A 184,017-nucleotide genomic window follows, 5' to 3' on the forward strand; every position below is an offset into this window, starting at 1 on the left:
CGCAGGCTGAGTGAAGCGGCTGGCCCGCATAGCATCCCAAAAACAGCGACTATGTGCGGTAAGATCTTGAGATAGATCAATGCATGATGAGACCCGTGGCCGCAGTCTTTCCAGCTGTTGGCGGGGAGTCTGGTCGTTTCGCATCATCAGTCGCTTTGCCGCGAGGCGAGAGGAAGTGTGTTATGGGTTGGTTCAACAAACTGACGGAACGCGTCGATCTCATGGGCGAGATGTTCGCTCAAACCGATGCCCTGCGAAATTTTGACAGCTTTGGCCCGACCATGGAGGGGCAGCTCAGGAACGCGATGTATGCCTGTGCCGGATGCCAGGATACAGAAAAGTGCAAGGAATGGTTGGCCGAGGGCCGGCGTCACGCGCATCCGCCGCGCTTTTGCCCCAACGCCGGGCGCATTAGGGAATTCCGAAGCCTATCCTGACGGCTGTTCCGCCGACGCGCGCTTGAAGCGCAGAGCCGAGTGGGGCGGAAACGCTGAGAGCGATGCATCGTTCCGGTGGGTCCATTCTCAATCTTAGAGTTAGCTCAGGTTCACAATCACGAGTGATCGCCCTCGGCGATTCCATCTAAATGTGAATCCGCTCTAGTGAATCAGGCGCTTTTGCTCACCCTCATCCTGCGGCACGGCTTGAGATGCGTGAACGCGATGCTGCGGGAAAACCAGTTCGACGGCCGTGCCTTCGCCCGGGACACTGTGCAGGCGCAGTTCGCCACCGTGACGCTCAATCAGGGATTTGGTTAAGGGTAAACCAAGGCCGGTTCCCGGTGGAACCTGTTCCAGCCCGTTCTTTACCTGCCCGAATGGTTCCATCACCGTCTTCACATCGTTGGGGGCGATGCCCACCCCGGTGTCGGCGACGGCCAGTCTCAGATCACCGTTGCTCTCGAGTCTGGCGCTGATCTTGATATGCCCCTGCGCCGGGGTAAACTTGATGGCATTGGACACCAGATTGAGAAGCATCTGCTTGAGTGCGCGGCGGTCTGCATCGAGGTGCGGGAAGTCCGCAGGTACGGCATTGAGCAGTTGCAGGCGTCCGGTGGTGAGTTTGGGTTCCATCAGCTTGTGGACTTCGTCGACGAAGTCGCTGATGTCGATCTCCTCGATATCCAGCTCGAATTTGCCGGCCTCGACTTTGGAGAGATCCAGCAGGTCGTTGATCAGGCTCAGCAGGTGCTCGGCACTGTCATGGATATTCTCTGAATACTCTTTGTAAGTCGGGGTGAGTTTTCCGAAAATCTCGAGTTGCATTGCCTCGGAGAAGCCCAGAATGGCATTCATCGGTGTCCGTAGCTCGTGGCTCATATTGGCGAGAAATTCGCTCTTTGCCCGGTTGGCGTTTTCGGCCTCTTCCTTCGCTTCCAGAAGCGCCTGTTCAACCTTTTTCGTTTCTCCGATATCGACGATGACCCCGTCCCAGACGATATCGCCGTTGTCGCGTTTTCGCGGGATGCCGAAGGAGCGCGCCCACCGGGCCTTGCCGGATTGTCCGATGATTCTGAATTCATGCGCGTGCGGGTCAAGGTTGCTTGCGGATTCATCAATGGCCCAAATCAGGGAAGAGATATCCTGAGGGTGCACGACCTGGGTCAGATCCCCGATCACCGGACGATGCCCTTCGAGCGCCAGTCCGAATTCATTTCGGGCACCCGCGCGCAGGAACGGATAGCTGATGGTTCCATCCGCACTCTTGACCCGGCGGTAGAGTAGACCCGGGATGTTCGCCGCAATACTGCCCAGGCGCTCCATGCTCTCCTGACGCGTTCGTTCCGCCAGCGCCTCATGGTCATCCTGGATTTCCTGCGCCATGGCATTGAAGCCCCGCGCTAGGGTTTTGAACTCAATCGGCGCAAGCGCCGAGAGTCCCGGGACACGCCGGTCGCGATTCCCGGCTGCAAAGTCCTGAGCCGCCTCGACCACAGCTTCGACCGGATGAGTCAGCATGCCCGAGAGTGTCCAGCCCAGGATGGCCGCTGCGGCGAGCCCGACCGCGACAATCGCCAAGACCGCGTTCTGAATCCTGTCGGACTGGCCTGTCAGTTCACTGATCGGCTGGGGGACCATGATGCCCCAACCAACGTTCTCTGCGACGGAAAAACCGGAAATCATCTCTGCATTCAGAGCCGGCGATACAAATCGCGTGATTCCGGTCTCGCCATTCATCATGCGTTTAACCGGCTCCAGCGCCGAGAGGTCACGCATCTCCCGCTGCCAGTTCTCCATCGGATGAGCGATGACCCGCCCCTGGGCATCGACAATCGCTGCATGGCCCTGTTCGCCAAAGGCAATCGATTTCTGTACCTTCACGATATAGTCGGTGGCGAGTTCGCCTATAGCCAGGCTCTGGTTCGGGAGCGGTTTTAACAGATAAATTGTCGGTTCACCGGCTTCGTTCGGCAAGACGCCACTGAAGCGAAGGTTTGAGTTGGCTACTTCGCTGCGTGTCTTTTCGATCAGTTGTTTCAGACTTCCCGAAATCTCATTGTGCGAAAGGATCTGATCGTAGGTGATTTGATGCCGGTCGGAGACAATATAGAAGGATCTGAACTCCAGACTCTTGGCAAAGGTCTCAAGAGCGGCTGAACTCCGCCCGCCTTCCGCGGACTCGATGAAATAGTCGAACGCCGCTTCCACGTCGAAAAGATAATGCTCAAGGCTCGAGGTGATGTTCTGTGCCAGAAGCAGGTGCTTTTCGGTGGCAGATTGAATTTCATTGGGGAGTGCGTTCTTCTCAACCCAGGACCCGAGCAACAGCACCGGAACCGTCGCCACAAGTGTGAATGCGAAGGCCAGAAGATATCTTAGTCTAAGCGTGCCCCACATTGCGCGACCAATAACGAAAAAAAGTTTATCGCGGGCATAAAAGAACTGTGCCCTGAAAAAGAACAAACTCAGTTTTCCGTATATGGCATTGTATGGGAAGCAAAATCTGGCGACGGTGCAGCTGAATTCCAGAAATCGGATTGTAAAATGCGTGTGTACAACCGGATTTCAGGTCGCACTGCATGATTTTTGCTGGACCAAGTATGAATTACTTAGCACCGCCGCAGATTGAGCAAGAAGTTTACTTTGTCGCGATGTCGGTGAAGTTGTTTAGCGCCCCCGAGATTTTCTCGAGAACCTTGGTTTTTTCGCTCAGGCCATGCCGCGTACTCAGATAGGCCGGGTCGTTGTAAACCAGAAGCACCTTGCCATCCGAGTCTTCATAGGCCAACGCCTTGAGCGGAAGGTCGATTCCCGCCGTCTGGTTGGTCTGCATGAGTGGTGTGCCAAGTTTCGGGTTGCCGAAGATCAGAAGTTCGGTCGGACGCAGATCCAGATCCACTTTCGCGGCCCCGGCTGTATGGTCGACACGGGCAAAGATTGTGATGCCCTTCGATTTGAGCGTCTCTTCGAGCAGGCTGATCGTTTCGCTCACAGAACGGGTGCTCTCCTTGACGACCAGTCCGTTTTCGGCGGCGGCTGAGAGCGGAGCAGAGGTGATAAGCCCAAGCGAAAAGGCTATCGTGAGAAAAAGCCGGTGCATTTTTATGTATCCTGTAATCTAACAATAACTGCGGTGATCATAGCTATAGGTTCGACCATCAGCGGTGACATGTTTGTGAAGCGCCAACGAATTGGGCTTTGCAGGGGCATTGAGGTTCGGACTTGGTCAGTTTAGGATATTGTTTGTGAACGTTCCAGTTTCTCTTGCGGGTACAGAATCTGCCCGTCTTCCCGAGCCTTTGAGAATCAGAGCCTTTGATGGCCTGCAGGGCAAACTCTTACTGCGTCCCTGGTACGACTGGTGCGGGGTTCGCGCTATCGTAAACTGGTATTTCCCGCTTTCGCGCGCCTGGGCGGCAGCCCTGGAGGCAGATGGCGATCTCCAGAGTTTTAATGATCAACTTGGCACCGGTTTTCAGGACTCGGGCCGGATACGCTCGGCACTGGCACGCACGGCGCAGGCGGACAAGACCTATCACGAGCGTCAAACACTCTGGGAAGAGCGGTTTTTTAGCGAGGCTGCCGTCGCCGAGGGTGAGTTGGTCAGGCTTGAAATAGAGCGGCAGTCAGCGTCAAAACACCGGATGATGCGCCGGAAGGAATTTCTGCCCTGGCGCCGGAAATTTCCAAAGCTGCACTGGGCAGTGCCTCTGAAAGACGATGTAGAGCAGCATCATGGCGAGCGGCTGGCCCATCCGGCTTCGGCTTTCGAAGTGCCCGCGTTCCCCGGGTTCGAAGTGTCCAAGGGTCTGAGCGGCGCCTGGGATGCGATGTCACCCTACCGCCAATACTGGCTTCGCTTTCCCTCACTGGCGTCGGGGGAAGAGAGCGCTGTCATGGCGAGCCCGGGCGAGAAAGGCAAAGCCTGGGCCAAGGTCTATGAGCCTGAGCAGGGTGGCGAGGGCGCACCCTGTCTGATTTTTCTCCACGGAATCGGCATGGAGACGGACTTGTGGGGTGAACTTGCCGACCCGGTCAATGCGCTGACCAGGCAAGGATTTCGTGTCATTCGTCCTGAAGCACCCTGGCATGCGCATCGCCGGCTGCGCGGACGCTTTGGCGGTGAACCGGCGATCGCGCAGGGGCCTCTTGGTTTCATCGAACTCTTTCATGCCTGGGTCACGGAAGTTGCGCAGTTGATCGAATGGGCGCGCAACAACGGCTCCAGTCAGGTCGCGGTCGGCGGCTTGAGCCTGGGAGCTTTGACGGCTCAACTTGTCGCGACTCAAGCGCGCAACTGGCGCCCTGAGCAACGTCCAGATCATCTGCTTCTGATTACAACCAGTGAAGATCTGCTGGATATTGCACTGCACGGCAGCATGGCAAGCCTCTTGGAGATGCCGAAACACTTCGCCGCCGCGGGGTGGGCTGAGGCCGACCTCGCCCGCTGGACGCCTTTATTGGAGCCACACGGTGATCCCGTCATGGAGGCTGCGCGCATCGTCGTTCTGCTCGGGCGGGCGGATGATCTAACGCCGGTCAGGGGCGGCGAGAGCCTCCTGCGGCGTTGGAAAGTCCCGGAAAACAATATCTTCAGGCCAAACCAGGGGCATTTCTCGGCTTCTCTCGGGCTCTATCGTGATAATGCGGTTTTGCAGCGGGTTGTGGCCAATATGACAGGCTGAAAGCCTCGAGCCCTGATCTCCTGTGTGATTTTTGAATGGGCTATGCCCTTGCTTGTTGGACGCTTTCTCCTATATTCGCGCCTATGAACTCACTCGGTTTCGATAAAGCGCCCGCGGATACCCGCGTGGTGGTCGCCATGTCAGGCGGCGTGGACAGCTCGGTTACAGCCGGTTTGCTGCACGCCGAAGGCTATGACGTGGTTGGTGTCACTCTTCAGCTTTACGACCACGGCGCCGCCATCGAACGCAAAGGCGCCTGCTGCGCGGGGCAGGATATCTACGATGCACGCAGGGTCGCGGAACGCCTTGATTTTCCGCACTATGTGCTGGACTACGAGTCCAAGTTCCGTCAGAGCGTGATGGACGACTTCGCCGACAGCTATCTGCGCGGCGACACACCGATCCCCTGCGTTCGCTGTAATCAGACCGTCAAGTTCCGGGATCTGCTGACCACTGCCCGTGATCTCGGGGCGGAAGCCCTGGCAACCGGGCACTACGTCCAGAGAGTCATGGGCGCTCATGGTGCGGAACTGCACCGGGCGGTCGATCCGAGCCGTGACCAGAGTTACTTCCTCTTTGCGACCACGGACGAACAGCTTGATTTTCTGCGCTTTCCGCTTGGCGGTATGCCGAAAACCGAGACCCGTGTTCTGGCCGAGAGGATGGGGCTGGAAGTCGCAGACAAGCCCGACAGTCAGGATATCTGCTTCGTGCCGAACGGTTCCTACGCCAGCGTGGTCGAAAAGCTGCGGCCCGGCGCCATTGAACCCGGCGAGATCGTGCACGTGGACGGGCGTGTGCTGGGCCGACACGAGGGCATCATCAAGTACACCATCGGACAACGCCGCGGCATCGGAATCGGCGGCACGGCGGAGCCTCTGTTTGTTGTGCGTCTGGAGCCCGAGGCGCACCGGGTCGTGGTCGGCCCAAAGGAGGCGCTCGCCCGAGACGTCGTGCGGATCGGCCAGGTAAATTGGCTGGGCGACCAGCCTCTGACGGCCGAGGGGATCGAGGTTCAGGTTAAGCTGCGGTCCGTTTCCGAGGCCGCGCCTGCACGCATTCAGCGCGCGGCCGACGGTGGCGCAGAGGTGCTTCTCCTTGAACCTCAGTTTGGGATCTCGCCTGGACAGGCGGCTGTTTTCTACGACGGCCCGCGCGTTCTCGGTGGCGGCTGGATCGCCGAAACAGGCCTTAAACTCGCCGCTTGAACGGCGTTAAAGACCCAGCCAAAAGCGTATGCCGTAGCCGATCGCGGCGAGCGTGCCGACTCCCGCGATCCATAAACCAATAAACCACGCCAGTTTCGTAAATGTGCTGTTTTCAGAAGACTGCGGCATCAGTGATAGCCTTCCGAAGGGTCCACCTTGCCCCGGAACACCCAATAGGCGTAGGTGGTATAGGCCAGGATCAGCGGGATCAGAACCGCCGCGCCCACGAGCAGGAAGAGCAGGCTCTCGTCTGGTGCCGCGGCTTCCCGGATGGTCACGGTGGGCGGCACGATGTAGGGGAAGAAGCTGATCCCCAGTCCAAGATAGGACAGGATAAAGAGCGCTTGTGCCGCTAGGAAAGGCTGGCTGTCATTGTTCTTCTTTAGCCCCCGGAACAAAACGAAAGCGGCGGCAGCCACCAAAAGAGGTACCGGCACGACATAAAGGATCTGTGGAAAAACGAACCAGCGCGCCATGAAAATCGGATCGAGGAAGGGCGTCCAGAGACTGACGATGCCGATCAGCACCAGGGTGCCCGCGGCGGTCAGCCAGGCAAAGCGATGGGCGCGTTCGCGGACGGGGCCGTTGGTTTTCATGACCAGCCAGGTTGCACCCAGCAGGGTGTATCCCACTACGACGGCAACGCCTGTCAGCAACGAGAAGGGGCTCAACCAGTGCCACCAACCGCCTGCATAGGCACGATCAGCAACTGGAATACCCTGGATCAGCGCCCCCAAAGCGATGCCTTGGCAGAACGCGGCCGTGATGGAGCCGACCGTAAAGGCCAGATCCCAGAGCCCCTGCGACGGGCCGCTGCGCCAGCGGTATTCGAAGGCTACCCCGCGGAAGATCAGACCGAGAAGCATCAGTGTTATGGGCGCGTAAAGCGCAGGCAGTACGACCGCGTAGGCCAGGGGAAAGACTGCGAAGAGACCGCCGCCGCCCATGACCAGCCAGGTTTCATTGCCATCCCAGACCGGCGCTACGGTATTCATGGCGTAGTCCCGTTCCTCGCCCTTGCGGAAGAAGGGGAAGAGGATACCGACCCCGAGATCGAAACCGTCGAGCAGGACATAGGTCAGAACCGCGAATGCGATGATCGAAGCCCAGATCAGGGGAAGATCGAATTCCATGCTGTCTGTCCTCCTATTCCGCCGGTTGGTTTTGGGCTGGTCCGGGCGTTATGCCTGCCGCACGGATTGGTTTATTCTCCGATGGCCCGCTCTCGCCCGGGTGCGGCGCGTGGCTCATGAGTTTGAGCACGTAATAGACACCGGCGCCGAAGACGGTGAAGTAGACCACGACAAAGGCCAGGAGTGACAGCGCGACCGCCGGGGCGTCAACGGGGGAGACTGAATCGGCGGTGCGCAGCAAGCCGTAAACCGTGTAGGGCTGCCGGCCGACCTCGGTTGTGACCCAGCCGGCGAGGATTGCGATGAAGCCGCTTGGTGCCATCACAATAGCCGCGCGCAGCAGGAGATCGTTTTCAAAGAGTTTCCTGCGATAGCGTTGGTAAAGGCTCCAGGCGCCCAACAGCATCATCAGAACGCCCAGTCCGACCATGATGCGGAAGGACCAGAAAACGATCGGGACATTCGGCCGGTCTTCCGGGGCCCATTCCTTTAAGCCCCTGATTTCGCCGTCCCAATCGTGAGTCAGAATAAAGCTGCCCAGCTTGGGGATCTGGATTGCAAAGCGCACTTCTTCCGCTTCCTGATCGGGAATACCGAATAGGATCAAAGGCGCGCCTTTCCGGGTTTCGAAGTGCCCTTCCATGGCGGCGACTTTGGCGGGCTGATATTCCAGTGTATTCAGGCCGTGCAGATCGCCCGCGAAAATCTGAATGGGAGCAACGATGGCGGCCATCCACATCGCCATGGAAAACATCACCCGTGCGGCTTCGTTGCCACGGTCACGCAGCAGATGCCAGGCCGCAACGCCGCCAACCACAAAGGCTGTGGTGAGATAAGCCGCCAGCAGCATATGGACCAGACGGTAAGGGAAGGAGGGATTGAAAACAGCCGCCCACCAGTCGACGGGGATAAATTGGCCAACCTCGTTAATGCCGTAGCCCGCGGGAGTCTGCATCCAGGAGTTCACCGAGAGGATCCAGAAGGCGGAAAAGAAGGTGCCGACGGCAACCATCACCGTGGCGAAGAAGTGCAGGCGCGGGCCGACTTTATTCATGCCAAAGAGCATGACGCCCAGGAACCCGGCTTCCAGGAAGAAGGCCGAGAGCACCTCGTAGGCCATCAGGGGCCCGAGGATCGGCCCGGTCTTGTCGGAGAAGACGCTCCAGTTCGTCCCGAACTGATAGCTCATGACAATCCCCGAGACGACGCCCATGCCGAAAACCACGGCGAAAATTTTCATCCAATAGCGAAAGGACTGAAGATAAACGTCGCGTTTCGTGTAGAGCCAAAGGCCTTCGAGCACGGCCAGGTAACTTGCCAATCCGATGGAAAAAGCCGGAAAAACAATGTGAAATGAGATTGTAAAAGCGAACTGTATCCGTGCCAGAAGCACGGCATCAAAATAATCGGGCATATCGAGTGCATCGCCTAAGGCGATGTTCCTAAAACGTTATTCCCATGGATCTACAATTGTTCTAAAAATGCTGCGGCGCAAGACAAGCTGTTGTTGCGAATTGTCGCAGGCGGATTCGGCTGCCGCAAACGGGTATCTTACAGGCCTGAATTGCGGACGTCCGCCGGGCGTCCGACGCGCCACCAGGCCAGGAAAAAGAGGAGCAGAAATACGCCGAGCAGGGCCATGTTCCAAGCGGTCCAACCACTTTTGACGGCCTGCTCAATGGATGCGCCGAAGAGGTAACCCGCACCGACCATCAGTGCCATCCAGAGGTCAGCGGATGCTGCATTCAGGCCGGTAAAGCGGTGCCAGGTCATGTCCGTCAAGCCGACCGGCAGCGCGCCGGCCTGTGCCGCATAACCCGCGAAAAGCGGCAGAGTCCCGCTTTTCAGGGCGCAATAGGCAAAGAGCAGGAGATAGCTCAATGTGCCGCATTCACTTACTAGCTCCAGAACCTTCTCCAAATTCCATTCGCCTTAAAATTTTGATTCCAAAGGTAAAACTGGAGCATCGGCCGGTCCGGCTCAGGATCAGCGCAGGGTAACGGACGCCGCTCACCAGATCATTGAGATTGCGGGGCGCTCGTGGTCTGCCACGGGGTCTATGACCCGACCCTGAGGGCTGCTGCGATTTCGTTATGACAGAGTTTTGCCGCCGAATCAGGAGATTTGAAAACGTTATGACATACAAATGTCACAGTGAATGACGCCAGCGTGCGTGGTTCCGTTTTCGGATTTTTTAAGCTTTGCGGTCAAGGTCGTGTCAGGCCGGCCGGCCCGATTGGCATGCGGTCAGTCAGCTGGAAATCGCTCTGCCGGTCATTTCCGCGCGACAGGTTTTCGTATATCCGGAGCGTGCGGCATAGAGTTCGTAGCGGTCGGATTCGAGGGCCGGAACTTCCGCCTCCGGACCGTCCCGGTCGCCAGAAGCTTCAGGATCTGCAAGTTGGTTCCGGCTTACCGGAACTTCCGGCGCGAAGCGAAACCCAAACCGGCCAGGCCAAACGTCAGGAGGGCGAGAGAAGCCGGTTCGTTCACCGCGGTAGGGCGGCCATCACGCAGCACGGTCAGCGCGAGGCTGTTACCTCCTGCGGTCACAATCTCCGAGGCCAGGCCGGCTCCAAGTCCGTCGACGATCATAGTGACCTGCGGCGAGATAAAGAGATCTGCAGTGATCAGAAATCCAAAGCTGTCACCGAACTAAGGTACGAAGCCATCGATAAAGTCGAACAGAATGGTGCCGCCGATAAAGTTTGCCGCTCCGGAGACATTGAGGAGATCGAATTCACCCGGTCCAAGGCCCGCGATTTCGATGACGAGCTCGCCGTCGGACAGGGTGAAGTCACCGTCGATCATAAGTTCACCCGGCGAGAGTCCCGGTGCGACAAGCCCACCCTCGACGCTTACGTTGGCATTGATTGTCCCGTTCCCGCTGAGGATGCCACCGGCCCCCACGAGGACTCTCGATGCCGAGAGCGTTGCCTGGTTGCTGACGATGACGCTCCCGGACCCGGAGCCGCCGCCAAGGCTCGAGGGTGCGCCGATCAAGACAGAGTCGAGAACGGAAACCTGTGAGTCGGCTCCCGTGATCAGCAGAGACCCGGTCCCGCCGGCGGGACGGCCGAAATCGGCGAACGCAGCGCCTATCCCGATGTCGCCGTCGAGTTCTCCGGGTTTGCCGACAGTTATGGACGCGCCATTAGCGACCGTCAAAGCTCCTGAAGCGCCGACCTCCCGTCCGATCGATACAAAGGAGTCGCCGCCGCTGATCGTGACGTCGGCGCCGTTGGTCACTGTCGCAAGGCCCTGACCCGACCGGCCGATCGTAAATCCAGCCTCCGGACCGGTTATGGCGATCTTGGTTTCAATGCCGCTGGCCAAAAGACTGCCGGTGGTTTCCAGATCGTCACGCCCCACGAACAGGCCTGCAAAATTATTTGCGGATTCGACCGCGATCCGCGAATCCACAACAGAGAGATTGCCGGAGCTGTTGCCATTGCGGCCAACCGTAATGTTCGCACCGTCTCCGCCCGCGCCGCCGCGGTCTTTCACCAGGATCGAACCACCGTTGACGACGCTGGCATTGCCGAGCCCTCCTTCGTCCCGGCCCATAAACATAAAGGCGCCGATACCGCTGATTCTTGCCGAGCCATTGTCGACGACGAAGGTGCCTATCCCTCCGTTGCGGCCCATCGTCAGTACATTTGACCCGCCAATCTGATCGGCTCCGTCCGGCACGTCAGGCTCGGTAACGTTCAAGCTGCCGCCGTTGCGGATGGTGAGCGTTCCGTTGCCGCTGTCGCGCCCGATGTCGACACTGGCGCCGTCGGCTATGGTATTGGCATTATCTCTGAGATTGATCGAGCTGCCGACACCCTCGACCAGCCCGGTTCCGATGCCCCCGGCGCGTCTGCCAAACGCCAAAAAGGCACCGTCCAATGAGCCGGCTCCCGAGTTCAGATTGAAACTGCTGCCGTCGGTCACCGTTAGCGATCCGGGAGCGGTGAGTCCGACCCGGGTTTCGCGCAGGTCGCCGCCAGGGTTCAGAGTCTGATCGAAGTCGCCGTCTAATATAACGGCTGCGCCGGCAGGGAGGGCGATGACGCTTTGGAGCATCGCAGCCAGCGCCATGACTATAGGTTTCTGAAATGTCTTTGCAGAGTATGGTGTGCTGAAAAACATAGCCCTCCCCGGTTCAACAGATCTGAATATTCGGCCGAAAAAAAGGTAGAGCGACCTCAATGGCTCGACAGCCCCCGCCAAGCGTATTCCTCGCACCGATCGATTGAGGCCGCTCAAGAGTTTGGTCATGCCGACCTATTTAAGATCGGCAATCCAATGGGATTCCAAGCCTCTTTTCTTGTGTCTCTTCTTAAATTTGATCGTGCGTTTCAGATCAGGTGAGACGTACCAGGTGCGGGTGTTCCACTCGTCTTTACAGACAACTTCGTAGGCCGGAATCTTCTGGGTTTCGACCGTAACGTGAACGGCGGCGTTGACCACGCACTCACGCGTGTCGGTCCAGTTGTATTTTTGATCCGAGCCTTTCACGTCGTAAGAAACAGTCTTACCGACGACCAGAGGCCAGATCTCTCCCGACTTGGTGACCGTCTGGGAGCCAGTGGAACCATTGCGGCAGTTTTTCCAACTTACCGCGGGCGAGAACCACCCCTCACCGGTCCATTGACATCCGTCTACCGCTCCGCCGGAAACTTTCCAGGTTTCGAGAGCTCCTTCTTTCGATATCCGCTGTTCCATTTGCGGTTTTCCCTGGTTCGTCCCGTGACTTTCCGAAGGCTCGGAAACTTTCGCCATCGGCGCCAGCTCGACCGGGGTCTCGTAGTCGATAGACTCGTCGGTCGCGCAGCCCGAAAGAATCAGAAGAAAACTGCCCAGAGATATCAATAAGCCTTTGTGATTATTCATAATTTTCCCCTCCTTACAAATTGTGTTCTATCTATAGATTCCCCAAAATCGGTTCTTCTCGTTTGAATGTTCGAGAGTATGATTTCTATTCGACATCGCCGGTCGGAGGACAACGCATAGTGTTTGCCCATGTCAGAATGGGTCGTAGGATGAGGGGTGGGAGGGGAGAGGCCAACTCCCATATGGGAGGTTGGCTGCAAGAATCCCGATCTCTCTATCTATAGGTCAGCATCAACCGCAGTAATGCGCTTTGACTATGGGTATCGGTTTTGCGGAAGATGGATTTCAGCCGTTGGCGAGCTGTGCCCTGGGTGATGGACAAAATGTCTGCCGCTTCAATCAGAGATTTGCCGTGGATCAGATGGCGGCAGAGCGCGGTCTCTGAAGGTTGAAGGCCGAAAAAAGCCGCGAGTCCTGTAAGACCGCGCGTACAGGATTTGTCGGGATCCAGAACATAGACGACGGCTGCAGCAAACTTTGAAAAGCAGTAACGGCTGCGGGGCAGAGGATGGACGGTCGCACTGTAAGGACGGCTTGAGTTTAACCTGGATATGTAGACCTGGCTCGAACGGGCTTCGTCGCCATTGAAAGCTCGGCCGACCCGTGTTGCGTTCCGGATCGCCTGCCGTAGCTTCTGTTGTTCATCATTGCGCCGGACCACAAGTTGTCCCCCAATGAGCGAGAGGCTTTCGCTCGTGGCCAGAAGGCGGTCTGCAACTGCATTGGTCTCAATAATGTTCCCGTACTCGTCAAGAAGTAAAACGGCATCAGTGAAACTGTCGAGGAGACCTTCGATGGTCCGATTTCGATTTTCCAGGGCAATGAAATTTCCGCGAAGCTGCAGACCGTTTTGTATATGAGGCACCAGGCGTTTGTAGGTTTCGCAGGCAATCTGGGAAAAGGGTTCGGACGAAACGCTGCCGTATATGCTCAAGTAAAAATCGGGATCACCCGAAGTTTTTCGACCTTTGTTGAAACCCGCTGTCATCAGATTCTTAATGTCCAGCGGGCGAAGGTAGTCGTTAAACCACTCGGTCTTCCTGAACGTAGTTTCATCGACCGTGTCCTGACCGGTCAACACCAATCCAGAGCGAAGCAAACCCTTCTTCCGGCCCTCAATTTCCCAAACATCCTGATCGCAGTAATAGTCTGTGTAGGGTAACAACTCGTCGTGAGAAATTGTTCTGGTCGCCCATAGACTCTCCGGTTCGTTCAGCTTGGTACCGGGCGTGAAGAAGAGAGACCGGCTTCCGTTCACGCATTGTCGCACCCCGTCAGCAACCGCGCTCCAGAGTGTATCGTCGAGCGATGCCTCCAGAACCAACTCGACAATGTCCTGATGCCTGGTCCTATACATTTGAATCTCCAAGTCAATGGAGCGGTGGTACCCAGCGCGTTGTCTCGCGGAATGAAGGGTTTAAAAATGCACGGTAAAATTATATCTATTTTATATTTTTCAGTTATAGATTGAAACAAAAAAACATGGGTTGTGTTATCACACTATATTTACTGTACCTGTTGGTTTCGCGGTTTCGTGAATTCCCACCCTTCGAATTCCCACTCCAAGACTGGCTGGCCTCTAAGGTCCGCCGCAAGGCAGGCCGTTCGATTCCATCAACTCTCGTAACGCGTATTGCCGCGCCGGTTCGGGTCGATGTGCAGCTCGACGAAGATGGGATGATGCGCCCGTTGGGAACAGGCTTTACGGGGACACAAATGACAATTTATCCCGATCGGGTGCATTAGATTCGGGTCGCGCAGATTGAAGGATGAGGCGTAGCCGATGCGGTCGGCATATTGAAATTCGCAACCCAGGGCGACCGCCAGGCGATGGTTCTGGGTTTCCCGGCTGTAGACCGGCCGGTCGATGGTGCGGCTGATCGTGAAGTACTTTTCGCCGCCGGGCAGTTCGACGAATTGCGGCAGGACGACGCCCGGTGTGCGGAAGGCCGTGTGGATGTTCCAGACCGGGCAGGCGCCGCCATATTCAGCCAGATTGAACGAGGTTGCATTGAAGCGCTTGGTCACGTTTCCGGCCTTGTCGATGCGCAGGAAAAACAGCGGAACGCCGGTCGCACCGGGACGCTGAAGCGTGGTCAGGCGGTGACAGACCTGCTCGAAGGAGACGCCGAAGGCCGCGGCAATCCGGTCGACGTCGTAGCGCGTGTTTTCGGCTTTTTCCAGAAAGGGGCCGTAGGGCATGAGGTAAGCCGCGGCGAAGTAATTGGCCAGTTCGACACGGCAGCGGGCGATCCCCGTCTCGCTGCGAATGCCGCTTCCCACTGTCAGATCCTCCAGCAGATGGTCCATTTCGAGCAGGCCGATGACGTGGATCAGCTGAAAAACGCGGTTCTGATGATCGAGAGCTTCGGAGAGGACGAGCAGCGCATTCTCCTCGTCGTGGATCCTGAGCGTCTGGTTCAGGGTCTCGACGGATTTCGTCTGGATCGAGATGCCGTGTTTGCGTTTCAGGCGGGTTTTGAGGGTGACGTACACGTCATGCGGTTCACAGGGTTCCTCACGGCGCAAACGCTCCGCTGCCTCTTCAAGCGTGTGGAAGTAGTTCGAGTGGTTGCGGAAGAAGTCATGAAGCGTGGCCTCCGGGGACATTGCCACGAGGTCCGAGCGGTTTTGCGCTTCGCCCTGGCGCATGACCTTCTCCACGGTCGTGCGGTGGGTTTTGAAGAGCTGAACAAACGCACTGACCAGGCGCGGGGAATGCTCTACCGCTGCCCGCAGCTCCTGGAGATCGGCTGGCTCACTTCCAAAAATCGGATCCTGCATGACGTTCCGCAGATCGGCGAGCAGATTGGGGGAGTCGTCTCTGACCCATTCCTTCCAATCCAGATCATAGGCGTCTGAGAGCGCCATCAGCATCTTGACCGAGAGGCTGCGCTGATTGTTTTCCAGCATATTGATGTAGGCGGGGGTTACACCCAGCGTCTTCGCGACGTCGGTCTGGGTTTCATTCCGTGTGTGACGCAACTTTCGGAGCTGACGGCCGACAAAGGTTTTCTTCATTTCCTGTCCGTTTTCCGGCGCGCGAGAATTGTAACATAATACTTTTAACAAATTAACAAAATATACGTATGTTAATTTATGAGGTAACACATTAACACGAATTTTCGTGACCGCAATTTCTGATGAGGCTACGACTCCCCCCAAGCCTGTTTCGCCGGGATTTTTGAGCTAGAACCCGGAGTTTTCAAGATAAAACAACCACCATACGGGGTGATCATGACCTGCAAAATTCTGATCTTGGGCGCGTCTTACGGATCGCTTCTGGGCACAAAGCTGCTTATGGCGGGCCACGACGTCACGTTGGTGTGCCGCGCGGCAACGGCAGGCCTCATCAATAGCGAAGGCACGGAAGTCCGGATCAAGCTGAAGGATGAGGATACGCATCGCAGTTTCTTCTCGAAGGATCTCAAAGGCCGGCTTGACGCCAAGACGCCAGATGCAGTCGATCCCGCGGGGTACGATTTTGTCGGGCTTGCCATGCAGGAGCCGCAGTATGCGGACCCATCCCTGCGTCAACTTCTTGACCGGGTCGCCGAAGCCCGCGTGCCCTGCATCTCGATCATGAACATGCCGCCGCTGCCCTACCTCAAGCGGATTCCCGGCCTGGCTTGCGAGGGTCTCGAAGCCGCTTTCACGGATGCGAAGGTCTGGCAACGCTTTGATCCCGGCTGCGTCACGTTGTGTTCGCCCGATCCTCAGGCCTTCCGCCCGCCGGAAGAAAAGCCGAACGTGCTGCACGTCGGCTTGCCGACGAACTTCAAGGTCGCCCAGTTCGGAGACGCGGAAACCGACCGGAAGCTGCGTGCGCTGGCCCAGGATATTGCCGATGTCCGTGTCGAAGGTAAGGACGTGCCTGTGAAGTTGCGCGTCCATGAGTCGCTCTTCGTGCCTTTCGCAAAGTGGAGCATGCTGGCAACCGGCAACTACCGTTGCGTGATGAACGATGCCGTGCGCCCGATCCGCGAAGCCGTCCACGAAGACCTGGAGCTCTCGCGCGAGATTTACGGTTTTGTAGACGCGCTTGTGGTCCGTCTTGGGGCTGACCCCGCGGACCTGGTGCCTTTCGAAAAATACGCCAAGGCCGCCGAAGGTCTCGTGAAACCTTCTTCGGCAGCGCGTGCTATCGCTGCCGGCGCCGCGACGATCGAACGGGTGGACCGTCTGGTCCAATTGATCGGCAAGGCGCTCGGCGTCAGCCATCCCGAGATCGACAAGACGGTTGCCATCGTTGATGCGCGCCTGGAAGCCAATACAGAGAAAGCCGCCTGAGCCTTCCTTCCCGCTGACAGTCTGAGACTTATTTTACAGGGACCGGTGTGTCGGGCACCGGTGTCTTGCTAGAGTGGATCACTATGTTGTGTTGCGACCGCAGGGGGGCGGGCAGCAAAACATGGTCCGCTCTAGCACAGTTCCCAACCTTGCAGCGCGCGCGGGGCGTCTCTGTGCGCCTCTGTATTTAACATGTTGGACGAGGCTTGAGCCGGCTCTCCAGTGGACAGTTTTTTTTCGGCCGAGCCCTGCAAGAAAACGTGAAATACTCTCAGGTGAAACAGCTAACACGCGATCTGCTGTTCGGTTTCTTGACGTGCAGGACAATCGCGACCCGAGGCTGGAATGCGGGTGCCGGTCGGGAAACCGATCACAAGAGGGATAGATCCGGGTTTTTAGCCTCATAAACCTTGCGCCAGCCATAAATTAACCTTTAAACCCTATCTTACTTTATTGGCAGCCCGGGGACGCCTGGTTCCAGTCGGACGCAGTCTTTGAGCAGACTTCTGCTCTCATCATTTTTTGAAGAGGTTTGGCCAAGGGGGCGTGCTGGCAGCGGTATGTTGTTTTTCAAAATTTCAGCTCTGACGACCCCGATCCTGCCCGCCTCTCAAGCTGGTGCGACCTCCCTCAATAACCGGGGCGCCAGCGTCTGATGCCCAGGATCAAAAAAGAGCCGTTTTTCCAGCCCTTCGAAGCCAAGAATCTTCTGCCCTTCCGCTTGTGGGTCGGGCTTATCAACAGGGAAACGCTGCGCGGTGACGCAGCGGCGGCCTTCACCAATGCCGCCGTGGTTCTGCCGCAGGCTATCGCCTTTGCCGCGATTGCCGGTCTGCCGCCGCAGTACGGTCTCTACGCGGCCATGGTCACCCCGGTCATTGCCGCCATCTTCGGCAGTTCCTGGCATTTGATTTCAGGACCGACCACGGCGATCTCGGTGGTCGTCTTCGCGACCCTGAGCGGTATTCACGAACCGGGCAGCGCAGAATACATTCAGGCGGCCCTGACCATCACCTTGCTGGCGGGGCTTTTCCAGCTGCTTATGGGGCTGGTCCGTCTGGGACAGCTGGTCAGTCTGGTTTCCCACTCGGTCATGGTGGGCTTTACGGCCGGTGCGGCGATCCTGATTGCGCTGAGCCAGGTTTCCGGGTTCCTGGGGCAGAAACTGCCCCGGCCCGAAGAGATCGATGCCTTTTTGGCGGCGATCTGGCATGCCTTGCCGAATGTGGATCCCTATGTCTTCTCGATCGCGATGGGCACCTTGCTTGTCACCGCGCTGAGCAAGAAATTCTGGCCGAGATGGCCGAACTACCTGATCGGCCTGGTGTTCGGTAGCGGGCTTGCTTATGTGCTGAATGCCGAGGAGCATGGGGTTCAATTCGTCCAGAGCGTGCCCACCGGAATTCCCCAGTTTGCCGCACCGAGTTTTTCCCTCGACGACCTGCGAACCTTGTCCTCCGGCGCCTTTGCGCTTGCGTTGATCGGCCTGCTGGAAGCGGTCTCAATCGCGCGGGCAATCGCACTCAAATCGAAGCAGCCGTTGGACAGTAACCAGGAGATCATCGGTCAGGGTCTCTCGAACATCGGCGGGTCGTTTTTCTCCGCCTATCTGGGGTCCGGCTCCTTTACGCGTTCGGCCTTAAACTATGAGTCTGGCGCCCGAACCCCCGTGGCGGCCCTGCTCTCGGCGTTGTTTCTCTTTATTATCCTGATTGCGATCTCGCCCTTTATCGAGCGGATCCCCATTCCCGCCATGGCGGGGCTGATCATGCTGGTCGCCTGGAAGCTGATCGATTTCCAGGAGATCAGGCATATCCTGACTTCGAGTGCGTCGGACACCGTGGTCCTGATCGCAACCTTCTTCGCGGTGGTCGCTATCGACCTGGAGTTCGCGATCTACGTCGGCGTGATCCTGTCGCTCTCGATCTTCCTGCGGCGCTCCATGCGGCCCGGCCTGCCCATCAACGTACCCAATGCCAAGGTCTCCGGGCGGCCCTTCATGAGCCCGATCCTCTGGAACCTGCCGGAGTGCCCCCAGGCCGTCTTTGCCCGGCTCCAGGGCTCGCTCTATTTCGGCGCGGTGGAGTTCGTTGAGAAGGAATTCCGGCGGATAGAGCAAGAGCGCCCGGGACAAAAGCACTTCGGCCTGATGCTTGACGGCGCGGTTGGTGTCGATCTGGCCGGTGCGGATCTGTTGATCCAGGAGGCGAAACGGCGCGAGGCCCGTGGCGGGCATCTTTACATCGGTGTGCGTTATCCCCCGATCCGGCGCCAGCTCGCGCGCTTCCATGTACCCCGGGAAATCGGCCGCAAGCACATTTTCCGCCGCAAGACCGAGATGGTGCCCAAGCTGGTGGCCAACCTGGACCCGGATATCTGTGCCACCTGCACGACCCGCGTCTTCCGTGAATGTCCGCCGGTGCCCGACTTTATCGGGGAAGAGGATGGGAAGGGTGAGGCCGGGCAAGGTGAGGGCGGGCAGAAAGACGTTGCCGCCGGTGACAAGGGGGCGCCCATTGAGACGCCCGTGCCTGCTAACGCCCGGGAAGCAGCACCAAAGCCATAGAATCGATGCGTTTTTCCCCCGTCACCTTGGCGACGGGCGGGGTTTCCGCGCGCGCTTTATCCCGATCGCTGGCCCTAAACCCTGAGGAGAAAAAGTAAGCGATTGATACTATCCAAGAACAGCTACCCAAGGTAGTGTATCCGCAGAGGTGGAATTCTGCTGATACAACACTGGGGATGGTATCGAACATGAGACTTAAAATACTTTTTACGGTTATCGCAATCGGGTTGAGCACTGTGAGTTGGAGCCGAAGCGCCAGTGCAACAGTAATGACTTATGATATGTCCTGGACCGGCGATGGCGGCTACTCCATGACGGGCATGTTCTCGTTTGATGATTCGACGCTGGCTGCGTCGCCGCTCGTTCAATTTCCAGACCTTCTCTCATTCGAAGCGACAGCGTTCAAACCTGACGGTACAGCGCTCGAGACCTATGCTTTTTCAACAAGCGATTACTCGATTTTCAGCACCAAGAATTTTATCATTAACTTCAACTTCGAAGCTGATACAGGGCTTCTCCGGCAAGACGGTTCGGGCGGACTCCTCTCTCCCTTCAATTTGTTTTTTGGCGCATTCACGGCGGGTGAAATTCAGCCAACCGGGTGGTTTTTATACGAAGGGGCCAGCTGCAACTTTTTTTTCAAAACTGTGCTCGATGCGACTTCACCTGAATGCAGCACACGCTGGGATGCCTCTGACGAGAGCCTCGTTCAGGTTCGCTTGCGAGGTGGGCTGCAAAATGAGGTTCAAGTGCCTGAGCCTGGAACCTTGGCGGTCTTTGGCCTTGGCCTTACCGGTCTTGGCTTTGCTGCGCGCAGAAAGCGCCGCTGACGCAGTTTCGTGCAGTTGCAGTGAAACAGAAACGGCGGCCTGGAAAAGCCGCCGTTCTCATTAAGACTCATACAGGCCACTCGAAGTCGCGCCCGAAACCGGTCGCCTGTAGCCAGTCTCCGGGCGTTTGTGAGGCCGGACTCAAACCGGCACTGTGCTGGCCTGGGCCTCGACCTGAGCCTCCAGATGTGCGACCAGCTCCTTGGGCAGGTTGAGCCTGCTGGCCAGAGCCTCCAGGTAGGCCTGCTCCATGGGGTGGTCCGGGTCGATCGCGAGGCGCGAGACCAGGTAGAGCTCGGCGGCCTGTTCCGGACCCTTGGCGAGACCGGCAATGTCCTGCAGGCTCGGCGGGCTGCTCAGGGCATCGAAGACGAAGGCTTTGTCCTCGGCATCGAGCGGCAGTTTGCCGACCTGATCGAAAATGTGGCGTTGTTCGTCCGGGCCAATGTGGCCGTCCGCGTTCGCCGCGCCGATCATGGCGAGCACCATGGCGAGCTCGAAAGGGCGGCCGTCCTGCGCCGGTGCCGCGGCGGGCAGAAATTTCGAGTCCATAGGAAGCTCTTGCGGAGGGGGCAGATGGGCCTGCGGCGCTGAGCGTGGAATTTGCGTGTTGGCCTGCTGGCCCATGGAGTGGCCGGCGGCTTGTCCTGCGCCCTGGCCCGCCGTTTGGCCCGATTGCCAGTTCTGGTAGGCCCGAAACGCAAGTGCGCCCAGGGCCGCGGCACCACCATAGGCTGCCACACCACCGGCAACCTTGCCGACTGATTTACGGGCTTTCTTGTTGCCGAGCAAAAGACCCATCAAACCACCCGCGGCCAACCCGCCGGCAATGCCGCCCACGCCGCTGCCGGCCAGCTTGTCTTTTGCATTCGAGAGTGCGCCGCCCATGCCCTGGGCGAGATGACCGCCTTGACCGGCGTCATTACCCTGGCCTGCGCCCTGGCCCGCGCCGGTTCCAAGAAACTGTTCAAGAAGGCTCTGCGGATTCATATGTTCCCTCGTTCAATTCTTAACTGCCGATTCTTGACGGCTAAAATTCATCTGCGCAGTCTTGTTCCCGCTCTCACGGGGGCCGCGGGCGGTAAACACACTCTGCGTCAGGGAGTCAGATGGGGAGGAAAACGCAAACCACAATCAATCGCGGGTGCTTTCTATCAAGCTGATTGGGGCTTCCTATCTTGGGTGACGCTCCGCGCGGCGCTCGCGGCGCAGCATGCGCTTCACGCGCCTTCGCGCTTTCGAAACCAGGCTTGGATCCGGGGCCGCAACCTGAGAAAGCCGTTGTAAGCATGGTTCAGCACCCAGGCGGCCGGGGCCGTCTGGCCTATCCGGCCGAGCAGCCGAAATCCGGGGAGGGCCTGCCAGAGCTGCGCGAAGGCCGCGCCGCCGGAGTGCAGCTGTCCTTCAGGGGCGAGCACATGAAAGCGTGCCAGCGCCTGATCCTTCGAGAGGCCGGGTATGATTTCGCTGTCTTCGACGGCACTGACGTCCAGCCAAGTCACCGCCTCTGCGCCCGCGCGCTCGCGGTAAAAGCCGATCTCACGGGCACAGAGCGGGCAGGCGCCATCGTAGAACACCGTGACCTTGCCGTTGTCTGCGTCGGATATAGATGCGTTCGAGATCTTGAGAGCCTCCAGGTTGGGGACTGTTTTCCCGCGGTCTCGGCGGGTTTCCATCATAACTCGCGAGTCTATACGCGGACTGAGCGTCTTTGGATCGCCCGCCGTTGTCCGACGAGGGCGCGCAGTGATCCATTTGCGACCAATGAGCGTAGATAATATATGATTAAAATACTTTTTCCTTTAGCGCTTGTGGCGCTTTTCATCATCCTGTCAACGCGAGGCAACGGAAAAGCGCGCTTCAAACGCCTTGCACCGGCCCGCCGGAAAGCGCGCGCTTCCGGCTGAAAGCCGGGATAGAGCGCAAGACCGCGGCGCCGCGAAGAAGCCTGTGGCGTGATGCAACCTGGATTGAGAGTTCGGTCATGAAGATGAAAAGCTTACTTATCGCCGCCATCGCCTTCCTGCCCTCAATGGCGGCCGCGGAAACGCTTTCGCCGGTAAATGCCCACGGTTTTGACTTCATCTCCATCGAGGGTGAAGCGCTGCCCCTGGAACAGTTCCGCGGGAAAGCGGTCCTGGTGGTCAACACGGCGTCGCGCTGCGGCTTTACCCATCAATACGATGCGCTCCAAGCCCTCTGGTCCGATTACCGCGATCAGGGCCTCGTGGTTCTTGGGGTTCCCTCCAACGACTTCGGCAGTCAGGAGCGCGGCACGGAAGCCGAGATCAAAGAATTCTGCGAGGTGAACTTCGCCATTGATTTTCCCATGACGTCAAAGGTGAAAGTCAAGGGCGCCGATGCGCATCCCTTTTACCGCTGGGCGGCAAAAGAGCTCGGTGCGAAGGCAAAGCCGCGCTGGAACTTTCACAAGTATCTGATCGCCCCCGACGGCGCGCTTGTCGGCTGGTTCCCTTCATCGACCGCGCCGAATGCGAAGCAGGTCGTCACGCAGGTCGAGGCACATCTGCCGGGACAGATGGAAAGCGGAAGCTGACCGCTTCACTCCGCCCGGGAGTGAAGCCATCAGACTTCGCCCATGACGCCTTATAAAATCAGGTAATGTGCGCGCCCTTTGTCTCAACGAAGACCGAGTAGAGCGATTGGCTTGCGGTCATGAAGAGCTGGTTGCGCTTGGTGCCGCCGAAACAGACGTTCGAGCAGATTTCCGGTAAGCGGATCTGGCCGATGCGGTCGCCGTTGGGTGCGAAGATGTGGACGCCGTCATAGCCGTCGCCGACCCAGCCCGCGGACGACCAGATGTTGCCGTCTTCGTCACAGCGGATGCCGTCGGCGAAGCCGGTCTTGCCTTCCCAGGTCATCGAGGCAAACTGGCGCGGGTTTTTCAGGGTCGCGCCGTCAATATCGAAGGCCCAGATCTGGCTTTCCGCATCCGGATAGTGGGAGACGCCGGTATCCGCGACGTAGAGGATCTTGTAATCCTGGCTGAAACAAAGACCGTTGGGTTTGAAGGGCGCGTCGGTGACTTTGGTGAGTCCGCCGTTCTGACCGTCGATCCTGTACACCGCTTCCTTCTGCAGGGGCTGGACCGAGCCGGTGTTCAGGCGCTCGCCTTCGTAGTTCATCAGGCCGCCGTAACCGGGATCGGTAAACCAGATGGAGCCATCGTCCGGGTGGACCACCGCGTCGTTGGGGGCGTTAAAGCCCTTGCCCTCGAAACCATCGGCCAGGACGGTCAGGGTCCCGTCGTATTCATAGCGGACAACGCGTCGGTTGCCGTGTTCGCAGGAGATCTGGCGGCCGCTGAAGTCAAAGGTGTTGCCGTTGGAATTGCCCGAGGGCGCGCGGAAGCGGCGTGAGACGTGGCCGTCTTCCTCGATATACCGCAACTGTTCGTTGTTGGGAATGTCGCTCCAGATCAGGTAGCGCCCGACGCCATTCCAGGCCGGGCCTTCCGCCCAGAGCGTGCCGGTGTAGTGACGGCGGATCGGTGTGTTGCCCAGTTTGGCGGTAAAGCGCGGATCCAGCCCGATGATATCCGGATCCGGGTAGCGCACAGGTTCTGCGCCCTCGCCGAAATTGCGGGCAAAGGCCTCAGGAGCCATGGCGGAGACGCCCGCCACGCCTGCGGCCGCAGCCAGAAACGTCCGCCGGTCAAAGGCGGTCTGTTTTGAGGCCGGGGTTTTCGGCTCGGCGGTTTCCTTGAACTCTTCCGTCGTCATTTTCTTCCTCCCGAGTGTTCTGTTGTTTTGATTCTGGAATGCAAACCGACTTGGTTTTGCGAACATGCGACAGCCGTGTTGCGCAATGCTTCTCCTGCGGTGATTTAAAGTCAGGGCGCGCGATACCGCACCCGTCATGAGACACATGAGTTTAGCTCATGAATCCGTGAAAAGCGATTGGACTCTAGGCGGAGGAGATGCTCGCCCGGAAGGCCTCGCGGATGGCGTCGGCCATAGCAAGAACGGCCTCGCGGGATTCGTTGCGGCGCAAGTACATCACCACATTGGAGGAATCGATGTCGCCGAAACCCTCGGCTTCGGTGAGTTCGCGGCAGCCTTCCGGGATGTTGCTGCGTGAGAGGGGCGCGATCGCGAGGCCGGACGAGACCGCAAGTTTGAGGCCGCCGTTGGTGTCACTGCGGTAGGTGATGCGATAGCTGTGTCCATGGTTCTCAAGAGACTGAAGGCCTGCTGCTTCCAGGGACCGCAGGGCGAATTCCATGCACCAGCCGGAATTCTCGTAGAGGGCGACCGGGATCGGTGACTGCTCATGGACCCGGTGCTGATCCGAGGTAACCCAAACGGTCGGATCGACCATCAGAACCTCGCCGCGCGGAGTCCCCTGCCACTCGAAGACCACTGTGAGATCCTGTTCGCCGCGCTCGAGCATCTCCTTATTCACGGAAGAGCAGCCGTAGCGGACCATAATTTCGACGTTGCTGTGCAGCTTGCCGAAATTCCCCAGCGCGCGTGACAGGACCAGGGCGCCATATTCCTCAGGGATCCCGATCCGCACCTGCCCATCCAGTGCCGGCGCGGTGAGGGAGGCGGCCGTCTCGTCGAGCAGATCGACGATCCGCCGCGCGTTTACCAGCAGGTCGTTGCCCCGGCGGGTCAGGGTGACGCCGCGCGGGCCGCGCTCGAACAGCGGATCGCCAACCAGTTCCTCCAGGCGCTTCATCTGCATGCTGACCGCGGATTGGGTGCGGCCGAGACTGTCTGCGGCCCGCGTGAAGTTCCGTGATTCAGCGACGGCGACAAAACTGCGCAAAAGGTCGCTCTCAAGTTGAAGGCTCATGAGAAAGGCATTCCATTTGTTTATGTCAGTCATCATGGATATTCGTTTCACAAATGTCAAAGGCGATCCTATTTTGAGTTGAAGGGGCCGGACGTCAGGCCCGACACAAGGGACCGATGAGGAGCGGAGGGTGTCATGACGATGGTCAGCGATTGGTTCGGCCCTGCCGAGCGGGACGAATACGAGACGGAGCAGACTGAGCGGGATCATTCCGCGCGGACGCCTGTATCGGACGAAGCGAACTCCGGAAGACAAGCCAAAGCACCCACGGTCCTGCGGCCCCTCGACCCGGCACTCAAAAAGCTGCTGGAGCGGGGAGATGACCGCCTGCTGCGCGATGTCGGGCTCTCTTCGGACAGTGCCTTCGCGGAAGTCGCGAAATTCTGGGCGGATTGGTCGCGGCGGCGTGGTCCCTGGGGACTCTGAGCTTTCGCCACAGGGCTAACTCGTTGCAAGGCCATCAAGGAATATGAGTTCCCAACCTAGGGACACAATGAAAAATTGACGATACGCCGGCCAAGGGCTAGTCTTCTCCAATGGCAAGACTAGCAAGAGTCGTCGCACCGGGGATGCCGCATCTGGTAACCCAGCGGGGCAATCGTGGACAGGACGTCTTCTTTGGCAAGCAGGATTACGCGGATTACTGCGAGCTGTTGGCGGAAGGCTGCAATGCGGCAAAGACAAAGGTCTGGGCTTATTGCCTGCTGCCCACTCATGTGCACCTGATCCTGGTGCCGTCGAACCCGGACGGTTTGCGGGCCGCGCTCGGGGAAGCGCACCGGCGCTATACCTGGCATGTGAACCAGCGCGAAGGATGGCGGGGATACCTCTGGCAGGGGCGCTTCGCGTCCTTCCCGATGGATGAAGACCATTTGCTCGCTTGCGCACGCTACGTCGAGACGGCTCCGGTCCGAGAGGGACTGGTCCGCCGGGCGCGCGACTGGAAATGGTCCAGCCTGCGGGCGCATCTTGCAGGCCAAGATGATGACGTGGTGAAGGTCGATCCCCTGATCACACGGGTTTCCGAACCCGGCGAGAACGCGTGGCGGGACTTTATGCGCCAGGGACTCTATCAGGATGAACTCGATGTGATCGAGGCGGCTGAACGTACCGGCCGCCCGCTGGGCTCCGACCGCTTCACCAAGCGTCTTGAAAAACGCTTGAAGCGGCCGCTTATGCGTCAAAAACCCGGTCCCAAGCCGAAGCAGCCGGGCGACTGATTTTCTCTGCGGCTTTTTGTCTGGAAAGTCATTGAAATGGCCGACCTGGAGAGGCTCTCGGGCATGATCCGCTGGCCCTGTCGGCGTTGGCTGTTACGCCATTCCATGCAAGACGCTGAAACCTTCCTCCCTTAAGAACCGGTGCTTTCCAGAGAACGCATTCCTCGTAAAGGAGCGCGAAGGCAGGTATTCCCTCTGCGGCAGGAGCCGGTTACGGGTCTTTCTAGAGCGCGTCATGTTTTAACGGAAACACTCTGTGTTTTCGCTAAAACATGTGAACCCGCTCTACATCTTATAATAAGAGCAGATTCACCGGTACGACGGATCGCCGAAGGCGATTCCATCTGAACCGGATCTGCTCTAGAGGTACCGATTCGCGAAAAGGAGTGCCGATCAGGCTCGTTGCGGACTCCCGGCGCCGTTCGGTAAATTTTCGTTAAGTATGTTGAAAATAAACGGATATTTAGCCTTCTCGCCATAGTATCCATCTCAGGTTCACTCAATTCCATCCTGGATTGAGCTCGTCGAGAGGTTTCTGGAGGGTGAGTGGTCTCGTGCGACGGCATGGCGACGCCCAGCGAAACCGCCGGCAAGGACTGGCGCAGCAACAAACCGCTGGCAGGGCACTTTGATGCAGGCGTTACGCACCGCCGTTTAGGGAGTTGATTAGGCATGAAAAGCATGAGTTTTCCGGATCCCGCGGTTGGGGTCAGCCTAAAGTCCCAGCACTACGACGAGATTCTAAAACGGGACCTGCCGATCGGCTGGTTTGAACTGCACCCCGAAAACTACATGAACGCGGGTGGAGAGAACCATCGGGCGCTATCCCAGATTGCCGAGCGCTATCCTCTCTCGTTTCACTCCGTCGGACTATCGCTGGGCCGCGCGGAAGGCCCGGATCTGGCGTATCTGGAGCGACTTGCGCAACTGGTGAAGCGCTATGAGCCCTTTCAGGTCTCCGACCATGTTGCCTGGACCAGCAGTGGGGGCATTTTTTTCAACGACCTGCTGCCGCTGCCTTACACCTCGGCCAGCCTGAACAGCTTTTGCAACTCGGTCGATCTGGTGCAGAACCGGTTGGGGCGGCGCATTTTGATCGAAAACCCCACCCAATACTCTCCGCTGGGAGAGAGCGACCGGGATGAGACGGAATTCCTGAACGAGCTGGCACGGCGCAGCGGCTGTGGTCTGCTGCTCGATCTCAACAACATTTACATCTGCGCCAACAACCTGGACTTCGATGCAAAGAGCTATCTCGAGGCGATCGATCTGTCGCGGGTCGATGAAGTTCATCTCGCCGGCCATACGGAAAGCGAATGGAATGGCAGCCGGGTCCTGATTGACGATCATGGCAGTGAAGTCTGTTCAGAGGTTTGGGCTTTGTATGCCGACCTGCTGTCTTGCAGCGGTCCGGTGCCGACCCTGATCGAATGGGATACCGATGTCCCCGCGCTGGACCGCTTGCTGGACGAGGCGGCAAAGGCGCAGGCTTGTATCGATGCAATTGAACCAAAGGCGGCCAAGCATGCTATCGCTGTCTGAACTTCAGGTGCAGTGGCGCGAGGCCCTGCTCGCGCCGCCGGGGCTGGAACCCGTCATGGAGGCCATGTCGGAGCATCCCGCGCTGGCTATTCATCGCAATAACTTTTTCAATGCGACCCGCAGAGCACTGATGGATGTCTATCCGACGGTCGAGGCCCTTGTCGGCGCGGAGTTCTTTGCTGTCATGGCACGGGATTTTATCCTTGCCGAACCACCCGGTTCACCCGTGATCATGGATTACGGTGACGCCTTTCCCGGTTTCATCGCCCGTTATCCGGCAGTGCGGGATCTGCCGTATCTCGCCGATATGGCGGCATTCGAATGGGACATGCATCAGGTCCGTCATGCGGCGGAGGTGCCGGCAATGACACAGGATGACTTCACCGGACTGTCGGAGGAGGCCCTGATCCGATTAGAGCTCTCCCTGGTTCCCGCCGCGCGGGTTTTTGTATCCGACTATGCGGTCGCGCAACTCTGGCATGCCCACTGGATCGAACCCTTAAAACTCTCCAGCCTTGGTTCGATCAACGACGCAACCTGCGTGCTCATGGTGCGCCGCGACTTCGAGGTTTCGGTCATCAGTCTTACCTGGGGGCAGGCGGTTTTGCTGGAGAGCGTCGAGGGCGGGGCCGGTCTGGGGGTTGCGACGGCGATGGCGCTGGAAGAAGACGAAGCCCACGATATCAGTCGCTCCAACGCCAAACTCGCGCTGGCACAGTGTCTCATGCGTCGCGCGTGAGCCTGGGGCAAGGCCGAGAAACCAATTTTCCAGGTGTTTCTGGATCTGTCTTCGAAACCATCCCGTTGATTGAAGGTGACACGCGCTTATTGACATGAGGGTCGGCAAAACCCGCTCCGTCCGAGAGTTGTGCTTATGCCACAGGTGCAAAGACCTTTTGCGGCTCGGCTACACCGCGCAAGCTGTGTTCGCCCATCGGCTTGAATGCCTGTTCCGGCAGCCGTTCCGCGAAGTCCGACGAGACGAGGATATGCTTGTCGAGATTGCCTGCGAGGTCGGCAAGGCGGCTCGCAAGATTCACGCTGCCACCCACGACCGTGTAGTCCAAACGCGCGCCGGAACCGATATTACCGTAAGCAACCGCACCGAAATGGAGCGCGATCTTGATATCGAAACGCGCTGAGGGGTCGGCTTGGGCCCTGTCCTTTTCGACGCGCTCCAGAATTTCCCGTGCCGCGGCGAGGGCCTTGGTGCAGGCGCTCTTGCCGTCTTCCTCGGCACGGAATATCGCCAGCACGCCGTCGCCCATGTATTTCAGAACATCGCCCTCGGTTTCCTCGATGGGCGGGACGACGCAGTCGAAGTAGCGGTTGAGCAAGGCGACGGTATCCTCACCGCTCATCTGACCCGACAGGGCGGTAAAGCCGCGCATATCGGCAAAGACGATGGCGGAGCGGATATGCACCACGTCGCCGCGCCGAACCTGACCCGAGAGAATACGTGCTTGCGGCTCGTCACCGACGTACATACGCAGCGTCTCGCGCAGCAGAATCCAGACCCGGTTCAGGTCGAGAAGAAGCGCCATGGCGTCCTCGATGGCGTGCAGCAGAGCCATGTCCGCATCCGAGAAGCCGGCCGGGCTGCGCGTCGCAAAGGTCAAACCACCCTCGGTGCCATCCCGAAAAAAGACCGGCATGCAGATGTAATCGGTAAAGCCGGCACTGCGCAGTTCGGACACGATGCCGAACGCGCTATCGTCGATTTCATCAAGACGGAAACTGACCCAGGCCCGGGTCTGATGCGCCTTGTAGAAGGGACTGTCCTGATAAATCTCTTCACTGTCCCAGGGGAATTCCTGGGTTGTCACGCCGTCTTCCCGGTTCCAGTTCCGGCCCAGGCCGCTGCGCACGGCATAGAGCGTCGGGATCGCACTCGACATTCGGTCCAGTGGCAGGCCGCTGTCGATCAGGCGTTGTACAAAACCCTCGACAACCAGGTCCGGATCGTCAATGAAACGGGCATCGCCAACCAGCCAGGCATGCAGATTTCGCGCGCGTTCCGCCACTTGCGCGGCGACTTGCGGCGGGAGACTCTTTATCGGTTCGATCCGGGTGCTCATTCAACTCACTGCCGATTAGCGTGTCCCTTCCGATGTGTTGCGCGCAGTGCGCGAAATCAATGATTTTCAAGGCCGTTTCTGAAAAATCTGCATCGGTTGCCCGCTCGTTGATCTAAACGCTGCCTCCGGCGGAGCGGAAGAATTTGTGCTATGGATTTCGGATCAATGCGGCAGAGTAGGGGGGCGCAATGAGCGAGGGGTCGGTGATCGAGGGGCGGGTGAGCGTATGATGGGCCGTCAGGCGCTGGCGCAGTCTGTGAACCGGCGGGTCTTCTATGGCTGGATCATGGTGTTCGTCGCCGGTTTCAGTATCTTCGCCAGCGGACCTGGACAGTCCCATACCTTCAGCGCCTTCAACGCGCTGATCGCCGCCGATCTCGGCATCACCAACACTGAACTGGCTTTTGCCTATTCCCTGGCCACAGTGGGCGCGGCCTCTTTGCTGCCGCTGTTCGGGCGGCAGGTCGAGCGCTTTGGGTCGCGGCGCAGTCTGATGGGGGTCTCGCTTGCGCTCGGGCTTGCCTGTCTCTTCTTTGGCGCGGCCGCCAACTTCCTTTGGCTGGTGGCCGGCTTCGGACTGCTGCGGTTTTTCGGCCAGGGATCGATGATGCTGGGGGCAGCGAACCTGGTGGCCCAATGGTTTTCGCTCAAGCGCGGCTTTGCCATGGGTCTGATGGCCTTGGGATTTGCAGCCTCCATGGCGATCCATCCCACCCTGGCAAGAGTCCTGATCGAAGCCTTCGGCTGGCGGGAGGCCTGGATCGGCTTGGGTGTCATGACCTGGGTAATGATGCTGCCGCTGCTGTTTCTGCTGGTGGAGGACAAACCTGAGGATCTAGGGCTTCGCCCGGATAATACGCAGGAACCGGAAGCGGCGGGAGGCCACGTGCCGGCCCTTGGCGGCGCCACTCTGGCCGAAGCGTTGCATCACCCGAGCTTTTACATCGTTGCGACGGGCCTTTTCATGATTTCCGGCCTGGTCACGACCCTGCATTTTCATCAATACAATATTCTGGCCTCCCAAGGACTAGAAGCCAAATGGGCGACCCTGGGGTTTTGGTTCACCGCGATCTCCATGGTCCTGGCCATGCCGCTGGTCGGACGCGGATTCGACCGCTTCCGCACACGCTATATGTTTGCGGCGGCACTCTGTGTTCAGGCAACGACGCTGACCGCTGTGACCTTTGTCACGTCAGTCCCGACGCTGCTGGCCTATTCCCTTGCGTTCGGGTTGAACAACGCGTTCTCGATGACCTTGTTCGGATATATCTTCCCTCGCTACTTCGGACGTTTGAACCTGGGACGCATTCAGGGAACCGGGCAAATGGTGGCGGTGGTCGGCGCGTCCGTCGGGCCGGTTCCCGTGTCTTACGCCCTCGATTTCTGGGGTGATCCGGTCATGACCCTGCGCTTGCTGTCGCTCCTGCCACTGGCGGCCGCCCTGATCGCTGTTGTATTCTTGCGCACGGCGCCTCAGGTGAAAGGGTACGAGCATCTAGAGTAGGCACCGATAGGTCCCGGCGCCAACTCAAGCGCCACATGTTTAAGCCCCGGCGCCAGCTTAAGTGCCACATGGACGTCAAGATATCTTCACACTTCGCGGATAGACTCTCCAAGATGTACATCGAAACCTTCTCACGCGAAGAAGAACGTCTGAACGCCGCGACCCATGGTCTCGGCGCGCTGCTCAGCGTGACCGGCATGATCTTTCTGATGATGCAGGCCGAGAGTGTCGGGCGTGACGGCAGCTTCGCCGCCGCAGCGGTTTACGGAGCGGCGCTGATTTTTCTCTTTCTCTTCTCGACCCTGCACCACGCCGTCCTGCGCCCCCGATTGAAACAATTTCTGCTCGCGCTGGATCATTGCGGGATCTACCTGCTGATTGCGGGCACCTATACACCCTTTTGTCTGTTGATGCCCGACGGCGAAGGGTGGGAGCTTCTGGCGCTGATCTGGTCTCTGGCATTTGCCGGCATCACCGTTCAGATGGCCGCCTTCGTGATCGGTCACAGCGAGCGCTACGAGAGGTTCGCCTATGTCTTCTACCTCGCGATGGGATGGTTGCCCGTATTTTACATCAGCGAAGTGATCTTCGGGCTCCTGGCTCCGACGGGGCTTGCACTGCTTGTCGCGGGCGGCCTGGCCTACTCCATCGGCGTGATCTTCTATCTTTGGAAGTCACTGCGTTTTGGTCACGCGATCTGGCATCTTTTCGTGGTTGCCGCCGCCGGTTTCCACTTCTTCTCGATCTACCACTACGTCGTGCCGAAAGTCATCTGACGGCGTGCTCTGATCCGATCCTCTCCGCCAGACCCGTTCCGCCAGACCCGTTCCGCCGAATCCGGCCCGTCAGATCCGGCCCCATCCCGGGTTAGGCACTGGCGTCAGGCACTGGCGTCTTTGCGCGGCGTCTGATGCAAATCTTCGTCCTCATCCATCGAGGGACAGGGCGTATCGCGCGCACTTTCGGTCCAGTAGGCAATCTTTTCGATCAGTTCCACCCGGTTGATCGGCTTGGTCATATAATCGTTCATGCCGACCTGCATGACCCGTTCGCGGTCCCCCCTCAGAGCGCGGGCGGTGACGCCGATGATCGGCAGGCATGCGGCATTTTTCCCGAGCTGGCGGATTCTGCGCGTCGCCTCCATGCCGTCCATTTCCGGCATCTGAACATCCATGAGGACCACGTCGAAGGGCAGATCCCGGACGGCCTGAATGGCCTCTGCGCCATTGGCGACGACCGTCACGCTGTAACCCTCGCCATACAGCATTTCGCGCACGACCTTCTGATTGACGTGATTGTCTTCGGCCAGAAGGATGCGGGCCCTGGCGTTTTGCACTTCTTGCGGTCCGCAACCAGCGTCGCTTTCCGGTTTCTCTCTCGATTTCGGCTGCGCCTGGTCCAGCTGTTGGCCTGGGAGTCCCAGGTTGAGTTGCTGGCTCTCGGCTGCCTCGGCGCCTGCAGGTTCTTCGGCGTCTGCGGGTTGGGTCTTCCCTGGACTGACCGGGGCGGCCTCGTGACTGAAGACGTCGCGGACGCAGCGCAGCAGCGCGCCTGGACGCAGCGGCTTCGGAAGAGCGGCATGGAAGCCCTGCGCGCGGGCGAGGGCGTTGGAGTTATACTGCCCGGAGGAGGAAGAGAAGATCAGGCGCATGGTCTCCAGCTCAGGAACAGCGCGGATCATACTGCAAAGATCCAAGCCGTCGGTCACGGGCATGAAGTGATCGATAATTGCAATATCAAAGGCTTTGCCGTGGGCTTGCGCATCACGCAACTTCGCAAGGGCGGTCTCCGCATTGATGGCCAGGGTCACATCGGCACCCAGGGCGAGCAATTGCTTTTCAAAGACCGCCCGGTTGACGTGATTGTCGTCGACCACCAGGAACTTTTGGCCCTGTATCAGGTCTTTGACATCTTCGGCCCAGCTGGACGACCTCTCCTGGCGCTTGATGCCGACCGTGAACCAAAAAAGGCTGCCGCCGCCTTCGCGCGGCTCGAAGCCGATCTCGCCATCCAGGAGCCCGACAAGGCGTTTACAGATAGCGAGCCCCAGACCGGTGCCTTCGTGCGCGCGCTTGTCCGTACCATCGGCCTGAGAGAATTCCTGGAAGAGTTTTTCCTGCATATCGGCCGGCACACCGATGCCGGTATCGGCGACCTCGAAACGTAACACGACACTGTCGTCCTGAACCGGGTCGAACGAGCCGTTCTTTGAGGGCGCGGTTTCCAGGCGCACAGCGGTCTCGATGGAGACGCCGCCGTCATCAGTGAACTTCACCGCGTTGCTGATGAGGTTGAGCAGAACCTGGCGAATACGGCCTTCGTCTCCGATAAAGGCGCTGGGAACGTCCGCCGCGACAAAAGTCGGGATCTCCAGGCCCTTGCCGTGGGCCTGGGGCGAGAGCAGTTCGACGGCGCTGTCGAGCATGGGGAGCAGTTCGAACTCGGTATCCTCCAGTTCGAGTTTCCCCGCTTCGATCTTCGAGAAGTCCAGAATGTCATTGAGGATCGTCAGCAGCGATTCGCCCGAGTAGAGGATGGTGTTGGCCTGGTGGCGCTGATTGTCGTCGAGCTTTGTATCCAGGAGCAGGCTTGCCATCCCGAGCACGCCATTGAGCGGTGTGCGGATCTCATGGCTCATGTTCGCAACGAAAGCTGACTTGGCACGCTCCGCACTGAGGGCCTTGTTGCGTTCTTCCGCCAGAAGACTGTTTTGATGCCGCTGTTTGCGGAGCAGGATGCCCAGTGCCGCAAAGGGTAGAAGGAAGGCGGCAAGGGTCAAACCCACGAGCTGGAGGCCGAGTTCCCAAAACTCCGCAGTCAGAGTGGCCGCCTGCGTGGACTGATCGACGTAGACCTCTGCAATGGCAACGGTGTTCCCGTCCCGGACAATTGGAATATAGCTCTCGACGTAAACATCGGGCCGGTCGGGCTTTTCCAGACCGCTGGCGACCTCGGTGTAGGGGCGGCCGCTGGCGAGCACTGACGCGGCCTTCTTGTTGTGGGTGCCCAGATCACCCGCGCTGGGCGCCGTGGTGCCCAGGTGATCCGATATCAGGCTCAGTTGTCCTTCCCTGTCGAAAATCTTAAAGCGGAAGACGTCACCGAAGCGGCTCACGCCCAGGAGGAAGCTTCTTTCGTCCCCGGTAAGTTCCGCGCCTGCGGCGATCGCGTCGATCCGCGTAAGCTCGGAACTGATGTAAGCTCCCCACGCCAGGGATGTTCTCTCCGCCTGGGCCGCGATAATCTGGTTTGCCGTGATGTTGGCGGTAAAGATGCCACCGGCCACCAGCAGCGCCAGCACCGCACCGAAGAGGCCGGAGAAGATCACCTTGTTTTGTACGCCCTGGTTGTCCTGTGTCATCAAATTCCGTCCGCCGAGGTCTCTAACGTTCCCAGAGCCGGTTCAAGCGCGTCGCGGCTGTCGTCGCCGGAAACGCCCCGGGGTTTGGGTAAACGCATGTGTTCGGTTATGAGTAAGTGCCCAGAAGATTACTTGAAGGCTAACAATCGGCTGAATTCCGGGCTTCTCGGCAAATTTCCCGACAAAAAAGCTTTTGGCGCAAACTCTGAATTGAAGAAGCCTGCAACTTCCAATCGGCACGGCCGTCAGAGCGCTGGTGCCCGGGTCCTTTGAGCAACAGATGCGTGATCTGCCTGAAAGCCTTTGACAAAGTCTCTGCGAAGCTTGAAGACCATGACTTGATGCAAAAGATCGTGCGATCTCACGGCGCGGCAGTGCAGAACGGAGTGCCTCGTTGAAGTTGTTTGTTTCCGATCTGGACTTCACGCTCTTGGGGGCGGACGGAACGCTGTCTTCCCGTGCCACCCGGCGCCTGAACGACCTGATTGCCGACGGCCTGATTTTCACAGTTGCGACCGCCCGGTCCGCACCCTCGATCAGGCATTTGCTCAGCGGCGTTGCGCTCGAGTTGCCCGTGATCGAGTTAAACGGTGCCATCCTTCGCGACCTGCAAAGCGGCCATATTCTTGAGCACTATGGTCTGGGCATGGCGGCCGCCCGAAGCATCAACGACTGTTTCGCGGAGCAGGGATTTGCGCCTTATGTTTCCGGTCTGATCGGCGATCAAAACCCGCTCTTTGTCCCGCCGCTGCAGAACACGGGAATGCAGTGGTTTTACGATGAGAAAGTCCATTATGGCGACCCCCGGCTTAAGGACGCGCCAGAGGATCCCATCGCCGCCAATCCGGATATGGAAGATGTCTTTTGCTTCGTTTATCTCGGCACGAAAACCGAGATTGACCAGATTGCCTCGACCGTTGCCGACCGCATCCCGGACGTTCTGATTGTGACCTATGCCAATCACTATGCCGGCGGCTGGGAGATCGTAATTGCGGCTCCCAGGGCGAACAAAGGCCATGCCGTGCAGCGGCTCCTCAGCCATCTTCGCGAGGAGCGGGCCGTCAACATACGTGAAACCACGGCCTTTGGTGACAGCTCCAATGATCTGGAGATGCTGATGGCTGCCGACAACGCCGTCGCGGTCGCCAATGCCACGGCCGCGGTCAAGGCAGAAGCAAGCGCGGTCATCGGGCATCATAAAGATGACGCGGTTCTGGATTATCTTGAAAAGATCCACTGCGGCCGGTGATGGTTTCCCGAACGCTTTCGGGCCGCCCCAGGAGGTGAAAAGGAGCTTGCATGAACGGCTCTGCTCGCCAAATATTGCGGTGCACAATTGATTTGGCGCGGGGCCGTGTGGCACGACCCCCAGGCAAGAGGAAACGAATATGCTGACCGGAAAGAATGCCGTCGTCACCGGATCAACCAGCGGGATCGGACTTGGGATTGCCGAAGCCTTTGCGGCTGCGGGCGCGAACGTCATGCTCAACGGCCTGGGCGACGCCGCCGAGATCGAAAAGATTCGCGCCGGACTGGAGGAAAAGTACGCGGTCAAGGTTGCTTACTCGCCCGCCAATATGCTCAAGCCCGACGAGATCGAGGCCATGGTCAAGGGCTGTGAAAGCACCTTCGGTTCAGCTGACATTCTGGTCAATAACGCCGGCATTCAGCATGTCGCGCCGATCGATGAGTTCCCGATCGAGAAGTGGGACGCGATTATTGCGATCAACCTCACCTCGGCCTTTCATTCCATCCGGGCTGCTCTGCCGGGCATGAAGGAAAAGGGCTGGGGCCGGGTGATCAACATCGCTTCCGCGCATGCCCTGGTGGCTTCGCCCTACAAGTCGGCATACGTGGCGGCCAAGCATGGCATTGCCGGCCTGACCAAGACCGTGGCCCTCGAGGTGGCGCAGCAGAACATCACCGTCAATGCGATCGCGCCGGGTTACGTTCTGACGCCCCTGGTCGAGGCCCAGATTCCCGATACCGCCAAGGCGCGGGGCATCAGCGAGGAAGAGGTCAAGCGCGACGTCATGCTGGCCGGCCAGCCGACTAAAAAATTCGTCGAGGTCGAGAACCTGGGTGCACTCGCCGTTTTCCTCTGCCAGGAGAGCGCTGCCTCGATCACCGGTGCCACTCTGCCGGTCGATGGCGGCTGGACGGCGCAGTAAGCCTGTGCAAATCAGAGTCTTTGAGGCTCAGTGGTCGGGCGTGAACTCGTTCTCGAAGAGTTCCGCTTCCATGTAGCCTGTCGTGCCGTTTGCCAGCACGAGATAATACCCGCCATCAACCGGGCTGTTGTGATCGAACCATTGTTCGGAAACATAGATCGGGAGCAGCGACGTCTCGTCCGGAACGAGACATCCAGTCGCGCTGACCACCCGCGCGATCTTTACGGCGCGCACACTGAAAGGCCCTTTGTAACTGGGGTAACGCTTCATCTCGGGTCCTTTCATTTTTGTTTGAGCCGGAGTGGATTGAGCCTTCTAAAAAGTGAAAATTGAAGGGCAATTGCTGAAATTGTCCAGAATGAGCACAATTTTGTCCGGAACAGAGCAAGATCGGGCGAATGCAAACCTGACGAGGCAGAATTGAGCTATGCCTATGCGGCAGTGAAATTGCAGAATTACAGGCTATAGCTGTTCGCCGTTTTTACGAGCGCCGGCGCGAGCCTGCTGTTCGACAGAAGCCGGACGCTGCGATCGGGCGGCTTCTTGCTGCCGATGTCCGTTACAGCAGTTTTTTCAGACAGGATTCTGTCAAGTTGCGAAACCAAATCACGGCGGGATCCTGTTCGGCGCGCAAATGCCAGAGAATGGAGACGCTGAAGCGTGGGCTGGAGAAAGGCAATGCCGAGGTGGCGAGCCCATAGAGTTTGGCGTAATGACTCGCTGATTTGCTTGGCATGTTCACCAGAGACGAGCGTGATTTCAGGATAAAGGGGATCGTCGAGAATCTCGGCACGCTGGCCAGGACCTGCCGTGTTCGACCGAACGTGGCGAGCGCGTCGTCGATCGGTCCACGCCAGTCTCCTCTGGTTGATAACAGGATCTGAGGCACCTCTATGTATTGTTCAAGCGTAACAGGCGATGTGATTGCTGTTTGCGCCGGATCGTAGAGTGCTGTGAACGTATCTTCATAGATCACGCGGTAGCGATGGCGTTTCTCAAGCTGGGGTGGCGTCGCTGTCAGTGCAACATCGACCTCGCCATCGTCGAGCAGATCAGGGACGTTACGGAAATCCGCTGAGCGTACCACCAGCTTCACACCGGGCGCGCAGTCGGCCATTGCCTCAAGAATCGCGGGAACCAGCACGACCTCAAGGTCGTCGGGGGAAGCGAAGCGGATTGTTCTGGATGATGTAGCAGGATCGAAGCCGCTATGACTTCTGATGACATCGCTGATTTCTCCAAGCGCGGGTCCGATACGGGCGAAAAGTCGCTCTGCGCGCGATGTTGGCTCCATCGCCTTTCCTGCGCGCACAAACAAAGGGTCGTCGAAGAGCTCGCGAAGTCTGGCGAGCGTCATGCTGACGGCAGGAGGACCCACCAGCAGCCGCTTTGCCGCCTTGGTTACCGAGCGCTCATGCATTAACGCCGTGAAGACCAGCAATGCGTTGAGGTCATATTTTTTAAGTTCAATTTCAGTGAATTTTTCATTCATAATATTCACTGTGGAAGAATTTATTGTCGGGCGCAAGTTAGATCCATCGCAACAACTCGATGGAGATTCTGATGAAACGCATAGCTGTTATTGGATCGGGGAATATGGGCCGCGCTCTTGGTGTCCGGCTTGCCCAGCTTGGGCATTCCGTGATGTTTGGTGCACGGCGGTCGCAACAGGCCGAGGCCGCGGCCACTCGGGCGGGGGCAAATGCCCGCGCCGGAACGAATGACGAGGCGTCGGCTCATGGCGATATTCTGATCTGGACGATACGCGAAGAAGATCCGTCGAAGGTTCTTGAAAATCCCGACCTGTTAAAAGGCAAGATCGTGATCGACTTGAATAATCGCGATTATAGCCAGGAAGTGCGCAACGGCGCCTGGTTTGATCATGCTATTGCCGAAGGCCTGCAGGTCAATGCGCCGAACGCTCTTGTGGTGAAAGCCTGGAACACCATCGCCATGGAAAGCTTCGATACCGATCCGGCCAGCCTCGAAGCTTCCAATGCCCAGACCTTCATCGCAGGCGACAGCGCAAGCGCCAAATCGCAGGTCGCGGAACTTTCGAAAGATCTTGGTTTTAAGGCGGTTGACCTCGGGTCCGGACCTGCTGCTTTTCGGGCCGCGGAAGCGCTGGGCGATGTGATCCGGCTTCTCATGATCGACGGTGGCATGGGCGGGCGGGCACACCTGACTCTTTCCCAGCTGCCTGAAGCAAAACTCGGTACGATTGGACGCCGTGCTGGCTCGGAATACAAGTGATGCCGCAACCGGGTGTAACGACAAACTCCAGAGGATTACAGCATCCATGAATGCTCTTTTCGTTTGCAGCCGCAATCAGTGGCGGAGTCCGACAGGCGAAGAGGTTTGGCGTAAAACGCCTGGCGTCGAAGTCCGCTCGACCGGTACGAGCCGCAACGCGCGGCGCCGAATGACCCTCGTCGACATTCGCTGGGCCGACCTGATACTGGTGATGGAAGAGAAACACAAATCCAGGATCAGAGCCGAGTTTCGTGACGAGGTGAGGTTCAAGGCTCTTCACGTTCTCGACATCCCAGACGACTACGCTTTCATGGATCCTGAACTGGTCGAAATCATTCGCGAGAAGACCGCCCCGATGATCCTTGGTGATGCGTGCATGGGGTAGCGCATCACTCTGCCTGACTTTTTGATGCTGCGAGCAAGCCCATGTAAAAGGCCATCACCGAGGCGCCGTTCAGGGCGGTGATCTCACCCACGTCGTAGGCCGGGGCGACCTCGACCACGTCCATGCCGATAAAGTTGATCCCGCCCAGGCGGGTCAGGATCGAGCGGGCCTGCCAGGCTAAAAGACCGCCGGTTTCCGGCGTGCCGGTGCCGGGCGCGCAGGAGGGATCGAGGCAATCGATGTCGAAGGTCAGGTAGGTTTTGTCCTGGTTCCCGACGACCTGGTGAATGCGGGCGGCGACATCGGCGGGATTGCCCATATGCACCTCTTCGGCTGTGATGATGGTCACGCCCTGATCCAGGGTCCACTGCCAGACTTCTGGCTCGACGCGGCAACGAATGCCGATCTGGATCATGCGTTTGGGGTCGACGAGGCCTTCGTTGATGGCGATGCGAAAGTTGGTCCCGTGGGTAACGGGTACCCCGTAGTTCTCGTCCCAGGTATCCACATGCGCGTCGAAGTGAACCAGGCCGAGCGGCGCACCATGTTTTTTTGCCGCGGCGCGCAGCAGGGGCAGGGTGACGAGATGGTCACCGCCCACGGAGATCAGGTGGTCATGCTCGAGGGCCTGCCGTTCGATCAGCGCCAGGGACTCCTCCAGCTTGCCCATCATGAGCGAGAAGTTGCCGACATCGGCGAAGTCGAGACTGTAAAGATCGGGCCAGAGATCCGGATAGGTCCCGCCGGCCATGCGGCTCGCGCGTCTGACCGCCGCGGGCCCGTCCCGCGCCCCGGCGCGATTTGTGGTCGCGATGTCCATCGGTACGCCCGCTATGGATATTGCGGCGTCCCCGGTCTTGTCGGTTCCGAAGAAGGTTTCTCTGGCTGAAAAGGTGGGCAAAGGACGGTCGGGCGATTGGCTCATAGGGCACCTTGTTGCGAGACTTCTCTGTTCTTTCAGACCTTGAGCGACAAGGCAATCTGTCGTGTCGAGGCAACTCCCTGACATCTATCGACAAAGGCGGCAAAACCGGAATCAGAGGCCTCGGCATTGATGATCTGGACACTATCAGTATCAAGCCGCAGCGACAGGGCTGCAAGAATGCTGGTCCCAATGGTCTGCCTTCGATGTTCCGGGTGGACGGCCAACTGCGCGAGCGTGGCGGTCGGGCGGATGACAATTCCGTAACCTGCTAATTTCTCCGCAACGTAAACGCCCTGGATCTCGATGTGGTCTCTGATCCGGCCAAGCGCATCAAGACTGTTCTGCCAGGTAGGCTGCCAGTCCCATGCTATAGGGCCAGCACGTTGTATCGTCTCAAACGGGATTGGTCGGGCCGTCACCTGGATGTGGGCCGAAGAGCCGGGTTCCGGCAGAGGCAGCTTGAAGCAAACCACCTCTCTCCAGGCAGTGAATCCGAGTTTTTCATATGCCTTTCGCGCGGCAGTGTTTTGATCGATGACTTCCAGCTCAAGAGTTTCGATGCCTTGAGTGGCGAGGTTTCCTGACACTGATTCGAAAATCCGCGTTGCTATCCCCTGACCCCGATGCTCGGGGAGGCTACCGGTTGCGATCACGTAAGCGGCCTCTCGCTCTGTCTCGCCGTTTGAGCCGATTAGCCAGAATCCAACGACCCTGCCCTGCGATTTCGCCAGCCAGGAGAGATCCTCGTCGTAGCCGCGCTGGCGCAACATGAGACGAAACCGATCCGGCGTGAGGGCCATGGGTACCAGATAATCGCTGAAAGCTGCGTTCATAGCCGCGTGAAGTGCGCCGAATTCAATGCCGGTGCAAGGGACGATTTCCAACATATCAGAGAATCTGAAGCAGAAATCACGAGGCGTAAAGACGCAGAAGCGCATGACGCCATTGAGACGATATGGGCAGACGGCCATTGCCGCTTTGCCAGACTCGGGCGGATGTGGCTCAATGCGCGCTCTCTGTTCACATCAAAGCTCCTTAACATTAATGCCAGGTCAGGCCGGGTTCGGCGGGGTTCTTCGCACCCTGCAACACAGGAATTTCCGTATCTACATCTCGGGCGCCTCGATCTCGCTGATCGGCACCTGGATGCAGCGCGTTGCCGTGGGCTGGCTGACCTGGGAGTTGACGGAATCCGGCTTCTGGCTGGGGCTTGTCGCCTGTGCAGACCTCCTGCCGGCAGTATTCGTCGGTCCCTTCGGCGGTGTGGTGGCGGACCGCTATAACCGGATCAAGATCATGTTGACCGCGCAGTCTGTTTCGCTCTGCCAGGCGATCGCGCTCTTTGCGCTGACCGCAACGGGGAATGCGACGGTCGAGTTGCTGGCGCTACTGGTGCTGATCAATGGGATTGCAATGGGCTTCAATCAGCCTTCGCGTCTGGCACTGATGCCCAGTCTGGTGCCGCGCGAGGATCTCTCGACCGGGATCGCGATCAACTCCATCATCTTCAACCTGGCGCGCTTTATCGGGCCTGCGGTTGCGGGCCTTCTGATCGTGACCGTGGGCGTCCAGGGGGCTTTTGGCGCCAATGCGCTCACCTTTTCGGCCTTTCTGATCGCGTTGCTGCGCATCAGGGTGCCGCGCCGCCCGGACCGGGGCAAAGGCAAGGTGCCGCCCTCGATCTGGGTGCAGCTCGGCGAGGGTTTCAGCTATGCCGCGCGTCACCCGGGCATCGGGCCGATGTTGCTGCTGCTCGCCACGGCATCGCTCTCTGTGCGGCCTTTCGTCGAGTTGATGCCGGGTTTCGCCGACAGGGTTTTCGGCGGCGGGGCGGATACGCTTGCTCTCCTGACCTCTACGGTCGGCATAGGTGCGGTGATGAGCGGTTTGTGGGTTGCCCGGCGCGGCGGTGGTGGTCTGACCCGGTTGGTGCTGCTCAATACCCTGCTCTTGTCGTTTTCTATGCTCGCCTTTGTTGCGAGTGACTGGATCTGGCTGGGACTGGCGAGTGCAGCAATCGCCGGGATGGCGATGGTGGCGACGGGGGTCAGCATGCAGACTCTGCTGCAGATGGCGGTCGACGGCGATCTGCGCGGGCGTGTGCTCAGTCTCTACGGCATCATCTTCATCGGCGGACCGGCCGCAGGCGCGCTGATCATGGGCGCGCTTTCCGAATACATCGGACTTCGGCTGCCGCTCGCCTTCGGGGCGATCCTGGTGATGCTGATGTGGATACGGACCTGGCGGAGGCGCGTGGCGATCACCGCAGCGCTGGAGCCGTCGCATAGCGAGGTGAGGCCCGGACCCGACCAGACCGAGAGTAAAGCCTGATCGTTTTTCACTGAAAAAGTGAAAAACGTGAATCAGCCTCTAAGTCTTGTAATCGGAGGGCGATTCACGCTCTTGACGAAAGGCGTCAAAAGCGACCGCACGCACCCCGTTACCAGACCCCGAAATAGATTCCGCGGGACTTGGCGCCCCCGGTGCGCCGTTCCAGCTCCGCGTCACTGACGGTCGTGCGCAGCTTTCGTTTGCGCATCCAGTCGAACAGCAGGCCGTCCATTTCGGCGCGCACCCCGGCATGGGCGTTGGAACCGCCCAGATCCTTGAGCTCCTTCGGATCATTCTGCAGGTCGTAAAGCACGGGCGGCTGATTCTCGAAGCGCATGTACTTCCAATGGCTGGTGCGGACCATGAAGGCGCGGGCGCCGTCCGGCTCCAGACCCAGATCTTTGCGGGCATCGCGCAAGGCGAAACAGCTGTCGGCAAAGACGGCGCTGCGCCAGTCGTCCGGCTTCCTGTCCTGCAACAGAGGCGCTATGGAGCGGCCCTCCAGGCGGTGCGGTTGCGCTTCGCCGCCGGACCAGTCCAGGAAGCTGGGGGCCAGATCAATGGCTTCTACGAAATCATCGATCGTGCGGCCCCGCGTCTCGTTGGCCTGGGGGCGGGGATCGTAAACGATCATAGGCACCTGCATGATCTCGTCGTGAAAGAGGTCCTTTTCGCCAAGCCAGTGATCACCCAGGTAGTCGCCGTGGTCGCTGGTGTAAAGGATGATGGTGTTCTCCGCCTGTCCGATCTCCTCCAGGAATCGGCGCATCCGTCCCAGGTGATGATCGAGCTGACTGATCAGGCCCATGTAGGTCGGGATGACTGTCTTACGCACCTCCTCCTTGGAGAAGTTGAGGCTTTCCTCATGCTGCATGAAGGCGGCGAGCACCGGATTGCAGTCGGCCTTTTCATCATGGGTCCGGTTGGCCTCAAGGATGTCCTCCGGTCCGTACATGCTGTGATACGGCGCCGGCGCCATGTAGGGCCAGTGGGGTTTGATGTAGGAAAGATGCAGACACCAGGGCCGGTCCGGTGTTTCCCGGATGAAGTCCATGGCCCGGTCGGTCATGTAGGCGGTTTCCGAGTGCTCTTCCTTCACCCGTGCGGGCCGGCGGGCGTTGCGCAGGAACCATCCCGAGAGCAATTCGCCGTTCTCGCCCTCGGCGGCGTTGGCGTATTCGTGCCAGGGGTTATCGCCTTCGTAGCCCTGTTCCTTGAGGTAGCGGTTATATGCCAGGTTCGGATCGACCAGCTGATCCGGATGCAGACCGTCGTCCCGCTCGACCGGTTCGAAACCGCACTGGCGCATGAGCACGCCGTCCGCGCTTTCGGGATCGAGACCGAGCCGTTCGCAGGTCTCCATATCGGGCCGCATGTGGGTCTTGCCGACCAGTGCGACCCGATAGCCCTCCGGGCGCAGGTAGTCGCCGATGGTTTTTTCATCGATGCGCAGGGGGTAGTTGTTGTAGTAAGCGCCATGCGAAAAGGCGTAGCGCCCGGTATAGCTGCACATGCGCGACCCGCCGCAGACAGGGGCCTGCACGTAGGCTTGCGAAAAGCGCACGCCCTGCGCCGCCAGGCGATCCAGGTTCGGTGTTTTGAGGGTCGGGTGTCCAGCACAGGCGAGGTAATCCGCCCGATGCTGGTCCGCCATAATATAGAGGATGTTGGGCTTTTTCGTCATGTCGCTCCTTACCGCGGCTTGCAGAGGGAAGATCGTGGCAGGCGGCTGTAGTTTGCTATCCCTTCAAACACTATTTGAAGAGTTTGTCCAACCAATCGATGACCGCCTGAATACGCGGTAGTTGCCGGACCTCCGGATGGACCAACAGCCAGACTTCGCGGGAGAGAACCGCCGGACCCTCGGTCATGCGCACCAGAGACCGGTCACTGGCAGCAAGTATTTCGGGCAGAAGCGACAGGCCGAGGCCTGCCTGTACTGCGGCGAGCGCGCTCTCGGCATCGTTGACGCGCAGCTGTCCGTTGCCGCCCCGTTCCGCCTGCCGGGACATCCAACGGGCCTGGGGAAGATGGGCGTGAGTTTCTTCGTAAGTGATCAGGGCGTCGGACCGGCGTCCTCCCGCCGCCACGCCATAGAGCGCATAGGACACATCGGCCAGGTGTCGACAAAGGCCGGCGTCCTTTTGCGGCCGGGCGAAGCGCAAGGCGAGATCGGTCTCCCGCCGGTTCAGACTCAGGTTCCCGGTTTCGGCGATGGTCTCGAGCTGGAGTCTCGGGTGTTTTGCCAGGAGAGGTTCCAGATTGGGGATCAAAAGACGGTTCATCAGGATCGGGACGGCGGTGAGGCGGACGCTGCCCTCGCAGCTTTGCAGAGCGCCGGAGAGACGTTCCTGGAGCTTCCCGGCAGAGGACTCCATGCTCTCGGCTGCGGCAATCGCGCGTTCACCGGCCTGGGTCGGAATCAGGCAGCCGTCGATCCGGCTGAAAAGTGCGGTGCCGAGATCGGCCTCAAGCGCCTTCAAACGCCGCGAGACGGTGGTCTGATCGACCGAAAGGCGTCGCGCGGCAGCGGAGAGCGTTCCGGCCCGTGCAACCGCGAGCATGAGTTGAAGAGCATTCCAGTCCATCATATCGAATCTCTGCAAATTTGCAGAAAAAACTAACAATGCCGCCGCGAAGAGTCACGGAAATGCAGGGTAATGCCCGCGCAACTCCTGGCCGGTTGTCCAGCGCTCCAGATCAGATTTCTTGAGCGCAAAGTCTACGGAGACTGGCGATCCTTGATCTCCGGAGCCTTCAGGATCTCCTCGATCATTTTCTTGACTGGTTGGGAGATGTTTACGGTAAAGGCGCGCTCGTCCTGATCCGGCCGTTCCAGGGTTGCCAGTTGGCTGTCGAGCAGCGTGGCGGGCATGAAGTGGCTTGTGCGCCGCCCGACCCGGCGCTGGAGAACGGCCTTTGAGCCATCCAGCAGGATGAAGAAGAGATCCAGGCCGGACGCCCGCTTAAGCCGCTCCCGGTAGGTTCGGCGCAGGGCGGAACAGGCGAGAACCGCGATGCCGCGATCCTGTGCTTCCCTTGCGAGCCTTGCGCCGACATCGTCGAGCCAGGGCTCTCTGTCTGAATCGGTGAGGGGCGTTCCGCTGCTCATCTTCTCAATGTTTGACGCAGGATGAAATTTGTCTGCGTCCAGAAACTTGACGCGCAGGCTGCGCGCCAGCGACCGGGCGATGGTGGTTTTACCGCATCCCGACACGCCCATGATGACGATGCCGAGCGGTAAGCCGTTATCAGAGGGTTGCTGTGACACCGCCGTCAACATAGAGCACATGGCCATTCACGAAGCTGGAAGCGGGAGAAGCGAGGAAGACGGCAGCGCCGATCAGTTCTTCGACGTTGCCCCAGCGGCCGGAAGGGGTCCGGCCGACCAGCCAGGCCGTAAAGGCCTCGTCCTTGACCAGCGCTTCTGTCAGTTCGGTCTTGAAGTATCCCGGACCCAGGCCATTGACCTGGATGTTGTGCTTGCCCCAGTCGATCGCCATGCCCTTGGTCAGCATTTTCACCGCGCCCTTGGAGGCGGTGTAAGGGGCGATGGAGGGACGTCCGAGCTCGCTTTGAACCGAGCAGATGTTGATGATCTTACCGCTTTCTCTCGGAATCATGCGGCGTGCCACGGCCTGACCGACAAAAAATACGCTGTCCAGGTTGGTGCGCATCAGCTCATCCCAGGTCTGGGCGGGGAAGTCCTCAAGCGGCATACGCCGCTGGATGCCCGCGTTGTTCACCAGAATGTCGATCGGGCCAACCGAGGTCTCGATGGCTTCGATCCCTGCGGTGACGGCCTTCTGGTCGGTGACGTCGAAGGCGTTGGTGTGGACCGTTGCACCTTCGGCACGCAGACGCTCGGCTGCGGCCTCAAGCTTTTCACTGTTGCGGGCGTTGAGAATGATGGTCGCGCCGGCGCCTGCCAGTCCCTTGGCCAGGGTGTACCCGATGCCCTGGCTTGAGCCGGTAATCAGCGCGATGCGGTCGGAGAGGTCGAACAGGGCTGCGCTCATGCGGGCTCCAAGTGACAAGATGTTGAACAAGCCGATGACTCGGAACTCAAAGGCGGTGACTGCGTTGTTTTCGCTCTTGTTTCTTATTCTTCTAGCACGGGTCTTCCGAACTGTCCGTTCACTTTACGTCATTGTGTGATGCTTTTCCCGGACCCGTTTGCATGCAGCAGCAACGTTGAAAATCAGTGATAATGTTATCGATAACAATAATGCGCTGTCAAGTTGGCGGAGATCAAAAGTCAGTGACAGTGAAGATAGGCGGAGGAGGGCGAGCGGCCTTGTCAAAGCGAGGTTTTACCCTACAATGTTATCGATAACGTTCTGGAGCAGATCCGGTTTGATGGAATCGCCATTGGCAGTTCGGCGGGTCGGTGAATCTTCTCCCATTATTTGAGTTTGATCCGATCGAGTGTGCGGGAGCTTTTCATGTCGAAGCCTGATGTTCTGGTGATGGGGGCCTTGCCTCAATGGGATATGGCGGCTCTGGAGGAACGCTTCACTCTGCACCGCTATTGGGAAGCCGCGGATCCCGACGCCCTGATATCGGCGCAGGCCGGTAACATCCGGGCCATTGCGACCCGGGGAGACCTGGGCGCCGATGCGGCGCTCATGAAGCGCCTGCCGGAGCTGGAGATGATTTCCTGTTTCGGCGTGGGGGTTGACGGGATCGACCTGGACCATGCGCGTGCCAACTCCATCCGGGTAGCGAATACACCGGATGTGCTGACCGATGATGTGGCCGACATGGGTGTCGCGCTGATCCTGGCCGCCGCCCGCCGCATTCCACAGGGCGATGCTCATGTGCGGTCGGGAAAATGGCTGGACGAGGGTGCGATGGGGCTGACCAGCCGGGTGACCGGCAAGCGCCTCGGTATTCTGGGCATGGGCCGGATCGGTGCAGCCCTGGCCAGGCGCATGCGTGGCTTCGACATGTCGGTTGCCTATCACAACCGCACGCCGCGCGAGGGCATTGATGCCACATACATGGAAACGCCGCAGGCCCTTGCGGCGGCTTCGGATTTCCTGGTGATCTCGAGCGCGGGCGGCGAGGGGACCAGAAACATCGTTGACGCCTCCGTCCTGGAGGCCTTGGGTCCCCAGGGGGTTCTTGTTAACATCTCCCGTGGTTCCACGGTGGATGAGGCGGCGCTGATCGACGCCCTGGCCCAAAAGCGCATCGGCGGCGCCGGGCTGGACGTTTTTGCATCCGAGCCGGATATGGACCGGCGGCTCCTCGAATTCGAGAACGTTGTGGTCCAGCCGCATCACGCCAGCGGGACCGTGGAGACCCGCAAAGCCATGGGCAAACTGGTTCTCGATAACCTGGTCGCGCACTTCGAGGGCGCGGAGCTTTTGACGCCGGTCGTCTGATCCACAATAGCGCGCTCGCGGTTTGCGGCGCGAAGCTGAAAGGAATTTTCTGTCATGCGTGCGGTTACGATACATGCGCCGAACGACCTGCGGGTTGACGATGTTGCCACCGGTGAGATCGGCGCCACGGACGTGAAGGTCCGCATCGGTGTCGGCGGTATCTGCGGATCGGATCTGCACTATTACCAGCACGGCGGCTTCGGCGCGGTGCGCATTCGCGAGCCGATGATCCTGGGTCACGAGATCTCCGGCACCGTGGACGCGATTGGCGCCGATGTTTCCGCTGTTGCGGTCGGCGATAAGATCGCGGTCAATCCCAGTGTGCCTTGCGGTGAATGCGGCTATTGCCTGGACGGGAAGCCCAATCACTGTCTCGACATGCGCTTCTACGGCAGCGCCATGCGCTTTCCCCATGTTCAGGGCGCTTTCCGGGAGATGCTGGTCGCCAAGGAATCGCAGTGTTTTCCAGTGCCGGCGAACGTCGATCTGACCACGGCTGCCTTTGCGGAACCGCTCTCGGTGTGCCTGCATGCGGTGAAACGCGCCGGGTCGGTCATCGGAAAGAAGGTCCTGGTGACCGGGACCGGGCCCATTGGGGCGCTGGCCGTGGCGGCCGTGCGCCGGGCAGGGGCCAAGGATATCGTTGCGACCGACGTGATGGACGAACCGCTGGCCGCCGCGAAGAAAGTCGGTGCCGACGAGGTTATCAACGTGGCCAAGAATCCGGAGCGTCTGGAGTCCTACGCGGCAAACAAAGGCACCTTCGACATCCAGATCGAGGCCAGCGGCAACGACCGGGCAATCGTGGCCGGGCTTGGCGCTCTAAAACCCCGCGGTATCCTGGTGCAGCTCGGTGTTGGCGGCGATGTCAGCCTGCCGCTGGGGCTCATCGTCTCCAAGGAAATCGACATTCGCGGCACCTTCCGCTTTCACGAGGAGTTCGCCTGGGCGGTCGACTTTCTGTCACGCGGCCTGATTGATGCCTCGCCCTTGCTGACCGATGTGATTTCCATCGATAACGCGCAACAGGCCTTTGATCTCGCTGGTGACCGCTCGAAGGCGATGAAGGTGCAGCTATCGTTTGACTAGAGCGCGTCATGTTTTAACGGAAACACTCTGTGTTTTCGCTAAAACATGTGAACCCGCTCTAGCGGATCTTACACCTCAGCGGCAGTGGCCCACGCCGGTCTGACACAGGTTCTACGTCAGATATCCAGATCTGCGCCGATTGCTTCGAGTGCGGCCTCAGCGACCGCGCGGTCCTGATCGCCACTGCCTGAACCCACGCCGATGCCGCCAAGGGGTTCGCCCTCGTAACGGATCGGCAGGCCACCGGGCAGGGGCGTCATGCCGCCTTCCGTCGCGGCTCCAAGCGCCAGTCCAATCGTCATGTCGAGGTTGCCGGTCGCTGCGTTCGTGGAGGCCGCCGTTCGGGCTTTTGCGGTTGCGCTGCGCAGGCTGAGGAACTTGGCTCCGTCCATGCGCAGAGAAGCCATCACCTCGCCGCTGCGGTCCACGATTGCGATGCACTGGGGAACCTGCAGCTGAGCTGCGTGATCAGCCGCCGCGGCGAGCATGGCGAGTGCGCCACGATGCGTCAGCATCCGGGAGGACACCACATAGGGTTCGTTTTCGCTCATGGCTGCTGAACTCCGCGGGTGTTAAGAGTGATCGAATAAAGCGACGAGGAGGCGACAATGAAAAGCCGGTTTTTCTCCGGGCCGCCGAAGGTGCAGTTGGCAATCTTTTCCGGCACCAGGATCTTGCCGATGCGATCGCCGGCCGCGGTATAGACCTGTATGGAGTCCTCCGAACTGGTATAGAGATTGCCATGGGTGTCGAGGCGGAAGCCGTCCGCCAGTCCCGGATCGACCACCGCGAAGACCCGGCCGTTTGCGAGTGACTTGCCGTTGATCACATCGAAAACCCGGATGTGGTGCGCGCCCTCCGGATCGTGCGACGCCCCGGTGTCCGAGATGTAAAGCAGGCTCTCGTCCGGTGAGAAGGCGAGACCGTTGGGCTTGTCGAAGTCGTCGGCGACCACGCTCAAGTCTTCCTTCGCCGGATCGAAGCGATAGACGTAATTCGCGCCGATTTCGCTCTCGGCCTGATAGCCTTCCTCGTTGCTCATGATGCCGTAGGGCGGATCGGTGAACCAGATCGTGCCGTCCGACTTCACCACCACGTCGTTGGGCGAGTTGAGCTTCTTGCCTTGATAGTTGTCGACGACGCAGACAACGCTGCCGTCGGGTTCGGTCCGGCTGATCCGCCGACCGCCGTGTTCGCAGCTGACCAGGCGTCCTTCCCGGTCGCGGGTGTGACCGTTGGTAAAGTTCGAGGGTTCGCGGTACACGCTCATACCCTCGACCTGAGACCACCTGAGCATGCGATTGTTGGGGATGTCGCTCCAGAGAATATAATCGCCCTCGGAGAAGTAAACCGGGCCTTCGCTCCAGACCGCGCCGGTGCAATGGCGTTCAAGGCGCGAGTCCGGCAACAGCAGATCCTTCATCCTTGGGTCGAGGATCTCAATGTTCTCCCAGGACATGTCTTCTCCTTTTCTGGTTTCAGAGAACGCCGGTTTACGTGCTTTCCCTGGCGACGACTTTGAAGTCGATCTTTTGTGTGGCGGCTTGGATCTCAGCGCCCGAGCGGATTTTGTCGAGGGTCGAAAGCAGCAGCTCGCCTGCCTGTTTACCGATATCGTAACTGTTCACCGTGACCGTTGTGATGGAGGGCCAGCAGCATCGCGAAACCTCGAAATCTCCAAAGCCCGCAACCGCGATCCGGCCAGGCACCGCCCAGCCCCGCCGATGGCACTCCATAATCGCGCCGAAAGCCGAGAGATCGGACACGCAGATCACTGCGTCGACTTCGGGCCACTGCCCGATCATCTGCACGATGGCCTGTCCGCCCTGTTCCATGGAGATCGGGGGCGTGCCGAAGGTGATGACATGGCCTTCGCCCAGGCCCAGCTCGACCATGGCGGCCTCGTAACCTGCGCGCCGGTCGGCCCCGCGGGTATCGCGCTTGCTGGACCCGCCGATAAAACCGATGTTGCGATAGCCGCGCGCGGTGAGGTCGCGCACCATCGCGCCGGTTGCTTCCGCATTCGAGAAGCCGACAACCTGATCGATCGGGTTGTCAGGCAGATCCCAGGTTTCAATGATCGGGATCGCGGCGGATTCGAGCAGATGCCGGGCGCGCGGCGTGTGAAAGCCCCCGGTGAGGATCATGCCCTCGGGGCGCCGGCGTAACATGGCCGCAACCAGTTCTTCCTCGCGGGCCGCGGAGTAATCGGTGTAGCCGAGCAGCAATTGAAGCCCGCGTTTCGACAGTGCATCGGTCAGGCCGCAGGCGGTGTCGGAAAAGTTCGAATTGTTGATGGTGGGGACCAGGGCGGTCACGAAGCCCGAGCGCTTGGAGGAGAGGCCGCCCGCGCTCAAATCCGGCACATAGCCAATCTCCTCAATGACCTCGAGTATCCGTTCGCGGGTTTTCGCGGAAACTGAGGCACCGTCTTTAAGCGCGCGCGAAACGGTCATAGCTGAGAAGCCCGAGAGGCGGGCGACGTCGGCCATGGTGGGACGCGAAATGATCGAGCGTTGTAATCTGGAGCTGCTGTCTTGCTCCACCACGTCGTCGGCCATTGCTCGTTCCGTTTCGTCGTCGGTTTCACCAGTTGCGGCCAGGTGCCGATTCCTTGGGCGAGAGGTGACCTGCCAGGTCCAGAAAGGACAAACCCGGTCTAACTTCCGGGTGCGGGGATGAACGTTGTGCAGTCCATGATCCGGCAGTCAAGTATCGGCTTCCGCATTATGTTACCGGTAACAAATGTCGCAGCCGCGATCAAGCAGATGCATCGTGGCGTTTTATTGCTTTCCTCAATCCGGCGTCACCAGAGCGGTGTCTTGCCTTTGGATGACCACTCAGAAGCCCAGATCAAGTTTAGGTGGAACCTCCGAAGGCGATTTATCGTAATTGTGAGTCCGGTCTAGGATTTCTTGCCGCTGTCGTGTGCCGACTTTCGAATGCGCCTGACCATCAGCCAGATCGAGAGAATAATGAAGGGCGCCGCCACGGTTGTAATCACCGCTGGATCGATTGGCATGAAGGCTTTGGGGATGCCTTTCAGCAGCCAGGAGAGAATGCCGATACAGTAGTAACTTACCGCCGCAACCGAGAGCCCCTCCACTGTCTGCTGTAGCCGCAACTGCAGTTGCGACCGGCGATCCATGGAGGCAAGCAGATCCTGATTCTGTCGTTCCAGTTCGACGTCGACTCTTGTTCTCAGGAGCGAGGACGCACGGGCGATCCGCTCGGAGGTCGAATTCTGGCGATCCAAAATCGCCTGGAAACTCCGGATCGCCGGACCAAGCCGGCGTTCGATAAAGCTCGAGATCCGCTGATAACCCTCGATTCTCTCCTCGCGCAATTCCCCGAGACGCGATGTGACGATAGAGTAATAGGCCTTGGCCGCACTGAAGCGGAAGTTGGTCTCGGCGCCGACTGTTTCGGCGCGGGCGGCCAGAGCGGTCAGCTCGGAGAGGAGGCGGGCCTGGTCTTCCGGACCGTCGCTCCCCTCGCTGCCGATCTCCTGGATCAACCTGCGCAATTCGCCGTCAATGTGGCCGATATCCTGGCCTGCTGATTTTGCCAACGGCCAGGTGATAAGCGCCAGAGTGCGGTAGGTTTCAATGTCGATCAGACGCTGAATCACGCGTCCCAGCCGATTGACATTGCCGGACGTGTCCTGCACCAGAAATCGCGAATAACCGTCTGCGTGAAAACGAAAGTCGGTCATGATTTTCGTTTTCCCGCCATTGGCTGTCACCGCGACAATGCGGGTGTCCGTCAGCAGGTCTGTCTCGCCCGTCGCGGACCAGCGCGGATTTTGCGGTGTATCCACGTAGAAGCGGAGTGCGACAACCGGTTTGCCGCTTTGCTTAATGGCGGGCGTTTGAATCGGGTTGCCGGGTGACTCCGCGTCCTGCCGCGCCGGTGCGGCCGCATGGCTGCCGGTGATGAGGTCAATGTTGATGACCCTGCCGAACACACTGTCCTCGCCGCCGGGTGGATTTCTGCGGACGGCGGTGTAAGAGCAGAACTCCGTGTGACGTTCCCATTTGAAGATGACGCTGTCGTTCTCGAGAACCAGCTGCTGTTCGGCCTCGTCGCCCAGTGTTTTGCCAAGTTGTTGCGCGACTCGGCGGACATTTTCCCAATCCTTTTGCGCATCAAGCTCCCCGGACAGGAAGACCAGGTGTTCGCAGATGCAGGGCGATGCCGCCGGCAGGGCCGGCCGGGCGTTGGTCTCGGCCATGACTTCGTGGCGCAAAGGATGGATCGCGGTCCCCCCGCCGGGCAGCGTGGTTTGGTTTTCCAGGGTTTGCCCGGTCGAAGACGATGGACTCTCGTCGGCCCCATATTCTTGTTTACGCATACGCCATACCCAGATTTCCCCCAGAGTCAGCTGAAAGAGGCTAACCCGCTCTGTTCGATCGCCACAAACAGGACGAGATGTTCTTCAAGCTCTAAGTCCTCGGCATTTTGCAGTTTTCGTCCGGTGAATAACATCTAAATCAGCGGGACGTTTCGTCACGCGGATATGAGCACGGCCGTGGGGTCAAGATCCGGCTTGAGGCTAATTCACTTCCGTGACGGGTCCGCCCTTCAGGCCGCCTCGGAATCCCTTGAGGCGAATAATACTCCTCCGGTCAGCGACTCCTCTTCGAGAGACGCCGGGGTAGCAATACCTCAAGGGCAAAACAACCCCGGGGGTGTTCATGAAATTTTCCGGCGACTTGGGGGCCTAACCAACCAGGTAAAACAACCGCCATGAGGCACGATTCGCGGTTGTTTTCCAAGTGCCGTTCCAGACCTTTGTGCAAATCTCAATGCGACGGATTCGAAAAAAAAGTGTGTTCCGGCGCGGGGTGAACTGTCGGGCGCGCACTGAAAAACCAATGACGCATTGCGCGAGTATCGCTTTGTAATTCCAGCATAAATAGAGGTATTCTGGCTGTTTCTTAAGCATAGAACTCTTTGATTTGAAGACGTTTTCTTTTGTCCACCTGGTTGATTTTTTTTCAAACGAGATATTTAAAATTTGAATAAGAACGTGTTACGCTTGTTTCAATCAGAGATTCGCCAACGATAAATAGATAGCGGATCCGTTTGAGGGAATTGAGGATGGACAAGATGGATCATCAGGATCTCCGCAACTATGCGGGATCGGGTGAAAACGGCAAATGGCCGGCGCTGCGCTCGACGGCATTTATCCTGCTTATAAGTGTAGTGATCTGGTTGGCCTTCGTAATGGCCATCGCCAATCTGAGCTGACGAGATCAGGATTGCGTCAAGCCGGCGGGACTATTCGCCGGTTGTTTATTCAGCTTTCCGCTGCGGGCGTGTTTTGCATGATGAGCGGGGAGAAAGCTGCGCGACGTGAGTGCGCTGAAACCGACGCTCTGTCGCGGTATAACCCCCCCCCCAGCCTGGTTTAGCTGCGTTCCATGCTCGCGAGCATCTGGCGGAGGACTTCGCAGGTAAATTCCTTGTCCTGCAGCGTTCCAAATCCCCGAACGTCGTAGCCGCCGCTTCCGTCGTCTTTCAACCCGATTGCGATCAGATGCTCGGCACCGAATTCCTGCATCTCACGCACCAGATCGTCGAATTTCGCCGTGGCGGCGGAAGGCTTACTGTTCATTCCAGAGGTCCCTGTACCAATTAACGCCCGATAGCTAACATGGCCTTCCCGATAATCCAATGGCGCAAATGTCCGCTTTGCGCCTTTGGCGGAACGATGGGCGCCGCGACCTGTGAATTCGACCGAGCGGGATAGAGGCGCTTATGCATATCTGGCCGGGCCAGTGGGCATTTGCGGCAATTCCGTCAAAACCCGGTTGCCTGTCGGGCGGTGTGGCATTCCGTGAGGTCACAAAACTCTCTGAAGACCCTTGACAGAGGGGCATCCGACGCCCTATACGCCTGCCTCTGACGACATCATCCGATGTTTGTGGCGGAGTAGCTCAGCTGGTTAGAGCAGCGGAATCATAATCCGCGTGTCGGGGGTTCAAGTCCCTCCTCCGCTACCATTATTTTCCTCTTAAAATCAATTGATTAGGCCATAGGTTCTCGGTCGGGTCGACCGATTTCCGCTTTGGCGCGGTTTCCGCGAAAAACTCCTGAAATCCGCGGTTTCCTGACGTGCCGCGAACAGAAAGCAGTACGGCGTTGGTGAGGGAGTGCCGAACCTGATGCCATCGAGCGATTGCGGGGCGACTTCCCGTCGGCTCCTACGACACGGCTTTCGCCCCGGTGCGGCTCACGTGCCCGGGTTTAGGTGTCGAAGCCTTTGAAATCACGCGACCCCTGCTCGACCAGGCTCTCCGAAAAATGACAGGCCGCGAAGCGCCGTTCCTGAACTTCGCGCAGTTCCGGCGCTTCCCTGCGGCAACGCTCTTGCACAAACGCGCAGCGCGGGGAGAAATGGCAGCCGGGCGGCGGGGAGAGAGGAGACGGAATTTCGCCCTCAATGGGTTCGAAGTGGACAATAGCCTCGTCGTCGAGCGTCAACTTGGGGACCGAGGCCAATAAAGCTTTGGTGTAGGGATGGGCAGGCGTTTCAAAGAGCTGCGCGGTCTCGCCCTGCTCGACGACGCGTCCGAGATACATGACCGCCATGCGGTCGCTGACGTGCCGCACCACGGAAAGGTCGTGACTGATGAAAAGGCAGGTCAGATTCAGTTCGCGGCGCAGATGTAAAAAGAGATTGAGAATTTGGGCCTGGATCGAGACGTCGAGGGAGGCGACAGGCTCATCGCAGATCAGGAGATCGGGCTTCATCGCCAGGGCGCGGGCGATGGCGATACGCTGGCGCTGGCCGCCGGAGAACTGATGTGGGTAGCGGCCGGCGAAGGCGGGGTCCAGTCCAACGCGCGCAAACCATTCCGAGACATAGTCTCCGGCCTTCGCGCGTGAAACCAGGCCGTGGGCGACCGGCCCTTCGGCGACGGTTTCACCAACCTTCATCCTTGGGTCGAGCGAGGCGAAGGGATCCTGAAAGACCGTCTGTATTCGGGTTGTCGCCTTGTGTCCGTTCAGCAGGACCGGCTTGCCCTCCAGCGCGACTGTGCCGGAACTGGGCGGCAGAATACCGGCGGCGACCCGGCCCAGCGTAGACTTACCGCAACCGGACTCCCCAACCAGGCCCAGTGTCTCCCCCTTGGCCAGTTCGAGTGTTACCGCATTGACCGCCTGAAGCGAACGGGTTTCGACATTTGCGCCAAGCTTCGCGGCGATCCGGTCACCCAAGGTGATTTCAGGTGCGAAAGCGCGCGAGACTTGGTCTATCCGAAAGAACGCTGTCATTGCTGGGCTCCGCGCACGTCTGTCCCGCGCCGGCCCAGAGGGTGATGACAACGCCACATACGCTCATCATCCCAGGTGATCTCCGGCATCTTTTCGCAGCTCGCTTCAGCGGAATCGCAGCGTGGCGCAAAAGGGCAACCCGGCGGCAACGAGAGAAACGACGGTGTCGTTCCGGGGATCTGCAGGAGGTCCTCGCCCGGCTTGGCGATGGCCGGAAGAGAAGTAATCAGGCCGCGGGTATAGGGATGACGCGGGTCGCGCAACACCGTTCCCGTAGCACCTTCTTCGACCACTTTACCCGCATACATGACCAGCAAACGTTTTGCCAGGCTTGAGACGGTGGCCAGGTCGTGGCTGATCCAGATCATCGCCGTGCCGGTTTCTGCCGCGAGACTGCGCATTTCATGCAGGATCTGAGCCTGGATGGAGACGTCAAGCGCGGTGGTGGGTTCGTCGGCGACGATCACGGCCGGATCGTGCAGCAGGGCAATGGCTATGGCGACACGCTGACGCATACCGCCCGAAAACTCATGGGGATAGGCTTTGATCCGTGCCGCGGGATCAGGGATGCCAACGCGCTGCAGCACTTCGATACAGCGTGTCTCGGCGGCTTTCGTGGTCATGTTCTGGTGGGCTTCGAGCGCCATCATCATCTGTTTGCGGATGGTCAGAAGCGGGTTCAGGGTCGCGATCGGATCCTGAAAGATCATCGCAATCTCTTTTCCCCTCCGGGCGCGCAGTTCGCTCTCCGGAAGGCCCACCAAGTCAGTGCCGTTCAGCTGTATAGATCCTCCAGTGATACGGCCTGGCGGATCGACCAGACCCAGCAGGGAAAACCCGGTTACGCTCTTGCCGGAGCCCGACTCACCGACCAGTCCCAGAATCTCGCCCCGCTTCAAGGTGAAGCTGACGCCATCGACGGCACGGATCACACCTGCCCGGGTGTTGAATTCCGTGCGCAGATCCCGCACCTCCAGGACAACGGTCATTTGCGGAGCCTCGGATTGAACTGATCACGGATCTGATCGCCGACCATGTTGATGGCGACGATCAGAATAATCAGGGCAATGCCGGGATAGACGGATATCCAATAGCGGCCGCTCATCATGTAGGGGAAGCCGTTGGAGATCAGCATTCCGAGGCTTGGTTCGGTGACCGGCAGACCCAAGCCGAGAAAACTCAGGGTGGCTTCCAGGGAAATCGCGTTGGCAATCTGGACCGTCGCCACCACGATCAGCGGCGGCAGGCAGTTCGGCAGCAAATGACGGAAAGCGACCTGCCGGCCCGAGAGGGGCGTCGCCAGAGCCGCTTCGATGTAGTCCTTGCGTCTTTCGCCTTTGGCTGCCCCGTACGCGGTTCGTGCGAAATAGGCGTACTGCGCCGCCACGAGTGCGGTGATGAGTTGTCCCTTGCCTTGGCCCAGGAGAGCGACCAGGACCAGCGCCAGGAGGATGGCGGGAAATGACAGCTGAAGATCGACGATCCGCATCAGGACCGTTTCAAGACGTCCGCCCACATAGGCCGCGGCAATCCCGACGGTCGTGCCGAGTGCCAGGGCGACAACGCCCGCCGCCAGCCCGATCAGGATAGAAATGCGCAGACCGTATAGGATGGCCGAGAGCAAATCGCGTCCCTGTGGGTCGGTCCCGAGCAGGTGGCTATAGCCACCCGAGCCGACAAACCCGGGCGGCCGGCGTGCATCGAGCAGCGACAGGTTTTCCAGGTCGTAAGGATCTTGCGGCACGACGTAAGGTGCGAAGAAAGCGAGAAGCGCCATGACGACAACGACGACAAGTGCCACAACCGCGAAGCGGTTTTCCTGAAATTCCACCCAGAAGCGGCGGAGAGGAGACTGCTGCCCGGTCACTATGCGCCTCTCGCACGGATGCGTGGGTCGATCAGAGCAAAGACCAGGTCCACAGTGAGATTGATCAGAACGAAAAGCAGCGCCGTCAGTATCAGATAGGCCACCATTACCGGCCGATCGAGCACCGTGATGCTGTCGATGATGAGTTTACCGACCCCCGGCCAGGAAAAAATCGTTTCGGTCACGACGGCAAAGGCCAGCGTCGACCCCAGCTCCAGGCCGAAGACCGTAATGATCGGGATCGAAATCAGCTTGAGAAGATGTTGCGTCAGGATCTGACGCTCTGGAATTCCGGCGGCGCGGGCGAATTTGATCGTGTCGGTCAGCATGATCTCCCGCGTTCCCGCCCGGGCAAGACGGATCATCATCGCCAGCTTGAAAAAAGCGAGATTCAGGGCCGGCAGGAAGATGTGGGAGAGGCCGTCAGGGGTGAGGAAACTCCAGTCCACTCCCAGGAAGCTCACCACCTCGCCCCGGCCGCCGGCCGGCAGCCATCCCAGGTTGACGGCAAAAATCAGAATGAGAATCAGACCCACCCAGAAACTGGGCACTGAAAACCCCAGCACCGAAACCGCCATAATCCCGCGCGCGATCAAGCTCTCCGGCCGATAGCCCGCGTAGACGCCCAGACCGACCCCGAGCAGGGTCGCCGTGACGACCGAGATCAGCACCAGTTCCAGGGTCGCGGGGAGACGTCCTGCAATCAGCTCCAACACAGGCACGTTGTAAATGAAGGAGCGTCCGAAGTCGCCCTGCAGGAGGTTTGTGACGAAAATGAAGTACTGTTCCCAAAGCGGCAGGTCGAGGCCGAAGCGCTTGATGGTGGCTTCACGGATTTCCTGGGTCGCCTCGGGCGGGATAATGATTTCGATCGGATTGCCGATGGCATAGACGCCAACGAAGACGACCGCCGACATGACGGCCATGACGACCGCCGCCTGAAGTAGGCGTTGAATCACAAAACCCAGCATTCAATCTGTTACCCGCCCAATACCTACTTGGCACATTACCCGCTCAGAGGAGGGGCGAGCCGGAGAAGAGACCTCCAGCCCGCCCGTCTCAGTTCTTCGCGCCGTCTCTGTTCTTCGCGCCGTCTCTGTTCTTAGCGCCGTCTCAGTTCTTGGCCTTAATGAAGAATGCCAGAGTATCTTCATCGAAGCGGGGTGCAAAGATCACGCTGTTGGCCTTTGCAGCCCAGACAGTCTGCAGCTGCACGACCGGGATGTACACGCGATCGGCCATGGTCGCGATCATGGCTTGCTCGTAGAGCTTGCGGCGGGCGTCAGGATCGAGGGTCGTCGCGCCTTCCTGCATCAGGCGGTCAACCTCGTCATTCTTGTACGCGACGCGGTTGAAGGCACCCATTTTGACTTCCGGGTCATTGGAATGCGCCAAGGATCCAAGGGTGTAGGAGGCCTCACCCGTGAGCGTTCCCCAGCCGTTCATGAAGACTGAATACTCCAGGCGGGATTGCGCGGGAAAGTAAACGGTTTTCGAAATGGCATTGACGTTGGTCTTGATGCCGATCTGGCTGAACATCTGGCCCAGCCCCTGACAGATCGCGCCGTCGCCCGGGAGCCGGTCAGAGGTGCAGTAGAGATCGAACTCAAATCCATCAGGATAGCCCGCCTCTGCGAGCAGTGCGCGGGCCTGAGCAGAATCATGTTTGCGCGCCGGAATCTCTTCGCTGGAGCCGAAGAAGCCCGGTGGCATCATCTGATTGGCCGGTTTGCCGAGGCCTTCGAGGACGATACTCACCATGGCGTCGCGGTCGATGGCCAGATCGATCGCCTCGCGCACCAGCGGGTCGCGGAGCGGGTTCTTGTCGAGCTTGGAACCGTCCTTGGCGCGAACCAGCGGCGTGTCCTCGCGCTGATCGAGCTGCAGGTTCATGATGTAAACACTGTCACCAATGACCGCCTCGACGCTGGAATCCCGCTGCAGGGCCAGATAATCGATCGAGGACACGTAATTGATGACGTCGACCTGGCCGGATTTCAGGGCCGCCAGACGTGAACTGTCGTTCGGCATTTCCTTGCGGATGACCCTGGCCCAGGGACCTTTTCCGCGCCAGTAGTCGTCAAAGCGTTCGAGAACCAGATCGCCTTTCGGCTCCCAGCTGACCAGCTTGTAGGGCCCGGTGCCGACTGCCGCGGGACCGCCGTTGAAGCCTTCCGCGGCCGTTTCCGGCGTGGAATAATCCTTGGCCGCGTCTGAACTTACGACAAAGAGGCGCACGAAGTCGTAGGGCAGGGTGGCCGCCGGACCGTTGGTTTTGATGTGAAGCGTGTAGGGATCGACAATTTCGACTCCTGCGACACGGCGGACGTAGATCGTCGTTGTGGTCGGCCCGCTGACGACCGGGATGCGCTCGATCGAAAACTTGACGTCCTCTGCATCGAAGTCGGAGCCGTCGTGGAACTTGACCCCTTCGCGGAGTTTGAACTCCCAGGTCGTCTCGTCGAGGGCTTTCCAGGATGTCGCCAGGCCAGGTTCAATCTGTAGATCGTCGCCCGACCAGACGAGCGTGTCATAGATGTGCTTCGCCGCTTCGGCATGACTGCCCAGCGCCGAGAAGTGCGGATCCAGAGACTCCGGGCCGCCGCGCACACCCATGGTGAGTGTCTGGGCCTGTGCCGAGGCAAGAAAGGACCCGGCTGCAAAGGTTAAACCCAGTGCCAATGCCGCGGATGCAAATAGTCGTTTCGTTTTCATGGTTCCCCCTGTTACGGAATGTGGAAACATTATTTTTAATTCCATATGGAACTTGTAATCCTGACGATGTTCAGGAATAGTCCGTCTGTCAAGTTCTATATGGAACTAATGAAACTCTAAAAAAAGCAATCGGGCGCAATGTCAATTCAGTCTCCACCGCCTTCACCGTCGCGGCCAGTGTGTGTGTCGGGCATGGATCTCATGACCGAAGCCAAGCTCTGGCGGAACCCTTGTCCCTTTTCCTTTCGGCTGAACTATCTGGCTCTCCGCTACAACAGTGCCTGCTATGACTGGGTTCAGAAAACCGAAGGCCTGAGCCGGATCGAATACATGGTCGTCTATTCCCTGGCGCTCTGCGAGGGCGGTCAGGCCCGTGACATTGCCCGCTCCTCCGGCTTCCCGAAAAACAGCCTGTCGCGCGCGATCGCGAAACTCGAAGAGTCCGGACTGATCACCCGGCGCCGCGGCACCGGCGACGGAAGGGGGCAGGCTTTGTTTTTGAGTGAAGAAGGCCGAGCGCTTTTCCGGCGAACCCTGCCGGCCTTCGAGCGGCGCGAGCAAGAGATGCTGACCGGTCTCAGCGACGATGAACAGCGGACTCTGTCTCATCTGCTTGCCAAGGTCGTGCTGAACTGCGCGCCGCTTTCGGATGAGTTTCCCAAAGACTTCAACCCCTCCGCGACGGAATAAGTAGCTATGATGATTTCGGACATGAACTGGATGGATGTCGAACGTCAGGTCGCGCGGGACACGCGCTGTGTCCTGCCGATCGGTTCGGTCGAACAGCACGCGCAGCTCTCCCTCTGCGTCGATGTCATCAATTCGGAGCGCGTGGCGCGTGAAGCAGCAGAACCGCTTGGTGTTCCCGTCTATCCGGTGATTCCCTACGGCATGACCCCGTATTTTACCGCCTATCCCGGCACGGTGACCTTGCGGATCGAGACCCTGATGGCCCTGATGCGCGACATTATTGCTTCCCTGCGCCGGACCGGCTTCAACCGTATTCTGATCGTCAATGGTCACGGTGGAAACTCCGCAGTCGGTGCGCTCGGTCAGGAACTGATGGCCGATTATGGTGATATTTCGATCCGGCTGCACAACTGGTGGAATGCGCCTTTGACAGCGGCCAAGACGAGAGAGATCCATCCTATCGGCACCCATGCCAACTGGATGGAGAACTTTCCCTGGACGCGCCTGGCGCATGCTCCGGCACCCGAGGGTGAAAAGCCGGCACCCGATATGGCCGCAATCCGTGCCGCGACACCTCAAAAGGCGCGGGAGATCCTGGGAGACGGCAACTTCGGCGGTCCCTGGCAGGTTGACGACGAGGCGGCGCTGGAGCTCTGGAAGACCGGCGTCGAAGAAACCCGCGCCGCAATCGAGGGGCCCTGGCCGGAGCTGGAGCGGAGCTGATGTCCCGCGATCCGGTCCTGATATGGGGCGCCGGCGCCATCGGCGGGATCCTCGGGGCCTACTGGGCGCGGGCCGGTGTTCCGGTGATGATGGCCGACATCGACGCCGACCATGCCGTTGCCTGTTCGACGGAAGGGGTGTTGATTGAAGGTCCGGTCGAGGGATTCCGCCAGATCGTAAACTGCGTTACGCCGGATGCTGTGGAGGGCCGCTATCGCTGTGTCGTGCTCGCGGTCAAGGCACAGGCAACGGAAGACGCCATGCGCATGCTGCTTCCTCATCTGGCGGAGGACGGTTTTGTCCTCTCCGCCCAAAACGGACTAAATGAGCGTTTGATTGCCGAGATGGCGGGGCGCGAGCGGGTCATGGGCGCCTTCGTGAACTACGGCAGTGACTGGCAGGCACCGGGCCGGATTCTCTTCGGCAACCGTGGTGCCGTTGTCGTCGGTGAAATCGATGGTGCGGTGAGGCCGCGTACCCGGGAGATGCACCGGCTGCTGCAGATTTTCGAGCCTGACGCGGTTCTGACGGAGGAGATCTGGAGTTATCTCTGGGGCAAACTGGGGTACGGCGCCATGCTGTTCGCGACGGCACTGACCCCTGATAGTATGTCAGCCAACTTTGCCGACCCGGCGCGCGTGCCCGCGTTGATCGCGCTGGGACGCGAGGTGATGGCCGTCGCCCGGGCCGAAGGCGTGAAGCCGCGCGGGTTCAACGGCTTCGATCCGAGTGCTTTTGCGCCTGGTGCGCCGGACCAGGCCGCCTGGCAGTCGATTGCGGCACTGGCCGATTTCACCTCCAAAACCGCCAAGACTCACTCGGGAATCTGGCGCGATCTGGCCGTTCGCCGTCGCCGGACGGAAGTCGATCCGCAGATCGGGGTGATCACTGAAATCGCCGCATCGCATGCAATCGAGGTACCGCTTCTGTCCCGGCTGGTTGCCCTGATCCACGATATCGAGGAGGGCCGCCGGCCCCAGTCAGCAGAAACCTTCGCCGAGCTCACGTCGGTTCTTTCCGCCGAGCAGGCCTCATGAGCGTTGCGCTGGTTTCGGGAATCTGCGGCGGCATCGGCGCGGCTATCGCCAGGCGGCTCGCAGAGGATGGTTTTCTGGTGGTTGTCACCGACCGGCCCGGCGAAGCCTTTGAGCGCGCCGCAACCGGACTCGGCTTCCCGGCTTTTGCCGCCGATCTGGGTGATAAAGCCGAGGTTATGCGGCTTGCGGAAAAGGTCGCGGCCGAGCAGGGAGCGCCGGAGGTTCTGGTCAATGCGGCGGGGGGCGTTTGCGGTCAGATCCGCCAGCCGGTCGACGAGGTGCCCGAGGAAGACTGGCGCAACGTCTTTGCCGCCAACATCGACAGCGCCTTCTTCCTGGCCCAGGCTCTGGTGCCGGAAATGCGCGCTTCAGGGAAAGGCAGGATCATCACCATCAGTTCGGGGGCGGGCTTGCGGCCCAGCCTGACGGGTATACAGGCTTACACCGCAGCCAAACATGCCCTGGTCGGCCTGACGCGTCAGCTGGCGCTTGAGCTTGGTCCACAGGGCATTACCGTCAATTCCGTCGCTCCGGGTTTCGTATTGTCCAACGAAGCCACCCGCCGGCAATGGGAGAGCTACGGTGATGAAGGCCAGAAAGCCCTGATCGAGCGCATTCATCTGCGCCGTCTGGGCAGGCCTGAAGACATCGCGAATGCGGTTTCCTTCCTGGCCGGGGACGAAGCTGCGTGGATCACGGGGCAGGTGCTTTGCGTGGATGGCGGACAGTCCTGAGCAACTGAAATCCGGAAAATGCTTAAACCCTTTGATACAAAAACGGCCCCACCCGTCCCGATAGAGTGAGGCTCCGACGCTGCGGTTTCGAACAAGACACAGACTTCGAAAGTCCAGGCCCATCCGCAGCTCGTTGGGGGGACCCTCTCTTCTTGAGCATCATATGAACCGGTGAGGCATTCTCGAATAAAACTCCGTCGCCGTGCTCAACCCCGTTGCCCTGCTCGACCCCGTTGCCCTGCTCGACCCCCTTGCCCTGCTCGACAAGGGGTGGTAATTGCGCCTAAAGCTTGTCGGCGGGCTTTCGGGCGTTTCAATCGCGTTTCGTCTGATAGTCTTGATGCCAGTCAAGCCCGCGAACTGATAAAGAAGGCAAAGAGCGAATGGAACAGGGCCGCTATCTCTACATTCTTGTTCTTGCGGTTTTCGTGATAGCAGGTCGTAAGTTCCTTGATGCCTGGCGCGATGAGGCGCCGGGCGGGACCACGCGACGCGTCCTTTTTGGCGGCCTTTGCCTTGCCTGCTTTCTCATCGTAGCGTTTTTCGAAATTCAGCTTTAGGGCAGATCGCGGCTGAATAGAATCGCGTCAGTTCTGCCTATATCCAGGCGATTCCGCGCGCGCGGCTTGAAATAAAAGCGGCCTGTTTCAGACCTTTTTTCCGCAATCGCTCTGGGCCGCGTCGCTGACATCCCGTCCGCAGAGGTCGCAACGGTCCACGCCATCGATGGCGCTGAGACCACCACAGCTTCCGGCAATTCGGCGGCCCGACAGAATGACACCGACCGCCATCCCGGCGACCACCAGCAGCAACACAACGAAAGCAGCGGCAATAGTCTCTAAAAGCATTGTCTGCAACCCTTTCCCGGCGTCTCGTCTAGCCGCCGAAGTCGTCGAGCATAATGTCCTCACGCTCGACCCCAAGGTCAAGCAGCATGTTGATCACCGAGATATTCATGATGGGCGGTCCGCAGAGGTAGTACTCGCAGTCTTCCGGAGCCGGGTGATCTTTCAGATAGTTTTCAAACAGCACGTTGTGGATGAAACCGGTATCGCCGTCCCAGTCGTCGTTTGGTTGAGGATCCGAGAGCGCCACGTGCCACTCGAAGTTTTCGTGTTCCGCCTGCAGTTTGTCGAAATCCTCGACAAAGAACATCTCGCGGCGGCTGCGCGCGCCGTACCAGAAGGTGATTTTCCGCTCGGTGTCGATCCGCATCAACTGGTCGAAGATATGCGAGCGCATCGGCGCCATGCCGGCGCCGCCGCCGATGAAGACCATTTCCTTTTTCGTGTCGCGCGCAAAGAAGTCACCGAACGGACCGGAGATGGTCACCTCGTCGCCCGGCTTCAGATTGAAGACGTAGGACGACATGAGACCGGGCGGAACGGATTTAGGGTCGGCGTGAGGCGGCGGTGTGGCGATGCGCACGTTGAGCATGATCACGCCCTTCTCCTCCGGGTAGTTGGCCATGGAGTAGGCGCGCATCACCTCCTCCTGGTTGTCGACCTTGAGGTCCCAGAGGTGAAACTTGTCCCAATCCTCGCGATACTCCTCTTCGACATCGAATTGCTTAAAGTCGAGCTTGTAGGGCGGGCATTCGATCTGAATGTAGCCACCAGCGCGGAAGTCCACGTTCTCGCCTTCGGGAAGCTCCAGCACGAGACATTTGATAAAGGTTGCCACATTGTCGTTGGAGCGCACGCGGCAGCGCCACTTCTTGACGCCGAAGACCTCGTCCGGAATCCGGATTTTCATCGGCTGTTTCACCGAGACCTGGCAGGACAGCCGGTCTCCCTCGCGTGCTTCGCGCTTGGTGATATGGGACAGCTCGGTGGGCAGGATCGATCCGCCGCCTTCGTCGATCTTGACCCGGCACTGCGCGCAGGTGCCGCCGCCGCCGCAGGCTGAGGCCACGAAGAGGTTCTCGGCCGCCAGGGCACCCAGGAGCTTGCCGCCGGCCGGCACGTGGATCGTGCGTTCGTCGTTGATCAGGATCTCGACCTCGCCGCTGGCCACCAGCTTCGAGCGGGCGAAGAGGATAACCGCGACCAGCGCCAGGATAACGGCTGTGAAGAGGGTGACACCGAAAATGAAGTTTTCCATGGCTGGGTCCGTCAGAGCTGAACGCCGGAGAAGGACATGAAGGCCAGAGACATCAGGCCTGCTGTCATGAAAGAGATTCCCAGGCCCTGCAGGCCCGGAGGCACGTCGCTGTACTTGAGCTTCTCGCGCAGGCCGGCCAGCGCGACGATGGCCAGCGCCCAGCCGACTCCCGAGCCGAAGCCGTAGACCACGCTCTCACCGAAATCGTAGTTCCGCTCCACCATAAAGAGGGAGCCGCCCAGGATCGCGCAGTTCACTGTAATCAGCGGCAGAAAGATGCCAAGTGCGTTGTAGAGCGCCGGAAAGAAACGATCGAGTGTCATCTCGAGGATCTGCACCATGGCGGCGATCACACCGATGTAGCTGATCAGGCCGACAAAGCTCAGATCGGTCCCGGTCACACCAAGCCAGCTCAAGGCGTCCTGCTGCAGAAAGTACGTGAAAATCAGGTTGTTGGCGGGAACCGTAATCGATTGGACGACGACCACGGCGATTCCCAGGCCGAAAGCGGTTTCGATCTTCTTTGAAACCGCCAGGAAGGTGCACATCCCGAGAAAGAACGAGAGGGCCAGGTTTTCGACAAAGATGACTTTGACGAAGAGGCTGAGATAGGCTTCCATCAGGCGTGTTCCTTGACCTGCACGTCCATGATCTGGAAGGAGATCTTCTCCCGCTGCTGGCTTTTAACCGTGCGCAGAACCCAGATAAAACAGCCGATGATGAAGAACGCGCTCGGCGGCAGCAGGAGCAGCCCGTTGGGCTCGTACCAGCCGCCGTTCTTGACCAGAGGCAGGATTTCCAGGCCGAGCAATGTGCCGGCGCCGAAAAGCTCGCGGATCACGGCGACGCCAATCAGGATCACGCTGTAGCCAAGCCCGTTCCCGATCCCGTCCAGGAAGCTCGCCATCGGCGGGTTCTGCATGGCATAGGCCTCGGCGCGGCCCATGACGATGCAGTTGGTGATGATCAGGCCGACGAAAACGGAGAGGGTTTTGGAGATCTCATAGGCATAGGCCTTGAGGATCTGGTCCACCACGATCACCAGCGAGGCGATGATCACCATCTGCACGATAATGCGGATGCTCCCTGGGACCTGGTGACGGATCAGGCTGATCGAAAGGTTCGAAAAGGCGCAGACGCTGGTGAGCGCGATGCACATGATCAGCGAGACTTCGAGCGAGGAGGTCACCGCCAGCGCTGAGCAGATACCGAGGGTTTGCAGGATGATCGGATTGTTTTCGATCAACGGGTCTGTCACCAGTTTCCGGGTTTCAGCCATTGTCGCCCAACTCCTCTTGCAGATTGTTCAAAAAGGGGCCGAAGCCGTTTTCATCTGCCCAAAACCGTACGAGGTTGCTGACCCCACGGGAGGTCAGGGTCGCACCTGCCAGGCCGTCCACCTGATGAATGCCGTCCGGCCCGCTGGCCGCGGCGCCCTTGACCACCTCGATGCGCAGGGTCCCGTCGTCGTCGAACAGCTGCTTGCCCGGCCATTGACCTCGCCAGGAAGGATTATCGACCTCGCCGCCCAGTCCGGGCGTTTCCGCATGCTCGTAAAATTGCAGCCCGATGACTTCGCGGCCATCGGGTTTGACCGCGAGATAGCCATAGAGTGTCGACCAGAGCCCATAGCCGTGGACCGGCAGGATGACCGTGTTGACGCTGCCTTCGCCATCTTTGACCAGATAGACCTTTGCGTAATGGGCCTTCCGGCGTATCGACGCGATATCCTGATCGGAGGAAAGCGCGACGCTCATCGCGGGGTCACGCGCCGCATCCCGCTGAACGTAATCCTCGTAATCAACGGCGTCGGTGAAAGAGCCTGTGCGGAGGTCGACGATGCGCGGCTCAACCTGTTTGAAGAGCTCATCGATATCGGCGTCCGGGCGCATCAGCCCCGAGACCTCGAGGATGTTCCGGCGAACCTCTTCGCGTTTGTTGGCTTCCTGCAGATCGCGCAGGCCCACGGCTGTCGCCGAGACGACAACGGAACAGACTAAACAAAGCACCACCGCCACGCCCACGATTTTCCATGGGTTATCGTTCGGTACGGCGAGGATTCTCTGTATCCAGGATGGCTGCTCAGCCATGTCGCCTCCGCCTGCGTTGGATGTTGGCCTTAACCACTACATAGTCAATCAGCGGCGCAAATACATTGCCGAAAAGAATGGCCAGCATCATGCCTTCCGGGAAGGCCGGGTTGACCACACGGATCAGCACGCACATCACGCCAATCAAGGCACCGTACCACCAGCGACCGGCATTTGTCATGGCTGCGGAGACCGGTTCGGTGACCATGTAGACGAGGCCGAAAGCGTAGCCGCCAACAACGAGATGCCAGTACCAGGGCATAGCAAAGGCCGGGTTGGTATCACTGCCGATCAGGTTGAACAGCGTGCTCATCGCCACCGTACCAAGCACGCAGCCGGCGATCAGCCGGACGTTCGCTATTCGGGTGTAGACGAGAAAGATGCCGCCGATCAAACATGCGAGAGCCGAGGTTTCTCCCAGTGAACCCTGCATAAAGCCGAAGAAAGCGTCCCACCAGTCGAGCCCGATGCTCCCCAGCGCGCCGTGACCTTGCGAGGCGACGACACTCAGCGAAGTTGCGCCGCTGAAGCCGTCAACCGGGACCCATACGGCGTCGCCGGACATTTGCGCAGGGTAGGCGAAGTACAGAAAAGCACGGCCCGTAAGTGCCGGGTTGAGAATGTTCTTGCCGGTGCCGCCGAAGATTTCCTTGCCGATTATGACGCCGAAAATGATGCCCAGGGCGACCTGCCAGAGCGGCGTGGACGCGGGCAGGATCAACACGTAGAGCATCGAGGAGACGAAGAAGCCTTCGTTGACTTCGTGACCTCGAATGACCGCGAAGGCCACTTCACAAAGACCGCCGGCGGCCAGCGTCACTACGTAGATCGGGAAAAAGTAGAGGAAGCCGTGGACGAAGCAGGCAAAGAGGTTGTCTGGTGAATAGCCGATCCCAAGAATATCCAGTATCCAGCCGCGCCAGCCGCCGGCCGTCTCCAAGCCCAGTTGAGCGAGGGCGCTATTGGCCTGGTATCCCGTATTCCACATACCCCAGAGAATACAGGGGATGGTGGCGAGGACCACGTAGGTCATGGTCCGCTTGAGGTCGAGGCTGACGCGTGCGTGAGGGGCGGCCTGAGTGACCGTTCTCGGGGAATAAAGAAGCGTATCGACCATCTCGTAGACGGCATAATACTTTTCGTACCTGCCGCCCTTGAGAAACTGCGGCTCGATCGAATCAAGCCATTGCCGCAGACCCATAACTAACCTTCCGCTTCAATCTTCTTAAGGTTTGCGCGCAACGCCATACCATACTCATATTTGCTCAGACAAACATAAGAGCAGAGTGCGAGGTCTTCCTCGTCGAGTTCAAGGCAGCCGAGCGCTTGCGCGTCCTCCGTATCCAAAATGAGCAGAGCACGCAGCAGCTGGGTCGGAAGAATGTCGAGCGGTATCACGTCTTCATAAAGTCCGATCGGGACCATCGCCCTCGGACTACCGTTCAAGCTGGTATTGAACGGAAAGCGAATTCCGCGGCCAAAGAGGCTCGAAAAATGGACGTTTGCCGTCGAGAACTTCCGCATACTGGGAATCAGCCAGCCGAAGAGTTCCCGTTTGCGGCCTTCTTCCATCAGCGTGATTTGATGGTGAAAGCGGCCCAGATAGGCGAACGGCCCGTCCGCTGTACGGCCCGTCAGGACGTTTCCGGCAATCACCCTGACTTCAGTGTCCGCTGTCTCGCCTTCAACCAGCGTCGCGGTCGAGGCGCCGACCCGGCTGCGGATGAGCCGAGGTCGTTTGGCCGCCGGGCCGGCGAGCGATATCACACGTTCGGTCGGCAAATGACCTGTGCGGAAAAGGGCACCGATCGCCATGACATCCTGATAGTTGGCATGCCATACGGTTTTTTCGGCGTGCACGGGCTCGAGCAGGTGGATATGGGTGCCCACGAGACCTGCCGGGTGCGGACCTTCAAAAGTCGCCCGTACGACATTCTCGCCCCCAACCGGCGGGATCTCCGCGTCTGGACGATGACAGAGATAAGTTGTTCCGTCGGTGAGTTTGGCCAGCAGGCGCACGCCGTTGCGGAAATCCCCCGGCGCCTCGCCAATGACCGTTGCGGCGTCCGGCGCGAGCGGGCTCGAATCCATCGCAGTGATGAAGATGGCCGCCGGAGCCGATTCGGGATCTGGAACTCTGGAGTAGGGCCGTGTTCGCAGGGTCGTCCAAAGACCGGAGGTCAAAAGATTGTCCTTGATCCGGTCCCGGTCGAGATTCGGGATCTCCTCCGCTTTGTAACTGGCGAAAGAGATCGGCTCGTCCTGCTCGTCGATATCGATGACCACCGATTCCAGGACGCGCCGGGCGCCACGGTTGATCGCCCGGACCCGTCCGCCGGCAGGCGCTGTATAGACAACGCCTTCAAACCGCCTGTCTGCGAACAACACCTGACCGCGGTGAACCGTATCGCCCTCTGCGACCATCATCTTGGGCTTGAGTTCATGGTAATCCGTGCCAACCACGGCGCAGCTGGTGATGGCCGGCCCGTCTTCTATTTTTTGCTCCGGCGATCCGTCGATCGGCAGATCGAGGCCCTTCTTGAGCTGAAAGGCAAGGATTTCCCCACCGGATTCGCCCGGGCTGATCCCCCGGGTCGGTTGTGCTGTTTGTGGCTCAAGCATTTGGCCTCGTTACTCTCACTCGCGTCGCAGCCCCGCTCAATGCGGCGATATTCCATCCTTATAATACGAGTGGCTGGGAGGCGCAAAGCCGTTCCGCAGTTCCATGCTCATCCAACGATGGCCTGCTTCATTTTCAGGTTCTCGTACTCTATTTCCAGCATGCGGTGCCGGACCGCGTCGCCGATGGAGACCAGTCCGCACAACCTGCCCGCATCGACAACAGGCAGATGCCTGAAACGGCCATCGGTCATGCGTTTCATGACGTCTTCCAAGTTATCGGCGGGTGTGCAGGTCTTGGGATCGGCTGTCATGATCTCCTGAACCTGACTGTCGAAGACTTCCAGACCCGTTGTATCAAGGGTGCGGACCACGTCGCGTTCGGAAATGATCCCGACGGGCTTGTTGTCGCCGTCCACGACGACAAGCGCCCCGACCCGCCGGCGATTGAGCTCCGCAACGACCTCTTTGACTGTCATTTCAGGCGGCACTGTGAAAATCTCGCCGCCCTTATCGGCAAGGATAGCGGCCACGGTCAGGCTCGGCAGTCCCGCCCCCACGCTCGCTTCGGCGGTCTGCGAATGAGTTCGCTCGTGCTTTTCGTCTTCGGCCATCGGGCTTTTGTAAGAAATCGGCGCCATTGATCTCATCCTCTTCCGGCAGCTAGGCGCTGCCTGTTGGGCCAGCCGTCGATCTTGCGGCCAGCCGGGACACTGAATGAGAGAATACAGCCTAAAACCGCTTGATGGGTAGACCCATTAAGGCTTTTACGGTCATTTTTCAAAGCCTGGCATCCTTCCTACCCGCCTTCGCGTTGGAGGATCACATCACTATTTCGCCAAAAACCATCAAACCAGAGGCCACGACAAACTAGACAAGGCCGAGACGGATTGAGATAAACAACCGTGACTGTTCGATTGAGGATTCGGGACAATGGCTCATAGTCTCTCCAGACGAAAATTTATCGGCCATGCGCAAGGCATGGTTCTCGCTACGCCATTCTTAAGCCTGATGGGCTGCAGCGACGCGTCCCAGGATTTGGTCACGCTCGATGGCAAGACGATGGGAACCACCTACAGCGTTAAACTCGCCGGCACCCCGCGGGGCATCGACGAGAGGGCACTCGCGCAAGACATCGAGGAGACTCTGGAGAGCGTCAATCTGCAGATGTCCACCTACCGGCCGGATTCAGAGCTTTCACGCTTCAACGCGGCCGACGAGGGCGCTTGGGTGTCGACCTCTGCGGATACGCGCTTCGTCATTGACGCGGCCCTGCGGGTCAGCCGGCTGACCGCTGGAGCCTTTGACCCCACCGTCGGCCCGATTGTCGAGCTTTGGGGCTTTGGCGCAGGCCACGACGATCCGCAGTTACCGTCACCGGAAGATGCCGCAGCCGCCCGGGAGGTCGTCGGTTTCTCCAAGGTCGAGACGCGATCGGGCGATTCAGCCGTTGCCAAGCAAACCCGGGGAGTGAATCTGGACCTTTCCGGCATTGCGAAGGGCTTTGGTGTCGACAAGGTTGCCGAATACCTTGAGCGGGAGGGAGTGGAGAACTATCTCGTCGAGGTTGGCGGCGAGCTGCGCAGCAAAGGTGTCGGCCCCGGCGGAAAGCCCTGGCGCGTTGGAATCGAGCGGCCGAGCGGGGTTCCAGGTGATCTGCAGCAGGTTATCGAGCTTAAAGGAGAAGCTCTTGCGACCTCCGGCAATTACCGGATCTTCTTCGAGCAGGATGGCCGGCGCTATTCGCACATCATTGATCCGCGCACCGGCCGTCCGGTGGAGCACAGTCTTGCTTCCGCGACGGTTGTCGCACCGACGACTATGGAAGCCGATGCGCTCTCGACCTCGCTCCTGGTGCTTGGGCCCGATGCAGGCATGAAGCTGGCGGTTGAGCAGGATATTGCAGCCTTCTTCATCACCGGCAACGGCGAGAGCCTCTCCGAGACATCCTCACCAGCGTTTGCCCGCCGCTTCAAGTCTTGAGGCCGAGGCTGAGGGCTGTGCCTTTCGCCCCGGAGCGGACGATGGGCCGCTGAGCCATTTGCTCGATGTCGAGCCCTGCGCTCCATGTAACCTGCGCCCGATAGATACGGGCGATGGAGGGGTCTTTTTGAATCAGGTTTGATACACCGGTGTATGGCATGGGCTTATCCGGTGCGATCTAGAGCAGATCCGGTTTAGATGGAATCGCCTTGGGCGATCCGTCGTACCGGTGAATCTGCTCTACCTATAAGATGTAGAGCGGGTTCACATGTTTTAGCGAAAACACAGAGTGTTTCCGTTAAAACATCACGCGCTCTAGTCGCGAAGAGGCACATCCATCGCGTCGACGGCGTATGCCGCCAAACTGCGGCCAGCCTCATGCATGGTGAGGTAGGTTTGGTCCGCGCCTGCCTCCCTTATCCGTTTGACATGATCGGCGTAGAGGGCATGACTGATAATCGGCCCGGAGAAGCCCCGGGCGCGCAGTGTCCGCACTGAGATCAATTTCGCTTCAATATCGTCCATTGCCAGGATTGCAGCTTCAATGCGATGCAGCTGGACGCCGCTCCAGAAACTGCTGTCTTCGGCATCCGCGAAGATTACGTTTCGTCCCGCGTCGGCATGCGCCTTGGCTTTGTAGGGGTCAGCGTCGAGTCCCACGGGCAGTTTGCCGGCCTTGCTCAGAGATTCATAAGCCGCTGAGCCTGTCCGCCCCATGCCGAAGACGATCACATTGCTGTCGCCAAGGTCTTTTGGCTGTTCGTCGGGCCGGCGTGTCTTGAGCTCAAAACGCTGGAGCTGATTCTCAAAGCGTTCGAACAGCGGATGGGCGATCCGGTTCAAGGGAGCGGCGATGAGGAAAGACAAAGAAACGGCTATCGCCAAAGGCACGATAAATGGTTCTGCCGCCGGAATGCCGGCGGCGACGATCAGGCCGAATTCGCTGTAGGCCGTCAGGGACAGGGCGGCCAGAAAAGACGTTCTCGCACGCAGACGGAAAGCAAGCATGAGAAAGAAGAAGAGGACACCTTTCAGCGGCAGCAGGACCCCGAGAACCAGGGCGAAGACGATAGCATTCCAATCCGGCAATCCGGACATCCCGATCGAGAGGAAAAACCCGACCAGGAATACTTCTTTCAGGGACCAAAGGGACTCTGAAAGCTCCTTGGCGCGCGTGTGAGTCGATAAAAGCAGGCCCATGACCAGAGCGCCAATCTCACCCTTGAGACCGATCAACTCGAAGCCGACACCGCCGATGACGAGGCTCAGCAAGAGTCCGGTGAGAACCAGCACCTCGTCGTGACCGACGGAATCCAGGATTTTAAAGAGCACCGGCCGCAACAGCGGCATGGCGAAGATGAGCAGTGCCCAGGGCCCTGGAAGCTTGCCTGCGAAAATTGCCAGAACGACCAGGGCAATGATATCCTGGACAATCAGGATTCCGATCGCGGTGCGTCCGTGGAAGTTGCCAAGTTCTCGCTTGGCCTCAAGCATCTTCGCCGAGAGGACCGTGGAGGAAAAACCAAGGGCAATGGCGACGAGCAGCGCAACCGTCCAGTCATCGACGAAAAACAGCCGGGTGATGGGCGTGAAGAGGACGATGGACAGCCCGAAGTGAATAAGAGCACCACCGACGACCGGTGGTTCTGCGATTTGCCCCAGCTTCAGCTTCAGGCCAATCGTGAACAGAAGCATCAGTACGCCCAGATTGGCGAGGTAGTCCAGGATCGGCCCGGTCGTCGCAGGCATCCCAAACTCTGGGCCGACAGCATTGACAAAAAAGCCGGCAGCCAGAAAACCGACAAGCGGCGGCAAACCCACTTGCCGCGCCGCGAGCCCAAAGATGAAGGCTGAACCGATCGCAAAGACTTCGAATACCATGCCGATCTCTATCCGCTCGCGGGCTTTCCGGCCAAAAGCCCGGCTTCACATGAGTGCGGTGGCAACACCGCGGGAAATACCGCAGGAGTTTACCTGAGCTTCAGCGCATTGACAGCTGAACTTACGTCAAACGTGAGATGGTCCCCCGGTTTTGTTACGCCGCCGTCGTACAACGTCAGCACGTCACGGCAATCCAAATGGCCGTGGCAGTTCAATCGGCCGACAGGGACAGTGTTTGGCTCACATCGTTAGAGCAGACTCACCGAGACGCGGGGTCGTTGTGAGCGAGCCCATTTCACTTGGAGCTGCTCCAAGACACAAGTCACGCTTACATAACACGTGGCGCAAGACGTCAGGCAGGTCTTAGTCCGAGGCGGTGTTTGCTGTCACCCTCGAGATCTCGTTAGACGACAGCGATGGCCGCTATCACACGGCGCCCTTCAAGGTCTGTCCTGCCTTAAAGCGGACCGACTTCGAAGCCTTGATCTTGATGGCGTCACCTGTTCTCGGATTGATGCCTTTACGCGCCGCCCGTTTCGCGACGGAGAAGCTGCCGAACCCAACCAGTTGAACCTTCTGGTTCTTTTTCAGTGACGTCGTGATCGTTCCGATGAGATCTCCCAGGGTCTCTCTGGCCGCCGCGGCTGAACAACCGGTGCCGCCTTGAATAACTTCGATCAGATGCTGACGGTCGCTGGTGCCCTCAGGTGTTGCCTTGTAACGGCGTGCCGCTGGTTTCTTTGCGGCTTGGGCAGTCTTGGGAGCAGCTTTTTTCGGGGCAGCTTTTTTTGCTGTGGCTTTCTTCACAGGTTTCTTGGCCATTGGAAATTTCTCCTCAGAATTCTGTAGCTTACGAACAGAAGTACGCTGCGAATCCGGAAAAGGTCAAATCCCGCGCAGTTTTGTCACGGCAGCACCTTTGGGAAGAAGCACCAGGACACATCGTGACGAAGCCGTCATTCATCTCTGCCCATGGGCGCATGGGGATCGCTGCGCGGTGACTACGGTTCAGTTTGTGCGGCAGAATTACGCAGTGTCCGGGAGCGCCGGATTCATCCTGCATCGGTCAAGAATCAGACTTGGAACTCATAGGCTGGTTCCTCTTTGCCTCCCTTCAAATTGCGTCACATAACCAAAATCTTTCCGAAAACTCTCTGTCACATGGCTGCTCTAGAGATGGTCTTGCAAAGGAATCATTAACCCTGTTTGCGGCGCAGCAAGCGGCGTTTGCAGTGGGGGCGTGCAATGCGTGCCCCGCGACGATTAATCTCTAAGGGGACTCACTATGCCACCGGTCATCAATGAATTTGTTTTCAATCATACTGGAAGCGACACCAACGAGTTTGTCGAAGTTTTGGGCGATCCACTCGCCGACCTTTCAAGTTTCTGGATCCTGCAAATCGAGGGTGATTCGAACGCCACAACCGGTTCGATCGTGAGTGCGACACAGCTCGGGACGACCAACGATGAAGGCTACGCCACGACGGGTTTCGTCAACGGCCTCTTCCAAAATGGATCTTCGACGCTCCTTCTGGTCGAGAATTTCACCGGCGCCGTCGGCGATGATATCGATGCCTCGGGCGACGGTGTCATCGACAACGCACCCTGGAGCAATCTCGTCGATTCGGTCGCGGTCAACGATGGCGGCGCGGGGGACTTGAGTTATTCAGACACTGTCCTGACGGCGGGCTTTGACGGCGGACAGTTCACGCCGGGCGGGGCATCACGCATTCCCGACGGCACTGACACGGACACGACTGCAGACTGGGTGCGCAACGACTTCGATCTCGCCGGGATCGACGGCTTTCCCGGATCGCTCGTGGAGGGCGAGGCAGTCAATACGCCGGGCGCCGAAAACACCACCGAGCTCGATCAAGGCGGCGGTGATGCCGCTTTTATGTCCATCTTCGAGATTCAGGGTGCGGGTCACCGCTCGTCGGTCGAGGGCGAATTCGTCAAGACATCCGGTGTGGTCACCGCCATCGACAGTGGTGGATTCTACATTCAGGACCTGATCGGCGACGGCGACATCGCGACCTCTGATGCGATCTTCGTTGCCGGAAACCCTGCCGAAGTTTCGATCGGTGACGGCGTTCTGGTCACCGGTTCCGTTATCGAATTTCAAGGCAACAACCGGCCCAATGATCTGACCGTCACACAGATCGTTGCGGCTGAGGTCTCCGTCGAAGTCGATAACCTTGATCTGCCCGATGCGGTGGTGCTGGGCGAAGGTGGCCGCCTGCCGCCAACGGAAGTTGTCGAGGACGACGCCTTCGGTTCCTTTGATCCGGAAACCGACGGCATCGATTTTTATGAGAGCCTGGAAGGCATGCGGGTCACCATCCCGGACGCACAGGCAACTTCGGCGACCAACCGCTTCGGTGAAGCCTGGGCCGTGGCCAACCAGGGCGACAATGCGACCGGTATCAATGACCGGGGCGGCATTCAGCTGACCGAAGGGGACAACAATCCCGAGAAGATGCAGATCCAGCTCGACAGCGGCATTCTGCCCGACTTCTCGCCTGCTGTGAACGTGGGCGACGACCTGGGCGACGTCACCGGTGTGGTCGATTACAGCTTCGGCAACTTCGAACTGAAGCCGACCGAAGAGTTTACGGTCACGCCCGGCGGTCTGGAGCGCGAAGAGACCGGGCTGGTGGCGACCGACGACCAGCTGACCATCGCCAGCTACAACGTCCTGAACCTCGATCCCGACGCGACCGACGGCAGCGACGATGTGGGTAATGGACAGTTCGACCGCCTGGCTCAGCAGATCGTCAACAACCTGAAGAGTCCCGACGTCATCGCGCTGCAGGAAATCCAGGACAACAACGGCACCAACACCGGTGGGGATTTCTCTGCCGACGTAACGCTCCAGCTGCTGGTCGACGCCATCGTGGCAGCGGGCGGGCCGCAGTACGAGTTCGTCGATGTCGATCCGGAGTTCGAAAACCAGCAGGGCGGTCAGCCGGGCGGCAACATCCGCAACGCCTATCTCTACAATCCCGAGCGGACGTCGCTGGTCGAAGATTCGCTGACGGCCCTGACCCCGGCAGTCCTCACCGAAGCCGGTGTTTCCGATCCGGACGCCTTCAACGGATCGCGCATTCCGCTGCTTGCCCAGTGGGAGTTCAACGGTCACACGGTCACGACCATCAACAACCATCTTTCGTCGAAGTTCGGCTCGACGCCTGTTTACGGCGACACGCAGCCCTTCATCGATGCAGGCCTGGAAGAGCGCAAGGCGCAGTCCCTGGCGATTAACGAGTTCGTATCAGGTGAGCTCGCTGAAGATGCCGACGCCAAGATCGTTGTGCTGGGCGACCACAACGACTTCGAATTCGCCGAGCCGCAGGCGATCATGGAATCCGGCAACGACGACACACAGGAACTCTTTGACCAGATCAACACGATCGATCCGCTAGACGGACGCTATACCTTCAACTTCGAGGGTAACTCCCAGGTCCTCGACCATCTCCTGGTGACCGAGAGCCTGACCGACAAGACCGAATTCGACATCGTGCATGTAAACAGCGATTTCGGCGATACAGGCAGCAGCAACCCTGACGTTGTCAACGGCGCGGCCAGCGACCACGAGCCGATCATCGCCCGCCTGACCCTTGAGCCGGTTGTCGACATTCCACCCGCCCCACAGCCGACCAACGAAATCGTCCTGGAAAAAATCGGCGGTTTCGAGGGCGACGGCGCCGAAATCCTGGCCCATGATCCGGCCTCTCAACGCCTCTTCGTCACCAACGGCAGCGATGACTCGGTCGACGTGCTGGATATCTCCGACCCGAGCGAACCTGAGAAGATCGCAACCCTGGATCTTCCGGATGGCGTTGCCGTCGATGATATTACCTCGGTGGCCGCAAGCCAGGGTGTAATCGCCGTGGCCGCACCTTCCGACACGCCGGAAAACGATGGTCAGGTCTTCTTCTTCACCAATGCAGGCTTCTTCCTGGGCAGTGTCGAGGTCGGCAACCTTCCGGACGCCATTACCTTCACCCCGGACGGCAGCAAGCTCTTGGTGGCCAACGAAGGCGAGCCGCTCGACGATTCCGATCCGGACGGTTCAGTCAGCATCATCGATCTTTCCGGCGGTTTTGTCGGGCTGGACGAGAAGGTCCAGGAACTCGACTTCACGATCTTCAACGGCCGCGAGGAAGAGTTTAAAGCCAAAGGGATCCGCATCCCCGACGGCGCCACCGTCGCGCAGGCTCTGGAGCCGGAAAACATCGCGGTCTCCCCAAATGGCAAGATCGCAATGGTCACCCTGCAGGAAGCCAATGCGCTGGCCCTGCTGGATCTGGAAGCGGGTGTGGTCAAGGATATCATTCCGCTCGGTTACAAGGACCACTCGAAGGGCCAGCCGGTGCTGACCAACATCGATCTGACCGACTCCTTGCCGACCCTTGGTGTTACCGAAGCCGGGCAGGAGATCAAGTTGGGTGGTCTCTCCGGTCTCGACTACGCCGGGACGACCGACGACGGGAAGCTGGTCTTCTACACCGTGCCCGACCGGGGCCCGAACCCGGACAGCCAGGACGTCGATGGCGACGGCGGCAACGAGCGCCCCTTCGCACTGCCTGACTATCAGGCCCGCGTCCACAAGATCGAGGTCGATCCGGAGACCGGTGAAGCTGAATTCACCGACACGATCATGCTGCGTCGTTTCGACAAGTTCGGACAGGAGCAGCCGATCAGCGGCCTGCCGAACGCCGAAGGCCTGGATGAAGAGCCGGTGGACGCCAACGGCGATCCACTGCCCTACGACCCCTTCGGCGCCGATCTGGAAGGCGTGGTTGCGGACTCCGAAGGTAATTTCTGGATGGTCGACGAGTACCGTCCCGCGATCTACAAGTTCAACTCCGAGGGCATCCTGCTGAACCGCTTCATTCCGGAGGGCACGGCGGAAGCCTTCGGCGGCGTGCCGGCCGATACCTTTGGCCTGGAGACTCTGCCCGAAGAATATCTAAGCCGGCGCCCCAACCGCGGCTTCGAGGCCATGGCCCTGGATGAAGAGGGCGGTGTTCTCTACGCCTTTATCCAGACCCCGCTGGCCAACCCTGACCGGGCGACCAGCGATGCCTCCAGCATCATCCGTATTCTGGGGATCGATGTGGCCACCGGTGAGCCGGTTGCCGAACACGTCTATGTTCTCGAAGACCCGGCTTTTGACACCGGATCCGAGAACGTCGACAAGATCGGCGATGCGGTTTACGCCGAAGACGGCAAGATCTTCGTGATCGAGCGGGACTCCTCGACTGAAGAGAACGCCAAGAAGCCGATCTTCGAGATCGACCTGAGCAACGCCACCAATCTGCTGGCCGACGATGCGCCGGAACTTCCCGAGGGCCGGACACTCGAGAGTCTCTCGGTTGATGAACTGATCGATCTGGGCATCGATCCGGTGGACAAAATGAAGGTCCTGAACCTGCCTTCGATCGGCTACAACGCTGGGGATAAGCCCGAAGGCCTGACCCTGCTGCCCGATGGCCGTCTTGCGGTCATCAACGACAACGACTTCTCGCTGACCGGTGATCTGAACACCGAGACGGGCGAAGTCGGTATCACACCGGAGACACTGCCGGTCATACTCGGCCTGATCGACTTCAGCGACAGCAACCGTCTGGATGCCAGTGATCGGGACGGCGGGATCAACCTGCAGAACTATCCGATCTTCGGCATGTACCAGCCTGACGGCATTGCAGCCTACGAAACCGACGGCAAAACCTACTTCGTGACTGCCAATGAAGGTGATGCCCGGGACGAGGATGTACGCCTGAAAGACCTGGTGCTCGATCCCGAGGCCTTCCCGAACGCAGCCGAACTGCAGCAGGACGAGGTTCTGGGACGTCTGGAAGTGTCCGCCATCGATGGGGATACAGACGGCGATGGCGACATCGATCAGATCTTCGTCTTCGGCGGCCGATCCTTCTCGATCTGGGATGACCGGGGCAATCTGGTCTTTGACTCCGGCGACGATTTCGAACGGATCATCGCGGAACAGCGGCCTGATCTCTTTAACTCCCAGGGTGAAGCCGACAGCTTCGATAGTCGCTCCGACAACAAAGGGCCAGAGCCCGAAGGAATCGCCATCGGCGAGATCGAGGGTGAGACCTTTGCCTTCATCGGCCTGGAGCGGGCCGGCGGTGTCATGGTCTACAAGGTCTCGGATCCGAAGAACCCCGAGTTCGTGCAGTACATCAACACGGCCAACGAAGACGGCACGGCAACAGATATCTCGCCAGAGGGCCTGGTCTTCATCTCCGCCGAGGACAGCCCGAACGGCAAGCCGATGCTGGCAGTAGCGCACGAAGAGAGCGGTACGACTGCCCTTTATGAAATCGACGTGCCTCCGAAAGAGCCTGCCTTCACCCTGCAGATCCTGCATGCGTCGGATCTCGAGGGCGGTGTCGACGCCATCGAGTCGGCGCCGAATTTCGCGGCGATTGCCGACTTGCTCGAGGATACGCACGAGAACAGCATCACGCTTTCCGCCGGTGATAACTATCTGCCGGGTCCGTTCCTGAACGCGGCGAGTGATCGCTCCTTCCGGGATGACGGTATCTTCAACGATGTCTACAACGAGCTCTTCGGGCTGACCGGCAACGATGTCTATGCCGGACTGCGCGAGGGCGGCGGACGGGTGGATGTTTCGATCATGAATGTGATCGGATTTGACGCTTCCGCAATCGGTAACCATGAATTCGATCTGGGGTCCGACGCCTTCGAGAACATCATCGAAGAGGACTTCCGGGGTGACGGTCTTGGGGACGACCGTTGGGTCGGTGCCCAGTTCCCGTATCTTTCCGCAAACCTCGACTTTTCCGGAGATGCTGATCTGGGCAATCTCTTCACCGATCAGATCCTGGTCAGCGACGCCTTCAAGTCGGGTCCGGAACAGTCTGCGGCCGGTAACGGCAGTATTCCGAAGATTGCTCCCGCCACCATCATCGAGGAAGGCGGCGAGAAGATCGGTGTGATCGGGGCAACGACCCAGGTCCTGGAATCGCTTTCCTCGCCGAGCGGCACGGAAGTGATCGGTCCGAAGGAAAACAACATGCCGGCCCTGGCGGAGGTCCTTCAGCCAATCATCGATCAGATGGTCGCGGACGGGATCAACAAGATTATCCTGGTCAGCCACCTTCAGCAGATTTCCCTGGAGCAGGAACTGGCAACGCTTCTGCGGGGGATCGACGTCATCATCGCCGGTGGCTCGGACACTCTGCTGGCGGATGAAGAGGATATCGAACGCGGTCTCCAGGACGGTGACACGGCTGCGGGAGACTATCCCTTCACGACAACCAACGCAGACGGCGATCCGGTTGTCGTGGTCTCAACGGCAGGCGAGTACTCCTACGTCGGACGCCTGGTTGTCGACTTCGACGAGGACGGCGTGCTGATCCTCGACGAAGATGGTGACGCGACGGATGAGGATGTCTCCGGGGTCTTTGCCACCACCGACGAGCAGGTCGAGGCCCTCTACGGTGACCAGGATGCCTTTGCCGAGGGCAGCAAGGGTGATCTGGTCAAGGACCTGGTCGATGTGGTCTCGGGCGTCGTTGAAGAGCAGGACGGCAACATCTTCGGTAAGAGCGACGTCTTCCTGGACGGCCGTCGGACGGAGGTCAGAACCGAAGAGACGAACTTCGGCAATCTGACCGCCGATGCCAACCTTGCCGCCGCCAAGGCCTTCGACGACACGGTCGAGGTCTCGATCAAGAACGGCGGCGGTATCCGGGCACCGATCGGTGAGGTCGACTCGGAAGGCAACTTCCTGCCACCGCAGGCCAACCCGGACGCAGGCAAGGAAGCGGGTGAGATCTCCCAGCTCGATATCGCCAACTCTCTGCGCTTCAACAACGGTCTGACGGCTCTGACCCTGACGTCCGAACAGTTGCTCCAGGTGCTTGAACATGCCGTGGCAGCGACGGCAGAGGGGGCGACTCCGGGTCAGTTCGGTCAGTTCGGCGGTATCGCTTTCAGCTTCGATCCCAGCCAGCCCGCAGGCGGACGTATCGTCTCGGCGGCCCTGACAGACGAGGATGGAAATCCGACGGAAGCGCTGGTCGAAAACGGCGAGGTCGTGGATGCGGGCCGAAACGTCCGGGTCGTGACCCTGAGCTTCCTTGTCGATGGCGGCGACAACTATCCCTTCCAGGATTTCGTCAATGCCGATCCGACCTTCGCGAACCGGGTCGATCTGGCCGATGCCGGTCTCGAAGAGGGCGATGCCAACTTCGCGGCGGCTGGAACCGAGCAGGATGCTCTTGCCGAGTATCTTCTGGACAATTTCTCCGAAACTGCGTTCGGCGATGAAGAAACGGCACCGGAAGAAGATACCCGGGTCCAGAATCTGGCCGTTCGCGACGACACGGTGCTTGAAGGCATCGAAGACGGAACGGACCCGGACGGCGAGACCGGAGAAGACGGCGAGCCCGGCAGTGTCATCGAGAGCGAAATCGACTCTGACTCCAATATGGAAACCGATGGCACGAACTTGCCGGATGCCCTCTTTGGCTTGTGGGGCGACGACAATCTACGCGGCCACGGCGGTGACGATATCATCACAGGCAGCAACGGAGACGACCGTCTGAAAGGCGGTGACGGCGATGACCGGCTTTATGGCCAGAATGACGACGACCGGCTCTACGGCGGCGATGGTGACGATGAACTCGACGGTGGCAACGGTAACGACATCCTCAAGGGCGGTGACGGTGAGGACGAACTCCTCGGCGGTGACGGCAACGATATTCTCCAGGGCGGTGAAGGCGCCGACGTTCTTGAAGGCGGGCGCGGAAACGACCTGCTGCTGGGCGGTGCCGACGAAGATCTCTTCGTCTTCAACGCCGGTGATGGCCGGGATGTGATCCGGGACTTCGAACCGGGTATCGACAGCATCACGCTCGACGGCTTTGACGCTGCGTTGGTCGAAACGGCCGTCGAAAACGCAGTCGAGGCCGGTGACGCGCTGATCATTACGCTTGACGAAGCCTCTGGCGACGTTCTCGTTCTGGAGGACATCAAGAAGGATGACCTCTCGGAAGGCGACATTGTCATCTGAGCGTAACCAAACTGCAGTATGACTCGGAAGGAGGCGGAAGTGTCCGCCTCCTTCCGCCTTTTCAACTTCAGCAAAAAAGCAGGCAATGTTGGGTTCATCCGATCGCACGGCATTAAAGGCGGCGCTTTCCGAATCGCGGTCGATTTTTGCCGCTGCGGGTTTTTTCAGTCTTTTTATCAATCTCCTGATGCTCGTCGGTCCGCTCTATATGCTGCAGATCTATGATCGGGTCCTGACCTCGGGCAGCGTCCCGACGCTGGTGTATCTGTCGGTTGCGGCGGTCGGCCTGATCCTGGTGAGTGCGATCCTTGAATTTCTGCGCAGCCGGATTCTGGTACGTCTGAACGGCGGGCTTGAACAGCGCCTGACCGAGTCGCTTTTCAGCGGGATCTTCAAGACTCCCCTCGAAGAACAAAACAACTCGACACAGCCGCTCAGGGACATGGAGACTGTCCGCAGTTTTCTGACCGGCCCCGGCCTTATCACCTTTTTCGACGCGCCCTGGGCGCCGATCTTTCTGGTTTTGATCTTTGCTCTGCATCCCATTCTGGGGCTCATTTCTCTCACCGGTGCTGTCCTGCTGTTCGGCTTGGCGATTGCCAGCGAGGTTTTTACCCGCAACCTGCTGGTCAAGGCGTCCCAGAACAGTGGCGCGGCGATGTCTTTCGCCGATAATGCGATCCGTAACCGCGAAGTGATCGAAGCCCTCGGCATGCTCCAGGGGCTGCAGCGGCGATGGTATCAGCGCTATGCAAGTGGCCAGGCCTCCCAGGCACGGGCGAGTGACCGCTCCGGCTTACTCACCGCCTGCGCCAAGTTCATCCGGCCGCTGCTCCAGGTCGCGATGCTGGGGGCTGGCGCGGTTCTGGTGCTCAATCTCGAAATCACGGCCGGTGGCATGATCGCCAGTTCCATCATTATGGGCCGGGCGCTGGCACCGGTTCAGGGCGCGATCAACTCCTGGCGGAACTTCGTTCTCGCGCGCGCGGCACACCGCCGGCTGGCCGAATTTTTTGCCGCCACCGAGACCGCTGAAACCCAGTCCTCACTGCCGAAACCTCTCGGCGCGGTGTCGGTCGAACGCGTTGTTGCACCGGCGCCCGGCGGCACGGTTCCCGTAATCAAAGGCCTGTCCTTTTCCGTCGCTCCCGGAGAATGCGTTGGCATTATCGGGCCAAGCGCCGCGGGTAAATCGACGCTCTCGCGGCTTTTGGTCGGGGTCTGGAAACCAACCAGCGGGCAGGTGCGCCTGGACGGCGCGGATATCGCCAAGTGGAACCACCTTGAACTCGGCCCGCACCTGGGATACCTGCCGCAGGATGTGGAGCTTTTCGAGGGATCCGTGGCGGAAAACATCTCCCGTTTCGACGATGGCGAGCCTCAGGCCGTGATCGAGGCGGCTAAAAAAGCCGGTGTTCACGAACTGATCCTGCAGCTGGAAAAGGGTTACGACACCAATATCGGCCCCGGTGGCCGGGTACTTTCCGGCGGACAACGGCAACGCATTGGTCTAGCGCGTGCGCTCTATGGTGAACCCAGCCTGGTGGTTCTGGACGAGCCCAATTCAAATCTGGATGCGGAGGGCGAAGAGGCCTTGCGGCGGGCCTTGATCGGTTTGAAGGAGCGGGGGGCAACCTCCATCGTCATTGCCCACCGGCCCTCAGTGCTCTCCGTGGTCGAAAAGCTGTTGGTGCTCAAGGATGGTATGATCGAGCACTTCGGGCCAAAGGAAGAGGTGCTGCCCAAGGTCACGCGCTCGGTGGCCAACAATAGTCCGAAGCCCGGCCAGGCCGTCGCTGTAGGAGCACAGGGGTAACTCATGGCGCAGGGTTCAAACAACGCGGATATGACCGCCCCAACCAATCCCTGGCCGTCGATTATCGTCGGTTTCATTGTCGTTTTCGGCGCGCTGGGCGGCTTTGGCGCCTGGTCCGCCCTTGCCAACCTCTCGAGCGCCGTGGTGGCGCAGGGGACAGTCAAGGTCTATTCGAACCGCAAGAAGGTTCAGACGCTCGAAGGCGGCGTCGTCACGGAACTCGCGGTCAAGAACGGCGACCGGGTCGAAGTCGGCGACATTCTTGTGACGCTGGACCGCACCCGCGCCGCGGCTTCGCATTCGATCATGCAGAGCAATTACGACACTTCCCTGGCCGTGGTTGCCAGATTGCGCGCGGAACGCGACGGTCTCGAGAACATCGACTATCCAGAAGGCCTGGCCGAGCGCCTGGAGGGGACGAGCGTCAGCGAGATCATTTCGGCGCAGGAAAAGCTCTTTTCGGTTCGCCGGGCGGCTTTGAACGGACAGACCGCAATCGTCCGGGAACGGATCGGGCAGCTCGAGGAAGAGATCCAGGGTCTCAATGCGCAGGTCAGTTCCAAGGACCGTCAGCTCAAGCTGATCGAGGAAGAGCTTTCGGGGCTGCGCGAGCTCTACAAAAAAGGCTTCACGACCCGGACCCGCATTCTGTCGCTGGAGCGTGAAGCGGCCAGCCTGGGCGGCGAGCGGGGCGAACATCTGGCCGCAATTGCCCAGTCCAGGCGCCTGATCGGCGAAGCGCAACTTGAGATCGTTCAGGTTCAGAAAACCTTTAACGAAGAGGTCGTCACGGAACTCCAGCAAAAAGAGAGTGAGCTTTTCGATCTGGAGGAGCGCCTGAACGCGACCAACTATTCGCTGGAGCAGACTCAGATTACCGCGACGGCAAAAGGACTGGTTGTCGGTCTGGCGGTTCATACAGTCGGCGGCGTGCTGCAGCCTGGCGAGACTCTGCTGGAAATCGTGCCGGAGAATGATCTCCTGATCGTGGAGGCAAAGGTCCTGCCGATCGATGTCGACAACATCCAGATCGGTCTGGGAGCAGACGTTCAGTTTACGGCCTTCTCGCAAAGAACCACGCCCAAGCTCCACGGCGACGTGATCTATGTTTCGGCAGACAGCCTGACCGATCCGGATACGAAGGCGCCATACTTTGCCGCCCGCATTGCGATCCCGGAGGAGGAGGTTGCGCGCCTTGATGACAAAACCCTGCAGCCGGGCATGCCCGCGGACGTTTTGATTATCACGGGTGACCGCACACCGATGAACTATCTGATCAAGCCGATCAAAGAGAGTATGGATAAGGCCTGGCGGGAAGATTGACTGGATCATTCGCGTGGCTGGAACGAGGCCAGGTTGAGGACTCCTATTCCTTGATGGTCCTGACCGGCCCTGACCGGCTCTGCACCATCTCCCTCGATTGATTTGCCTCAGAATTTGTCTCGGTAGGATCAAGCGCACGCCCCGGACATCCGCTGCTGACTGCAGGCCCGGACCGCAGTTTCGCCGAATCGCGCATATTTTTTTGCGTTGCACAATTTTTTCGCATGCGCACAATAATTCGATGTCCAACGCGCAGCTCTCAGTTCTTGTCATCGATGAAAATCGGATACGGGCTTCCATCATCGAAGCGGGTTTGCGCGATGCCGGCCACGATCAGGTGACGCTGGTAAGTGATGTGCAGGCGGTCGCGCTGCGGATTAGAGATCTTGAGCCCGATGTGATCGTGATCGACCTTGAAAATCCGAACCGGGACATGCTGGAGAACATGTTTCAGCTCTCGCGCGTGGTCAAAAGGCCGATCGCAATGTTCGTCGACCGCTCCGATCAGGCCTCCATCGAGGCTGCGGTCGAGGCGGGTGTCTCGGCCTATGTTGTCGATGGCCTGCGGCAGGAGCGGGTCAAACCGATCCTCGATATGGCGATCAGCCGCTTTAATGCCTTTTCACGGATGGAAAGCGAATTGGATGCGGCGCGCAGCGAGCTTGCGGAACGCAAGGTGATCGAGCGGGCAAAGGGAATTCTTATGCGAACGAAGTCCATTGATGAACAGGAAGCCTACGCCTTGCTGCGTAAGACCGCCATGAACCAGAATCGGCGCCTATCCGAAATTGCGCAAAGCCTGGTGACCGCCTCCAGCCTGCTCGATCCGGAGGATTAGTCTGTGCCCGCACCCCATTTGCACGAGATCCGCGCTGGTTTCCTGCCCCTCCTGGACTCCGCCATTCTGGTCGCGGCACGGGAAAAGGCTTTTGCCGAGGACGAGGCAATCAACCTGACGCTGATCCGCGAAAACTCCTGGGCGAACATCCGGGACCGCATGGCGGTCGGGCACTTTCAAATCGCGCATATGCTGGGCCCCATGCCGATTGCCGCGCGCTTGGGTCTGACACCCCTGCAGCTTGATGTCATCGCACCCATGGCTCTCGGTCTGGGCGGCAACGCGGTGACGATTTCCGTGGATCTCGCCGAGGCAATGGCTGGTCATGGGGGCCTTTCGGGCCTTCATGCCGCGGTAAGCGTGGAGCGTTTGGCGCAGGTTGTCAGGGACCGCAAATCGGGACATCGACCGCCGTTGAGTTTTGCCGTGGTGCACCCCTTTTCGGCACACAACTACGATCTGCGTTACTGGCTCGCAGCGGGCGGCATCGATCCGGAGCAGGATGTGCAGATTGTCATCGTTCCGCCTCCGCTCATGGCTGACGCGCTTAAATCCGGTCAAATCGACGGGTTTTGTGTCGGTGAGCCCTGGAACAGTCTTGCGGTATCGTTGGGTGCCGGTGTCATTGCGACGACCAAGTCGGCGATCTGGCGTTCGAGTCCCGAAAAGGTCCTCGCCGTCTCTTCAAGCCTCGAAGTTGAGGAGCCGGATCTATTGGCGGCTATCCTGCGCGCCCTCTATCGTTCCGCCGAATGGTGCGGTCATGCGGATCATCACGAAGAACTCGCGGCTCTCCTGGCGCGCCCTGAATATGTTGGTCTGGATCAAAAGCTCCTCCTGCCGGCCTTACAGGGCAGGCTGCGACACCGGGGCGGTGATGTTGCGAAGGTTCAGGACTTTTTTGTTCCCTTCGACAAAGCCGCCACCTTTCCCTGGCAGAGCCACGCGCTTTGGTTTTACAGCCAGATGGTGCGTTGGGGGCATGCGACCTGGAACCTCGAGGACGCTCAAGGTGCGGCACAAGTCTATCGCCCGGACCTCTATCGTGCCGCGGTTTCCCCCCTGGGCGCGGCGGTTCCCGCGGCCAATTCAAAAGTCGAGGGCGCGCTGCAGACACCCACCCATGTCGGGTCGTCCGAGGGCAGCCTGATCCTGGGGCCCGACGGCTTCTTCGATGACAGGATTTTCGATCCGGAGCAGGTCGAAGCCTATGTGAAGGAGCAACAGGTGTGACGCAACGTCTGCCGTGTTTATTTTTGCCGCAGTGCACAAAAAATGATCAGAGCGACTTCCTCTTGTGCAGATGCGAAGGTGATATTTCTCCGGTCATGGTACACGCGCTTTGCTTCAAGCATCTGAATTCAAACGAAAGATCTTAAAAGTTTCAAGTTGGCACGGATCCTGCTGAGGTAACTCCAGTTCCCCACGAAGGAACATAGATTTCGCGTCCAACGACGGGCGCATCAGGCAAAGCCGCCGAACTGGTCTCGTATTCCCACTCCTCCCGGGATGCGCCGACTGGTTTGGCGGTTTTTTTTGTTTCTAACGGGATTGCTCGGCCGACCGTGAAAGTGGGCCAGACAGGAGATGAGATGCTTCCAAAGACCAGAAAACTAAGAGCGCTTTTAACGGCGGGCTTGACCGCCTTTACCGCTGCGGCGACAGCCTTGCCCGCCATGGCCGAAATGCTCGACGTCGAAAAGGATGAACTCAAACTCGGCTTTATCAAGCTGACCGATATGGCGCCCCTGGCGATTGCGTATGAAAAAGGCTTCTTCGAGGACGAAGGTCTGTTTGTCACCCTGGAACCGCAGGCCAACTGGAAGGTTCTTCTGGACCGGGTGATCACCGGCGAACTCGATGGTGCGCATATGCTGGCTGGTCAGCCGCTGGCCGCGACGATCGGCTTTGGGACCAAGGCGCATATCGTGACGCCTTTCTCCATGGACTTGAACGGCAACGGCATCACCGTCTCCAACGAAGTCTGGGCGATGATGAAGGAACACATTCCCCATGAAGACGGCAAGCCGGTGCATCCTATCAAGGCGGATGCCCTGAAACCGGTTGTCGAGCAGTTCAAATCGGAGGGTAAGTCCTTCAACATGGGCATGGTCTTTCCGGTCTCCACTCATAACTACGAGCTGCGGTACTGGCTGGCTGCCGGGGACATTCATCCCGGGTTCTATTCGACAACGGATGTGTCCGGACAGATCATGGCCGAAGCCCTTTTGTCCGTGACGCCGCCGCCGCAGATGCCTTCCACTCTGGAAGCCGGAACGATCCACGGTTACTGCGTGGGCGAGCCCTGGAATCAGCAGGCGGTGTTCAAAGGGATCGGGGTTCCGGTCATCACCGATTACCAGATCTGGAAAAACAATCCCGAGAAGGTTTTCGGCCTCACCAAAACCTTTACCGAAACGAATCCCAACACCACGCTTGCCTTGACCAAGGCTCTGATCCGCGCGGCGCAGTGGCTCGACGAAAACGACAATGCCAACCGCGCAGAAGCGGTCGAGATTCTGGCGCGGTCGGAGTATGTGGGCGCCGATGCGGAAGTCATCGCCAACTCCATGACCGGAACCTTCGAGTACGAAAAGGGCGACAAGCGCGCGGTACCGGACTTCAACGTGTTCTTCCGTTACTACGCGACCTATCCCTACTACTCCGATGCCATCTGGTATCTCACGCAGATGCGCCGCTGGGGTCAGATCGCAGAACACAAGGACGATGCCTGGTATGACGAGACGGCGAAGTCCGTTTATCTGCCGGACATCTACCTGAAGGCCGCGCGCATGCTGGTCGACGAGGGTTACGTGAGCGAAACCGACTTCCCGTGGGAGAGCGATGGCTACCGCGCACCGACCCCTGCCGCCGACATCATCGACGGCATTCCCTACGACGGAACCAAGCCTAACGCCTATATCGACTCTCTTTCGATCGGCTTGAAGTCCAAGCAGGTGGTGGCCGGGAACAAGCTTGTCGGCGGCTGACGAAAGCCCGCGAGCGAGTCAACAGCAGGCCGGTTTCACGCCGGCCTGCTGAACCAGAAAACAGAATGACGTAAGGACGACCTTCATGGCCAATGCGACCGATGCCATCGACGCCCGGCAAAGCTCTGCGACCCGCGAGCGGTTCTTTTCCGCCATCAATCGGGCCAGTGTCTGGCTGGATGCGCTGGGTTTTTCCTGGCTGACGCCGATCCTGAAGATGATCGCCGGCGACAATCCGCGCGAACAGGTCGGTGAACTGACCCGTGTTCTGGTCATTCCACTCCTGGGTATCGCGCTCTTTCTGCTGGCCTGGAGTAGTCTAGCGCCGCAGGTGCAGACCTCTCTGGGCGCCATTCCGGGGCCTGCGCAGGTCTGGGAGCAAGCCGAGAACCTCTGGGAGGATCATCTGCGCGAGCGTGAAAAGGCGGCAGCCTTTTACGAGCGCCAGGATGTCCGCAATGCAAAGCTGGTAGCTGCGGGGAAGGCAGAGAAGGTCAAGCATCGAAACTACACCGGCAAGCCGACATACCTGGATCAGATTCTGACGTCCCTGTTCACAGTCGGACTGGGGTTCTTGATTGCCACGATCATTGCCGTTCCCATCGGGATCGCTTCGGGGTTATCGAAGACTTTCAACGGCGCCATCAATCCCCTGATCCAGATTTTCAAACCGGTCTCACCGCTGGCCTGGTTGCCGATCGTGACCATGGTGGTCTCCGCGCTCTACGTGAACCCCACCGGGCTGTTGCCAAAATCCATGCTGATTTCGGCGGTGACGGTCACGCTCTGCTCGCTCTGGCCGACACTGGTCAATACGGCATTGGGTGTTTTGTCGGTCGACAAAGACCTGATGAATGTCGGGCGTGTTCTTCAACTGCCCACGCGCAAGACCATCACGAAAGTGGTGATGCCCTCGGCGCTGCCGTTGATCTTTACCGGGCTGCGTCTTTCGCTCGGCGTGGGCTGGATGGTGTTGATCGCGGCGGAGATGCTGGCCCAAAACCCGGGCCTGGGGAAATTCATCTGGGATGAGTTCCAGAACGGCTCTTCCCAGTCGCTCGCCCGGATCATGGTCGCGGTGATCACCATCGGCCTGATCGGTTTCATGCTCGACCGGGTGATGTACGCACTGCAGCGCGCCTTTACTTTCTCGGCCAACCGGTGAGGAGGGCGCTATGAGCATTCTCGAAATCTCGAGCTTGTCCAAACACTACGGTGAAGGGACCGAGCGCACAGAGGTTCTCTCCGATGTGAACCTGAAAGTGAACGAGGGCGAGTTTATTGCGATTGTCGGCTTCTCCGGTTCCGGCAAGACGACGCTCATCTCGGCGCTTGCGGGCCTGATCGAACCTGACCAGGGCGGCGTCATCTTCAAGGGCAAGGAGATTGATGGCCCCGGGCCGGAGCGGGGCGTGGTTTTTCAATCCTATTCCCTGATGCCCTGGCTGTCGGTTCAGGCCAACGTCGCGCTGGCGGTCGATAGCGTCTTTACCTCCAGACCGAAGGCCGAACGGCGGGAGATTGCGGACAGGTATATCGAGATGGTCGGCCTGGCGCCGGCCCGCGACCGTAAGCCCGCCGAACTCTCAGGCGGAATGCGCCAACGCGTGGCGGTCGCCCGCGCGCTTGCCATGCAGCCGGAAGTGTTGCTGATGGACGAGCCGCTATCAGCGCTTGACGCCCTGACCCGGGCGAAGCTTCAGGACGAGTTCGCGGCCATTTCTCAGAAAGAAAAGAAGACCATCATCCTGGTCACCAATGACGTGGACGAGGCTATTCTGCTGGCCGACCGGATCATACCTCTGAAGCCGGGGCCCAAGGCGACCCTGGGCAAGGAATTCAAGGTCGACTTGCCGAAGCAGCGCGACCGGGCCGCGATGAACAGCGATCCTGCCTTCATCGAGCTCCGTGCCGCCGTCACCGAATACCTGATGGAAGTCGGCTTGGAACGCAGCGCCGATGTGGAGCGCGACATCGTGCTGCCCAACATCGTTCCCATCACACAGGCTCAAGAGCAGCCGAGTGCAGACCTGCCCGTGGCGTATCAGCGGGAATCGGACTCCCCACGGCAGGAGCGCTACCTGGAATTCAGTCAACTCAAAAAAGTATATCCCACTCCCAAGGGGCCGCTGACGGTGGTTGACGGCTTCGATCTGAAAGTCGAGAAGGGCGAGTTCATCACCCTGATCGGGCACTCCGGCTGCGGCAAGTCGACGGTCTTATCCATGGTTGCCGGCCTGAACGAGATCACCCGGGGCGGCATCATTCTGGACGGGACGCATGTGACCAAGGCCGGACCCGACCGCGCGGTTGTCTTTCAGGCACCATCGCTGATGCCCTGGTTAAGCGCCTACGACAATGTCGCGCTTGGGGTCGACCGGGTCTATCCGCGCGCCAGCCGTGCCGAACGCAAGGATGTCGCCGAATACTACCTGAGCCGTGTCGGTCTCGCGGACTCCATGCATAAGATGGCCGCGGATCTCTCCAATGGCATGAAGCAGCGGGTCGGCATCGCACGGGCGTTCGCCTTATCGCCTAAACTCCTGCTGCTCGACGAGCCCTTCGGCATGCTGGACAGCCTGACTCGCTGGGAGCTTCAGGACGTTCTAATGGATGTCTGGAAGCGCAGCAAGGTCACGGCCATTTGCGTCACCCACGACGTCGATGAAGCGATCCTGCTGGCCGACCGCGTGGTGATGATGTCGAACGGCCCGAACGCCAGGATCGGCAATATTATGAAAGTCGATTTACCCCGGCCCCGGTCGCGCAAGGAACTGCTGGCACACCCGGACTACTACGCGTACCGGGAAGAACTCCTTGGCTTCCTCGATGCCTACGAGGGCGGGGCGCACCCGGACGAGGAGCAACTGAAATCCATTCAAGAAAAGCGAGCCAAACGGCTTGCGCGGCAGCATTCATCTGCCGTGACAAGCGCGGCTTGAGGGAGGCGATGATGAGACAGAAACTGGTCATTATCGGCAACGGGATGGCTCCGGGCCGGATGCTGGAACATCTCTTTGAGCGGGCGCCCGAAACCTACGATGTCACGATCTTTAATGCCGAGCCACGCGTAAACTACAATCGCTTGATGCTGTCGCCGGTGCTTTCGGGCGAGAAAAGCTATCAGGATATCGTTACGCATGATGACGACTGGTACGTCGCCCACGGTGTGACGCTGCACAAGTCGGCGAGAGTCGAGACGATCGATCGCAACCGCAAAAGGGTTACGTCGGCAACCGGTATTTCCGCGGACTATGACAAACTGGTCATAGCCACCGGATCCAATCCCTTCATCATTCCCATTCCCGGGCACGACCTGGAGGGTGTGCTGGTTTACCGGGATCTGGACGACGTTGAGCGCATGCTCGCGGCGGCGGATGCGGGCGGACGGGCCGTGGTGATCGGCGGCGGCCTCCTGGGTCTCGAGGCTGCGGCCGGACTTAAGGCACAGAGCATGGAGGTGACGGTCCTGCACCTCATGTCGACACTGATGGAGCGTCAGCTTGATCCGGCCGCCGGATACCTGCTCGAGAAAGCCTTCGAAGAACGTGGGATCGAGGTGGTCACTCAGGCCAACAGCAGTGAAATTCTCGGGCGTGATGGGCAGGTTTCCGGCGTGCGCCTGGAGGACGGAACAGAGATTGACGCCGCCATCGTCGTTATGGCGATCGGCATCCGGCCCTCGGCGAAACTGGCCGAAAACTCGGGGCTTAATGTTGGCCGGGGCGTTGTGGTTGGCGATGACATGCGGACTTCCGATCCCGATATCTTTGCGCTTGGAGAGTGCGTCGAGCATCGCGGTCAGTGTTACGGCCTCGTTGCGCCGCTTTACGAAATGGCGGGTGTGCTCGCGGATCAGCTGGTTGGCGGCGAGTCTCTCTACACCGGATCCGTCACGGCGACCAAATTAAAGGTCACCGGCATCGATCTTTATTCCGCGGGCGATTTTGCCGAAGGCGAGGACCGGGAAGAGATCGTACTGCGCGACGCGGCCGCAGGGATCTATAAACGCCTGGTGCTCAGGGACAACCGGATTATCGGCGCTGTGCTCTACGGGGAGACCGGTGACGGTCCCTGGTTCTTCGATCTGCTCAAAAAACAACTCGATATCGCGGAGATGCGGGAGACGCTGGTTTTTGGTCAGGCCTATCAGGGAGGGCCCCCACTGGACCCTATGGCGGCCGTTGCAGCCTTGCCGGATGATGCAGAGATCTGCGGCTGTAACGGCGTATGTAAATCCAAGATCGTCGAGAGCATTACCGACCTGGGTCTGAGTGGGCTGGACGAGGTCCGTACCCACACCAAGGCTTCAGCGTCCTGCGGAACCTGTTCCGGTCTGGTGGAGCAGCTCTTGGGCCTAACCTTGGGTGACAGCTATTCACCCGCCGCGGTTCGGCCGCTCTGCGCCTGTACGGATCTGGGGCACGACGAAGTGCGCCGCCTGATCAAGGCCAAGGCGCTCAAGTCGATTCCCGCCGTCATGCAGGAACTGGAGTGGAAGAGTTCCTGCGGCTGCGCCAAGTGCCGGCCCGCGCTCAACTACTACCTGGTATCGGACTGGCCGGACGAATATGCCGACGATTATCAGTCCCGCTTCATCAATGAGCGCGTCCACGCGAATATCCAGAAGGACGGAACCTATTCCATCGTGCCGCGCATGTGGGGCGGCATGACTTCGTCGAGGGAACTGCGGGCCATTGCCGATGTGGTCGATAAGTTTGCGATTCCCGCAGTCAAGGTCACAGGCGGCCAGCGTATCGACATGCTGGGCATCGAGAAGGAAGATCTGCCGGCCGTCTGGGCCGACCTGGGCAAGGCAGGTTTTGTCTCCGGGCACGCCTATGCAAAGGGTGTGCGCACAGTGAAAACCTGTGTCGGGACTGACTGGTGCCGCTTCGGCACGCAGGATTCGACCGGGCTTGGCATTCGCATCGAAAAATTCGTCTGGGGTTCCTGGACGCCGGCCAAACTTAAAATGGCCGTCTCCGGCTGCCCGCGCAATTGTTCCGAGGCCACCTGCAAGGATGTCGGCGTGATCTGTGTCGAGAGCGGGTTCGAGATTCACTTCGCCGGTGCCGCCGGCCTGGATATCAAGGGCACCGAGGTTCTGGGCCTGGTCAAAACAGAAGATGAGGTGCTCGAACATATCGTCGCGCTGGTGCAGATGTACCGCGAGCAGGGTCACTATCTCGAGCGGATTTACAAATGGGCGGCGCGGATCGGCGTGGAGGAAATCCGCCGGCAGATCCTGGAGGATACCGACCGGCGCGAAGCCTACTTCGACCGCTTCGTATTCTCTCAGAAGTTTGCGCAGGTCGACCCCTGGTCGGAACGCGTCTCGGGCCTGGACAAGCATGAGTTTAAGCCCATGGCCACCTTGTCTCTGGAGGCAGCGGAATGAGTGCGGTGTTTGATGGCTGGGTTAAAGTCGGCAAGCTCGGCGATGTGCCACGCCGTGGCGCGCGCTGTATCAAGAGCGGCGATGTGACGATCGCGATTTTCCGGACGGCCGATGACCGTGTCTTTGCCCTGGAAGACCGCTGTCCGCACAAGAATGGTCCGCTCAGTCAGGGGATCGTCCATGACGGCTGTGTGACCTGTCCTTTGCACAACTGGGTGATCTCTCTCGAAAATGGTGAAGCCCAGGGGGCAGACAGCGGACGCTCCGCAAGCTTCAAAGTGAAACTCAAGGGGGATGACATTCTTCTGGATTTGAAGGACGTGCATCGGGCAGGACGACGCTGATGAAGCTGGCGCCTTCCGACTGCAGGACCGTCAAAACGACCTGTCCCTACTGCGGTGTGGGCTGCGGCATTCTTGCCCGCAGAAATGAAGAGGGTACGGTCACTATCTCAGGTGACCCCACGCATCCGGCCAATTTCGGGCGGCTTTGTTCCAAGGGCGTTGCCCTGGGTGAAACCCTTGATCTTGAAGGCCGGCTGCTCACGCCGGAGGTGAATGGCGCATCCGCGACGTGGGATGAGGCTTTGTCTCTGGTTGCTGAGCGTTTTAGTGCGGCGGTTGCCGAGCACGGACCAGAGTCCGTCGCCTTTTACGTCTCGGGCCAGTTGCTGACCGAAGACTACTATGTCGCCAACAAGCTGATGAAAGGCTTCATCGGCTCGGCGAACATAGACACCAATTCCCGGCTCTGCATGGCGTCCAGTGTTGCGGGGCACCGGCGAGCCTTCGGATCGGACACGGTGCCGGGCTGTTATGAGGATCTGGAGCTCGCTGATCTGATCGTGCTGGTCGGATCGAACCTCGCCTGGTGCCATCCGGTTCTTTACCAGCGGATCGTCGCGGCCAAGGCGGCTCGGCCTGAGATGAAAATTGTGGTGGTGGATCCGCGCCGTACGGTGACCGCCGATACAGCCGACTTGCATCTCGCGATCGACCCGGACGGCGACGTAGCGCTGTTCTGCGGCCTTCTCAGTCATTTGAAAAATGCCGGCGTACTTGATGAGGCCTACATAGCCAATCATACGGAAGGCCTGGATGCGGCCCTTGCCGCGGCGGATATCGGACCGGAGCAGGTCGCATCGCAGACCGGTCTGACGCTGGACGAGATTGAGCGCTTCTACAGTCTTTTTGCGGCCACGGAAAAAACGGTCACCCTCTATAGCCAGGGCGTCAACCAGTCGGTTTGCGGGACCGACAAGGTCAACGCCATCATCAATTGCCACCTTGCGACCGGCCGGATCGGCCGTCCCGGCATGGGCCCTTTTTCGATTACCGGACAGCCCAACGCCATGGGCGGGCGCGAAGCGGGCGGCCTGGCGAATATGCTGGCGTGTCATATGGACCTTGAACGCGACGATCACCGGTCACTGGTGCGCGACTTCTGGCAATCGCCCGTCATCGCGGATCGGGCAGGCCTCAAGGCCGTCGAACTGTTCCAGGCGGTTGCCGACGGTCGCATCAAAGCCCTCTGGATCATGGCGACCAATCCGGTCGACAGTCTTCCTGATGCGGACGGAGTGCAGGCTGCCATCGCCTCCTGTCCTTTCGTGGTCGTCTCCGATCTGCTTGCCGAAACCGACACTGCCCGCCATGCCCATGTGAAGTTACCCTCCACGGGCTGGGGTGAAAAAGACGGTACCGTGACCAACTCCGAGCGACGTATTTCGCGGCAGCGAGCCTTCCTGCCTGCTCCGGGAGAGGCCAAGCCGGATTGGTGGCAAATGGGACAGGTCGCGCAGCTTATGGGGCATCATGAGGCGTTCGATTATCCCGATCCTGCATCGATTTTTCGCGAGGTTGCCGCGCTCTCGGCGCAGGACAACGCAGGGGCCCGCGACTTCGACATCGGTGACTGCGCCGACATGACGTTGCACGATTATGAGAGGCTCGAGCCCTTTCAGTGGCCGCGTCCAAAGGACACTGCGCCCGGAGATGCGCGCTTCTTTGCCAAAGGCGGGTTCTTCACGGCGAACCGCAAGGCACGTTTCGTGCCGGTCGCGCCCGCTGGACGTGAGATCTCCGAAGCTTCTCCGCAATTCAGACTCAACTCCGGTCGGGTCCGCGATCACTGGCACACCATGACCCGGACGGGAAAGAGCGCACGGCTCTCCGCGCATACCGCTGAGCCCTTCGCCGAAATTCATCCCGATGACGCATCACGCCTGGGGATCACAGAAGCCTCCATCGTCGAAGTGATAAGTGGTGACCACAAAGCCCGCCTCCGGGCTCTGATTACGCGGCGTCAAAAAGCAGGACGGCTTTTTGTGCCGATGCACTGGAACGGCCTCTTCGCGTCCGCCGCACGTATCAATGCCTTGATCCCGCCGGTCATGGACCCGCATTCGGGGCAGCCGGCCCTGAAGAGCGGGCGTGTCGCGATACGACCTTTCAAAGTGGGTCTCTTTGGCTTTGCGGTTTCCAGCAATAAGCCCGACCCCAACGGCTGCGATTACTGGGCGCTGGCACGCTGCAAGGGCGGTTGGCGGCTCGAATTCGCGTTGACGCGCACCACCGACGACATCGATGGTTTCGCAGCAAGACTGTTCAGAGAAGCTGCGGCCCAACAGCTGGAGACCCTGGCCTACAGCGACCGGGAAAAACACGACGAGCGGCGCGCAAGTTTTGATGGAAGTCGTTTGCTCAACGCCCTCTATCTCTCGGCGGAACCCGTAGCCGTGTCCCGTCTTTGGGCGGCCGAGCAATTGGACAAGGGTTACGATCTGCGTCAGTCACGTTACCGCATCATCGCCGGCAGGCCATTGGGAGACGGTCGCGACCCGGGCGCTATCGTCTGTTCCTGTTTTGGCGTCGGCGCAAAGGATATCGGGGCTGCCGTGCGCAGCGGCAGTTCCTCCGTAGATGCGATTGGCCGGGCTCTGAAGGCCGGAACGAACTGCGGCTCCTGCCGCTCGGAAATACAGGAGATTGTCGATGCAGAGTCTGTCGTTGCTGCCGAATAACCGGGAGGCGGGGGCCAATCGTCCAGCGACGCAGCGCATCGCGCCACTCGCGACAGTGCCGCTATTCTTCAAGCTGGAAGGCAAGAAGGTTCTGGTGGCTGGCGGGTCTGAAGCGGCTGCCTGGAAAGTCGAACTTCTGACAGCCGCGGGTGCGCGGGTTCATCTCTATGCCGAAAGGCTCGATTCCGGCTTTCGTCCGCTTTTGAGAGACAGCACGCAACCAGGGCACATCGTTTGGCACCGGCAGGCATGGAAAGATGAGAGCTTCTGCGGGGCCGCTGTCGCGATTGGCGATATCGCGGGTGATGAAGAGGCGGACGCATTCTGGCGGGCGGCGAAGGCCTCGGGCGTACCGGTCAACATCATTGATAAACCGAAGTACTGTGCCTTTCAGTTCGGATCGATCGTTAACCGCTCGCCGGTGGTGATCGGCATCTCAAGCGATGGATCCTCGCCTATTCTGGCGCAAGCGATCCGAAGACGCATTGAAACCCTGATCCCCCCGTCGCTGGCGAACTGGGCCAGGATTGCCAAAGCTCTGCGCGGGGAGGTTTCCGGCCGGCTGACATCGAAACGGCCAAGGCGTTGGTTTTGGGAGCAATTCTCCAGCCTTGCCTTTGGAGTGCCACCGGGTCCAAACACCGAGGAAACTCTGCTGGCAGAGATCCAGCGTAAATCCCGGGCGCAGGGACCGGAATTCGGGCAGGTGACCCTGGTTGGCGCCGGACCGGGTGATGCTGAATTTCTGACGCTGAAGGCGGTTCGGGCCTTACAGTCCGCGGATGTCATCCTCCACGACAATCTGGTTTCCGACGAAGTGCTTGAACTCGCCCGACGAGAAGCAAAGCGCATGTTGGTCGGTAAGCGTGGTGGCCGGGAAAGCTGCCGTCAGGAGGGCATCAACGAGATGATGGCGAAGCTGGCAAAGGCGGGTAAAAACGTCGTGCGGCTGAAGTCCGGCGACCCGATGGTGTTCGGCCGAGCGGGAGAGGAAATCGAATGGCTGCAAGACCAGGGCATTTGCGTCTCGACGGTTCCCGGTATCACTGCGGCCGCGGCGATGGCATCTGCGCTCGGAATTTCTCTGACCCATCGTGATCATGCCCGATCGCTGCGTTTCGTAACCGGCCACTCGCGCAAAGGCATGCTTCCTGATGACATCGACTGGCGCGCAGTAGCTGATCCCAAGACCACCACCGTTTTTTACATGGGACGGGGGACAGCCGCTCAGATCTCCGAAACGCTGATTGACAACGACATGGACCCGGCAACGCCCGTGGTTGCCTGCGCTGGATTGTCGCGAGCGACGCAAAAGACCTGGTTCGGCAACCTCGAGAAGCTTGGCGCAGGCGTTCAGGCGCTTCTCACGGATGAACCTGTCCTCATCGGCGTTGGATCTGTCTTCGGTGTACAAGAGAGGGATTGCCGCATTCCTGGGTCAAATGCGAAGACCAGGATCAGCGCCGGCCTTTAGCGGTCATCCAGCTGGTGTTCATTTGAGAGCAAACGGGTCTTAAAGGTTCTGGTCCGGTTTACAGCTTCTCTGTAACCACCCGTAACGGCGGTTGCTCACTTCGACCGGAGTTCGGCCTGGTCGATTGGTTCGCCATCAAAGTATCTTCTTGCAGTTTTGGTGATACTGCCGCGCTCGCCCATGCGCCCCCGGATCCCTTGTGCCGTGAGAGAAGTCTCAGCGCTTAGCCGGGCATTGAGCCAAATGAAGTGGGGCTTCGAGCTACAGAGTTCTCATTCCCGGCATTTAGGCCTCGAGCTTTGACAATGCCACCTGGTTGCCTGTTCCGGGCTCTACGCCTGAACGGATTTGATGGAGTGGATTGCGCCAAAAGCTCGTGATGGCCTCTAAAAACGTGAATTTGTGCGCCGCAACTCGGTTGCGGTTACGGCAGAGTCACCTGAATTCCGGCGGACGAAAGCTTTAAGGAGCCCCGGTTTACTGTCGGCGGCTGTTTCAACTCTTGGAAGAATTTTACAAAAAATATATATAGGCCTGTTATTTTTTGACAAATAAGATGTTGAAGATAAACAAATATTTGATTTTTTGACCAATGTTTGTTTTTCTATTGGTTAACGAAGCTTAAGACTTCGAGACCCTATGGAGGAAGCAATATGACGCAGGCACCAACGATCGATTCCGCGCATAGCGATACTGTTCCCGTTCCCGCCTCTGCTGCGACGCAAACCCATGCCGATGCCGCGACATACAAGGCGATGTACGCTGCGTCGGTGTCCGACCCTGAAGGTTTCTGGCGCGAGCAAGGGCGCCGGCTGGACTGGATCAAGCCCTACAGCAAGGTCAAGAACACTAACTTCCAGATCCCCGATGTGTCGATCAAATGGTATGAAGACGGCACGCTGAACGTCGCGGCCAACTGCATCGACCGGCATCTGGCAACGCGTGGCGACCAGACAGCAATCATCTGGGAGCCGGACGACCCCGCCACGCCTGCGCAACAGATTACATACCGCGCGCTTCATGATCAGGTTTGCCGGATGGCGAACGTCTTTAAGGCCCAAGGCGTTGGCAAAGGGGACCGTGTGGTGATCTATCTGCCGATGATTCCTCAGGCAGCCTACGCGATGCTGGCTTGTGCTCGAATCGGCGCCATCCACTCCATTGTCTTTGCCGGCTTTTCACCGGACGCGCTTGCCAACCGGATCAACGACAGCGAGGCCAAGCTCGTCATCACGGCGGACGAAGCGCCGCGCGGCGGCCGGGTCACGCCGCTCAAGTCCAATGCCGACGCCGCGCTGCTGCATTGCTCGGACAAGGTTAAGTGTCTGGTGGTCAAGCATACCGGCGGCCAGACCACCTGGGTCGAAGGCCGAGATGTGGATGTGTTGGCAGAGATGGCCGCCGTGAGTGGCGATTGCGTGCCGGAAGAAATGGCCGCCGAAGATCCGCTCTTCATTCTTTACACATCAGGTTCGACCGGCAAACCGAAGGGCGTGGTGCATTCGACGGGCGGTTATCTTGTCTACGCCGCCATGACTCACCAGTACACCTTCGACTATCATGACGGCGATGTTTTCTGGTGCACAGCTGACGTCGGCTGGGTGACCGGGCACTCCTACATCGTCTACGGACCGCTCGCCAATGGCGCGATCACCGTAATGTTCGAGGGCGTGCCGACCTATCCCGATGCCAGCCGCTTCTGGCAGATTTGCGAGAAGCATAAGGTCAACCAGTTCTACACCGCACCAACCGCGATCCGTGCGTTGATGGGACAGGGCGAGAGCTTCGTGGAAAGCTGTGATCTCTCTTCGCTGCGGGTTCTTGGGACGGTCGGCGAGCCGATCAACCCGGAGGCCTGGAACTGGTACAATACGGTTGTCGGCAAGGGCCGTTGTCCCATCGTCGACACCTGGTGGCAGACCGAGACCGGCGGACACATGATCACGCCGTTACCCGGAGCGACTCCGACAAAACCCGGCTCTGCGACAACCCCCTTCTTCGGGGTGCAGCCGGTGGTGCTGGAGCCGCAGTCCGGGGCCGAGGTGACAGAAACCAAGGCGGAAGGCGTGCTTGCGATCAAGGACAGCTGGCCGGGGCAGATGCGCACGGTCTGGGGCGATCACGAGCGCTTCATGTCGACCTACTTCTCGAACTACGCGGGTTACTATTTCGCCGGTGACGGCTGCCGCCGGGATGAGGATGGGTATTACTGGATCACCGGACGCGTGGACGATGTCATCAACGTGTCGGGCCACCGGATGGGTACCGCCGAAGTCGAGAGTGCTCTGGTTGCTCATCCCAAGGTCGCTGAAGCCGCCGTTGTCGGCTATCCCCACGATATTAAGGGACAGGGTATCTATTGCTTTGTCACACTGATGGCTTCGGAGGCGCCCTCGGAAGAACTGCGCAAGGAGCTCCGCACCTGGGTCCGCACGGAGATCGGCCCCATTGCGAGCCCGGATCTGATTCAATGGGCACCGGGCCTGCCAAAAACACGTTCCGGCAAAATTATGCGCAGGATCCTTCGCAAGATCGCCGAAAACGATTTCGGTGCGCTCGGAGACATTTCGACACTCGCTGAGCCACAGGTTGTCGATAACCTGATCGAGACTCGAATGAACCGGGACTAGAGGCTGCAGCCCTTGTGCGGCCGCAGGTGATGGGCGGCTTCAAAACAGCTGTGCTTCTAAAACGCTTTGCAACCACAAGGAATCGGATCATGCTTGTTTTAAGGCGAATCTGCCGTGACGGCGCTCGCGCCGGTACGAACCCGTAAGTGAAAACCATTAACTAAAAGGGAGTGAAACAATGTCGGATAAGCCCTCGAACAATGTCTATTGGGCGACAAACATCCGGATCGTGACTGTCTGTCTCATCATCTGGGCACTGGTATCCTTCGGTTTTGGAATCGTCCTGCGTCCGCTGCTCTCCGGCATTTCGATCGGTGGCACGGATTTAGGTTTTTGGTTTGCGCAGCAAGGCTCGATCCTTGTTTTTCTGGCGCTGATTTTTTTCTACGCCTTCCGCATGAACCGCCTTGACCGTGAACACGGCGTCGACGAAGAGTAGGGGGACTCGACAATGGAACAATACACACTCAACTTGCTGATCGTGGGAGCGAGCTTTGCGCTCTACATCGGCATTGCGGTCTGGGCCCGGGCGGGTTCGACCTCTGAATTCTATGCGGCCAGCCGCGGTGTCCATCCGGTCACAAACGGGATGGCGACAGCCGCGGACTGGATGTCCGCTGCGTCCTTTATCTCCATGGCCGGGCTGATTGCCTTTACCGGCTACGACAACTCCTCTTTCCTCATGGGCTGGACCGGCGGCTACGTGCTGCTGGCGTTGCTGCTTGCGCCTTATCTGCGCAAGTTCGGCAAGTTCACCGTGCCTGAATTCATCGGGGATCGCTTCTACAGCCCCACCGCGCGTCTGGTGGCCGTGGCCTGCCTGATTATCGCTTCGATCACTTATGTGATCGGTCAGATGACCGGTGTTGGTGTCGCCTTCTCGCGGTTCCTCGAAATTGATGTGACATGGGGTTTGCTGATTGGCGCAGCCATCGTGTTCTTCTATGCGGTCCTGGGCGGTATGAAGGGGATCACCTATACGCAGGTCGCGCAGTACTGCGTGCTGATCCTGGCTTATACGGTGCCGGCGATCTTTATCTCGCTGCAGCTGACCGGTATGGCATTGCCGCCGCTGGGACTCTTCTCCGAGCACGTGGCGTCTGGCGTTCCTTTGCTTGAAAAGCTGGATCAGGTCATCGCCGATCTTGGGTTCAACAGCTACACCGGACATCATACCAATACCTTCAACATGGTGCTCTTCACTCTGTCGCTGATGATCGGTACGGCGGGCCTGCCGCACGTGATCATCCGCTTCTTCACCGTGCCGAAGGTGGCCGACGCCCGCTGGTCTGCCGGTTGGGCACTGGTCTTTATTGCGCTGCTGTATCTGACCGCACCTGCGGTTGGCGCCATGGCACGCCTGAACCTGGTGGATACCATCTATCCGAACGGACCGACCCAGGACTCGCTGGCCTACGACGAGCGTCCCGACTGGATGAAGAACTGGGAAGCGACCGGCTTGCTGAAGTTCGAGGACAAGAACGGTGACGGACGGATCCAGTTCTACAACGACAAGTCCGAGAGCTTTGCAGCAACCGCGGCGGCAAACGGCTGGCAGGGCTCGGAATTGAATGTGAACCGTGACATTCTGGTGCTGGCCAATCCGGAGATCGCACAGCTTCCGGGCTGGGTCATTGCTCTTGTTGCGGCCGGTGGTCTTGCCGCCGCGCTTTCAACGGCGGCCGGTTTGCTGCTCGCGATTTCCTCGGCGGTCAGTCATGATCTGATCAAGGGTGCAATCAATCCGAATATTTCGGAGAAGGGTGAGCTCTTGGCGGCCCGGGTTGCGATGGCGGTTGCAATCGTGGTCGCAACCTATCTCGGGCTCAATCCGCCCGGATTTGCGGCGCAAACCGTTGCCCTGGCCTTTGGTCTGGCAGCCGCTTCGATCTTCCCGGCCTTGATGATGGGAATCTTCTCGAAGCGGGTGAACAACAAAGGTGCGGTCGCGGGTATGCTGGCAGGCCTGATCTTCACCCTGGTTTACATCTTCTCCTACAAGGGGTGGCTGTTCATTCCGGGTACCAACTTCCTGGCAGATACGCCAGAGAACTGGATCTTCGGTATTTCGCCTCTCTCGATCGGCGCGATCGGTGCAATGCTCAACTTCGCTGTTGCCATCGGTATCTCGCGGATGACCGAAGAGCCGCCGCAGGAGATCCAGGACCTGGTCGAAAGCATCCGGATTCCCCGTGGTGCGGGAGCGGCCACGACGCACTAACCCTGCGTATGCAGCCGACGGACGTCACCTGGACGTAACCGGCGTCCGTTGTAAGATGATGCAGCCCCTCGTCCCATAGACGATCCAAAAGGGGCTGCATCCCCTCTCTCAAGAGGTCTTTCACACAACGAGTTGAGCATGAACACTCAGGTCACAGTCACTGCGGAATTCCTCAGCTTGCTGCATCCTTATGACAGTTTGGCGAGTGAAGCGCGCAGCGAGCTGGCTGCTCGTCTGGTGCCGACCGAAGTCACAAAAGGCCAACAAATCTACAGTGCCGGTGACGCGCTCGATGGCATCTATCTGATCGCGTCGGGTGAAGTCGAGGTGCGCGAGCCCAACGGATCGCTGGTTTCGATTCTGGGACCCCGTAATTCTTTCGGCGAACGCGGACTGATGCGCGACGGCCTTGCGGCAACGTCGGCGCAGGCGGTGTCGGACTCGCTGCTTTATGTTTTACCTTCCGACGTTTTTCAAAAGCTTCTCCATGAAAGCGCTGACTTTGCGCGCTTTTTCAATCGGTCGCGCGGGTCCAATGTCTCCGTCGACACGCTCTACACCTTACCGGTTTCCGAGCTCATGACGTCCGATCCGATGACCTGTGGAACGGAAACGGAGTTGATTGCCGCTGCCCGGGCCATGCGTGACCGGAGCATCTCGTGTCTGGTTGTGATGGAAGGGCGCCGGCCGGTGGGGATTCTTACGACCCAGGACCTGACCGAAAAGGGACTTGCCGAGGGCTTGCCCGGCAGCACGCCGGTGGGCGAGATCATGACATCGGATCCGGTCGCGCTCAGCCACGATGCGCTCTGCGCCGATGTGTTGCATGAAATGCTGGAACGGAACATCGGGCATGTGCCGATCACCAGGGATAACGAGCTGGTTGGGATCGTGACTCAAACCGATCTGACGCGGCACCGCGTGGTTTCGTCCGGGAGTCTGATTCGCGAGATTGCCTCTGCGGGCAATCAATCCGCGCTGGCGAGGACCGTTGCACAGATTCCGGACCTTCTTGTCCAACTCGTCGCGGCGGGAACCCGGCACGACATCACGACCCGCCTGATCACCGATATTGGCGATGCGGCCACCCGGCGTTTGCTCAGCCTTGCCGAAGAGAAGCTCGGGGCACCGCCGGTTCCCTACCTATGGCTGGCATGCGGCAGTCAGGGACGGCGCGAGCAAACCGGTGTCTCCGATCAGGACAATTGCCTGATCCTGGACGATGCAGCGCGTCCGGAGGATATGGAGTACTTCCACGCGCTCGCCAAGTTCGTCTCCGACGGTCTCGACGCCTGCGGCTATTACTATTGCCCCGGTGAGATGATGGCGACCAATCCGCGCTGGTGCCAGCCTCTGTCGGTTTGGCGCGATTACTTCGCGGGCTGGATCCGGAAGCCCGATCCGATGGCTCAGATGCTGGCGTCTGTGATGTTCGATCTGCGTCCGATCGGCGGCGAGACAAGCCTTCATGGGGAATTGATCGCCGAGACTTTGGACCGGGCGTCGGGCAACAGTATCTTCGTTGCACACATGATTGCGAATTCCGTCAAGCACGTGCCGCCCCTGAGCCTGTTCCGGAGTTTCGCCACCATCAGGTCCGGCGAACACAAAAACAGTGTGGATCTCAAGCTGAACGGAGTGGTTCCGGTTGTCGACCTGGCGCGCATTTACGCTATTCAAGGTAAGCTGCAGGTCGTTAACACACGCGGGCGCCTGCTGGCGGCGGCGGAGACCGATGTGCTCAGTCCGTCGGGCGCGCGCGATCTCCTCGACGCTTATGACCTGATTGCCATGACGCGTTTGCGGCATCAACTCGGCTGTATTCAAGCCGGCGGAAGGCCCGACAATTTTATGATTCCCAGCACGCTCTCGGACCTGGAACGCAGTCATCTGCGCGACGCTTTTGTCGTGGTCAAGACGATGCAATCCGCTTTGGCCCAGGGCAAGGCTATGATCTTATGAAAGACGACTTGTCATGTTAATGGAATTGATCGCGACCTTTGCACTCGGTTTTTGTGCTGCCGGCGTCGTGATGCTTCTGCGCCGCTTCACCTCCGGGCGCCTGCCGCGTTGGAGCACGCCGCTAGCCGCGGGGCTTGCCATGATCAGCTTCACACTTTGGAGCGAGTACACGTGGTTTTCCCGGACCGAAGCGGGGTTGCCGGAGAGCTTCGAGGTCGTCACCCAACACGAACATACTTCGATTTTCCGGCCCTGGACCAAGTTGACACCCTTCGTCGACCGCTTTTCGGCGATCGATAAAAATGCCCTGCGGCGCAACGAGCAGGTACCGGGTCAGGTCATGGCGGAGGTTCTGATGGTCGCGCGCCATACCGGAAATGCCAGATTGCCTGTGCTGATTGATTGTCCGGGGACGCGTCGCGCCGATTTGAGTGACGGCATGGAATTTGATGAGGCCGGGGCGCTGGTAGATGCTGACTGGTTTCAGCTGACGTCGGACGATCCACTCCTGAAGACGGTCTGTGCGGCAAAATAGCATGTGTTGCGTCCAGTCGACGCAATGTGCGCTGTTGGAGGACGAGGGTCCGGTCCTTTTGGTATAGAACACTCGAGCTTCGAGGGAGGAGGCTTCAGATGCCAAAATCCATTCTTCTGGTAGAGGATGAGGATAGTATTGCACTCGCCCTCGAATTCATGATGGAAGAAGAAGGTTACAGTGTCCGGCGTGTGAGCAGCGGAACCGATGCCCTGGCGGCCATTGAAAGCGAAGTACCGAATCTCGTGCTGTTGGATGTGACGCTGCCGGGCTGTTCAGGGTTCGAAGTTTGCCAGGCCATCCGTCTGGATGATCGCCTGAAGGCGGTTCGAATCCTGATGATGACGGCAAAGGGAAGCAGCATGATTCGCCGCAAGGGCCTGGCGCTCGGCGCTGACGACTTTGTCTGGAAGCCTTTCGTGATTCAGGATCTCAAAACGAAAGTCCGCGACCTCCTGGAAGAGGCTGTGAGCTAAGATGACCAGCGGGCTCGGCACAAAACTCAGTCTCCGCCTGCGCATCTTTTTGTTTTTCTGTCTTATGGCGCTTGGAGGCATTGCGATCTTCCTTGCGGCGGCATTCTTCGGCTTTTGGCGCTTAAAGGATCCGGAGGCAATGGGCGCCTTTATCTCGGCCGGAGCGATCGCCAGCTTTGCGTTGACCGGAATGGTCGCCTGGATTTGGTTGCTGTTCGACGAGAACGTTGCCAAACCGCTCTCGAATCTGGCGGGCGAAATTAGAGCGCGTGTTCATGCCGAAGTGCAGAGTGAAATCGATCATGAAGCCGCGCAGTATCTCGGTGATATTGCGCCGGCCGCCTCTGAGATTGCCCGGGATCTCAACAAGACCAAGACCGCGCTGGAGGAAGCGGTGAAGCGCGAGACCGACCGGATCGCGCAGGAAAAAGCGAGGCTGGCGGCGATCTTACGAGATTTTCCGGCCGGCGTGCTGCTCTGTAATGGCGATCACAAGATTATGCTCTACAACATGAAGTCGGTCACCCTCTTGGAGCGGCCTGCCGCGCTCGGCCTTGACCGCCCGCTCTTCGAACTCTTGCAGCCGGAGCCGCTGCTGGAGGCCATTGATCGGCTGGACCGGGCCGGGAGCTCTGACCAGGCGGCGGAAGTTCTCTGCACTTCGAAAAGCGGGGACCGCGTGTTCACAGGGCAGCTCCGGTTACTTGAGAGCGCCATCAGGCCCGGCTCAAAAACCGGTGGTTACGTGCTCATCCTGCATGATGTCACGGAGGATCTGAAGACCCGGGCCGAGCATGATGATCTGTTGCGTGATGTCGTGGAGTCGATCCGCCGCCCTGCTGCAAATTTGCAGACTTCGCTGGCCGTGCTCCAATCGCCGGGCAGTTTCTCGGCGTTGCAGCGGCAACAGATTCACGCTGCGCTCGACGAGGAGGCACAGGCTTTGGTGTCCGTCATCGACAGGTTCGTTGCGCGCTTTGATGCGATCGAGACCTCCTGGTGGCCGATGTCCGACATTGCGGCGGGCGACATCGTTGCCGGATTGAAGGCACAGCTTTCCGCGCGCGGCCTGGATATCAGAACCGATTATGCCCCACTCATCCTCCACTGCGGAGGATTTATGCTCATCCTGCTATTGGTACGCCTCGTCGAACGGCTCAATCAGGAGCAGATCGGCACAGACCTGGCGCTCTCCATAAAAGCGGACGACGATGGGGCGATGCTCGATCTTAGCTGGAAAGGAGAGGTGCTGTCGGTCGAAACGCTCGACACTTGGCTCGAGGAACCGCTTGGCGCTTCCTACGACCGCTACACGCTGCAGGATGCGGTAGAGGTCCACCGCACTGATGTTTGGCCGGAGCGGGTGTCTGGGGAGGGGGCCGCAGGGGGGCGTGCGCTGCTGAGGCTGCCTCTTCGTGCCACATCACCGGATCAAAACGTGACCGAGCTGGCGGTTCGGCCGGAGTTCTATGATTTCGACCTGCTTGGCCGCGCCGGGGCGCATACGGAGGATGATCGTCCACTTCGCGAGCTCACCTATGTCGTTTTTGATACCGAGACCACTGGCCTCGAACCGGACGCCGGTGACGAGATCGTCCAGATCGCCGGCGTGCGCGTTGTCAACGGCCGGATCATGTCCGGCGAGGTATACGACACCCTCGTCAATCCCGAACGGTCGATCCCTGCGTCATCGATCCGTATTCATGGCATCACTGAAGCAATGGTCGTTGATGCTCCGACGATCGACTACATCTGCGGAGACTTTCACCGTTTCTGTTCGGATGCTGTGTTGGTCGCGCACAATACGCCCTTCGATATGGCGTTTTTGCGCCGTCATGGAGCGCGGCTTGGCATCGACTTTGATCAGCCGATCCTCGACACCGTGCTCCTGTCCGCCATCGTGTTCGGGTATGACGTCGATCACACCCTGGATGCGATTGCGGAGCGCCTTGATATCGATATCCCTGAGGAAGGCCGCCATACCGCACTGGGCGATGCCGAGGCAACGGCACAGGTGCTGAATAAACTTGTGCCCATGCTCGAAGCGCGCGGAATCGAGACGCTCGAGCAGGTGATCAGCGAGTTCGATAAATACCGGGGACTGATCAACATCACCCGCTAGATCCAGCTGACCCTGGCAACGCCCGATACCTATGCTCATGCAGTAAATCCTGAGCCTAATCAGCCTAGGTCACGGACGGATAGACTTGGCGGTCCTGACGATAAGCTTTGGTTTTCCGGCAAGGAGTTGGGAGTGGAGCGATGCTGAAGCAGCTAGATCCCATGCTTCCATGATGGCCGACACGACCCCGCTCCGGTAGCAGGAAGATTCTGGAAAACATTCCAGAGCAGCGGCTCGTGGGGCCGAAGATGAAACCTGAACGGATAAAGGGCATTCTCTAAAACCCACCAAAGAGATAGAAGTGCCTTATGAAATCTATCGCTAAAAGATGATTGTTTGTGTTCACAAATATATCTTTTAGTGTGTTTCTTTAAAGAGTCTATCAACTCATTCAATATATAGAAGACTCATAAATTCTCAATTCTGATTAATGAATTTTAACCTATTTAACCAACTAAAAACTATATTTTTATAAGTTTAATCTGTAAATTTACAAAGTATTCATTCCTATTTTTTAGAAATGCCTATGACTTGTGCAGATGGTTCGATGAACGGTCCGGCGGGTTATGAATTGACGCTACTCCAAGTAGGAAAGGTATTAATCAATGAATAAGCTTTTTAAGTTTGCCGCGGCAAGTGCCGTTGGTGTTGCCGTTGCGGCCTCTGCGTCCTCGGCTTTTGCAACCGACGAAACGGGTAACGCTTCCGCTCAGATCCAGCAGGCGATTTCCATCGTGGAGAATACGCCAATGGATTTCGGTAACGTTGCTGTCGATGGTTCCGGCGGTACGGTTACGATCTCTACAGCAGGCGCTGTCACCGGCCCGGCTGGCTATTCTTTCTCGGGTTCGCCCGCTGCCGGTAACTTCACAGCGTCCGGTGATGCGAGCACGGCTGTCACGATCAGCTTCACCGCCGGCACGCTGACCGGTCCGGGAACGGCCATGACCATCAATAACTTCACCAACGACGCCGGCGGAACGCCGACGACGGATGGTGCGGGTGATCTGGCATTCAACGTCGGTGCCGATCTGGTGGTGAACGCTGCCCAGGCTTCTGGCGCTTACGCCGGAACCTACACGGTCACTGTCAACTACTAAGGCGCAATTTCGCTTTAGCTGACTGACGACGAGGCTGACCCCAAGGTTGACCTTGATCCAAAGGCAATGGGTCAGCCTCGGCGACAGGCGCATGCATATTCGTGCGTTGGGGGTCGGTTCTGTTCATGCCAGAACCGACCCCGTTTTTTAGTGGGCGCGTCATTCCGGGAGTCACTTCTCGGCCCCGGAAGCGCTTTTGAGATGATCGGACGACCAGGGCTGGTCGTCTTTGACTGCGGTCTACGATACGGGGGAAATGATGCAGGTACTTGGTCTCTTTGTGCGCACTGTTGTCGAAGGTCTTCGGCACTGCACCAGATGGTTGCCGATTGTCGGCTTGGTATTGGTTTTGCCCGGGGCGGCAATGGCTGCCGGGGGGCTTGTGATTTCTCCTCAGCTTGTCGAGCTCGACAGCCGCCAGCGCAGCAAGGTGCTCACGCTCGCCAACCGGGGCGAGGAGACGCAGACTTACCGGATTTCAGTCATCAACTACCGCATGGACCCGGATGGCAGTCTTTATCCGGCCGATACGCCCTCTGCCGGTGAAGGCTTCGCGACCGGCCTTTTTCGGTATGCGCCAAGGCAGATTACCCTGGAGCCTGGCCGGCCCCAGACGGTTCGGATTCTCTATCGCCGCCCGGCAAACCTGGGCGAGGGCGAGTACCGCTCGCATCTTTTGTTCCAGCAGGTGCCTAAGGCGCGGCCCGCGACGGCGTCGCGGAATAACGCTGCCGGCCTTTCAATTGCGATCGAGCCGATCTTCGGCATCACCGTGCCGGTGATCGTGCGCCATGGCAAGCTTGAGGCGACCGGAGAACTGACCGATCTGAACACGACGTCTGTAAATGGCGGTACCGGCATATCGCTACGGATTGCGCGTAGCGGCAGCAAGTCCTTGCGCGGCGATCTCGTGGCGTCAGTCGATGGTGAGAACCTGGGGCGTTTGAACAACGTCGCCGTCTACCTCTCCACGCCTTACCGGGAGATTGTGCTGCCACTGAGTCCCGAAGTCGCAAAGGCGGCTGCAGGACGCGAGGTTGTCGTCGAATACCGGCCGCGCGGCGACAATGCAGGCCCCCCGATCGCATCGGGCTCGGTGGTGCTCCAGTAGCGCGGAAGCGGGACCGGCAGTGAGAGCCCGGCCGTCATGCGTGCGGCAAATATCGTTGGCTCGTGCTTCGCGGTGGCACTCTGCCTGCTACAGGGCAACATCGGTCACGCGGTGACCAGCCCGCCCTCCGGTGACAGGCCAGATTTGGATTCACCGACATCCGGGTTATTGAGATGGGTTGAACGGCCTGACGATGAAGTCTACGTTTTCGGACTTCAACTGGACCGCTTCAATCTCACTGAAGGTCTCATCGTCTTCTATGACGGGGACAGGGCCTTCGTGCCGCTGGGCGGATTTGCGGAAGCGCTTGAATTTCCGATTGCCGTCGATCCCGAGAATGGCACGGCACTGGGTTGGTTCCTGAACGATGACCGGGCTTTCGAACTTGATATGCGTGCCGGCAAGGTCAGGGTCCGTGATCGTGTCGTGCCGCTTGATCCGAGCGCCATTGAACGGCACCCCGATGATCTTTATGTCGCGATGACCGAGCTCGAGGCCTGGTTTCCGGTCTTGCTGGATCTTCGGTTCCGGCGCTTGCAGATTTCCGTGAAGGCGTTGGAGCCTCTTCCCCTTCAGGAGCGGACCGCACGCATTGAGCGGCGGTCGCGCCTGCGCCGGGTCGCTGCTGAACAAGAGATGGAGCGTGTCGACGCCGATGCCGGGTGGTTCGAGTGGCCTTTCTTGGATACTTCCTTTGAAGCTTCCGGCCGCAGCCGGGCGGAGGAGCATCTTGGCCAGGCACGCATGACGACCACGGTCGCGGGCGTTGTTGGCGGCCTGGACGGGGAGGCTACGGCGATCATGGACAGCGAACAGGATGCGCCGGACTTTCGGGTCCGTCTCAGCCGCCAGTCTCTCGATGGAGGATTGCTAGGTCCTCTTGATGCACGTGAGTTTGCTCTGGGCGACGTGACCACCCCTGACCTGCCGCTGATTGCGGAGAATGCGGTCGGTCGCGGAATCGAGATTTCCACCTTCGACCTCGATCGGCTTGAACAGACCAACCGGGTGACCCTGCGCGGAGAGTTACCGGTTGGCTGGGAGGTGGAAGTCTATCGGAACGGTGAACTGATCGACTTCCAGAGCGAACAGGACACCGGGGATGGTCGCTATGAGTTTTCCGGCCTGCCCACCTTGGCCGGACTAAATGAATTCCGCCTGGTTTTCTTCGGACCCCAGGGTCAGACCCGCGAACAGGTCGAACGCTATTTCGTGACACCCGAACTCTCGGAGCCGAGACGCAGCTCCTTTCGGTTTGCCTACAATCAACTGAACCGGAACCTGATTTCGACCGATCCGAAGGAACGCAGGGCGCAAGACGACGGAGAGCATCGCCTGATCCTCCAGGGCGAGCATGGTTTGAGCGAAACGCTTTCGGTCTCCGGCGGTCTAGCCTCGCTTTCGGTCGAGGGCGATCGCTTGAACTACGCGACCGCGGGCCTGCAGTCGTCATTTCACGGTGTACTCGGCCAGCTCGATATTGCGGTTGAGGACTCCGGCGGACTTGCCGTTGGCGGCCGCGCGCAGACACAACTGGGGTCCTGGTCCGTCTTTGCGGAACAAAGCTGGTTTCAGGATTTCCATTCCGAGCAGACGGACGACGGCCGGGTTCAGGGGCATCTGCGCAGCCGCAGTGTCGCGCGGATCAATGGCCACGTTCCGGACTTTGGCCTGGGGCATCAGCCTCTCTCGGCCACGCTCACACACGAAGAGTCGGAAGAGGGTAAATGGCAGACCAATCTCTTCGGTCGGCTCTCCAGTGTCGTGCGGCCCTTCAACTTTTCATTGTCGTCGAACGCCCGTGTCCGCGAAGGTGAGGAGGTTGAGAGTGATCTCCGCTTGCTGGTCGGTACGCTTTTGGGTGACTTCCGCCTGCGCGGTGAGGTCGGTTACGACATCGCGCCCGATGCGCAGTTCGATCAAGTTTCGCTGAGCGCCGATTGGCGGATCAACCAGGACTTCGGCGCGCGGATCGGGTTGCGCCACATCGCGGGGGATAGCGAACTGACGACGGCGACGGCGGGCATCAATCGGCAGTTTGATACCTTCGCTTTGGGACTTAACCTCGAAGCCGATAGCCGCCGCGATTACAACGCGCGGCTTGGGCTCTCCTTCGCGCTGGGACATAATCCGGCGGCGGACCGGCTGGAGATGCGCGCGAAACCCTTTGCCAGGCGGGGCGCGATTTCGACCAGGGTCTTTCTCGACCGGGATAACGACGGCACCTTCACCGAAGGAGACGAAGTCATCGAAAACGCTGGCTTTACCGGCCCGCGCGTGCGGCGCAAGGTCAAGACCGAGGCGGATGGGACTGCCTTCATGGTAGGAATGGAGCCTTACCGCGAGATCGAAATCGGACTTAGTGAAGCGACGCTGGAGGATCCTTACTGGGCTTCTGCCAACGGACCCCGTCTGGTCACGACACGACCGGGTATGACCACGCACCTCGAATTTCCGGTTGTTGAAACCGGGGAGGTCGACGGGGTGATAATCTTGCGTGAAACGCTGCGTGAGGGCGATGAGAGGGTCGGCGCAGAGCCAATTATCAGTGGTGCGCCGGCAGAAACCGGCGAACCCGGTGCCGGACTGCGGGTCCTTTTGGTCGATGAAGAGGGGCAGGTGGTTGCCGAAACAATCAGTGCTTATGACGGCTTCTTTATTTTCAGCCGCGTTCCTTATGGTCTCTATCATGTGATGCTCGACAGCGAGCAGATGCAGGCGCTGGGATATGGGAACGGGCCTTCGCGTGCGTTCGAAATCCGGCACGACGAGCCTTATGCTTCGGGTTTGGATCTGGTCGCAAAAGCCATGCTCTGAGACTCTCGTCGAAAGCCGTCGTCAGTCTTCGACCTTCAGGCTGACCTCACCCAGACCGGCTATGCGGTATAGGACCTCGTCACCGGATTTCGGAAACTGGGTTTTGAGGGCGCTTCCGGTGATAACGATGTCGCCTTCACGCAGGCGCCGGCCACGTGAATGCAGATGATTGGCGATCCAGGCCAGACCCTCAAGGGGGTGTCCCATGGCATCGCCTGCCAAACCTCGATCAATAACTTCACCGTTCCACAGCAGCTCGCCGGCCGCTGCGGCCAAATCCAGGCTTTGCCATGCTGTTGCTCTTGTGCCGAGCACGACACCGCCGCACCAGCAGCGGTCGGTCAGGATCGAGGCGGCATCCAGATCGCCGTAATCTGCGTTGCCGTCGTCAATCAGCTCGAAGGCCGGCATGGCGCTTGCCACAAATTCAGCAATGCTCTCACGGTCGTGAATCGTTTCAGCCGCCGGTCCCCGAGGCTCTACGTCGTGGTTTATCTCGAATGCGACTTCGAATTCCAGCCCGAGCCGCGCGTATGCTGATAGCTGGATTGTTGCAGGGGCTGAGCGGATCGTTTCAGCGAGAATAGTCCCGTAAGCCGGCTGATCCACGCCGCAAAGTTCCTGGATGGCCCTCGATGTCAGCGCAATTTTATGCCCGCCCATCGGTCCTGCATTGGCCTCGGTCTGAAACAGCCGGTCAACCTCGTCCTGGATCCGGTATGCGGAAACGAGCGATGGCGGGGTGTCCGCGCCACGTAAGGGGTGAAACCGCTGCCTCGACCGACGCGCGGTGAAGATCTTCCGGGCAATCCTTTTTTCTTCAGCCGCGTCCACGCGCTTCTCCTCAGATTGTCAGCCGACCGCATTACAATCCAGTTACTTGCATGGGTAAACCAGAGACTTACGGCGGTGCCGAGGACACCGCAATCTGTGACCCGCAAGTGAGGCGGCACAGAGAGGCAGTTTTCTTCGTCCGCAGCCTGTTGCGGGTTTTCGTCGACCGGGAGGGGAGGACGGGAAGTGTTTCATATCATTTTGGTAATGACAGGATTCTTCGAAGGCATGGTTTAATAAATTGAAATAAATAGATAAAAAATACGCATACCGCATCGTGAAAAACATTCTCACGCAGGGTGAAATCTCCGTAAGCCTGCCCTAAGTTTCGGGTGCGCCTGCACTGCGCTCCACATTTCAGGAAACTGGGGATAGTTATGTCAGACTATAAGGTCATCAATGGTCTATCGATTGACCGCGCATTGGTTCAGTTCATCGAGCAGGAAACCCTGCCCGGCCTTGGTCTTGACGCCGGCTCGTTTTGGTCGGGTTTCGCCGCAATCATGCGCGATCTTGGGCCGACAAACCGCTTGCTGCTCGACAAACGCGAGCGCATTCAACGAGAGATGGATAGCTGGCACCGCGCGCATGCCGGACAGCCGATCGACCGGCAAGCCTACAGGAGCTTTTTGTCGGATATCGGATATCTGGTCCCTGAGGGCGATGCTTTTTCCGTCGGGACGGAGAATGTAGACGACGAGATTGCCCGCATTGCCGGACCGCAGCTGGTGGTTCCTGTGATGAACGCGCGCTATTCCCTGAATGCGGCGAATGCGCGCTGGGGCAGCCTTTACGACGCACTCTACGGAACGGACGTCATTCCCGCGACCGGCGAAGCGGTACAGGGCTATGATCCTGTGCGCGGTCAGGCGGTCATAGACTACGCCCGCGGATTTCTCGACGAGTCCGTCGCCCTGGCCGATGGGCGTTCACACAAGGAGGTAGTGCGCTACAGGGTCTCCGATCAGAAGATGGCCGCCGAACTGAAGGATGGGACTGTCGTTGGTCTTCAGGATCCGTCTAAGTTTGCCGGTTACCTGGGTGAGCCGGGCGCGCCGACGTCGATCCTGTTGGTCAACAACAGTCTGCATCTGGAAATCTGTATCGATCCCACGACGACCGTGGGCAAATCAGATCCTGCCGGCGTTTCCGACGTGAAGGTCGAGGCCGCGCTGACCGCGATCATGGACTGCGAAGACTCCATTGCTGCCGTGGACGGTGAAGACAAGGTGGTGGCTTACCGAAACTGGCTGGGTCTGATGCAGGGGAACCTGACGGCAGATCTGAGCAAGGGTGGGAAATCCTTCACGCGTGCGCTCAATCCGGACCGCGAATTCATCTCCCCGACGGGAAACAAGCTGACGTTGCCGGGCCGCAGTCTGATGCTGATCCGCAACGTCGGGCATCTGATGACCACGCCTGCGGTGCTTGATGCCGAAGGTCAGGAGCTGCCCGAAGGTATTCTGGACGGGATCGTGACTTCATTAATTGCGATGTACGATTTGCGCGCCAAAGACGGGTTGCGTAACTCGCGCCAAGGCTCGGTTTACATCGTAAAGCCGAAGATGCACGGACCGGAAGAGGCGGCCTTTGCCGATCTGCTGTTCGAGCGCGTCGAAGACCTGCTCGGGCTGGAGCGCTCGACCCTGAAGATCGGCATTATGGACGAGGAACGCCGAACCACCGTCAATCTGAAAGAGTGTATCCGCAAGGTGAAGGACCGTATTGTCTTTATCAATACGGGCTTTTTGGACCGGACCGGAGACGAGATCCATGCCTCGATGGAAGCCGGACCGATGGCGCGCAAGGCCGATATGAAAGCGGCGACCTGGCTGGGCGCTTATGAAAACTGGAATGTGGACATCGGGCTCGCCTGCGGTCTTCAAGGCCATGCCCAGATCGGAAAAGGCATGTGGGTGATGCCCGACAAGATGGCGGACATGATGGAGCAGAAGACAGTCCATCCCATGGCCGGCGCGAACACCGCCTGGGTGCCGTCACCTACGGCCGCGACCCTGCACGCACTGCATTACCACAAGGTCGACGTGCATGCACGGCAGGAGGAATTGAAACAGCGGCCGAGAACTTCGCTGGACGATATCCTGACCATCCCTCTCGCCGAGAACCCGAACTGGAGTGCAGAAGAGATTCAGGAGGAACTGGACAACAACATTCAGTCGATCCTGGGCTATGTCGTGCGCTGGGTCGATCAGGGTGTGGGCTGCTCCAAGGTGCCGGACATCAATGATATCGGTTTGATGGAAGACCGGGCGACCTTACGGATTTCGAGCCAATTGCTCGCCAACTGGCTGCGTCACGGCATCTGCACGGAACAGCAGATCCAGGAGACCCTGGAGCGTATGGCAGTTGTGGTCGACGGCCAGAATGCCGGCGACAGCCATTACACTCCGATGGCGCCCGCGTGCAACGGGTACGCCTTCCAGGCCGCGCGGGACCTGATCCTGCTCGGCTGCGAAGCGCCGTCCGGCTATACGGAGCCGACCTTGCACGCCTTGCGCCTGAAGGTAAAGGCGGCGGCCTGATCGGTAAATTCTCTAGCGGTTCTCTGTATTCGACAGAGAACCGCTAGAGTGTTCAGCATATCGGAATGGAAGTTGCCGAAGACTACTGCTTCAGGCGTGGGAACGGCCAGGCATCTTGGTCTAACCTGAGAAGACCGCTCTCGCGGATACGGTGACCTGAAGTCTTTTGTCACCTCCAAACCCGCGACCTCGCAGAGATGAGGCGAGCCCAGTGATGGTCTTCTGGCCCGCATTCCAGCAAAATCAAGGCAAATAAACGCTGTTTCGGGAATTAGGTTGAGGCTCATATTCCTTGATGGCTTTGATCGTGTTTTGCCTGGTTTTAGGCAGGAGAGGTCTCGAAAGCGGGCCTGAAGGCCCGGTGAGAGGGCTCCACGCCCCTAAAACCCGACAAAACACGACCCGCCCGCGCGATAAGACTATGAGTTCTGGGAACCACGTTCTGGACAGCGTCGTGTCATCGGTCCAATTCTGGCTAAGCACGATGCTTCAGCATCGCTCCACTATTAACTCCTTGCCAGAAAACATAATTTTATCGTCAAGACCGTCAAGGAATATGAGTTCCCAACCTAGTCCAGATTGCGGTTTTCGATGTATTTCGGCCATTTGTATTGTCGAACTCGGGTGGTGAAGCCGCAACGACCTGAAAACTGCTGGAAAGAGCGGTCAAGAAAGTTAGACTAGATCACAGAAACGCCCAAATTTTAGTCAAATTATGATCTTTGCCCGTGACGGGGCAGTTGAGTTTCGTGGATTGGATAGAGATGCAGGAACAACCGCCAAATGGGTCGGAGGGCGTGCGTCGGGCGCGTGGCCGCCCCCGGTCTTTCGACCGGGATAAGGTGCTGTGCAGGGCCACCAAGGTCTTTTGGACGAGGGGCTATGACGCGGCATCGATTGAAGAGCTCACGGAAGCGCTCGGCATCAGACGTTCGAGCCTTTACCATGAATTTGGCGGCAAGGAGGCGCTTTTTCTTGCCTCGGTGGATTATTATCTCTCGGTCAAGGTTGCGCCCTGCCTGGAACGGCTGGAAAAGGGCCGGGCACTGTCTGCGGATCTTTCCGATTTTTTCGATGGTCTTTTGGCGCTGACATGCCGGCCTGAAGGGCCGAAAGGCTGCCTCGTAACCGTGGTGCTCGCCGACGCTGCAGAGAGCTCGCCACGTTTCAGGGAAAAACTGATTGAGTGCCTCGCAGGCCTTGACGAGACATTCGTGCGTCGCTTCGAACAGGCTCGGCTTTCAGGCGACTTGCCACGAGACGAAGACGTCACTGCTCTTGCGCAGCTGTTCGTGAGCTTTAGCCAGGGATTGATGGTCAGAGCCCGCAGCGGTGTTTCTCTGCAACCTCTCAAGGATATCTCCGACGCGGCGCTGCAACGTATTTTACCGGCCTCCCGGAGGTTCGCCACCTAAGCGTCCTTCTCAAGATCATTCGTATACAGGATTTTCCCACTAAGCCGCACAGGTGCCGTCTTATCTGCCGCTAGAGCTGGCGAGCACACCCCGGCTTGCTTGTAGTGTTCAAGGCGTTACCGCTTTCTCCGCCGGTGTCACAATCCTGTGAGAAATCACAAATCCGCGGTTCGCCGTCATCTCTTCTGTATCATTTCCACGATGTGGAATGCGGCTTATTGTGCCGCGTGACAAAGTCTGCCTAAACTCGCTCAGGTTCCTAGGTTTCGAAGGCGAATGCTGTTCACGGCGGCCAAGGCGTACAAGACAAAACTTCTCCGCCGTGTTTTGATTTGAACAAAGAATCAACCAGGGAGGAAACTATGTCCAAAGCTAAAGATCCGAAAACGGTGAATCGTCGCCGCTTTCTCAAAGGTGGTGCCGGTGCCGCCGGTGCGGCGACAGCCGCTCTTGCAATGCCTCAGGTATCGCGCGCTGAAACAATCACGTTAAAAATGCAGGGCTCCTGGGGGCCGTCGTCGATCTTCTCCGACATGGCGAAGCAATATGCCGAGCGTGTCGGTAAAATGTCCGGCGGCCGTCTGAAAATCGACTACCTGCCATCCGGCGCGGTTGTGAAGGCCTTTCAGGTTCAGGACGCCTGCCATGACGGTATTCTGGATGCGGCCCATACGGTGACCGCCTACTGGTACGGTAAGAGCAAGGCTGCCTCTCTCTTCGGCACAGGTCCGGTCTTTGGCGCAAATGCGTCACAGATTCTCGCCTGGATCCACTACGGTGGCGGCAAGGAACTCTATCAGGAGCTCGTCCAGGAAAAATTGGGTCTGAACCTGGTTGGCTTTTTTGCCATGCCGATGCCGACACAGCCTCTCGGCTGGTTCAAAAAGGAAATCACGTCGGCTGAGGACATGCAGGGCTTGAAGTACCGCACGGTTGGCCTGGCGACGGACATCATGCAGGGCATGGGCTTGAAGGTAACCCAGCTGCCCGGTGGTGAAATCGTTCCGGCTCTGGAGCGTGGCGTCATCGAGGCTTTCGAGTTCAATAACCCGACCGCCGATCGCCAGTTCGGCGCGCAGGATGTCTCCAAAGACTACATGATGGGGTCATACCATCAGGCCGCGGAATTCTTTGAGATCATCTTCAACAAACAGCGCTTCGATTCGCTCGCGGATGAGCAGAAGGCGATTCTCGAATATGCCGCCGAGGCGACCAATACGGCCAACTACGGCCTCGCCATGGACAGCTACTCCAAGGACCTGCAGACCCTGATCAACGAGGATGGCGTCAACGTTCACCGCACGCCGAGCTCTGTGATGAAGGCTCAGCTGGAGTCATGGGACAAGGTTCTTGAAGGTCTCTTGAAGGATGAGTTCTTCAAGAAGGTCGTGGACAGCCAGAAGGCCTGGGCCGAGCGGGTGGCGTTCTACGATCTGATGAACGCAGCTGACTATAAGCTGGCGTACGAGCATTACTTCCCAGGTAAACTCGGCTTCTAGAGCCGGGATCCATCGGGGCTGGATAGATAAGCCAGGGGCGGCGCAGTGCGCCGTCCCTGACGCTTGCTTTTCTGCCATCGACGGGATTGTCGACTGCTGACTTGCGACGGGGCCGCATGCGGAGCTGAAATGGAACGCTTTATTGAAATCGTTGACGGTATCACGGCCTGGTTCGGCAAGGCCTTTTCGTGGTGCATTCTGATCATGACCTTTGGTGTCGGTTATGAGGTTTTTGTCCGCTATGTTCTGAACGACCCGACAGCCTGGTCGTTTGATATCAGCTACATGATGTACGGCACGCTCTTCATGATGGCGGGGGCATACACCCTTTCGAGGGACGGCCACGTGCGCGGCGATTTTCTCTATCGGCTCTGGAAGCCGCAGACTCAGGCGAAGGTCGAACTCGTTCTGTATTTTCTGTTTTTCTATCCCGGTGTTATCGCGCTGATTCTCGCGGGCTGGAAGTATTCGTCAAGATCATGGCGCTACAGCGAAGTCAGTGTGATGAGCCCGGCGAATGTCCCGATTTTTCAGTTTAAGACCATCATCGTTGCCGCTGGCGTTCTTCTGTTCATTCAAGGCCTGGCACAGATCTGCCGCTGCCTGATCTGCATGCGGGACGGCGCCTGGCCGAAGGCCAAGGAAGACGTGGAAGAGATGGAAGACGTGCTCTTGAAACAGCATGAGCGTGAAATTTTGAATCATGGCAGTGAGGCCGTCGATGTGATCGCGCCCAAAGGAGATCGCAAATGACCGACCCTCAAATTGCCGTCATGATGCTCGGCATCTTCATCATGACCATCTTCCTCGGGTTCCCGATCTGCTTTACGCTCATGGCGATGGGGGTCGCCTTTGGCTACTACGCCTACTACGACCCCGAGCGCATGCAGACGATCTTCGACAATCGGATCTTCGACCTCTTCGTCAACCAGACTTACTCGGTGATGGCGAACGACGTCCTGACGGCGATACCCCTTTTCCTATTTATGGGCTACATAGTTGAACGGGCGAATATCGTCGATCGCCTCTTCAACACCTTGTATCTGACCGCGCGAAATCTGCCCGGCGCCATGGCGGTTGCCGCGCTGGCAACCTGTGCGATGTTCGCGACCGCGACAGGCATCATCGGCGCTGTCGTGACGCTGATGGGCATGCTGGCGTTTCCGGCCATGCTCAAGGCCAAGTACGACACCAGCTTTGCCAGTGGTGTGATCTGCGCCGGCGGCTGTCTGGGGATTCTGATCCCGCCGAGCATCATGCTGATCGTCTATGCGGCGGCGTCGAACGTTTCTATCGTGAAGCTCTACGCGGGTGCTCTGATTCCGGGATTCCTGCTGGCGGGCCTCTATATGGTCTATGTCATTGGACGGGCTTGGCTCAATCCTTCGCTGGCACCCAAGGCGACTGACGAGGAGGTGGGAACCTACTCGGGACTGCAGGTTGCCTGGATGCTCCTGACGTCCTTTTTTCCTCTGGCGATCCTCATTCTTTCGGTGTTGGGTGCGATCCTCTTCGGGCTCGCGACGCCCTCGGAGGCAGCCTCAATCGGCGCGCTGGGCGGGCTGGTTCTCGCCGTCGCTTACCGCTCATTGACGTGGGAGCGTTTGCGCCAGTCGGTCTATCTGACCGTGCGGACCTCGGCGATGGTCTGCTGGCTCTTCGTCGGATCCTGGACCTTCTCGTCGGTCTTCTCGTATTTGGGCGGCGAGCATCTGGTCAGTGAATTCGTGATCGGTCTGCAGCTCTCGCCGATCATGTTCCTGATTCTGGCGCAGCTCATTATCTTCCTGCTGGGGTGGCCGCTCGAATGGTCGGAGATCATCATCATCTTCGTGCCGATCTTCCTGCCGTTGCTGCCGCACTTCGGGGTCGACCCGCTGTTCTTCGGTATTCTGGTCGCACTGAACCTGCAAACCTCGTTCCTCACGCCACCCATGGCGATGGCGGCCTATTACCTGAAAGGGGTGGCGCCGCCGCAAGTCACGCTGGTTCAGATCTTCAAGGGAGTGATGCCCTTCCTCTCGATGATCGTGCTTTCCATGGTCCTGCTCTATCTCTTCCCGGCGCTGGCTCTCGGCCTTCCTGAGTTTTTCTACGGTTGACCAGGGGGGACGGGTTGAGACAGCGTACGTTCGTGAAGGTGATTTGATGGAGTCCCTGGCAGATCTGACGGCAAGCGCGCTGCTTCCGCGTCTTGCGAAGGGCGATGTACAGGCCACGGAACTGGTCGAGGCCTGCCTTGCCCGGATTTCCGAGAGGGAACCCGAGGTCCAGGCCTGGGCTTTCCTTCATCAGGATTTTGCGCGCGCGCAGGCCCGCAGCGCCGATGAACATCGCGCGAGTGGACGGCCGACCGGGCCGCTGCATGGCTTGCCTGTAGGCATCAAGGATATCATCGATACCAAAGGCGTTCCGACCGAGAACGGCACTCCACTTGATGCAGGACGGCGTCCGGGCGATGATGCCGTGCTGGTCTCGAAATTGCGCGAGGCCGGGGCCATCATCATGGGGAAGACGGTCACGACGGAACTTGCTTACTTCGCGCCGGGCAAAACCAGGAACCCGCAAGACCCTGAACGCACACCGGGGGGATCGTCATCCGGCTCGGCAGCAGCCGTAGCCGCGGGGATGGTGCCTCTTGCGGTGGGTACGCAGACCACCGGTTCTGTCATACGCCCGGCCGCCTTTTGCGGTGTTGTCGGGTTTAAGCCGACCTTTGGCCTCATACCGCGCAGCGGCGTGGTGACGCAGGCGCCGCATCTGGATACGGTCGGCGTGTTTGGCCGGTCTGTGGAAGATGCCGCGTTGCTGGCGGAGTGCCTGAGCGGATATGACCCGCGCGACCCGGCCACCAGCGCAATCCCCAGTCCGCCCCTGAAAAGGACGGCGACGTCAAGCCCGCCCCTCGCACCGAACTTTGCCTTCGTGAAGTCGCCGGTATGGGATCAGGCAGAAGACGCAACGCAGGAAGCCTTTGGCGAATTGACGGCGTTTCTTGGGGGCAATTGCGACGAGGTGTCCCTGCCGAGTCCTTTCGGCGAGGGCCATGGGATCCACCGCACCATCATGCTGGCCGAACTGGCGAAGAATTTCGGTCCTTACTACCATCGTGGCAAGGATCAACTCAGCCCGCAAATGCGCGCTGCTGTGGAGGAGGGGCGATCAATTCTGGCCCACGATTACATGGCGGCTTGCGATTGGATCGAGGTGCTGAATGCCGGCCTGACGGAGATTTTCGACCGCTACGATGCGATCCTGACGCCGGCGGCACCCGGCGAAGCGCCCTTGGGACTGGATGCTACGGGAAACCCGGCTTTTTGTGCGCTTTGGACGCTCTGCGGCACACCTGCCGTTACCCTGCCGCTGCTTCAGGGAGAGCAGGGATTGCCAATGGGTGTGCAGCTGGTCGGGCCGCGCCATGACGACGGCCGGCTGTTGCGGAGTGCGAACTGGCTGATGAAGCAGGTGACGGAAGAGAGTGACGGGACAGGAACATCATGATTAACTGCAGGAAGCTGGCACTTGCCGGGGAGGAGACGTCCGGTGTTCGATAAGTTCTTCGCGTGTATCTCAATGCTCTGCATGATCAGCTTTATCGCGATCATTCTCTGGTTTGTGGATGCCTGGGACCTGCGCATTATCGCGATTATTGTTCTCTGTATGGCAAGCTACGACTTTTATCTTCTGGCCTTCAAAAACCAAAACGATAAGAGCTGACCGGACCTGGCTCACGCCGTCATCGCAATTCTTTGATTTCCTTTCCATGGCAGTGACACAAAATACCGGGGATCGGACTCTTGGTATTGTGGAATCAGAAAATGCCTGCTGCAGAAGCCTTTTCCTCGTCGATCCGTGCCGCTAAACGCGTTGCGCTTTCTATCGTTCTGATCGTCCCGCTGGCCGGATTTACGTCTATCGAAAACCTCTTCGCGCCCTCCGCAGATCTATGGCCCCGGTGGGAACGTCATGATCCGGGAAGCAACACACGTATCGACTTTTCCGCGTGGGACGGGCTTCTGAAACGCTATGTACAGGTAGGTTCTGATGGCGTGAACCGGGTTGACTATGCTGCCTTTCGCGCCAGCGGCAAGACAGAGCTGGAAAAGGCGATTAAGGATCTGACCGGGCTTCCGATCAGCAGTTACAATCGTGATGAGCAGTTCGCCTATTGGGTCAATCTCTACAATGCCGTAACGGTTCAGGTGATCCTGGACCACTATCCGGTCGAGACTATTCGCGACATTGATATCTCCCCTGGCCTTTTTGCGTCCGGCCCCTGGGATAAGGATCTGGTCTCGGTGGAGGGCGAAGATCTCAGTCTTAACGATATCGAGCACCGCATTCTGCGGCCCATATGGCAGGACCCGCGTATTCACTACGCGGTGAACTGCGCGTCCATAGGCTGCCCGAACCTGGTCGTCGATGCCTATGATGGAGTGAAGCTGGAAACCATGCTGGAGGCGGCTGCACGAGCCTACATCAACGATCCGCGCGGCGTGACGATCGCGGGTGACACCGTAACGGTGTCCAAAATTTACGACTGGTTTCAGGAAGACTTCGGCAGCTCGACCCGATCGGTTTTAGCGCACTTGAAACGCTATGCGGCCCCCGAACTCGCGGAACGCCTGGGCACCATCGGTGATATCCAGGGCACTGAATATGACTGGAATCTCAACGATGTAACGGGTCCGCAGAGTTGATAAAAGCGCGCTTCAAACGTGATCACTCTGCCTGTGAACCCGCTCTGCCACCGAAGACGCAGGGCGATGTTTCCGGCGTGTGGAATCGTAGAGGCGCGCGAGAAGGCGCGGCGGCAGCTTCAGATGAAACAGGGCATGGATCAGGAGCCAACCCGCGACGATTGCGATCGGGCGGCGGCCGTCGAAGCGGCGGGATGAGGTCTCGACTGCCGGTGTATCGATGCAGACTGTCTTGCCAACCCGTTCCAGCCGGCGCGTGAAATCATAGTCTTCCATGAGATCGATCGGCCTGATCCCACCTAGCGTGTCGTAAATACAACGGCGCACGAAGATTGCGGAATCGCCGTAGTAGAGTCCGTAGCGCCGGAAACGGGCGTAGAAGCCCGTCAGCCATTCGGCGAAATCGCTGTTGCCGTTGAAGAGGACGCGAAAGTTGCCGCCGACAATTTCGGGATCTTTCAGGCATTGACGAATGGCCCGCAGTCCACCTGCGGGAAGCTGCGTGTCCGCGTGCAGAAATAAGATGACATTGCCGGTGCTCTGCGCCGCGCCGAGAGCGAGTTGCTGACCCCGGCCGCGTGGCGCGGGGTAGGTGCGGGCGCCGGCCCCTTCCGCCTGCTCAAGAGTCCCGTCCTGGCTGCCGCCGTCGACAATGATGATCTCGCACTCGCTGTCCTGAAGACGCAAATCATGAATGATGCTTCCGATGCGGGGGGCTTCGTTCAGGGTTGGAATTACGATCGAGATCTTCATGAGACGGGAAAGTCCGACGCTTCGGCGCCATCAAAGAGCCCTGCCGCCTCAAGCGCGGTGTGCCAGTGTTCCCATCTCTTTTGCATCCAGCGCCGCGGCATCGCGGTCGCGATGACATTGCCAAGCGGACCGGATGAAAGCCGGGCAGTGCCCTCAAACCAGAGGGCGCGCAGCCATCGATAGAGTTCGATACGTTCCTGCAGTGGCAGGTGCGGCAGCGACTGTGAGAGATAAAGACGCCCAAAGGCAATATGCCGTGCTTCATCTTTGGCAATCTGGCGGCTCATGGCATCGAACAGAGGGTCCGGGATCTGATTGCGGGCTGTTTCCTGAAACGCGAGGGCTTCGCCCTCGACGATGACATGAAAGGCAAGCAGCGCGGCTTCCGGCGCGCCCCTCCAGGAGAGCGAGCGTGTCACCGCGTCATCCAGGAGGTTCTGTTGTGAAGGCCGGCCATTCAGCCGCGCAAGGTAGCGCCGGTACATGTCGGCATGACGCCGTTCGTCTTCTACCTGTACCAGAAGGCAATCCCGAGCGGCCTGTAAATCCATTTGCGGCGCGACAGCTGCGCAGAGGCGGGCCGTGGCCTCCTCGCCGCCGATGAACTGATTGACTATTCCAGAGGCGATCGGCCGTTGCCAAAAAGCGAGACGCGGAGCGGGGTGGCTCCAATCCAACTCGGGGTGCTCTGAATCCGCCTTCCCGCCTTTGGCAGCGAGGCTGCGGAGTTGGTCATTCAGGCTGGTCATGGCTTGAAGCCGCGGGCGGGTAAAGGCGTCTCGGGCTCCAGGAGTTTCAGATCGTCCAACTGCGCGACCGATGTACCGCCTGCGTCGTCGGTGTCTGCCGATATTGCAATATACGCCTTGCCCGGCGGCGGCGACCCGAATGCCATTTGGTAATCGGCGGTGATGTCGATTTCTTCGCTGAACCAGATACCGGTCGGCGTCGACCCGGACCGCAAAACGATGAGCTTCGAGTTCTCGAAGTGCGGGTTCGACATTTTAGCGCCGCGTTCCGCGGTTCCGCCCCAGACATAGGTCAGAACCTGACCGATCATGGGATAACCGAAGAGGGAACCCAGACGGTTGCCAAGCGTGACATCCTCGGGTTTCGGCGGGAACCAGATGTGCAGCGCGAGCGGCCGGTCGTCCTTGCCGCTTCTGGAGAGATCGGTGGCCGGAATATTCTGGTCGACACGCCAGCGCCAGGCGAGGCGTTTAGAGGGGGCACCTTCGATCTGGGCATAGAGGAAAGCGACGGCGTTCTCTGCCTCAATCTGAAGACTGCCGGTTTCGGATATTTTGAACTCGGCCGGGTCCTTGTCCGGAAGTTCCAGCAGCTCCCAATCCTCGAAGGCCGGCGGCACAGTAGAGGGCGCCGCCAGTGCCGGTGCGGCCACGGCTATCGCGGCTGCCATGAGTGTAAGCGCGGATCGTCTCAGGGCTCTCGGGGTCACTGGGCTGGTCTCTTGTGTTGTAAACTGCGGTCACCCACGAATTTGGGTCTGTTATTGATTTCGGCAACTCACAAGCGATCACCAGCTGTTGAACGCCGGGAGACCTGGCGGGATGGCAGTTCGTGACGTAATCCTGCGTCTGTTTGTTGATTTTCCGCTGTAAATCTGCCCGGATGCCTGAAGCCAAGCCGATTCCAAAGGCCAATTCCCGGTTCGCAGGATGCCACTGCGGATACGGCTCGATGAGAAAGCAACGAAGATGCCGGATCCTCTTTTTCACATGATCGCCCGGGCGCCGCGCCCCGTGGCTCCGTTCTCCCATGCCGTTGAGGCCGACGGCTGGGTGTTTCTGACCGGCCAGATGCCGACCGATCCGACCGATCCGGATGCACCGCTGGCCGCTGGTATCGAGGCGCAAACCCGCCGTGTGATGGATAATCTGGTGCTGGTTCTCGAAGGGCTCGGGCTCGGCCTTGAGCACGTGGTCTCGGCGCGCGCGTTCCTTACGGAGTTCGAACGGGACTATGCGGCCATGAACGACGTCTATCGGTCCTACTTTCCCGCAGGCCGCCTGCCGGCGCGCACCTGTGTTGGCGTGACCGCCCTCGCGGTTCAGGCGCTGGTGGAGATCGATTTTATTGTGAAACGGCCATCCTGACGGACCGGCGCCGGACCTGAGAGATTGACGCCAGGGTTATGTGCGCAGCATCTGGCGGAGCGAGTCGAATTTCAGCTCTCCTTCGCTGGCCGTCAGCGGGTCCTGGAAACGTGAAACCTTTTTGTCGATTTCTGCCCAGTCTTTGTCGGACAACGCCTCAAGCGCCGCAGGGAAGAAGACCTGCTCTTCCTTGACCATGTGCTGGCGCTGTTCGTCGATAAAGTCTCTGGCGATTTTTACGAAGGCGTCCCGGGAGATTTCAACCTCCATCAGAACCTCGACCACGGCCTGCGCGAACTCATGCAGCCGCCCGGAGATTTCGGCGTGTTCCTTGTCGATGTCACCAACCGGTGCCGCCATTTCGGGGTCTCTTTTGCGCAAAACCTCCAAAATCAGGTTTTCCTTCGGGTGGTGATAGAGGTCCGGATAGGTCAGGAAATAGTCTATGACATCCTTGAGAAGGTCGTAGTCGGGTCTTTGAGCGTCTTCAAAGAGAGTGACTTGCCGGTCGAGCAGGTCGAGCATCCGTGCGGTGGTTCTATGCTCGGATCGCAGTGTCTGAATCGCTTGGGTCATGACCTGCTCCGCAATTGGGAAAGAGATGGCTGCATGCTACAGAGCAGGCCTGCGCCGATCCTTGATGCAGATCAAATTCTCTTTGAGGCACTCCCGGGTCTGGACGGCAGGCTCTTAAAGAGTTCTTCGATCCTTCTGAGCACAAAAAAACGGCCCGGAAACTTTGCTTCCAGGCCGTTTTTAATTCATGGCTGCCTGGTTCCTGGCAGCTTCGAAAAACTCGACGCTACTGCAGTGATTCCAGATAAGCGACGATGTCCTGACGGAGTTCAAGCTTCTTGAACTTGTTCGCCATTTTCGATCTGACCTTGTCCTTGCCAACGAACGCGGCAAGGTACTTCTTTGGGTCTTCGAGATAAGCGACCAACTGATCGGGCTCCCAAACAAGACCTTTTTCAGCGGCTTCGGCGAAAACATCAGAGTACTTGTAGCCATCCACGGTACCGGCTGTGCGGCCGATGATATTGTGCAGGGATGGCCCTACTTTGTTTTTACCTTCTTCGAGGGAATGGCAGGCGGAGCAGCGCTTAAAGGCTTTCTCTCCCTTTGCGGCATCACCTGCTGCAAAGGCGTTTCCACTGGTCAAAGCGACCGCGAATGCCAGTGCGACCGGCGCAATCGCCTTAAAACTGTTTTTCATTCGTTCTCTCTCCGTTGGGCTTTCGTGCGCGATTAGTATCACAAGAAGCTCTTCAAATACAGGGCTCTTGCGGAAACCCGGGGCAAACCGGCGGCCGGATGATCTGATCCATAAAAGTTCCGGGAAACAGCGCCATCCAAATCCACATCGAGTGTTACAACAGGTAACCGGGTGTCTCATCTTGGGGCCTGCTTCCAAATGTCGCGCAGGCTTATCTCGATGAAAGGCTCTCACAACAAGGAGACCAAATGATGAACAAATAGTTCTTGGCCTGACGTTTTTGATCGAAGCGCCGTTTTAACCAGAGCCGCATTGAATTCGTTCGGGCCCCGGGCTCGATAGAGTAAGCTTCCGTTTCGGCCATAAAGTTCCGTTTCTTTTGCAAAATGGTGGATATTGCACAGCCACCGAGCTTCAATTACAATTCAGAATTGATCTGACGTTTGGTTTTTAAACGTTTATGTTGGTTTGCTCGATGAAGTGACCTCAGGGTTGCGACAACTCAAAATCTGGTTTTGAACGTCTCAAAGAAGGAATCTGAGCTTGAAGTATTGCTGTTTCGCCGTTTTGCTGATGATTTCAGGCGATGCTGCCGCGCAGGAGGTGAACTATCAGGCGCTGTACAAGAAAGCGGCGGTCGACCTGGCACAGTCCGAGGCCATGGTCGGGATGTTAAAAAAGCAGACCTGGGCCTTCCGAAAGCTTCTCACGCTTCATGGTATCGACTTTCAGGACGAAGTGGTGATCAGGAATGATGCAGGAATCATTGTCGAGCGGATCAATCTGACTCAGGACCCCGTACCTGCTGTCAGTCCAAGGCTGACAGAAAAACCAGCAGTCAATTGATAGTGGCCAAGCTGATCGGGAAAAGGTTGATCGGGATCAGACAGATAGGAGTAAGACTGGCAGGGGCCAGGCGCGCCGCTCGAAGCGGATAGCCGTCATCTCTGCAAGTGTTGTCTCTGCAGACACAGCCTTGGCTTTTTTTCGTGATAACTATCCGCAAGGCGCTGTACACAGCAGACCAACGGCACTCAAGCGCCACGGTTTCGGCCATATTCGTAGCCGTTACAAGTTGCGGCTCGAGCGTTGAAGCACACCGCAGACCGTCATTTTATTGAATGAGATAAATGGTGCCCAGGGGCGGATTTGAACCACCGACACGCGGATTTTCAATCCGCTGCTCTACCAACTGAGCTACCTGGGCATCGCCGCGAAATCGCGGACGAGGGCTTATAGAAAATGTGCCGCCGTCTGTCCAGAGCAAATGCCGCGATTTAACGCTTTCTGTCCAGAGGATTTTTCGAACCCGGCCCCACGCCCGCCTCATGGCTGGTCCGGCGGCCCAACAGGATCGTTAGACTCGGCGCACGACAGCCTTTTCAGTAGTCTTCGCTATCCCCAAGCGAGCCGTCACCGGGCGCCTCGTCAGTGGGGATGCGATAACTTTCCTTGAACCAGCGCCCCAGGTCCACGTCTGCGCATCTTTTAGAGCAAAACGGCCGGTACTTTGGCTCTACAGGCCCTTCACAGATGGGGCAGCGCCCCGCCGTTTTGATGGTATGAATCGGCTCAGCGGCGACGTTAATCTCTTTTGGTTTGTCGGTCATGACGGATTCTTAGCGCTGAACCGCCAGGACCTCAAGCCTGGGAAGAGCGGCATAGCCGTCTTTTTCCGGGTTGTGCTGTAGGCATTCAAGCTGCAAACCCTGGCCCAGGCGTTTCTCAACAAGAGACCTGGCTTTTGCAACCTGGCCTTTCCGCAAAAGCTGAACGACCCTGTCGGGTGCCTTGACCAGGATTTCCGAGCCAGGAGCCGCTTCGGCTTCCCGCAAGGCAAGGCGTAAAGCCTCGTAGGCCAGGGTAGCTGCATCCCGCTGCCGGCCTGATCCCTCTTCGCCGCCGGGCTCCGTGAGGAGTTCCGCCAAAGTCGGACCCGCCCGACGCCGGGTCATCTCAAGCAGGCCCGAAGGCGACATTCCCATCACCTGACAAGGTTGATCGTCATCTTTCAGTGCCAACCGAAGGCTTGCGACGACCTGATCGCGGGCTTTTTTGTCTCTCATCTCAAGGCAATCGACAACAATCAGACCGGCGACCGCCCGCAGGCGAAGCTGCCTTGCAATCTCAGTCATGGCCTTGAGATTGACTTCAAGGGCCTGGTTTTGCGCCGTTCCGCTGGTAGCCATGGCGCCAAGATTGACGTCAATGGCGGTAAGAGTGCGTACGGGCTCGATCAAAAGCGACCCTCCACCCGGCAGTTCGACGAGAGGATACAGGAGCGCATCGATCTGCTCCTCGACGCCCTCGCGCTCGAACAGCGGCCGCAGAGCGGGGTCATACGTCACCTCTGCACCAGACATCCCCGCCGCTTCGAGCCTCATCGCCAAATCCCGGCAGAATCCACTGTCATCCACAACGATTGCTTCGATTTCATTCTGGCGGGCGATGAGCGCCAAGAGCGGGTCTGCCCCTTCGGTCAGAAGGGAGGGACAGTCGGCATCGGATGCTGAAGCCTCCAGGCCGGCAGGCGGGTCATGAATGCGTGCGGTGAGGCGGACCCCCTTGTCCTCACCGGCCTCGCGAACGACCTTGACCGTGACGGTGTCGCCCTCGGACAGAGCATGGCCAAGCTGCTTTTTGCCGGGCGCTTCTCCACGCGGCAAAAGACCGGGCCTGGGCAGGCCGATGTCGATGAACGCCGCCTCGAGGCCCGTGCTGATCTCCTGAACGCGGCCCAGATAGATGTTTCCCAACACACGCGGCCGGTCGTCGCGCAGAATTAAAAGGTCTTCCAGGCGTTCTTCCCGAAGCGCCGCAACGCGCACCTCGCCGGGCAAACGGGATATCAGGATCCGCACCGGTCCCGACGGGCGCTCCTGCCGGGCGCTCATGGCTTGAATCCGGATCCCGTCATCAATGTGGTGACTTCGGCAAGAGGCAGTCCGACCACATTGGAATAGGAACCGTTGATCGAGGGGATCAATGCCGCCGCCCGTCCCTGGATGGCATAACCACCGGCTTTACCCTGCCACTCGCCACTCTCGATATAGGCAGCAATCTCATCGGGATGCAAACGCTTGAAGACCACCGCGGTCGCGACCAGCCGCCAGCGCAGCTTGCCCGACGGGTCGATCAGGGCAACACCGCCCATGACCTTGTGGCGCCGGCCCGACAGCAGTTCCAGACAAGAGCGTGCATCCTGTTCATCCTCGGCTTTCGGGAGGATTCTTCGTCCGACCGCCACCACCGTGTCGGCCGCCAGAATAAAAGCGCCCGCGTGCCGGGGCGCTACCGCACGCGCCTTTTCCTGAGCCATTCGCCGGGCATAATCCGCCGGAAGCTCCCTGGGGCCGGGTGTTTCATCGATTTCCGCCGGGTCGACGGTATCTGGCTCTATGCCGACTTGACGCAACAGATCCAGCCGCCGCGGTGACGCGGAAGCCAGAACAAGGGGAACAGACCGCTCGGCCATCGCCGGGGGCCGGTCTATTTGAATCGGAAGGTGATACGGCCCTTGGTCAAGTCATAGGGCGTCATCTCAACGTTGACGCGGTCACCAGCCAGCACGCGAATGCGGTGTTTACGCATCTTGCCGGCGGTATGCGCCAAAACTTCATGGTCGTTATCGAGCTTCACACGAAACATCGCGTTCGGCAGCAGTTCAAGAACCGTGCCCTGAAACTCCAGTAAGTCTTCCTTCGCCATTCACTCCGCTTTCCGCTGTTTGCGGTCATACATATGGTGGCACCACCCAATGTGGTACATCCAAAACATTCAACGCCGGCGCTTGTATAGAGGAAGTTAACGCGGACGTCGAGCGCGCGGATCATATACAGATCCTGTAAATTCTTCAAATCCGAAGAATTTGGGCCCAAAACAGGCGTTTTACCGTGCTGCGTTACAGGTTGGGCTTGAGATCCAGGGTAAAGCGCTCGGTAATTCGCTTCAAAAGCTGATCCCTGACCTGCCGGTAGGCATCCAGGCGTACTTCCCGGTTTCCCTCGACGATCGAGGGGTCGAAGGTGTTCCAGAACTCGACTTCGCAGGCCATGGTCCGGGTTAACTCGACCGCACGGTGCTGCGCCTCAGGCGAGAGCGAAATGATCAGATCAAAAGAGGTATCTTCAAGCGTATCAAAGGTTTTTGCCTTGTGCCGGGAGATATCGATACCGATTTCGTCCATGACCTCGATGGCAAAACCATCCAGCTCGCCGCCGCGCACACCGGCGGAATCCACGTAAATCCGATGTCCCAGGAGATGCTTTAGAATAGACTCTGCCATCGGCGAGCGCACAGCGTTCATCGTACAGGAGAAGAGAACAGCATCGGGCAGATCGCGCATCCGCGCTTAACCCCGGATATGCAAAACGCAGATCAGCGTGAAAAGCCGTCTCGCAGTTTCGAAATCAATGTCGATTTTCTCGGCGAGCCGCTCTCTTAAGAGCTCGGAGCCGTCATTGTGGAGCCCGCGGCGTCCCATATCGATCGCTTCGATCTTTGCCGGGCTGGCCACCTTGATGGCCTCGAAATAAGTCTCGCAGACGCTGAAATAGTCACGGACGATCCGCCGGAAAGGCATGAGCGACAGTTCGATGGTGCGCAGATGCGCTTCCTGGGCGTTCGAGATGACGAATTGCAGACGATTTTCCGCGATTCCCAGCTTCAACCGGTAGGGTCCTGTAAAATCGCCGGTGGGCGCAAAGAAATTCTGCTCAAGCAGATCGAAGATCGCGATCGTGCGTTCCTGCTCCACATCGGCACTCCGGCGCACCATGGTCCGCTCGTCGAGCACAATGTCTATGAGACGCTGATCCGCGGTTTCTGTCGACTTGTCCCCGCCGCAATCATGTCCGTCGTTCATCCCGTCCCCCCGTTTCCCATCCAAAGCAGGGTTTTAACCGCAATCCCTTTAGAACCTGATTAACACCGCTCCCGGGCCCGGCACGACCAGCGTCTTGAGCTCTGCACCAAGCATTTGAATCCGTTTAATTTCCGGTGTCGTAGTACTCCAAACCCGGCCCACATTGGTTCAGAATAAAGAGATTATCAATCCTGCAGGAACCGGAGCGCGAAATTCGACACCCCTTCACACTCGAGCGGAGGAGTATCAGGTCATCTCGCTTTTTTCCAGGCGCAGGGCAATGGAAAGGGCATGCGCTCCCAGACCCTCGGACTGTGCCAGTGTCACTGCTGCAGGTCCGATAGCGCCCAGGCTATCCGGATTGCAGGAAATCAGGGACGAGCGTTTGAGGAAATCAAGCACGGAAAGACCGGAGGAAAACCGCGCCGAGCGCGCGGTCGGCAAAACGTGGTTGGGTCCGGCAATGTAATCGCCGATAGCCTCGGGCGTATGCCGGCCGAGAAAAATCGCGCCCGCATGGCGAACCTGTGCCGCCAGGGCGTCGGGATCCTCGACCGCCAACTCCAAATGTTCCGGCGCCACGCGATCTGAAAGCCGGGCGGCCACCTTCATGTCCGGCACCAGAATGATGGCACCGTGATCCCGCCAGCTCTCACTGGCAATCCCGGTCCTCTCCAAGGACTGCAAATGGACCTCGACAGCGCGCTCAACCGCCACTGCAAAGTCAGCATCGTCCGTGATGAGGATCGATTGGGCCGCGGTGTCGTGCTCGGCCTGCGACAGCAAATCCGCGGCAATCCAGCGCGGCTCGTTACCGGCGTCGGCGATTACCAGGATCTCCGAGGGCCCGGCAATCATATCGATGCCGACCCTTCCGAAAACCTGCTTCTTCGCGGCCGCCACATAGGCGTTGCCCGGGCCGACGATCTTGTCCACCGGCGCAATCGTCTCCGTGCCGTACGCCAGCGCCGCGACGGCCTGAGCACCGCCGATCCGGTAGATCTCTGTCACCCCGGCCAGTTTGGCTGCCGCCAGCACCAGCGGATTGATCACACCGTCAGGCGTCGGCACGACCATAACGACCCGCTCACTCCCGGCAACCGCCGCCGGAATTGCGTTCATCAGGACTGACGAAGGATAAGACGCTAACCCGCCCGGCACGTAGAGACCGGCAGCCGAGACAGGGGTCCAGCGATGCCCAAGGCGCACGCCATCTGCATCGGTATAGTCCAAATCCTCGGGCACCTGCCGCCGGTGGTAGTCCCGAATACGATCGGCGGCCACACTGAGGGCAGCCAGGTCTTCGGACACGCACTTTGCTTCGGCTGCCATGATCTCGTCGGCCGAAACCCGCAGGGTCTCTGCGGTCAGGGTCAGACGGTCAAAGCGCTCGGTATAGTCAACCAGCGCCGCATCTCCGCGCGTCCGAACGTCCTTCAAGATCGCGGCGACAGTTTCGTTCACGTCGAGCGAATCTTCGCGCTTGGACGCCAGGAGTTCCCGGAACGCCGCCTCGAAGCCGGCATCCGCCGCATTCAGCTTAAGCGGCATCCGCGACCTCCGAAAAACGGTCGATCCAGCCATTCATCTCGCCGGGCCGGGTTTTAAGCGCAGCCCGGTTCACGATCAGGCGCGAGGTTATCTGCGCAATTTCCTCCACTTCGACCAGGCCGTTGGCCCTCAGAGTCGCGCCGGAGGACACCAGATCGACGATACGTTTGCAAAGCCCGAGATTCGGTGCCAGCTCCATGGCTCCATTCAGCTTGATACACTCGGCCTGCACGCCGCGCGCCGCAAAGTGCCGGCGGGTGATCTCGGGGTACTTCGTCGCCACCCGAATATGACTCCAGCGCGCCGGATCTTCCTCGGCCAGCAACTCCTTTGGCGCCGCGACTGAAAGACGGCAGTGCCCGATATCCAGATCCACAGGGGCATAGAGCTCCGGATAGTCGAACTCCATGAGCACATCGTTGCCCGCGACGCCGAAATGAGCCGCGCCGAACGCGACAAAGGTCGCCACGTCGAAACTGCGAACGCGCACGATTTCGAGGTTGGGATGGTTGGTCGCGAAGCGGAGCTGGCGGGCGGACTCATCATTGAATGCCGCCTCGGGCTCAATTCCGGCACCTGACAAAAGAGGCGCCAATTCCTTCAGAATACGCCCTTTGGGAAGGGCCAATACCAGCTTCTCGTTCGCGGTCATTGCTCAGTTTTTCCGTACAGTCGCTGTTCTGCAGACCATATGCACCAGGTGCATCAGTGGATCAAGCTTGCCAGCCAGATCAAGACCCGGTCTCAATCAGACCCGCACCGGGGACTTTGCCGTGCTCCGGCCGTTTCAGGCCTGATCGGCTCCAGTGTCGTCCGTGGGATGATGGGGGCGCGAAGAGGTCGGCCAGGGCTCGCCAAGGTCTTCCAGATGGCAACGGTAGGCCGAAACCTCAAGCCGAATCACGCCACCGTCGGAAAAATGCAGGGCAATGGCGTTGTCCGCAGCGGCGACGGTCAGAAGATTGAGGATCTGATCTTTCCGGCTCATATCGATGTTGCGGACCTGGACAGAGCGGACCTTGTCAAAACAGACCCCGCAGTTGACCCGCTCATAGGGTGTCTCTTCCGCGAAGCTGGCGTCTTCGGCTTCCGCAGCGTCCTGCGCCGCCTCTCCACCGGCTCCGGACGCGTGCGCCGGCTCAGGCGTGCGGACCGCCTCTGCCTCCTGCTCTCGCGGACCGCTGTCGGTTTCCCAGCGGAAACGGTTTGCCACGAAAACGAAGCGCTTTTCCGCCTTGAGATAGGTCACATCACTCAGGGGCACCAAAGCGTCCTGCAAGACGCCGGCAATGACGCGCATGTCTTCGGTATCGTGCGCCCGCAGCTTCATGGGCTTGACGAATTCAGTCATAGTCACGTTCAGGGACCCTTGATCCGTTCGATATCGGCGCCGCAGGCGGCCAGTTTTTCCTCGACCCGCTCGTAACCGCGATCCAGGTGGTAAACCCGATTCAGCATGGTTTCTCCCTCCGCTGCAAGCCCTGCGAGCACCAGCGATACCGAGGCGCGCAAATCCGTTGCCATGACCTCTGCCCCAGTCAGCTTTTCCTGGCCGCGCACCATCGCCGATGCCCCGTGGACATTGACGTTCGCTCCCATACGGGCAAGTTCCGGAACGTGCATGAAGCGGTTCTCGAAAATCGACTCCGTGATCATCGCTGCGCCGTCGGCGGCGGACATCAGAGCCATGGTCTGGGCCTGAAGGTCGGTCGGAAAACCCGGGAAAGGCTCGGTCATGACATCCACGCCGGTCAGCTCTCCGTTCAGGCGGCGGACTTTCAGCCCTTCTTCCGTCTCGGTGATTTCAACCCCGGCCTTGGTTAGAATCTCAATCACCGCGCCCAGATGTTCGATGCGCGCGCCAAGAAGTTCCAGCTCGCCGTTGGTGATTGCAGCTGCGATGGCGTATGTCCCGGCTTCGATACGGTCGGGCACTACACTATGATCGGCACCACCGAGACGCTCGACACCCTCGACAACGAGGGTATCGCTGCCGATGCCCTCGATTTTGGCGCCCATCTTGACCAGACATTCAGCCAGATCGGTGATCTCGGGCTCGCGGGCCGAGTTCATCAGGCGTGTGGTACCCTTGGCCAGACAAGCCGCCATCAGCAGATTCTCGGTCGCGCCGACAGACACCTTGGAAAAAGTGATCTCGGCGCCGTGCAACCCGTTAGGTGCTTTGGCGTAAATGTAACCTTCCTTGATTTCGATCTCCGCTCCCAGCAGCTCGAGGGCGGTCAGGTGCAGATCGACAGGCCGGGTTCCAATGGCGCAGCCACCGGGCAAGGAGACTTGCGCTTCGCCGAAGCGGGCGAGCAAAGGTCCCAGAACCAGCACACTGGCGCGCATCTTCCGAACCAGGTCATAGGGGGCGCGGGTCGAGGTGATATTGCGCGCGGTCATCTCCAGCACCCGGCCGGTATGCCCGCCGTCGGTCGCGCCGTTCATGTGCAGATCCACACCGTGCTGTACCAGCAGGTTGGCCAAAGTCGTGATGTCGGCCAGATGCGGCAGGTTCGACAGGGTCAGGGTTTCATCCGTCAGAAGGCAGGCCGCCATAAGAGGCAGCGCCGCGTTCTTGGCGCCGCTGATCCTGATCTGGCCCTTGAGGGGCCGTCCACCGCGTATCCTTATCTTATCCATTCACTCTTTCCACTGGCTTCGCTGTCGGCGTCCGCTTGGGCGGTCAGCACCTGATTGCTGTGCCCTGATCCGCTTATTTACAGACGTGGCAGCGTCACACCGGTTTGTTTCATGTATTTGCCCGCGCGGTCGGCATAGGAGGTTTCGCAGCTTTCCTCACCTCGCAGGAAGAGAAACTGGCAGGCACCTTCATTCGCATAAATCTTGGCGGGCAGGGGCGTCGTGTTGGAGAACTCCAGCGTAACATGGCCTTCCCACTCGGGCTCCAGCGGGGTGACATTTACAATGATTCCGCAGCGCGCGTAGGTCGATTTACCCAGACAGATCACCAAAACATCGCGCGGTATCCGGAAATACTCGACGGTGCGGGCCAGCACGAAACTGTTCGGCGGGATGATGCAGACGTCGGTCTTGCGTTCCACAAAGCTCTGATCGGAGAAGTTCTTCGGATCGACCAGCGCATTGTCCACGTTGGTAAAAATCCGGAACTCGTCGGCCACCCGCGCGTCGTATCCATAGGAACTGACGCCATAGGAAATCACGCCCTCCCGGCGCTGCGCTTCGACATAGGGTTCGATCATAGCCTCTTTTTCGGCCATCTCTCTGATCCACTTGTCGGGCAATATCGACATCTCGGCGTACTTTCTTAAGTTCCTGTGAAAAACGGAGGGACCGTTGGGCTATGTGATCCCGGGTGGTTGTGTTGTCGGTAAACGAAGCGCCCGTGCCTCAATGGCCGGCACCGCAAACTGCGCGTCTTCTACTGCAAAAATTGGGCAAATCTCAAGGATAAGCTGCGTTCAAGGCTCCCCACTGCCCTCTTCGGCATCTCTCAGCGCAGTCTCCGCATCTTCCGCCGACGAATCGCTGCGCTCCCGCATCTGGGTTTTTCGCTTGCGCAGATTATCGCGCAGCGCCTGGGCCTGCCGGCTGCGGCGTTCGTCAAGCTGAGCCCGCCCCTTGTCTGACAGGCGTGTGTGACTGCTGGATTCCCTACTCATATGAAGCAGAGTGCAAGGCGATGATGGCAAGGTCAAGGCAGCGTTGCCCGGCTTTTTCTCAAGCTCGCCACAGTCCGGGGCCTGCCTGATAAACACCAGAGCCCACAAGACTGTCGGAGAAGGCTCAAAACCGCTGAAATCCGGTGAAAAACCCCTCAGTAAATTCGGCGCTTGCCATGACGCGCCTCTGGTGGCATTTTCCCGCCAATCCAGTCCCCAGTGCCGCCGTAGCTCAGGGGTAGAGCACACCCTTGGTAAGGGTGGGGTCGCGTGTTCAATTCACGCCGGCGGCACCATTTTCCTCCTGAAGAACTCCCGTCTAAGTCTTAGAGTTGGCGGCGATTCACGCCCTGTCACGCCTCCGCAGCGTCAAAATTCCGTCGTTCGGGCCGTTTCGCTTCCGCTTTTGAGAGCCTTCGATAGGAGTCTTTAACTTAGCCCTCGACGGGTCTCGCTTGGACTTTCGCCAAAGCGGGCGCGATAAGCGCGAGAGAAGGCCGAGGCCGAGTTGAAACCGCAGGACGTGCCGATCTGGAGTGTGCTGGCGGCCCCCGCGACGAGCTGACGGCGGGCGGCTTTGAGCCGATATCCGAGGTAGTAGTCTCGCGGGCGCTGTCCGAGAAAGCGCTTGAAAAGAGTCTCCAGGCGGCGGCTGCTCAGGTCTACTGCTTCGGCAATCTGGTTGATGCTGAGCGGATCTTCCAGGTGGCTTTCCATTAATCGCACCGCGGCGGCTACCCGGGGTTCACGCTTGGCCAGTTGTCCCAGTGAAATGCTGCGCTGAGGATCACTGGGCAGGCTGCTCTCTTCGTAGATGAAAAGGCTGGCTACATCCATGGCCAAAGCATTACCTTGGCGTTGCCGGATCAATTCCAGTGCCATATCCAGCGCGGGCGTGGCGCCGCCAGTGGTGAAACGGTCGCCATCGATGACGAAGCGATCCTGTTGCAGAATGACGGAAGGAAACCTGGTTTCGAAGGCCTCCAGGTCTTCCCAATGCGTTGTGGCCCGACGGCCGTCGAGCAGACCCGCCATAGCCAGAAGCCAGGCGCCGGACTCCACGCCGCCGATGGCACCGCCTTTGCGGCCCGCCAGCCTAAGTCTGCCGATCAGGTCCCGGGTTGCGTGCGTCTCGATGTTGTAGCCGGCGATGACGACCAGTGCATCGCGCGGGGTCGCAGGGTCGAAGCGATCCGACACCGCGATCGGAAAGTCCGAAATGGTGGTGACAGGCGCGCCATCCGGCGATGTCAGCCGCCAGCTGTAGACCTGCCGGTTCATGAGACGGTTCGCGCCGCGCAGGGGCTCGACCATGGCGGCAAGCAACAGCATTGAGGTGTCTGGAAGGAGCAGGAACTCCAACTCGAGTGGGTCTTCCTGACCGGACGGCGGAGGCGCGAATATTGTCATGGCGTTTCGGAAAATATCAACAAAACTTCGAAAATCGTAAAGCAAATGATCGGCGTTCACCAGAGGCTGTTCGGCGCAGTGGGCGCGCATCAGCGTTGCTCGCTCGAGGTTGGGATGTCCGCCTGCGGTGGCGTTTAGAAGGAAGCGGAAAGATGCATTTCGGATTGACCCAGGAACAGGAGATGGTTGTCGAGACCGTCCGCAGCTTTGTCGAGCGTGAGATGTACCCCCATGAGGATCTGGTGGAGAAACTTGGCGAGGTGCCGGCCGAGATTGCCGATGAGATCAAGCGCAAGGTCATCGATCTGGGATTTTACGCCCCGAACTTCCCGGTCGAAGTCGGCGGCGGGGGGCTCGGTCATCTGGACTTCGCGCTGCTGGAGCGTGAACTCGGTCGCGCGTCGATGGCGCTCAATCACTTCTGGGGGCGTCCGCAGAACATTCTCATGGCCTGCGAAGGGGATCAAAAGGAGCGCTATCTTCTGCCTGCTGTACGCGGTGAAAAGATGGACGCGCTGGCGATGACGGAACCGGACGCAGGCTCCGACGTGCGCGGCATGAAGACCTTCGCGCGCAAGGACGGTAGTGACTGGATCGTGAACGGCACCAAACACTTCATTTCCGGCGGCACTCACGCGGACTTCTTAATCGTCTTCATCGCGACGGGAGAGGATCAAACGCCAAAGGGACCCAAAAAACGGATTACCTGCTTTCTTGTCGATCGGGATCATCCGGGGTTCGAAATCCGTGCCGGATACAATTCCGTCTCGCACAGCGGCTACGACAACGTGATTCTGAGCTTTGACGATTGCCGTTTGCCGCAGGGGCAGGTCCTTGGCGAGGTGGACGGTGGTTTCGAGGTCATGAATACCTGGCTCTATGCCACCCGGATCACGGTTGCCGCCATGTGCGTCGGCCGGGCGCGCCGGGCGTTCGATTACGCGACTTCTTATGCGGCAGAGCGTAAACAGTTCGGTCAGCAGATCGGGAAGTTCCAGGGGGTCAGCTTCAAACTGGCCGATATGATCACCGAGATCGATGCCGCGGACTGGCTGACCCTTGCGGCGGCCTGGCGGCTGGATGAAGGGCTGGAAGCCAACCGCGAAATCGCTTCGGCCAAACTCTACGCCAGTGAGATGCTGGCGCGGGTGACTGATGAAGCGATCCAGATCTATGGCGGCATGGGGCTCATGGACGACCTGCCGCTCGCGCGTTTCTGGCGCGATGCCCGGGTCGAGCGCATCTGGGACGGAACTTCCGAAATTCAACGTCACATCATAAGCCGCGATATACTGCGGCGCTTGGGTGCTTAAGGGCGCGCCGTTATGACGTCATCTGTTCGGCAAGACCTGACTCGGCTTCTCCGGCCAAAGAGCATTGCGGTTTTTGGCGGGCAATGGGCGCACGCCGTGATCGAGCAGTGCCAGCGGATGGGCTTTACCGGTGATATCTGGCCTGTGCACCCCTCGAAGGCGGAAATGAGGGGCTTGCCGTGTTTTTCCTCGGTTGAGGCTTTGCCATCGGCTCCGGACGTTGCCTTTATCGGGGTCAATCGCGATCTAACCATCGGCATCGTTGAGGCACTGCAAGCGAGTGGGGCCGGGGGCGCAGTCTGTTTCGCGTCTGGTTTTGCCGAAGCGGGAACCGAGGGCGCGAACCTGCAGGCACGCTTACGCGCCGCTGCTCGGGACATGCCGATCATCGGCCCGAACTGCTACGGCCTGATCAACTATCTGGACGGCGCGCTGTTGTGGCCCGATGTGCATGGCGGTCGGCAGGTCGAACGGGGTGTTGCCATCGTCACGCAGTCGTCGAACCTGGCGATCAACCTGACCATGCAGCAACGGGGCTTGCCGCTTGCCTATATGCTCACCCTCGGCAATCAGGCCGTGGTCGGCATGGCTGAGGCGGTCAGGGCTCTTGCCGAAGACGAACGGGTGACCGCCATCGGTCTGCATATCGAGGGGGTCGGCGATGCGGCGGCCTTTGCCGACGCGGTGCTTGCGGCGCGCTCAAGCGGCAAGCCCATTGTGGTGATGAAATCCGGCAGCTCGGCGCAGGCGGCCGAATTGACGCTTTCGCATACGGCTTCGCTCGCGGGCTCGGATGCGGTCGCGGATGCTTTTTTTGCCCGGCTCTCTCTTGCGCGCGTGAAATCGATCCCTGCGTTTCTGGAGAGCCTGAAGCTCCTGCACTTCTGGGGGCCGCTGCCCGGGGCAGAGCTGGTTTCCATGTCCTGCTCCGGCGGTGAAGCCTCCATCATCGCAGATTCCGCGGAACGTCTGGAGGTCCCCATGCCGGCTTTCGAAGCGGCGCAGGCATCCGCTATCCGTGCGACCGTGAAGCCATTGGTCACAGTCTCAAACCCCTTTGACTATCACACCTTCGATTGGGGGGATCGAACCCGCCTGAGCGATACCTTTTCGGCGGTGATGCGCGGTGCGCAGGCGGTGACTGTCTTGATCCTGGACTTTCCGAAGGCGGATGTGGGGAATTCCGAAACCTGGGATATCACTCTGGAGGCCCTGGCGGCTGCGGCGCAGCGAAGTGGCGGGCGGGCTGCTGTGATTTCGACGCTGCCCGAATGCCTGCCGGAGGAGCGTGCCGCTTCGATGCTGGCGAAGGGCGTATTGCCTTTACTGGGGGTGGAAGAAGCCATGGCGGCCATCGGGGCGGGTGCTTTCGTTGGCCGGACGCCTGGGACCATCGCGCAGGACCTGCCCGCGATGATCCACGGGAAAGTCGTATCCTGGGACGAGGCGAGCGCAAAGGCGGCTCTGGCGCGGGCGGGCGTCGCCGTTCCTGAATCGCAAGTCTGCGATCGTCTCGAGACGGCGCTGGAAGCGGCTTCGCGTCTGGGCAACGTCGCCATGAAGGTGGTCAGTGCCGATCTTGCGCACAAGACCGAGGCGGGCGCCGTGGTTTTGAACCTTCGATGCGAAAACGAGGTGCGATCGGCCTACGCCCGGCTCAGCGCGCTCGGAGAGACGCTTCTCGTGGAGCGCATGATCGAGAAACCCATTGCCGAACTCATCGTGGGTCTGCGCCGTGATCCGGCCTTCGGACTTCATCTGCTGATTGGCGCCGGGGGCATCATGGCGGAGGTGCTGGAGGATACAAAGATCCTGATGCTGCCCGCCGGGCGCGCCGAGATCGAAGCGGCTTTGTCTGGTTTAAAGATCTATCCTCTCCTGGAGGGATGGCGGGGGCATCCGGCAGCCGATGTGCCGGCAGCGGTTGCGTCAATCGAGTCACTTCAGGCCTTCGGTCTTGCCAACGCGGCGGCGCTGGAGGAGCTTGAGGTCAATCCGCTGATAGTCTGTGAGGAAGGGCATGGCGCTTTCGCAGCCGATGCTCTGATCCGAATGAGAGAGGACGAAGAATGAGTGAAGTCGTCAAACTGCGCCGCGATGGTGCCGTGCTGGAACTGGAACTTGACCGGCCGAAAGCCAATGCCATCGATCTGGCGACCAGCCGCGAGATGGGTGAAGCCTTCAAGGCTTTTCGCGACGACCCGGATCTGCGCGTCGCGATCGTCAGCACGGCGGGAGATCGGTTCTTCAGCGCGGGTTGGGACCTTAAGAGCGCCGCGGACGGCGATGCGGTCGATGGCGACTATGGCGTCGGTGGCTTCGGCGGTCTTCAGGAACTGCGGGATCTCAACAAACCCGTGATCGCCGCGGTCAACGGGATGGCGGTTGGCGGCGGCTTTGAATTGGCGCTCTCTGCGGATCTGATCTACTGCAGCGAGCACAGCTCCTTCGCCCTGCCTGAAATCCGGGCCGGCACTCTTGCGGATGCGGCGACGGTGAAGCTGCCGAAACGGATTCCCTATCACGTGGCGATGGATCTTCTTTTCACCGGCCGCTGGATGGATGCGCAGGAAGCTCAGCGTTGGGGACTGGTGAACGAGGTTCTGGCAAGCGATAAGCTGATGGCACGCGCACGCGAAACCGCCCGGATGCTGGCTTCCGGTCCACCTCTTGTCTTCGCCTCCATAAAAGAGGTGGCCCGCGCGGCGGAGGCCATGACCTTCCAGGACGCGATGAACAAGATCACCAAACGCCAGTTTGCCAGCGTGGACGTACTCTACGACAGCGAGGATAACAAAGAGGGGGCGTTGGCCTTCGCCGAAAAGCGCGACCCGGTCTGGAAGGGGCGCTGAGGTTCCGCCTTGGCACTGTTTACTTCTTTCCGGGCGTCCACTCGATCGTGCGTTCTGGCGTGGCGTCGGGCGTAGCCGCACTCAGGCAATTGGAACAACCGAGTTGCCGATTGATTCGGCCGGGCGCTTTCCCCTTTCTCTGCCGCCTGGCTCTTTTGCAAGCCGGGTGACCCAGAGACAAAAAAGCCGTTTCGTCATCGGAGCGCCGCTCGGTATTGGTTCATTTTGGACAAAATTGCCCACATAACGGACAAATCCGACTTTTTTCTTCAAATTTCCCGCAAAAGCTGCGTCCACTTGCGTTGAGGGCGTCCTTTAGGTTTTGTTTCTCTCGGGTGCTCAATCATCCGGCAAACGAATTCCGCCAGTCTGTTCATCGCGTGTGCTCTCTTTTCGGGGAAGACCAATGACAAGAAGTTATCTGAAAATTTGCAGTATGGCCGCGGGCATCGGAGCCGGGTTGGGGGTGTTCCTGACCTCGCCGGCTGCCTATGCCGTGCCGGTCACCACGACTGTGCAGGGGAGCGTCGATCTTGCGGATGCGAGCAACCCTTTCGGCCTCTCGGCTGGTGACGTTGTAACGGCAATCGCCACGTACGACGATGCGGGAATCCCTGCTGTGGGTGCATCCAATTTGGCTTTCGATAGCGACCCGACGTTTTCCCTGACCATTACCTTCGGTAACTTTACGTTTGAAGCGTCAGACGACGACGATTTCGGGAGCGGGTTTCCGCGGTTCCAATTTTCAGACGGGGCGCTCACGGGGATCGAGTTTGAGCGCGACGGCTTTGCATTTGGCGGTTTTACTGATCTGACCGTCGGTGAGTTCACCGGCCAAACTCAGTGGTTCCTGGAAGACAACATAGGCTCCGTCGAAGTCCTTTTGGAGGGTACCTGGGATTTCGCCAACGCCGTCACCGAGCCCAACGATGCCGTGGTCGTGGTTTCCGAGCCGGGAAGCCTGCTTTTGTTCGCTGCGGGCTTTATAGGCCTCTGCGGCTACAGCCGGCGAAGACGCCGCTTGATACAGAAGCTGTGACGAAGCGGCCCCTGCCTTAGCGAAAACGGGGGCGCGTCTAATACGATAAGACACACTTTTCAACGTTCCGGAGGCGCGGCACGCCCGCGTTCCGGGCGACACCTTCACTACGCGCATTCCAAGGAGTCAATCGATGCCAAACCGGAGTTCCAGAATGCTTACCAGGTTAACGTTTACCGCGCTCATTGCCCTGCCGCTAAGCTTCGCGAGTACCCCTGCGCCAGCTTGCGGCATCCAACCTCTCATCGGCAGTATCTGTGCATTCGCCGGCAATTTTACGCCTCGAGGCTATGTACCTGCTGACGGGCGTCTGCTTGTGATATCTGAAAACCTAGCGCTTTTCTCGCTCCTCGGAAACATGTATGGCGGAGATGGTGTCACAACTTTTGCCCTGCCCGATCTGCGAGGGCGCGCGCCGACGGGTATGGGTCAGGGGCCAGGACTGAGCCCTTACGAGCAGGGGCAAACCGGGGGAGCAGAGAGCATAACGCTGGACGTAAGCCAATTGCCCGCCCACACCCATGCTGCAGCGGTAACGACAACTGCAACCCAGACCGTCGGCAACACAAATATGCCTGAGGGTGCAGTCTGGGCGACGGATGAGCGTGACGACAACTACTACACCGGGCAGGTTCCAAACCCTGTGAAGATGGCATCTGACGCTGTCGAGGTCGTTGTCGGAAGTGCAGGTCAGTCAAAGCCGATAGACAATCGGCAGCCTTATCTCGCGGTGCGCTGGCTCATCGCGTTGCAGGGTGTTTTCCCAAGCAGAGAGTAGTTCTTGAGCTCCTGCCTGAGGCCCCGATGGGGAGCAACGGGCGGCGGCAAGGCTCAAAACACGCCCGAACTCCTTCGGATAGTCATTTTCGTCACTGTAACGGGAGCGTAGCTATGTTCAGTCAGCCGTCAGCAAACACTCTGCCAAAGTCAACCTGTGCCAGAGCGCGTTTTGCCTCCGTGCTGGCCCTTGCTGCCGCTCTGGGCACATTCCTCTTTGCTGAATCCCATGTGATCGGTCCTGCATCGTCGCAGGAAATTGCCGGACAAGCGGGGGGGTGCGGCTCGACGACCTCTAAGTCACCCTGTTTCGCGGATAACCCGGATATCCTGAACGGTCAGCGGCAACTGCTGCCCAATGACGACATTGTTCTGAGCCTGGGGGAATCGATTTCCAGGGATCAGCAAAGGTTTGAGACTCGTTGGCTGTACACAAAAGACGGGGCCATCAGTGACGCCGCCGGCGAGCAGACATTCGAAACTCTGCCATGCAGCTACGAAAAGGGCGTGCCGAATTCGATACATACCAGGGTGGGCCGCGTTTTTGACCTGGGTTACGACGTCATCGTAAACCTGATTCCACAAAAAACTGCGAAGGGACCGGGGTGTCTCGGGACGACCGAGCTGTTCGTGCAGGACAGTCAGAACCCCAAGAATAACTCGATCCTTCCCATGGGCTACAAGACGCTGTTTACACGGCTCGCCCTTGCCGATTTCGACGGCGATAGTTTTGACGATGTTACGGTCCTCGGTCACATTCAGCACCAGATCTATTACATCGCGACCTACACGGCGGCAGACGTGAAAGACCCCGCGCGCGGTATGGTCTACAAAGAATTTCTCTCCCTGAAGGCCGACCAGTTGCCTCGGAGTGATCCGGTTACCGGCGACTTCAATGGCGACGGAGCCAAGGATATTGCCTGGGTTGGCGCGGCGGACGGCGGCGCCATGAAGATTTACTTCGTGTCAGTCTGTCCAGCGGCAGGCGCCAAGGTCTTCGGCAAAACCTGCGCGAAGCCCTTCGAGATTATCCCGGCAACGCATACAATTGGAACAGGCTACGATTGGAAGACCTATACTGCGCAAGGGGGAGGTGGCTTGGATCTGAACGTGTATCCGCGCTTCAAGCTGGCAGCTGGTCAATTCAAGCCAAATCCCGCACCGGGAGAGGGCGATCAGCTCGTCGTCCTGCACCGAAGACTGAGTCTTCATAACAACCAGGGACTCTACTTCTATGCCTATACCTTTGATGCCGATCTCAAAGCCACCCAGGCCCCTGGCAACCGGGGGTTCGGCGCTCAGAATTGCTTCACTGTTGCAGACGAGGCTAGCTTTTTTCTGGATACAGGCCGTTTGAATTGGGCAAAAACCCAAGAGCAGATTCTTGTTCAAAACACCTGCAACAATGAGACGGGACTCCTGTTAGAGAATTTGGTGCTGGGGTTTGACGACAAGATGGTGGCCGATGTCATAACGACTGACCCTTACGTTAACCGTAACGCGGAATACAGCGGATGGGGCATTGCCATCGGTCGCTTCGATCCGAAGCTCACGAGCAAAGGGACAACAGATTTTACCCAGCAGGTCGCAACGCTGATCACACAATTCGACCCGGATGGAACTCATTTACAAATTCATAGGGTCGAAAGCGACTTCAAACTTGTGCTTAGCCAAAGCTTTGAAGTGAGTGATCAACTGCTCTATTCGAACCGTCCAAGACACTCATCGCCCCTGCAGGTGGGGGATCTGCAGGGACGTTCGCTCAGGCTGGGACCGCCGACCAAGATTAAAATGAGCGGACACATCCAACCGTCAATGGTCCTGGGCGTTCCCCCGATGCACGTCGGCTACATGCGCAAGAGCCGTGGCGACGAACCCAGTGTCGTGAACGTTTCGGTGGTGCCGACCAACCCGCATTCGACAGCCGAAGTGAAAGACTTCAGCGCGACCTATAATTTTGCGACCAGCGATGTGACCAAGTCGACCTCGACGAGCACCGTCGGCAGCACGGCCTCGACCAAAGAATCCGTCTCGGGAAAGGTATCTTACGGTGTTCCGGACATCGCGTCGGTCAGCATCGAGTTCAAGGCTTCGCTTGAGCAAACCAAATCGAATACGGCTGAAACCGGAAATAGCTTTACCACAAGCAGGGACACCAAAGAGCGGGCGACCACCGGCCTGGGTGATCTGGTCTGGTTCACTCCAAAGGACTTTTATACCTACGTTTATCCGGTGCTCGGTCATTATGTCTGTCCGCTGTCCAAACCTGATTGTACCGAGGCCGAGAAGCAACCGATGCAGGTGCAGTATTCGGGACCTGATGACTACGAGAGCAGCATATCCGAGGCAAGCAAGGTCATCATGGTGATGAGTGGCGAGAACATGGAGTGGTACCAGCCGGTCCATGAACCTGGTAACATCCTCACCTATCCCTGGAATCTGAGCGTGCTGAAGAGCCGTTTTCCCAGAAACGCAATCCTGGCCACCCCAAACCCGGCGAGGCAGACGCCCGGTGAAAGTTCGCAGACGATAGGTTCAACCTGGAGCAATACGCAAAGCCAGTCACAAAGCGTGGCGGCGAAAAGTACGAATTCCTACAGTACGTCACTATCGGTTGCGGCTGAAGCCGGTTTCGACGGCTTCGGCGCAAGCCTCAAGGCCGGGCTTGATGTGAGCGGCAGCAAGTCTCTCGCCACGCTTGAAACAGGTAATGTGACCCTGGCCGAAAACAGCGGGATCGAAGTCGGTATTCCCGCCCTCGACAGCTCCAAAGTCTGGTCGATCAGCGCGTTCTCGTACAACCTCTCCAACTACATTTTTGGCCAGACACCTCCTGTTGGTAGTATCTCGTCCGCGCCCTTGGAGCCAGTCAGCGGTGTTTCGACCAGTGGAATCTTAAGTGCGCATTTTACGGCCGAAGCGACCGACTTGAATTGGTTCGACGCTTATAATCTTCCTGATGTGGCCCTGAACCATCCGGCTCGTTGGGACTGGGATGCCGACACTCTCGAGATCTCGATCAATCCTCCGGGGATGGGTGAAATTCCCACGAGCAGGTTCCATGCAATGCGTGGCCTTTTCGTTACGCAACCAAGCAGCGAGGCCGTCACACCGGATCTGCTTGCAGCGTCCGGCCCCAATCTAACCGTCCTCAAACCGGGTGAGCCTGTTGCATTATTGACGCGTGTGTACAACACCAGTCTGGCGGCCTTCGAGGCCGGAACGATTAAGGTGCGCTTTTTTGGGCAGGAGTTTGACGGGACTTCGCCAGCGTGTCGCAAAACGCCACAGCCGGCCAACTGTCACTTTATCGGTAAAAGCTTCGAACTGGGCACGGCGAGCCTGTCCGCAACGGATCTGCCGCCCTATCCCAGTGGAGACATGGAGAACGCCGCGACAGAGAACTGGAAGTTTGCGTCTCAGCTCTGGAACACGGAACCGGATGCCGGAAAACCCGCATACGGCTGCGGTCCTCTCGGCAGCAAAGTCAGCTGCGCGGGCAAAGAGCTCGTATTCTGGGTCCTGGTTTGGGCTGAGGATACCGCAGGTAAGCTCCAAGCGGAAATGGTGGGACACGGCCTTACGAAAGTTCCGTCAGACGACCTGAACGATATTACCGCGGTCCCGCTTGAGACAGTGAAGTCAGAGGATGGAAGTACTGTCTCCTATTCCAACAATGTCGGCTTCTACAATCAGTCCTACTACGTTTGCAAGAAGGCGGATGAGTGTGACGAGACAAGCGACGCTTTCGCCGCGACCCGGCAAAAGTCGGCCGCGGTTTCACTGAACCAGATCGGGTTCGATCAGGAATCCGCCTTGAGAAACGACTCGGTCGGGATACGTGCCAGCATCAACACATCTGGCCAGCCGCTCAAACCGGCAAACGTGTTTTTTTACGATGATGACCCCAGAAACAGCGATGCCATGCCGTTCGATCACGAATACATACCGTTCGTGCCCTCGAACAGCAGTTACCGGACTCTGTCGCGGTTTCGCCCGAAACGTTGTGGCACTCGAGACGTTCATGTGGTGGTGTCTTCCGCCGGGAGAGCGCCGCTTCATGGGACCGCAAGCATAGAGGTCTCGATTGACGCGATGAAAGAGCTGGAGAAACTCGGCGCCGAAATCAATGACAGCGATCTGCTCCAGCGGGACAAGGCTGGGCTCTTAACCTCGGTTGAGTCCGTGCGGACACTGATTTCCGAAGGAAAAGAGCGCCGCGCCGGAAGCCTGCTGGGAGATTTGGCGAAAACACCCGAACGCCTTTCGCAGGTCCCGGCTGAGTTTACCGGTAGATTGGAACGAAGGGTCAATATGATCGCCAGCTGCTTGTAGCGCGGTGGCGCCGTCCGGGAGTCGTGGAGCTTGATCGGACCAAAGCCAACGCAAAAAGCGTCAGTCTGCAGCGGATGATAGAGCGCTATCCGGGCAGGAGGGGGCGTTGAGGTTCCGCCTTGGCGCTGTTTACTTCTTTCCGGGCGTCCACTCGATCGGGCGTTCCGGCGTGGCATCGGGCGTAAAGGCACTCAGGCACTGATAAGTCGCGCTTTTCAAATCTTTCGGCAGATAGAGGCGCGAGCCGATGTAGCGCAGGAAATGCCGGGTTGGCCGGTTCTTGAGGATCCGCGCGTAACGGTAAGCCCGTGAACAGGCCCGCCGGTAAACGGCCTCTGCGACATCCCGGCGCGCTGGCATAAGCTCGTGAGCAAGGAGATAGATCGCCATAATCGAATCGTACCGGCTTCGTCCGATCTGCGACGACAGGCGCCCGGGCGCTTGCTCCACCATCTGCGTGACGTTGCACTGCAGGCGGACCATCTTCCGGCAATGCGCGGTCGCTCTCAAAGCGAGGGTGTAGTCCGGCGACATCAGGCGCGTGTCAGCGCCGCCGATGCTCTGGAAAAATGCCTTTTTGATCAGCATGCAGCTTGAATTGTGGGAGAAATTCCGAATGAAGCGCTGTAGCGCGTCATCCTGCGACATCACGACGTAGTCGTCCTCGTTAACCTGCTCGATCTGCGGCAGGAGCTCCTTTTCCTGCGAAAAGTATCCAAAGTTGCCGATTACAAACGGCGCATTCTCCCTTATCGCCAGTTGGGCCATGATCGCTGTCGAGTCCGTACAGACGATGTCATCGCCGTCCAGCAGGCGCACCCAGTCATGGCTTGCTTCCCGCACGCCGTAGTTCGTAGCTGCCGCGGCACCCTGGTTGCTCTGTTCCAGGACAATGGTTTTCCCCGGAAGGAGATGCTGGTGGGCTCTAATGGTCTCGACCGAGTTGTCCGACGATCCGTCGTCAACGAAAACATACTCTGCCGCTGCACAAGGCTCTGAGTGCTCGGCAGCCAGGCTTTGGATAACATCGAAAAGGTAAGGGGCCTTGTTATAGACGGTGATAACGTATGAAACCTGCACAGCTCTCTCATCCATGGCCGGAAACCAGGCTTTTTGCTGGCAATGACTTCCTAAATCTGGCCGCTTCCCGTTGGTTTCGCATCACAGCAAGCGCGTCGGTGCGCAAAGCGATACATCAAATCGCGAAGCGGCTCAAGCAATGGAAAACCGGAAATCCGCTAAAGACTCTCCTGTCATCCCCGTACAGTTTATGTAAGGTGGCGGCTCTGGGAGAAAGCGCAGCGGGTAGTGAGTAGATGTGCGGTATTTTTGGCCACACTGGTTTGCAGAACGAAAAAATCGAAAACTCCCATTCCGCGCTTCATACGCTTACGCACCGTGGGCCCGACAGCTGGCACTTTGAAACGAAAGACGGTCTGTATCTTGGCCATAGGCGGCTGAGTATCCTGGATCTCTCGCCGAATGGCCGGCAGCCCATGCAGGCTGACGGTGTTTACCTGACCGTCAACGGTGAGATCTACAACTACCGCGCTCTGCGGCAGGAACTTATCGAAAATCACCAGGCAGACTTCGTCAGCCAGAGCGACAGCGAGGTGCTGCTGCATGGTTACATCCACTGGGGGATCGAACGGCTTTTAGACCGGGTCGACGGGATGTTCGCCCTGTCACTTTTCGACAGCCGTATCAGGAAAGTCATTCTTGCCCGCGATCACGCCGGTATTAAGCCGCTTTACTATGGTCTGAGAGAGGGCGGTCTTTCCTGGTCCTCCGAACTGAAGGCCCTCGAGCGGTTTTATGGCACCTCGAATCTCGTGATCGACAAGACCGCGATCTATGACTTCATGACTTATCTCTACGTGCCTTGTCCAAAGACACTGTACCGAGACATATTCAAGCTCGAGCCGGGTTACTTCCTGACCTACGATCTTGGCACGCAGGAGCTTGAGAAGACGCGTTACTGGTCTCTCGCGGGCCTTGAGCCGGTCGGGTTGGACGCGGCGAATTATGAAACGGTTATTCGGGCCGCGATACACGGCGCCGTCGAGGAACAGTTGGTCTCCGATGTGCCGGTGGGCTTCTTTCTGAGCGGTGGTATTGACTCAAGTATCGTGTGTTATGAAGCCAGCCGTTGTATCGAGCAGCTTTCCAGCTTTACGATCGGGAATGCAGATGAGTCGGTTGACGAGGCGCCTTATGCCCGCATGGTTGCGCAGCAGATCGGGGCCGATCATCACAGCAAGGTCTTCAGTTCAAAGATAGCTGACAAGAACTTTCCGCTCATGCGTAGCTTTTACGACGAGCCCTTCGGGGATGTCTCGGCACTCCCCACGAATGAAGTTTGCAAGCTGGCGCGCGAGAGGGTCACGGTGGTTCTGACCGGTGACGGCGGGGATGAGCTCTTCGGCGGATACACGCATTACCGGGATGCCGAGCGGATCTTCGACCCGGTTGCAAGTACCAAGGCCTGGGTCAGACCGATTGTCGTGGCTTTGAAGAACCATGCGCCGCTGCGTCTGATTGCCAAGAAGGCTCAGCGTTACGAATCGAAGACGCTCGATGACCCGATCGAGCGCTGGGCGAAAGCCAAGGGCGGGGTCTTAAAAAGTGATCGTTTCAAGCGCACCTGGGCCAAGAAGAACGGGATTTCCCGGGACTATGACGACTACTGGTATTACAGAAAACACGATGATCCTGGTTTGAGCCCGAAGACCCGGGCGCAGTCCCTCGACTTCCATACCTATCTGCATGATTCGGTGCTGACGAAGGTGGACCGGGCCAGTATGGCGGTCGGTCTCGAAACCCGTGTTCCCTTTTTGAGTAAAAAGTCGATCGCGACTGCCTGGTCTCTGCCGGAAGACTTGCGTTACCGGGATGGCGAACTCAAGGGCGTGTTAAAGCACCTTTATACAGAAGCCTTGCCTGCAGAGGTGCTTTACCGGCGCAAGCAGGGATTTGCGGTCGGGCCGATCGAAAAGACCGCGAGGCTCTACGACCGAACCAAGAATGTGCCGCGGCAAATACTGAAACAGCTTTTTCCCGAAGTCTTCGGCGCCTAGAGCAGATCCGGTTTAGATGGAATCGCCTACGGCGATGCGTCGTACGGGTGAATCTGCTCTAATTATATGATGTAGAGCGGGTTCACATGTTTTAGCGAAAACACAGAGTGTTTCCGTTAAAATATGACGCGCTCTAGTATCCCGGATCTGAAATTCACTTCATTGAATTTCAGATTCAACGGGACACTACCTCATTGAATCTAGTGTGATTCAGCCTCCAAAATTCGCCGCAAATTATGCGGCGAACTTCAGAAACATCACACTAGGCTTTCTGGACAAACATCAGATCGGTCGCGGATACTTCTTAAATTCGTCGACAAGGGAATCGTAGAGTTCCGGCGTCCAGGCGGGCATGGAATTCGGATCGGCTTTGAGAACCTTCGTACGCGGATCTCGCGGGGCGATTGCGACCTTTACTCTTTCGCGGCCGGTGAGTGCGGTGAGAACGAAGAGTTCCTCGATGACCTCATCGCCCATGGCAAGGCAGCCCACGGAAAGAGAATTGCCGTGAATGAAGATATTGCTTCCCGGCTCGGTCCTGCCTTCTGCCTGCGCATGTTTCAGATCGAAGCTATTGGGGTAATTGAGCTTCATGGAGAGGTGATAGCTGCTGTTCGGGTTCAGGCCTACGATCTTGTACAGACCCTCCGGTACTTGCCGGTCACCTTCGCGCAGTTTAGGCCCTGCGACGCCGCTGGCCTTGCGGATGTCGTAGTCCCGAATAAAGGTAAAGGGACTCTCACCTGTGCCTGTGGGGTCTCCTTGCGCCCAGACTTCGAGCTTCCGCTCCTGCTTCAGCGCCAGCAGCGTAACCCTCTTGGGGGGAAAAGAAACGCGCGCCTCTTCGAAGAACGGCAAAAGGCGGGCTGAGGCGCTCTCTCCGTAATGATCCAGCACGGATCTGACCGTCTGCCTGCCCGTCACACTTCGCATCGTCGGCACCCAGTAGGGTCGGCCAAAGGCGTAAATGCTGCCCAGAGTGAGGCTGGCGGCGGCGGTTAAGGCTCCTGTTAAGAATAGACGCCTGTGATTGGCCGGTTTCTTTTTGAACATGGATCAGTCTTCCCCGAGACTTACAGTAGTCCAACGAGTATCTCAGGAGATTTTGGTCGAAATTTGACCTTCGCGTGACCGCCGCAATTTATGATCAGCAGGTCAGGATTGATCGAACCCCTTATAGACCTGCGCGAGGACTTCCATCGTTTGCAGGCCAACCTCAGGCGAACAGGGGTTTGGTTCCCCATCGAGCAGATGAGCAACGATCTTCTCGACGAAGGGCTGGTGGACGTGGGGCGGGTCCGGCCGTTCGATCTCGCGTATGCCGTCCGCGGTTTTGACGGTGATGTTGCTGGGCCGGAAGAACCCCATGGAAACAGACCCCTTGTCGCCCAGGACCGTCACGGATTCTTCCTGTTCCCCGACGCTGTAAGCGCAGAGGCCGGCGGCAACGACGTCTTGGTAGCCAAGACTGAAGCTCACGAGATCTTCCGCCGCGTGATTTTTGCTTTGACGGCGAACCTGGGCCTGCACCTCCCGTGCCGGCCCGAAGACGTGACTGAGCCAGTCGATGGTATGGGACTGCATATCGGCGAAGAAGCCCCCGCCGCCGACTTTGGGATCGAGCCGCCAGGTGTCGTTGCTGCTGTCCGGCGCCTGCATCCGATGAACCACCGAGACGCAACGCGGAGTGCCGATCGTGCCATCCTGGACAATTTCGCGCATATGCTCGAAACGCGGCAGCGCGCGCCGATAGAACGCGACAACAAGTGACTGTCCGGCCGCCTTGGCAGCTTCGGCCATGGTTTTGCCTTCTTCTACAGTCAGCGACATGGGCTTTTCGACCAGCACCGGCTTGCCTGCCTTCAGTGCCGCAAGTGTGAGTTCGCAGTGGCTGTCCGGCGGCGTAGCAATGTAGACCGCGTTCACATCCGGATCGCCGATGAGTGCTTGAGCCGAATCGTAAGACTTGGCGATGCCGTGCCGGCGGGCGTAGTCAGCCGCTTTTTCTCCGTCGCGCCGCATGACGGCGGCAATGCTGGAACGTGAAGCTTTTTGAAGAGCCGGACCGCTTTTCACTTCCGTCACGTCACCGCAGCCAACGATACCCCACTGAAGCTGATTCATTTCAGTTCATCCTCCTATTCGTTTGTACTGTTCGAGGCGCGGCTGGGGAGCAGGGTCCTTTCGCGCGATGAGCCTGCGTGAAGGCAGGGGCGCCGCATCGCTGTGGCTCAGTTATCGCCGACTGAGAAGGCTGGTTCAAGCGTGATACCCGCATGACCGGCTGTGAAAGCTCCCGGAATCTGGCAAATCTTGAAGCTATCGCATGACTCGAAACCGGTCAGCGATCTACCCCGTAACGCTTCTACGCCGCCGTAAGATATTTGGATCAGTAATCACTCCAAGCTAACAAATATGTGACTGAAAATAAATGCATAAAACTCCGGATGAGCGGTGTTGACTGCCCGTCGTTAACACTTTCTCAAGGAGCATTTTGATGGCTTTCGACAGTAAAGAAATAGGCATCACCGTAGCCGCGGACGAAGCGGACGTGACGGTGGGGCGCGTTCGAGCCGATGACATCGGTATTCTGGTTTCCGGCGATGAAGCCGACGTGACCAGTGAAGGTCCGGTCGATGCCGGCGAGACCGGTATCCTGGTGACAGGAGATGAAGCGAACATTACAAACGAAGGTTCGGTATCCGGCGGCGAAACCGGGATCTCGATCATGGGTGAAGATGCCGATATCACCAACAGCGGTTCGATCAACGGCGAGGTCGCTATCGACGCGACCGGGTCCGGGGGATCGACAAACGTCGAGCAAACGAAAGGCGAGATCAACGGTGACGTCCGTCTGGGATCCGGCGACGACAACGTCGAGATCGAAGGCGGCGAGGTCAATGGCACTGTCAGTCTTGGCGGTGGTGACGACGACTTTACCTCCTCGGCATTTGGTGCGTCCGATGTTGTCGATGGCGGCGAAGGCGATGATGCCATTGAAACAGGTTCCGGCGATGATGAACTGACCGGTGGTCTCGGCGATGACGATCTGGACGGCGGCGAAGGGATCGATACGGCACGTTTCGATGATCTTGATGTCGGGGTCTCGGTCGATCTGGCAGTCGGCGAAGCGACCCGTGAAACGGGTTTCGACGTCACCATCGAAGATCTTTCGCTGGTTAACCCCAACGATGGCATCGAACCTTCCGCCATCATAGAGCAAGGCGTGGCCGGAAATCTCTATTTCAACATCCACACCTCCGATTTTCCAACGGGTGAACTGCGTGGCCAGCTGTCTCTGGTAGAAGACAACCGGGATGCCTTCGGTTACGGCTCCGTGGTCTTTTCATCCATGCTGGATGGGGCCCAGGAAACCCCGGCGCCCGTGGATACCGACGCATCCGGTGAGGCCACTGTGGTCTTTACCATCGCTGAGGATGGCAGCGTCAGCTATATGACCGAACTCTCGGTCTCGGGTTTGAATCAGGCGGATCTGCTGCCGGTGAATATCGGGAACGGCACACTGAGCCCGATCCACCTGCACAACGCGCCTGCCGGAGCAGGTGGTCCTGTCGTTGTGGACATTGCCAGCGATGCCGGAACCGATGGATTTCTTGTCGTCAGTGAGACCGACAACCTGGAAAACATCGAAATTGTCGTCGGCTCGAACGACGCCGACGTCATTACCGGTGACGACGCCGCGAACGAACTCTCGGGCCTGGAAGGCGATGATGAACTGAGCGGCGGCCGCGGTGGCGATACCCTGCTAGGTGGCGAGGGCAATGATCTCCTGCGCGGCGGCGGGGGCAATGACGTCATCGATGGTGGCGATGGTATCGACACCATCAGCTTCAGCGATATCGGTGTCGACGTAAGTGTCACTCTAAATGCTGACGGCAGCGGTTCCGCCGACTACATCGTGAACGGCAACACTGTGACCGACAGCTTCACCGCTATCGAAAATGTTGAAGGTTCCGACAACAACGACACCATCATTGCCAACGGTGGTGCGCCGAACGCGATTGACGGCGGTGCGGGAAACGACTTCATCGCTGGCGGTGGTGGCGTTGATGACCTCTCCGGCGGTGAGGGTATCGACACCAACAGCTTCATCAATATCGGCGCCGAGGTTGTCGCTGATCTGGCATCCGGAAACGCCAGTTATCAACCGGCGCCTGGTGTAACGGTCTTCGAGCAGTTCGACGGCTTCGAAAACCTCGACGGTTCGCAGAACGACGACCAGCTCTTCGGCGACGGGGGCGACAACGTCCTGACTGGCAACGGCGGAGATGATCTGCTGGTGGGACGCGGCGGTGCCGACGATCTCTCCGGTGGTGAAGGCAACGACGTGCTGCAAGGTGGTGGCGGTAACGACGCCCTTGACGGTGGTGAAGGGATCGATACGGCTGACTTCCAGGATATCGGCGTGGGTGTCACCGCGAGCCTGGAGGATGACGGAACTGGCTTGGCTTCCTACGAAGTCAACGGCAACATCGTTCAGGACAGCTTGACCAGCATTGAAAACCTGACCGGCTCGGAGAACGACGACTCCCTTTCCGGCAATGCGGAAGACAACCTGCTGGCCGGCGGTGCCGGGAACGACGAGCTCTCTGGCGGTGACGGCAATGACGTGCTGCGCGGCGACGAAGTCGGATCCGGGACGGCTGTCCGGGTCTCCGTGACTAACACCTTGGGTGAGGGTGGAACCTTCCTGACTCCGGTCTGGTTCGGTTTCCACGACGCCGAGAACTTCGATCTCTTCACTGTCGGAGAGGCTTCCAGTCTGGGTCTCGAGCGTCTGGCAGAAGACGGTACCGTCGAAGGTATCGCTGCTGAGTTCAACCAGCAGGTCGGAGACAACGGTGTCGATGCCACGCTTGGCGGTGGCGCAGGTGTTCCCGGTCCGATCGATCCGGGCGAGACCGCTTCCTTTGTTCTGGATGTGGACCCGGGCCAGGTTGGCCAGGGCTTCTTCACCTGGGCGACCATGATCATTCCGTCGAATGATGCTTTCCTTGCCGCGCCCGACGCCGCCGACACCGACGCGATCTTTGACGAGAACGGCAACTTCCTTGGCCCATTGGTCATTGAGCGTTTCGGTAACGATGTGCTTGACGCAGGTACCGAGGTCAACAACGAGGAAGATGCAGCGTTTCTGAACCAGACGGCGGCCAACCAGGGTACCACCGAAGGCGGTGTTGTCGATTTCCATCCCGGCTTCAACGGCTCGGAAGGCAATCCGGACGCAACGCCGCAGAACATTCTGGGCGGAACCACGGCGGCCGGAACCATCGTCGATCCGGTCGAAGGCGACTTCACCCGCAACGGCGGCAATGAGCAACTGCTGCGCATTGTGGTTGATCGTCTGTCCAACGAGGGCGGTGCCGACATCCTCAACGGCGGTGCCGGGAACGACAGTCTCGAAGGCGGTGGCGGACGCGACACCTTCGTGTTCGAGCAAGGCACCGGCTCCGATACGGTTCTCGACTTCGACACCTTTGTCGGAACCGGTGACTTCATCGACGTCAGCGACTTCAACTTTGTTGATGGCGATGCGGTGATTGCTGCCGCCCAGCAGGATGGTGACGACACGGTGATCGATCTGGGAAATGGCGATCAAATCACCCTGATTGGCGTCAACGTCGGGGATCTTAATGCCGACAGCTTTATTGCCGGTGACGGACCGGTTGAGATCGATCCGGTTGTCATTGAAGGCGGTCGCGGTGACGAAGAGATCAATGGCGGCGCAGCCGACGATGATCTCAGCGGTGGCCGCGGCAACGATCAGATCAACGGTGGCGACGGCGACGATGCCATCGATGGCGGCCGTGACGACGACGAGATCAACGGCGGAGACGGCGATGATGTTATCACGGCCGGCCGTGGCGACGATGATGTCAACGGCGGCGACGGCAACGACTTTATCGATGGCGGTCGTGGTGACGACAACATCGAGGGCGGTGCCGGCAACGACGTGATCGAAGGTGGCCGTGGCGATGACAACATCAATGGCGGTGCGGGCAATGACTTCGTCTGCGCAGGTTCCGGTGACGACATCATCAATGGTGGCACGGGCAACGATCGCGTCGAAGGCGGTTCCGGGGATGACATCTTTGTCTTCGAGATGGGAACCGGTCAGGACACAGTCCTCGACTTCGACAGTGGCAGTGACGAGCTCGATCTGACCGACTTCGGTTTCGCGTCCTTTGCCGATGTGCAGGCTGCGGCCGAGGAAGATGGTGACGATCTTGTCATTGATCTTGGCAATGGAGACTCGGTCACGCTGGTTGGTGTGTCCGAAGGTGAACTGAGCCAGGACGATGTTGCCATCTAGGGCGTCTTGACTTGGGCCCGGTGAAGCAGCCGGGCCCAATTCTCTTCCGCAAAACCCATCGCAATTCCCGTAACAGAGGTCTGACATGAGTAAGACGCAACCTGGTTCATCCGAACTCCGGGCGGCATTTCGGAGCTGCGGCAATGGACTTTTCATGACCGGTGTTTTCAGCCTGGTCATCAACCTCCTGATGCTGACCGGTCCGCTTTACATGATGCTGGTCTACGACCGCGTTCTGACCAGTCAAAGTGAAACGACGCTGATCTCGCTCTCTCTTCTGATCGCGGGGCTCTTTATCATCATGGGCCTGCTCTCGAGCGTGCGCTCCAAGATCCTCGTGCGGGTTGGCAGCCGGATCAATCTGCGCCTCAGCGAACGCGTATTCGGCGCGCAGATCAAGAAAGCCGCTTCGGGTGGTGCGAGGGGGCTGGACGGTGTCCGGGACCTGCAGACACTCCGCGAGTTTCTGTCGGGCACCGGACCAGCGACACTGTTCGATGCGCCTTGGACGCCGGTATACATTGGCGTCATTTTTCTGCTCGACCCTCTGCTTGGTTGGATTGCCACAGGCGGTGCAGTGGTCCTGCTGCTGATCGCGTTGCTGAACGAGGTCGTGACACGGCGCAATCTCGCAAAGGCCACCCGGGTGCTTGCGGAAAGCAATGAGATTGTCGCGGACGGCCGCAACAATGCAGAGGTCCTGTCTTCCATGCATATGCTGCCGGGTATTTACCGGCGCTGGCAAAGACTACAACACGCCGCACTCGAACTTCAGAACAAGGCAAGCGACCGCTCGGCAAGCCTTTCATCCATGTCCCGGACGCTGCGCCTGATGCTTCAGTCGGCGATTCTGGGCGCCGGTGCGTACCTGGCCATCAATGATGTCATCAGCCCGGGTAGCATGATTGCAGCATCTCTCATCATGGGCCGCGGCCTCGCGCCGATCGAACAGGCGATCGGATCCTGGCGGCATTTCATCGCTGCGCGCGGGGCCTATCGGCGCACGAAGCAATTGCTGGACGATGTGCCGGCTGAAGAGCAACGCACGCAGCTCCCGGCGCCCCGAGGAAATCTGAGCGTCGAGAAGCTTTTTGCAGGTATTCCCGGTAAGGAGGGAAACCAACTGATCCTGTCCAACATCTCCTTCCGTCTCAATGCGGGCGAAGCGCTGGCCGTGATCGGGCCAAGCGCATCCGGCAAGTCAACACTCGCCCGCCTGCTGGTGGGCGCCTGGCCGCCCGATCACGGGCAGGTCCGCTTAGACAGCGCTGATCTCTGGCAATGGGACAGGGTACAGCTCGGCCACTACATCGGCTACCTGCCCCAGGACGTGGAGCTCTTCAACGGTACGGTGTTCGAGAATATCGCCCGTTTCAATGAAGAGGCGGACGATGAGAGTGTCGTTGCAGCCGCGATGAACGCCGGCGCGCACGAGATGATTCTGGCGCTGCCGGACGGATACAACACGGCAGTCGGGACCGGTGGCCGGCTCCTTTCGGGCGGTCAGCGTCAGCGGATTGCTTTGGCTCGGGCGCTCTATGGCGATCCGGCTCTTGTGGTGCTTGACGAGCCCAACGCCAGCCTCGATGCGGTGGGTGAGGAGGCGCTCAGTCAGACCATCCAACGCATGAAGGCGCGCGGCCAAACCGTCGTCGTAATCGCGCATCGCCCCAGCGCCGTCACCCAGGCCGATAAGGTTCTGGTGCTTGATGGCGGCAAGGTGGCGGCTTTCGGTCCGAAGGCCGAAGTCTTTGCAGCACTCTCCGACAGAGCGGCCAACGGTGGACAAGCCGTCACGGCGGACGCGCCCAAAAGCGGCGCTCCCAGAATTGTTTCCCAACAGAGGAGAGCGTCATGACGCAGCTCACCACGGAACTCAAAACCACGTCGCCCACTAAGGCGACCGCACCGGCGGACCGGATGCGCGGACAGATTATCTTCGGTCTTCTGGTTGTCGTTCTGATGTTCGGCGGCATCGCCGGATGGACCATACGCACCAAAATCGAGGGGGCCGTGGTTGCGCCCGGCATGGTCGCGGTCGAGAGCAACCGCAAAACCCTGCAGCATCTCGAGGGCGGGATTCTGGGCGAACTCTTCGTGAAGGAAGGGGATTACGCCGAGGCCGGGCAGCTTCTCATGCGGTTGGACGACACCTTGAGCGAGGCCAATCTGGCGATCGTGGTCAACCAGCAGAACGATCTGACGGCACAGCGGGCGCGCCTGACCGCCGAACTGACGGACCAGGAAGCAGTTGCGTACCCGGCTTCACTCGTCGAGCGGCGTCAGGAATCCGAGGTTGCGGAAATGATCGAGGCGCAGGATCAGCTCTTCACCGCGCGCCGTGAAGCCCGTGCCGCTGAAGCCAACGCCGTGCGCCAGCGTATCGCTGCCTTCAGTGAGCAGATCAAGGGTTTAAAGCAGCAGGGCGGTGCCGTTACAAAGGAACTGAAGCTCTCCCGCGATGAGCTGGCCGTCCTGGAGGATCTGCGCAAGAGAGAACTCGTTCCCGTGACCCGTGTGCTCGAACTGCAGCGCAGCGTCGCGCGCCTGGAAGGACAGCGTGCAGGTGGCCGGGCCCAGATCGCTAGCCTGAAAGCACAAATTCACGAGGCGGAAGCGCAGATTGCGGGCGCGGAGAAAGACTTCCGTGAAGAGGTCAGCCGTGATCTCACGACGGTCCAGGCACAGCTTTACACCTTGATCTCCCAGCGGGCTGCCGCCGAGGACCGGATGGAGCGGGGCGAAATCCGCGCGCCGCAAGCCGGCCGGATCCTGGACCTGCGGGTTCACACCAGGGGCGGCGTCATCATCGCAGGAGAGCCGATTATGGATATCGTGCCTTCGGATGATGAGCTGGTTCTGATGGCCCAGGTGCCGCCGTCCGATGTGGATCGCGTGTCCGCCGGTCAGGCAGCGACCATCAGGCTCACGGCCTTCAACCAGGATACGACCCCGGAGATCACTGGTCAGGTCAGGACGATTTCGGCGGACAGTGTCTACGATCAGGCCAATGACACTTCCTTCTACCGCACCCAGATTTCGATCCCCAAATCGGAACTGAGCAAGATCGCCGGTCTCCAGTTGCTGCCGGGCATGCCTGCCGAGATCCTGATCAAGACCGGCGAACGTCAGGTGATTTCCTACCTGATCAAGCCGCTGCTCGACAGTTTTGCGCGGACTTTCCGCGACGACTGAACGGCCGTTCCTTTTGCAAGACTTAGCTTACAGCGGGTGAGTTCGAAGGTCGATCTGCTACAAAGCCAATATGGCTTCGATTTCAACCGCCAGGTCAGGGGCAAACAAGGATCCGACGATGACCATGGAACTGGCCGGGACGTTGGGCCCGTACAGCGCGACGAGTGCCTCCCGAAGCTCGGGGATATCTGAGGGATCCGTCAGAAAAACTGTTACCTTTATTAAGTTGGCAAGCGTTGTGTTCTGGCTGGCCGCAATGATTTCGAACTGCCTGAAGATGGCCTGAGCCTGTTCCTTGACCGGCTTTGCTTGTGCCGTTGTTCCGTAGGCCGTGAAGCCCGATGTATAGAGCGTTTGGCCCTGGATCACGGCATGGCTGTAGGGGCCTGCCGGGAGGCCGAGTTCAGGAAGATTTATGCGTTGTACCGTCACAGTGGCCTCGTTTCTTGCTTCTTAATGGTGGGGCTCAAGAGGGTGAGACTGAGCTTCTGAACGGCCGGTCCGATCGCAAAGGCGATCACCGCGGCGGCCGGCCATGCCAGTAAAAAGGCGGACAGCCATTGCCGGATAAAATCGGGGTTCCAGCCGAGGTTGATCCAAGTCACCCAGCAGGTCATCAGCAGCGAAAGGGCGAAGGACATGAGGGCAGCGGACAGAAGGCGCTGTTTCATAATTTGGTCTTGGGCCCGTCTCAGCTTTGGGTTCCGGTTGGGCGGTTCCCGATTGGACCGAGCCGCTCGATGTAATTGACCTTGGTCAGTCCAAGCTTCAAATAGGCCACCGTGTGTGGTGCCTCGAAATGAGCTTTCAGAGCATCTTCGCCAGTCCAGCACTCCCAGAGGGTGAAGTGTTCAGGCCGCTCCAGGTTCTGCCGGATTTCAAAGGCAATACAGCCCGGTTCCAAGGCGGTCTTTTCCATCAGGTGCTGCAGCTCGGTCTGTGCCTTGATGAGGTCAGCTCCGTCATTCAAGGCGATTCCCGCGCTGATCCATAAATTCTGCATATCTTGCTCCTCGCAAAAAACTCTTACGGCGCGGAGGAGTACAAGATTGCAAAAATAGATAATATGGACAATAAAGGTTTTATAATTTCCAAAAATGGAATCATGCTGGACGATATTGCGCTCTTCATTCACATCGCGGACCGGCGCGGACTCTCCGCGGCGGCGGCCTCGCTCAATGTTCCTCCGGCGACAGTCACGCGCAGGCTAAAAAAACTCGAAGAGAGGCTGGGCTGTCAGCTCATTCTGCGTTCGGCGCGCAAGTTTCGTCTGACGAGCGAGGGAGAGGCCTACTATCGCGCCTACGCCGATCTGGTGAGAGAGTTCGAAGGCGTCGCAAGCGATCTCGAGGCCCAGCGGTCGGAACTCAAGGGACCGCTCAGCGTGCTTGCGCCGACAAACATTTCAGTCGGTTTTCTTCAACCCATGTGGTCCGCATTCATCGCGCGCTATCCCGAAATAGTGCTGCGTCTTTATCTCAGCAACGAGACCAAGGATATGCTTGATTCACGCGTTGATCTGGCGTTGCGTATCGGTCCGCAGCGGGATTCTCAACTCTTTCAAAAGCGTCTCGGCAGTACGGCATCGATCATCGTTGCTTCGCCTGATTACCTGGCAAAAGCCGGAACGCCGGAGAGCCTGGATGCTCTGCAGGATCACCGGATCGTCGCAAACACGACCTTTCCGCAATGGGTGATGACCCATCGTGCCGATAATGCCGAAGTGACGCTGCGGCTGTCGCCTTCGTCCATGGCCGATGATATCGGGTTGGTCAAGCAATTGGCCCGGGACGGGCACGGCGTTGCCCTTCTGCCTGTCAGTGAAGTGGTTGACGAGATTTGGCGGGGCAAACTGCGGCGTATTCTGACGGCCTGGCAAGGTCCCGACAGGGAGTTCTTCGCCGTATGGCCCACCGGTCGTCTCTTAAGTCTTCGTGCCGCCTGTCTGAGGGACTTCATGGCGCAGTACATCGGGCGAGAGTCCGTCTTGCAGGGTGGGATGCCCTGACGTGTCGGACGCCTGATATGAGGTTTCGAGCGTCTCTTGGGTTTGCTCGAGGTCTGCGGTCACTATGCTGCCATCCGACGGCAGCCATGCGGGTTCCCCGCTTTGCGCGGACCCGCTGCTGTTGTAGGAATGTATCCTTTGGAAACACGTGACTGGAGTAGGAAATGACCGGCAAAGCAGTGGTTGGCTTCATCGGGGTTGGCCTGATGGGCTGGGGTATGGCTAAAAACGTTGTCGAGAAGGGCTATCCCCTGCTGGTCATGGCGCACCGCAAGCGCGAGGCCGTGGACGACCTGGTCGGCCGTGGCGCCAGCGAGGTGTCTTCGCCAAAGGAAATGGCGGAGAAGGCCGATGTCATCGTGCTCTGTGTCACCGGCGCGCCGCAGGTCGAGGACCTGCTGCGCCGTGAAGACGGAATTCTGGCGGGTGCGCGCGATGGCCTGACCATTATCGATACCTCGACCTCCGAGCCGGATCTGACGGAACGCCTGCACGCCGAGCTGAGCGAGCGCGGCATCACTTTCTTTGACGCACCGCTCTCGCGCACCCCGGCACATGCCTGGGAAGGGGAGCTCAGCACCTACGTCGGTGGCCCGGAGGAGCTGATCGAGAAGTGGCGGCCGCTGCTCTCGACCTGGGCCTCGGTCGTGATCCCGGCCCGGGGACCGGTCGGCGCGGCGCATGCGATCAAGCTGATCAACAATCTCATTTCCATCGGCTACGCAAGCATCTGGTCAGAGTGCTACTCGATGATTTCCAAGATCGGTGTGGAGCCGGAAATCTTCCGGGAGATCGTGAGCAATTCGGGAATGAACTGCGGCAACTTCCAGAACTATTCCAAGTACGTCTGCGAGGGCGATCCCAAGGCCCATGAGTTCACTCTGTCGAACTGCCTGAAGGACATCACCTACTACAACCGGTTGGCCACGCGGAACGGCGCGGCGACCTTCATGTCCGACGGGGCCTTGCAGCTTTTGAAACTGGGCAACACCATGGGCTACGGCGAGCGGAACATCCCTGAGCTGGTCGATGTCGTGGCGAAACTCAACGGCCAGGGTGAACGAACGAAGTAGTCAGGGATTGAGATCAACGTAGTCGCATTGTCACCCGTTCGCTGTCTTTGAATCGATGTCGGAAAACGATCTCGTCGTCCGAACGTTCGATGATCTTGAACCTATGCCGCCTGAAGACTTCAACAATCTCCTGCGACAGGTTTGAGAGCTCATGTTCCCGGCCCCTGATCAGGGCCGCAACCTTCTCTTTGACCTTCACGAAGTCTTTTTCGGCCTTTGCGGCCCGATCTACTGCAAAGAGAAGGTCAATAAAAAACCAAAGGACTTCGTAAAACAAAAAATGAAGAATTAGATTCATAAAGGAGTCGACGCCGAAGTTATTTTTGAGAGCCGCGTGACGGCTTTTCGCATAGTTAAGTGGTGATACAAATGCCCATTTAAAGGTTGTACAATGCCGAGCGGTCCGCCATTCCATTTGCAGCGCCTTGCGAAGTCGTTAGTCTAGCGGCTCTTCATCGAATCCGTTTGTCCGGGGGCCGATCGCCGTGTTTTTGCTGTCTCACATGCTCAAGAAGTTCATCCGCAAGGGTACGCTGCGTATCCACGATGCGGACGGGAAGCTTTACAGCTTCGGCGACGAGACAGAACCCGTCGTGACGCTGCGCTTTCACGATAAATCGCTGGCTTTCAAGATCTTCAAGAATCCCGAATTGCACACCGGCGAGGCCTATATGGATGGCACGCTGACCTTCGAGGACAGCGGGGTTTACGATCTGCTGACGCTCTTCGGGATGAACCGGCACAGCCTGGGCAGCTACCCGCTGCAGAATGTCTTGCGCAAAGTCTGGAAGACCTTTCGGACCCTGCAGCAGCATAATCCCGCAAAAAAATCGCAGCAGAATGTGGCGCACCACTATGACCTCTCGCGTCGGCTGTATGAGCTTTTTCTGGACGAGGATCTTCAGTATTCCTGCGCCTACTTCCGCACGCCACAGGACTCCCTGGAAGAAGCGCAGGCCAACAAGAAACGCCATATCGCGGCCAAGCTGCGCCTGGAGGATGGACAGAAGATCCTTGATATCGGCTGCGGCTGGGGCGGTATGGCGCTTTATCTCGCCAGCCTCGCGGAGGTTGAAGTCACCGGTGTCACCCTCTCCAAGGAGCAATTGGAGGTCGCTCAGGCGCGCGCCAAAGAACTGGGGCTGGATCACCGGGTGAAGTTCGAACTGCGCGATTACCGCCATCTGGAGGGGCCTTTCGACCGCATCGTCTCGGTCGGCATGTTCGAGCATGTCGGGGTCGGGCACTACGACGAGTTCTTCACCAAGGTGAAGTCCCTGCTGACCGACGACGGCCTCGCGCTGATCCATTCGATTGGCCATATGTCGCCGCCGGGCACCACCGGCCCATGGATCCGCAAGTACATCTTTCCCGGCGGCTACTCGCCTTCGCTCTCCGAGGTCTGCGCCGCCACCGAGCGGGCTTATCTCTGGGTCACGGACGTCGAGGTTTTGCGCATGCACTATGCCGATACGCTCAAGGCCTGGCGTGACCGCTTCGAGGCCAACCGTGCCGAGATCGCGCAGATCTATGACGAGCGCTTCTGCCGCATGTGGGAATTCTATCTGATCTCCGCCGAGATGGCCTTCCGCCGGGGGTCTTCCATGGTGCTGCAGCTGCAGCTCTCCAAGGAGTGCCTGGCCGCGCCCATGACCCGCGACTACATGCATGAGGCCGAGGCTAAACTGCCTGCGCCCTTCAAGGTCCTGGCGGCAAAGTCTCAGGAGCCAGAGCCGCAGGCGCCAGAGCCGCAGGCGCCAGAACCACAGGAACCAGAACCACAGGAACCAGAACCACGGGAACCAGAACCACAGGGAACAGAGGCCCAAAAGATCGAAACCCAGAAGGTCGAGGCATAATCCTTCGGACCGTGTGTCGCAGACTGTGATGACCCTCTTGCGTCCAGATCACAGCTTTGTGTGTATCTTCACAAATTGCTGTTGTCAGGGAGGGCGCGGATGGGGGATCGGGTCTGAAAAACGCGGAAATGCGCCATTGTGGGTGCTGCAACTTTGTCGCGCATAAATTATATTGCGCAATCGTGTTTTTAGCCTATTGCAGCCGGGAAAATCTTGACTAAATCAGTAGGTTAAGCTCCCGCCGTGGACCAAGGCCCTCTGTGCCAACCCTGCGGCCGGCGCTCTTCTTTATGCGAATATCTTTGGCGTGTGTAGGGTTCTCAATGCACCGGGTTTCTGCCGTCGTCTCTTCTCTGCTGTTCCTTGTTCTCTCCGTGCCTCTTGCGGTTTCGGCGGCGCCCGTCGAGCGGTTCGTTATGTTCGAGGGAGCGGGCGGAGCGACCCTTGCCGGGCTCCTGACCCTGCCGGACGACGATGACGAGGCGCCCTTTCCGGCCATGCTTCTGCTCCAGGGCAGCGGGCCGACGGACCGGGACGGCAATCAGCTTCCCGAGGTCAGAACCAATCTTTTGCGCCAGCTGGCCCGAAACCTGGCCGATGCGGGCATAGCGACCCTGCGGTATGACAAGCGGGGCATGCACGCCAACGCCAAGGAACTGCCGCAGGACTTCGATGCGCTGCGCGCGTTCGTGGCCTGGGAGAATTTTGTCGGGGATGCGGAGCGGGCCTATCGCTGGCTGGCTGCCGATTCCTCGATTGATGGTGAGCGGGTCGGGATTGCCGGGCACAGTGAGGGCGGCCTGATTGCCTTGAGCATCGCGCAGCAGGGCGGAAGCTCTCCCAAGGTTCTGGTTTTGCTCTCAACGCCGGGCCGGCCCTTTGGGGCTGTCATCGCGGATCAGCTGACCGGTCTTATGGAACGTCAGGGAGCCACCGATGCGCAACAGGCTGAGATCCTGAGCGCGGATCAACGCATCCGCGCCGCGGTTGTGGCAACGGGCGAGATCCCCGACGATGTGCCGCCGGGTCTGCAGCCGATCTATCCTCAGTATCTTGGCCGCTACTATCAGTCCCTGCTTCAGTTCGATCCCGCCAAGGCGCTTGAACTGTACGATGGCCCGAGCCTCGTTCTGGCGGGCGGCAACGATCTTCAGGTCTCTCCGGAGCGTGACTTCCGGCCGCTTTCGGCCATCCTGCTGGCCAAGGATAACGGCAGCGCGGCCTTCATCGCGCCGGGCGTCAGTCACAATCTCAAGCTGGCCGCGCCGGGAGAGTCCGGGTTTGAGGGGCTGATCGATGCCGGCATCGATGCGGAGCTGAACGGCTGGCTTTCCCAGATGCTGAACGACGAGAGCGCCGCATTCTGGAAGTAGGTTTAGCCGACCGTCATTCACCCGGCCTTTAAGATGACATGTTCAACCTGCGCCGAGGTGACTTCCGCCCGGTGCAGCAGGTCTGCGACCAGTTCCCGGGCGGCCCTGGAGGTCAGGCCCGAGAGCCGGCATTTGATCGAGGTCTGACCGGCGTTGCCGCTGCGCAGAGACAGGGTGATAATCTTCGCGCCCTTGCCCTTCAACAGAGGGGAAACACTGCAGAGCAGTTGCGCATCGCCTTGTCCTGAAATGCGCAGATCATGCGAGATTTCCATTCCCGGGAAGAGCGCTGCGACATCGTCGAGGCCGTCTCCGCTTCGGTTGCCCGCGCGGGTTTCGGGTTTTGCAGCCTCGCTCCGGCTTTCACTGGAAATCTTGCTTTTGATCGAAATATCGGGCGCATTCATGGCTCACCTCGCGGTTTGGCTTCCAAATCGCGCCGGGCGGCCAGCTTTTACGGAGACATCTGCGGGGAAGGGGGCAACTGAGAAAAGGCGGATTTCGCCTCTCGGTTTAGCTGCATTTCTTCCGCGCCCGCAAGCTGAGACAAATCGGCGCGGAATTTTTCTAGCGCAATCGGAGGCGCCTGTCACCCCTTCAAATGCAGTGAGTTGAACCCGGTCCAAACTGGGTCAATTGCGCTACTGGGCCGCTGCGGCTGCCTTGCGAACCAGCGGGTTTTCATCGATCGGCAGGTGGATCGCGGCGGCCAAAAGGCCCAGCACAATGCCCGCCCACCAGACCGGGTCATAGGTGCCGATGCTGTCGTAAAGGTAACCGCCGAGCCAGACACCCAGGAAACTGCCGACCTGGTGGCTGAAGAATACAATGCCGAACAGCGTTGCCATGTAGCGGACGCCGAAGACCTGGGCCACGATGCCTGTGGTCAGCGGCACCGTGGAGAGCCAGAGAATGCCCATGACCGCGGCAAAGGCATAGATCGTGACCTCGGTCTTGGGCAGCAAAAGCAGCGCCGTGATGGCGATGGTCCGTGCAAAGTAAATCGTGCTCAGGCCACACTTCTTGCTCCAGCGCTGGCCCGCTGCGCCGGAGAGGAAAGATCCGATAATGTTGAAGAGCCCGATGAGCGAGATGGCGTAGGCCCCCACTTCCGCGCCCAGGCCCAGATCCTGCACATAAGCCGGGAAGTGAACCGTGATGAAGGCGACATGGAACCCGCAGACAAAGAACCCGATGGTCAGCAGAATAAAGCCCTTGTGTTCGGTCGCCTCCCGCAAGGCCTCGCGCAGGGTCTGATCGCTGTGCGCTTCACCCTTGCCGGTGGTGATGTGCGGCAGGCAAAAGGCGAGCGGGATAATCAGCAAGGCCGAGGCCGCCAGAATCAGCAGGGCGGAGTGCCAGCCGAAGTTCGCAATGAAAGCCTGGCCCAGAGGCGAAAAGACCACCTGCCCGAAGGAACCTGCCGCCGTGCCCAGACCCAGCGCAAGTGACCGGCGTTCAGGGCCGACGACTTTCGCGATCGCTGCAATGGCGATCGAGAAGGCGGTGAAGGCAACGCCCAGTCCGGTCAGGATCCCGCCAAAGAGGTGGAGTTCCAGGCCACTTTCCGCCGCCGCCATGCCCCAGACGCCCGCGCCATAGACGACCGCGCCCAACGCGAGCACGCGCGAAGGACCAAAGCGATCCGCCAGTGCTCCGGCGATCGGCACGCCAATGCCCCAGAGTAAATTCTGGATTGCCATGGCCAGGGCGAAGGTCTCCCGGTCCCACCCTCTGGCAAAGGTCATGGGCTCGAGAAACAGGCCGAAGACCGAGCGCACGCCAAAGCCCACCATGGCGATCAGGCAGCCGACAATGATGACAATGACCGGTGTATGCCAGAAGGGCGTGGTGGGAGTGGCGGTCGAAGAATTCATCGCAGGCATCCAGGCTTGAGAGAACGAAGGAATAACTGTTGGACGGTTGGGCCGTACAAAGTGCCGCGATGGACAGGAACCCCGACAATCCCTATAATAGTGTAATTACACTAGTGTATATGCATAGGATGGTCAACGGCAGTGGGAAAAGCAGGAGATGAAGCCAGAGGCCGGGGGACGCGCGCGCGCCAATCCGGCCGCCCCCAGTCCGGTCGACCCCAATCCCGGCGTGGTCAATCCGACGAGCGGAGCCGCGCGCCGCGTGACGACCGGGCGGATGCCGCTCCCAATCCTAGTGGCTCCAATCCGGGTGATTCCAATCCGGGTGACTCAGGTCCGGGCTATGCAGATCGGCCGCTTATGGAAAAAGACGGCATTCCGGCTCGGCTTGCGGTCGGCGCGAAAGAACGCGAGGCCCTGCTGGACGCGATTGGCGGTTCGCGAACCAGTTACTGCACCTGTGCCATGCTGCGCCGGGCCAGCCGGCGGGTCACGCAGGTCTATGATCAGGCCTTAAAGCCCTTTGGCTTACGTCTTACGCAGTACTCGCTTCTGGCCAATCTCCTGCGCAATGAAGACATCAGCATCACGGATCTTGCCGAACTCCTGGATATGGAGCGTACAACCCTGACGCGGAACCTGAAGCCGCTGGAGGCCGCCGGCTGGCTGCGCATAAAACCCGGCCCGGACCGGCGCAGCCGCGCGGTGGCGATCACTCCGGAGGGGCAGGCGGTTGCTGAGCGGGCCTTTCCGGCCTGGCAGCAGGCGGAGCGGACGTTTCGTGCGTCCATGGGGCGTGTAGAATCGGCGGAGCTGCGGCAGCTGCTGGGCACGGCCATGTCTGCTGTTGACTAGAGCTGCGGCTGACTAGAGCTGCGGCTGACTAGAGCTGCGGTCGACGAGAGTGTTTCACACTTATCTTGAAACGTAACTCCTCAGAATTTGCGTTCAAGATCAGCAGTTTGCTGATCGAGAGGCAGCGAATTTTGAGTCAGTTGAGACGCAAGCTGCTCTGAGAGGCAGTGAATTCTCAGTCCATCTGAATGTGGATTGCTCTAAGCTGGGCGCAGGGGGCATCCCGGACGACGGGCGCCCGCCCTATGCGATGCGTTGTTCCGCAGGCAGGCTGTCCGGCTGCAGCCAGCCCCGATAGGAAATCAGCAGGCCGAGCAGGGGCAGGGTGATGACAACCTCAAATCTGTAGCGTCCGTCGATCTGGCGTTCCTCCGCTTGCGTAACCGGTGCGATGGCGTGCGGCAACGGGAGGCCCAGAAGCGAGAGGGATTCGACATTCCATTGTAGACCGTCCGGGACCGCGGTCAATCTGACGACTGCGGATACCCCGCCCATGGTTTCGACAATGCAGCCCGCTTTGGCTCGATGCGGTGTGACGCGGCTGGAGAAGCTGTCGTCCCCGAATTCCCTGTGCCATCGTTCGCCTTGTCCTGTCTCCTGAAGCAGGATCCTCGCTGTCAGGTCTACCCCCGGACGCGGCAGCTTGAGGAGCCGCAGCAAGACTTTACCGATGATGGTCTCACTGCACCGCACGTCCACTCTGCCGGTAAGGCAGCGCTGGCCTTCGAACTCGTGGGCCACCTGGAGCGTCTCCGGCAGGGTTTCGAATTTCTCTCCGAGGACGCGGCGGTAAAGACTCATAGCGGCAAAGCGGCAGGTTTAAAAACAAAGCGCAGGAAACGGGGCACTGGCGGTATGGGCGTCAAGGCGTGTCCAGGATCTTGTTTCTGTGTTCCGGGGGAAGCAGAATACAGCTCTCCGCTTTGCCGAAGAGTTTGTAGCGGTTTTTCGCGATGCGGTCATAGAGCCAATTTCGCGGTCCGCGCGGGAAAATCTGCAGCAGCGCGAGGACGGGCCAGCCCGCACCCAGCAGCTTCATGACTTCGAAGAACGCGTCCGACTTGAAGTGCGCGCGGCCATCGCGGATGACGATGTTGGTTTCGTAGTTGTCAGGATCCAGGCCGTAGTGGACATAGAGCGCACGGCCGATATCCGACTGGGCCGTGCAGAGATTCAGGCGGTTGTGACGGTCGTGCTTGAGAACAAACTTGGCGAACCCGCTGCAGAAAATACAGACCCCGTCAAAAACGATCAGGGCTTTGTTGTCCGTAAAGGCGGGGACATTCTCATCCGTCCGGTAGCTGTAAGCCGGGTGTTTGGAAGGGTCGAATTTTTCCGCTCTCTCCATAATTTCCTGACGGTCCTGAGTTCTTGCCATGGATCTGGGCTTTTCGCAGATCTTTGCTTAAGGGCCTGATCCTCCAGCTTGCAGCCTTTCCGGAGTATGTCTCAAGCATCCTAACGCGTCCTGGCTTCAGCGTATCTGCGACAATCCGCCATGGCATGCAGTTTATGAATTCAGCATTTCTCATGTGGAATTCAGAATTCAAAATTTAATAAAAAACCCTATCGCGTCAAAATACGATGGGCAATATCCTGTCATGTGAAACGAAGGAGAGACTCAGTCAGGCGTACTCTTTGATAACGAGGAGAAGTCAGAATGACCGAACGAATGCTGGACATATTCTTCTATGGTCTCTTTATGGATCGCGTGGCTCTGATCGCGGAAGGGTATCACCCCGGTGAAGCGCGCACGGTGTTTCTCAACGAATACGAGCTGCAGGTCGGCGAGCGGGCCACTCTGGTGCCCGCGGAGGGACAAACGGTTTGGGGGGTGGTCATGGCCCTTCCCGCATCGGAAGTGAAGCGTCTCTACGGCGGTGCTTCGGTCTCCGCCTACAGTCCCGAGGCTGTGATGGTCTCGGGGCCTGAAGGGCAAAGCTCGCCTGCCTTGTGCTATAATCTGATGAAGTTCGAGTCCGAAGAACCCAACGAGGATTATGTGCACAAGCTTGCCGCCCTTGCCGAGAAACTCGATCTGCCGGAAGGCTATGTCTCGGAAATCGAGTTCTGCGCTTAGCGCTTGTTGTTCGCCTGAAGAGGTGGCTTCTGCGGGCCATGATTGTCACGGAACAATGTTTCGGTTGACCCCTCGCCATGCCTTCGCCTTATCATCCCTGCCAGTTTCTGGGTGCGAGCAGAGCTGGATCAGATCAAATTTAAATGAAGTCGCCAAAGGCGATCACTCGACCTTGTGAATCTGATCTGACACTGAAGTTTGGAACAGATTCACACGTCCTGACGAAACCACAAGCTGTTCCGTCAAGACGTGATCCGGTCTCGGGTCCGGCTGTCCCGGCCGTGCCCGCTTGAGGATCTGAGGTGGGTGTAAGTCATGAAGTCGATTTCCAAGGAGGAGTTGGAGCAGGCGGCCGCATTGGTCCATCGTGCAATGCTTCCAACCGCCGCTTATGCCTGGCCGCTGTTGGCGGACGCGGTCGGCGCCGAAGTCTGGGTCAAGCACGAGAACCATACACCGACCGGCGCCTTCAAGGTTCGTGGAGGTCTGGTCTACCTGGATCGGCTGAAGCGGGAGCGGCCGCGGGTGAAGGGCATCGTCTCGGCGACGCGTGGCAATCATGGCCAGAGCCTGGCCTTTGCCGCCCGCGCCGCCGGTCTGCCCTGCAGCATCTTTGTACCGCATGGAAACTCCGTCGAGAAGAACGCGGCCATGCGGGCCTTCGGCGCGGATCTGCGCATCCAAGGCCAGGACTTCGACGAAGCCAAGCACCATGCCGCCGGCCTGGCGCAGGAAATGGAATATGAGTTCGTGCCCTCCTATCACCGTGATCTGGTGACCGGCGTGGGGACCTACGCTCTGGAGCTCTTTACCGCGCAGTCCGACCTTGACGCCGTCTATGTGCCGATCGGTCTGGGTTCTGGAATCTCCGGCCTGATTGCGGCGCGGGATGCGCTGAACCTCAAGACGGAGATCGTGGGTGTCGTCTCGGAACACGCAGATGCCTATGCCCTCTCCTTTGAGGCGGGGCGGCCGGTCGCAACCAATTCCGCGCTGACCTTCGCCGACGGTATGGCGGTCCGGACACCGGATCCTGACGCGGTTGCGGTGGTCTGCGCCGGGGCGGCCCGTATTCTGCGGGTCAGTGAGATCGAGATCGCGGACGCCATGCGTCTCTACTACACCGCGACCCACAGTATCGCCGAGGGCGCGGGCGCCGCGCCGCTGGCAGGCCTGTTGCAGGAGCGCTCAAAAATGCAGGGCAAAAAGGCAGGCGTGATCCTCTGCGGACAGAACATCGACCGCGAATGGTTTGCCACCATTCTGGACGGTGGAACGCCGGCGGTGAAATGATGAGACGCGCTGTTCCAGTGTTTGCCGGCCTGCCGGTGCAAGGAAGATGAAGGAGGCGGTCCAATGGATCTCGCCGCTCTAGTGGTTTTTGCCGGTGCTTTGATGATTGCCGCCGGGTCGCCCGGCCCGAGCATTGCGGCGCTGGTATCGCGGGTTCTGACTCGCGGCTGGCGGGATGTCCTGCCTTTTGCGGCGGCCATGTGGATTGGCGAAGCCATATGGCTGACCATGGCGGTCTATGGTTTGGCTGCCCTCGCCGAGACGCTCCACTGGGCTTTCGTGATCCTAAAGTATCTCGGTGTGGGTTACTTGCTTTATCTGGCCTGGAAGATGTGGTTCGCACCGGTTGATGTGAGTGGAGACGGCAGCGTCCTCGAGCCGAAGTCGGCAACGCGCATGTTTCTTGCCGGGCTGGCCGTTACCCTGGGCAATCCCAAAATCATGGTGTTTTATCTGGCGCTGCTGCCCACCATCATCGACCTGGCGGGGGTCACCTTCGTTGCATGGCTTGAGCTGACACTCACCATGCTGGTGGTTCTGGCGGCGATCGATTTGGGCTACATTGTGCTTGCAGGGCGGGCGCGCCTCTGGATGAAGAGCCCGCGCGCCATGCGGATCGCAAACCGGGTGAGCGCGAGCGTCATGGGGGCCGCTGCCGCGGCGATCGCATCGAAGTAAGTTGCGTCCCGAAGAAGCGTCATCGCGATGCTCAGGAAATCGCCGCCATGAAGTTACGGTAGAGCTTCTCCGCGTTGCTGACGAAACCCTTCATATTGGCGTCAGCATCGGCTTTCATAGCCTCCAGAGCACCCTTGCCGAGGGTTCTCTCGAGAGACGCGCGATAGGCTTCGATTTCAGCCCAGTTGGCAACCGTGTCGGGCTCAACTTCCACATGGTACTGCAGGGACCAGGCATTCTCGCCGATCCGCATGGCCTGGATACGGCAACTGTCGGATCCTGCCAGAACCGTTGCGCCTTCAGGCGGTTGCGCGACCCGGACCGAATGCCATTGCAAGGCCTTCTGCCTTACGGGCATGTCTTTGAAGAGGGGATCGGCTTCTCCCTCAGCCGTCAGTTCCACGTCCAGGACGCCGATCTCCGGTATGGGCTGCGGGCCGCAGGTGCCGCCCAGCGCATCCGCCAGAAGCTGGTGACCGAGACAAAGGCCGAGATAGGGCTTATTCAGATCGCGCACCCAGCGCCGGATGGCCTGTTTTTCTTCCACCAGCCAGGGGTTTTCATCGACATCCCAGACATCCATGGGGCCGCCCATGACCCATAGCACATCGTAGTCTTCCAACGGAGGGATCGGCTCACCCTCGTCCAGCTCGACCGCGGTCCAGTCGATACCATCCTGCTTCAGGTATTGGCGCAGCTGTCCGGGATGTTCGCAGTCCAGGTGTTGAAAAACGAGCAGGCGCATGGGGCATTCCTTGGATTGTCTTTTCATCTGACAGAGCATAGATGGTGCAAATGGGGCTAAAGATCGACGTCCACTTCCCTCAAAGCTGCCATGCCAATCTGGCGTGCCTTGAATTCACCTGATTGAGGCTATGATGTCACGCCGTGCCTTCTGAGAGGGTACCGGGGGCGGATTAAAGTTCAAAAAAGGGTGGCGGTATGATCGAGGGTTTTGTGTCTTTGGGATTGCTCTGGTTTGTTGCGGCTGCAATGCCCGGTCCGAACTTCTTTGCCGTCGTCCATACCGCCGTGGAGAAGGGGCGTGCAGCCTCTATCGCCGCCGTCCTGGGCGTTGTGGTTGGGACCGCGGCCTGGGCATTGGCGGGCTTCTTCGGTCTCCAGGCGCTTTTTGCGGTCTTTCCTTCTGCGGCGACCCTTATCAAGCTGGCCGGCGGGGCCTATCTGATCTGGATCGGTATCGGGCTTTGGCGTAATGCAGGCGCTTCGAGAGCGGGCCGTCAGCCTAAAGTGCCGAGTATCGGCCGCGCCTTCCTCTTCGGCCTTTCGACCAATCTGGCCAATCCCAAGACCGCCGCCTTTGCGGCTTCACTTTTCGCCGTTGCCCTGCCCAGCGGGACTTCCATTGCCGTCTCCCTGCTGGCGGTCGCGCTGGTCTGCTTCATATCGCTGGTTTGGTACTCGGTCGTCGCCGTCATTGGTTCGACCTCGCCCTTTCAACGGACCTATGCACGCCTGCGCTCCGTGATTATGCGCGCGACCGGCGTGATTTTTGCCGGCTATGGGACGCGGCTGATGCTGCAGCAGTAGGGCGCATTTTGTGTCGTCAGGATTGTGATCGCGGATCGTCGGGTGTGCGTATAGAGTTTTGACCCGTCACTTCCGAGAGCAGCTTGCCGATATGAACGACCTGGAAATGCCGATTACGGTTACGCCTTTCTATGCCGCGCTGGCGGCGCTTCTTCTGGTCGTGCTGTCCATCCGCGTAATCCGTCAGCGCAGGCTACAAAAGGTGGCGATTGGCGATGGTGAAAACCCGGCGCTGCGCCGCGCCATGCGCGTGCAGGCGAACTTCATAGAGTATGCGCCTCTGACATTTTTGTTGATCGCCTTCGCCGAGTTGCAGGGAGTGCCTGCTGTCATCATTCATCTTCTGGCAGCGTTTTTTGTCGCTGCGCGTGCGCTGCATGCTTTCGGGGTCGCACAGGAAACCGAAAATTTTCGGTTCCGCGTCATAGGCATGGCAGTGACCTTTTTCGTGCTGATTGCCGCTGCTTTGATAAATCTCGGTGTGGCCGTAGCAGGCTGGCTTTTCTGAGGTCGAGGTTTGCGGTCTCTCTCGAGACTCCTTTCTGACGCTTCGAAAAACCTCCTACCATTGGCCAATTTACGCTCGGTCATCATGCGCGGTTTAATTGCGCCTTGGTCCCGGGCGTTGCCGGTTGCGCCATGTCTTCGTCCGCAGCACCGCTATCAAGTTTGAAAATGAGAGTCAGGCGTCAAACCGAACTGGTCAGGAGAACGCTCATGTCTACTGTAGCTGCCGCCGATTATGCGCCGATGGGATTTGATGACAGCAACATCAAGTGGTTTCCCCTGGGTGATTTTAAGCACTTCGTTTTTGCCGTGCTCGATGTCGACAATGACCGCCGGATCGTCGATGCGGTCCTGAAGTACGAGCCCAGCCAGAAAATCTTCATGCACCGCCACATCCAGCAGACCAACACCCTGGTGCTTCAGGGCGAGCACCGTCTCTACGAACCGGATGGGACGCTTAAGGATGTACGCCCGGTTGGCCGTTACACTGCAACTCCCGCCGATCCGGATCCGCATACCGAAGGCGGCGGCGCGGAAGGTGCGATCGTGCTTTACAGCATCAGGGCCGACGGCGATCTCTTGTTTGAGATCCTCGACGACAAACTTGAGGTGGTCGGGACACTCACAATGCAGGATCTGAACGGCGCGTTCGAGATGCAAAGGAGTGCCTGAAGAAAGCACCTGACTTGGAGCCGGAGCGGCTTTCGCTCAATTGTAATTCCGTCCCGCCTGTGATCTGATGACCGCTGAAAATAAGTCACAGCTCGAGGGTGCGGTATGGGTGAAATTCTTGTTTTGGTCTCGGTCTTCGCGATTTTCATTCCCGCGCTTATGCTTCCGGGACCTGACTTCGTCGCTGTGGTCAGATCCTCCATGACCAAAGGAACCGCGGCCGGGCTTCTGACCACGCTCGGCGTATCGATCGGCCTCGGACTCTACGCGACCCTCAGTCTGTTGGGGCTGTCGGCAATTCTGGTTGAATATCAATGGTTGGCCTGGACGGTACGGGTTCTGGGCGGCTGCTACCTGATCTACCTCGGCGTTCGGCTGTTCTTCGCCAAACCGCAGCCGGTTGACGTGACTGCAGACGCCGGGAGGCCCCGCGGCAATCCGCTGCTGTTCGGTTTTCTCGTGACCCTCACGAACCCGAAGGCCGTTGTGCTCTTCACCAGCGTTTTCGCGACTGCGGTTACCGAGACGACGCCGCTCTGGCTTATGGCCCTGATGATTGCCCTGGTCGTCGCGGCTTCCCTCACCTGGTACGCGATCGTCAGCCTCTTCATGTCATCCTCTCCGGTGATCCGGCGCTTCCGCGACGCCCAGCACTGGGTCGAGCGCGCGGCGGGCGTCTGTTTCGTGGCCATCGGCGGGCGTATCCTGTCCGACAGCCGGAACCCGGTGACGCCATAGTATCCCGTTGAAACTAGTGTGATTCAATTTTTGAAGTTCGCCTAAAGTCCGGCATTCCCGGCAAAAAGCTGCGCTTGTGAGCGGATCAGGTCAGCGACACGCTTCGCCATCTTTTTGATCTGCCGGTCATGCCGGTCGTCGTCATGAGTGACCAGCCATTGTTCGTGGGTGAGCTCGTCGATCAGCTCCGAAGCACGCGCGAGCCCGGATGTGGTATCGCCGACGAAACACGGCAGCACAGTGAACCCGGCGCCTGATGCCACTGCCTCCAAAACCGCGTGGGCGTTCGAGCACACAGTCTTCCGGCCTGAGGGTACCCGCCGGTCCAGCCAACCGGCTGAAGGCACTTTCGGGCCTGGCGGAGAAAAGGCAATCCAGCGGCAGTCGGTGAAGCGCCGATCATCGCTGAGATCAGCTTGATCCCGAACAAGCTCGATGTTTCCGTACACGGCGAACGCAACCCGTGTCAGTTTCCGCCCGGCCAGTCCGATCGCGTTTGGGCAGCGGTTCCGCAGGCCGAGGTTTGCTTCCCGGCGCAGGAGATCCGCCGATGCGGAACCGCTCAGAATTTCCAGGTCCAGGTCGTTTTCCGACTCGAGGAGTTGGGGCAGGCGGCGGGCGAGGAAGCCGCTCGTCCAGGCTCCGGCGGCGATCTTAATGACCGGCTTCGGATTGCTGGCGGTCCGCCAGCGCTCGACGCCGAGTGCACCCTGCTCCAGGGTTTCGGCGTGACCGAAGAGATCTTTGCCTGCGGCGGTCAGGGCATAACCGTCACGCCGCCGGATAAAGAGTGTCACACCCAGTGACTGCTCCAGCGCCGTCATGCGCCGGCTCAAGGTCGGTGCACTGGCCCCGGTGGGCGATACCGCGCCGGCGAGACCGCCCGCCCGGGCGACCGCCAGAAACAGGCGCAGATCATCCCAGTTCCATCTTTCATTCATGAAACAATTGTTCCGATATCGGTTCTTCTGAAAAGACAAAAACTCACAAATTATAGGCAGGTTAGATCTCTGTGTATTCCAAAAATGGAAATCAGATCGCCGATAAGGAGATACGTATGAATGAGCGTTGGTCAAATCGCCGTCTGGGAGCGGCGGGTCCCGAACTAGGTCCCCTCGGGATCGGCACCTGGGCGATCGGCGGTCCCTTCTTCAGCGGTGAAGGTTGCCGCTATGCTACGGGCGCGCCGCTTGGCTACGGGGAGGTCGACGACCGGGAGTCTATTCGGGCCCTTCACTGCGCGGTTGATCTGGGCGCAAGGCTTTTCGATACTGCGGACGCTTACGGGACCGGTCACGGCGAGCGTATCCTGGGTGAAGCGATGAAGGGAAAGCGAGACCGGGTTTTCATCGCCACAAAGTTCGGCAATACCTACGATGAGGCGACCAAGACCCTGACCGGTGTGGATGTCTCGCCGGCTTACATTCGCCGGGCCTGTGAGGCGTCGCTGAAGCGCCTGCAAACCGGCTGGATCGATCTCTATCAGCTGCATCTGGGAGACCTGCCTGTAGATCAAGCCGAAGCTGTTGCGGACACACTCGACGGGCTTTGTGACGAAGGCTTGATCCGCTCCTATGCCTGGAGCACCGACGATCCGGCGCGGGCCGCCGTCTTTTGCGGGCGCGCGAGTGTTTCCGCGGTTCAATTCGATCTCAACGTCTTTTCCGATGCGCCCGGCATGCTTGAAGCCTGCTCGGTCTATGATTGCGCCGGCTTGACCCGGGTGCCCCTGGCCATGGGGTTTCTCAGCGGCAAGTTCTCGAGCGGCAGCCGGCTTTCCGAAACGGACATCCGGGCAACGCCGCCGGACTGGCTCCCTTACTTCGAAACGGGCGGCGGCGCAAAGGCCGAATGGGAGGCGCGCCTGGATGCCATCCGTGAGATCCTGGCCAGCAAAGGCCGAACGGTCGCGCAAGGCGCGCTCGCCTGGATCTGGGCGCGAAGCGCGCGGACTCTTCCGATCCCGGGCGTCCGGACGGCGGCTCAGGTCGAGGAAAACCTGGGCGCGATTGACTTCGGCCCGCTGGAGGAAGGGCAGATGCTTGAGATTGAGCGGCTTTTGGGGCGAGGCTGAGGATTGGTGAAGACTTGGTTATTCCCAGGTTGCCCCGTCGCTTGCACTAGGGTCGGGACTCAATTGATCCACCAAGTGATGGAAGCGGCGAGGCATATGGCCGCGAGGAAGGTGTCGGCACGCTTGTCGTAGCGGGTCGCTATCCTCCTGAAATCCTTGAGCCTGCAGAAC

Annotated in this window: 160 protein-coding genes, 3 tRNA genes and 1 pseudogene (1 of these 164 cut by a window edge); 85 read left to right on the plus strand and 79 right to left on the minus strand. The window is 59.1% G+C overall.

What is annotated here, in order from left to right; genetic code table 11:
• Both tenA and FKG95_RS23875 read left to right on the plus strand, forming a co-directional pair.
• Window positions 1–10: the final stretch of a thiaminase II gene (tenA, locus tag FKG95_RS23870; RefSeq protein WP_142898956.1), read on the plus strand. Its footprint begins 704 nt before the window's first position; only the last 10 of its 714 coding nucleotides appear in the window; the start codon falls outside the window, past its left edge; its stop codon occupies window positions 8–10.
• 172 nt (window positions 11–182) lie between these two features.
• The gene (locus tag FKG95_RS23875) at window positions 183–437 is read left to right on the plus strand and encodes a DUF6455 family protein (protein WP_142898957.1); all 255 of its coding nucleotides are present in this window, start codon (window positions 183–185) and stop codon (window positions 435–437) included.
• Window positions 438–599: 162 nt separating this feature from the next.
• On the opposite strand, the gene FKG95_RS23880 is transcribed toward FKG95_RS23875, so the two are convergent.
• Both FKG95_RS23880 and FKG95_RS23885 read right to left on the minus strand, forming a co-directional pair.
• The gene (locus FKG95_RS23880; protein ID WP_179954249.1) at window positions 600–2,786 is read right to left on the minus strand and encodes an ATP-binding protein; all 2,187 of its coding nucleotides are present in this window, start codon (window positions 2,784–2,786) and stop codon (window positions 600–602) included.
• Window positions 2,787–3,078: 292 nt separating this feature from the next.
• A complete protein-coding gene (locus FKG95_RS23885) occupies window positions 3,079–3,540 on the minus strand; it encodes a DUF302 domain-containing protein (RefSeq protein WP_142898959.1) in 462 nt (153 codons plus the stop codon).
• A gap of 145 nt (window positions 3,541–3,685) precedes the next feature.
• Between FKG95_RS23885 and FKG95_RS23890 the strand changes: the two genes are divergently transcribed.
• Together FKG95_RS23890 and mnmA are read left to right on the plus strand one after the other, a co-directional pair.
• Window positions 3,686–5,125, plus strand: coding sequence for an alpha/beta hydrolase (locus FKG95_RS23890; RefSeq protein WP_142898960.1), 1,440 nt, complete (start codon window positions 3,686–3,688; stop codon window positions 5,123–5,125).
• An 83-nt stretch (window positions 5,126–5,208) separates the two neighbouring features.
• Window positions 5,209–6,333 carry a tRNA 2-thiouridine(34) synthase MnmA gene (gene mnmA, locus FKG95_RS23895; RefSeq protein ID WP_142898961.1) on the plus strand — a complete coding sequence of 375 codons (1,125 nt, stop codon included), beginning with the start codon at window positions 5,209–5,211 and terminating at the stop codon, window positions 6,331–6,333.
• Between the two features lie 128 nt (window positions 6,334–6,461).
• Here mnmA and cydB read toward each other — a convergent pair whose 3' ends face one another.
• From cydB to FKG95_RS23935, 8 genes are all read right to left on the minus strand, one after another.
• Window positions 6,462–7,466, minus strand: a complete 1,005-nt coding sequence (cydB, locus tag FKG95_RS23900) for a cytochrome d ubiquinol oxidase subunit II (RefSeq protein WP_142898962.1) — start codon at window positions 7,464–7,466, stop codon at window positions 6,462–6,464.
• A gap of 13 nt (window positions 7,467–7,479) precedes the next feature.
• Window positions 7,480–8,880 carry a cytochrome ubiquinol oxidase subunit I gene (locus tag FKG95_RS23905; protein ID WP_142898963.1) on the minus strand — a complete coding sequence of 467 codons (1,401 nt, stop codon included), beginning with the start codon at window positions 8,878–8,880 and terminating at the stop codon, window positions 7,480–7,482.
• Window positions 8,881–9,017: 137 nt separating this feature from the next.
• Window positions 9,018–9,347 carry an SNARE-associated domain-containing protein gene (locus FKG95_RS23910; RefSeq protein ID WP_218940347.1) on the minus strand — a complete coding sequence of 110 codons (330 nt, stop codon included), beginning with the start codon at window positions 9,345–9,347 and terminating at the stop codon, window positions 9,018–9,020.
• 531 nt (window positions 9,348–9,878) lie between these two features.
• The gene (locus FKG95_RS23915; RefSeq protein WP_142898965.1) at window positions 9,879–10,061 is read right to left on the minus strand and encodes a PEP-CTERM sorting domain-containing protein; all 183 of its coding nucleotides are present in this window, start codon (window positions 10,059–10,061) and stop codon (window positions 9,879–9,881) included.
• 60 nt (window positions 10,062–10,121) lie between these two features.
• Window positions 10,122–11,552 carry a hypothetical protein gene (locus FKG95_RS23920; RefSeq protein WP_142898966.1) on the minus strand — a complete coding sequence of 477 codons (1,431 nt, stop codon included), beginning with the start codon at window positions 11,550–11,552 and terminating at the stop codon, window positions 10,122–10,124.
• A 186-nt stretch (window positions 11,553–11,738) separates the two neighbouring features.
• Window positions 11,739–12,347 carry a hypothetical protein gene (locus FKG95_RS23925; protein WP_142898967.1) on the minus strand — a complete coding sequence of 203 codons (609 nt, stop codon included), beginning with the start codon at window positions 12,345–12,347 and terminating at the stop codon, window positions 11,739–11,741.
• Window positions 12,348–12,561: 214 nt separating this feature from the next.
• Window positions 12,562–13,671, minus strand: coding sequence for a helix-turn-helix transcriptional regulator (locus FKG95_RS23930; RefSeq protein ID WP_179954250.1), 1,110 nt, complete (start codon window positions 13,669–13,671; stop codon window positions 12,562–12,564).
• 290 nt (window positions 13,672–13,961) lie between these two features.
• The gene (locus FKG95_RS23935) at window positions 13,962–15,368 is read right to left on the minus strand and encodes a helix-turn-helix domain-containing protein (protein WP_142898969.1); all 1,407 of its coding nucleotides are present in this window, start codon (window positions 15,366–15,368) and stop codon (window positions 13,962–13,964) included.
• Between the two features lie 216 nt (window positions 15,369–15,584).
• Between FKG95_RS23935 and FKG95_RS23940 the strand changes: the two genes are divergently transcribed.
• The 3 genes from FKG95_RS23940 to FKG95_RS23950 all read left to right on the plus strand — a co-directional run bounded on the left by FKG95_RS23940 (window position 15,585) and on the right by FKG95_RS23950 (window position 20,033).
• On the plus strand, window positions 15,585–16,637 hold the full coding sequence (locus FKG95_RS23940) for a ketopantoate reductase family protein (RefSeq protein WP_142898970.1): 1,053 nt from the start codon (window positions 15,585–15,587) through the stop codon (window positions 16,635–16,637).
• Between the two features lie 655 nt (window positions 16,638–17,292).
• The gene (locus tag FKG95_RS23945) at window positions 17,293–19,203 is read left to right on the plus strand and encodes a SulP family inorganic anion transporter (RefSeq protein WP_142898971.1); all 1,911 of its coding nucleotides are present in this window, start codon (window positions 17,293–17,295) and stop codon (window positions 19,201–19,203) included.
• A 188-nt stretch (window positions 19,204–19,391) separates the two neighbouring features.
• Window positions 19,392–20,033: a PEP-CTERM sorting domain-containing protein gene (locus tag FKG95_RS23950; RefSeq protein ID WP_179954251.1), complete on the plus strand. Its 642-nt coding sequence runs from the start codon at window positions 19,392–19,394 to the stop codon at window positions 20,031–20,033.
• A 141-nt stretch (window positions 20,034–20,174) separates the two neighbouring features.
• Here the strand turns inward: FKG95_RS23950 and FKG95_RS23955 are convergent, their stop codons facing one another.
• Both FKG95_RS23955 and FKG95_RS23960 read right to left on the minus strand, forming a co-directional pair.
• Window positions 20,175–21,023, minus strand: a complete 849-nt coding sequence (locus FKG95_RS23955; RefSeq protein ID WP_142898973.1) for a tellurite resistance TerB family protein — start codon at window positions 21,021–21,023, stop codon at window positions 20,175–20,177.
• Window positions 21,024–21,253: 230 nt separating this feature from the next.
• A complete protein-coding gene (locus FKG95_RS23960) occupies window positions 21,254–21,712 on the minus strand; it encodes a thiol-disulfide oxidoreductase DCC family protein (RefSeq protein ID WP_142898974.1) in 459 nt (152 codons plus the stop codon).
• Between the two features lie 305 nt (window positions 21,713–22,017).
• Here FKG95_RS23960 and FKG95_RS23965 point away from each other — a divergent pair, with 305 nt between their 5' ends.
• A complete protein-coding gene (locus tag FKG95_RS23965) occupies window positions 22,018–22,590 on the plus strand; it encodes a glutathione peroxidase (protein ID WP_425456775.1) in 573 nt (190 codons plus the stop codon).
• A 58-nt stretch (window positions 22,591–22,648) separates the two neighbouring features.
• Here the strand turns inward: FKG95_RS23965 and FKG95_RS23970 are convergent, their stop codons facing one another.
• Window positions 22,649–23,776, minus strand: a complete 1,128-nt coding sequence (locus FKG95_RS23970; RefSeq protein ID WP_142898975.1) for an SMP-30/gluconolactonase/LRE family protein — start codon at window positions 23,774–23,776, stop codon at window positions 22,649–22,651.
• Window positions 23,777–23,960: 184 nt separating this feature from the next.
• Window positions 23,961–24,854, minus strand: a complete 894-nt coding sequence (locus FKG95_RS23975; protein WP_142898976.1) for a LysR family transcriptional regulator — start codon at window positions 24,852–24,854, stop codon at window positions 23,961–23,963.
• A gap of 135 nt (window positions 24,855–24,989) precedes the next feature.
• Here FKG95_RS23975 and FKG95_RS23980 point away from each other — a divergent pair, with 135 nt between their 5' ends.
• From FKG95_RS23980 to FKG95_RS23995, 4 genes are all read left to right on the plus strand, one after another.
• Window positions 24,990–25,280, plus strand: a complete 291-nt coding sequence (locus tag FKG95_RS23980; RefSeq protein ID WP_142898977.1) for a hypothetical protein — start codon at window positions 24,990–24,992, stop codon at window positions 25,278–25,280.
• A 110-nt stretch (window positions 25,281–25,390) separates the two neighbouring features.
• Entirely contained in the window at window positions 25,391–26,074 is a 684-nt protein-coding gene (locus tag FKG95_RS23985; protein ID WP_142898978.1) for a transposase, read from the plus strand.
• 672 nt (window positions 26,075–26,746) lie between these two features.
• On the plus strand, window positions 26,747–27,616 hold the full coding sequence (gene bufB, locus FKG95_RS23990) for an MNIO family bufferin maturase (protein ID WP_142898979.1): 870 nt from the start codon (window positions 26,747–26,749) through the stop codon (window positions 27,614–27,616).
• Entirely contained in the window at window positions 27,600–28,355 is a 756-nt protein-coding gene (locus tag FKG95_RS23995) for an HvfC/BufC N-terminal domain-containing protein (protein WP_179954252.1), read from the plus strand. The genes bufB and FKG95_RS23995 overlap by 17 nt, the downstream gene beginning before the upstream one ends.
• A gap of 133 nt (window positions 28,356–28,488) precedes the next feature.
• Here FKG95_RS23995 and FKG95_RS24000 read toward each other — a convergent pair whose 3' ends face one another.
• Window positions 28,489–29,694: an adenylate/guanylate cyclase domain-containing protein gene (locus FKG95_RS24000; RefSeq protein WP_142898981.1), complete on the minus strand. Its 1,206-nt coding sequence runs from the start codon at window positions 29,692–29,694 to the stop codon at window positions 28,489–28,491.
• A gap of 226 nt (window positions 29,695–29,920) precedes the next feature.
• Between FKG95_RS24000 and FKG95_RS24005 the strand changes: the two genes are divergently transcribed.
• Both FKG95_RS24005 and trhA read left to right on the plus strand, forming a co-directional pair.
• Window positions 29,921–31,198, plus strand: a complete 1,278-nt coding sequence (locus FKG95_RS24005) for an MFS transporter (protein ID WP_218940348.1) — start codon at window positions 29,921–29,923, stop codon at window positions 31,196–31,198.
• Window positions 31,199–31,266: 68 nt separating this feature from the next.
• Window positions 31,267–31,974 (plus strand): PAQR family membrane homeostasis protein TrhA, encoded by a 708-nt coding sequence (gene trhA / locus FKG95_RS24010; protein ID WP_179954253.1) that lies wholly within the window; start codon window positions 31,267–31,269, stop codon window positions 31,972–31,974.
• A gap of 104 nt (window positions 31,975–32,078) precedes the next feature.
• On the opposite strand, the gene FKG95_RS24015 is transcribed toward trhA, so the two are convergent.
• Complete coding sequence (locus FKG95_RS24015) at window positions 32,079–34,559, minus strand: response regulator (protein ID WP_142898983.1); 2,481 nt, start codon at window positions 34,557–34,559, stop codon at window positions 32,079–32,081.
• 394 nt (window positions 34,560–34,953) lie between these two features.
• Here FKG95_RS24015 and FKG95_RS24020 point away from each other — a divergent pair, with 394 nt between their 5' ends.
• Together FKG95_RS24020 and FKG95_RS24025 are read left to right on the plus strand one after the other, a co-directional pair.
• Window positions 34,954–35,808, plus strand: a complete 855-nt coding sequence (locus FKG95_RS24020) for an HAD hydrolase family protein (protein ID WP_179954254.1) — start codon at window positions 34,954–34,956, stop codon at window positions 35,806–35,808.
• Window positions 35,809–35,947: 139 nt separating this feature from the next.
• Window positions 35,948–36,730 (plus strand): 3-hydroxybutyrate dehydrogenase, encoded by a 783-nt coding sequence (locus FKG95_RS24025; RefSeq protein WP_142898985.1) that lies wholly within the window; start codon window positions 35,948–35,950, stop codon window positions 36,728–36,730.
• 27 nt (window positions 36,731–36,757) lie between these two features.
• Here FKG95_RS24025 and FKG95_RS24030 read toward each other — a convergent pair whose 3' ends face one another.
• Complete coding sequence (locus FKG95_RS24030) at window positions 36,758–37,000, minus strand: hypothetical protein (protein WP_142898986.1); 243 nt, start codon at window positions 36,998–37,000, stop codon at window positions 36,758–36,760.
• Window positions 37,001–37,289: 289 nt separating this feature from the next.
• A complete protein-coding gene (locus FKG95_RS24035; protein ID WP_142898987.1) occupies window positions 37,290–38,222 on the minus strand; it encodes a LysR family transcriptional regulator in 933 nt (310 codons plus the stop codon).
• Between the two features lie 71 nt (window positions 38,223–38,293).
• On the opposite strand from FKG95_RS24035, the gene FKG95_RS24040 reads away from it, so the two are divergent.
• Together FKG95_RS24040 and FKG95_RS24045 are read left to right on the plus strand one after the other, a co-directional pair.
• Window positions 38,294–38,983, plus strand: coding sequence for an NADPH-dependent F420 reductase (locus FKG95_RS24040; protein ID WP_179954255.1), 690 nt, complete (start codon window positions 38,294–38,296; stop codon window positions 38,981–38,983).
• 46 nt (window positions 38,984–39,029) lie between these two features.
• Entirely contained in the window at window positions 39,030–39,368 is a 339-nt protein-coding gene (locus tag FKG95_RS24045) for a low molecular weight protein tyrosine phosphatase family protein (protein ID WP_142898989.1), read from the plus strand.
• Between the two features lie 4 nt (window positions 39,369–39,372).
• Here FKG95_RS24045 and speB read toward each other — a convergent pair whose 3' ends face one another.
• Both speB and FKG95_RS24055 read right to left on the minus strand, forming a co-directional pair.
• Complete coding sequence (gene speB / locus FKG95_RS24050; protein ID WP_142898990.1) at window positions 39,373–40,293, minus strand: agmatinase; 921 nt, start codon at window positions 40,291–40,293, stop codon at window positions 39,373–39,375.
• Between the two features lie 32 nt (window positions 40,294–40,325).
• Window positions 40,326–41,180 (minus strand): GNAT family N-acetyltransferase, encoded by an 855-nt coding sequence (locus FKG95_RS24055; protein ID WP_179954256.1) that lies wholly within the window; start codon window positions 41,178–41,180, stop codon window positions 40,326–40,328.
• A 157-nt stretch (window positions 41,181–41,337) separates the two neighbouring features.
• Here FKG95_RS24055 and FKG95_RS24060 point away from each other — a divergent pair, with 157 nt between their 5' ends.
• Complete coding sequence (locus FKG95_RS24060; protein WP_179954257.1) at window positions 41,338–42,624, plus strand: MFS transporter; 1,287 nt, start codon at window positions 41,338–41,340, stop codon at window positions 42,622–42,624.
• A gap of 109 nt (window positions 42,625–42,733) precedes the next feature.
• Here FKG95_RS24060 and FKG95_RS24065 read toward each other — a convergent pair whose 3' ends face one another.
• The 4 genes from FKG95_RS24065 to FKG95_RS24080 all read right to left on the minus strand — a co-directional run bounded on the left by FKG95_RS24065 (window position 42,734) and on the right by FKG95_RS24080 (window position 46,643).
• Window positions 42,734–44,308, minus strand: coding sequence for an alkaline phosphatase family protein (locus tag FKG95_RS24065; RefSeq protein ID WP_142898993.1), 1,575 nt, complete (start codon window positions 44,306–44,308; stop codon window positions 42,734–42,736).
• Window positions 44,309–44,378: 70 nt separating this feature from the next.
• On the minus strand, window positions 44,379–45,215 hold the full coding sequence (locus FKG95_RS24070; protein WP_142898994.1) for a LysR family transcriptional regulator: 837 nt from the start codon (window positions 45,213–45,215) through the stop codon (window positions 44,379–44,381).
• A 131-nt stretch (window positions 45,216–45,346) separates the two neighbouring features.
• The gene (locus tag FKG95_RS24075) at window positions 45,347–45,895 is read right to left on the minus strand and encodes a gluconokinase (protein ID WP_218940349.1); all 549 of its coding nucleotides are present in this window, start codon (window positions 45,893–45,895) and stop codon (window positions 45,347–45,349) included.
• Entirely contained in the window at window positions 45,876–46,643 is a 768-nt protein-coding gene (locus FKG95_RS24080; RefSeq protein WP_142898996.1) for an SDR family oxidoreductase, read from the minus strand. The genes FKG95_RS24075 and FKG95_RS24080 overlap by 20 nt, the downstream gene beginning before the upstream one ends.
• Before the next feature lie 426 nt (window positions 46,644–47,069).
• Between FKG95_RS24080 and FKG95_RS24085 the strand changes: the two genes are divergently transcribed.
• Window positions 47,070–48,014 (plus strand): 2-hydroxyacid dehydrogenase, encoded by a 945-nt coding sequence (locus FKG95_RS24085; protein ID WP_142898998.1) that lies wholly within the window; start codon window positions 47,070–47,072, stop codon window positions 48,012–48,014.
• A 54-nt stretch (window positions 48,015–48,068) separates the two neighbouring features.
• Window positions 48,069–49,103 (plus strand): L-idonate 5-dehydrogenase, encoded by a 1,035-nt coding sequence (locus FKG95_RS24090; RefSeq protein WP_142898999.1) that lies wholly within the window; start codon window positions 48,069–48,071, stop codon window positions 49,101–49,103.
• 116 nt (window positions 49,104–49,219) lie between these two features.
• Here FKG95_RS24090 and FKG95_RS24095 read toward each other — a convergent pair whose 3' ends face one another.
• The 4 genes from FKG95_RS24095 to FKG95_RS24110 form a co-directional block, all read right to left on the minus strand.
• Entirely contained in the window at window positions 49,220–49,654 is a 435-nt protein-coding gene (locus FKG95_RS24095) for a GlcG/HbpS family heme-binding protein (RefSeq protein ID WP_179954258.1), read from the minus strand.
• Entirely contained in the window at window positions 49,651–50,562 is a 912-nt protein-coding gene (locus tag FKG95_RS24100) for an SMP-30/gluconolactonase/LRE family protein (protein ID WP_142899001.1), read from the minus strand. Before FKG95_RS24100 ends, FKG95_RS24095 begins: the two co-directional genes overlap by 4 nt.
• A gap of 34 nt (window positions 50,563–50,596) precedes the next feature.
• A complete protein-coding gene (locus tag FKG95_RS24105; protein WP_179954259.1) occupies window positions 50,597–51,664 on the minus strand; it encodes a LacI family DNA-binding transcriptional regulator in 1,068 nt (355 codons plus the stop codon).
• Window positions 51,665–52,008: 344 nt separating this feature from the next.
• Complete coding sequence (locus FKG95_RS24110) at window positions 52,009–53,457, minus strand: DUF3422 family protein (RefSeq protein WP_142899002.1); 1,449 nt, start codon at window positions 53,455–53,457, stop codon at window positions 52,009–52,011.
• 749 nt (window positions 53,458–54,206) lie between these two features.
• Between FKG95_RS24110 and FKG95_RS29765 the strand changes: the two genes are divergently transcribed.
• Window positions 54,207–54,356: a hypothetical protein gene (locus tag FKG95_RS29765; RefSeq protein ID WP_179954260.1), complete on the plus strand. Its 150-nt coding sequence runs from the start codon at window positions 54,207–54,209 to the stop codon at window positions 54,354–54,356.
• Window positions 54,357–54,516: 160 nt separating this feature from the next.
• Here FKG95_RS29765 and FKG95_RS24115 read toward each other — a convergent pair whose 3' ends face one another.
• The gene (locus tag FKG95_RS24115; protein ID WP_142899003.1) at window positions 54,517–54,723 is read right to left on the minus strand and encodes a hypothetical protein; all 207 of its coding nucleotides are present in this window, start codon (window positions 54,721–54,723) and stop codon (window positions 54,517–54,519) included.
• A gap of 311 nt (window positions 54,724–55,034) precedes the next feature.
• Here FKG95_RS24115 and FKG95_RS24120 point away from each other — a divergent pair.
• Window positions 55,035–55,111 (plus strand) — tRNA-Met (locus tag FKG95_RS24120).
• A 244-nt stretch (window positions 55,112–55,355) separates the two neighbouring features.
• On the opposite strand, the gene FKG95_RS24125 is transcribed toward FKG95_RS24120, so the two are convergent.
• The 5 genes from FKG95_RS24125 to FKG95_RS24145 all read right to left on the minus strand — a co-directional run bounded on the left by FKG95_RS24125 (window position 55,356) and on the right by FKG95_RS24145 (window position 60,969).
• Window positions 55,356–56,387 (minus strand): ABC transporter ATP-binding protein, encoded by a 1,032-nt coding sequence (locus tag FKG95_RS24125; protein WP_142899004.1) that lies wholly within the window; start codon window positions 56,385–56,387, stop codon window positions 55,356–55,358.
• Complete coding sequence (locus FKG95_RS24130) at window positions 56,384–57,376, minus strand: ABC transporter ATP-binding protein (protein WP_142899005.1); 993 nt, start codon at window positions 57,374–57,376, stop codon at window positions 56,384–56,386. Before FKG95_RS24130 ends, FKG95_RS24125 begins: the two co-directional genes overlap by 4 nt.
• Window positions 57,373–58,254, minus strand: a complete 882-nt coding sequence (locus FKG95_RS24135) for an ABC transporter permease (protein ID WP_142899006.1) — start codon at window positions 58,252–58,254, stop codon at window positions 57,373–57,375. The genes FKG95_RS24130 and FKG95_RS24135 overlap by 4 nt, the downstream gene beginning before the upstream one ends.
• Complete coding sequence (locus tag FKG95_RS24140) at window positions 58,254–59,225, minus strand: ABC transporter permease (RefSeq protein WP_142899007.1); 972 nt, start codon at window positions 59,223–59,225, stop codon at window positions 58,254–58,256. Before FKG95_RS24140 ends, FKG95_RS24135 begins: the two co-directional genes overlap by 1 nt.
• 142 nt (window positions 59,226–59,367) lie before the next feature.
• Entirely contained in the window at window positions 59,368–60,969 is a 1,602-nt protein-coding gene (locus tag FKG95_RS24145; protein ID WP_142899008.1) for an ABC transporter substrate-binding protein, read from the minus strand.
• A 201-nt stretch (window positions 60,970–61,170) separates the two neighbouring features.
• On the opposite strand from FKG95_RS24145, the gene FKG95_RS24150 reads away from it, so the two are divergent.
• The 5 genes from FKG95_RS24150 (at window position 61,171) to FKG95_RS29770 (ending at window position 64,713) form a co-directional block, all read left to right on the plus strand.
• Window positions 61,171–61,659: a MarR family winged helix-turn-helix transcriptional regulator gene (locus FKG95_RS24150; protein WP_218940350.1), complete on the plus strand. Its 489-nt coding sequence runs from the start codon at window positions 61,171–61,173 to the stop codon at window positions 61,657–61,659.
• A gap of 6 nt (window positions 61,660–61,665) precedes the next feature.
• Window positions 61,666–62,382, plus strand: a complete 717-nt coding sequence (locus FKG95_RS24155) for a creatininase family protein (protein ID WP_142899010.1) — start codon at window positions 61,666–61,668, stop codon at window positions 62,380–62,382.
• Entirely contained in the window at window positions 62,382–63,419 is a 1,038-nt protein-coding gene (locus FKG95_RS24160) for a ketopantoate reductase family protein (protein ID WP_142899011.1), read from the plus strand. The genes FKG95_RS24155 and FKG95_RS24160 overlap by 1 nt, the downstream gene beginning before the upstream one ends.
• Window positions 63,416–64,153 carry an SDR family NAD(P)-dependent oxidoreductase gene (locus FKG95_RS24165; protein WP_142899012.1) on the plus strand — a complete coding sequence of 246 codons (738 nt, stop codon included), beginning with the start codon at window positions 63,416–63,418 and terminating at the stop codon, window positions 64,151–64,153. The genes FKG95_RS24160 and FKG95_RS24165 overlap by 4 nt, the downstream gene beginning before the upstream one ends.
• A 383-nt stretch (window positions 64,154–64,536) precedes the next feature.
• Window positions 64,537–64,713: a hypothetical protein gene (locus FKG95_RS29770; RefSeq protein ID WP_179954261.1), complete on the plus strand. Its 177-nt coding sequence runs from the start codon at window positions 64,537–64,539 to the stop codon at window positions 64,711–64,713.
• A gap of 87 nt (window positions 64,714–64,800) precedes the next feature.
• Here the strand turns inward: FKG95_RS29770 and nqrM are convergent, their stop codons facing one another.
• From nqrM to FKG95_RS24205, 8 genes are all read right to left on the minus strand, one after another.
• On the minus strand, window positions 64,801–65,001 hold the full coding sequence (gene nqrM, locus FKG95_RS24170; protein WP_142899013.1) for a (Na+)-NQR maturation NqrM: 201 nt from the start codon (window positions 64,999–65,001) through the stop codon (window positions 64,801–64,803).
• A 28-nt stretch (window positions 65,002–65,029) separates the two neighbouring features.
• Window positions 65,030–66,256: an NADH:ubiquinone reductase (Na(+)-transporting) subunit F gene (gene nqrF, locus FKG95_RS24175; RefSeq protein WP_142899014.1), complete on the minus strand. Its 1,227-nt coding sequence runs from the start codon at window positions 66,254–66,256 to the stop codon at window positions 65,030–65,032.
• Between the two features lie 11 nt (window positions 66,257–66,267).
• Window positions 66,268–66,876, minus strand: coding sequence for an NADH:ubiquinone reductase (Na(+)-transporting) subunit E (gene nqrE, locus FKG95_RS24180; RefSeq protein WP_142899015.1), 609 nt, complete (start codon window positions 66,874–66,876; stop codon window positions 66,268–66,270).
• Window positions 66,876–67,535, minus strand: a complete 660-nt coding sequence (locus tag FKG95_RS24185) for an NADH:ubiquinone reductase (Na(+)-transporting) subunit D (RefSeq protein WP_142899016.1) — start codon at window positions 67,533–67,535, stop codon at window positions 66,876–66,878. The genes nqrE and FKG95_RS24185 overlap by 1 nt, the downstream gene beginning before the upstream one ends.
• Window positions 67,528–68,346, minus strand: coding sequence for a Na(+)-translocating NADH-quinone reductase subunit C (locus FKG95_RS24190; protein ID WP_142899017.1), 819 nt, complete (start codon window positions 68,344–68,346; stop codon window positions 67,528–67,530). The genes FKG95_RS24185 and FKG95_RS24190 overlap by 8 nt, the downstream gene beginning before the upstream one ends.
• Window positions 68,339–69,547: an NADH:ubiquinone reductase (Na(+)-transporting) subunit B gene (locus tag FKG95_RS24195; RefSeq protein ID WP_142899018.1), complete on the minus strand. Its 1,209-nt coding sequence runs from the start codon at window positions 69,545–69,547 to the stop codon at window positions 68,339–68,341. The genes FKG95_RS24190 and FKG95_RS24195 overlap by 8 nt, the downstream gene beginning before the upstream one ends.
• Window positions 69,548–69,549: 2 nt before the next feature.
• Window positions 69,550–70,968, minus strand: coding sequence for a Na(+)-translocating NADH-quinone reductase subunit A (locus FKG95_RS24200; protein ID WP_142899019.1), 1,419 nt, complete (start codon window positions 70,966–70,968; stop codon window positions 69,550–69,552).
• A 107-nt stretch (window positions 70,969–71,075) separates the two neighbouring features.
• Window positions 71,076–71,606: a CBS domain-containing protein gene (locus tag FKG95_RS24205; RefSeq protein WP_179954262.1), complete on the minus strand. Its 531-nt coding sequence runs from the start codon at window positions 71,604–71,606 to the stop codon at window positions 71,076–71,078.
• Window positions 71,607–71,898: 292 nt separating this feature from the next.
• On the opposite strand from FKG95_RS24205, the gene FKG95_RS24210 reads away from it, so the two are divergent.
• Window positions 71,899–72,948 (plus strand): FAD:protein FMN transferase, encoded by a 1,050-nt coding sequence (locus FKG95_RS24210; protein WP_218940351.1) that lies wholly within the window; start codon window positions 71,899–71,901, stop codon window positions 72,946–72,948.
• Here FKG95_RS24210 and FKG95_RS29775 read toward each other — a convergent pair.
• From FKG95_RS29775 to FKG95_RS24220, 3 genes are all read right to left on the minus strand, one after another.
• On the minus strand, window positions 72,938–73,108 hold the full coding sequence (locus FKG95_RS29775) for a hypothetical protein (protein ID WP_179954263.1): 171 nt from the start codon (window positions 73,106–73,108) through the stop codon (window positions 72,938–72,940). The genes FKG95_RS24210 and FKG95_RS29775 overlap by 11 nt on opposite strands.
• Window positions 73,109–73,263: 155 nt before the next feature.
• Window positions 73,264–74,829 (minus strand): cation:proton antiporter family protein, encoded by a 1,566-nt coding sequence (locus FKG95_RS24215; RefSeq protein ID WP_142899021.1) that lies wholly within the window; start codon window positions 74,827–74,829, stop codon window positions 73,264–73,266.
• Window positions 74,830–75,255: 426 nt separating this feature from the next.
• Window positions 75,256–75,651 carry an HU family DNA-binding protein gene (locus FKG95_RS24220; RefSeq protein ID WP_142899022.1) on the minus strand — a complete coding sequence of 132 codons (396 nt, stop codon included), beginning with the start codon at window positions 75,649–75,651 and terminating at the stop codon, window positions 75,256–75,258.
• Between the two features lie 463 nt (window positions 75,652–76,114).
• Here FKG95_RS24220 and FKG95_RS24225 point away from each other — a divergent pair, with 463 nt between their 5' ends.
• The 22 genes from FKG95_RS24225 (at window position 76,115) to FKG95_RS24330 (ending at window position 115,737) form a co-directional block, all read left to right on the plus strand.
• Window positions 76,115–83,899 carry a choice-of-anchor I family protein gene (locus FKG95_RS24225; RefSeq protein WP_218940352.1) on the plus strand — a complete coding sequence of 2,595 codons (7,785 nt, stop codon included), beginning with the start codon at window positions 76,115–76,117 and terminating at the stop codon, window positions 83,897–83,899.
• 85 nt (window positions 83,900–83,984) lie between these two features.
• The gene (locus tag FKG95_RS24230; RefSeq protein ID WP_142899023.1) at window positions 83,985–85,715 is read left to right on the plus strand and encodes a type I secretion system permease/ATPase; all 1,731 of its coding nucleotides are present in this window, start codon (window positions 83,985–83,987) and stop codon (window positions 85,713–85,715) included.
• Window positions 85,716–85,718: 3 nt separating this feature from the next.
• A complete protein-coding gene (locus tag FKG95_RS24235) occupies window positions 85,719–87,038 on the plus strand; it encodes an HlyD family type I secretion periplasmic adaptor subunit (protein WP_142899024.1) in 1,320 nt (439 codons plus the stop codon).
• A gap of 241 nt (window positions 87,039–87,279) precedes the next feature.
• On the plus strand, window positions 87,280–87,876 hold the full coding sequence (locus FKG95_RS24240) for an ANTAR domain-containing response regulator (protein ID WP_142899025.1): 597 nt from the start codon (window positions 87,280–87,282) through the stop codon (window positions 87,874–87,876).
• 3 nt (window positions 87,877–87,879) lie between these two features.
• On the plus strand, window positions 87,880–89,109 hold the full coding sequence (locus FKG95_RS24245; protein ID WP_142899026.1) for a CmpA/NrtA family ABC transporter substrate-binding protein: 1,230 nt from the start codon (window positions 87,880–87,882) through the stop codon (window positions 89,107–89,109).
• Window positions 89,110–89,468: 359 nt separating this feature from the next.
• Window positions 89,469–90,866, plus strand: coding sequence for a CmpA/NrtA family ABC transporter substrate-binding protein (locus FKG95_RS24250; RefSeq protein ID WP_142899027.1), 1,398 nt, complete (start codon window positions 89,469–89,471; stop codon window positions 90,864–90,866).
• Between the two features lie 85 nt (window positions 90,867–90,951).
• A complete protein-coding gene (locus tag FKG95_RS24255) occupies window positions 90,952–92,031 on the plus strand; it encodes an ABC transporter permease (protein ID WP_142899028.1) in 1,080 nt (359 codons plus the stop codon).
• Between the two features lie 10 nt (window positions 92,032–92,041).
• Complete coding sequence (locus tag FKG95_RS24260) at window positions 92,042–93,808, plus strand: ABC transporter ATP-binding protein (protein WP_142899029.1); 1,767 nt, start codon at window positions 92,042–92,044, stop codon at window positions 93,806–93,808.
• A gap of 8 nt (window positions 93,809–93,816) precedes the next feature.
• Window positions 93,817–96,267 (plus strand): nitrite reductase large subunit NirB, encoded by a 2,451-nt coding sequence (nirB, locus tag FKG95_RS24265; protein ID WP_425456776.1) that lies wholly within the window; start codon window positions 93,817–93,819, stop codon window positions 96,265–96,267.
• Complete coding sequence (gene nirD / locus FKG95_RS24270) at window positions 96,264–96,611, plus strand: nitrite reductase small subunit NirD (protein WP_142899030.1); 348 nt, start codon at window positions 96,264–96,266, stop codon at window positions 96,609–96,611. Before nirB ends, nirD begins: the two co-directional genes overlap by 4 nt.
• A complete protein-coding gene (locus tag FKG95_RS24275; RefSeq protein ID WP_142899031.1) occupies window positions 96,611–99,289 on the plus strand; it encodes a nitrate reductase in 2,679 nt (892 codons plus the stop codon). The genes nirD and FKG95_RS24275 overlap by 1 nt, the downstream gene beginning before the upstream one ends.
• Window positions 99,261–100,763 (plus strand): siroheme synthase CysG, encoded by a 1,503-nt coding sequence (gene cysG, locus FKG95_RS24280; RefSeq protein ID WP_142899032.1) that lies wholly within the window; start codon window positions 99,261–99,263, stop codon window positions 100,761–100,763. The genes FKG95_RS24275 and cysG overlap by 29 nt, the downstream gene beginning before the upstream one ends.
• A 653-nt stretch (window positions 100,764–101,416) precedes the next feature.
• Window positions 101,417–103,393 carry an acetate--CoA ligase gene (gene acs / locus FKG95_RS24285; protein WP_142899033.1) on the plus strand — a complete coding sequence of 659 codons (1,977 nt, stop codon included), beginning with the start codon at window positions 101,417–101,419 and terminating at the stop codon, window positions 103,391–103,393.
• 178 nt (window positions 103,394–103,571) lie between these two features.
• Window positions 103,572–103,832 (plus strand): DUF4212 domain-containing protein, encoded by a 261-nt coding sequence (locus FKG95_RS24290; RefSeq protein WP_142899034.1) that lies wholly within the window; start codon window positions 103,572–103,574, stop codon window positions 103,830–103,832.
• A 12-nt stretch (window positions 103,833–103,844) separates the two neighbouring features.
• Window positions 103,845–105,614: a sodium:solute symporter family protein gene (locus FKG95_RS24295; RefSeq protein ID WP_142899035.1), complete on the plus strand. Its 1,770-nt coding sequence runs from the start codon at window positions 103,845–103,847 to the stop codon at window positions 105,612–105,614.
• A 138-nt stretch (window positions 105,615–105,752) separates the two neighbouring features.
• Window positions 105,753–107,576: a DUF294 nucleotidyltransferase-like domain-containing protein gene (locus tag FKG95_RS24300; protein WP_142899036.1), complete on the plus strand. Its 1,824-nt coding sequence runs from the start codon at window positions 105,753–105,755 to the stop codon at window positions 107,574–107,576.
• A gap of 13 nt (window positions 107,577–107,589) precedes the next feature.
• Window positions 107,590–108,111 carry a hypothetical protein gene (locus FKG95_RS24305; RefSeq protein ID WP_142899037.1) on the plus strand — a complete coding sequence of 174 codons (522 nt, stop codon included), beginning with the start codon at window positions 107,590–107,592 and terminating at the stop codon, window positions 108,109–108,111.
• Between the two features lie 98 nt (window positions 108,112–108,209).
• Complete coding sequence (locus FKG95_RS24310; protein WP_142899038.1) at window positions 108,210–108,587, plus strand: response regulator transcription factor; 378 nt, start codon at window positions 108,210–108,212, stop codon at window positions 108,585–108,587.
• Window position 108,588: 1 nt separating this feature from the next.
• Entirely contained in the window at window positions 108,589–110,709 is a 2,121-nt protein-coding gene (locus FKG95_RS24315; protein WP_142899039.1) for an exonuclease domain-containing protein, read from the plus strand.
• A gap of 605 nt (window positions 110,710–111,314) precedes the next feature.
• The gene (locus FKG95_RS24320; RefSeq protein WP_142899040.1) at window positions 111,315–111,809 is read left to right on the plus strand and encodes a DUF4402 domain-containing protein; all 495 of its coding nucleotides are present in this window, start codon (window positions 111,315–111,317) and stop codon (window positions 111,807–111,809) included.
• A gap of 256 nt (window positions 111,810–112,065) precedes the next feature.
• Window positions 112,066–112,920, plus strand: coding sequence for a fimbrial biogenesis chaperone (locus tag FKG95_RS24325; protein WP_142899041.1), 855 nt, complete (start codon window positions 112,066–112,068; stop codon window positions 112,918–112,920).
• A gap of 36 nt (window positions 112,921–112,956) precedes the next feature.
• Window positions 112,957–115,737, plus strand: coding sequence for a carboxypeptidase-like regulatory domain-containing protein (locus tag FKG95_RS24330; RefSeq protein ID WP_142899042.1), 2,781 nt, complete (start codon window positions 112,957–112,959; stop codon window positions 115,735–115,737).
• 21 nt (window positions 115,738–115,758) lie between these two features.
• Here FKG95_RS24330 and FKG95_RS24335 read toward each other — a convergent pair whose 3' ends face one another.
• On the minus strand, window positions 115,759–116,571 hold the full coding sequence (locus FKG95_RS24335) for a 2-keto-4-pentenoate hydratase (protein ID WP_142899043.1): 813 nt from the start codon (window positions 116,569–116,571) through the stop codon (window positions 115,759–115,761).
• A 377-nt stretch (window positions 116,572–116,948) separates the two neighbouring features.
• Here FKG95_RS24335 and FKG95_RS24340 point away from each other — a divergent pair, with 377 nt between their 5' ends.
• The 8 genes from FKG95_RS24340 to FKG95_RS24370 all read left to right on the plus strand — a co-directional run bounded on the left by FKG95_RS24340 (window position 116,949) and on the right by FKG95_RS24370 (window position 126,728).
• Window positions 116,949–119,114: a malate synthase G gene (locus tag FKG95_RS24340; RefSeq protein WP_142899044.1), complete on the plus strand. Its 2,166-nt coding sequence runs from the start codon at window positions 116,949–116,951 to the stop codon at window positions 119,112–119,114.
• A 764-nt stretch (window positions 119,115–119,878) separates the two neighbouring features.
• Window positions 119,879–120,529, plus strand: coding sequence for a TetR/AcrR family transcriptional regulator (locus tag FKG95_RS24345; RefSeq protein ID WP_142899045.1), 651 nt, complete (start codon window positions 119,879–119,881; stop codon window positions 120,527–120,529).
• 362 nt (window positions 120,530–120,891) lie between these two features.
• Complete coding sequence (locus FKG95_RS24350; protein WP_142899046.1) at window positions 120,892–122,028, plus strand: TRAP transporter substrate-binding protein; 1,137 nt, start codon at window positions 120,892–120,894, stop codon at window positions 122,026–122,028.
• Between the two features lie 129 nt (window positions 122,029–122,157).
• Complete coding sequence (locus FKG95_RS24355; protein WP_142899047.1) at window positions 122,158–122,781, plus strand: TRAP transporter small permease subunit; 624 nt, start codon at window positions 122,158–122,160, stop codon at window positions 122,779–122,781.
• Window positions 122,778–124,130 (plus strand): TRAP transporter large permease, encoded by a 1,353-nt coding sequence (locus FKG95_RS24360; protein WP_142899048.1) that lies wholly within the window; start codon window positions 122,778–122,780, stop codon window positions 124,128–124,130. The genes FKG95_RS24355 and FKG95_RS24360 overlap by 4 nt, the downstream gene beginning before the upstream one ends.
• A gap of 46 nt (window positions 124,131–124,176) precedes the next feature.
• Window positions 124,177–125,529 carry an amidase gene (locus FKG95_RS24365; protein ID WP_142899049.1) on the plus strand — a complete coding sequence of 451 codons (1,353 nt, stop codon included), beginning with the start codon at window positions 124,177–124,179 and terminating at the stop codon, window positions 125,527–125,529.
• A gap of 42 nt (window positions 125,530–125,571) precedes the next feature.
• The gene (locus FKG95_RS29780; protein WP_179954264.1) at window positions 125,572–125,745 is read left to right on the plus strand and encodes a hypothetical protein; all 174 of its coding nucleotides are present in this window, start codon (window positions 125,572–125,574) and stop codon (window positions 125,743–125,745) included.
• Between the two features lie 101 nt (window positions 125,746–125,846).
• Window positions 125,847–126,728 carry a DUF547 domain-containing protein gene (locus FKG95_RS24370; RefSeq protein WP_142899050.1) on the plus strand — a complete coding sequence of 294 codons (882 nt, stop codon included), beginning with the start codon at window positions 125,847–125,849 and terminating at the stop codon, window positions 126,726–126,728.
• 12 nt (window positions 126,729–126,740) lie between these two features.
• Here the strand turns inward: FKG95_RS24370 and FKG95_RS24375 are convergent, their stop codons facing one another.
• Genes FKG95_RS24375 through FKG95_RS24385 form a run of 3 tightly spaced genes read right to left on the minus strand, consistent with a single transcriptional unit; the run spans window position 126,741 to window position 128,940 of the window.
• The gene (locus FKG95_RS24375) at window positions 126,741–127,481 is read right to left on the minus strand and encodes a TIGR04283 family arsenosugar biosynthesis glycosyltransferase (RefSeq protein WP_142899051.1); all 741 of its coding nucleotides are present in this window, start codon (window positions 127,479–127,481) and stop codon (window positions 126,741–126,743) included.
• Complete coding sequence (locus FKG95_RS24380; protein WP_142899052.1) at window positions 127,478–128,230, minus strand: ferritin-like domain-containing protein; 753 nt, start codon at window positions 128,228–128,230, stop codon at window positions 127,478–127,480. Before FKG95_RS24380 ends, FKG95_RS24375 begins: the two co-directional genes overlap by 4 nt.
• Complete coding sequence (locus FKG95_RS24385) at window positions 128,227–128,940, minus strand: DUF3047 domain-containing protein (protein WP_142899053.1); 714 nt, start codon at window positions 128,938–128,940, stop codon at window positions 128,227–128,229. Before FKG95_RS24385 ends, FKG95_RS24380 begins: the two co-directional genes overlap by 4 nt.
• 259 nt (window positions 128,941–129,199) lie before the next feature.
• Between FKG95_RS24385 and FKG95_RS24390 the strand changes: the two genes are divergently transcribed.
• Window positions 129,200–129,598 carry a RidA family protein gene (locus FKG95_RS24390; protein ID WP_218940353.1) on the plus strand — a complete coding sequence of 133 codons (399 nt, stop codon included), beginning with the start codon at window positions 129,200–129,202 and terminating at the stop codon, window positions 129,596–129,598.
• Between the two features lie 36 nt (window positions 129,599–129,634).
• Here the strand turns inward: FKG95_RS24390 and FKG95_RS24395 are convergent, their stop codons facing one another.
• Both FKG95_RS24395 and FKG95_RS24400 read right to left on the minus strand, forming a co-directional pair.
• Window positions 129,635–130,174, minus strand: a complete 540-nt coding sequence (locus FKG95_RS24395) for a hemerythrin domain-containing protein (RefSeq protein WP_142899054.1) — start codon at window positions 130,172–130,174, stop codon at window positions 129,635–129,637.
• Between the two features lie 226 nt (window positions 130,175–130,400).
• On the minus strand, window positions 130,401–130,814 hold the full coding sequence (locus FKG95_RS24400; RefSeq protein ID WP_179954265.1) for a c-type cytochrome: 414 nt from the start codon (window positions 130,812–130,814) through the stop codon (window positions 130,401–130,403).
• A gap of 543 nt (window positions 130,815–131,357) precedes the next feature.
• On the opposite strand from FKG95_RS24400, the gene FKG95_RS24405 reads away from it, so the two are divergent.
• Complete coding sequence (locus tag FKG95_RS24405) at window positions 131,358–131,660, plus strand: hypothetical protein (RefSeq protein ID WP_142899056.1); 303 nt, start codon at window positions 131,358–131,360, stop codon at window positions 131,658–131,660.
• A 285-nt stretch (window positions 131,661–131,945) separates the two neighbouring features.
• On the opposite strand, the gene FKG95_RS24410 is transcribed toward FKG95_RS24405, so the two are convergent.
• The 13 genes from FKG95_RS24410 to FKG95_RS24470 all read right to left on the minus strand — a co-directional run bounded on the left by FKG95_RS24410 (window position 131,946) and on the right by FKG95_RS24470 (window position 140,876).
• Window positions 131,946–132,021, minus strand: a tRNA-Phe gene (locus FKG95_RS24410).
• 175 nt (window positions 132,022–132,196) lie between these two features.
• Entirely contained in the window at window positions 132,197–132,424 is a 228-nt protein-coding gene (locus tag FKG95_RS24415; protein WP_142899057.1) for a DNA gyrase inhibitor YacG, read from the minus strand.
• A gap of 9 nt (window positions 132,425–132,433) precedes the next feature.
• Window positions 132,434–133,708: a ribonuclease E/G gene (locus tag FKG95_RS24420; protein ID WP_142899058.1), complete on the minus strand. Its 1,275-nt coding sequence runs from the start codon at window positions 133,706–133,708 to the stop codon at window positions 132,434–132,436.
• A complete protein-coding gene (locus FKG95_RS24425) occupies window positions 133,705–134,289 on the minus strand; it encodes a Maf family protein (RefSeq protein WP_142899059.1) in 585 nt (194 codons plus the stop codon). Before FKG95_RS24425 ends, FKG95_RS24420 begins: the two co-directional genes overlap by 4 nt.
• A 14-nt stretch (window positions 134,290–134,303) precedes the next feature.
• The gene (gene infA / locus FKG95_RS24430) at window positions 134,304–134,522 is read right to left on the minus strand and encodes a translation initiation factor IF-1 (protein WP_142899060.1); all 219 of its coding nucleotides are present in this window, start codon (window positions 134,520–134,522) and stop codon (window positions 134,304–134,306) included.
• 193 nt (window positions 134,523–134,715) lie between these two features.
• A complete protein-coding gene (locus FKG95_RS24435; RefSeq protein ID WP_142899061.1) occupies window positions 134,716–135,159 on the minus strand; it encodes an arsenate-mycothiol transferase ArsC in 444 nt (147 codons plus the stop codon).
• 6 nt (window positions 135,160–135,165) lie between these two features.
• Complete coding sequence (locus tag FKG95_RS24440) at window positions 135,166–135,678, minus strand: UPF0262 family protein (protein WP_142899062.1); 513 nt, start codon at window positions 135,676–135,678, stop codon at window positions 135,166–135,168.
• 246 nt (window positions 135,679–135,924) lie between these two features.
• Entirely contained in the window at window positions 135,925–137,229 is a 1,305-nt protein-coding gene (hisD, locus tag FKG95_RS24445) for a histidinol dehydrogenase (RefSeq protein ID WP_142899063.1), read from the minus strand.
• A complete protein-coding gene (gene hisG / locus FKG95_RS24450) occupies window positions 137,219–137,881 on the minus strand; it encodes an ATP phosphoribosyltransferase (protein ID WP_142899064.1) in 663 nt (220 codons plus the stop codon). The genes hisD and hisG overlap by 11 nt, the downstream gene beginning before the upstream one ends.
• A gap of 135 nt (window positions 137,882–138,016) precedes the next feature.
• Entirely contained in the window at window positions 138,017–138,580 is a 564-nt protein-coding gene (locus FKG95_RS24455; protein ID WP_142899065.1) for a DUF2948 family protein, read from the minus strand.
• 8 nt (window positions 138,581–138,588) lie between these two features.
• Window positions 138,589–139,875, minus strand: coding sequence for a UDP-N-acetylglucosamine 1-carboxyvinyltransferase (gene murA, locus FKG95_RS24460; RefSeq protein ID WP_142899066.1), 1,287 nt, complete (start codon window positions 139,873–139,875; stop codon window positions 138,589–138,591).
• Between the two features lie 77 nt (window positions 139,876–139,952).
• The gene (gene dcd, locus FKG95_RS24465; protein ID WP_142899067.1) at window positions 139,953–140,507 is read right to left on the minus strand and encodes a dCTP deaminase; all 555 of its coding nucleotides are present in this window, start codon (window positions 140,505–140,507) and stop codon (window positions 139,953–139,955) included.
• 168 nt (window positions 140,508–140,675) lie between these two features.
• A complete protein-coding gene (locus FKG95_RS24470; protein ID WP_142899068.1) occupies window positions 140,676–140,876 on the minus strand; it encodes a hypothetical protein in 201 nt (66 codons plus the stop codon).
• A gap of 221 nt (window positions 140,877–141,097) precedes the next feature.
• On the opposite strand from FKG95_RS24470, the gene FKG95_RS24475 reads away from it, so the two are divergent.
• Window positions 141,098–141,172: transfer RNA gene (locus FKG95_RS24475), tRNA-Thr, on the plus strand.
• Window positions 141,173–141,305: 133 nt separating this feature from the next.
• Here FKG95_RS24475 and FKG95_RS24480 read toward each other — a convergent pair.
• Window positions 141,306–142,286 carry a GlxA family transcriptional regulator gene (locus tag FKG95_RS24480; RefSeq protein ID WP_179954266.1) on the minus strand — a complete coding sequence of 327 codons (981 nt, stop codon included), beginning with the start codon at window positions 142,284–142,286 and terminating at the stop codon, window positions 141,306–141,308.
• Between the two features lie 152 nt (window positions 142,287–142,438).
• Here FKG95_RS24480 and FKG95_RS24485 point away from each other — a divergent pair, with 152 nt between their 5' ends.
• The 6 genes from FKG95_RS24485 to FKG95_RS24510 all read left to right on the plus strand — a co-directional run bounded on the left by FKG95_RS24485 (window position 142,439) and on the right by FKG95_RS24510 (window position 152,602).
• Window positions 142,439–143,599 (plus strand): acyl-CoA dehydrogenase family protein, encoded by a 1,161-nt coding sequence (locus FKG95_RS24485; protein WP_142899070.1) that lies wholly within the window; start codon window positions 142,439–142,441, stop codon window positions 143,597–143,599.
• 12 nt (window positions 143,600–143,611) lie between these two features.
• The gene (locus tag FKG95_RS24490) at window positions 143,612–145,672 is read left to right on the plus strand and encodes an acetate--CoA ligase family protein (protein WP_142899071.1); all 2,061 of its coding nucleotides are present in this window, start codon (window positions 143,612–143,614) and stop codon (window positions 145,670–145,672) included.
• Window positions 145,669–146,451, plus strand: a complete 783-nt coding sequence (locus FKG95_RS24495; RefSeq protein WP_142899072.1) for a carnitinyl-CoA dehydratase — start codon at window positions 145,669–145,671, stop codon at window positions 146,449–146,451. Before FKG95_RS24490 ends, FKG95_RS24495 begins: the two co-directional genes overlap by 4 nt.
• 406 nt (window positions 146,452–146,857) lie before the next feature.
• Window positions 146,858–147,490 carry a PEP-CTERM sorting domain-containing protein gene (locus tag FKG95_RS24500; protein WP_142899073.1) on the plus strand — a complete coding sequence of 211 codons (633 nt, stop codon included), beginning with the start codon at window positions 146,858–146,860 and terminating at the stop codon, window positions 147,488–147,490.
• Window positions 147,491–147,644: 154 nt separating this feature from the next.
• The gene (locus tag FKG95_RS24505) at window positions 147,645–148,268 is read left to right on the plus strand and encodes a phage tail protein (RefSeq protein ID WP_218940354.1); all 624 of its coding nucleotides are present in this window, start codon (window positions 147,645–147,647) and stop codon (window positions 148,266–148,268) included.
• Between the two features lie 113 nt (window positions 148,269–148,381).
• Window positions 148,382–152,602 carry a hypothetical protein gene (locus FKG95_RS24510; protein WP_142899074.1) on the plus strand — a complete coding sequence of 1,407 codons (4,221 nt, stop codon included), beginning with the start codon at window positions 148,382–148,384 and terminating at the stop codon, window positions 152,600–152,602.
• A gap of 129 nt (window positions 152,603–152,731) precedes the next feature.
• Here the strand turns inward: FKG95_RS24510 and FKG95_RS24515 are convergent, their stop codons facing one another.
• Complete coding sequence (locus tag FKG95_RS24515) at window positions 152,732–153,682, minus strand: glycosyltransferase family 2 protein (RefSeq protein WP_179954267.1); 951 nt, start codon at window positions 153,680–153,682, stop codon at window positions 152,732–152,734.
• A gap of 236 nt (window positions 153,683–153,918) precedes the next feature.
• Here FKG95_RS24515 and asnB point away from each other — a divergent pair, with 236 nt between their 5' ends.
• Complete coding sequence (asnB, locus tag FKG95_RS24520) at window positions 153,919–155,679, plus strand: asparagine synthase (glutamine-hydrolyzing) (RefSeq protein ID WP_142899076.1); 1,761 nt, start codon at window positions 153,919–153,921, stop codon at window positions 155,677–155,679.
• A gap of 282 nt (window positions 155,680–155,961) precedes the next feature.
• On the opposite strand, the gene FKG95_RS24525 is transcribed toward asnB, so the two are convergent.
• Together FKG95_RS24525 and FKG95_RS24530 are read right to left on the minus strand one after the other, a co-directional pair.
• Window positions 155,962–156,732, minus strand: coding sequence for a L,D-transpeptidase family protein (locus tag FKG95_RS24525; protein ID WP_142899077.1), 771 nt, complete (start codon window positions 156,730–156,732; stop codon window positions 155,962–155,964).
• 102 nt (window positions 156,733–156,834) lie between these two features.
• Window positions 156,835–157,803 (minus strand): Gfo/Idh/MocA family protein, encoded by a 969-nt coding sequence (locus FKG95_RS24530; RefSeq protein ID WP_142899078.1) that lies wholly within the window; start codon window positions 157,801–157,803, stop codon window positions 156,835–156,837.
• A gap of 373 nt (window positions 157,804–158,176) precedes the next feature.
• On the opposite strand from FKG95_RS24530, the gene FKG95_RS24535 reads away from it, so the two are divergent.
• The 3 genes from FKG95_RS24535 to FKG95_RS24545 all read left to right on the plus strand — a co-directional run bounded on the left by FKG95_RS24535 (window position 158,177) and on the right by FKG95_RS24545 (window position 165,208).
• The gene (locus FKG95_RS24535) at window positions 158,177–162,013 is read left to right on the plus strand and encodes a spondin domain-containing protein (protein ID WP_142899079.1); all 3,837 of its coding nucleotides are present in this window, start codon (window positions 158,177–158,179) and stop codon (window positions 162,011–162,013) included.
• A gap of 85 nt (window positions 162,014–162,098) precedes the next feature.
• A complete protein-coding gene (locus tag FKG95_RS24540) occupies window positions 162,099–163,871 on the plus strand; it encodes a type I secretion system permease/ATPase (RefSeq protein WP_142899080.1) in 1,773 nt (590 codons plus the stop codon).
• Window positions 163,868–165,208: an HlyD family type I secretion periplasmic adaptor subunit gene (locus FKG95_RS24545; RefSeq protein ID WP_142899081.1), complete on the plus strand. Its 1,341-nt coding sequence runs from the start codon at window positions 163,868–163,870 to the stop codon at window positions 165,206–165,208. The genes FKG95_RS24540 and FKG95_RS24545 overlap by 4 nt, the downstream gene beginning before the upstream one ends.
• Window positions 165,209–165,265: 57 nt before the next feature.
• Here the strand turns inward: FKG95_RS24545 and FKG95_RS24550 are convergent, their stop codons facing one another.
• Genes FKG95_RS24550 through FKG95_RS24560 form a run of 3 tightly spaced genes read right to left on the minus strand, consistent with a single transcriptional unit; the run spans window position 165,266 to window position 166,211 of the window.
• Window positions 165,266–165,640, minus strand: coding sequence for a RidA family protein (locus FKG95_RS24550; RefSeq protein WP_142899082.1), 375 nt, complete (start codon window positions 165,638–165,640; stop codon window positions 165,266–165,268).
• Window positions 165,637–165,879 carry a DUF2798 domain-containing protein gene (locus tag FKG95_RS24555; RefSeq protein WP_142899083.1) on the minus strand — a complete coding sequence of 81 codons (243 nt, stop codon included), beginning with the start codon at window positions 165,877–165,879 and terminating at the stop codon, window positions 165,637–165,639. Before FKG95_RS24555 ends, FKG95_RS24550 begins: the two co-directional genes overlap by 4 nt.
• A gap of 20 nt (window positions 165,880–165,899) precedes the next feature.
• On the minus strand, window positions 165,900–166,211 hold the full coding sequence (locus FKG95_RS24560; RefSeq protein ID WP_142899084.1) for a putative quinol monooxygenase: 312 nt from the start codon (window positions 166,209–166,211) through the stop codon (window positions 165,900–165,902).
• A 102-nt stretch (window positions 166,212–166,313) separates the two neighbouring features.
• Between FKG95_RS24560 and FKG95_RS24565 the strand changes: the two genes are divergently transcribed.
• Both FKG95_RS24565 and FKG95_RS24570 read left to right on the plus strand, forming a co-directional pair.
• Complete coding sequence (locus tag FKG95_RS24565) at window positions 166,314–167,216, plus strand: LysR family transcriptional regulator (protein WP_142899085.1); 903 nt, start codon at window positions 166,314–166,316, stop codon at window positions 167,214–167,216.
• A gap of 164 nt (window positions 167,217–167,380) precedes the next feature.
• Window positions 167,381–168,289, plus strand: coding sequence for an NAD(P)-dependent oxidoreductase (locus FKG95_RS24570; protein WP_142899086.1), 909 nt, complete (start codon window positions 167,381–167,383; stop codon window positions 168,287–168,289).
• 13 nt (window positions 168,290–168,302) lie between these two features.
• Here the strand turns inward: FKG95_RS24570 and FKG95_RS24575 are convergent, their stop codons facing one another.
• Window positions 168,303–168,704 carry a hypothetical protein gene (locus tag FKG95_RS24575; protein WP_142899087.1) on the minus strand — a complete coding sequence of 134 codons (402 nt, stop codon included), beginning with the start codon at window positions 168,702–168,704 and terminating at the stop codon, window positions 168,303–168,305.
• A gap of 70 nt (window positions 168,705–168,774) precedes the next feature.
• Here FKG95_RS24575 and FKG95_RS24580 point away from each other — a divergent pair, with 70 nt between their 5' ends.
• Window positions 168,775–170,148 (plus strand): SAM-dependent methyltransferase, encoded by a 1,374-nt coding sequence (locus FKG95_RS24580; RefSeq protein WP_142899088.1) that lies wholly within the window; start codon window positions 168,775–168,777, stop codon window positions 170,146–170,148.
• 323 nt (window positions 170,149–170,471) lie between these two features.
• Window positions 170,472–171,521 carry an alpha/beta hydrolase family protein gene (locus tag FKG95_RS24585; RefSeq protein WP_179954268.1) on the plus strand — a complete coding sequence of 350 codons (1,050 nt, stop codon included), beginning with the start codon at window positions 170,472–170,474 and terminating at the stop codon, window positions 171,519–171,521.
• Window positions 171,522–171,538: 17 nt separating this feature from the next.
• On the opposite strand, the gene FKG95_RS24590 is transcribed toward FKG95_RS24585, so the two are convergent.
• Window positions 171,539–171,928, minus strand: a complete 390-nt coding sequence (locus FKG95_RS24590) for a hypothetical protein (protein WP_142899090.1) — start codon at window positions 171,926–171,928, stop codon at window positions 171,539–171,541.
• Window positions 171,929–172,162: 234 nt separating this feature from the next.
• Window positions 172,163–173,398, minus strand: a complete 1,236-nt coding sequence (locus FKG95_RS24595) for an MFS transporter (protein ID WP_142899091.1) — start codon at window positions 173,396–173,398, stop codon at window positions 172,163–172,165.
• A gap of 141 nt (window positions 173,399–173,539) precedes the next feature.
• On the opposite strand from FKG95_RS24595, the gene FKG95_RS24600 reads away from it, so the two are divergent.
• On the plus strand, window positions 173,540–174,253 hold the full coding sequence (locus FKG95_RS24600) for a MarR family winged helix-turn-helix transcriptional regulator (protein WP_142899092.1): 714 nt from the start codon (window positions 173,540–173,542) through the stop codon (window positions 174,251–174,253).
• A gap of 243 nt (window positions 174,254–174,496) precedes the next feature.
• Here FKG95_RS24600 and FKG95_RS24605 read toward each other — a convergent pair whose 3' ends face one another.
• Both FKG95_RS24605 and FKG95_RS24610 read right to left on the minus strand, forming a co-directional pair.
• Window positions 174,497–175,054, minus strand: coding sequence for a DUF4166 domain-containing protein (locus FKG95_RS24605; RefSeq protein ID WP_142899093.1), 558 nt, complete (start codon window positions 175,052–175,054; stop codon window positions 174,497–174,499).
• Between the two features lie 61 nt (window positions 175,055–175,115).
• A complete protein-coding gene (locus tag FKG95_RS24610) occupies window positions 175,116–175,631 on the minus strand; it encodes a thiol-disulfide oxidoreductase DCC family protein (RefSeq protein WP_142899094.1) in 516 nt (171 codons plus the stop codon).
• Between the two features lie 282 nt (window positions 175,632–175,913).
• Between FKG95_RS24610 and FKG95_RS24615 the strand changes: the two genes are divergently transcribed.
• From FKG95_RS24615 to FKG95_RS24625, 3 genes are all read left to right on the plus strand, one after another.
• Window positions 175,914–176,333, plus strand: coding sequence for a gamma-glutamylcyclotransferase family protein (locus FKG95_RS24615; protein WP_142899095.1), 420 nt, complete (start codon window positions 175,914–175,916; stop codon window positions 176,331–176,333).
• 315 nt (window positions 176,334–176,648) lie between these two features.
• Window positions 176,649–177,626: a threonine dehydratase gene (locus tag FKG95_RS24620; RefSeq protein ID WP_142899096.1), complete on the plus strand. Its 978-nt coding sequence runs from the start codon at window positions 176,649–176,651 to the stop codon at window positions 177,624–177,626.
• Window positions 177,627–177,689: 63 nt separating this feature from the next.
• A complete protein-coding gene (locus tag FKG95_RS24625; RefSeq protein WP_142899097.1) occupies window positions 177,690–178,304 on the plus strand; it encodes a LysE family translocator in 615 nt (204 codons plus the stop codon).
• Window positions 178,305–178,335: 31 nt separating this feature from the next.
• Here the strand turns inward: FKG95_RS24625 and FKG95_RS24630 are convergent, their stop codons facing one another.
• Window positions 178,336–179,049 carry a type 1 glutamine amidotransferase gene (locus tag FKG95_RS24630; RefSeq protein ID WP_142899098.1) on the minus strand — a complete coding sequence of 238 codons (714 nt, stop codon included), beginning with the start codon at window positions 179,047–179,049 and terminating at the stop codon, window positions 178,336–178,338.
• 197 nt (window positions 179,050–179,246) lie between these two features.
• Between FKG95_RS24630 and FKG95_RS24635 the strand changes: the two genes are divergently transcribed.
• The 4 genes from FKG95_RS24635 to FKG95_RS24650 all read left to right on the plus strand — a co-directional run bounded on the left by FKG95_RS24635 (window position 179,247) and on the right by FKG95_RS24650 (window position 181,772).
• Window positions 179,247–179,855: a LysE family translocator gene (locus FKG95_RS24635; RefSeq protein ID WP_142899099.1), complete on the plus strand. Its 609-nt coding sequence runs from the start codon at window positions 179,247–179,249 to the stop codon at window positions 179,853–179,855.
• Between the two features lie 91 nt (window positions 179,856–179,946).
• Window positions 179,947–180,363, plus strand: coding sequence for an MAPEG family protein (locus FKG95_RS24640; protein WP_218940355.1), 417 nt, complete (start codon window positions 179,947–179,949; stop codon window positions 180,361–180,363).
• A 209-nt stretch (window positions 180,364–180,572) separates the two neighbouring features.
• Window positions 180,573–181,034, plus strand: a complete 462-nt coding sequence (locus FKG95_RS24645; protein ID WP_142899100.1) for a regulator — start codon at window positions 180,573–180,575, stop codon at window positions 181,032–181,034.
• Between the two features lie 105 nt (window positions 181,035–181,139).
• Window positions 181,140–181,772: a LysE family translocator gene (locus FKG95_RS24650; protein WP_142899101.1), complete on the plus strand. Its 633-nt coding sequence runs from the start codon at window positions 181,140–181,142 to the stop codon at window positions 181,770–181,772.
• Between the two features lie 41 nt (window positions 181,773–181,813).
• On the opposite strand, the gene FKG95_RS24655 is transcribed toward FKG95_RS24650, so the two are convergent.
• Window positions 181,814–182,713, minus strand: a complete 900-nt coding sequence (locus FKG95_RS24655; protein WP_142899102.1) for a LysR family transcriptional regulator — start codon at window positions 182,711–182,713, stop codon at window positions 181,814–181,816.
• A gap of 116 nt (window positions 182,714–182,829) precedes the next feature.
• On the opposite strand from FKG95_RS24655, the gene FKG95_RS24660 reads away from it, so the two are divergent.
• On the plus strand, window positions 182,830–183,846 hold the full coding sequence (locus FKG95_RS24660; protein ID WP_142899103.1) for an aldo/keto reductase: 1,017 nt from the start codon (window positions 182,830–182,832) through the stop codon (window positions 183,844–183,846).
• A gap of 59 nt (window positions 183,847–183,905) precedes the next feature.
• Here FKG95_RS24660 and FKG95_RS24665 read toward each other — a convergent pair.
• Window positions 183,906–184,017, minus strand: a pseudogene (locus FKG95_RS24665) (IS5/IS1182 family transposase); the annotation flags it as partial.

Source organism: Denitrobaculum tricleocarpae, from assembly GCF_007004665.1.
Classification (GTDB): domain Bacteria; phylum Pseudomonadota; class Alphaproteobacteria; order Kiloniellales; family Kiloniellaceae; genus Denitrobaculum; species Denitrobaculum tricleocarpae.

Excerpts from the sequence above, each read along its gene's own strand:
- FKG95_RS24610 (WP_142899094.1), bottom strand. The coding sequence starts at position 175,631 with ATGGCAAGAACTCAGGACCGTCAGGAAATTATGGAGAGAGCGGAAAAA.
- FKG95_RS24645 (WP_142899100.1), top strand. The coding sequence starts at position 180,573 with ATGTCTACTGTAGCTGCCGCCGATTATGCGCCGATGGGATTTGATGAC.
- FKG95_RS24070 (WP_142898994.1), bottom strand. The coding sequence starts at position 45,215 with ATGATGGACTGGAATGCTCTTCAACTCATGCTCGCGGTTGCACGGGCC.
- FKG95_RS24235 (WP_142899024.1), top strand. The coding sequence starts at position 85,719 with ATGGCGCAGGGTTCAAACAACGCGGATATGACCGCCCCAACCAATCCC.
- FKG95_RS24300 (WP_142899036.1), top strand. The coding sequence starts at position 105,753 with ATGAACACTCAGGTCACAGTCACTGCGGAATTCCTCAGCTTGCTGCAT.
- FKG95_RS23940 (WP_142898970.1), top strand. The coding sequence starts at position 15,585 with ATGACCTGCAAAATTCTGATCTTGGGCGCGTCTTACGGATCGCTTCTG.
- nqrE (WP_142899015.1), bottom strand. The coding sequence starts at position 66,876 with ATGGAAGCCTATCTCAGCCTCTTCGTCAAAGTCATCTTTGTCGAAAAC.
- FKG95_RS24095 (WP_179954258.1), bottom strand. The coding sequence starts at position 49,654 with ATGAGCGAAAACGAACCCTATGTGGTGTCCTCCCGGATGCTGACGCAT.
- FKG95_RS24655 (WP_142899102.1), bottom strand. The coding sequence starts at position 182,713 with ATGAATGAAAGATGGAACTGGGATGATCTGCGCCTGTTTCTGGCGGTC.
- FKG95_RS24455 (WP_142899065.1), bottom strand. The coding sequence starts at position 138,580 with ATGACTGAATTCGTCAAGCCCATGAAGCTGCGGGCGCACGATACCGAA.
- FKG95_RS24605 (WP_142899093.1), bottom strand. The coding sequence starts at position 175,054 with ATGAGTCTTTACCGCCGCGTCCTCGGAGAGAAATTCGAAACCCTGCCG.
- FKG95_RS24160 (WP_142899011.1), top strand. The coding sequence starts at position 62,382 with ATGTCCCGCGATCCGGTCCTGATATGGGGCGCCGGCGCCATCGGCGGG.
- FKG95_RS24630 (WP_142899098.1), bottom strand. The coding sequence starts at position 179,049 with ATGCGCCTGCTCGTTTTTCAACACCTGGACTGCGAACATCCCGGACAG.
- FKG95_RS24210 (WP_218940351.1), top strand. The coding sequence starts at position 71,899 with ATGGCTCATAGTCTCTCCAGACGAAAATTTATCGGCCATGCGCAAGGC.
- FKG95_RS29770 (WP_179954261.1), top strand. The coding sequence starts at position 64,537 with ATGGAACAGGGCCGCTATCTCTACATTCTTGTTCTTGCGGTTTTCGTG.
- infA (WP_142899060.1), bottom strand. The coding sequence starts at position 134,522 with ATGGCGAAGGAAGACTTACTGGAGTTTCAGGGCACGGTTCTTGAACTG.
- FKG95_RS24205 (WP_179954262.1), bottom strand. The coding sequence starts at position 71,606 with ATGGCGCCGATTTCTTACAAAAGCCCGATGGCCGAAGACGAAAAGCAC.
- bufB (WP_142898979.1), top strand. The coding sequence starts at position 26,747 with ATGAAAAGCATGAGTTTTCCGGATCCCGCGGTTGGGGTCAGCCTAAAG.
- FKG95_RS23950 (WP_179954251.1), top strand. The coding sequence starts at position 19,392 with ATGAGACTTAAAATACTTTTTACGGTTATCGCAATCGGGTTGAGCACT.
- FKG95_RS24525 (WP_142899077.1), bottom strand. The coding sequence starts at position 156,732 with ATGTTCAAAAAGAAACCGGCCAATCACAGGCGTCTATTCTTAACAGGA.
- FKG95_RS24635 (WP_142899099.1), top strand. The coding sequence starts at position 179,247 with ATGATCGAGGGTTTTGTGTCTTTGGGATTGCTCTGGTTTGTTGCGGCT.
- acs (WP_142899033.1), top strand. The coding sequence starts at position 101,417 with ATGACGCAGGCACCAACGATCGATTCCGCGCATAGCGATACTGTTCCC.
- trhA (WP_179954253.1), top strand. The coding sequence starts at position 31,267 with ATGGACGTCAAGATATCTTCACACTTCGCGGATAGACTCTCCAAGATG.
- FKG95_RS24055 (WP_179954256.1), bottom strand. The coding sequence starts at position 41,180 with ATGTTGGAAATCGTCCCTTGCACCGGCATTGAATTCGGCGCACTTCAC.
- FKG95_RS24660 (WP_142899103.1), top strand. The coding sequence starts at position 182,830 with ATGAATGAGCGTTGGTCAAATCGCCGTCTGGGAGCGGCGGGTCCCGAA.
- FKG95_RS24620 (WP_142899096.1), top strand. The coding sequence starts at position 176,649 with ATGAAGTCGATTTCCAAGGAGGAGTTGGAGCAGGCGGCCGCATTGGTC.
- speB (WP_142898990.1), bottom strand. The coding sequence starts at position 40,293 with ATGAGCCAATCGCCCGACCGTCCTTTGCCCACCTTTTCAGCCAGAGAA.
- FKG95_RS23975 (WP_142898976.1), bottom strand. The coding sequence starts at position 24,854 with ATGAGCCTTCAACTTGAGAGCGACCTTTTGCGCAGTTTTGTCGCCGTC.
- cydB (WP_142898962.1), bottom strand. The coding sequence starts at position 7,466 with ATGGAATTCGATCTTCCCCTGATCTGGGCTTCGATCATCGCATTCGCG.
- FKG95_RS23955 (WP_142898973.1), bottom strand. The coding sequence starts at position 21,023 with ATGAATCCGCAGAGCCTTCTTGAACAGTTTCTTGGAACCGGCGCGGGC.
- FKG95_RS24000 (WP_142898981.1), bottom strand. The coding sequence starts at position 29,694 with ATGAGCACCCGGATCGAACCGATAAAGAGTCTCCCGCCGCAAGTCGCC.
- FKG95_RS24625 (WP_142899097.1), top strand. The coding sequence starts at position 177,690 with ATGGATCTCGCCGCTCTAGTGGTTTTTGCCGGTGCTTTGATGATTGCC.
- FKG95_RS24390 (WP_218940353.1), top strand. The coding sequence starts at position 129,200 with ATGCCGGATCCTCTTTTTCACATGATCGCCCGGGCGCCGCGCCCCGTG.
- FKG95_RS24065 (WP_142898993.1), bottom strand. The coding sequence starts at position 44,308 with ATGACGAAAAAGCCCAACATCCTCTATATTATGGCGGACCAGCATCGG.
- FKG95_RS24295 (WP_142899035.1), top strand. The coding sequence starts at position 103,845 with ATGGAACAATACACACTCAACTTGCTGATCGTGGGAGCGAGCTTTGCG.
- FKG95_RS24420 (WP_142899058.1), bottom strand. The coding sequence starts at position 133,708 with ATGAGCGCCCGGCAGGAGCGCCCGTCGGGACCGGTGCGGATCCTGATA.
- FKG95_RS24200 (WP_142899019.1), bottom strand. The coding sequence starts at position 70,968 with ATGCTTGAGCCACAAACAGCACAACCGACCCGGGGGATCAGCCCGGGC.
- FKG95_RS24060 (WP_179954257.1), top strand. The coding sequence starts at position 41,338 with ATGCCAGGTCAGGCCGGGTTCGGCGGGGTTCTTCGCACCCTGCAACAC.
- FKG95_RS23925 (WP_142898967.1), bottom strand. The coding sequence starts at position 12,347 with ATGAATAATCACAAAGGCTTATTGATATCTCTGGGCAGTTTTCTTCTG.
- FKG95_RS24400 (WP_179954265.1), bottom strand. The coding sequence starts at position 130,814 with ATGAAAAACAGTTTTAAGGCGATTGCGCCGGTCGCACTGGCATTCGCG.
- cysG (WP_142899032.1), top strand. The coding sequence starts at position 99,261 with ATGCAGAGTCTGTCGTTGCTGCCGAATAACCGGGAGGCGGGGGCCAAT.
- FKG95_RS24490 (WP_142899071.1), top strand. The coding sequence starts at position 143,612 with ATGACGTCATCTGTTCGGCAAGACCTGACTCGGCTTCTCCGGCCAAAG.
- FKG95_RS24535 (WP_142899079.1), top strand. The coding sequence starts at position 158,177 with ATGGCTTTCGACAGTAAAGAAATAGGCATCACCGTAGCCGCGGACGAA.
- FKG95_RS24255 (WP_142899028.1), top strand. The coding sequence starts at position 90,952 with ATGGCCAATGCGACCGATGCCATCGACGCCCGGCAAAGCTCTGCGACC.
- FKG95_RS24150 (WP_218940350.1), top strand. The coding sequence starts at position 61,171 with ATGACCGAAGCCAAGCTCTGGCGGAACCCTTGTCCCTTTTCCTTTCGG.
- FKG95_RS24125 (WP_142899004.1), bottom strand. The coding sequence starts at position 56,387 with ATGACAGCGTTCTTTCGGATAGACCAAGTCTCGCGCGCTTTCGCACCT.
- FKG95_RS24240 (WP_142899025.1), top strand. The coding sequence starts at position 87,280 with ATGTCCAACGCGCAGCTCTCAGTTCTTGTCATCGATGAAAATCGGATA.
- FKG95_RS23965 (WP_425456775.1), top strand. The coding sequence starts at position 22,018 with ATGAAGATGAAAAGCTTACTTATCGCCGCCATCGCCTTCCTGCCCTCA.
- FKG95_RS24190 (WP_142899017.1), bottom strand. The coding sequence starts at position 68,346 with ATGGCTGAGCAGCCATCCTGGATACAGAGAATCCTCGCCGTACCGAAC.
- nirD (WP_142899030.1), top strand. The coding sequence starts at position 96,264 with ATGAGTGCGGTGTTTGATGGCTGGGTTAAAGTCGGCAAGCTCGGCGAT.
- FKG95_RS23985 (WP_142898978.1), top strand. The coding sequence starts at position 25,391 with ATGGCAAGACTAGCAAGAGTCGTCGCACCGGGGATGCCGCATCTGGTA.
- FKG95_RS24560 (WP_142899084.1), bottom strand. The coding sequence starts at position 166,211 with ATGCAGAATTTATGGATCAGCGCGGGAATCGCCTTGAATGACGGAGCT.
- FKG95_RS24140 (WP_142899007.1), bottom strand. The coding sequence starts at position 59,225 with ATGCTGGGTTTTGTGATTCAACGCCTACTTCAGGCGGCGGTCGTCATG.
- FKG95_RS24365 (WP_142899049.1), top strand. The coding sequence starts at position 124,177 with ATGGAGTCCCTGGCAGATCTGACGGCAAGCGCGCTGCTTCCGCGTCTT.
- FKG95_RS24195 (WP_142899018.1), bottom strand. The coding sequence starts at position 69,547 with ATGGGTCTGCGGCAATGGCTTGATTCGATCGAGCCGCAGTTTCTCAAG.
- FKG95_RS24340 (WP_142899044.1), top strand. The coding sequence starts at position 116,949 with ATGTCAGACTATAAGGTCATCAATGGTCTATCGATTGACCGCGCATTG.
- FKG95_RS24275 (WP_142899031.1), top strand. The coding sequence starts at position 96,611 with ATGAAGCTGGCGCCTTCCGACTGCAGGACCGTCAAAACGACCTGTCCC.
- FKG95_RS24315 (WP_142899039.1), top strand. The coding sequence starts at position 108,589 with ATGACCAGCGGGCTCGGCACAAAACTCAGTCTCCGCCTGCGCATCTTT.
- FKG95_RS24360 (WP_142899048.1), top strand. The coding sequence starts at position 122,778 with ATGACCGACCCTCAAATTGCCGTCATGATGCTCGGCATCTTCATCATG.
- FKG95_RS24105 (WP_179954259.1), bottom strand. The coding sequence starts at position 51,664 with ATGGCCGACGACGTGGTGGAGCAAGACAGCAGCTCCAGATTACAACGC.
- FKG95_RS24045 (WP_142898989.1), top strand. The coding sequence starts at position 39,030 with ATGAATGCTCTTTTCGTTTGCAGCCGCAATCAGTGGCGGAGTCCGACA.
- FKG95_RS24415 (WP_142899057.1), bottom strand. The coding sequence starts at position 132,424 with ATGACCGACAAACCAAAAGAGATTAACGTCGCCGCTGAGCCGATTCAT.
- FKG95_RS29765 (WP_179954260.1), top strand. The coding sequence starts at position 54,207 with ATGGACAAGATGGATCATCAGGATCTCCGCAACTATGCGGGATCGGGT.
- FKG95_RS24510 (WP_142899074.1), top strand. The coding sequence starts at position 148,382 with ATGTTCAGTCAGCCGTCAGCAAACACTCTGCCAAAGTCAACCTGTGCC.
- FKG95_RS23960 (WP_142898974.1), bottom strand. The coding sequence starts at position 21,712 with ATGATGGAAACCCGCCGAGACCGCGGGAAAACAGTCCCCAACCTGGAG.
- nirB (WP_425456776.1), top strand. The coding sequence starts at position 93,817 with ATGATGAGACAGAAACTGGTCATTATCGGCAACGGGATGGCTCCGGGC.
- FKG95_RS24260 (WP_142899029.1), top strand. The coding sequence starts at position 92,042 with ATGAGCATTCTCGAAATCTCGAGCTTGTCCAAACACTACGGTGAAGGG.
- FKG95_RS24155 (WP_142899010.1), top strand. The coding sequence starts at position 61,666 with ATGATGATTTCGGACATGAACTGGATGGATGTCGAACGTCAGGTCGCG.
- FKG95_RS24165 (WP_142899012.1), top strand. The coding sequence starts at position 63,416 with ATGAGCGTTGCGCTGGTTTCGGGAATCTGCGGCGGCATCGGCGCGGCT.
- FKG95_RS24030 (WP_142898986.1), bottom strand. The coding sequence starts at position 37,000 with ATGAAGCGTTACCCCAGTTACAAAGGGCCTTTCAGTGTGCGCGCCGTA.
- FKG95_RS24650 (WP_142899101.1), top strand. The coding sequence starts at position 181,140 with ATGGGTGAAATTCTTGTTTTGGTCTCGGTCTTCGCGATTTTCATTCCC.
- FKG95_RS24310 (WP_142899038.1), top strand. The coding sequence starts at position 108,210 with ATGCCAAAATCCATTCTTCTGGTAGAGGATGAGGATAGTATTGCACTC.
- FKG95_RS23905 (WP_142898963.1), bottom strand. The coding sequence starts at position 8,880 with ATGCCCGATTATTTTGATGCCGTGCTTCTGGCACGGATACAGTTCGCT.
- FKG95_RS24230 (WP_142899023.1), top strand. The coding sequence starts at position 83,985 with ATGTTGGGTTCATCCGATCGCACGGCATTAAAGGCGGCGCTTTCCGAA.
- FKG95_RS24085 (WP_142898998.1), top strand. The coding sequence starts at position 47,070 with ATGTCGAAGCCTGATGTTCTGGTGATGGGGGCCTTGCCTCAATGGGAT.
- FKG95_RS24185 (WP_142899016.1), bottom strand. The coding sequence starts at position 67,535 with ATGGCTGAAACCCGGAAACTGGTGACAGACCCGTTGATCGAAAACAAT.
- FKG95_RS24585 (WP_179954268.1), top strand. The coding sequence starts at position 170,472 with ATGCACCGGGTTTCTGCCGTCGTCTCTTCTCTGCTGTTCCTTGTTCTC.
- FKG95_RS24145 (WP_142899008.1), bottom strand. The coding sequence starts at position 60,969 with ATGAAAACGAAACGACTATTTGCATCCGCGGCATTGGCACTGGGTTTA.
- FKG95_RS24080 (WP_142898996.1), bottom strand. The coding sequence starts at position 46,643 with ATGAGCGCAGCCCTGTTCGACCTCTCCGACCGCATCGCGCTGATTACC.
- FKG95_RS24375 (WP_142899051.1), bottom strand. The coding sequence starts at position 127,481 with ATGAAGATCTCGATCGTAATTCCAACCCTGAACGAAGCCCCCCGCATC.
- FKG95_RS24435 (WP_142899061.1), bottom strand. The coding sequence starts at position 135,159 with ATGCGCGATCTGCCCGATGCTGTTCTCTTCTCCTGTACGATGAACGCT.
- FKG95_RS24640 (WP_218940355.1), top strand. The coding sequence starts at position 179,947 with ATGAACGACCTGGAAATGCCGATTACGGTTACGCCTTTCTATGCCGCG.
- FKG95_RS24555 (WP_142899083.1), bottom strand. The coding sequence starts at position 165,879 with ATGAAACAGCGCCTTCTGTCCGCTGCCCTCATGTCCTTCGCCCTTTCG.
- FKG95_RS23980 (WP_142898977.1), top strand. The coding sequence starts at position 24,990 with ATGACGATGGTCAGCGATTGGTTCGGCCCTGCCGAGCGGGACGAATAC.
- FKG95_RS24090 (WP_142898999.1), top strand. The coding sequence starts at position 48,069 with ATGCGTGCGGTTACGATACATGCGCCGAACGACCTGCGGGTTGACGAT.
- FKG95_RS24025 (WP_142898985.1), top strand. The coding sequence starts at position 35,948 with ATGCTGACCGGAAAGAATGCCGTCGTCACCGGATCAACCAGCGGGATC.
- hisG (WP_142899064.1), bottom strand. The coding sequence starts at position 137,881 with ATGACCGCGAACGAGAAGCTGGTATTGGCCCTTCCCAAAGGGCGTATT.
- FKG95_RS24040 (WP_179954255.1), top strand. The coding sequence starts at position 38,294 with ATGAAACGCATAGCTGTTATTGGATCGGGGAATATGGGCCGCGCTCTT.
- FKG95_RS24100 (WP_142899001.1), bottom strand. The coding sequence starts at position 50,562 with ATGTCCTGGGAGAACATTGAGATCCTCGACCCAAGGATGAAGGATCTG.
- FKG95_RS24115 (WP_142899003.1), bottom strand. The coding sequence starts at position 54,723 with ATGAACAGTAAGCCTTCCGCCGCCACGGCGAAATTCGACGATCTGGTG.
- FKG95_RS24325 (WP_142899041.1), top strand. The coding sequence starts at position 112,066 with ATGATGCAGGTACTTGGTCTCTTTGTGCGCACTGTTGTCGAAGGTCTT.
- FKG95_RS24440 (WP_142899062.1), bottom strand. The coding sequence starts at position 135,678 with ATGAACGACGGACATGATTGCGGCGGGGACAAGTCGACAGAAACCGCG.
- FKG95_RS24035 (WP_142898987.1), bottom strand. The coding sequence starts at position 38,222 with ATGAATGAAAAATTCACTGAAATTGAACTTAAAAAATATGACCTCAAC.
- FKG95_RS24500 (WP_142899073.1), top strand. The coding sequence starts at position 146,858 with ATGACAAGAAGTTATCTGAAAATTTGCAGTATGGCCGCGGGCATCGGA.
- FKG95_RS24305 (WP_142899037.1), top strand. The coding sequence starts at position 107,590 with ATGTTAATGGAATTGATCGCGACCTTTGCACTCGGTTTTTGTGCTGCC.
- asnB (WP_142899076.1), top strand. The coding sequence starts at position 153,919 with ATGTGCGGTATTTTTGGCCACACTGGTTTGCAGAACGAAAAAATCGAA.
- FKG95_RS23915 (WP_142898965.1), bottom strand. The coding sequence starts at position 10,061 with ATGATCGTCGACGGACTTGGAGCCGGCCTGGCCTCGGAGATTGTGACC.
- FKG95_RS24225 (WP_218940352.1), top strand. The coding sequence starts at position 76,115 with ATGCCACCGGTCATCAATGAATTTGTTTTCAATCATACTGGAAGCGAC.
- FKG95_RS24290 (WP_142899034.1), top strand. The coding sequence starts at position 103,572 with ATGTCGGATAAGCCCTCGAACAATGTCTATTGGGCGACAAACATCCGG.
- FKG95_RS24485 (WP_142899070.1), top strand. The coding sequence starts at position 142,439 with ATGCATTTCGGATTGACCCAGGAACAGGAGATGGTTGTCGAGACCGTC.
- FKG95_RS29775 (WP_179954263.1), bottom strand. The coding sequence starts at position 73,108 with ATGCCATACACCGGTGTATCAAACCTGATTCAAAAAGACCCCTCCATC.
- FKG95_RS24130 (WP_142899005.1), bottom strand. The coding sequence starts at position 57,376 with ATGACCGTTGTCCTGGAGGTGCGGGATCTGCGCACGGAATTCAACACC.
- dcd (WP_142899067.1), bottom strand. The coding sequence starts at position 140,507 with ATGTCGATATTGCCCGACAAGTGGATCAGAGAGATGGCCGAAAAAGAG.
- FKG95_RS24595 (WP_142899091.1), bottom strand. The coding sequence starts at position 173,398 with ATGAATTCTTCGACCGCCACTCCCACCACGCCCTTCTGGCATACACCG.
- FKG95_RS24110 (WP_142899002.1), bottom strand. The coding sequence starts at position 53,457 with ATGCGTAAACAAGAATATGGGGCCGACGAGAGTCCATCGTCTTCGACC.
- FKG95_RS24615 (WP_142899095.1), top strand. The coding sequence starts at position 175,914 with ATGACCGAACGAATGCTGGACATATTCTTCTATGGTCTCTTTATGGAT.
- FKG95_RS24395 (WP_142899054.1), bottom strand. The coding sequence starts at position 130,174 with ATGACCCAAGCGATTCAGACACTGCGATCCGAGCATAGAACCACCGCA.
- FKG95_RS24540 (WP_142899080.1), top strand. The coding sequence starts at position 162,099 with ATGAGTAAGACGCAACCTGGTTCATCCGAACTCCGGGCGGCATTTCGG.
- FKG95_RS24505 (WP_218940354.1), top strand. The coding sequence starts at position 147,645 with ATGCTTACCAGGTTAACGTTTACCGCGCTCATTGCCCTGCCGCTAAGC.
- FKG95_RS24570 (WP_142899086.1), top strand. The coding sequence starts at position 167,381 with ATGACCGGCAAAGCAGTGGTTGGCTTCATCGGGGTTGGCCTGATGGGC.
- FKG95_RS23995 (WP_179954252.1), top strand. The coding sequence starts at position 27,600 with ATGCTATCGCTGTCTGAACTTCAGGTGCAGTGGCGCGAGGCCCTGCTC.
- mnmA (WP_142898961.1), top strand. The coding sequence starts at position 5,209 with ATGAACTCACTCGGTTTCGATAAAGCGCCCGCGGATACCCGCGTGGTG.
- FKG95_RS24220 (WP_142899022.1), bottom strand. The coding sequence starts at position 75,651 with ATGGCCAAGAAACCTGTGAAGAAAGCCACAGCAAAAAAAGCTGCCCCG.
- FKG95_RS24015 (WP_142898983.1), bottom strand. The coding sequence starts at position 34,559 with ATGACACAGGACAACCAGGGCGTACAAAACAAGGTGATCTTCTCCGGC.
- FKG95_RS24565 (WP_142899085.1), top strand. The coding sequence starts at position 166,314 with ATGCTGGACGATATTGCGCTCTTCATTCACATCGCGGACCGGCGCGGA.
- FKG95_RS24330 (WP_142899042.1), top strand. The coding sequence starts at position 112,957 with ATGCGTGCGGCAAATATCGTTGGCTCGTGCTTCGCGGTGGCACTCTGC.
- FKG95_RS24215 (WP_142899021.1), bottom strand. The coding sequence starts at position 74,829 with ATGGTATTCGAAGTCTTTGCGATCGGTTCAGCCTTCATCTTTGGGCTC.
- murA (WP_142899066.1), bottom strand. The coding sequence starts at position 139,875 with ATGGATAAGATAAGGATACGCGGTGGACGGCCCCTCAAGGGCCAGATC.
- FKG95_RS24320 (WP_142899040.1), top strand. The coding sequence starts at position 111,315 with ATGAATAAGCTTTTTAAGTTTGCCGCGGCAAGTGCCGTTGGTGTTGCC.
- FKG95_RS24355 (WP_142899047.1), top strand. The coding sequence starts at position 122,158 with ATGGAACGCTTTATTGAAATCGTTGACGGTATCACGGCCTGGTTCGGC.
- FKG95_RS24495 (WP_142899072.1), top strand. The coding sequence starts at position 145,669 with ATGAGTGAAGTCGTCAAACTGCGCCGCGATGGTGCCGTGCTGGAACTG.
- FKG95_RS24005 (WP_218940348.1), top strand. The coding sequence starts at position 29,921 with ATGATGGGCCGTCAGGCGCTGGCGCAGTCTGTGAACCGGCGGGTCTTC.
- FKG95_RS24590 (WP_142899090.1), bottom strand. The coding sequence starts at position 171,928 with ATGAATGCGCCCGATATTTCGATCAAAAGCAAGATTTCCAGTGAAAGC.
- FKG95_RS24575 (WP_142899087.1), bottom strand. The coding sequence starts at position 168,704 with ATGGAATGGCGGACCGCTCGGCATTGTACAACCTTTAAATGGGCATTT.
- FKG95_RS24350 (WP_142899046.1), top strand. The coding sequence starts at position 120,892 with ATGTCCAAAGCTAAAGATCCGAAAACGGTGAATCGTCGCCGCTTTCTC.
- FKG95_RS24480 (WP_179954266.1), bottom strand. The coding sequence starts at position 142,286 with ATGACAATATTCGCGCCTCCGCCGTCCGGTCAGGAAGACCCACTCGAG.
- FKG95_RS23885 (WP_142898959.1), bottom strand. The coding sequence starts at position 3,540 with ATGCACCGGCTTTTTCTCACGATAGCCTTTTCGCTTGGGCTTATCACC.
- FKG95_RS24425 (WP_142899059.1), bottom strand. The coding sequence starts at position 134,289 with ATGGCCGAGCGGTCTGTTCCCCTTGTTCTGGCTTCCGCGTCACCGCGG.
- FKG95_RS23970 (WP_142898975.1), bottom strand. The coding sequence starts at position 23,776 with ATGACGACGGAAGAGTTCAAGGAAACCGCCGAGCCGAAAACCCCGGCC.
- FKG95_RS23935 (WP_142898969.1), bottom strand. The coding sequence starts at position 15,368 with ATGAAGAAAACCTTTGTCGGCCGTCAGCTCCGAAAGTTGCGTCACACA.
- FKG95_RS24370 (WP_142899050.1), top strand. The coding sequence starts at position 125,847 with ATGCCTGCTGCAGAAGCCTTTTCCTCGTCGATCCGTGCCGCTAAACGC.
- FKG95_RS24530 (WP_142899078.1), bottom strand. The coding sequence starts at position 157,803 with ATGAATCAGCTTCAGTGGGGTATCGTTGGCTGCGGTGACGTGACGGAA.
- FKG95_RS23945 (WP_142898971.1), top strand. The coding sequence starts at position 17,293 with ATGCCCAGGATCAAAAAAGAGCCGTTTTTCCAGCCCTTCGAAGCCAAG.
- FKG95_RS24470 (WP_142899068.1), bottom strand. The coding sequence starts at position 140,876 with ATGAGTAGGGAATCCAGCAGTCACACACGCCTGTCAGACAAGGGGCGG.
- hisD (WP_142899063.1), bottom strand. The coding sequence starts at position 137,229 with ATGCCGCTTAAGCTGAATGCGGCGGATGCCGGCTTCGAGGCGGCGTTC.
- FKG95_RS23920 (WP_142898966.1), bottom strand. The coding sequence starts at position 11,552 with ATGGCGCTGGCTGCGATGCTCCAAAGCGTCATCGCCCTCCCTGCCGGC.
- nqrF (WP_142899014.1), bottom strand. The coding sequence starts at position 66,256 with ATGGAAAACTTCATTTTCGGTGTCACCCTCTTCACAGCCGTTATCCTG.
- FKG95_RS24380 (WP_142899052.1), bottom strand. The coding sequence starts at position 128,230 with ATGACCAGCCTGAATGACCAACTCCGCAGCCTCGCTGCCAAAGGCGGG.
- FKG95_RS24345 (WP_142899045.1), top strand. The coding sequence starts at position 119,879 with ATGCAGGAACAACCGCCAAATGGGTCGGAGGGCGTGCGTCGGGCGCGT.
- FKG95_RS23875 (WP_142898957.1), top strand. The coding sequence starts at position 183 with ATGGGTTGGTTCAACAAACTGACGGAACGCGTCGATCTCATGGGCGAG.
- nqrM (WP_142899013.1), bottom strand. The coding sequence starts at position 65,001 with ATGCTTTTAGAGACTATTGCCGCTGCTTTCGTTGTGTTGCTGCTGGTG.
- FKG95_RS24250 (WP_142899027.1), top strand. The coding sequence starts at position 89,469 with ATGCTTCCAAAGACCAGAAAACTAAGAGCGCTTTTAACGGCGGGCTTG.
- FKG95_RS24545 (WP_142899081.1), top strand. The coding sequence starts at position 163,868 with ATGACGCAGCTCACCACGGAACTCAAAACCACGTCGCCCACTAAGGCG.